Genomic DNA, 227541 nt, shown 5'->3' with positions numbered 1-227541 from the left:
CAGACGCCGACCGGCCATTGTGAACCGCTGGCCCGGTACGGGACGTGCCCACTGACCAATCGGTGCCGCGCGCACCCAGACATCAAAATCCGTGGTGGAAACCGCGCCAGCTTCGCCAGTGCTCAACCGCCCTGCCCCAGGCTTCACCTTCGCCCAAAGCGTGCCAACCGGCAGCCAAGTCACAGACGAGCCACCCGCATTGTCAGGAATCGCGCCCGAGGTCTCCAGCACCACCTTGTGGTTCAGTCGCAAAGACCGCTGTGCCGCCCCGCCCCTCATGCGCCCAGTCCGATGCGCACAGGACGATAGCGCGCGATCAGGCTCGTCACGCCGAAGGGCATGCATCCCTGACCCAGGGCTGTCTCGTCGCGATACTCGTAATAATGTGCAGCCAGAAGCATCACCGCCTGCTTCAGATCATCCGGGACGTCAGCAAAGCTGAAACCGAACCCTGCTTGAAATCGGATCTCCACCGACCCGTCTTCAGGAACGCTCGGAAAGCTGCCCAGAGCGCGCAGTTTTGGCGCAAAATTGTCCTTGATCAGACGGTACTTGCCCGGGTCCATCACATCGGTGCCGCCAAAGGCATCAACAACGACAACATCCGTCACAGACTGGACCGGTGCGATCGGCAGCTTTTGCTGTCCGAAATTCTGCCACGCTTCAAACGTCACCACAAAACCGCGCTGAATAAGGGCCTTGGATGTGCGAGCTTCGATCGCGGCAAGCGCTGCCCGCAAGAACGCGACGAGCAGATCGTCCTGCAGGTCGGTCTCGGAAAAACCGCTGCCCAATCGCAAATGCGCCTTGAACGCATCCACGGGAAGAGCCGCCTCCGCCACCTGTGTTTCTTCCACCAACATCATGTTTCTTCTCCGAAATCCTCGGCCCGCCGCCGCTGCGGCTCGGGACCCCATCATCAGGTGGGCGCGCGCCGCCCAGGTCGCACGGGCGGAGGGGAAGCTGGACAACTCAGGACCACGCGCGCCCGTCGGAAGGTGGCTCTCACCACCCCCCGGTCCGGTCCGCGTTTACGACGTTGCGCAGCGCAGCAACTTGATCGCCGAATAGTCGCTGACACCGCCGCCCACACGCTTGGAGGCATAGAACAGCACATGCGGCTTCGCAGAGAACGGGTCGCGCAAAACGCGAATGTCTGGACGCTCGGCAATGGTGTAACCCGCACCGAAATCACCAAATGCGATCGGATAGGTGTTGCTCCCGATGTCCGGCATGTCTTCTGCGATCAATACCTTGTAGCCCATCAGACGCGCAGGCTCCGCCGCAGCCAACCCGTCTGCCCACAGGTGACGTCCATCGTTGTCCTTGAGTTTGCGCAGCGCGCCAGCGGTCTTCGAATTCATCACGAAGGTGCCATTCGGGCGATAGCGGCTGTCCAGCGCGTAAACGAGATCGATCAGCGCATCCGCGTCGTCGATCGCAGAGGCAGAGCCGGATGCCACATAGCCGAGCGCCCCCCAGGACCATGTGGCGTTTGCAACGATGGTGTTGGTCAGCAGGCCTGTCGGCTTGTCCACACCGTCGCCGGAAATGAAGGCCGCCGCTTCGGCACGAATGAACTTGTCCGCGATGCGACCCGCCAGCCAGCTTTCCACATCGAACGCCGCGTCATCCAGCAGACGCTGCGAGACCTTTGGCATGGCATTCAGCTCATACAGCGGGATCGAAATGCGTTCGATGGTTGGCGTCGCGGTCTCCGCGGCCGTGGAGGTCTCCGCCGCCCAGCCCGCGCCGGTGTCATTGCGGTCAATCAAGACGTCGAAGGCAGAGGCTTCAACATTCACGACGTTGGAAATTGCGCGGATCGACACAAGGCTTTCCAGCTTCGACTTGATGATCTGCGACGTAGCAGGATCCACCAGGTAGCCGCCGTCCGCATTTACAGCTGTGGACATCGCCTTGCCTTCAAGTTCAATGCCCCGAAGGCCATCATCATCCCCTGAGCGCAGATAGGCATCGAACGCCTTCTGATGGGGGGCTTCGACCTCGGTGCGGGTCGAAAGGGCTGGGCGTTTCGCCAAGGCGGATTTATGATCAAGCATGGTCAGTCGCTCTTCCTGTTTTGAAAGCTTTTCTTCCAGATCGGCCTGAATGGCCTTGTAGTCCCCGATCAGTCCCGCCATCGCGGCACTCACTCGGGCGACCGGAGACACATCTTCCCCGGTCCGAGACGTGGTCCCGGTGTCACTCATCTTGATGTTCCTCGTATTGTGCCCTACCGCGCCCATGGGGTGCGGCCATGCGTGACGTGCGTCAGACGCCCGTCAGGTTCCGGCGCATACCCTCCAGGGCCTCCGCCAACTCGCGCAGGCCGTCCATATCCTGAGGAAGCTCTTCCCCCTTGGACGACACCCGCGCACTGGGCAGCATTGGAAAGGTCACCAGCGACACCTCCCAAAGCTCCAGTTCCGCCAGAAGCCGTTGGCCTCTGTCATTCTTTGTCGATTTCAGCGTGCGATAGCCGATGGACAGACCATCAATAGCGCCCGCTTCTATCAGCGCGGCGGCTTCCCGCCCCTTTTCCACACTGTCGAGCAGCCGCCCCTTTACGAACAGGCCGCGCTCATCCTCACGCACCTCGTCCCAGATGCCGATGGGCTGCGCCGGGTCATGTTGCCACAGCATCTTTACGGCGCGCCCCTCTGAAATCAGCCGCTTCAGCGAGCGGGCATAGGCCCCCTTTGACACAACGTCACCGCCTTGGTCGCACTTGCCAAAGAGTGAGGCGTAGCCTTCTATCTTCATGCCTTCGACCAAAACCGCGTCCTGATCGAAGCGGCAGAACTTGTGTTCCAGATCCATTTCCGTATCTCCTTTGAGGTGCTCACCTCGCAGCGCATTGAAATTCAGCGCACCTACGGTCGCTTTCTGCCCGGCGCACCTACGGGTGCCTTCTGCCCGGCGCACTTACGGTGCGACGCTCAAAATTCCTTGAAACGCTTGCGCCAGGATCACCGCCGCCACGCCGTAGACCGCCAGCCACAGCCGTCGCTCCAACCGTTCCATCAGGGCCTCAAGCCGTGTGAAGCGGTCGTTCAAAGCCTCGAACTGCAACTTCGAGACCCTCTCATGTGCCTCCAGCCGCATCCCCGGCGCACAGGCAAAAGGCTCCATCCGGCTGCGTCGTTCAGTCACCGCCAAGCTCCGCATCCGCATCCAACGCCGGCAAGCCCAGCGCCGCGCGCTTCTCAGCCACCGTCAGAAAATCCGCCGAGGCCACGCGGTTCCAAACCGCATCCCGCTCCACGGCAAGCGCAGGCACCTGATCAAGATCCGGCCGCAGCTCGACCTCCTCGCTGACAAAATCCGACAGCCAACGCCCCACCTGTTGCGCCACCTTTGAGGCCAACGGCAGCACGGTTTGACGATAGAACGCGCGATGCGCCTCGGCATAGTTGGCATAGGTCGCCTCACCCTGAATCCCCAGCAGCATCGGCGGGACGCCAAAGGCCACAGCGATCTCCCGCGCCGCTGCTTCCTTGGTCTTCTGGAACTCCATATCGCTGGGCGAGAAGCCCATCGGCTTCCAATCCAGGCCACCTTCCAGCAACATCGGTCGCCCGGCATTGCGCGCGCCTTGGTGATGCGCCTCCATCTCGGCGGTCAGGCGGTCATATTGCTCCGTTGTCAGGTGCCCCTGGCCATCCGCGCCCTTCCAGACAATCGCACCAGAGGGGCGCGCCGCGTTATCAAGCAACCCCTTCGACCAACGTGACGCGCTGTTGTGCACATCGACGGCCTGCGCCGCTGCCTGCAAAGGCGATAGGCCGTAGTGATCATCCTGCGGATGAAACGTCTTTACATGAAGAACAGGCGACACCGGGCCCGTCACATTGAAACGATGCTTGCGCCCCGCCACCTCGTAGACATAGGCCACGGGCCAGCCATCCGGCCCCGGCACAACGCTCATCCGGTCAGAGCGCAGCACATGCAGCTCATAGGGCAGCCCCTGTTCACCGGCGACCGCTTCGACGTAGCCATCCCCCGACAGCAACAGCTGGCCATAGAGCGCCTCGAACAATTCCGCCCGGCCCTGGCCGGGGTTCGGTGCCGTGACAAGTTTCAGGATCGGATGCTCGGCATACCGGGCCGTCTGATCCTGAAGTACTAGGGGCAGTGCCGCCGCTGACTCCGCGATGAGCTTCACCGCGCGAAACCCTACCGGATTGCCCGCAAACGCCTGCCGCGTCAGCGACACCGTATCCCGAGGGCTCCAGGCCACGCGTCCGCCGGACATATGAGCGACGACGCGCCCGGTGGCAGAGGCCTTCACCTCAGGCACAGCCGACGCCACATCGCGCGTTCCGGACCGCCGCAGAAAATCGAATACCATGGTCATGCTCCTTTTCCCTCCGGTCGCCACCAAGCCGTAAGGACCCGTGACAAACCTCCGAGCGCGCCGACATCCTGTCTCACGGCCCTTGGACTTGGCTTCTCGTCAAACTGGCGAAGACCCACGGTCAATCGCGCTTCGAGATACAGACTATGATTGGGAAGTTAAGGCTGGGTAGGACCACCGTACGGTGCCCAGACCCATGTTTTTCACAATAAATATCAGATACTTAAATATACACTTCGAAGGTCGGGGCTGCCCCCGACCTGCCTGTTACGCAGACCGGACGCGCGGCGCCTGTGGTCCACGGCCAAAGACCAACTCAGTCACCGCCCAAACCAACGCATCGACACGATCCGGGCTGCCCTGCCCCTCGAAGCCCATCGGTGTCATCAGGCACAATTGCGATTCCAGCTCAGACAGCCCGCCAGCGTGGCGTACCCGCCCCTGTTCATACAAGGCAGCCACAGGCTCCGCCCGCGCACTCTTGCCGTCCGTCGCATGAACACGGCGCACCGGAAGATCCGGGTCCACCTGATGAAGCACCTCCTCGACCATAGCTCCGCCTTGGTTTACCTCAGCCACAACCCGATCAGCGCCCCAGCGTTTCGCTGCGGCCGCCACCGCGCCCGCCCATCCCTGCGGCCGCATACCCCGTACACTGGCATCCTCCAGCACATGTACATGCAAACGTCCGTCCTCCGCACGCCACGCACCGGCCACCACGATCCCACAGGCGTCTGATCTTTTCGTGTCTCCCGCAGGCGGATCGACGGCAACCACGATGCGCTCCAGACCGGGAACCAGTCCCCCTTTCGCGGCATCCATCATCTCTCGCGTCCAAAGCGCGCCATCCACCTCATCCAGCAACATCCCGTCCAACTCCTGCCGCCCAAGCGAGGTGTCGGCATAGCGCGCCCTCACCTCCTGTAGAAAACTACTCGCCAGATTGGCGCGGTTCGCCTCAGTCGGCGCTTGCGTGACCACAGTGGACGGCACCGCCATGAGTTCCTTCAACACACCGACGTTGCGTGGGGTCGTCGTCACACACACCTGCGGATGCGCGCCCAGGCGCAAGCCGAATTGCAGCATGTCCCACGTGTCGCAAGCTTTCTTGCATTTCGCCAATTCATCGACCCATGCGCAGTCGAACTGTGGCCCGCGCAGCGCCTCAGGTTCGCTGGCGGAAAACAGCATCGCTTCGGCGCCATTGGGCCAGACCAGACAGCGCCGCGTCGCCTGCCATGTCGGGCGCCGATCCGGCGGCGAACAGGCCATGATGCCGCTGTCGCCAAAAACCATGACCTCGCGTGCTTGGTCGAAGGTTTCGCCGATGATCGCCAGGCGCCGACTTTTCCCCGGCGACAGCGGCAATGCGCCTTCGACCTGACGGCGCACCCACTCTGCGCCCGCGCGCGTTTTACCTGCGCCACGGCCGCCAAGGATCACCCAAGCCCGCCAGTCGCCATCTGGTGGCAACTGATGCCCATGCGCCCAGAATTCAAAAAGAAAAGGGAGCGCCATGCGCCCCCCTTCCGATAGCCCATCGAGGAACTCAGCCCTCTTCGCAGCAGGTTCGGATGCGAGCCAGACGGCACCCGATTTCAAGCTCTGCCGCATCAAGGTCGAGCCCCCAGGCACCGACAATGCCACTGTCTCGTTTTCTGATCGTATCAAGTTCAGCCTCCGTTTCTCTCAGGGCTTTCAGCCAATATCGCAGGTCAGACATCACACCGCCGACCTCGGTTTTCTTCGCCTCGCCGTTTCGGATTTTTCCCTGCAGGTCGCGGATATCCGCAGCCAGTTCGTCCAACGTCTGCGCAATCTCTTCGCGTTGCGCTTCAAGACGTCCGGCCTCACACACCGGAACCACCAGAACACAGCCTTGTTGTTGTTTGCTGCTCATATGCTCGACACCTTTTTTGCCTGTAAGGTTGCCCCTCCTCGGGCAGGCACGGAAACGGCCACCATGGGTCTTACCCTTTTGGCCCCTGCCGCACCTTGTCCAGCATGTCTGAAAAGCTACTCAGGACAGTGCGCTCAGTCAATCCAGACAGCGAACGCAAGGCGTTGAATTTGTTCACACTTCCAAACCACGCCTTAACGCGCGACACAGGGCTGACGCGCCATCCTCTCGCCTGAGGGATGAAGGCTGCACTGCGGAAATGACAAATTCTACGGAAAGCCATGTCAGGCGTCAGGAATGTCTTAACCGAAACAGCGCAGATTCCCGGCGACGTCGGGAAAGGCTTGTCATGACTCTGCGCGAATCCATGTTACTCATCCTCGTTCCGCTTTTTGCTGTGGTGGCATATTTCAGTCATCAAGAATGGCGAGAGATGTCAGGCCATATTGCGGAGCTCGACGCCAGCATCGTTTCGATCACCGAAACCGATAACATCGGAAATTTGATCCACGAGCTTCAAAAGGAACGCGGTTTTTCAGCGGGATACACATCCTCGGGCGGCAAGAACTTTGCCGATGCGCTGCCCGAGCAACGCAACGCTACCGACATCGCTATCAAGGCTTTTGCCATGCAGACGGCCACGGCGCGCACGCACTTCCCGGAGGCTTTTTCAGCGATCGAGCTCACCCTCGCTGATCTAAAGGAATGGCGGCGCGCCATCACAGCAACAGAACGCACGGTTCCGGATTTGGCCGGCTTCTACACTGGCCTGATCAACGCTCTTCTCGATGTCACGAACCAAAGCCTCCATGTCGACACAAACTCTGATCTCAGCTTTCGTCTCGATGCTAAGATGCTAATTTCTCAAGCGAAGGAAAGCGCAGGACTGGAACGTGCCATGGGTGCAACCGGCCTCGGCGCTGGAGCATTCGCCCCTCCCATACACATCCGATTTGTCAGTCTCGGTGCGGCGCAACGCAGTAATCTTCAACTTGCTGCCGATGAGCTGATGCGTCCGGAGTTCATGACCGAAATTCAAAATTCACCTTCTGCACGAACTGTCTCGCAGATGCGCGACATACTCACGCAATCGGTTTATACCGGCGACATGGGTAATTTCACAGCGCCGGAGTGGTTCGCCGCCTCTACCGCTTGGATCGACCTTCTTCGAGACAGGGAAGTGGCGTTATCGGCAGAAATCATGGCTCTTGCAGAGGCAATTCGCGCCGATGCAAGCCAAAGCCTCCGGACCACCTTTGCCATGATCGGAGGAATATCCATTCTTGCTGCAATACTTTCAATTTTCTTTTTTGAAAATATGATACGACGGATCAAAAACCTGATCAATTTGATGAGCATCTACCGCGATGGCAATCTGGAGCAAGACGTGCCGCGTTATTCTCGCCGGTCTGAGCTCGGTCGAATGGCAAGCGTTCTTGATGACTTCAAAAATGCAATGCTCGACCAACGCAATGCCTCTGCACGTTCCAAAGCCGAAGACGAAGACCGTCTGAACGCCATCCACCAAAAGGTCGTCAACATGATGGCGGACGGATTGGAATCTTTGGCTGCAGCGGATCTGACCCGCCGCTTCGACGAACCGCTTGACCCGAAATACGACCATATTCGACAGCATTTCAACACGACTGGGGATCGTTTGCACGATGTCATCTCTGCTCTTGCGGGAGCGGTATCGAACCTAAACAACAGCGCCACCGACATGGATAGGGACACCGAAAGCCTCGATCAACGCACCCGCCAGCAAAGCGAAACCGTCACCAGCAGCGCCAGCGGAGTCAATCGGGTGGCCGATGAGATGCGCAGTGATCTTAGCAAACTGGACGAAGCCAGATCCGAGGCACGAACCGCCTCAGATAACGCTGCGCAATCCGACCAGACCGTCGCCACCGCTATTTCCGCCATGGATCGGATTGCCGTCCGTTCTGATGAAATCTCCAAGATCGTAACAGTGATAGAAGAAATCTCCTTCCAGACCAACCTTCTGGCGCTGAACGCCCGCGTAGAAGCCGCGCGCGCAGGTGAGTCAGGACGGGGCTTTGCAGTTGTCGCCGAAGAGGTCCGCGACCTCGCTGGCAGATCCTCGAAATCGGCAATGGACATCAAGAAGCTCATATCGGAGAGCCACAAGGAGGTGCATAACGGGGTAGAGCTTGTGAATTTAGCGGGAAAATCCCTGCAAAGCATGATTGCCAGTATCCAATCCATGGACAGCACGCTGACCGATGTCTCAACCTCGGCTAAGTCTCATGCAGAGGATTTGTCCGACATCGACCACGCCATGCGTATTCTTCAGGATTTGACCAATGCCAATACCAAAATGGTCAGAGACAGCCGCGCAACAGCGACTGACATAACCCACACGGCCAATCTCATCTCGCAGTTCGTCGCAGACTTTCAGATCAATCGCGAGAAAGCTCAGACCTCTAACGCCGCCTGACATTGCCTTCCAAGTCAAACGGGAACCCCCAAGGTCAATCACGCGTTCTCTCCTTAGCTCACGAAAAAGGGAGAAGAACGATGGATATTGTTCGAATACTGCTCAGTCTGTTCCTGCCACCGCTCGGCGTCGCCCTCGAAGTGGGTCTGACCAAGCATTTCTGGATCAATATTCTGCTTACGCTGCTGGGTTGGCTGCCGGGCGTCGTGCACGCCATATGGATCATCTCCCGTCGCCCAGTTGCAGCCTGAAGGGGAAAAGAAATGACCCTTGACCAACATATGAGAAACGTCGACCGGGCTGAAAAAATCGCCCGTCGCATGGATGCCGCATTTCATCTCCCCGGCACCCGAATCCGCATCGGTTACGACAGCATAGTCGGCTTGGTTCCCGGCATAGGCGACACGCTCGCTCTGGCGCCATCTGCTTATATCGTCAAACTTGCGCACGAATGTGGCGCGTCTCACGCCTTGCTTGGCCGTATGGGAGTTAACCTTGGCATAGACTGGCTCATAGGTCTCGTACCATTGGTTGGTGATATCTTTGATGTGGGTTGGAAAGCCAACCTTCGCAACGCAGCAATGCTTCGCGAGCATGTCGAGTCACTGCACGGCCTGACACCGCAAACCCCCGTTGGTGCCGACAGTCGGTCGGCCACAGCAAATCCTTGAAGTCATAAAGCAAAAGGGGAGCCGTCTAGCTCCCCTTCGCATTTCGTCTAGACCCGAAACTGGATCAGCCGACCAGCTCAAGGCCGGAGAAGAAATAAGCGATTTCTTCCGCTGCGGTCTCAGGAGCGTCGGACCCATGAACAGAGTTCTCACCAACTGACTCTGCGAATTCTGCGCGGATAGTGCCCGCAGCCGCATCAGCCGGGTTGGTTGCACCCATCACTTCACGGTTCTTCGCAATGGCGCCTTCACCTTCCAGAACCTGCGCGACGATCGGCTCGGAGGCCATGAATTCACACAGTTCGTCGTAGAACGGGCGCTCGGCGTGCACTTTGTAGAACTCACCCGCTTGTGCTTTGGTCAAGTGGATGCGCTTTTGTGCGACGATGCGCAGGCCGGCATCTTCGAACTTTGCGTTGATCTTGCCTGTCAGGTTGCGGCGCGTGGCGTCGGGCTTGATAATGGAAAAGGTGCGTTCCAGAGCCATGGGTTTTCTCCGTTGATACTGGCCGGAGGATCCGGCCTAATTCTGGGCAGGCGCGTACCACGGGCTATCCCCGTTGAAAAGCCCCGGCCGCCTATGCGGCGGGGGAATGGGTCGGTGGGCGGGCGCTTTTGCGTTAGCAAACAGTGCAGAGCCCAACGCACCTTCCCCCGGGCGAAACCCTCTGCTAAAGCGCGCTCATGTTGCGCATCGAAAAAATCAACTTCTCCATCGACGGCCGCCCCCTCTTCGAGGAAGCCTCCGCCTCCATTCCTGACGGTCACAAGGTAGGCCTCGTCGGACCGAACGGCGCGGGAAAGACCACGCTGTTCCGCCTGATCCGCGGTGAACTCACGCTGGACGGCGGACAAATCGACATTCCGGCGCGGTCGCGCATCGGCGGTGTCAGCCAAGAGGTACCCTCGTCGGAAACGACAATCCTCGACACCGTGCTGGAGGCCGACACAGAACGCGCCAGCCTGATGAAAGAAGCCGAGACCGCTGACGGCCATCGCATGGCAGAGGTACAGACCCGTCTCGCCGACATCGACGCCTGGAGCGCAGAGGCCCGCGCATCCACAATCCTCAAAGGTTTGGGTTTTGACACGCCCGAACACAGCAACCCCTGTTCCGCTTACTCCGGCGGTTGGCGCATGCGCGTGGCTTTGGCCGGCGTGCTGTTTGCCCAACCGGAACTGCTGTTGCTGGACGAACCGACCAACTACCTCGACCTCGAAGGGGCGCTCTGGCTCGAATCCTATCTGGCGAAATATCCGCACACCGTCATCGTGATTTCTCACGACCGGGGACTGTTGAACCGCGCGGTGAACACGATCCTTCACCTTGAGGACCGCAAACTCACGTACTACGGCACCCCCTACGATGGTTTTGTCAAACTGCGCGCAGAGAAGCGCGCCCAGCTGACCGCCACCGCCAAAAAGCAGCAGGACCGACGCGCCCACCTGCAGGGCTTCGTGGACCGTTTCCGTGCCAAGGCCTCCAAGGCGAAACAGGCGCAGGCACGTCTCAAGATGATTGAGAAGATGGACATGGTCACCGCGCCCGAGGAGGCCGCGAAGCATGTCTTCACCTTCCCGCAGCCCGACGAACTCAGCCCGCCGATCATCAACATCGAAGGCGGCTCCACCGGCTATGACGGCACGTCCGTGCTGCACCGCCTGAACCTGCGCATCGACCAAGATGACCGCATCGCATTGCTTGGCAAAAACGGTCAGGGCAAATCCACGCTCTCCAAATTGCTTGCCGACCGGCTTGCGCTGCTTGACGGAGAGATGGTCCGCTCGTCGAAACTGCGGATTGGCTATTTTGCTCAGCATCAGGTGGATGAACTGCACCTGAACGAAACCCCACTGCAACATTTGCAAAGCGCGCGACCCGGCACCCAACCGGCTCAGCTCCGCGCGCGTCTGGCAGGTTTCGGTCTGCATGCGGCGCAGGCAGAAACTGAGGTCGGACGGCTGTCTGGCGGGCAAAAGGCCCGCTTGTCCTTGCTGCTCGCCACGCTCGATGCGCCGCACCTGCTGATCCTCGACGAACCGACGAACCACCTTGATATCGAAAGCCGCGAAGCCCTGATGGAGGCGCTCACCGCCTACAACGGCGCGGTTATTCTTGTCAGCCACGACATGCACCTTCTGTCCATGGTCGCCGATCGCCTCTGGCTTGTGTCCGGCGGCACTGTCAAACCCTACGACGACGACCTTGACGCCTATCGCTCCCTGCTGCTGACCAAGGAATCGCCGGCCAAACCAGCGAAGCCCAAGCAAAAGCAAAAACGCGCCACCCGCGATCAGGTGCTCGACCTGCGCGCAGACGTCCGTAAATGCGAAGAGCGCGTCACGAAGCTTGAACAGATGCGGGAAAAACTGGCCAAAAAACTGGCAGACCCGAACCTTTACGACAACGAAAAGGTCGGTGAACTAGAGGTCTGGAACAAGAAATACGCCGAGATCATGGAAGCCCTTGGCCGCGCCGAGGAACTCTGGGTCAAGGCTCAGGAAAAGCTGGACCGGGCGCAAGCGGATTAATGCGCCCCGCAGCGGCTCGGGCGCATCTCGCCCGGGCCAGCTCATTTACCCATCTTGAGAAATTCGGGCCCTGGTTTGCATTTGGTTGCGATATACCGGACACGAAATCGCCTCAATTCCGCGCACTCGCCCAATCGCCGAACTCCTAAAAATCAAACTGTTAACAGCCATTCCGCCGACCCAAAGCGCGTGGATAAGGCAAAGTCGCGTTAACTTTATGTCCAAATTGAGGCTTCTTCGACTCAATTGCCCAGGTTATGCCTTATTTAATGAAGGCACAGGCTGCGGGGGCCGCCGGTGTCGCAGGCAACCCGAAGGACGCTCAAAATGGCCCGTACATCCGGAACGCAGACACCGTTCCAGACCCTTGGTGTCACTGCCGCTGACGATCAGGCGACCATCCGCGCCGCGTACAAACGTCTCGTGCGGACCAACCATCCGGATCGCTGTCCCGCAGATGCCGCCCACCTGAATGCTAAGCTGGCCGAGCTGAACGCGGCCTATGACAAACTGCGGCACCACACGCCATTCCGCAGGGCAGACCGCAAAGCCGAACGCGAACAACCGGATTTCAGTGCCGAGAACGACGCACGACAGGCCGCCGCCGCGCAGGCTCAAGCGTTCCGTGAACAGCAGGCCCGCGTCAAAGCCGCCGCAGAGGCAAAGGCACGGGCGGACCGTGCGCGCCTCGACGAAGACGCACGCAAAGCCGCAGCTGAAAGAGCCGCCCGCGCAGAACAGGCCCGCCAAAACGCCGCGCGCTCGGCAAAGCCGTTTACCCCGGCGGAGCGCAAGGCGCTGGCCACAGCCAACCGTGCGTTTGCCTCCGCCCGCGCGGCGCTCAACATCCCCCAACCGCCGGCCTTCAAACGTGCGGCCTGACCCAATAGCATTTGCGACAGGACTTTACCTGTCCTGCGTTCTCACCTAGGCGAGAGATATGGAAACCGCTTTCCTCATCTCCGCCTTTGCGACACTTTTCGTTGTCATTGATCCGATCGGCCTGACACCGATTTTCATCGCTCTGACGCAAGGCACCCCCACGGCCGCACGCCGGGCCATTGCCATCCGTGCAACGGTGATCGCCTTTGCCTTGCTGACCCTTTTCACCTTTTTCGGCGAGGCTGTTCTTGGCTTCATCGGAATCACCATGCCCGCCTTTCGCATCGCGGGTGGCATCTTGTTGTTCATTACCGCGCTCGACATGCTGTTCGAACGCCGCACCAAGCGACGCGAGGATCAGGCCGAAGGTGACCATCCACCGGACCCGTCTGTGTTTCCGCTGGCGATCCCGCTGATTTCCGGCCCCGGAGCCATTGCCACGATGATTCTGCTGGCGGGGGAAACCGACGGCGCTCTTGGCATGGCGGCCATCCTCGCTGTGATGAGCACTGTCTTGCTGTTGGCTTTGGGAATGTTCCTGTCGGCAGGCATCATCGAACGGGCCTTGGGGCCGATCGGGATCACCGTAACGACGCGCCTCCTGGGAATGTTGCTGGCCGCGCTATCGGTGCAATTCGTGCTGGACGGGCTTTCAGGTGTCGGTATCGGCGGTCCCTGACCTTTGCCGATCCTGACCCAACGCTTACATACAGAAGGCAGGGCTTTGAGGGAGCAAAGAGATGAGCAACGACCAATTGGCCCAGGCCTTGTTTCTCGGGCTGCTCGCCGCCAGTGGGTTGGGCTGGGTTTACATGGCCTTCCGCCAGTCTCCCGGACGTTTCACTCAAAATCTTATTGCATGGGCGCTGCTCTTTATCGGCGCCATCGCTGCGGCGGGACTTTGGCAGGACGTTCAAGGCAGCCTGAATGAGCGACAGGCGCTTGTGACGGAGGACGGCCATGTGGAAATTCCGCGCGGCTATGATGGGCACTACTATGTCACGTTGGAGCTTAACGGTCAGCCTGTGCGCTTTGTCGTTGATACGGGCGCATCCGGCATTGTTCTAAGCCGCGAGGCCGCGGCCTCGGCTGGCCTGAGTGCCGAAACTCTGGCATTCTATGACATTGCCCGGACCGCAAACGGTGTTGTGGAAACCGCCCCCGTCACGCTCGACACTGTGGGTCTCGGGCCATTTCTCGACCACCGTGTCAGAGCGTACGTGAACGGTGCCGAAATGAGCACGTCGCTGCTTGGGATGGACTACCTCGACCGGTTTGACCGGTTGGAAATCTCGCGTGGCCGAATGATCCTCGAACGCTGACTTGTGTCAGCATCCGACAAATACGCGCTGAAACCTCAAGGTATAAGCCGGCTCAGGCCTCGGCCTTCTTTTCCCAACGTCCCGCGTCTTCGGACCAGTATTGCGCCTTGCAGCCCGCGCCGCTGAGCGCTTTCCACTGTCCACGCGCGGCCTGCACCGCGTCGGCGTCGTGGCCGTTGAACAAGATGCAGACCCGCTCCAATCTGTTCACCTCGTCTGCGGCAACGTCGGCCCCGTCCACAGCCATCAGGCAGGCCGGGTCATTGGCTGCCGCTGTTCCGCTGATCAAAAGGATCGGTTGCTCCGCGTCATGCGGGCCGCCCTCGACCCCATGTGGCAAAAACCCATCCTCGCGCCCAAGCCACAGTTGCTGGTCCAGCCACTGCAAGCGACCCTGATCCGTGCCACGCACCGCGACACGCCATCCGCGTTCCAGAGACTTTTCCAAAAGCATGGGCAGCGTTACTTCCAAAGGCTGCCGCGTCAGATGATAGAATAAAGCGGTCCCCATCAGCCTGTGCGCCCCTTAAAATAATACGGAAGAGCGCGCCAAAGCGCGCCCCCGTCGAATTTGCGTGCCAACAAACGCAAACCGGATCACTCCGCTTTGGCTTGAGCTTCAAACCGGTCACGGATCAGCCGATCCAGTGCCATGACACCCCACCCTGTCGCGCCCTTGGGTGCCAGCGTGGTGTCCTTGGTGACCTGCGCCACACCTGCGATATCGAGGTGAATCCACGGCATGTCATCCTGAACGAAGCGTTTCAGGAACTGTGCCGCAGTGATCGACCCGGCGGCGCGACCCCCCGTGTTTTTCACGTCGCCTTTGGTGCCTTTGATCAGGTCATCGTAAGACTTCGCCAGTGGCATCCTCCACGCACCTTCGCCCTCGGCAGCCGCTGCCTTGAGGAAGTCGTTGGTAAAGCCTTCATCCGTCCCATAGACCGCTGCCATGTCGTGGCCCAAGGCGACGATGCAGGCCCCGGTCAGCGTGGCAAGGTCGACAATGGCAGCCGGCTTTTCGGTTTGCTGTGTGTGCCAAAGCACATCCGCGAGAACCAGGCGCCCCTCCGCATCCGTGTTGAGCACCTCGATCATGTCGCCCTTCATGGACTTCACGATATCGCCGGGACGCGTCGCGCGATCCGACGGCATGTTCTCCACCAGACCGACGAGGCCCACCACATTGGCCTTGGCCTTGCGCAGCGCCAGCGTCTTCATCACGCCAGAGACGACGCCCGCACCGCCCATGTCCATGGTCATGTCTTCCATACCGGCGGCCGGCTTCAGCGATATGCCGCCCGTGTCGAACACCACACCCTTGCCGACCAGCGCCAGGGGCGCCTCATCCGCGCCGCCCTTCCAGCGCATGACGACCACCTTCGACGGCATGATAGACCCCTGCCCCACCGCCAGCAGCGCGCGCATGCCCAGCTCCGCAAGACGCTCCTCTTCAAGGACCTCGACCTCCAGCCCGATGTCGCGCAGCGCTTCCAACCGGTTGGCGAACTCCACCGTGCCCAGCACGTTGGCCGGCTCGCTGACCAGATCGCGGGTAAAGAAGACCCCCTCGGCCACAGCATGTGTGTCGGCGAAGGCAGCATCCGCTTCTTCAACCGATTTGACCATGATCGTCGCCGCTGCGGGTGTCTCCGACGGCTCTGCCTTGCGCGCGGTAAACGCATACCCCTTCAGCCCAAGACCAAGCGCCACTTGCTCTGCCCGGCGCGTCCCGTCGGTGAGCACTGTGATCTCTCCCTTGCCAGCGGAGCGGGCCAACGATGCCCCGGCCTTGCGCGCGTCCTCGACCGAGGGGCGGCGCGGCAACTTTACCATGACGACGGCCTCGGCCTTCATGCCCGCGGGATAGTTCAGTGCCATGACATCGCCCGCCGACAACTTGCCCCAGGCCTCACTTTCCAGGGCACGGGCCAGTGCTCCTTTGGACAGCTTGTTTACGCGCCGCGCGCTTGGGCCCATCGTGCCTTCCGCAGGCACCAGCACCGCCACCTTGCCTGGGACCTCCGTCAAGGCGTCCAGATCAGTCTCGGCAAAGCGAATGTCGCGCAGGTCAGTCATTCCGGGTCTCCTGTGAAAAGGTAAGCAGTTCCTTGCCCAAAGACCTAGCCCCGCCCGCCGCCGATGACCAGAGCCTGCTTTCCCCCCCGGTCCGTTTGGCATAATGTGAACGGCAACAATAGACCCCGGGGGGACGATCCAAAGTGCAGAGATTCGACAGATATGTGCTGTCGCAACTTATGGTTCTGTTCGGTTTTTTTGCCCTGGTCCTGGTGTCGGTCTATTGGGTCAACCGCGCCGTAGTGCTGTTCGACCGGCTGATTGCCGATGGCCACTCCGCGCTTGTGGTGCTTGAATTCACGCTGCTCTCGCTGCCGGCCGTCATCGCGCTCGTGCTGCCGTTGTCGGTCTTTGCCGCCGCCGTCTATGTCACCAACCGACTGTCTGGCGACTCCGAACTGACCGTGGTGCAGGCCACGGGGTATTCCCCTTGGCGGCTGGCCCGTCCCTACCTGATCTTTGGCGTCTTCATCGCATTTCTCATGGCGGTGCTGACCAACATCCTTGTGCCGCAAGCCATGCAGCAATTGCGCGACCGCGAGCAGGAATTGTCCGGTTCCCTGTCGGCGGCACTCCTCCGCGAAGGCACCTTCCTGCACCCAACAAGCGGCATCACATTCTACATCCGTGAAATCACCGTCCAGGGCGAATTGCGCGATGTCCTCCTGTCCGACCGGCGACAAGCGGATCGCGCCACCACCTACACGGCAGAACGTGCATACCTGCTGCGCGATGACGAAGGACCAAAGATGGTGATGCTGGCGGGCATGGCGCAGACCATGGATTTGGACAAACAACGTCTGTCCACCACCAATTTCGCGGATTTCACCTATGATCTGTCCGGTTTGATCAGCACCGGGAGAACCCGCAGCCAGAAGACGGATGCAATCCCGACACTGCAACTTCTGTCGGACCCTGCGGCTATCGAAGCAATCAACGGGGACACCCGTGGCGAAGTGCTCGAAGAAGCGCATTCGCGCATTCAGGGTCCATTGCTCTGCGTTGTGGCCGCCCTGATCGGCTACGCTGCCCTGATGATCGGCGGTTTCTCCCGCTTCGGTGTGACCAAGCAGATTGTCTTTGCCATCTTCCTTCTGGTCCTGGTCAAAGTTGTCGAAAGCGCCGCAGCCCCGGTCGTTGTCGCCAACGCGGCGCTCTGGCCGCTGATCTACGCGCCCTCTCTGGTCGGCAGTCTGATGGTATGGGGCCTTTTGTGGCAGGCGGCGCGCCCCTTCCGCCCACGCCGCCGCGCGCAGGTCACAGAGGCCACGGTATGAAGCTGCACTACTACTTCGCGCGCCGGTTCATGACGATTTTCTTCAGCATTCTTGGCGTCTTCGGTCTGTTTCAGGCCCTGCTCGACCTGATCGACGAAATGCGCCGCCTTGGGGATGAGCTGGAGTTCGGGCAGATCCTTCTGCTCGTTTTCCTGAAACTGCCAGAGGGCCTGTACGAAGTCCTCCCGCTCGTTATGATCCTCGCCACTGTCGGCCTGTTCATTGGTCTGGCGCGCTCTTCCGAATTGGTCGCGACCCGAGCCGTGGGTCGGTCGGGACTGACCGCTCTGATGTCACCGGTGCTGACCGCCTTTGCCATTGGCGTTTTCATCGTCGCCGTTATAAATCCGATCGTGGCCGCGACCTCCAAACGCTACGCCGATCTGCGCGAAAGCTTCCAGTCTGGCAACACGTCCACATTGTCATTGGGTGCCGAGGGGCTCTGGCTCAGGCAAGGCGGCGAAGACGGACAATCCGTGATCCGCGCCAGCAGCGCCAACCCGGAGGCCACAGAGCTTTACGACGTCAGCATCGTTCAATATGCGCCCAACGGCGGTCCCGACCTGCGCATACAGGCCGAGAAAGCCGAACTGATAGACGGCGCATGGCGTCTGACCAACGCAAAGGCATGGCCGCTGTCACCCGGACTGAATCCGGAACTGGGGGCCAAGGTCCACGCCACCTATGACTTGCCCTCCACCCTGACCCGCGACAGCATCCGCGACCGATTTGGCCGCCCGTCCGCGGTGCCAATCTGGGCTCTGCCCAACTTCATCGAAGGTCTGGAAGATGCCGGCTTCTCCGCCCGCCGGCACGCCGTCTGGTACAACATGGAGCTTGCCCGCCCACTCTTTCTGGTGGCGATGGTCTTGATCGGCGCGGCTTTCACCATGCAACCCACGCGGCTTGGCCGCACCGGGCCGGCGGTGCTTTGGGCGGTGCTGCTTGGCTTTGGGCTTTACTATGTGCGAAGCTTCGCGCAGATCATGGGTGAAAACGGCCAGCTTGGTCCGATCATTGCCGCTTGGGTGCCCCCCACGGCGTCGGTCCTTCTGGCCTTGGGTTTGGTGCTGCATATGGAGGACGGATGATGCGTGGATCTCACCGCCTGATCGCCTGTTTCTTCGCGGCAGCCGTCACAGCGGCGAACCCGGCCATGCTCTCCGCCCAAACAGACGTGACCGCCAGTGCACAGGCCAATGACGACCCTGCCCTTCTGGTGGCCGACAACGTACTGGTGGCGCAGGACGAACGCCTGATCGCCACCGGCAACGTGGAGGCGCTCCAGGGCGACTACCGCCTCAGCGCTTCGCGGATCATCTACGACCGGTCGGCCGACCAGCTCACCATCGAGGGGCCCATCCGCATTGCCGACCCCGAACAGGGCATCCTGATCCTCGCGGACCAGGCCGAACTGGACGAGGGTTTTCGCAACGGCCTCATCAAGGGCGCACGCCTTGTCATAGACCAGCATCTGCAACTGGCCGCCGTCGAAGCGGCCCGTGTCGAAGGGCGCTATACCCAACTCAGCCGCGTCGCCGTCACCTCCTGTCAGGTCTGTGGTCCGAACGAAACGCCGCTCTGGCAGATCCGCGCCAGCAAAGTGATCCACGATCAGGAGGCGCGACAACTATACTTCGACAACGCGCAATTCCGTCTGATGGATGTGCCGATCTTCTGGTTGCCACGTCTGCGCGTTCCCGACCCGACATTGGACCGTGCACGCGGGTTTCTGTTTCCCACCTTCACCAGCTCGACGCTGCTGGGTTTCGGCATCCGCACGCCGTATTTCATCCCGATCGGTGACAGTCAGGACATCACGCTGACGCCGCATCTGACCACCAAATCACGCACGCTGGAATTTCGCTATCGGCGCGCCTTTCGCAATGGTGACGTGACGCTGCTTGGCGCGGTGTCAGGCGATGACTTCCGTAAAGAAGGCGCACGCGGCTATCTCTTTGCCGAAGGCCTTTTCGAGCTGCCGCGCGACTACAAGCTGCGGTTTGATATCCGCGCGGTCTCTGACGAAGCCTACCTGAATGATTACAATTATTCCTCCGATGAACGGCTGGCCAGCAACCTGACGATCGCGCGCGTTCAGACGGATCGCCGAGTGTCGTTCAGCCTGACGAATTATCAATCGTTGCGTGACTACGAAGACAACGAAACGCAGCCCGGCATCACCGCCAGCGCCTACACAGACCGCCGTTTCTTCTTTGATCGGGTGCCCGGCGAATTTCGCCTGTCTGCCGAACTCAGCGGGCTGTACCGCGAGTCAGATCTGGACGTGGACGGACCCGATGACGATCTGCTGGTTGACGGACGCGACACTGCGAGGATGAACATAGAAGCGAGCTGGCGCAATCGCTGGACGCTGGCGGGCGGCTTGCGCGCCGGCCTGTCGACCCATCTGTTTTTTGACCATTACGTCACCGATCAGGACGCCGCTGTACCGGACAGGGTCACCAATGTGACGCCCGGCGCGGCGCTCGAACTGCGCTACCCGCTGGTTCGGCGCAGCCCCCGTGGCGCCCGCACCCTGCTGGAACCGATCATGCAGGTGGGCTGGGTCGGCGGCGAACGCGGCCTGAACGCCAACGAGGAAAGCACCCGCGTCGAATTCGACGAGGCCAACCTTCTGTCGCTGTCCCGCTTCCCTGCCGCAGACCGCCGCGAACACGGGACAACCCTCGCTGCCGGTCTGCGTTGGATGCACGAGGCGCCCGCAGGCTGGTCCACGGCACTGACCGTTGGCCGCGTCTGGCAGGACACAACTGACCCGGAATTTTCGCGCTCATCAGGTCTGGACAATGAAACCAGCGACTGGCTGATCGCCGGGCGCTTTGCCAATCCCTTGGGCATCACCCTCAGCGCCCGCGGCCTTTTGGACGAAAATGACCGCTTCTCCAAGGCGCAGGCCCGCGCAGGGTGGTCCAACACCCGCATGGACCTCGGGGCGTCCTACGTTCTTCTGACCAAGGACGTCTTTGAGGAGCGCGACAATACCGTGTCGGAATGGACGTTCGACAGCCGCTATCAAGTGACCCGCAACTGGGAAACCGCCACCGAGGTCAGCTATGATCTTGCTGACCGTCGCCTTGACCGTGTGGGGTTGGGGCTGCAATACCAAAACGAATGCATCCAGGTGGATTTTGGTGCGACGCGGGAATTCGCCTCCGCCACCAACCTGGAGCCATCCACGGAATTCGACCTGACCATCGCGCTGAAAGGCTTCGGCATCGATGGCAGCGCCAAGGAGTACCGCCGCATATGTCGCTGAAAATCTCGCTTTCTTCCATGGCCCTCGCCGCCGCCCTCGGCCTTGGATCACTGATGCCGCAGACCGTTGCCGCCCAGGGGCTTTTTTCTCCGGCGATCATCGTCAACGACGAGGTGATCACCGGCTATGAGCTGCAACAACGCAAGGCAATGCTGCGGGCCATGCGCTCCCCCGGCAACCTTGACGAGCTTGCGCGCGAGCAGTTGATCGACGACCGCCTGCGCCTGCAGGCCGCCAAGGACGCGGGCATAACCCTGTCGCCCGAAGAGATCTCTGACGGTATGGATGAATTCGCAAGCCGTGCCTCCATGACCCAAGAGCAGTTTACCGCGGCACTGGCCCAGGAGGGCGTGGACAAAGAAACCTTCCGTGACTTCGTGCGTGCGGGTCTCAGCTGGCGGTCGCTTGTGCGGCAACGTTTTGCCGGGCGAGCAAACGTGTCCGAAGCAGAGGTGGATCGCGCGCTGTCCGCACAAAGCGGCGGCTCAAGCGTCCGTGTGCTGATGTCAGAGATCATCATGCCAGCCCCCCCCGGACAAGAGGCGACCGTTCAGGCCCGCGCAAACCGCATCGCAGAGCTGACCGACGTCGGTGCATTCTCCGCACAGGCGCGCCGGTATTCTGCCACCGCGTCCCGTGACAATGGCGGTCAGTTGCCTTGGAGAGACATCAGCGAACTGCCCCCGCAACTGCAACCCATACTGCTGGGCCTGGAGCCCGGGGAAGTGTCTCCACCGATCCCGCTCCAAGGGGCTGTCGCCCTGTTTCAGCTGCGCGCCGTAGAAGAGACAGACTATCAGCGTGAGGGCGTTGGCGCTGTTGAATATGCCGCCTACTACCTGCCCGGTGGGCGCAGCGCGGAAACCCTTGCCAAAGCGGCTGAAATTTCAAGCCGCGTCGACCGCTGCGATGACCTTTACGGCGTGGCAAAGGGCCAGCCTCCCGAGGTTTTGGAACGTGGCAGCCTTCCTGTTTCGGACGTGCCCACCGACATTGCTTACGAACTGTCGAAATTGGACCCCGGCGAAACATCCACGGCGCTGACACGCGCAGACGGTCAAACTCTGGTGCTGTTGATGCTCTGTGGCCGGACCGCCGCGATTGGCGATGAGGCACCGGACCGGGACACGGTGATGCGCGGCCTGCGCGACCAGCGTCTCACCGGCGCCGCCGAGGGATACCTGTCGCAATTGCGCTCCGATGCTGCGATCATTGACCAATGAGTGGCGTTGAAAAAACCTCAGCCGGGGTGCTGAACGATCCCGAAGTGACGGCAAACACGGTCACCGATCAGGATAAGACCAGCCCCGACGCCTCTGCATTGCCCGATGTAGCAAACGCCACGCTGGACAAGGCACCGACCGTTCCCGTGGCCGTCAGCTGCGGTGAACCCGCCGGCATCGGCCCGGAACTGATCGAAAGCGCGTGGGAGTCCCTGCGTGCCGATCTGCCGTTTTTCTGGATCGGTGAGCCTTCGCACTTGCCCGGCCGTGTGCCGCATGAGCTGATCTCTGAGCCGGCCGAAGCTGTCGCCGTCTCTGGCCGTGCGTTGCCCGTGCTGTCCCTGCCCATGCCCGGCCCGCGGGTGCCCGGCACGCCGCAGGCCAATCACTCCGCGGGGGTTATCCGCGCCATCGAAGTGGGCGTCGAGCTTGTGCACACCGGTCAGGCTGCCGCGCTTTGCACCCTGCCGATCCACAAGCAGGCCTTGGCCGAAGGTGCCGACTTCGCCTACCCCGGCCACACGGAATTCCTCGCACATCTCGCCGGCGTCGATGACGTGGTGATGATGCTCGCCTCAGACCGGCTGCGTGTGGTGCCTGCCACGATACACATTCCGTTGTCCGACGTGCCCAAGGCGCTCACCGCTGAATTGCTGGAGGAGCGCATCCGCATCACCCACCGCGCTTTGGTCGAGCAGTTTGGCATTACCCACCCGGTGATTGCAGTGTCAGGCCTGAATCCGCACGCAGGCGAAGGGGGGCGCATGGGCCATGAAGACAGTGCATTGATCGCGCCCGTTCTGCAAAAGCTGCGCGATGAGGGTCTGAACCTGAATGGCCCGCTGCCCGCCGACACCATGTTTCACGACCGGGCCCGCGCCGGCTACGATGCGGCGGTCTGCATGTATCACGACCAGGCGCTGATCCCGATCAAGACGCTGGATTTCGACGAGGGCGTGAATGTGACGCTTGGCCTGCCCTTTATTCGGACGTCACCTGACCATGGCACGGCCTTTGATATTGCGGGAGCAGGACTGGCAAACCCATCGTCGACCTTGGCGGCGCTGCGCATGGCCGCGCGCCTCGCACGGCGGTGACAGCCATATCTTGCGCGACGCGCAAGACAGGGGGCTCTGCCCTCCACCCTCCCGGAGGTCTTTTGAAGCAAGCTAGCCTCGCAGGGACATGTGGGCAGGCCGCGTGTCCACCTGCCCTGCGCTGGCTTGTGTTGCTTGACCCGACGCAGGCGATGGGCGAAGGGACAGCATGAGCCAGATCGACGACCTGCCCCCTCTTCGCGATGTGATCGCAACCCATCAGCTTTCAGCCCGCAAAGCGCTGGGACAGAATTTCTTGTTGGACCTGAACCTGACAGCCCGGATCGCTCGGGTCGCCGGTGATCTGTCCGGCATGGACGTGCTGGAGGTTGGCCCCGGCCCCGGCGGCCTGACCCGCGGCTTGCTGTCCGTAGGCGCGCGCCGCGTTCTGGCCATCGAGAAAGACGCGCGGTGCCTGCCTGCGCTGGCGGAGATCGGCGCGGCCTGCCCCGGACGTCTTGAGGTGATCGAAGGGGACGCGCTGAAGGTTGACCCGCTCGCATATCTGGAACCACCCATCGCGATTTGCGCAAACTTGCCCTACAACGTCGGCACCGAACTTTTGACGCGCTGGCTTACGCCCCCTGAATGGCCGCCGTTCTGGACCACGCTGACATTGATGTTTCAAAAGGAAGTCGCTGAGCGCATCGTCGCGCAACCCGGCTCCAAGGCTTACGGACGTCTTGCACTGTTGTCGCAATGGCGCTGTGATGCCCATATCGCACTGACGCTGCCCCCGGGGGCTTTCACACCGCCGCCCAAGGTCAGCTCTGCCGTGGTGCATCTGAAGGCTCTGCCAGAACCGCGCTTTCCCGCGCAACAGAAAATCCTTGAACGGGTGGTGGCCACCGCGTTCAACCAGCGGAGAAAAATGTTGCGTTCCTCGCTGAAGGGAATGGCGGCTGACATAGAGGATCGGCTGAACGCGGTCGGGATTCCGCCCACCGAGCGGGCTGAACAGGTGTCGCTGGAAGCGTTCTGCGCCCTTGCCCGGACGTTCGAGACCTGAAGCTTTAGACCACCGACATCGCAGAACACCACACGCGCGGGCCCCGGATTATGGGCCAAAGCCAATGGGAACAGATCATTTCTTGGGGTGATATGCGGAACATGGGCAACGTTTGCAAACATGCGGGTTGCGAAACCCCCCAAGCAAATGAGAGACCGCGCGAGACGTCAGCTTTTAGGCGCGGGCAAAGCTGTGCACTCGGCTGAGGCGATATTCACACTCAGAAAAGATCATCGTAGACGACGCTTGAACCCTACGTTGACAGCCCACGTGACGGCTCGCCGCTCTCACCGTGATCGCCGGTCCGGCTGAGGACCCACTCCCGATCAACGTGCTGAACGAGCCAACCACCCGGTTGCTGCCGACATAAATGTTGAAATATGCCCGCGCAGTGAAAGGGACGATTCAAAACATCTGAGCGTCCTGACCACACGATAGTCCAATTTTCGATATTGAACCGTCGAGCCCTGACAGGCACGGAAAGCGCTGTCAGCTATGCTCCCGACGAAATCCTCAACCAATTTTTCGGCTTACCGTGGCTCCGGGACAAAGCTTCACTGCGTTGACAGGTCGGCAAAGAGGATATTCAGAAAGTCAAACGGCTACCGGTACATGTTCCGGTAGCCGTTTCTGTTCTGTAAAAGACCTGAACGGGAAAATGCTCGCCGCGGCGGGCCTCTCCATGTGTCGGATCACACTGCGGGCGATTATTCCGCCGCGTCGGGTGTGGTGTCACCGGCTTTTTCCGCCGGAGCCTCTGCCGCGTCTGCCGCTGCATCGTCCTTCTTCACCGGCTTTTTACGGGTGCTGGGTTTGCGCGGGGCGCGTGGCTTCTTTGGCTTTTCGTCAGCTTTTGGCTTTTCGTCGGCCTTGGGCGCGTCTTCAGACTTTGGTTTCTCCGCCGGAGTAGTTTCCGACGGCGCGGCATCCGCGCGCGCTTCGGCGTCTCGGGCCAGTTGCGCCGGGCTCATCTGCTCCGCGCGGCTTTCAGGCGTTTCGACCAGGCCCGTATCTTCTTCGTCGCGTGTCTCGATCACGTCAGACTGTTGCGGCTGCACCGGCTCACGGCGTTGACGTTCGCGGCGCGGCTTGGGCTGAGGGGGCTGGCCATCGTTATTGCTATTTTGATTGCCATTGTTCTGGCCGCCGTTGTTCTGACCGCCATTGCCCTGTGTATTGCCACTGTTCTGACCATCGTTGGTCTGGTTGCCTTGGCCGCTCTCTTGGCCAGAGTTCTGACCGTCGTCACGCTGCGACCGTTCCTTGTCACGCTGGGCCTGACGTTCACGGTTCTCGCGTTCCTGCTGCTCGCGACGCTGGTCCTGTTCCTTCTGCGCCTCACCGAGCATGCGCATGTAATGCTCCGCGTGCTGCTGGAAATTTTCCATGTTCACGCGGTCATTGGAAAGGCTCGCGTCACGGGCAAGCTGATTGTACTTGTCGATGATCTGTTGGGGGGTGCCACGCACCTTCCCCTCGGGACCACTGGAATCGAACACCCTGTTGACGACATTGCCCAACGAGTTGTTGTTGTTGCTGCGATTGCGGTTGTTCTTGTTCCGCGAGCGGGATTTGGAAGAGCGCATGAGTTTATCTATTCCAGCCTGTGATTTACGGCTTGGTGACACTGCGGCGCGAAATGCACCATTTTAGTTCGTGGTCACCTGCATTTGGGCTTATCGTCTAGCGGGAGCGGCGGGTGCCGCTCAACAGCAGACTGGGTTTGAATAACCACATAGAATGTCTTGGTACAAGGGGAAATGGCGGCAATATGCGCAAAATTGCACGAAACGCGCTGCCTCACAGCGATTTCGTGCCGGTTACGACCCGATCCCGTCCATCAAGGTCCGGTACGACCCGCACGCTCCTAAGCCCCGCGCGTTCGAACAAGCGCGAAACCGCGCCACCCTGGCTCATGCCGATCTCCACCAGCAGGCGACCGCCGGGGGCCAGCCACTGTTGGTAGTCTTCAAGAATCGCATGATAGGCGGTCAGCCCGTCGCGCTCATCTGTCAGCGCCAATCGGGGTTCGTGATCGCGCACCTCCGGGCTGAGGAAGGGCATTTCGTTCACAGCGATATAGGGCGGGTTCGAAACGATCAGATCAAAGGTCTCCTCGACACCCTCCAGCGCGCCGTACCAGCGGCCCTCGCACAGTTCGGCACGCCCTTCGAGCCCAAGGCTGTTGCGGTTCCAATGCGCCACGTTCAACGCAGCGGGGCTGATGTCACAGCCAAAGCCCACAGCATCTTCGCGTTCCGCCAACAGGGTAAACAGAATACACCCGGATCCCGTACCCAGGTCCAGGACCGTGCTGTAAGGCGCCGCCAAGGCAACCTCGATCAAGGTCTCCGTCTCGGGGCGCGGGTCCAGCACCTCTGGCGTCACAAGGAACTCGCGCCCGTAGAACGCGCGCCGCCCCACCAGATGTGACACCGGCACCCGGTCCGCACGACGTTCGATCAGGGCGAGGTAGATGACCGACAGTTCCGGATCGACAGGCTCCGGCAGAAACAAGGTCAGGCGACCCGGCGGCACTTTCAACACATGCGCCATCAAACGACGGGCATCGCGTCCGGCATCTGGCACACCGGCCTCGTTCAACCGGCGCGTGGCTTGCGCCAAGACCTCCGCCGCTCTCATCCTTGCATCTCCGCCAGCAGCGCCGCCTGATGTTCGGTGGTCAGCGCGTCTATGATCTCATCCAGATCACCGCCCATGATGGCCTCCAGACGGTACAGCGTCAGGCCAATGCGGTGATCTGTCAGGCGGCCCTGTGGGAAATTGTAGGTCCGAATACGCTCCGAACGGTCGCCAGAGCCCACTTGCGCCTTTCGATCAGCCGAGCGTTCGGCATCGGCTTTTGACCGTTCCAGATCGAACAGGCGCGCGCGCAGCACCTGCATGGCGATTTCGCGGTTACGGTGTTGCGACTTCTCAGAGCTGGTGACCACAAGGCCGGTGGGAATGTGGGTGATCCGCACTGCCGAATCCGTTGTGTTGACGTGCTGGCCACCTGCCCCGGACGACCGCATGGTGTCGATGCGAATATCCTGGGCGTTGATCGCAATGTCCACCTCCTCGGCCTCGGGCAGCACAGCCACCGTTGCCGCCGACGTGTGGATGCGCCCGCCCGACTCTGTCTCCGGCACGCGTTGCACCCTGTGCACGCCGCTCTCGAATTTCATGCGGGCAAAGACGCCGTCCCCGGCGATCCTCACCACCAGTTCCTTTACACCGCCCAACTCGGACAGCTGTTCTTCAATCACTTCCCAACGCCAGCCCTGTGCCTCGGCGTAGCGCTGATACATCCGCGCCAAATCGCTCGCGAAAAGCCCAGCTTCGTCCCCGCCCGTGCCGGGCCGGATCTCCAGCATTGCCGGGCGCGCATCCGCGGCATCGCGCGGCAGCAGCGCCAGCTGCATCGCTTTCTCGGAGCCGGGCAGCTGCGCGCGCAGGGCGTACAGCTCATCCTCGGCCAGTGCCTTCATCTCCGGATCGGCCAGCATTGCCTCTGCATCCGCGATGTCTGCGACCAGCCGTTCGTAATCGAGGATCTGCCGCACCACCGGCGACAGCTCCGCATGTTCGCGGCCAAGCGCCACAATATCGCCGGACCCTGCCGCCATCTGCGCCTCGACATATTCGAGACGCGCCTTGATCTGTTGCAATCTGTCATTCGGGATCATGGCTGCTCATCGCCCAGTCCCGCGCGGCGGTCAAGTATCCGGTAAGCCCATAATCGGCAGTGACCGCTTGAAACTCTCGTCTGACCGCCTGAACACCGTCAGCTTTCGGGGCCGATCAGTCGCGACGCAGTGCCGCCAGCCAGCCATCCACACGGGCGCGATTGACGCCCATATCGTCGCTGCCAAAACGCAAGCGCGCCCAGATCTCCAGAACGCCGTCCTCCTCGCGCACGGTGGTGTAATCGGGAAACCCCATCCACATCGAGCGCGTGACATAGGTCACAAATCCCTCGTCGACACTGCCTGCCAGCACCTCGGTGCGTGGTGTCGCCAGAATCAGGCCGTTCAGGCGCAGAAAGTCACCGTCCTCGGCAGGAACACGCCGCCGCACGCCGGACGTCAGATCCTGATCCGCCGTGACCTTGGGGTCCACATGCCAGACCGCGGGATCAGACGGCGCAAGCCTGATCCATGCCAAACCGCCGAGCCCGATCAGAATGATGAGATAAAAGACCTTGCGCACGCCCACGCTCCTTGAAGTGCTGTCCCGTGAGCCTCTGCCCTGTCCAGACAAAGGTTAAAAGCCCTGCCTCCGATCTCCGGCGTATCCCCGCCGACGACCAAAGCCCGAGATTACCCCGGCAAGCTGGACCGCTGAGCGCAGCCCCACAAACACAGGATCTCCGTGGCCACATGCGCCCCGGCCACCGCCGTGATCCCGGCCGAATCAAACGGCGGAGAGACCTCCACAACGTCGCCCCCCTTCAGATTGATGCCCGCCAGCCGCCGCAGGGCCACGGCCGCCTGATGGCTGGTCATTCCGCCCCAGACCGGCGTGCCGGTTCCGGGCGCAAACGCCGGATCGAGGCAATCAATGTCAAAGGTCAGGTAACAGGCGTTGCGCCCGACGATTTCATGCACGCGCTGCGACACCGCCTCGACGCCGATCTCGTGCACTTCGCGTGCGTCGATGATGTTGAACCCCATCGTATCCGGGTTGTCCGTTCTGATCCCGATCTGGACAGAGCGTTCGGGCACCACGATGCCCTCCTTGGCCGCAGTATACAAAAAGGTTCCGTGATCGACGCGCTTGGGATCGTCATCGGCCCATGTGTCGGTATGTGCGTCAAACTGGATCACGCTCAGCGGTCCGTGCACCTTGGCATGGGCACGCAAGGCCCCGAGCGTCACTGAGTGGTCGCCGCCAAGACTGACACAGGCCGCGCCCTGCTCCAAAATGCCGCCGATATGTTCTTCGATGCGCGCCGGGACTTCGGAGGGCATCGCGTAATCGAAGGCCATATCGCCGTAATCCGCGATGGCAAATTCGCTCAACACGTCGAAATCCCAGCCGTAGGGTTTGTCCATGGTCTGCAACAACGATGCCTCGCGGATTGCGCGCGGGCCAAGTCGCGTGCCGGGACGGTTGGTCACCGCCTGATCGAAAGGCAGACCTGTCACCGCGATGTCCACGCCGCGCAGATCCTTGGTGTATTTGCGCCGCAGAAATGACGCGGCCCCGGCAAAGACATTCTCGAACGAAGGCCCCTTCAGGTCGTCGCGCGTAAAGGCATGATCAATCTGTCGCTTGGCGTCTTCGAGACTCATTCCGCAGCCCTCCTGTTTGTGCAAAACCCGTCCCACGACCACCCCGATGCGTCAAGCTTGGGTGGGCCGCGAGACCTGCAAAACCTGCCTTTCGTGATCGACCTGCACGCTAGGTGGCAGGCAAGGCCCGCTCCACCAGCCGCGCAAAGAACGACGCCCCAATCGGCGCAATTTCATCTTTGAAATCGTATTCCGGGTGGTGACAAACTGGCGTATCCCCTTGACCGAGGAACAGATATGCGCCGGGACGGGCCAGCAGCATGTAGGAAAAATCCTCGCCCGGCATGATTGGATCGGCGTTTTCATTCACCTTGTCTGCACCAACCACGTCGCGTGCGACATCGGCGGCAAAACTGGCTTGTGCAGGATGGTTCACTGTCGGCGGATAGCCCTCTTCGTACACAAATCTGGATGAACACCCAAAGCTACGCGACTGATTTTCAATGATTTCTGACATACGCGCCTTTACGATCGCCTGCGCTGCAGGATCGTAATAGCGCACAGTGCCGTTCAACGTCGCGACCTCTGGAACGATGTTCATGGCGGTGCCGGTATGGATCTGCGTCACGGACACGACAACACGGTCCAGCGCGCTGAGATTACGGCCCAAAATTGTCTGAAGAGCCATCGTGATGCTCGCCGCTGCCACCACCGGATCGACGGTATTTTGAGGTTGCGCGGCATGACCACCCTTGCCGGTGATCTCGATGGTGAATTCGTCCACGCCTGCCAACATGGCCCCGTGGTTGGTGCCAAATGCGCCTAGCGCATCACCGGGCATGTTGTGGATGCCATAGACCTCCTCGATGTTGAAACGGTCCATCACACCCTCTTCGACCATGATGCGCCCGCCGCCGTCGTTCTCTTCCGCCGGTTGGAACAAAAGCGCGACGCGGCCAGCGAAATTTCGCGTCTCCGCCAGGTATTTCGCCGCCCCCAGCAACATCGTCGTATGGCCGTCGTGGCCGCAGGTATGCGCCATTCCCGGCACCGTCGAGGCATGCTCGGTCCCGGACATATCCTGCATCGGCAATGCGTCCATGTCGGCACGCAAACCAATCGTCTTGCCCGGCTCACGCCCTTCGATAATCGCTACAACGCCGGACCGCGCGATACCTTCGTGGATATCCGTGACGCCAAATTCTCTCAACTTATCAACCACAAACGCCGCTGTCTTAAAGCAGTCCAATCCCATTTCAGGGTGTTGATGCAGATAGCGACGCCAGGTCTTCATCTCGTCGGCATTGGCTGCGATGGAATTCACGATGGGCATTTGAGTCTCCGCGATGTTTCCGGCACCTTGCCCCCGATGCGATCAAGGAGAAAGCCCCAGATGTCTGGACTTCGCCGCATGTCTCACGCACACCAGCGCCACAAGCAGACGCGAGGACGCCCCAATGACTGACCTGATCCACGATCCCAAAGGCGGTATGCCGCGCCTGCTGGAAATCATGCGCCGCCTTCGCGACCCCGACACCGGCTGCCCGTGGGATCTGGAACAGGACTTCGCCAGCATCGCGCCCTACACCATCGAAGAGGCCTACGAGGTCGCTGACGCCATAGAACGCGAGGCTTGGGACGAGCTCAAAGGCGAGCTGGGCGATCTGTTGTTCCAATCCGTCTTTCACGCGCAAATGGCCGACGAAAAGGGGCTGTTCGATTTCAACGCCGTGGCCGACACCATGTCCGACAAGATGGTCGCGCGACACCCGCATGTCTTTGGCGACGAAAGCCGCGAAAAATCCGCCGATCAGCAGACCGTCGACTGGGAAGTGATCAAGGCCCAGGAGCGCGCCGCCAAGCAACAGGACGGCGTTCTGGACGGCGTCGCCATGGGCCTGCCTGCCCTGATGCGCGCGGTGAAGCTTCAAAAGCGGGCCGCCCGCGTCGGCTTTGACTGGCCCTCCTCAGACGACGTGATGGACAAGCTTCACGAGGAACTCGACGAGATCCGGCAGGCGGAAAACCGCGACGAACAGTTCGAAGAATTTGGCGACATGTTGTTTGTGGTGGCCAACCTCGCCCGCCATCTCGACATCGACCCCGAAGCCGCCCTGCGCGCCGCAAATGCCAAATTCACCCGCCGCTTTGGCTTTATCGAACAGAAACTGGCGAAGGAAAACCGTGCTCCGAAGGACAGCAACCTGACCGAAATGGACCGCCTCTGGGATGCCGCCAAGGTGCATGAGAAGGCGCAAAAGAACCTGAAGGAATAAATCAGGTATTGACCCGATTATTTCAGTCAGGTTTACAGGCTTCGACCAATTTCGAGGAGAACTTTAATGTTTCTGCGCGCCACCACTGCCCTGACCCTTGCCGCTTTGGCCGCCCCTGCGCTGGCTCAAGAGGAGGTTAACGTCTACTCCTACCGTCAGCCCGAACTGCTGGCCCCCTTGACCGATGCCTTTACCGAGGAGACCGGCATCAAGGTCAACGTCGCCTTCCTTGACAAAGGCATGGTTGAACGTCTGAAGGCCGAAGGCCGTCGCTCCCCCGCCGATCTGGTGTTCACCGTCGACATCTCGCGCCTGAACGCCGTCGTCTCGGCTGGGCTGACGCAAGCCGTCGAAAGCGAAACGCTGTCCGCCAATGTGCCCGCTGCGTACCATGATCCCGATGGTCATTGGTGGGGCCTGACCACCCGAGCGCGGATCGTTTACGCCTCCAAGGACCGCGTCGACCCGTCCGAAGTGACCACCTACGAGGATCTCGCCGATCCCAAGTGGAAGGGCCGCATTTGTATCCGCTCCGGCACCAATGCCTACAACGTGGCGCTGGTCTCTGCGATGCTGCACCACCACGGCGAAGAGTACACCAAGGAGTGGCTTGAAGGCTTGAAGGCCAACCTCGCGCGCAAGCCGCAGGGCAACGACCGCGCGCAGGTCAAGGCGATCTGGGCTGGTGAATGCGACATCTCCGTGGGCAACACCTATTACATGGGCAAAATGCTGGAAGATCCGGAACAGACCGAATGGGCGAATTCCGTCAACGTGCTGTTCCCCACCTTTGAAAATGCCGGCACGCACGTCAACATTTCTGGCGTGGCCATGACCGCTGCCGCGCCGAACAAAGACAACGCCCTGAAGATGATGGAATTCCTGACCTCCACCGAGGCGCAGGAAGTCTATGCAGAGGCCAACTACGAATACCCCATCGCGCCCGGCTCGGAGGCGATCGAGCTGGTGCAAAACTGGGGCGAATTTGAAGCTGACGATGTCAACCTGATGACCCTTGCGAACCTGCGCGGCGATGCGCTGCGCCTGATCGAAGAAGTCGACTTCGACGGTTGATCTTCAGCAAAATAGAATTCCCCGCGGCCGCTTTGTTCAAGCGGCCGCGCGTATTTTAAGGGTATCCTTGGCAGAGGGTAAATCGCTCAGGGCTCTGCCTCCATTCCCGGACGCGCTCGAGCCATAACACTGCCGAGACAAGTGTGACCGATGATCCAGCGCATCGGATCAACAAGTACACACCGCTTGCGCTGCGCGCCCCTGCCCTGAGGGTGACCCGTGGCCCGCGTTGCACGCCAGACCTGGAAAGTGTTGTGCGACGGCAATGATGTTGCCGTCTGCCTCACGACATTTTCGATGAGATTCTTCCGCCGCATATTTCGACCGTACGGCCCTTGCGGTTAACCGTCAGCCACTGGGGCGCGTGGGTTTGCGGTCGATAGCTTCACCGGCAGCGCAGAACTATGGGGCTGGCAGGTTTCAGTCTACACCCCAGACACCCTGCGTTCCGCGCTCCACATAAGCGCTATGCGCCCTTCTCAGAACATGGGCCCGTTAATGTAAGTCCGGACAGGGACAAGGCTCTCACCCTCGGCGCAGGCCTCCTGACAGCATCCCGTTAACAGTCGCGCGCAGGCAGCCACCTCTGCCACGGCTCCCCCCGTTATCGCTGCCAGAGCACCGTCCACAAATGCCGCAGGCCGAAACGCGAAACGGCGGCCCTTCGCGGACCGCCGTTCACGTCTTTCCCGAAAGGGAAGAAAACTTACTGCGCTTCGGAGATGAACTTCACCGCGTCGCCGAAGGTCTGAATGGTCTCAGCCGCGTCGTCGGGGATCTCGATGCCGAACTCTTCTTCGAACGCCATGACCAGCTCGACGGTGTCCAGCGAATCCGCGCCGAGGTCGTCGATGAAGGAAGCCGACTCGACAACCTTGTCTTCTTCGACGCTCAGGTGCTCGACAACAATCTTCTTCACGCGATCTGCGATGTCGCTCATGTTTTTATCCTCACAAGTCAAAGGGCTTTCGCCCAGCTTTGCCCGACCCCACGGCGGACGTTCTTTTGCCCCGTGGGGGGCGGCTCGATCTATCTGGGTAAACCCCATAAACCGGCTCGCGTACAGTGCGAACCGGCATCAAATCTGGGGGGCCTATAGCACAGGCATCCGGGATCGCAAATGCTTTCCACAATGCTCCGGGCAACGGCCCGCCCAGTATTCACAACATCGCCATACCGCCGTTGACGTGCAAAGTCGTCCCCGTCAGGTAGCCGGCTTCGGCGCTGGACAGAAACAGAACGGCGGCGGCGATTTCGTCAGGAGACCCCATGCGACCGGTCGGGATTTGCCCTAGAATGCCAGACTTCTGGTCATCGGTCAGCTTGTCGGTCATCGCGGTTTCGATAAAGCCGGGAGCCACGGCGTTCACCGTGATTCCACGGGACGCAACCTCGTAGGCCAGCGATTTGGACATGCCGATCATGCCCGCCTTGGCCGCAGCATAGTTGCCCTGACCAGGGTTGCCGGTCGATCCCACCACCGAAGAGATGTTCACGATACGACCCCAGCGCGATTTCATCATGCCGCGCAGCACGCCTTTGGACAGGCGGAAGGTCGAGGTCAGGTTGACCTCAAGCACAGTGTTCCATTCGTCCTCGGACATCCGCATGAACAGGTTGTCGCGGGTAATCCCGGCGTTGTTCACCAGGATATCGACCGCGCCCATCGCCTCGATCGCCTGCTTCGGCAGCGCGTTGACCGCGTCCGCGTCGGACAGGTTGCAGGGCAGCACATGCGCACGCTCCCCCAGCTCTGCGGCCAGGGATTCGAGCGGCTCGGTGCGTGTACCGGACAAGCCCACCGTGGCACCGGCCGCATGCAGCGCTTTCGCGATGGATCCGCCAATGCCACCGGACGCGCCGGTGATCAGGGCGCATTTCCCAGTCAGATCAAACATATGTGTCTCCTCTCCCCGTTCAGGGGTTGTTCAGCCGTTCAGGCTTTCGACCGCAGCGGTGACATCGGCGGCGGAGCCGATGTTGCGCACGCCTGCGGGCTTGTGGATGCGACGGACCATACCGGACAGCGCCTTGCCCGCGCCAATTTCCCAGAACTCGCTCACGCCCTGCGCCACCATGTATTCCACCGACTCGCGCCAACGGACAGAGCCACAGACCTGCTCCACCAGCAGTGCGCGGATCTCGGTCACGTCGGTCACGGCGCTTGCGCGCACGTTGGCCACCAACGGCACCTTGAGCGCTGCGATGTCGACGCCCTCCAGCGCCTCGGCCATGACCTCTGCGGCGGGCTGCATCAGCGCACAATGGAAAGGCGCGGAGACGGGCAGCAGCAGCGCGCGCTTGGCGCCCTTGGCCTTGGCCACCTCAACAGCGCGTTCCACAGCAGCTTTCGACCCGGAGATCACAACCTGCGCCGGGTCGTTGTCGTTGGCCGCAGCGAGTACATCGCCCTCGGCGGCCTCTGACACCACTTCTCTCACGCCCGCCAGATCAAGCCCCAGAACAGCAGCCATCGCGCCCTGGCCCACGGGGACAGCCGCCTGCATCGCCTCGCCGCGCTTGCGCAGCAGACGAGCGGCATCGGCCACGGTCAAAGACCCGGCGGCGGTCAGTGCAGTGTACTCGCCCAGCGAATGGCCCGCGACAAAGGATGCTGCGTCGACGGTGACGCCCTCGGCCTCCAGCGCGCGCAGCGCAGCAATCGACGTGGCCATCAGCGCCGGCTGCGCGTTGGCCGTCAGGGTCAGCGCGTCGATCTCGCCTTCCCAGATCAGGCCAGACAGGTTTTCGCCAAGCGCGGCGTCCACCTCGTCAAAGACGGCTTTGGCTGCCGGGTAGGCCTCTGCCAGATCACGGCCCATGCCGATTGTCTGGGCGCCCTGCCCCGGAAAGATGAATGCGCGGCTCATGCCCTCTCCTTTATGTATTGTCCTTGGGAACAAACCATTAACCGTCCCGAACCGGTGAAGCAACGTGTCCCGCACAAACTCTGTGCAGCGGCGAGGCTTGTGCGACTGCGGCATTCCGCTAAGTCAGGAGCGATCTCATCTCCGACGGAGCCTTTCATGCCCCTGACCAACACAGCCACCCGTTATGGCAGCGTGACCAAGACCTTTCATTGGCTGATCGCGCTCGGCATTATGATCATGATCCCACTGGGCGTCATCGCGCACGACGCGCCGTTCGCCACCGCCGACCAGCTCGCCTACAAGGCAACGCTGTTCTCGATCCACAAGACGCTGGGCGTGGCGATCTTCTTCATCGCACTGGCGCGGATCGTCTGGGCCATCTCACAGCCAAAGCCAACCCCGATGCACCCCGACCGCAAGGCAGAGACGTTCGCCGCCGAGGTCGTGCACTGGCTGCTCTACGGCTCACTGGTGATGGTGCCGCTGTCAGGTTGGAGCGAGCACGCCGCCACCGATGGCTTTGCACCGATCTGGTGGCCCTTCGGGCAGAACCTTTTCTTTGTCCCCAAAAGCCCGGCGCTGGCAGACATGCTGGCCACGGTGCACTATCTCTTGGCTTGGGTTTTGGTTGGCTCCATCGTCTTGCACGTGGTCGGCGCGTTGAAGCATCACGTCATCGACAAGGACGCCACCCTGCGCCGCATGTGGTTCGGTCAGACCGAAGCAGGAGGCGCATCGGTCTCGCACAGCTTGATGGCCCCTGTGGCGGCTGTCGCGATCTGGGCGGCGGTGCTCGGCGGTGGCTGGACCCTTGGCATGTTCAGCCAAGACGCAGAACCACAAGCCGAAGCTCTCGCAGACGTTGAAAGCGACTGGCAAGTGACCGAAGGCACACTCGGCCTGTCCGTCCAGCAATTCGGCAAAACCGTCAGTGGCAGCTTTGCTGACTGGACAGCTCAGATCGACTTTGATGACAGCGACGGCAGCGGTGAAAAGGGCGACGTGACAGTCACCGTCTCGATCCCCTCATTGACCCTGGGCAGCGTCACGACTCAGGCCTTGGGCGCGGATTTCCTCGCCGCCGAGACGCACCCCACGGCGACCTTCACAGCGCCGATCCTCCGGACCGAAGACGGCTACGTATCAGAAGGCACGCTGACCTTAAAAGGGGCAGAGGTTCCGGTCACCCTGCCGTTCACGCTAGACCTGAACGGCGACACCGCAACGATGCAAGGTCAGACCACGCTGGACCGCCGCAGCTTTGGTGTTGGTGACAACATGAACGACGCTGAACAACTGGGATTTGATGTGGTGATCGACGTGGCGCTGACCGCCACACGCGCCACAGATTAAGCGACCCGGCGCCAGCCCCCGTCCCATCGCTCCAGGCGTGCCCCCACGGGGGCGCGCAGCAGTGGCATCATGCGGTCCTCGAAATTCAGCAAAAGCCCGATCGGGCCGTGGTACAATGAGCCGGCCCCATCGCTGCCTTCTGCAAAAGCGTACCAGCCGGTTTCCGGATATGCGCCCTTCCCTGCGTGCGGCGCGCGCCGTTCCAGCCAGCCCACATCCGCCGCGCCCGTCAGGATCAGCGGATCCATATGTGCTCCGGCAAGGTATCGCATCTCCTCTTCCAGATCATCGACGCGCATCTCTGACACCGCCCAAATGTGCCGAGGCATGAATGACAGAGAATTGTCAGCTGACAATCCCGGTGGAATCTCCCCGTCAGGTGTGCCGGTGCACCCTTCAGCGGTGACCTCTGCCAAGCGCACCCAGACGCGTTCTGCCGCACCTTCAAAGAAGCCGTCCGGGGCCAGCCCCAGCTGCACGCGGTCGCCCGGCCTCAGTGCAGCCAGTTCTGCCGCGGATGGCAAAAAGAAAGTATAGGGGGCGTTCTGTTTGATGGGCTGTGGGTCGACGACGGACCAGCCAGTCCCACCGCCGTTGCCCCAGCCACCCTCGGGGACTGTATCGAACATAAGGTTACCTCCATTTCCCGCAATTGGCCTCGGAAATGGGGCAGAAATGCGTTTGAGGACGAAGGCTTCTCCAGCGCATTTGACACAAGCTGAGACCACCTTGGGCGGTCGATTGGTCCTCCATGGAAAGATGAGCGCAGCCAGCGGAGCTGCGGTTAAACACATTGGCTTTCTGGCTGGAGGCACTCTCCTTTTCGGTTTCAACATTTTGCGAGCGCTGATTAGACGCGAGGGACTGGAGGATCCTCGAAGAAACCTGCGAGATGCCTGCAAAGCAGATCGCACAAAACGAAGGTCGGGTGTTCGATAATATCCGGGCGCAGGTTTGACGCAGCGGTCCGGAACACGCAGCTCAATCGGTCACATGGACGAGGCGCTGGCGTCTCTGGCACCGTTGCCTTGATCAAGGCAAGACATGTTCCCCACCCGCGCCACATCCGAAACCTTGGCATGAGGCGGCGCATAAAAAAGGGCGAGGAAGCATCGTTCCTCACCCTCCTTCAGACTTTGGCTTTCACCTTGACGGCTGGCGCATATAGCAGACCGTATCACCGCATCGGCAAAAGAGCTTAGTCGGCTTTCATGGCTTCGATGGAGATCCGGACGTCGACCTCATCCGACACGTAGGGGGCAAATGCGCCTACGTTGTAGTCGGACCGTACCAGAGTGGTTGTGGCATCGAAACCGGCCCAAGGCTTGCCTTCCATCGGGTGATCACCCGCTTGGTTCAGCTTGGCGTCCAGGTCGACCGACTTGGTCACGCCGTTCAGGGTCAGGTCGCCCGTGATGATGGCAGTGTCTTCGCCGGTGACTTCGATACCGGTGGAGGTGAACGTCACCATTTCATCGTCGTCGGCCCCAAAGAAATCTTCGGACATGAAGTGCTCAAAGCGGGCTTCCCAACCGGTCAGCATGGACCGAACGGGGAAAGACACTTCGACGGAGGAATTGGCCGGCTCTTCCTTGTCCCAATCAATCTCACCCTCGAAACCGGAGAACATGCCGGTACCGGTGGAGAAACCGAGGTGATTGTAGGTAAAGACGATCTGGCTGTGCGAAGGGTCGAGGGTGTAGGCTTCACCCGCAATTGCGGTCATCGGAGCCAGAGCAAGCGCGGAGGCGAAAAGAACAGATTTCATTTGGTGTCATCCCGTTTTTTGTATGGTTTGTAAGCGGGAACGTATGCTTCTGCGCGGCAAGGACAATCCGGCCAAATCCCACAGGACCTGTGGAGTTTCGAACACTGGCGACGGAAAGCGTGCATAAATGCGAAAGGTAGGACCAAAGGTTCCGATTGGTTCTTTAAGTCAGCTGTACAGCGGCTCACCCCCTTCGCCCCATGACACTGCGCTTGGCCGGAAACACACAGTGCGACAACGCATTCGGAATGGATCTGCCAAGTCTGGGCTTAAAAGCCGGTTGATTTCATCTTGAGACCGTCCCGAGAGATGCAGAGAGCGCCCCTACAAGCAACGGCTTTGATGACCAGACGTCAGCGGGTTTCCTTTGCCACGACGATCAGACACATTCCGATGATCAGCATGAAGAGCGAAACGCCCAGCTTCATCAGCATCATGTCGCTCGACCCTTCGGCATTGCCAACGATCCAGATACCAAAGGCAGACATTGTCAGCGCGAACCCCACAGCCATCAAAACATACCGCAATACCAATTTGCCGAACGGGGTGACGTCGCGCCGGCGCGCACTGGAACGGCCATTGGGGCGCGTGATTGCGATCATGAATGCTTCCCATTCTCAACTGCTGCGAAAAACTTGTTACAAAAGTCTTCGAACAATGGGCCGGAAATGGGGCGTTCTGCGGGCAAAGTCGTGCCAAAGCTGCCCTGTTCATCGCTTGACTGCCAACCTCACCCACGCGAACCTGCACGGCCTGGCACACAGGGGTTGCGCCGCGCGGCAATCGGTGTATACGGGCGCTTCCTTCCGCACTATCGGTAGAAACGCGCGGACTCTCGTGGGTCGGGCGCGGAAGGTAAGCCCGCCCTTTGAAACGCGCCTTGACAAAAATGGAGCGAACATGCCGCTTTATGAGCATGTCTTTATCTCGCGTCAGGACTTGTCCAACGCGCAGGCAGAAGGCCTTGTAGAACACTTCAGCACAGTTCTTTCGGACAATGGCGGCAAAGTCGTCGAATCCGAATACTGGGGCGTGAAGACCATGGCCTACAAGATCAACAAGAACCGCAAGGGCCACTATGCCTTTCTGAAGACCGACGCACCGTCGACGGCCGTTCAGGAAATGGAACGCTTGATGCGGCTGCACGACGACGTCATGCGCATTCTGACCATCAAGGTCGAAGAGCATGAAGAAGGTCCTTCCGTGCAGATGCAGAAAAAAGACGACCGTGGCGACCGCCGCGAACGTCGCCCCCGCGACTGAACCCCGACACAAGGAGTATAGACAATGGCTGCAAAACCGTTTTTCCGCCGCCGCAAGGTCTGCCCCTTCTCGGGCGACAACGCACCAAAAATCGACTACAAGGACACACGTCTCCTGCAGCGCTACATCTCTGAGCGCGGCAAGATCGTCCCGTCCCGTATCACCGCCGTTTCGGCAAAGAAGCAGCGTGAGCTGGCCCGTGCGATCAAACGCGCCCGCTTCCTCGCCCTTCTGCCCTACGCAGTGAAGTAAGGAGAGCGACATGCAAGTTATCCTTCTCGAACGCGTGGCAAAGCTTGGCCAGATGGGCGACGTTGTCGACGTCAAACCCGGCTTCGCACGCAACTACCTGCTGCTGCAGGGCAAGGCGCTGACAGCGTCCAAGGAAAACATCTCGCAATTCGAAGAGCAGAAAGCTCAGCTCGAAGCGCGTAACCTTGAGACCAAGAAAGAAGCCACCGCTCTTGGCGATCGTCTCGACGGCCAGCAGTTCGTCGTGATCCGTCAGGCGTCTGACGGCGGCAACCTGTACGGCTCCGTCACCACCCGTGACGTGTCCGACGTGGCGACCGCTGACGGCTTCTCGATCGACCGCAAGCAGGTCATCATCCGTCAGCCGATCAAGGTCCTCGGCCTGCACGAAGTCGAGGTGCACCTGCACCCCGAAGTGATGGTCGTGATCACCCTGAACGTGGCCCGTTCGCCCGAAGAAGCTGAGCTTCAGGAATCCGGCAAGTCCATTCAGGAACTGGCCGCTGAAGAAGAAGCACAGGCAGATTTCGAAGTGTCCCAGCTGTTTGACGACATCGGCTCCGCCGCGTCTGACGACGACGATGACGCTCCGGCTGCTGAAGAGGCGACCACTGAGCGCGACGACGACTGATCGTCCGACTTTTGTGACTATGGTTGGGCCGTCTCCCTTCGGAGGCGGCCTTTTCGTGTCACGAATTACCTAGAAATCGCGCGATATAACCTTTGTCCAATTATCCTTTGGTAACATTCGGCCGTTAAGGATCGTCCTAAGCGAGGACCTAGGGAGCGATCAACATGGCCTTTTTCCGAAAGACCCCCCCCGTAGAGGGGATTGGGCGGCGTTACGAGAAACCTGACCTGCTTGATGTGATTGACGCAACCCAGGCTGTCATCCACTTCAAGCCGGACGGAGAGGTTTTGTTCGCAAACGAAAACTTCCTCTCTGCGCTTGGCTACGAGGCCGAAGAGGTCGAGGGCAAGCATCACAGGATGTTTGTAGAGGAGGAATACACGAAATCCGAGGAATACGCCGATTTCTGGCACAAACTCGAGGCCGGTGAGCCATTCACCAGCCAATATAAGAGAATTCGGAAGGATGGCGAGCCGATCTACATTCTGGCCACTTACTGTCCTGTGCGCGACCAGATCGGTATCGTCCGCCGCGTGATCAAGATCGCATCCGATGTCACCGATCGACAAAACACAATCAACGAGATCGAAAAGGGCCTCAATGCGCTGAGTAGTGGCGATCTTAGCCTGCGTGTCGGGCACTCGTCAGTGCCAGAGCTCGTGGTCTTGGGCGAGGCCTTTAACGCGACGATGGATAACTTGTCGGCGCTGGTCGAAAACGTGAAGCGCGTTTCTGATACGGTGTACACTGCGTCGCAGGGCATTCAGTCCACGACGATTGGCCTGAGCCAAAGGACCGAAACGACAGCCGCCACCCTGGAGGAAACCGCCGCCGCCATTGAGGAGCTTTCTTCGACCGCGAATAGCGCGGCGGAGGAAGCCAAGTCTGTGAAGGCGACCGCCGATGAAACCAGTCAGACCGCCGAAACAGGGCGTGAGTTGGTAGGAAGCCTGACGGAGGCCATGGAAAAGATCGAGTCCTCCTCCGATCAGATCGGGGAGATCATCTCCGTCATCGAGGGAATCGCCTTCCAGACAAATCTGTTGGCGCTCAACGCCGGTGTCGAAGCCGCACGCGCAGGCGATTCGGGACGGGGCTTTGCCGTCGTCGCCTCCGAGGTGCGTGGCCTTGCGCAGCGCAGTTCTGAGTCCGCCTCCGAGATCAAGTCCCTGATCCAATCCAGCTCTCAGAATGTGAAGGATGGATCTACGCTGGTTGGCCGTGCCGCCAAGGAATTCGAATCCGTATTCACCGGTGTGAACAACATTTCCACTAGCGTACAGCATATTGCCTCGAACCTTCAGATGCAGTCCGACGTCCTGAAGGAGATCAACGTCGCGGTTAGCCAGTTGGACCTGGCGACACAGCAGAACGCGGCCACGGTGAACGAGGTCAATGATTCCGGCATTCTCCTCGCGCGCGAGGCGGAAACCCTGGTTGGCGAAATTTCCCACTTCTCTGTCACCGGCTCAGTCAGCGGTGCAGAGGCCCCGGCATTTCCGGTCGGCGAGTACAGCAAAGCGGGCTGAGACCTGTCTCAGAATTGAACGTCTCGGGCGAAGTGCCGCCACGCAAAAGGGCCACCCTTTCGGATGGCCCTTCGCTGGATTCCATTTATCGGCGGCCTAAAAACCGCTCGAAGATTACTCTTCGTCGAGCTCTTCGACGGCTTTCTGAAGATCATCTTTGGAGACTTCCGTCTCGGTCACTTGCGCCTGCTCGGCGATGTGATCGATCACTTTGTCTTCGAAGATCGGCGCACGCAGCTGCTGCTGCATCTGCTGGTTCTGACGCACGAAATCAAAGAACGCGCGTTCCTGTCCAGGGTACTGGCGCGCCTGATTCATGATCGCCTGTGTCATCTCTGCGTCGGTCACTTCGACCTCTGCCTTCTGACCCAGCTCTGCGAGGAGCAGACCAAGACGCACGCGGCGCTCGGCCAGCTTGTTGTGCTCTTCGGTCGGGGTGATTTCCGGATGGTCGTGACCTTCCACTTCCGGGTTTTCCTCGTGCCACAGCTGGTGCGCGATCTGGCCTGCCTCGGCCTCGACCAGGGACGGCGGCAGGTCAAAGGACACCAATGTATCCAGCTCGTCCAGCAGGCGGCGCTTCATCACCTGACGTGCGGCACCGACGTATTCGGCTTCGAGACGCTCCCGGATCTGACCTTTCAGACCTTCAAGGTCTTCCGCGCCAAATTTCTTTGCCAGTTCGTCGTCGACCTCTGCGGCCTTCGGCGCTTTCACTTCCTTGATTTTGCATTCGAACACGGCGGCTTTGCCTGCCAGGTTCTCTGCGCCATATTCCTCAGGGAAGGAAACTTCGACGTTTTTTTCTTCGCCAGCTGTCACGCCGACCAGTTGCTCTTCGAAGCCGGGGATGAAGGAGCCGGAGCCCAGCACCAGCGGATAATCTTCTGCGGCGCCGCCGTCGAACGCTTCGCCGTCAACTTTGCCGAGGAAGTCGAACACAACCTGGTCGCCATCTTCGGCTGCGCCGTCCTTGGCTTCGAAATCCTGTGCGGTGGACGCAAGGTTCTGCAACGCCTCATCAACAGATTCGTCGTCTGCCTTCACGACCAGCTTTTCCAGCTTCACACCAGAAAGATCGACCTCCGGAATTTCCGGCAACTTTTCGTAAGACATTTCGACCTGAACGTCGTCGCCCTCTTTCCAGTCCTCGTTGGTCATCTTGACCTCGGGCTGCATGGCGGGGCGATCGCCCGATTTTTCGAAGTGCTCATTCATGGCACCGTCGATGGTTTCCTGCATGGTTTCACCCATGACACGGGGGCCGAACTGCTTTTTGAGCAGCGCCATGGGCACCTTGCCCTTGCGGAAACCCTTCATCTCAACATCAGGCTGCGCCTCTTTGAGTTTCTCGGTGACCTTATCGTCCAGTTCGGCCGCCGTCACGGTGATGGCGTAGCCGCGCTTGAGGCCTTCGTTCAGCGTCTCGGTGACCTGCATCGTATCTTCCCTCGAATGAAGACGCGCCCCACAATGGGGGCGCAATTGAATTTGGCACCTTCTATTGCCCGAAACACAGCAGTGCAAGACGATTTGGCGCAAGTTTGGCAGGGGTAGCGGGGCGCATTGGCACGCTCCGTCAGCGCGCACTGATCACGGCAGCCGCCACGCCGGTCCATCGGTTGGCAAACGTGAACGCATTCTTGATCATGATGCCGAGGTGGTACCGCCGGTGCCAAGCATTGCGGAAGTCGAAATCAAGACCGGCGGGCCTCGAAACATCTGATGTCATTCACAGAAGATGATTGCCCTCTGGCGGCATCGTCCTTGTCCAGTGGCTGGCGATCTCTGCGGCCTGCGTCAGCCAGATCTCATCCCGCCTGCTGGCGACATGGGCAAGAGCACGCCGCAGATGACGGAGGCGAAAGGGTTGGCCGACGATGTAAGGATGCAGTGCGATCCCCATCACAAGGCTCTGGTTTGCGGACTGCTGCAGCATCTCGTCGCAGGTGTCGATGATCATATCGGCAAATTCGGATGCGCTGTCTTTTCTCGCGACAATGGCGGGAATGTCGTTCAATTCCTGCGGATAAGGCACGCTCAGAAGCGGGCCTGCACGGGTCTTCATCCAGACCGGCTGATCATCCATGCACCAGTTGAGCGTATAGGAGTAGCCCGCCTCGACCAGCAGATCGGGTGTGACAGGGGATTCTGCAATCCAGGGGCTGAGCCACCCCTTTGGCGGTGTCCCCTCGGCTTTGAGCAGCGTCTGGGTGGCCTCTGTGATCATGGCGCGCTCCTGCACCTCGGTCATTGTGCTTTGACGTTCGGAGTTGGTGCGCCCGTGTGCTGCGATCTCATCTCCACGGGTCCGAAATGCGGCCATGAGGTCGGGCGCATAATCGTACATGACACTGTTGGCCAAGATCGTCGCCGGCATATTGAGTTCATCCAGGAGATCCAGCATGCGCCACGCGCCCACCCGGTTGCCGTAATCGCGCCAAGCATAGTTCAAAACATCAGGTGGTGGCCCACCCGGAGCAAGTTCTGCCCCAAGGCCCTCGCCGAACGAGAAGTGTTCGAGGTTCAGCCCGATGTAGACCGCTAGCCGTTTTTCTCCCGGCCAGAGGAGCTTTGGACGCCGGGTGATCGGCACGTACTCGTATCGGCCATGTCCCGGGAGGCTCATGACGGAGCCTCCGCCAGCCTAGACTTATGCGGCATAACCTCGGCTTTTTCGTTCGAGGCCTGTGTTTCGAGAATAAGGCCATCGCTGAGCGTGAAGGTGCCGTTATATCGCTTGACCCCAAACGGCATATCCGGCCGCGCCTCGTAGAGATAGCCGGATTTGAAAAACCGATCCTCACCTGTGCTTGTGTTGAAGGCCGCACCGGTGCGGCGGATCGGTTCCTCTCGCTTGGTCTGGACCGCGGCGCGCCCATTGCGAGAGTGGATCGACCGCGCGCCTGTGAGAACCGCGCCGTAGTCCGAGGGCACATATGGAGACACCGCTTTGGGAACCAGCGTCATCGACGGTGTGCAGTTTGGATCGACGGCCTCATTTCTGTGGCTCAATGAATTATGCTGCATTGACGGGACCTTGTCTTTGTATTGGCCAGAAGATGGGCGCCAGACAGCAAGCGTACGCCGTCAGAGAGCCGGAACACCTGGTCACTGAACCAAGAAAGCCTCCGCCGCATCGTGTTGCGGTGATTAAGCGACAGATTTGCGGTCTTGCAAGCGGCGGCGGTGGTTTATGCTTCGGTCTTTTCTTCTTATCTCAATAAGTTAGCGCCTTGTTCGAGAACTTGCTGCAAAATGTGGCAGAACGTCGACAAAGTATAAGACCCCGAACTGCTGGGCCCAGATGATGCTTTAAAGCAGCGCAGTTTGCGAACGATCCATTGGCCAGCAGCGCACGGCACAGACCTGTTCCGCGAAGCGACGTGACGATCCGACGTCGGGGACGCGATCCGGTCCAGCGAGGTCAGAAGGCACGTCCCTCGCACCCGGTGGCGTGCAGGGTGTCATTTCGGCCGATCGCAGCGGATAGAGCGAAATTTCTGGCCTGAGGGAGGCACTCTTTTCGAAGTCTCGGCAATGGGTCAGGGCGTGACTCAAATGAATCAGTTCGCAGCCTGATTCGCATCAAACGTAAATAATCCGTGACAACACCCCGCGCGTAAAACACCCTATGGAAAAACCTAAGGCAACCAGAGCAGGACGCCATCCATGAAAAACGAACAAGGCTCGCAGGCTGCGGGGTGCCTGCCCGCGCGCCATCTAACGCCCGATCAGGCTCTCAACGCACTTCCCTTGGGGACGACAGTCCTTACGCTCGATGGGCTATTGCCTGTCGAATACCTAAGCGCAGGTGACCGCGTGATCACGCGCGGTTCCAGCGTTGCTCGTTTGGTGGCCTTGCGCCCGTTTCAGCGTCAGGTCGCAACGGTCGGCATCAAGGCCAGCACGCTTGGCAACCACAAGCCAGAGCGGGATGCCGTGCTTTGTGCGGCGCAGGAAATTCTTGTTCACGACTGGCGGGCCAGTGCGTTGTTCGGTGCCTCGCAGGCATTGGTGCCGGTGGCGCGCATGATCGACGGCACATTCATCAAGCCGCTCGGGCTGAAGCATCTGCATCTGTTTGAACTGGTGTTTGACGTGCCGCAAATCATCTACGCCGACGGGCTGGAGCTGGCGGCAAATGCACAGGTTACTGCGCACACCTGATAAAGTGGGTGGCGTGAGGGCGATCCCCCCTCACGTCACAGGCCGATTTGGCGGAACACTTGTGGCAGCGCCTCAGGCAAATCTTCTGCGATAAGGCCGGGTCCAAAGCTGCGCGCGGCTTCCACATGCAGCCATGCCCCCACCTCTGCGGCGCGCAACGGGTCCAACCCGCGCGCCAGAAGGCCCACTATCATCCCGGCCAACACATCCCCTGCCCCGGCCGTCGCCAGCCATGGCGCGGCGCGATCGCCCGCCGCGGTCTGTATCGCATGACGCCCATCCGGCGCGGCGATCACCGTTTCTGCCCCCTTGAACAAGACGACGCTGCCGGCGCGCGCTGCGGCTTCTCGCGTGGCGTCCAGTTTAGAGACCTCTCCAGCCTTGTGACGCTTTGCAATGTCGGGAAAAAGCCGCGCGAATTCACCGGCATGTGGTGTCAGCACAACGTGATCGTGCAACATATCGAACAACGCCTCTGGGGCGCGCTGGAACCGGGACAGCGCATCGGCGTCCAGAATGGTGCCCCGCTTGGCCCGCAGGGTGGTCTTGACCAGTTCCGCCGTGGCAGGCCCAAGCCCCAGTCCGGGCCCCAGGCACACGGCAGTGATACGCCCGTCTTCCAGCATCTCCGCCAAGCCGGCAGTACCGTCGAGACCGCGCACCATGATTGCGTTCAGCTGAACCGCGTTTTCCGTGACGGCACGCAAAGGACACCCCAGCGTCACCAACCCGGCCCCCACACGCAAAGCCCCGCGCGCCGCCAGCCGCGCTGCCCCGCCCTGCCCCGGTGGGCCACCGACAATCACTGCGTGGCCATGGTCATATTTGTGCTGCTCTGGGCGCTTGCCGAGGAGCGCCGACAAGCCCTCTGGTCGGGTCTCGGGTGTGGACATGTAAACAGCGCCTCCTTGGATCATGGCAGTCTGGAAAAGATGTAGCGGGAAAGCCTTACAAACCGATATCGACGATCGTCAACGTCGCATCCGCGAGGTTCGGGCTGTCGTGACAGGGCTTACGGGCGTGGAACGTAACGATCAGATCCGCTGGTGCAGGCCGGTCAGCCAAAGCATCGCCCGTATCCGCGTCATAGCCGGTGGGCACATCGACAGCGACAAAAGACGGCGCACGCCCGGAGACCTGATTGGAAATATACTGCATCATCGCGTTGAACGGCGCGAGCGGCTCATCCATCGGGGCACGCTGACCGATGCCAAAGAGCGCATCCACAATCACCACGCGCTCCGCCGCGTCATCGACCGCATCGCAGAGCGCTTTGGTCGTCATGGGAACCACCGGCGCGTGCCTCGCCCACAAGTCGTAATTTGCTTTCGCATCGGGCGGCAATGCGTTGATGTCCCCGAAATTGGACACAAAAACCCGCCACCGTTTCTCCGCTAGCAACCGCGCAATGACATAGCCGTCGCCGCCGTTGTTGCCGGGACCGCAGAGAACGATGGCATCTGTCGGGGTGCTTTCGGCATTAAGAGGAGCGCCTGCCGCTGGCACACGCGCCGCCGCGCCCTGCAGATCCGGCCAACGGTCAGAAATCGCCCGCACCACGCCCGCGCCTGCCCGCTCCATCAGTGCGCGCCCGGATACCCGCCCCGATTGCATCGCAGCCTGCTCGACTGCTTTCATCTGCGCTGCTGTCACCGTCTCAGACATTGTCGCCCCCCTTTAGACAGAACCGCGATTCAATTTCGCCCATTTTTTACGCAAACAGATGAAAAAATAGAACCCGCCTGCTAATTCATCATTGCGACTCCCGTCGCGCTGACCCTACCTGATTGTGACGGCGGAACAGAAGTGATCTGCCGATGACCGACACGGGAAGCGAAGGGGGCCACCTCATGAAAAAGATCGAAGCGATCATCAAGCCATTCAAGCTGGATGAAGTTAAAGAAGCTTTGCAAGATGCCGGCATTCAAGGCTTGTCTGTTGTCGAAGTCAAAGGCTTCGGTCGTCAGAAAGGCCACACGGAACTCTACCGTGGCGCAGAATATGTGGTGGATTTCCTGCCCAAAGTGAAAATCGAGATCGTGCTTGACGACGATCAGGTCGATGCGGCCATCGAGTCGATCGTTGGTGCCGCAAAGACCGACAAGATCGGCGACGGCAAGATCTTTGTCTCGACCATCGAACAGGCTATCCGCATCCGCACCGGTGAATCCGGCTCGGACGCGCTGTAAGCCGACCAGCACGGGGGCCGCCCCTCGTGCCAAGAATACTGAATTTCTGATAGAGAAGGACTGTATAGAATGACAACCAACGCAGACGTTCTGAAGCTGATCAAGGACGAGGACGCAGCCTACGTCGACATCCGTTTCACGGACCCCCGCGGCAAGCTGCAGCACGTGACCGTGGTGTCCGATCTTGTTGACGAAGACTTCCTCGAAGAAGGCTTTATGTTCGACGGCTCCTCCATCGCGGGCTGGAAGTCCATTGAAGCCTCCGACATGAAGCTGATGCCCGATCCGTCTTCCGTCTACGTCGATCCCTTCTACGCGGAAAAGACCATCTGCATTCACTGCTCCGTGGTCGAACCCGATACCGGCGAATCCTACGAGCGTGACCCGCGTGGCACCGCCGAGAAGGCCGAAGCTTATCTGAAGTCCTCCGGCGTGGGCGATGTGTCCTACTGGGGTCCGGAAGCTGAATTCTTCCTGTTCGACGATGTGCGCTTCTCGAACTCGATCAACAAGGTTTCCTATGAAGTCGACGCGCTCGACGCGTCGTGGAACACCGACACCGAATACGAGATGGGCAACACCGGCCACCGTCCGGGGATCAAGGGCGGCTACTTCCCGGTCAACCCGATCGACGATGGTCAGGACATCCGCTCCGAGATGCTGTCCACCATGAAGCGCCTCGGCATGAAGGTCGACAAGCACCACCACGAGGTGGCGTCCTGCCAGCACGAGCTGGGCCTGATCTTCGGCACGCTGACCAAGCAGGCTGACGAACTGCAAAAGTACAAGTACGTCATCCACAACGTCGCACAGGCGTATGGCAAGACCGCAACCTTCATGCCCAAGCCGATTTACGGCGACAACGGCACAGGCATGCACTGCAACATGTCCATCTGGAAGGACGGCAAGCCGCTCTTCGCAGGCGACAAATACGCGGATCTCTCCGACGAAGCCCTGTTCTTCATCGGTGGTATCCTGAAGCACGCGAAATCGCTGAACGCCTTCACCAACCCGTCGACGAACTCCTACAAGCGTTTGATCCCAGGGTTCGAAGCACCTGTTCTGCGCGCCTACTCCGCATCCAACCGCTCTGGCTGTGTGCGTATTCCGTGGACCCAGTCCCCGAAAGCAAAGCGCGTCGAAGCACGCTTCCCCGACCCGTCGGCGAACCCCTACCTGTGCTTCTCGGCCCTGCTGATGGCCGGCCTCGACGGGATCAAGAACAAGATCCACCCCGGCGAAGCCATGGACAAGAACCTCTACGATCTGCCGCCGGAAGAGCTGGAAGGCATCCCGACCGTTTGCGGATCGCTGCGTGAGGCCATGAGCGAACTGGAGGCAGACCACGAGTACCTGCTGGCAGGCGACGTGTTCACCAAGGACCAGATCGACGGCTACATCGCTCTGAAGATGGAAGAAATCGAACTGTACGAGCACACGCCGCACCCGGTCGAGTTCGGCATGTACTACTCCTGCTGATCGCGACGAGTTTTCGACAATTACGAGGGGCGCCTTTCGAGGTGCCCCTTTTCTCATGCGGCGGAGCGGCTTTCGTTTTGATGGTCTAAGTGCCAGACGTCCCCGCAAAATGTCGACATTTTGGCCCCGCTGCCGTTTGCAGAATATCCAAGACATAAAACCGCATCCCTCAGCAGCATGGCGAAGAAGCCCAGGCCACGCCTCAGAGCTTCCAAATCAGCTGCACTCAGCGGCCCAGATCCGAAACTCGTTCTGATGTCTTGAAGTTTGGGGCAGAAGTTGGCCAGCCACCGGATGCAATGGTGCTAATCCCGCCCGCCCTGTGGGCTACAGGACCTGCCACCACGTCACTGCCAAGCGATATTTATGCCTGTGCGCCGGCTTGGCCCGGAACAGTCTGTTCACGACTTGGGACAAGGATGTCTAAATCCTGCCTCAGACTGCGCGTTCCAGACATTCTCGACACATTCACTGACAACTAAGGCCGTATCGCACCGATTGCGGCCAATTTCGCCGCAGGTGTCGAAGTCAGTACATATTTGGCCAATTTTCTTCCCAAGTCAGATGGCACTGTGGGCCTCAGCAAACATGCATCGCTTGCCAGGGAAGTTCAGACCATGACAGCATCCGTACAGTTCGTTTTCGAGGACCAGCAGGCAGTCGCCCTGCCGCGGCTGTTGGACATGGTACGGCACAGTCTGCGCAGCCCGGATGTGGAAGCAGGTCAGATCAAAGGTGCGTCCCCGTCCTCCCTGAGGTTTGAGGCACCGGGTCTCCAACTCGATTTCTCGCTGTCGCGCCCTGGCGACGAGATCGTCGTAACATTGTCTCTGTCACTGCCTGACGTTTCGGACACCGCCGCCGAGGCCTTGCGGCTTGCCCCAGTGGCCTTTGCCATGCTGAGGGACACCGAAGCGCAATTCGTTATCTGGAACGGCACGAAGGCGCGCATTCCGCGGGAGGCCTTTCTTACCGGTCTTGCGGCGCAATTCGGAGCGGCTTCGAAAGCCGCGCGCTCCGGGACCGCCATCTCACCGCGCCGCGTCACCCCCAGCACACCCTCGCTGACCCCGCGCCGTCCGTTTCAGCAGGAGGCACCGACCGGACGGCCGCGCGCCACGGATCGATATTTCGACGCTCATGTTCAGACTTTTGAGACCTTCATGAAGATGGAACTTCGCCGCGCACCCAATAAAGCAGAAATCGCTCAGATGCGGGAGGACATGCAGCCAAAGCGTCCCCGGCTCAAGGCGGGCTCCGCTGGGCCGAACAGCGCGGAATTGCGTGCGGCGTCACTGGTGACGACGATTACCGCCCTGGTGATAGGCAGCGGCGCGCTCCAGATCACCTGACTCCTGCCCTTGCGGAAAGCACGCACACCCCTTGGCGGCGTGATGGTCGGGCGCTACTCTTCGGTAAATGAAGCTTTCACAGCCGGAGTCCTTGATGCGCCGTTTCGCCTTATCCATCTGCACCAGCCTACTGCTGGCCACCCCCGTGCTGGCCGCCAATTGCATCACAAGCAAGGACGCCTTCGGCTCCTACAAAAGCAACTTCGCTCAACAGGCGCAGCGCGCAGGCGTCGGCCAACGCGGTCTTCAGGCACTGCAAAACGCAAGCCTTTCATCTATCACCTGGCGTTTTGAATCGCAGCCCTCCTCGCAGACAGGTGTGTCCTACAGCGACGCCTCCACGTTTTTGGCAAAACGCACTGGAGGCTCCGCCCAGGCCTTTGTGAACTCTGCGCGGTCACGGCGGGATCGCAACGCGCAGCTCTTTAATTCCATTGAGCAACGCTACGGCGTTCCGGGATCGGTATTGGCCGTGATCTGGGGTCTGGAAACGTCTTGGGGCGGCTACCTCGGCAAAACCAGCATCGTCGATGGGGCCATGACGCTGTCCTCCTACTGCCGCCGTCATCCGCGTTTTGAGCCACACGCAGAAGCCGCGCTGATGCTGGTCGACAAAGGCCTGATCACAGCCAACACGCAAGGTGGCCCATCCGGCGAGTTGGGCCATATGCAGTTTCTGGCAGGCAACTGGATGCGTTACGGCGTGGATGCCAACGGCGATGGTCGTGCCGATCCGTACAACGCCGCAGATGCACTTGCCTCTGCCGCAAATCTTTTGCGGCAAAACGGGTGGCAAGCGGGCCAGCCCTTTGGTGAGGGCACAGCTAATTTCCGTGCGCTGTCTGCATGGAACGACAGCGGCAACTACCAGCGCGCGATTTCCTACGCGGCGCAACAAGTCGGCGGCTGACAGGTTTTGACCGGAGCCTAGCCTCCGGTCATCCCCCTTGGGCGGCCATTTTTCGGTTTCATCTGTGTAGAGAATGCGCGCAAATTTGCACAGTTTTGTCTAAATCGAACCATTTTTGTGAGGCACTCTTTGGTTAACGCGGGCTTCAACCGCCGTGAGGAGTTCCCATGCAGCCCATCGAGTACCCTTATGCCGGTTTGATTTTGCCAGACGCCACAGATCTCGACCCTGTTCCGTATCTGGACACCGCCGCAAAGGTGCTTGATCAACTGGATGCTGTGCCGGGTGCAGCCGTTCATCGCTTAGCCCATGGAAACAGAGCGTTTGGCCGTCGCTTTGGTATCATTGTCACTCCCGAAGAAGACAGCGATTACGGCCCCCGTGTTCTGATCGAGATCATTACCAGGAACGGCGCCATTCCCGAAGACGAGCGCGCCGCCAATATCCTATCGGACGTGGTGCTGGCCTGCCTCGCTCATTGCGACGCCGACATCATAGAATGGTACTCACCTGACGTTCTGCTGGACCGCGATGATTTCATCCGCCTGCGGTCGTATGTGTCCCCCCGCCGCTTGCAAGAGTTGGACGAGGACATGGCAGACGACCTGTTCGATAGCGAACAAATGGCCGCTAAGATGCTTGAGTCGCTTTACGGTGCGCCCAAGCCGCTCTCTGTCGATGAGCGGCCAAAAATGACTGACCGCTTGGCGCATTACCGGATCAATCTATTGGCGCGGGAACCATTAGACCGGCGCCGGAGTGTGACGGGCCACTTGGTCACCGGGATTATCGGGGTGATCTATTTCACGTTGGCCGCGTTCATCTACATTGTTTCATTTGGGCGCGACATGGATCTGCGCCTCGTCAGTCAGGCTCTTGCAATCACGGCACTTTTCACCGCCCTTTACAACGCTGATCGGCTGGGTGGTGTGCTGAACCAGATCATTCATTAACTTGGCTGCGTGTCACATAGGTGTGGATTGAAAATATCACCGCGTCCGTGTCGGGCAATCGCAGAAGACACTGACGTTCACTGCGTATGAACGGCGCCGCTTCGGGATGATCTCCGTCGCGCGGGTCCGCCTCAAGTCGCGGTTGATGCAAGGTTGGATCAGCATAGCGCAATACATTATGTCGCCAAAGGGGTTTGCCCGGCTGCACACCGTCAAATAGGCGTTGCACCCGTTTGGCCAACGCAGAGTCATATGACGCAACAGGCGCGTGAATACGGGTCAGCGGCCGCAAGTATTTCTCGGCAAGTGTCCAGCTCGCCGGAAAGCACAGGACCGCGCCAGTGAGCACGTGCTCTGCCCCGCCACGCTTTTCCAGAATGCAGATGTCTTCCTGAATGATCTGGCACAGGGTGCCAAGCGGGTCCTCCCAGTTCAGCGCGACGTCGCGCCCGTCTGGACAGCGCACCCACCCCACGTTTTGAGCAAATTCCATGGGAAGATGCGCCAGGACCATGCGCAACGCTTCTATGGCCGCTGGCCGCGCGGTATCATCCAGTCGCAGGACACGGTCGCGTGAGGTGCGCAGCAGGCGCAAACGCTCGGCCATCTGCGCCGCATATGCCTCATCCACATGCAACCAGTTTGCCATGTCAAAAGGCGCAACGCCCGGAAGTCGAGCCAAGGTCGAAACATCATAGGGGATGGTGTCTTGCAGGATCATGAGGTCAAGCTGACCGATCCGCACGGCAGTAGCAAGCACAAGATCTAAAACAAAAAAACGCCCCCGAAGGGGCGATTTTTGAATGGTGCGGTCGAGAAGACTCGAACTTCCACGGGAGTTACCCCACAGCGACCTCAACGCTGCGCGTCTACCAATTCCGCCACGACCGCACTCTGTCCCAGCTTGGGTAGGCGGCGTATAGAACAGCAATTCGGTGATGTGAAGAGAAAAAATCGCCCCGCGGAGAAGATTTCTCCAAATCGCGTATCGGCTTACTGTTAGCGTCATTTCAGGGGCCGGTTGCGCTTGCGCCGGGGCCTCAGTAGATCAGACGACAACACGCATCGGTACATCGTCTACGAGAGGCTGCTATCCCATGGAATGGAAGATTTCCGACGGGCTTACCCCCTATCCTGAGGCGTTGGCCTTTATGGAAGCGCGGGCCGATGCCATCGCGCGCGGAGAGGCCGACGAGTGCATATGGCTGCTGGAGCATCCTCCGTTGTATACTGCGGGCACGTCTGCAAAGGTCGAGGATCTGCGGGAACCGGATCGGTTTCCCGTCTACGCCACACGGCGCGGCGGGCAGTACACCTACCATGGGCCGGGTCAGCGCGTCGTCTATGTGATGCTCGACCTCAATCGGCATGGCAAGGATGTCCGACGCTTCGTTCAGGAGTTGGAAGGTTGGGTGATCGACACCCTAGGCCAATTTGGACTGACCGGACACATTCGCGAGGGGCGCGTCGGCGTCTGGATCGAACGCCCTGATCGCCCAAGGACGGTCACTGGAAAAACGGCGGAGGACAAAATCGCGGCCATCGGCATCCGGCTGCGGAAGTGGGTCAGCTTCCACGGCATTTCCATAAACGTTGAACCAGATCTTAGCCACTTCGACGGTATCGTGCCATGCGGCATCACCGAATTCGGTGTGACGAGCCTGGTGGATATGGGGCTGCCTGTGAATATGGATGATCTTGACGTGGCGCTGCGTCAGACCTTCGATGAAAGGTTCGCAAGTTCAGAGAAGATGTGACCGACCAAATGTGAAAATCTGCTGGCGACGCAGGTCCACATGCCGACTGAGCATCAGTGTCGCGCAGAGCGACCGGAAAAGACGTGGCTCAGAATATCGCTGCGCGTCAGACCCATGGCCGCGAGGTCGGCATCTGTCTTGGAGCGCAGAGACGCGACGGCTTCCGCGCGCTGGCGGTAGCGACGGTCGAATGGCGTCTCCAGCAGTCGCGCCAAGCGATACCTTAGGCCGCTTCCAAAGACGTTATCCGCAACATATTCAACATATGCCATATCGGCCTCCCCCCTAGGGATGATATTCTGCTCTTCTCCTGACCTTACGGCACGTCAGGCAATCCGAGATAGTCTGGAAAGCCTGACCTCCGGCACCATCGCAAGATGTTGGCGCTCAGGACGTTAACAAGATATAAACGCCGCAACAAAACCGTGGTTCCATGGGAATTGATGGCAGCCCCTTTCGGATCAACGACACCCTTTGGCGCCTTCACCTGTGCTGACGCAGTCTGTGATCCTGACACGTCCGCCCATTGACGCGCGTTTTGATGCCCGTAAGCCACGGCATGTTTCTGCCGCGACACAGTGTGTTTCTACCGCCGATTTCCAGCCTGTTGTCCAAGCATCGTGACATCGAGACCACCGGCCTGCCCCGAACTGCGCGGAAAATAAATAAAAACCGTCTGTTCAGAACACCTTAAGAAGGTGCGACAAAATGTTTGATCCAGATCAATTCGACGCATGGACGCGCGCTTCGACACATTCTAAAACGTGAGTTGATCGCCGGACGCCCGGCAAGATTCTTTCCACGCGTCCACGTCTTGAAATCTTTAGGGAGGCAGACAATGGCAGACGCCGCCATTCATGGCCACGAGCATGAAGACAACCGGGGCTTCTTTACCCGTTGGTTCATGTCGACCAACCACAAGGACATCGGGCTCCTTTATCTGATCGTGTCGGCGATCGCCGGCCTGATTTCCGTTACCTTCACCGTCTACATGCGCATGGAGCTCATGGAGCCCGGTGTGCAATTCATGTGTATGGAAGGCGCGCGCTTGCTGCCCGCCGCCGTCGAAGACTGTACGCCCAACGGGCACCTCTGGAACGTTCTGATCACCGGCCACGGCATCCTGATGATGTTCTTCGTCGTGATTCCCGCGCTGTTCGGCGGCTTTGGCAACTACTTCATGCCGCTGCAGATCGGTGCACCGGACATGGCGTTCCCGCGCATGAACAACCTGTCGTTCTGGCTGTATGTCGCAGGCACCACCCTTGCGGTGGCCTCCGTTATATCGCCCGGCGGCAACGGCCAGCTTGGGTCCGGCGTGGGTTGGGTTCTGTACCCGCCACTTTCGGTCAACGAAGGCGGCTACTCCATGGACCTCGCCATTTTCGCGGTACACGTCTCTGGCGCGTCCTCGATCCTTGGTGCGATCAACATGATCACCACATTCCTGAACATGCGTGCCCCCGGCATGACCCTGTTCAAGGTGCCGCTGTTCGCATGGTCGATCTTCGTCACATCCTGGCTGATCCTGCTGTCCCTGCCCGTTCTGGCCGGCGCAATCACCATGCTGCTGACGGACCGGAACTTCGGGACGACCTTCTTCGATCCCGCAGGCGGTGGCGACCCGATCCTGTACCAGCACATTCTGTGGTTCTTCGGACACCCCGAGGTCTACATCGTGATCGTGCCGGGCTTTGGTATCATCTCACACGTGATCTCCACCTTCTCGCGCAAGCCGATCTTTGGCTACCTGCCGATGGTCTGGGCGATCATCGCCATTGGCGCGCTTGGCTTCGTCGTGTGGGCGCACCACATGTACACCGTCGGCATGTCGCTGCGACAGCAGTCCTACTTCATGATGGCCACGATGGTCATTGCGGTGCCAACCGGGGTAAAGATCTTCTCCTGGATTGCCACCATGTGGGGCGGCTCGATTGACCTGAAGGTGCCAATGCTCTGGGCGTTTGGCTTCCTGTTCCTCTTCACCGTTGGCGGCGTGACCGGCGTGGTGCTGAGCCAGGCGGGCGTCGACCGTGCTTACCACGACACCTACTATGTGGTTGCCCACTTCCACTACGTGATGAGCCTTGGCGCCGTGTTTACCATCTTCGCGGGGATCTACTTCTACTTCCCGAAGATGACCGGTCGCATGATCAATGAGCGTCTGGGCCAGATCCACTTCTGGAGCATGTTCATCGGTGCAAACCTGACCTTCTTCCCGCAGCACTTCCTGGGTCGCCAGGGTATGCCGCGCCGCTACATCGACTATCCGGAGGCCTTCGCCACCTGGAACTATGTCTCGTCGATCGGCGCGTTCATCTCCTTCGCCTCGTTCCTGCTGTTCTTCGGCATCGTGATCTACACGCTGATGAAGGGCAAAGTCTCGAACGTAGCGAACCCTTGGAACGAATATGCGGACACGCTGGAATGGACCCTGCCCTCCCCGCCGCCGGAGCACACCTTCGAGCAGCTGCCAAAACAGGAAGACTGGGACAAGAGCCACGCGCACTAAACCCGGCCTGACAGCCAAACCAAAGGCCCCGCTTGATGCGGGGCCTTTTCATATAGCTTATGGGAACTTCCCCAAAGGCGCGCTCCACTTTTAGAGGCGGACCGTGCCCCTTAACCCGGACATAGCCCTTGGATAGTCTGATATTTGCCGCCGTTGTGGCGCTGCCCTTCGTGGCTTTTGCCCGCGGCGTGCGTTGGACACTGACTTTTCTTTTGCTCGTGCCAACGTCCTGGGCGCTTTACGCGCTGTGGGTGTCGGTTGCACAAGGGGTCGGGCCCGAAGCGCAGAGCAGCATGTTCACACTCCCCCGCGGACAGCTTTTGACCCGCGTTGCGCTCACCTTCTGCATCTTTCCGGCGGTATTCTTCGGCCTGCGCACGATCCGGGCTTTGCGGCTGGGGCGCAACATGGCGCTTTGTGTGATGACCGAGCACCTCGTCTTTGCCGCCCATGAAATCGAAGTCCGCCATTTGCTCGGCGGCGCTGCTGAATTCGAAAATACCGTGTATTGGTCGTCGAGTGTGGAACAGGCCATTGCCGTCATATCCGGTTTGGCGTTGCTGGGCTTTGCAGTTCTGACGATCATCCAGTTGAGCCTGCGCGTGCTGCGCGGCCCCGCAAGCCATGCACGCTGACTCATTCCGCCTGCCAATCATGCCCGAGGCGATGTTGCGCCCGGTTTCATGCACTCCGGCATTGCGCGTCAAAGTGTTGGCGCTGTAGAAAAAGTCATGCCTTACCAGTGGACAACACCTCCGCGCGCACCTCGGCAAGAGCTGAAGCTCTGGCCCCATAATGCGCTGTCGCCAGAGGGGTTCGCCATTATGATTCTGGGTTTCTTCCTCGCGGCATTGATTCCGCTGATGGGGGTTCTGGGCACCTTGCTTCTTTGGGGGCTTCTTCCCTTCCTGCTGGCGGCGACGGCCGGGCTGTATTATGCCTTGCGACGCAACAATCGCGACCGCCAGATCACTGAGCTTCTCAGCATCACATCCGAACAGACACGATTGCAGCGCACCAATCCTGATGGCATGACGCAGGAATGGGAGTCGAACACCTATTGGGTCACCGTCTCCTTGCACGAGACCACCGGTCCTGTGCCTAATTATGTGACTCTCAAAGGCGCAGGCCGCGAGGTCGAGATCGGCTCGTTCCTTTCCGAGGATGAGCGCAAGGTGCTGTACACCGATCTCACCAACGCCCTGCGTCGCGTAAAGGACAAGTGATGGTTCAGGCTGCTGCCACCGCGAAATGGCGCCGCGCCGCCCTGCTGATGACCGCGCGCCTCGGCTTGACGGATCTGACCGAGCGGCTGCATCCCGTAGCGTCCGAGCGCGCCGCGCTGGACCTGCGCGGGGCGTTGGACGGTCGGGTGCCTCCCCTTCGCAAGCAGGTGGTGTTCCTCATTCCCTTGGTTGGACCCGATCAGGTGGGAGACTGGAAAGCCGTGAGTGACCGGCTGAAGGCGACGCTTCACTGCATGCGGGCCCAGAATGACCCGCACTGGCAGGCGATCATCTGCTGTCAGCAAAAGCCGGACCTGCCGGACGATCGTCGTATACACTTTCTCCCCTTCGAGGACCCGACGCCCGGCAATGACAAATGGCGCAAGCTGAGCGCGCTATATGAACAGCTCGACCGGCTCGATACTGGTCCGTGCTACGTCATGTCTTTCGATGCCGATGATCTGATGCGACAAGGGCTGGTCAAAGAGATGCTGCGCCGTCAGGCTCCCGGCGGCTACCTTGTTCAGCAAGGTTTGGTGATGGATGATTCCACCGGCGTCATTGCACTGGCCGATCAGCCAACGATGAAAGAGCTGGGCCAAAAACCATTCTGGAAGCTCTGCGGCTCCTGCGCGTCGCTGGCACATGATCCGGACATTCCGGAGTCCGCGCTGTTTCTCAGGGAAATGACCCAACACGAACACCGGATGTTCCCCTACCTCGCACGATTGGCCCAGCGTACCTTGTCACCGATTTCCTTTGCGTCGGTGTTGTATGTGCTGAACCACGGCGAGAACTTTGGCGCCCGGCGTGGTCGTGTTGGCTTCAAGACGCGCTTCGTCGAACGTTTCAAGATCGAGGATCCAGAGGAGCTGGCGCGTATCGCCGCTGGTTTCCCCCTGCCCGAGGAGCCGGACGACAAAGAGGCCATCAAAGCCGGGTAGTACGCGCTGTAAAGTCGGCCCGCTCCAGCCTGCTGAAGTCAGCACGAAAAAGCCCGCAAACCGTGGTTTGCGGGCCTTTCTTTTAGGTACGGTTCAGCGTCACGCCGAAAGGCGATCCTTCACCAGTGGCCCCACGGCACCAAAATCCATCTGACCAGTATATTTGGTCTTCAGAACGCCCATAACCCGACCCATGTCCCGGATGGAGCTCGCGCCCACTTCGGCCACGGCGGAGTCCACAGCGGCGGACACTTCGTCCTGGTTCAAGGCGCGCGGCAGGAACTCTTCGATCACAACGATCTCGTTTGCCTCCCGTTCAGCCAGATCCAGCCGCCCGCCTTCTTCGTAGGTCTTCATGCTTTCGCGGCGTTGCTTGACCATACGGCCGAGGATCGCCAGCACTTCCGGCTCTCCGACACCATTGTCATTGCCGTCGGCCCGTGCAGCAATGTCGCGGTCCTTGATGGCGGCGTTGATCAAACGCAAAGTCGACAAACGTGCCGAATCCTTGTCTCTCATCGCCTGCTTTACGGCCGCATTGACCCTATCTCGCAGTTCCATGCGCCCTAATCTCCGGTATGACTTTCATAAGCCGGTAACATACCGGAGGCCAATGGTCGGCGCAAGCCAAGGCGGATCACAACAACCCATTGGAATTAAACGGATTTACAAAAGGCACAGCGCCTCTTGACCGCCCACTGTGCGCGGCTTAGGTTCCGCGCGATTTGCCCCTGCCACCGGAGTCGCCCATGTCTGCTGCATCCAAACCCGCGCCAACCGCCTGCCTCGCCCTTGCCGATGGCACTTTGTTTTACGGACAAGGCTTCGGCGCCACGGGTCAGGTCACAGCGGAGTTGTGCTTCAACACCGCGATGACAGGCTACCAGGAGATCATGACTGACCCGTCCTATGCCGGTCAGGTCGTGACATTCACCTTCCCGCATGTGGGCAACGTGGGCGTGAATCCAGAGGACGACGAAACCGGCGACCCCGTCGCGGCGGGCATGGTGGTGAAGTGGATGCCGACAACGCCGTCCAACTGGCGCTCTGTGCAGGGCCTTTCAGACTGGTTGTCGGCACGGGGACGTATCGCCATCGGTGGGATCGACACCCGCCGCCTGACGCGCGCGATCCGCCAGTCGGGCGCACCGCACGTGGCATTGGCACATGACCCGGACGGCAACTTTGATATCGAAGCGCTGGTGGCAGCGGCGCGGGCCTTTTCCGGTCTCGAAGGCTTGGATCTGGCCAAGGACGTCACCTGCGCGCAGAGCTACCGCTGGGACGAGATGCGGTGGGCATGGCCGGAGGGCCACGTCCGCCAAAAGGATGCCAAGCACAAGGTCGTTGCAATCGACTACGGTGCCAAGCGCAACATCCTGCGGTGCCTCGCCTCCGCCGGTTGTGACGTGACCGTACTGCCCGCCTCTGCGACCTATGAGGATGTGATGGCCCACAGCCCGGATGGCATTTTTCTGTCCAATGGCCCCGGCGATCCGGCGGCCACGGGAAAGTACGCGGTGCCAATGATCCAGGGCTTGCTGGAACAGTCCGATCTGCCAATCTTCGGGATCTGCCTTGGACATCAAATGCTGGCGCTGGCGCTTGGCGGTCGTACTATCAAGATGAACCACGGCCACCACGGCGCCAACCATCCGGTCAAGGATGTCGAAAGCGGGAAGGTGGAGATCACCTCCATGAACCACGGGTTCGCCGTGGACAGCCAGTCCCTTCCGGCCGGTGTGATGGAGACCCATGTGTCCCTCTTTGACGGGTCGAACTGCGGCATCCGCATGAATGATCGGCCCGTGTTTTCAGTCCAGCACCACCCGGAGGCAAGCCCCGGCCCGCAGGACAGCTTCTACCTGTTTGAACGCTTCGCAGCCTCCATGGCATAAGGTATTCCGCCCCTGCCGCATTCTGTGATGTGGCAGGGGCGTTTAGATTGTCTTTACCGAGTCGCGGGTAGCTTCTTCCGGAATTCAAGCTGTGCCAACACTCTCCCAAAAGGCGATTAAGCCGCATCAGAACAATCAAAGGATGCGAGCGTTCTTGTATTGTATCCGTTAAGCTTTGTTAAAAGCCCGACGCCTCGTTAGCGTTCAATTAACGCAATGAAATATACTGGGTTGTTCTCCTTCCGTTTCAAAACACGTTAAGGTGTTTTTAAGCGGATGGTCGCCACCATGAAGGTTCAAACCGGGACCTCTCATGACCCATCCAGTTCATCCTCTTCCATACGCGTTACTGGCTCAAGCTGGTGACCCACGCGGGCAGCCGGTCAGCCGGATATTGCTCGACAACCATACCAGCACCCCGCGTGTGATGCTGGGGGCGATGGCAGAGGCCGCGCGTATCGGACAACCTATCGCGCGTGTCATGACGGCAGAGGCCTTGGCCACACGACAACAGGTGCTGGAGGCACAGGCGCGCCACTACGGCGCGCTGATCATGGACAAGACAACGACGCCAGCCGATGTGACATTGGCGGGTCTACTCCCGGGAGATTTTTGCCTGCAGCACGGGGTACTGCCTTGGGTCAGGCTAGGGGATACCCTGGTCCTGGCCACCTCCCGCCCTGACGAGTTCGACGCGATGCTGGCAAACCTGCCCCCGGATCTGGGTCCGGTCATAATGGCCCTGGCGCTTGAAGCAGATATCCATGACGAAATCGGACGTCGCCACGGGGATGCGCTTGCGAAAGCGGCCGAAAATTGGGTGCCGTCCGAGGACAGCTGTCGGGACCTGAACAAGGCCGGTCCGCTGGCCAGCGGGATTGCTCTGGTTGCGATCATCGTGGCGCTTGGGCTGCTGGCAACCGTCCCCCACCTTTTCTTTGGCGCCGCTCTGATCATGGCGCTCGGATCGCTGCTCGTCAGTCAGGTCTTGAAGGTGTCCGCGCTGATAGCCGCGCCAAGACGACAGCCTGCGCCCTTGGTGTATTTGCCACGCAACCCGCCCGTCGTCACGATCATCGTGCCGTTGTTTCACGAACAGGAAATCGCCTCGACGCTGATCAAACGGCTGTCGCGGCTGACTTACCCCAAAGCGCTGCTTGACGTGGTACTGGTGTTGGAAGCTGAGGACGCAGTCACATGCCAGACCCTGAACCGCACGACCTTGCCGCCGTGGATGCGGCGCATCACGGTGCCACCGGGCGAGATTCAGACCAAACCGCGCGCGCTCAATTATGCCTTGCGCTTCACCCAAGGCGAGATCGTGGGGATCTATGATGCCGAGGACGCGCCTGCGCCGGATCAGATCGAGCACGTGGTGTCTCATTTTTCAAAGGCCTCGCGCGACGTAGGCTGCGTTCAGGGCATTCTCGACTACTACAACCCGCGCGCAAATTGGCTGTCGCGCTGTTTTACCATCGAATATGCAAGCTGGTTCCGCATTGTTTTGCCCGGCTTGGCGCGCATGGGCTTCGCCGTGCCGCTGGGAGGGACGACCGTCTTTTTCCGCCGCGAAGCATTGGAAAAAGTGCGCGGATGGGATGCGCACAACGTGACCGAGGACGCCGATCTGGGGATGCGGCTGGCCCGCCATGGCTGGCAGACAGAACTGATCCGCTCCGTCACACGCGAAGAAGCCAACAATCGCTTCTGGCCGTGGATCAAACAGCGGTCCCGTTGGCTCAAGGGATATGGCATCACGTGGTGGGTGCACAGTCGACGCCCAAAGAGGCTTTGGCAAGACCTTGGGGCGAAGCGGTTTTTTGGACTTCAGGCTCTTCTGCTCGGCACCTTGCTGCAATTTGCGTTGGCGCCGGTGCTGTGGTCGTTTTGGCTTATCGTCGTAGGGCTGCCGCATCCGATGGATGGCTACATGGCGCGTGAAGGCATCCTGGCACTGACCGGACTTTTCCTTGCGGCGGAGGCGATTTCCTTTGTCATAGGAATCGCGGCTCTCGCCCGGAGCCCACATGCGCAGCTCTACCATTGGGTTCCGACGATGTTCGCATACTTCCCGATGGGCACCGCCGCCGTTTACAAAGCATTGTGGGAGACAGCGTTTAGCCCGTTTTACTGGGACAAGACGCAGCACGGGCATTCCGACCCAGACCATCAGGACGCGGACATTCCGCCCGACACCCATGTCTGAATGTCAGATCAAAGCCCCTCGCTGGATTCCAGCTTCAACCGGGTGACGAAGGCCACCGATATATGATCGCGCAACGCTTTATAGGCGGCGGCCTCGTCACGTTTGGCGATGGCTTCGACGATTGCGCTGTGCTCGGCCATGGCGATTTCACCTCTGCCCTGCGCCGCAAGCGAGGTCGTGGCCATCAGAGCCATGGAGCGGTGCACAAGGTCAAGCTGCTGCACCAGGAAGCGGTTGTGCGACGCCAGGTGAATCATCTTGTGAAACCGCCGATTGGCCCGGGCCAAGGCGGCCGGATCAGCCATCAAGGCGCGGTCCTCCTCCACCATATCCTTGAGCACACGGACCTCTTCGGCAGTTGCATGCCGTGCGGCCAACCGTGCGGCCAGTCCTTCCAGCTCCGTGCGCACCGCATAAAGCTCCGCCATCTGGTTATGATCGAGCGAGGCGACAATCAGCGAGCGCCCGTCGCGGGCCAGCAGGCTTTGGGTTTCCAGCCGTTGCAGCGCCTCGCGGATAGGGGTGCGTGACACGCCAAATCGCTCTGCCAGTTCGCTTTCAACCAGCCTGTCGCCGGGACGGTATGTTCCTGAGTCGATCGCGTCGAGGATCAGCGTGTACGCATCCTTCTGAGTGGGCTTCGGCTGGGCCATGGGGTCTCCTAAAATGTTCGGCGTAAACTAGCCTTTTGCCGCAGGCACAAACAAGCGCCATGAATTGCCTCATTGACGCATTTCGACCTATATCTCTGGATATGAAACGATTTGAACGCTTACGCGCCTGGGTCTTTGACCTCGATAATACGCTCTACCCGCCACATATGCGGCTGTTTGACCAGATAGAGGTCAAAATGAACAGCTTTGTCATGAACACGCTGGGCATCGGTCATGCCGAAGCGGATGAAATGCGGTCGCTCTATTGGCGTGAGCACGGCACGACGCTGGCGGGATTGATGCAAAACCACGGCGTTGACCCTGTCGCCTATATGGATGAGGTGCACGACATCTCTTTTGATGCGCTGGAGCCGGATCCGCATCTGGCGGAGCTGATCGCCGCCCTGCCCGGTCGGCGCATCGTTTATACCAACGGCAGCGCGCCTTATGCCGCGCGGGTGCTGAAAGCTCGTGGGCTTTCAGACGCTTTTGACGCGATCTACGGGGTTGAGCACGCCGATTATCTGCCCAAACCGCACGCCTCCGCCTTTGATCGGATTTTTGCTCTCGACGGGCTGTCCCCCGCAGAGGCCGTGATGTTCGAAGATGATTCCAGGAACCTCGAAGTGCCACACGCGCTTGGCATGACGACCGTCCATGTGGCGCCAGAGCCGGCCCCGGCCGAACACATTCACCACCACACCGACAATCTCACGGCATTTTTGAAAAAGGTGTCGAAATACACGGGTGGCTGACGGCCAAGGCTCAGGCAGATTGTCGCAGATTACCCCCAAAGACATGGGTTTTGGCGCTATGCGACATTTCGCACGTACCTTTGATGCAACGAATGCATATGTCTCCGACACAGCCACACAGGAGACACGCAATGAGCAGCATTGAGACCTTCTCGGAAAACGCCGCGCCCGCAGCGAAAGTCGAACACAACATACTTTGGACCGTGTTGGTCTTTCTCGAGATCGTTGCGCTGGCCACATATTTCTGGGGGCTGCCCGCGCTCGCCATGATCGCTCTGACCTGCGTACCGGTGATGTTCGTCGTTCTTTTGCTGATCACCGTGGGAAAATAGGCCAAGCCGCAAACCGGTCGCATGGTCCCTCCCCCTTGTGCGTACTAGATATCGTCGCAAGGAGAATGACCATGGATTATGACATCACCATCTCGGGCGGCGGCATCGCGGGTCTGACCGCCGCAGCCGCCTTTGCGCAGGCCGGGTTTTCCACTTTGGTGGTGGACCCGACGCCTCCTGTGACAGACCGCGAGGCCGATGGCTCGGATCTGCGCACAACAGCCTTTTTGCAGCCCGCGCAGATGTTTCTCGACGAGGTGGGTCTATGGCCGCGTCTTGCAGAATACGCCATGCCATTGACAACCATGCGCATCGTCGATGCCGGTGGCGAGGTGGCAGAGCCACGGGTGATCAAGGATTTCAAGTCCGTTGATATCTCTGACAAACCTTTCGGGTGGAACCTGCCCAACTGGTTGCTGCGGCGCGAGATGACAGCCCGTTTGGCGGAGTTGGCGCATGTCGATTTCCGCCCCGGCACGGCCACTACCGGCCTGTTCACCCGAGAAGGCGAAGCGCGTGTCTCCCTGTCCGACGGATCGCGGATCAGGACACGACTGGTGATCGCCGCTGATGGTCGCTCCTCCCCCATGCGGCAGGCGGCTGGCATTGGTGTCAAAACCACACGGTTCGGGCAAAAGGCGCTGGCCTTTGCGGTGACCCATCCGATCCCGCACGACAACGTCTCGACCGAGATCCACCGCACAGGCGGCCCGTTCACGCTGGTGCCCCTGCCCGATCACGACGGCCGCCCATCCTCTGCCATTGTGTGGATGGACAGTGGCCCGGAGTGCGCGCGGCGTATGGCGTTGTCCCCCGAGGAGCTCGAAGCGGAGATGTCGGAACGTTCCTGCCACCTCTTTGGGCCGCTGTCTCTGGCCTCGCGTCGGACCGTCTGGCCGATCATCGCACAAGAGGCCGATCGTCTGTCAGGCCAGCGCATCGCCTTGGTGGCCGAGGCCGCACACGTGGTGCCCCCGATTGGCGCGCAAGGCCTGAATATGAGCTTGAAGGACATCATCGCGCTGAGGCATCTGGCTGTCGCCGCACCAGACCGGCTGGGGGACGCTCAGATGCTGGATGCCTACCACAATCGCCGGGCCGCTGATGTGCGCGCACGCGTCGCCGGAATAACTGCGTTGAACCGCATAAGCCAAATGTCGTCGCAACCCTTGCGCGATCTGCGGGCAAAGGGTCTGGACGCGCTCTACGGCATGAAGCCGGTGCGGACGTCGCTGATGAAGGTCGGTTTGGGCGCTTCTGGTTGACCCAGGCGATTCCTTTTCGAGAGACGGGAATCCAACCAGAAAAACTCGCCTGAGGTTTTCCAAGGTTGAAAAAGCAGCTCCCCACATCTGGTGAGTTGTTTTTTGAGAACGCTATGGCAACAGACGCCATGCGAAAAGATTCGTTTACCTACTTTTAAGGCGTCCAAGCAACAAAGGTTTTACGAACCAAGACGCCAAACATCCAAGGTAACCTCATGCAAATTAACACAATTCTGGGCGCCGCCTGTGCGTGCGCCATGGCTTTTCCTTTGTCTGCCGGTGCCGAAGTCGTCCGCGCGGTGTCGGAAATGCGTGCAAGTCATGCTGTCTCTGCACACTGGGGCTCTAGCGTCCCGGCACAGGGCGCGGCATCGCTGACATATGACCGCGACACCGGCACGATTATAGAGTTGGTGATGACCATAGACGGCACGTCGACCGACGATTTGGCACCCGCAGGACCCGGCGGCATGCTCGGCTCGATCCATATCCACAACTATCCACAAGGGGGTCCCAACTTTTTCATCCAACAGTTGCCGGGCGAATATGAAGAGACAGACACCGGCTTTGTGTTTCGCGTCAGCAACTGGAAGGTCGAAGATCCGATTGTCGGGCCGGAGGGCGGTGCCGATTTTGTGCTGAGCGAAGTGGAACGGGGCAATGCGTACTTCGGATTGCACACCAACCACGCTCTGTGTCCGGGAAACACGAAAGACGGTGTTGCGGGCACTTGCGCTGCGCCGGGCACAGCTCTGTCTGGGCATATTACCGTGCTGCCAGCGCCTCACCCGGATGTGGTGGCCATGTTTAGCCAATGATCCCAAGGGCGTTTCTACTTTGGTCGTTCGCGGCCGCGCCGAGTTTATATCGGCGCGGCAAAGATCTTCCTCTGCTGCGTTAAAGAACCTGATCCACCACGGCGCGCAGGCGTCCGATGGTGCCGTCAACGTCGTAAAGCTTGTCCAACCCGAACAGACCGACGCGGAAGGTCGAAAAGCCGTCTGGCTCATCCACTGCCAGGGGCACACCGGCTGCAATCTGCATGCCCTTCTCGGCAAAGGCCTTGCCCGACTTGATCGCCGGATCGTCTGTGTAGCAAACCACGACGCCGGGCGCGGCATAGCCCTCTGCCGCCACGCTTTTCACGCCCTTTTCAGCAAACACTTGACGCACGCCGTTGCCCAGCGCCCATTGTGCCTCTTTCAGGCGGGTAAAGCCGTAGTCCTTCGTCTCTGCCATGGCGTCACGAAAGCTGCGCAGGCCATCCGTCGGCATTGTCGCGTGATAGGCGTGGCCACCGTCTTCGTAAGCCTTCATGATCTGGTGCCACTTTTTCAGATCCACGGCAAAACTGTCAGAGGTCGTCTCCTCCATCCGAGCCATTGCACGTTCTGACAACATTACAAGGCCTGCACAGGGCGTGGCGGACCATCCCTTTTGCGGGGCTGAGATCAACACGTCCACGCCGGTTTCGGCCATGTTCACCCAAACACAGCCCGAGGCAATGCAATCCAGCACCATGAGCGCGCCGACCTCATGCGCTGCTGCTGCAAGCCGTTTGATATAGTCATCTGGCAGGATCATGCCCGCCGACGTTTCCACATGCGGGGCAAAGACCAGCGCCGGCTTTACTTCTGCTATTTTGGCCTCGACCTCTTCAATCGGCGCAGGGACAAACGGCGCGTCTACCGCGTTGCCGGTTTGACGCGCCTTCATCACAGTCGTCTCGCCGCCGAATTGACCAGCGTCAAAAATCTGCGACCAACGGTAGGAGAACCAACCGTTGCGGACCACCAACACGTCTGCCTGTTGACCGAACTGACGGGCGACGGCCTCCATTCCGTAAGTTCCACCACCCGGCACCAAGGCCACGGCGTGAGCGTTGTAGACCTCTTTCAACATGCCCGAAATATCGGTCATAACCGTCTGAAACGCGCCGGACATGTGGTTAAGTGATCGGTCGGTGAAAACCACCGAGAATTCTTCGAGCCCATCCGGGTCAATCGTGTCGAGCAATGCGGCCATCGTTTTCTCCATCGTTTTCTCTGACCTAGCGCAGTGCGCCTTGCGGCAAAAGAGAAACCATTGGCGCATTTGCGCGATGTCTCAAGCGCGGAAGGCCGGCATGGCCTCATTCGGGGGACTTGGAGCTTTGGCGCCAACAGGCGCATTACAAAAATTTGCGCAGTCAATCTGGCGTGGGCAACAATCCGGACGATACCGTAAGGAGCGAGACAGACCTGACGTTTTTTGATTACCCTCAGCGTTTTAGAAGTTCCCACTAACCCTACAAGAAACAAGGGCGGGAACCTCGATGAAGGCGGTTTGATCCTCGGTGAGGATGGAGTGTGCCTGGGAGGCAAATGACGTCATCTTCATGATTGCAACCGACTTCAACGCCTATTGTGTCCCCGCATTTGGCAGACGAGAAACGTGAATCAGTCGACGCAGAGTTGCGTGACGAAATCGTTTCGTTTCTTCCAGAGTTGGACGCCCTGCATCCCTCATCCGATTTGGCGCGCTATACGCTCAAGCGTTACTTGGCCAGTGCTCCGCGGCTCTCGGCCTTATGGGACATAGCACCTCAGATGACAGCCGGCAGGTGCGGTCTGGCACGCGCGGCTCCCAAGACAGGGCCACACGGTCGCGCCCGCATCTTTTCGCTTGGTAAAGCGCATCGTCTGCCGCCCGGATGGCCATATCAATGGTCTCTTCCTGAGCTTTCAGCGCGGCACCGACAGAAATTGTTACGCGCAGTTTCTGACCATCGAAGTCCGTACACGCATCTTTCACCGAGGCGCGCAGACGTTCCGCGACGTCCTTCCCGTGTGCCTCGTCGCTGCCTGCCAGGAAGATCAAAAACTCCTCGCCCCCAAAACGGCAGACGATATCTTCCGTACGGCACTGAACACGCAGCGCGTTGGCTACTGTCCGAATGACTTGATCTCCAGCCATATGGCCATGCGTATCATTCATCCGCTTGAAGCGGTCTATGTCTACCATCAGAACGATTCCGCTGACCCGCGGGCATCGCGACAGACGTTCGAACAGGTAATCGCGCGTGGACACGTCGGTCAGCCGGTCTCGAAACACGCGGCGGCGCAGTTCCTCGGCAGTGCGCGCGCTGCTTTGTGCCTGTCGGATCAGCGATCCCGCAAACAGCACCGTGAGACCGGCAGAAAATGCAAGGCTCGCCAGCAGCCGCAAGCCCTGCGGTATCGCCACGCCCATCATCATGACCGTATTGGCAACCAACAGGTTGCTAAACGAGGTCACCAGCAGAATAGCGACCAACAAATATCCTTTGTGCCATGCCATTTGACGTTCCCGCTCGGCCCTGTTGGCGACCCTTCGGGTCGAAGTTCCAGCCGGTTTCTCCAAGCCTTTCCAATACACGGATCGACGACAAGGCAACGCCTATCGCCGGCGACAGCCCTTGCCAGAAGGGTCGCTAGCCGCCCTGTGTGTATGGCACAAATGGCATGGGAAATCTTTAAACGATACTAACCGAATAGATTGGATTTTCTGTAAATCAGATCAGATCAGATCGAGCGGTCCGGCGCGGCGTTCCTCGGACAACAGGACATTGGCCTCCAGATTGCCCACCCCCGGCAATGTCATGATCCGCCGCCGCAAAACCCGTTCGAAATCAGGGATGTCGCGTGCAACGACACGCAGACGGTAATCAAACAGACCCAGAACATGCTCCACGATCTGCACCTCGGGAATTGCGGAAACAGCACGCTCAAAATCCTCAAGGCTCACCCGCCCTTTCGTCGCCAGCTTAACCCCTAAAAACACTGTTACGCCAAAGCCCAACGCTTCGGTATCCACGTCCAACCGCGATTCGCGGAAGGCATGCGCTTCGCGCAGCCGTTTTATGCGCCGCCAGCACGCCGGTTGCGACAGCCCAAGCGCGCGCCCCAAAGCTCCCGCCGTTTGCGTGGCATCCTCTGCCAACGCCCGGATCAAGGCCCGGTCCGTATCGTCAAGCGAGATCATAGCGGCAGCGCCTCGGTATCCTTGACGCGTGCCACATGCATCAGCGCTTCGATATCGTTGATATGCGGCAGGGTCAGAAGGCGCTTGCGATAAAGCTGCTGATAATGCGCCATATCCCGAGCGATCACGGCGAGGCGCACATCCGTCTGACCGAGGAAGGTCTGGATCTCCATAACCTCTGACACCTCACGAGCGGCGGCGATAAACTCGTCAAAAGCGCGCGGCTGTGTTTTGTCCAGCGTGACACGCAATGACACCTCCACCTCCCAACCCAAAGCCTGCCAGTTTATTACACCACACAGCCCCCGCAGGATGCCTTTGTCCCGCAGTCGCTCCAATCGTCGTGTCAGCGTAGATGGCGTCACCCCTGCCCGCTCGGCAAGATCCGATGCCGCGATGTCCGGCTCCGCCTGATAGTGTCGCAGAATGCGTCGATCCGTGTCATCAAGCATGATTTCTCCGATAATTTAGGAAATGACGAATACTTGTGTTTCTGGACTTTGAAAACACTCAAAAAACGCAACCGCTCTCGCGTCGCAACGGCGTAAGTTCCGCTCAATCCATAAGCACTTCGAAAACCCGAGGAGAGACACATGCGCGTTTACTATGACCGCGATTGCGACGTGAACCTGATCAAGGATAAAAAGGTCGCCATTCTGGGCTACGGCTCGCAAGGCCACGCCCACGCCCTGAACCTGCGCGACAGCGGCGCAAAGAACCTTGTCGTGGCTCTGCGCGAAGGCTCTGCCTCCGCCAAGAAAGCCGAAGCCGAGGGCCTTCAGGTCATGGGCATCGCAGAAGCCGCCGCATGGTGTGATGTCATCATGTTCACCATGCCCGACGAACTTCAGGCCGAGACATACAAGAAATACGTCCACGACAACATCAAGCCCGGCGCCGCCATCGCGTTTGCCCACGGCCTGAATGTGCACTTCGGCCTGATCGAGCCCAAGGAAGGCGTCGACGTCATCATGATGGCGCCCAAAGGCCCGGGTCACACCGTGCGCGGCGAATACACCAAGGGTGGCGGCGTGCCCTGCCTCGTGGCTGTTGACACCGACTCCACCGGCAAGGCGCTGGAAATCGGTCTTTCCTACTGCTCCGCCATCGGTGGCGGCCGCTCTGGCATCATCGAAACCAACTTCCGCGAAGAATGCGAAACCGACCTCTTTGGTGAGCAGGCGGTTCTGTGCGGCGGTCTCGTCGAACTGATCCGTTGCGGCTTTGAGACTCTGGTCGAAGCCGGCTACGCGCCGGAAATGGCCTATTTCGAGTGCCTGCACGAAGTGAAGCTGATCGTGGACCTGATCTACGAAGGCGGCATTGCAAACATGGATTACTCGATCTCGAACACCGCCGAGTACGGCCAGTACGTCACCGGTCCGCGCATTCTGCCCTACGAGCAGACAAAGGCGGCCATGAAAGCGGTTCTCACCGACATCCAGCAGGGCAAATTCGTGCGTGACTTCATGCTCGAAAACGCAGTGGGCCAGCCAACGATCAAAGCATCGCGCCGCGCCAACGATGAGCACATGATCGAAGAAACCGGCACCAAGCTGCGCGGCATGATGCCGTGGATTTCAGCCGGCAAGATGGTCGACAAGTCCAAAAACTGATCTCGCTTACCGAGACGACAGAAAATGAGGCGGCATCGAATGCGGTGCCGCCTTTAGCTTCAGGACGGAATTACACGTCCGCTGGCTTCCCGGTCGAAGACTTGTCTTCAGCCAGCGTAGATTTCGTGGCGTCAGGATCATGGCGGCGGTCTTCGATCTTTTTCTTGCTGACAAGTGCAAAGACCAATACTGCTCCAAGCGTGACGAGAAAGAGAATTACAACGATCTCTGTAGCACCCATTCCAGTTCCTCCTTGTGAATTAATGAACTGAACACGCGTGGCCCGCCTGACGTTCCCGTGGCGCGACATACTGCCGCGCCTTAGGTCCTCCGGCCACCAAACAGGACCTCCGAACGATGCCCGAAATCACTGCGCGAAGCTGGATCATGGTTCTGGCGCTTGGCCTCGTCTGGGGCGCAACCTTTCTGTTCATGGAAATCGCCTTGCGCGGCATGACACCGTTTTGGCTGGCGGCGTATCGCATTGGCTTTGCCGCTGCACTGACCGTGGTCATCTGGCGCGTCCTTGGCGGGCGGCTTTGGCTGACGGACACCCGTGCATGGCTGTCGCTTGTCACTGTCGGGCTGCTGTCAACCGCCGTGCCCTTCATGCTGCTCAGTTGGGGGCTGCAATATGTGACCTCCGGCTTTGCGGGCGTCAGCATGGCCGCCGTCGCGCTGATTGTCTTGCCGCTGGCGCACGTCTTCCTACCCGGCGAGCGCATGACCCTACGGCGGTTTATCGGTTTTCTGATCGGCTTTGTCGGGGTGGTTGTGTTGATTGGACCAGAGGCGCTGGCGTCCACCGGTGAAGCGATGGAGCCGTTTGGTCGCCTTGCGTGCCTTTGCGCCGCCGGGTGTTACGCAGTCAGCACCGTCACCATGCGCCGGATGCCGCCCGTCGATCCCATCGGGCTGGCTGCCGTGCCGTTGGTGATTGGCTCTGCCTTGGTCATTCCCGTGGCGCTGCTGCGTGAGGGGATGCCGGTTATGCCCGATACGCAGACGCTGTTGGTCGTGGCTGTGCTAGGGTTGGTGCCCACTGCAGGGGCCAATCTTTTGCGGGTGTTGGTGGTGCGCTCTGCCGGGCCGGTGTTCATGAGCCTGACGAACTATCAGGTGCCGCTGTGGTCTGTCGTTTTGGGCGTTCTGGTGCTGGGTGAGCAACTGCACCCCTCACTGCTGCTGGCAATGGCCTTGATCCTCGCCGGAGTATTTCTGAGCCAGTGGGGCGCGCTGAAACGGCTGTTCGGTAAATGAAAAGGCCCCGCACGCGGCAGGGCCTTCAAGGGGTCTGTCCAGTGCGGATCGCTTACCAGCAGCTTACCAGGACAGTCATATCAGTGGCCTGCGCCGTCAGATCTTCTGGTGCCAGCGTACCGACGCTGCCCCGCACCGTGGACTGCACACCGTTCGCCCGAAGGAAGTCCACGATCAACTCCCCCTTGGCGGCAAAGCTTACCTGATCGGGCAGGACGCGCCCGCCGTCGGTGTCACGCGGCAGCAGCATGCCCATCACCTGACCGCCCGCATCAAAAACCGGGCCGCCCGCATCGCCGGGCATGACGTTCATGGCCAGACGTTTGACTGTCTCCTCGCCATCCAAGCCTTGCGTGTCTTCCAGCGTTCCATACGTCAGGGTCGGCGCGGTCAGCACCCCCCCAAAACTGAAGCCGGCGACGGCAACTTCGGACTGCAACCGTTGCGTTTCAACCGTGAACTGCGCGACGCCACGCGGCGACAGGGTGTCCACAGGACGCAGGAGTGACACGCCGAGCTGTGTATCGGTGGCCATGACCTCCGCATCATAGCTTCCGTTGATCGTCACACGGTCGCACTGACCGACCGTCGCGGACGAGGCCAGAACAGTGCCTCGATCATCAATAAAGAAGCCCGAGCCGTTACCCTTCGGCGTGCGCACGCGCAGGCCAGACACAAGGTCGACCGATTGGCCGTCATCGGTCACGGCCGCCGGGTCCAGAACACCATCGACGCGCTGGTAGCTGTCCTGCATCAGCGCCAGAACGCGCGTGCGCCGCTCTTCGTCCCCTGCGGGCCAGATCAGGGTAAAGCCCTTGATCTCGCCGTTTTGCAGGCCGACTTCGGTATGGGAGACGATGCGGTCGTTCGCACCGGTCAGACGGAAGCCACGCTGGTCGCGGCTGCGTTCTCCCTCGGTCGGAACGATTTCCAGCGTCTGCATGATCTCATACAGGCCGTTGAGCGTGCGCGAGTCTCCCGGCTGAGAAATCAGCAGCACCCGCGCCTGCAAGTCCCCTGTCGGTTCAAAGAGCGCGAACGGCGCTTCGTATCGATCAAAAGACACGACACCCATCGGCATCTGCATCACGATGCCCGCCCGGTTGTCGAGGTAGTCGCGCATTCCCAAACCATCAAGCACGGCGTTGTACTGACGCAGCAGCTCTTCGCGCTGAAGCGTTGTCAAAACGCCTGTGGCCTCCAGACCACTGGCGTCTTGCCAAGCGGCCATGGAACGGCGCGTGCCGCCACCGAAGGCGCCATCAATCCGACCGTCGTAGAAGCCGGCCCATTGCAACGCGATCTGCAGCGCGTCCCGCTCGTCCCTGTTTAGCAACCGTTCGGAATTGCGCGCCTCGCGCGGGGTTTCCTCGTCGACATCCACAGGGCGCACCGATGGGGTCTGCGATTCAACGATCGCCTCATCTGTCACCGGCGCCGGTTCTTCGGCATCCTCGACGATCGCTTCGCGCGTGCGTTCGGTCAGGTCCGTCGCGTCCTCGGCCAATTGCTGGCGCAGCTCCGATACATCAGCCGCTGACTCTTCGGTCGCCGCGTCCTGAGTGACCTGAGCCCCGACGGGCCAGAACTGGCGGCCATAGACGTTGCTGCTTTCGATGTAGCTGTCCGGCGGAATATCCCCGTTCACCATCATCTGACCGAGGAACGCCTCTGCCTCGTCGCGGTCGGCGAAGGGGCCAACGGCCACGCCGTACCATCCACCGCCCAGGGAAAAGCCGTTCACATTTCCGAGAGTTCGCGAAAACCGCCGAACCGAGGACTGTGCGCCCGTCAAAGACGTGCGTGCCTCGACCTGAATATAAAACTGCTCCGTATCCGGCGCTGTCTGGCCAAACGCGCTTTGCCCTGCGAGGGCCAGCGCAAAAACGAGGTATTTCAAATGGCTCGGCATATGTGTCACAGACCCTAGCTACAATTCGACAATCAACAGGTTACTTACCAGATCAGGCAGCCTGTGCACGCGAAAATCAAGCCCCGTTCAGATTGACCCCGCGCCTGTTGCCGCCTAATCAGACCGCAACCGCCGCAAGGGAGCCCGAAATGCCCGAGACCCAATCCACATCGCTGCCCAAACCGACCTCTTTCCAAGAGATCATTCTGCGTTTGCAGACCTATTGGGCGGGCAAGGGCTGCGCCGTTTTGCAACCCTACGACATGGAAGTTGGCGCGGGCACGTTTCACCCCGCCACCACGCTGCGGGCACTGGGGTCAAAGGCCTGGGCCGCTGCTTATGTTCAGCCCTCGCGCCGTCCCACCGATGGGCGCTATGGCGAGAACCCCAACCGTTTGCAGCACTACTACCAGTATCAGGTCATCATCAAACCCTCGCCGCCGGATCTTCAGGCGCTGTACCTCGGCTCGCTCGAAGCCATCGGCATCGACATGTCCAAACACGACGTGCGCTTTGTCGAGGACGATTGGGAAAGTCCGACCCTCGGCGCATGGGGCTTGGGCTGGGAAGTCTGGTGCGACGGTATGGAAGTCTCGCAATTCACGTACTTTCAACAGGTTGGCGGTCACGACTGCCATCCAGTGTCCGGCGAATTGACTTATGGATTGGAGCGTCTGGCCATATATGTGCTCGGCGTCGATCATGTGATGGACATGCCGTTCAACGATCCGCAGTCGCCGATCGCCCTCAAATACGGTGATGTCTTTCGCCAGACCGAGGAAGAATATTCGCGCCACAACTTCGATGTGGCCAACACCGAGAAACTCTTCGAAGACTTCATCAAGGCAGAGGCCGAATGTGCTTCGATCCTGGCGGCAGACCATACGGACCCGAAGACCGGCAAGCGTATCATCATGGCACATCCCGCCTATGACCAGTGCATCAAGGCGAGCCACCTCTTCAACCTGCTCGACGCGCGCGGCGTGATTTCCGTCACCGAACGCCAAGCCTACATTGGCCGCGTCCGGGCGCTGGCGAAAATGTGTGCCGATGCCTTTGTCCAGACCGAAGCCGGTGGGTTCGAGCCCGGAGAAGCAGCGTGACAGGCAAGATATTTGCGGCGGCCATCGTGATCGTGGCGCTCCTTTTCGGTGCCGTGGTCTACTACACGCAGGTGTATTATTACTACGAACCCGTGCAGGCCAATGGCAGCACCGACGTCATGTTATTGAACATGGCCACGGGCGAACGCGAACCGATCCTGTACGAGAACTTCGAGGCCATCGACGCCAACAGCTCTCCCATTCGCTATCGTGCGTGCTTTACCACACCGATGTCGATCCCGATGCTGACAGAAACATACGAGATCTACGAAGGCGCTGAACCGCGCGTTGCGCCGGGCTGGTTCGACTGTTTCGATGCCGAGGCCATCGGTGGCGAAATCGAAGCCGACACTGCGGTGGTCTTTGTTGACGAACGCAACCGCGAATTCGGCATCGACCGCGTCGTGGCAATCACAGACGACGGACGCGGCTACGTTTGGCACGAGGTCAACGATTGCGGCGACAAGGCTTATGACGGCACACCTCTGGGCGACGAGTGCCCCGAGCGCTGATTTGAGCCGGCACGCAGGATCGACAGCCGAAACGCGGCTGTTCGGCCTGCGGAGACAATGCTTTTGTGCCCAAAGGGTTTTGGACCGCCGCCTCGATTTACTGCTGCGTGAAAAGACGCCGAGACAAGGTCATTTGGCGAGGCTGAATTACCCCCGTCTCCGACGCGACTGATGGCCCGAAGTTGGCGAAATCTTGCCCGCCTCGGAACCTTTCCCCTCCTCAAACGCTGTCCCTACAAGCAACAGGAGGAAGCCCAAATGTCCGATAAAGCCCCAGCGTGGGTCCCACCCGTCATGCGCGCAGGGTATTATGCCCGCGCCGCTGTCTACACAATTGTCGGGGTGCTGGCCTTCCTCGCTGCCGTTCGCGGAGGGCAGGCCCAGGGCACAACCAACGCACTCGCCGACTTGCGCTCTGCGCCCTTGGGCGTTTTTGCCCTCTGGGTTATCTCCATAGGTTTGTTTGCCTACATGGTCTGGAGACTTGTCGACGCCGCACTCGACCTTGACGACTATGGCAGCGATGCCAAGGGCATGTTTGCGCGGATCGGCCTAGCTGTTACCGGTTTGATCCACGGTGCCATCGGTGTGTCCGTTGCGGCCACCGCAATGGGCGGCGGCAATGGCTCCGACGGAGGGGGGGCTCAAAGCGCGACGCAGAAACTGATGTCCATGCCTTACGGACCGTGGCTGGTGGGTATCGTCGGCGTTATCACCATCGGCGCCGGTGTTTATTACATGCGCAAAGGTTGGGGCGAGAAGTACAAGAAACACATCCGCGTCACTCCGACCACACAGAAACTCGACCCGGCCATGAAGTTCGGCTGCATTGCCGAAGGTGTCGTCGTTGGCTTGATCGGTATTTCTATCCTCATTGCAGCCATCAACACCGATCCAAGCCAAGCTGGCGGCGTCGGCGAAGCGCTTGGTCAACTGCGCTCCATGTCGTTTGGCCGCATCCTGTTGGGCGCTGTTGGTCTCGGCCTTATCGGCTTTGCCATCGAAAACGCCGTTGAAGGCACCTATCGCATCCTGCCGCGTTACGCTGGACCTGACGTCATGACAATGGCGAGGCAGGCCAAGCTCAAAGCCGAGGGCAAGCTGCACGAAGCCACTGCCTGAGGCCATTTCCCCTAGGGGCGCTTGCGACCCCGCGCCGGGGCCGCTAGACACCAGCCACAACGAGACACGCCCGCGCCGGATTGGTGCGGGCAAAGCTGTGGTGATACGATGCCGGACCTTCTGATCGAACTCTTTTCCGAGGAAATCCCCGCGCGGATGCAGGCCAAAGCCGCCGCCGACCTTCAGAAGCTGGTGACCGATGGTTTGGTCGAAGCAGGACTGACCTACGCTTCGGCAGCGGCGTTTCACACGCCGCGTCGCCTGGCATTGACGGTCGGCGGCCTCACGCCGGAATCCCCCACCCTGAAAGAAGAGCGTCGCGGCCCGAAAGTCGGCGCACCGGACAAGGCGCTCGAAGGGTTCATGCGCGGCGCTGGCGTGACCCGCGAACAGCTGGAAGAGCGCGAGGAAAAGAAGGGGAGCTTCTACTTCGCCACTGTCACCACTCCGGGCCGAAAGGCCGATGCGATCATCGCAGAGGTGCTGGAAAAGACGGTGCGCGGCTTTCCCTGGCCAAAATCCATGCGCTGGGGCTCGGGCACACTGCGCTGGGTCCGCCCCCTGCATCGCATTACGTGCATCCTGACAACGGAGGAAGGCGCGCAAATCGTCCATCTGGACATCGACGGGATCACGGCGGGCAACACGACCGAAGGTCACCGCTTCATGGGCGGCAAACCTTTCGATGTGACGTCTTTCGATGATTACGATGCGAAATTGAAGCAGGCGAAGGTCATTCTTCACGCATCTGAGCGCGAACAGCATATCTGGAACGACGCAACCAACATGGCGTTCGCCCAAGGCTTGGAAGTCGTGGAGGACAATGGTCTGCTGGCAGAGGTTGCAGGCCTGGTAGAATGGCCGGTTGTTCTGATGGGCGACATTGCCGAAGATTTTCTAGGCTTGCCGCCAGAAGTGCTGCAAACCTCCATGAAAGAACATCAGAAGTTCTTTTCGGTTAAGAACCCCAAGACCGGGCGGATCGAGAAATTCGTCACGGTTGCCAACATCGAAACCAGCGACAACGGCGCAACCATCCTTGCAGGCAACCAAAAGGTTCTGGCCGCACGGCTGTCGGATGCGAAGTTCTTCTGGGAAAACGACCTGCGCGTGGCGACGACTGACGGGCTGACCGCCTGGACGGATCGTCTGTCAAACGTGACCTTCCACAACAAACTCGGATCGCAGCAGGCGCGCATCCAGCGCATCGCCGCGTTGGCCGAGGCATTGGCCCCGCAGGTCGGATCCGATGCTGCATTGGCCCGTCAGGCCGCTGAAGTCGCCAAGGCCGACCTGTCGTCGGAAATGGTTTACGAATTCCCGGAATTGCAGGGGCTGATGGGCCGCTACTACGCAGAAGCCGCTGGCCTTCCCCCTGAGGTCGCCAACGCCTGCGAAACACATTACTCCCCGCTCGGTCCATCCGATGATGTCCCGTCTGAGCCTGTGGCCGTCACCGTGGCACTGGCGGACAAGCTCGACACGCTGACCGGATTCTGGGCCATCGACGAGAAGCCGACCGGGTCCAAGGACCCCTTCGCCCTGCGCCGCGCTGCGTTGGGAGTGATCCGGCTGGTACTGGTGAATGATTTACGGATGTCGCTATCGGACGTGATTTCGACCGGTCTGAATAGCATCGAAACCGGGGGAAACCCCGGTGCAGTGGCTCCCGATCTTCTCGCCTTCATCCATGACCGCCTGAAGGTGCACCTGCGCGCTGAAGGCATCCGTCACGATGTGATCGACGCTTGTCTTGCGATGGATGGCGCGGATGACCTCGTACTGCTGGTCAAGCGCGCCGAGGCGTTGCAAGAGTTGCTCAGCTCCGAGGATGGCGAAAATCTCGTCCAGGGCTTCAAGCGCGCCAATAACATCCTCTCTCAGGCCGAAGAAAAGGACGGCGTCGAGTACTCTTTCGGCGCGGATGTGAAGTACGCCGAGACCGACGCGGAGAAAGCACTGTTCGAGGCTCTCGATGCGGCCGAGGAAAAGATCACCCCGGCCATGCAGTCCGAAGATTTCGCCGCTGCAATGGAGGCGATGGCCGCTCTGCGCGCGCCGATCGACACGTTCTTTGATGCGGTTCAGGTCAATTCCGACAACAGTATCATCCGACGCAACCGCCTGAACCTGCTGTCACGGATCCGGACGATCTGCCTTCAGGTTGCGGATCTGACCCGTCTGGACGGCTGATCACAAAACGATCGTTTCAGTACGACCATGGTCCGGGGGAAAGCCCCCGGTCCATAGAGGTCCTTCCAAAGCAAATGAACAAAGCGGTCCGTATACGGGCACCACACAGTCTTCACCGCTCGGGACCGCGACCATTCCACATCTTGTCACATGATTTTCTCTGCGTATTCTGCGCGCGAACAAGACAGGTGCTGCAGTGCAGAAAGCCCTCCCGGATCACCGTGACGTGACGCTCATCACGCCCTCTGCGCCCATGGCGACGCCAACCCATGGCGGTCGCGCAAAATGTTTGCAACGCTTGGTGCGCCTCGATCTGCCAGTGCCTTGCACCGTCGCCTTGTCCTTTGACGAGGTGCATCGGATCGCTGCCGGGACCTTGCCGGATATGAGAGGTCTGCTTGCGTCTTTCGACAGCGATGCCCTGCTCTGCGTCCGACCGTCGTCCGAAGATCCCGATTGGGGCGGGCCGAGCGCGATTTTGAACATCGGCATGAACGATGCACGGTATAAGGCCCTGTCCGATGAGATCGGGACGCAGGCGGCAGCGGCGCTATACCTTCGGTTTGTTCAGTCCTACGCCGTGCATGTGGCGCGGCTTGACCCTGATGAATTCGACGAGAGCGACGACAGCGGCACAGCCGGCCTGTCCGATGCATTGGCGGCCTATGAGGCAGAGGCTGAGGAGCCCTTCCCGCAGGATCCGGCTGTACAGTTGCGTGAGGTTCTGCGGTCCATGGCGCGCGCCTGGGAAGGCACGACCGCGCGCCTTTTGCGCCAGGCAAAAGGCGCGCCTGTGGATGCGGGCCTGGGCCTTGTGGTGCAGGAGATGGCACTGGGTCTGGGACACGGTGAATGCGGTTCAGGCGTGTTGCAACTGGTCGAAAGCGACACCGGGCTGCCCCAACTCACCGGGCGCTATCTGAGCCAGAGCCAAGGTCGCGATGCGCTGCGCAAACGCCACTGCAGCCTGTATCTTGAACGCGACCCGCGTGGACCGTCATTGCAGGACCTCGCGCCAGAGGCCTTTGCCAAGCTGAACGATTTTGCCCAGCTCGTGCGCCGCAGGTTGCGTGAGGAAATGCAGATCGAGTTCACGATCCGGGGTGGCGAGGTGCATATTCTGGATGGCGTCCGCGTGGCGCGCACGGCCCGCGCGGCGGTGCGGATCGCTGTGCGTCTGGCGCAAGATGGCATCATATCCGAGCAGGAAGCCGTCATGCGGATAGAACCGAGGGCCCTTTCAGAGTTACTGCACCGACAGATCGCCCCAGGCGCTGAACGCGATGTGATCGGGCGCGGCATCGCCGCCTCCCCCGGTGCGGCGACGGGGCGCGTGGTGTTCACATCAGCAGACGCGCAGGCCAGTGCTGCGCGTGGCGAGGCCTGTATTCTGGTGCGGCGTGAAACCTCGCCCGAAGATATACGCGGGATGCACGCGGCCGTCGGCGTTTTGACAGAGCGTGGCGGCATTACCAGCCACGCGGCAGTGATCGGGCGCGGACTTGGTCTGCCCTGTGTGGTCGGCGCGGCGCGGATGCAGTTCCAGTTGCATCGCAAGATGCTGATCGGTGAACGTGGGCGCAGTTTCAAGGAAGGCGACGTCATCACGCTGGATGGCACCTCGGGCGAGGTGTTGCTGGGCAGCCCGGAAACGGTAGAGGCCGCGCTCGATGACGCGTTTCAGACGCTCATGGGCTGGGCGGACGAGGTCCGTGACATCGGCATTCGTGCCAATGCCGATACCCCCGCTGATGCAACCACTGCACGGCGGTTTGCGGCGCAGGGAATCGGTCTGTGCCGGACAGAACATATGTTCTTTGACGCCGAGCGCATCACGCCCATGCGCGAGATGATCTTTGCAGACACGCCGGAAGACCGGCAGGCTGCGCTTGCTGTCTTGTTGCCCATGCAGCGCGCCGACTTCACCGAGCTGTTCCGCATCATGGAAGGGTTGCCGGTCTGCATTCGTCTGTTTGATCCACCGCTGCACGAGTTCCTGCCGAAAGACCGCGCCGGGCTGCGCGATCTGGCGGAGGCGTTGGACATGCCTATCTCTGACGTGACGCGTCGGGTGGAATCCTTGGCGGAATACAATCCAATGTTGGGACTGCGCGGCGTGCGCCTTGGCATCACGGTGCCGGAAATCTACGACATGCAGGCGCGCGCGATCTTTGAGGCGACACTGGATGCCTCTCGTGAAGGCGCTCCCGTTGTGCCCGAGATCATGCTGCCCTTGGTTAGCGCCAAACGTGAGGTCGAGATTCTGCGCGCCCGTATCGACGCGGTTGCCGCCGAAGTGCGCGCCGAACGTGGACGCTATTTCACCTTCCGCCTTGGTGTCATGGCAGAGACGCCCCGCGCCTGCCTGCGCGCCGACGATATCGCGCCGCATTGCCAGTTCCTGTCCTTCGGGACCAACGACCTGACACAGATGACCTATGGCCTTTCACGCGACGATGCCGGGCGTTTCATGTCAGATTACGTGCAGCAGGGCGTATTCGACGAGGACCCGTTTCACCGTCTGGACATAGAGGGCGTGGGAGAGTTGATCGCCGCCGGGGTGCAGCGTGCCCGTGCCACGAACAAAGATGTGATGCTGTCCATTTGCGGGGAGCATGGCGGCAACCCCGAATCTATTGCCTTCTGCCGCGAAGTGGGCATGGATTATGTCAGTTGCTCCCCCTTCCGGGTGCCTGTTGCCCGGTTGGCAGCGGCACAGCTGTCACTTCGTGAGACGGGTGTTGCCCGACCGACACGGCGCTAAGTCGCCGCGATACAAGGGATTCCTATGCTGACGTTGACCCTTGGGCAACTTCACGCCCAATGGAACACGCCCTGCGCGGTCCTGTCGCTTTACGCAACTGTTTAATTTCGGTACATAACGCCCCGTTCCGACTGGCAAATGCCCGGATTGAGACAATTGATTTCGTATTCAGAGAGCGCCCAATGATCCAAGCCTTGACCCGCGCCCTTTGCCTTTTAGCGGCGGTCACCACCACAACCCTGCCGGCAATGGCCGATCAAGTCCGTAGGGCGCAGACCCTCGTCGCTCTGGAAACACGCGCGCTTTCGCGCACGCAGTCCAGCCATCTCAAGAGCTTGGTCACGCCGATCCCGGCCTCTGCCATCATGGGAGCAGGCCGAATTAGGTACGATCGTGCGTGGTTGACCACACAGCCGATTGCCAGAGGCGGTGCCGAATGGGAATGCCTCGCAGAAGCGCTGTATTTCGAAGCCCGCGGAGAAACCGTCAAGGGTCTGTTTGCTGTGGCCGAAGTCATCATGAACCGCGTGTCGTCGCCGCGGTTTCCCAGCTCCGTCTGCGGCGTGGTGAACCAAGGTACGGGACGTAAGTATGCCTGCCAGTTCACCTATACCTGCGACGGCCACCCAGAGAATATCCATGAACCCGCAAGCTGGGCGCGCGTTGGCAAGGTTGCCAAAGTGATGTTGTCCGGTGCGCCGCGGCCGCTTACCAAAGGGGCAACCTACTATCATACCAATGCCGTGCGCCCGAAATGGTCCTCGGCCTTTACCCGCACCGCAAGCATTGGCGACCATTTGTTTTACCACAACCCACGGTAAATCGACCGCTTTTTGGTTGTGATGCGCCGTTTTGGCCCTGCCATTCCGGCGACGCATGTTTATTGTGGCGCGAACAATCCTACCGGCAAGGAGCCCGCCATGGCCTCTGAAATCCGCCTCGCCTTTGCGCATCCGTCCGAACGGGCCATAGCGACAGCTGGCGACGCCCCGCGCGACCGTATTTCACTGCGCGACCATGTGGTCGAGGTCGAGATCGGCGCGTTTCAGGCAGAGCGCGGCACAAAGCAGCGCATTCAATTCAATGTCGTGGTGGAGGTCGCGCCTTTTACCGGTGATCTGGATGACGACGTAGACCGCATCCTGTCCTATGACCGTGTCACAGAGGCCATTGCCCATGAGCTGGCTGCCGAACGCCTCAACCTGTTGGAAACTCTGGCAGAACGCATAGCGGAGCGGATCTTGCTGGAGCCTCAGGCACTGCGGGCCTTTGTCCGCATCGAAAAGCTTGATCGTGGGCCTGGCGCCCTGGGCGTCGAAATCGTGCGCGCCCGCAGCGATGTGGCTGCACATCTCAATGCCTTGGCCGATGAAACCGCGTCAGAGCGTCCGCATCCCCGAGTTGTCCATCTGTCGAACGACGCCATGGATCACCCTGATCTGGGGCGCTGGGTGGACACTCTTGTCGCGCGTCGCGCTCCGGTGGTGTTGTGCTGCGGCCTGCCACCAGAACCCCCGCTGAGCACAAGGCACCACATGACGCAACGCCGCGTGGATCTACTGGCCATCGAGCAAAACGGATGGCGGCTTGCGGCACGCGACCTGCGGTGCAAGGTCGTTGCCACGCGAACGGAACTCGATTGGGCGATGAAGAACGGTCAGACCTGCGTCTGGGCGCCGTCCAAGATCGTGCTCGATGCCATCGAAGGGCCGAGCGTAGAACCTCAGGATGCCACGGCGCTGAGCGATTGGTTTGCGCAAGAGATGGAAGCCTGCGAATTGCTGATCATCGGCGAAGATCTGCCAGACAGCACGCACGTCCCTGCCCGCGCCATCGCAGTGGGCGACCCGCTTTTCTGAAACCACACTTGAAGAACCGAGGCGAATGGGTCAGGGAAACGGTATGATGACATACTACAGGCCCCTTGTCCGCTTTGACCTGCCCCGTCCCGACGATGCCCTGATGCTGGCCGGTGGGGCAGGATGGTTTACGCAGGTGGTGGCTCATGTCCGCGGTCAGACACCGCGCACATTGGGCGTAGAAGCGCTGCCAGACGACTGGCGGATGCGCCTGACCGGGTCCCGCCCTCCCCTCGCCGGAGTGGAGATGAACCGCACCCGCGTTATGGGCATTCTGAATGTCACACCCGACAGTTTCTCGGACGGTGGGCGCTATCAATCCGCAAGCATCGCCTTACGATTGGCGCAGGACATGGTCTCCGCCGGGGCGGACATCATCGACGTGGGTGGCGAGAGCACCCGCCCCGGCGCTCATACCGTCCCCGTCGAAGCGGAGATCGCCCGCGTCGAGCCGGTGATCCGCGCCATCGCGTCAGAGCTTTCCATGCCGATCTCCATCGATACGCGCAAATCTGCCGTGGCCGAGGCCGCCGTGCAGGTTGGGGCCAGACTGGTCAACGATGTCTCCGGCTTCACCTATGATCCGATGCTTGCGGGCTACTGCGCGCGCAATGGGCTGCCTGTTTGCGTGATGCACACCCTTGGTGAGCCCGAGACGATGCAAGCCAATCCGCACTATGATGACGTGCTTCTGGACGTCTACGATTTTCTTGAACGGCAAGTGAAAACGCTGGAGGCTGCTGGCCTGACCCGTGGCCAGATCCTCGTCGATCCGGGCATCGGATTTGGCAAACGGGTGACGCATAATCTGGCGCTGCTGCGGCATGTGGCGTTGTTTCATGGCCTGGGCTGCCCGGTGCTGGTGGGCGCCTCTCGCAAAGGCTTCATCGGCAAGATCACGGGCGCCAGTCCTGCGGACGCGCGCATGCCAGGATCGGTGGCAGTGGCTCAGGCCATGGCCGCGCAAGGCGTACAGGTTGTGCGTGTCCATGACGTCGCTGAAACCGCGCAGGCACTCGCCATGGAACGGGCTATTTCAACAGGAGTATTTTGATGAACCGCAAACTATTTGGCACAGATGGGGTGCGCGGCACCGCCAATGTCCACCCGATGACAGTAGACATGGCCGTGTCGTTGGGCGCTGCGGTGGGACGCTATTTCCGCAATGAACATGGCGGCGTGCACCGCGTTGTGATCGGCAAGGACACACGCTTGTCGGGCTACATGTTCGAAAACGCGTTGACCGCAGGTCTGACGTCTACCGGTATGAACGTGCTGCTTCTTGGACCGGTCCCGACCCCGGCGGTCGGGCTGCTGACGGCGTCGATGCGCGCGGATCTGGGTATCATGATCTCGGCGAGCCATAATCCGGCGGATGACAACGGTATCAAGCTTTTCGGGCCGGACGGGTACAAGCTTTCCGATGCCGTTGAGACAGAGATCGAGACGATGGTTGCTGAAGGTGTCAAACCCGCCAAGCCACGCAACATTGGTCGTGCGAAGCGTATCGAAGACGGGCGGTTCCGCTATCAGGAGCGGGTCAAGGGCACCCTACCGGCCGGCCTGCGGCTTGATGGGATCAAGGTGGTCGTGGACTGCGCCAACGGGGCGGCCTACCGAACCGCACCGGAAGTCCTGTGGGAACTCGGTGCCGATGTGATTGCCATAGGCACGTCGCCCGATGGTCTGAACATCAACAAGGACTGTGGCTCTACACACCCAAAGATGGCTGCCGAAGCTGTCCTTGAGCACGGAGCCGACGTCGGCATCTGTCTTGATGGTGACGCCGACCGCATCCTTTTGATCGACGAAATGGGCCAAATTGCTGACGGCGACCAGATCATGGCCCTGCTGGCCGCACGCATGGCTGAACAACAGACGCTCAAAGGCGGCGCGCTGGTGGCCACAGTGATGTCGAACCTCGGGCTTGAACGTTTCATGACCGACAAGGGATTGCGACTGGAACGCACCAAGGTGGGCGATCGCTATGTGGTCGAACACATGCGCGCTGGCGGCTTCAACCTTGGCGGGGAGCAATCGGGCCACATCGTCATGACGGATGTCGCAACCACGGGTGATGGTCTGATGGCCGGCCTGCAGTTTCTGGCAGAAATGGTGCGCTCGGGGCGTTCGGCCTCCGAGTTGACCCATGTCTTCGATCCGGTACCGCAAATGCTGAAAAACGTGCGCTACGGAGCTGGCCAGACCCCGCTGGAGGACGCCGCCGTCAAAGCCGCGATCCGCGAAGCAGAAGCCAAGCTGGACGGCCATGGTCGTTTGCTGATCCGTCGCTCCGGCACCGAGCCGCTGATCCGGGTCATGGCAGAATGCGAAGACAATGAGCTGCTGACCCAAGTGGTCGATGGCATTGTCGCAGAGGTGGAAAAGGTCGCGACCACCGCTGCCTGAGATCTTAAACTCTGCGGCGTCTGCTCGGGCGTCGCAGAGTCAGTGCAAGCCGCCGCAGAAACCCGAAGATGAGCGTCAAACCCAACCATCCGGCGACAAACCCGGTCCCGGCAAAGGTCGCGCCCTCAAATGTGGCTGGAACAGCGGGCTTATAAGTTTCACGCGCCCGGGCCCAGATCTGCGCATCGCCCAAGTGGGTGGCCAGTTTGGCCCGCATGAACGGCCCCGCGCCCTGCAATGCCCCTAGATCTGCTGCCAACTGCTCGTAACGGGCCATGTCCGAAATCAGGTTCTGCGCCTGGGTTCGGGCGAGCGGCCCCTCTTTGGCCAGCCGATCAAGATAATCCGGTAAGGTCATGCCGGCCTCCGCTGCATCGGCCGCGTAACGGGTAATCTGCCGGTCCAGCTCATCCACGGCGCCGCCGAGCCGCTGCATGTATTGCTGCGAGAACTCCGGAAATTGAGACGCCCCGATAGCCCCCATCATCCCGGCTCCCACCGCCAGTGCGCGCAGGATCATGCCCTTTTCCTCTCGTGCCTCAGGTCGGCCTCTCTTGAGGCTCTGTTGTAGGAGGGCAAAGGCCCTCGCCACAGTCTAGTCAAAACGAAACCGCCGCCAAGCCCAAGGCTCGACGGCGGCAAATCAACGCTGAGAGGCGGGATCACCCCTGCGCTTGCGCGACACCGTAAATCTTGGCGATACGGGCCACCGCCTGCTCTGGCGGCAGCTCTTCGCTTTCCCCCGTGCGGCGAGAGGTCAGTTCCACCACGCCGTTTTTCAGCCCGCGCGGGCCGACCGTGATGCGCCAAGGCAGACCGATCAGGTCCATTGTCGCGAACTTGCCGCCTGCCCGCTCGTTGCGATCATCATAGAGCGGTTCCAGTCCCAGCGCGGTGAGCGAGGCATAGAGCGCCTCGCAGGCTGCGTCGGCCTCATCGTCGCCCTGTTTGAGATTGACGATACCGCAATGGAAGGGCGTGACGCCTTCGGGCCAGATGATGCCCTTGTCGTCATGCGACGCCTCGATGATCGCGCCAAGCAGACGCGACACGCCGATCCCGTGCGAGCCCATGTGCACCGGCACCTGTGCGCCAGTCTGATCCTGAACCACGGCGTTCAACGCTTCGGAATACTTGGTGCCGAAGTAGAAAATCTGTCCCACTTCGATACCACGCGCCGTGCGCTGACGGTCAGCAGGCACATCGGCCCAGACCGCCTCGTCGTGCGTTTCATCGGTGCGCGCGTAGCGAGAGGTGAACTCTTCCAGCACGGCTTGGCACTGGTCGACGTTGTCAAAATCGATCTCGCGCTCGCCGAATTTCAGATCGGTGATTTCGCTGTCGTAGAAGACCTCGGATTCGCCGGTGTCCGCCAGCACGAGGAATTCATGCGTGTAGTCGCCGCCAATGGGACCACCATCGGCGCGCATGGGGATCGCCTGCAAGCCCATGCGTTCATAGGTGCGCAGATAGCTGACGAGGTGCCGGTTGTAAGCGTGCAGCGCATCTTCTTTTGTCAGGTCGAAGTTGTAGCCGTCCTTCATGTAGAACTCGCGGCCTCGCATCACACCAAAGCGGGGGCGGATCTCATCACGGAATTTCCACTGGATCTGGTACAGGGTCAGCGGAAGATCCTTGTAGGAGCGCACATAAGAGCGGAAGATGTCGGTGACCAGTTCTTCGGCCGTGGGGGTGAACAGCATGTCGCGGTCGTGGCGGTCGGTGATGCGCAACATCTCTTGGCCGTAAGCGTCGTAGCGTCCGGACTCACGCCACAAATCGGCAGACTGGATGGTCGGCATCTGGATCGGAATGTGACCGGCGCGGGCCTGCTCTTCGTGGATGATATCCTCGATCTTGCGCAGCACCTTGAAGCCCAATGGCAGCCAGGAATAGATCCCGGCGCTGGCCTGTTTGATCATGCCAGCGCGCAGCATGTAGCGATGAGAGACAATCTGCGCCTCGGCAGGCGTCTCCTTGAGAACGGGCAGGAAATAGCGGGACAGGCGCATGTGGACCCCTCATGAATGCGGTTTGACCGGCGTTGTGGGGGATGTGGCCAAGCTTGGCAAGCCTCCTCCCCTTCCCCCGGCTGTGCAGACAAGCCATGGTGGCGGCGCATACATAGAGATTCAACGTGGAACCGCGATGGCCGACCAGACCGACCCCCTTCCCCTTCCCTTCGGCCAGGAAACGCCAAGGCTGCCCCGCGCAACCATTGGTGAAAACATCGCGCAGCTTCTTGACCTCGCCTCTGCCCCCGTCCTCCTCACCCTGCTCATAGCGGTTGTCTTCACCGGCGCCTCCGTCCCGCTCTACCAAACTTACCGCCACCGGGCGTTAAAGATGGCCGAACCGGAGCCGGAAACCCTCTCCGGGCTGCGCGTACTGGCATGGATACTGGCCTTGGTGGGCATACCGCTCTTCGCCTTCATCCTGACCGCCGTCATCGCCATCATAGCAACCTTCGATCCAGTATCTCTTGGCAAGGAACTGCGCTGGCACGTGCTCGCCTTCGTCGGCCTGATCACCTCGCTGGGTGCCCTCATCTCCGCCCCACTCGCCCTGATCCGCGTCTGGACCACCGAACGCCAGACCCGCATATCCGAACAAGGTCACATGACCGACCGCATCTCCAAGGCCGTGGAGCACTTGGGCGCGGAAAAAACGGTCAAGCGCGACGGTGTCGAAGAATCCCGCCCCAATATAGAAGTCCGAATCGGCGGCCTCCTCTCTCTCGAACGCATCGAACAGGACAGCACCGCCTATGACAAAGGCCGCGACCATGTCCGCGTGATGGAGATCATCTGCGCCTACGTCCGCGAAAACGCGCCTGCACGCGACGCGCATGACTTTCCCGAACCAGATTGGAAACCACTGAAGGATGATGCGACGGAAGAGGAAAGAACTGTGCATCTGGAAGAACGCGAGATACGCTTCGGAAGAACCGCGAAAAAACTCCACGCCAAAGCTTGGATCTGGGCGCAAACCCTCCCCAAACCTCGCGAAGATATCGCCCTCGCCGTCCACATTATCGGCCGCCGCACACCAGAGCAAAAACGCATCGAAGCCCGCTGGGGCCCGAAAGCCGCGCCCGACGCGGAGTGCGTCTTTGATACACCGTGCCCGGAATTGCCCGAGCGGGACATGGACAAAGCGCTTGATAAAGAAACCCTCGACGCCTTCACATCCAAACTGAATGCATGGAAAACATCGCTCGAAGACTTCAAAGGCTATCGACCGGACTTGCGCCACACCAACCTGCAACGCCACGACCTCTCATCCCGCGACCTCTCTGGCTGCCTGCTCACCGAAACTCGGTTGGAAGGGGCGAACTTCGGAAGGGTACGGTTAGAGGGGGCGAACCTCGGAGCGTCGCGGTTACAGGGGGCGAGCCTCGGAAGGGCGCGGTTGCAGGGGGCGAGCCTCGGAAGTGTACGGTTGGAAGGGGCGAACCTCGGAAGGGCACGGTTGGAGGGGGGCGTACCTAGGAAAGGCGCGGTTGGAGGGGACGGACCTAGCGAATGCGCGGTTGGAGGGCGCGCTCCTCTGGCAGGCGCGGTTGGACGGAGCGTACCTAGCGAATGCGCGGTTACAGGGGGCAATCCTATGGGGAGCGCAGTTGGACGGAGCGATCCTCCGAGAGGCGCGGCTGGAGGGGGCGTTCCTCGAATGGGTTCGTTTGCAGGGGGCGGACCTCGCAGATGCGCGGTTGGAGGGGGCGGACCTCGAAGGAGCGCGGTTGGAGGGCGTCGGTTCTCTCGGCACCGCTGCTCTCAGAGGTGCAAAGCTGAGAGACATGTCATTGGAAAATTGGCACATGACGCAAGAGCAGATCAACGCAACCTTCGGGGATGCCAGCGTGACCGACCTCGACGAAACCGCCACTGGCCCTCTCAGCCGCCCCGACCACTGGCCCAAGCACGAACTCGACCTGTTTGACTTCGAAAGCGAATGGCGCAAATGGCAAGAAAACCCAGACGCGTACCGCCCTCCCGAGCCCTGATCTCAAAGCGGCACACAGCGTAATGTCGTCACTCGTGTGTATCGCGTCTCCCCCCTTGCCTTACCATGCTGCACGGGCGAAAAAGGGAGCGAACAGGAGAACGCGCATGGCTCTGCCGGTACGGCAACAACTCAAGTACTGGGGGATCGCCTTTGCGATCTTCGCGGTCGTTTTGTGGTTCTTGGGCGACGTGCTGCTGCCCTTCGTGCTGGGCAGCGCCATCGCCTATGCGCTCGACCCGGTGGCTGACAGGCTGGAAAAATGGGGATTCAGCCGCGCCGCCGCGACGGCCACCATTACAATTGCCTGTATCGTGCTTTTCATCGTGGTGCTGCTGCCGGCCGCGCGCATGCTGGTGGATCAGCTGACACAGCTTTTCTCCATCGCGCCAGAGCTGTTCCTTGATCTGCGCGCCTTCCTGACAGAGAAATTCCCAACCCTGATGAGCGAAGGCGGTGCCCTGCATTCGGCGCTGGCCTCCATCGGCGACACCATCAAGCAAAAGGGCGGCACCGTGGTGGAGACCGCGCTGACCTCGGTCGGATCGCTGCTCAATATCCTGATGTTGTTCCTGATCGTCCCTGTGGTCACCGTCTACATGCTGCTCGACTGGGACAGGATGACGGCCAAGGTCGACGACCTTGTTCCGCTGGACCACAAGGAGACCATCCGTCATCTCGCCCGCGAGATAGACGGCGTGCTGGCGGGATTCATCCGGGGAATGGGGTCGGTGATGGTCATCTTGGGCACCTATTATGCCGTGCTCTTGTGGCTTGTGGGTCTGCAATTCGGCCTGGTGGTCGGGGTCGCGGCGGGCATGCTGACCTTTATCCCATATGTGGGTGCGATCGTCGGCGGGGGACTGGCGATCGGCCTGGCGCTGTTCCAGTTCTGGGGCGAATGGTGGTGGATCGTGGCCGTATGGGCGATTTTCCAGTCTGGTCAATTCCTTGAGGGCAACGTCATCACGCCGCGGCTCGTGGGCGATTCCGTTGGTCTGCATCCTGTCTGGCTGCTGTTGGCCCTGTCGGTGTTTGGCGCGCTGTTCGGATTTATCGGCCTGCTGGTGGCCGTGCCGCTGGCGGCGGCGCTGGGGGTGATCGTGCGTTTCCTCGGGCAGCAATACAAAGGCTCGAAACTCTATCTTGGGTATTCCGCCGAACGGGACGGCGTAGAGAAATGAACACGCCAGAGCAATTGCCCCTGCCCCTGCCCGCCCGTGAGGCGCTGGGGCGGGAAGAATTCTTTGTGAGCGAGGCCAATGCCATGGCCGTTGCCCTCGTCGAGGGGTGGCAGGACTGGCCTACGCGAAAGATGGTGCTGTGTGGACCGTCCGGTGCAGGCAAAACGCACCTGGCTCACGTCTGGGCACGATTGGCCAAGGCGCAGATCGTATCCGCCGGGGCGATCACCGAGGGCGTCGTGCCCGCTTTAGCGCGGTCCCCTGTTTGTGTCGAAGACATCGAAGCGGTTGCAGGACAGCGTGACGCTGAAGCAGCCCTGTTCCACTTGCACAATCTCGTTCTGGCGCAGGGGCATTCACTGCTGTTCACCGCAACCCGAGAGCCGACGCATTGGCCGCTGATCCTCCCCGATCTGAAAAGCCGCATGATGGGCGCTCAGGTGGCTCGCCTTGGCGCACCGGACGACGCGCTGCTAAGCGCCATGCTCATGAAGCTCTTCGCCGACCGCCAGCAGATGCCCGCGCCGGAGGTGTTGACCTATCTGACCCGTCACATGCCCCGCAGCCACGCCGCCGCGCGAGAGATTGTCGCCGCCCTAGACGAGGCGAGCCTGGCTCATAAGCGGAAAGTGACGCGGAATATGGCATCCGAGGTGCTGACGCGTTGGTTGGCGGCCCGCAACGGTCGATGACACCTGCCCAAATCGTAGCTTTTTCCAAGCGGACGCTATATCACGGTGGGTGACATGAATTGTCATAAATGTTTTGCAAACCCATAGGCATAAGCCGCTCATGACCATCGCAGATTTCCTCAAAAGCCCGCTGTCGCCCGCCACCGAATTTCCGGATCTGAACCTGACCGGGCCGGGGCGCTTTTATAACCGTGAGCTCAGCTGGCTGGGCTTCAACTGGCGTGTGCTGGAGGAGGCCGAAAACCTCCGTGTACCGCTCCTGGAACGGGTGCGCTTTCTGTCGATTTCTGCGGCGAACCTCGACGAGTTCTACACAGTCCGCGTGGCGGGTCTTCGGGAGCTTGCACACAATGGCAACACCACACCAGCTGCCGATGGGCTGACCCCTGCAGAACAGCTGGTGCTGATCGACGAAGATGCACGCCGCCTGATGTCGGAACAGCAGCGCGTTCTGGGCGTGCTGAAATCACGCATGGCGGAAACAGGCATTCACGTGGTCACGCGGGACGATCTCACGGAAGCGGACCGTGCGCATCTGAACGAGGCATTCCTGAATCAGGTGTTCCCGGTTCTATCGCCCTTGGCAATCGACCCGGCGCACCCCTTCCCCTTTATCGCGAACATGGGCTACTGCCTTGCCTTGCAGTTGGAGCGCAACCGCGACAAACGCCCGCTTCAGGCGCTACTGCCGATCCCGGCGCAGATCGACCGCTTTATGCGGTTGCCCTCCGAGGAAGGGACACACCGTCTGATCCTGCTCGAAGACGTGGTGCTTTTGCACATCAACTCGCTGTTTCCCGGCTATAAATCCAAGGATCACTTTGGCTTTCGCGTTTTGCGCGACAGCGATTTGGAAGTCGAGGAAGAGGCCGAAGATCTCGTGCGCGAATTTGAGGTCGCCCTGAAACGCCGTCGCCGTGGCGAAGTCGTCCGTCTCACCGTCTCTGCCGGGGCGCCCAAGAGCCTTCGCGATATCGTCATGCGGGAACTTCATGTGGATGCCGACGAAGTCATCGAACTCGAAGGGATGATCGGCGCCGCGGACACCAAGGAGCTGGTGATTGACGCGCGCCCTGATTTGATGTGGCCGGTCTTTACTCCGCGTGTGCCGGAGCGCGTACAAGACCACGACGGCAACATGTTCGACGCGATCAAGCAAAAGGATATGCTGCTGCACCACCCCTACGAGACCTTTGACATGGTGGTGCGCTTCCTTAATCAGGCGGCTTTGGACCCCAACGTGGTCGCGATCAAACAGACGCTGTATCGTACGTCCAAGAACTCCCCGATTGTCGAGGCGTTGTGTGAGGCCGCGGAAGAAGGCAAATCCGTCACCGCATTGGTGGAGCTGAAAGCGCGGTTTGATGAGGCCGCCAACATTCGCCAGTCACGGCGGCTGGAACGGTCTGGTGCGCATGTGGTCTATGGTTTTCTAGACTGGAAAACCCACGCCAAGATCAGTCAGGTGGTGCGCCGCGAGGGCGACAAGCTGGTGACCTACACCCATTGGGGCACCGGCAATTACCACCCGATCACGGCAAAGATCTACACCGACCTGTCCTTCTTTACATGTGATGCCGCGCTGGGGCGCGACGCGGCGAAGATCTTTAACTATCTCAGCGGCTACGCCATGCCAGAGGGGCTGGAGAACCTCTATATTTCGCCCCACTCCCTGAAGTCCGGCATGATCGAGATGATCGACAAGGAGATCGCCCACGCCAAGGCTGGCAAACCCGCGCATATCTGGATCAAGATGAATTCTCTGATCGAGCCGGACATGATCGATGCGCTGTATCGCGCCAGCCAGGGCGGCGTGAAGGTCGACTGTGTCATTCGTGGCATCTGTGGCCTGAGGCCGGGCATCAAGGGGCTTTCCGAGAACATTCGCGTCAAGAGCATCATCGGCCGCTTTCTGGAACATTCGCGCATTGCCTGTTTTGGCAATGGTCACGGACTGCCGCATGGCAAGGCACGGGTCTTCATCTCCTCCGCAGACTGGATGGGGCGCAACCTGAACCGGCGCATCGAAACCGGGGTCGAAATCATGAATGCGACGGTCAAGGCCCAGATCGTCAGTCAGGTCATGGCCGCGAATCTGGCAGACACGGCACAAAGCTGGGTAATGGAACCCTCGGGCCAATTCATGCGTCACCCGGTGCCGGAGGGCGAATTCGCCTTCAACTGCCACCGGTTCTTCATGGAAAACCCGTCTTTGTCGGGGCGCGGGTCGGCAGGTGCAAAAGATGTGCCGAAACTGACCCACACAAACGAGGAAATCCCTGTACCGGCAAGCCGGGAAGAGCCGCAGACACGCGGCTAATCCTTCAAAAAAATCACTTTATAACAAGGCGGTAACTTGAAATTTTACCGCCTTTTTCATGGTTTGGGCGCGGCTGTGGCAGCCTGCCCAATTCGTGCCGTGAAATGACCCCTTGAGGGCCGCAAAGTGTTAAACGCAGGTTAAGCGCATAAGTGCAGTTTGCATCTTGCACAGACCAGTGGCGCGGACGGGTTCGAATGGAACGCGGTCCGTAACGTCAGAAAGACGGTTCGAAAGTCAGGCGATCAGCCCGGCACACTCCGGCGCAAATGCGCCAAGAACCGAAAGGCGAAACTCATGTCGAGTATTCTTACCAACAACGGCGCAACAGCTGCGCTTCAAACGCTCAAGAACATCAACAAGTCTATGGGCAACGTCCAGGAGCAGATTTCCACCGGCAAGCGTGTGAACTCCTCCAAGGACAACGCCGCCGTATGGGCCATTTCCACCGCGATGGAATCCGACGTCGCAGGCTTCAAGAAAGTCTCCGAGTCGCTTTCTCTCGGTCAGGCCACCGTGTCCGTCGCCCGTCAGGGTGCTGAAACCGTTGCGGACCTGCTCACCCAAGTGAAGGAAAAGGTTGTCTCCGCTCAGGAAGAGAACGTTGACCGGGCCAAGATCCAGACGGACATTGCTGCTCTGCGCGATCAGATCACTGCCGTTGTTGGCGCCTCTCAGTTCAACGGCCAGTACATGCTCGAGAACACCGGCACGGCCGAAGATTCCGGTGGTATCAACGTTCTGGCCTCCCTCGACCGTTCGTTCTCTGGCGTGTCCTCCTCCGACATTCGCGTGTCCAAGGAAGATCTGAGCCAAGGCGCAGCCACTGCAGGCTCCGTCTCGGTGGACGCTTCGCTGGGCAACACGGTGGTCGCGGGCGAGTCTAACGACGTGGCGACCTTCGTCGAAGACACTGCAGGCGGCCTGACAACTGGCAATACCTACCAGTTCACGTCTGGCGGCAACCTGGCCCTGAGCGAGGATGTGGCCTATGTGGCACGCGAAGGTGACACTCTGGAAGACGTCACCAACGGCCTGGTGATGAAGCTGAACGAACAAGCGGCTGCCGATGGGTTGGACGTGACCTTCTCGCAAAGCGATACCGGCGTTGGTACGATCTCCATGACCAACAACACAGACGCCGACATTGCCGTGGCCGCCGGTGAATTCCAGCAAGCCGCTCTTGATGGGTCCGAAGACGACGGCGGCATTGGCGGTCGCCTCGAAGTGCTGGCATCCATGGACGTTTCGACACAGGCGGGTACAGACTCTGCTCTGGCAGTGATCGACGGTTTGATCGAAGTTGCCATCGACTCGGCAGCCGCATTCGGTTCCTCCGAGATGCGCCTCGAAACTCAAGCCGACTTTGTGTCCGGCCTGACCGACGCTCTGAAATCCGGCATCGGCACTCTTGTCGACGCCGATATGGAAGAAACCTCCGCACGTCTGCAAGCGCTGCAGGTCCAGCAGCAGCTGGGCATTCAGGCGATGTCCATCGCCAATAGCGCGCCGCAGTCCCTGCTGGGTCTCTTCCGCTAACCCAATGAGGCGCCCCCGGGCGGCGTCTCCCTTGCGAGAAAAATTCCGCAAGATTGATGAACCCCGGGGACGCCCCTCTGCCCCACCCGATGTGGGACGGAGGAAACGGATCCTCTCGCGAACGCGGGCGGTTCGCAGGCCGATGAAGGACCTGCACGTGTCAGAACGACGCTTTCGAAGCCGTGTATGCGGCACTCACCCGGCGTAAAAACGCCAAACTAAGAAAGCGACCAAAATGTCCAGTATTCTTACAAATCCGGGCGCAACATCTGCGCTGCAAACCTTGAAGATGGTCAATCGTGACTTGGGCAGCACCCAGAACATGATTTCGACCGGTAAAAAGGTCGACAACGCAAAAAGCAACGCCGCTGTCTGGGCGATTTCCACTGCCATGGAATCCGATGTGGCCGGTTTCAAGAAGATCTCTGAATCTCTTTCTCTCGGTCAGGCAACTATCGACGTGGCACGAAAAGGTGCAGAGACAGTCACCGACCTTCTCACCCAGGTAAAAGAAAAAGTTGTCGCGGCTCAGGAAGAGAACGTCGACCGCGCCAAGATCCAGACGGACATCGTCGCACTCCGCGATCAGGTGTCTGCCGTTGTCAACGCATCGCAATTCAACGGCCAGTATATGCTGGACCACACCAGCTCGACAGATAACTCCGGCTCAATCAACGTACTGGCGTCCATTGACCGTGCGTCGAACGGCATCGTGACCTCCACCGACATCAACGTGTCCAAGGAAGACCTCGGAACCGGGACATCCGCTGCGGGTACAGTCTCCGTCGACCGTGGTACCGCTGGCTCCGTGGCCGCAGGCGCAACGGCAACCGTTGTGACCTTCGCAAACAACACTTCTGGGGATGACACCGGTGCAATTGGCGCTGGCCAGACGTACCAGTTCACGACAGGTGGTGCGTCCGGGCTTACGGCGGATGTTGCATACGTAGCGCGCGAAGGCGACGATCTGGGAGATATCACCGCCGGTCTGGTCATCAAGCTGAACAAACAAGCCAGCGAAGACGGTTTGACCATCAGCTTCTCGCAAGGCACGACCGCTGGTACGATCGACATGACAAACGATGGCACTGCAGCCATTGCTGTTGTCGCAGGTGACTTCCAGCAGTCCGCGCTCGACTCGACCGAGAACAACGGCACCATCGGTGGCCGCCTCGAAGAGCTCGCAAATCTCGATGTGACCACCCAGTCCGGTGCGGACTCCGCGCTGGCAGTCATCGACGGTCTGATCGACATTGCAATCGACTCCGCAGCGGCATTTGGCTCATCTCAGATGCGTATCGAAAGCCAATCCGACTTTGTGTCCGGTCTGACCGACGCGCTGAAGTCAGGCATCGGTACCCTTGTGGATGCGGATATGGAAGAGACATCGGCCAAGCTGCAGGCACTTCAGGTTCAACAGCAGTTGGCGGTTCAGGCCCTGTCCATCGCGAACCAGGCGCCGCAGTCTCTGCTCTCGCTCTTCCGCTAATATTCTGAAGCAACCTTAGGACCGGGCATTACTGAATGAGGAACTCATTCGATGTGACCACGCCCGAAGGCTCCTCCTCGCCTCGAATGAGGCGGGGATCCCCATCCGGCCCGTAAGGGCGGTTGGTTCGCAGGCCAATGCGCGACCTGCACGTGTCAGAACGACGCTTTCCGAAGCCGCAATTGCGGCGTGAACCCCCGGCGTAAAAACGCCAAAGCATAGAAAGCGACCAAAATGTCCAGCATTCTCACCAACACCGGCGCAATGACCGCACTCCAGTCCCTGAAAATGGTCAACCGTGACCTTGGCAGCACTCAGAACATGATCTCCACCGGAAAACGTGTGGACAATGCCAAGAGCAACGCTGCTGTCTGGGCGATTTCCACCGCCATGGAATCTGATGTCGCCGGTTTCAAGAAAATCTCTGAATCTTTGTCTCTTGGTCAGGCAACCATCGACGTGGCCCGCAAAGGGGCGGAAACGGTCACCGACCTGCTCACGCAAGTGAAAGAAAAGGTCATCGCAGCGCAGGAAGAGAACGTCGACCGCGCCAAAATCCAGACGGACATCGTCGCACTCCGTGATCAGGTGTCTGCCGTTGTCAACGCATCGCAATTCAACGGCCAGTATATGCTGGACCATCAGGACACCACATCAGACTCTGGTTCCATCAATATTCTGGCCTCGATCGACCGTTCGTCCAACGGCATCGTGACCTCCACCGACATCAACGTATCCAAGCAGGATCTTAGCACCAAGGCCTTGACTGCCGGGTCTGTCTCTGTCGATTCAACAACAACAGGGGGCGTGGCGGATGGTGCGACGTCAACCGTCGCAGCCTTTGTCGAGGACACCGCAGGCGGCTTGACGGCAGGCAATACATATCAGTTCACCAGCGGCGGCGGCATCGCGCTCTCAGAAGATGTTGCCTACGTTGCTCGCGAAGGCGACACGCTGGAAGATGTGACTGCCGGCCTTGTTCTGAAAATGAACGCGCAAGCGGCTGAAGATGGCGTTGATGTTTCCTTCGCTCAAACCAGCACAGCTGGCGAAATCCAGATGACCAACAACACCGGTGCAACGATCACTGTTGCGGCTGCCGAATTCCAACAGGCGGCCTTGGACGGATCTGAGGACGATGGTGATGTCGGTGGACGCTTGGACTACCTGAACGATATCGACGTGACTTCGCAAGCTGGTGCAGATGCCGCGCTGGCCGCCATCGATGGCCTGATCGATATCGCCATTGACTCGGCTGCCGCCTTTGGTTCCTCCCAGATGCGTCTGGAAACACAGTCTGACTTCGTATCAGGCCTGACAGACGCGCTGAAATCCGGGATCGGCACACTTGTGGACGCCGATATGGAAGAAACCTCCGCCAAATTGCAGGCCCTTCAGGTCCAGCAGCAGCTTGCAGTTCAGGCACTTTCCATCGCGAACCAGGCGCCGCAGTCGCTGCTGTCGCTCTTCCGCTAACGCAGAGCGGACGCCCCTGAGGGACGTCCAGTTTATTACGCAAAACCAAAATGGCCCGCATCCTCAGCGGGCCATTTTTAATGAGTAAGTACCCCACGTGGTTACAAACCTTAGCGTCAGGTTTACCTCTATCCTCTATCGTGACGAGGCACTCACCCGAAGTGGCGCGAGACGGCCGTCAGCCAACCCGCATAAGCAGAAGCCCCCCACGGCCAAAAGCCGGTGAGACGGGTGTCCGACAACAAGGGTTTGTGTGCATATGTCCAGCATTCTAACAAATTCCGGCGCGATGACAGCGCTGCGCACCTTGAAGGCAATCAATCGGCAGCTGTCCGACACGAGGGAGATGATCTCCACCGGGAAACGCATCAACTCTGCGAAACACAACCCTGCCGTTTGGGCAATCGCCAAGACGATGGAAACTGACGTGGCTGGGTTCGCACGTATCAGTGACAGCCTGAATCTTGGTCAGTCCACTGTTGCCGTGGCCCGGAAGGGTGCAGAGACTGTGACCGACCTTCTCACGCAAATGAAGGAAAAAATCATTGCGGCGCAGGAGGAAAATGTTGATCGCGCCAAAATCCAGACCGACATTGAGGCGCTCAAGCAGCAGCTCCGCAGTACTGTGGGCGCGTCTCAGTTCAACGGATTAAATCTTTTAAGCAATCGGGAGCGCCCCGCCGGCAGCGGAGATATCAGCATTCTCGCCTCTCTCGACCGTTCGTCGAACGGCAGGGTACGTGCATCTGACATTGATGTCTGGAAACAAGATCTGAGCATGGAGTTCTCGCAGATCGGTGGGGGCCTGTCGGCAGAAGCGGTCACCACGAACGACATTGCGGGCAATGGCGACGGCGCGACCTTCGCCATAGGTGGGGCGGCAACGCCAAACACCGCCACAACGACTTTCGGCACCGGCTCAGGTGACCGGCTCGCGGCGGGAGACGCATTCGCCATACAGATTTCCGCCACAACGGGAGATGCGCCCGCAAACACCACAGCCGCGCGTGAAATTCGCTACGTCGCACGCGACGGCGACACAATGGCGGATGTAACGCGCGGTTTGGCACTGTCCTTCAACCAATATGTCGTCGGCAATATGGGGCAGACAGCTGCCGGATCGATTCAGGCATCTTTCAGCGGAAACGAACTGACCATCACGGGAGCCACGGGCGCGGGAAATGATTTTTCTATCCAGATCGACAAATTTGCCGCTGATGCCACGACCACCATCGGCGGAGGACTTGAATATGTGGACAGTATCGACGTCACAACACAAAAGGGCGGCGATGCGGCGCTGGCCGCCATCGACGGACTGCTGAGCACTTCCATCGACGCGGCTGCGGCTTTTGGTTCCGCGGAGATGCGTCTGGAAACACAGCACGATTTCATCTCCGGCCTCAGCAGTTCCCTGAAATCGGGGATCGGCACTCTGATCGATGCAAACATGGAGGAAGCTGCGGCCCAGCTTCAGGCGCTACAGGTGCAGCAGCAGCTTTCCGTTATTTCCTTGTCCATCGCGAACCAGGCCCCCCAATACTTGCTCCGGCTGTTCCAGTAAATTCCCCGGCACGAAAGTTAACGCTTTGGTAGGGGCGGACATTTCTTGACCACCCTGCCCCACCCACATAGGAGAGCGGTAACGGGGAGTGCGCGACATGAACAGTCACGACGACAGCCATGGTCACTGGGATGCGTTTGGGCGTCCATTGTTCGACGATCCGCAGGCGCGCGCGCTGAGCCGCGTCGGTGTGGTGGACATGGGGTCCAACTCGGTCCGCATGGTCGTCTTCGACGGCGCGGCCCGCAGTCCGGCGTATTTCTTTAACGAAAAGATCATGTGCGGCCTCGGCGAAGGGATGAACCAGACCGGGCGACTGAACCCCGAGGGACGCGAACGAGCCATGGTCGCCATGCGCCGGTTCAAACTGCTGGCCGAAGGCATGGAACTGTCGGACCTGTCGGTTGTGGCCACCGCCGCCATGCGCGACGCTGAAGATGGTCCAGAATTCCGCGCCAGTGTGGAGGCCGAGACCGGCCTGAAAATCCATGTCATCGACGGCGCCGAGGAGGCACGACTGTCGGCCCAGGGTGTGCTTTTGGGCTGGCCTGGCTCTTACGGTCTCGTCTGCGATATTGGTGGATCGTCTATGGAGCTGGCCGAGATCGGAGAAGGTCAGGTTGGCCGTCGTATGACCTCGGCGCTTGGTCCCTATAAGCTGATGGATATTTCCGGCGGGCGCAAAGCGCGCGAGAAGCACATCAAGCACGAGCTGAAAGCCCTTGCGGCTTATATGGGCACGCAGCGCGATCGACTGTTCCTTGTGGGCGGCAGTTGGCGCGCCATTGCACGGATTGACATGCTGCGCCGCGACTACCCGCTGCATGTGCTGCATGAATATCGAATGGATGCCGATAGCGTCAGTGAAACGATCAAATTTCTCGAAAACGAAGATCACGATTCGGTGAGAAAAGCAGCAGGTGTATCCTCTACCCGGATGGCGCTGGTCCCGTTCGCAGCCGAAGTTCTGGAAGGCGTGGTAAATTGTTTCGAGCCCTCCGATATTGCAATTTCCAGCTATGGCATCCGTGAAGGGTTGCTTTATGAACAGATGCCTCAAATGCTGCGGGATCGTGATCCTCTGATCGAAGCATGCCGCTTTGCCGAAGCAAAGGATGCCCGCCTGCCGGGCTTTGGTCGCCAGCTATATCATTTCGTTTTGCCACTGTTTCCCGATGCATCGGACGCGCGGCGACGGCTGATCCACGCGGCCTGCCGGCTGCATGATGTGTCTTGGCGTGCGCACCCGGATTACCGGGCAGAGACCTGTTTCGACAATGCCACCCGCGCCAACCTGGGCGGGCTAAAGCACTGGGAACGCGTCTATCTTGGATTGGCACTGTTGCACCGCTACAAAAACAAGCGTGAAGGCACCCGGTTCGAGGACATGTATTCCCTGCTAGACGACGCCCATCAGCAAGAGGCAGAGGTGCTGGGAAAGGCCATGCGCTTTGGCGCAATGCTTTGGACACTGGAAGCGAGCGCCGGACACGCGCGATTGTCCTGGGACGGCACACGGCTTGCGCTGACCTTGGACCCGGACATGATGGACCTTTACGGCGAGGTCGCCAGATCCCGATTCAAGTCGTTGGCGCAGGCGCTAGGGGCCGAGGATTTTGGCGTTGAGGCAGGCTGATCCAGATATTGGCCGCCAAGCTTACAGCTCGATTTCCTCGGGCCCAGCGTCTTCGACATCCGGCTCAAGAGGTTCTTTGCGACGGATGATGATGTCGCCATTCTCCAGCATTTCCGGTGCCTCATAGACGGCCCAATCGTCCACCTTTTCGAGGATGCCTTTAAGCGCTGGCCCCATCTCCACCAGAAAATCCTGCATCTGAGGACCAACTTCGCGCATGGTGCGCTGCAACTCCTCCAACGTCGGTTCCACCTCCGTCATGAGGCCCTCAAAGAACTGACGCGCGCCTTCTTCCATCAGGTTGAATCCATCTTCCTCCTCTTGCGCCGCAACAGGCAGAGCGAGAAGTATGAGCGCTAGAAAGGCTGCGAAACGTGTCATGCTTGTAGGATATGCATGCCCTGCGTCCATGCCAAGGCGTTCTTCCAGATACTGACAAAAAGAAGCTCATCACTCCACGAAAGTGGAAGGCGAAGATAGTGCGAGACCAAAGCGCCCTCCAGCGGCCGCTGAAGTCGGCTGAGCATGTAATTGCGCTATCAGGCAGTTTCGCGGGCAGAGATTTCTTCCCACGCTTGATTGATGTCAGCCATGCGACGTTCTGCGAGCCGCACCCCTTCCTCGGGCAATCCGCGCGCCATCATCACATCTGGATGGCTATCGCGCACAAGCTGCCGCCAATGACGCCGTATCTCTGGCAAGGGCATGTCAGGCTCCACGCCGAGAACCCCATATGGATCAGGCTGCGCATCGGGAACGAAGCGCGCGCGCAAGGCGCGGAACCGCTTTTCCTCCATCCCGAACAGTTCAGAAACCCGCTCGAGAAACGCATCTTCCGCCGGATGATAATCCCCATCAGCCAAAGCGATGTGGAACAGCCCTTCCATCAGATCACACAGGGTCCCCATGTCAGAGGAAAACATCGTGCGAATGCGACGCGCATATTCTTCGAACCCAGCCACATCCTGCCGTGCGAGGTTAAAGACGCGCGCAGCGTCTTTCTCATCCTCCGGCGCGATGACAAAGACCTCGCGGAAGGCCGTAACCTCATCCCGTGTGACCAAGCCATCGGCCTTCGCCATCTTGGCGGACAAGGCGATTACGGCGATGGTAAAGCCCACAGACCGCTCAGGCGGCGTGCGCATCCGTTCGAAGAGCTGATTCAGCCCTTCGCCAGAGGTCAGCGCTGACAGCGCCTGCGTTATGCGGGACCAAATCGACATCTTTCCAATATACCGCACTGCAGAAAACCTGTCAGGTAAATCGAAACGCATTCACGGTAATTTTTGCAAAAACACCAGATCCGAGCAGCGCACGACCTTGCCCCCAAGTGAGGAAGCTGGATCTGTGCCAGAAACGATCCCCTCATCATGTGTACACCACCGTGAGTGTCACCACTGCGGACTACAGCGTGCGTCAATGGCTTTGCCTGACAAACTCTGGCGCGACTTGGCCCGGGCTTTCATAGTTCGGGCTCAGCCAAGAGCTCGCTGTAGGCGGAAAATTCAGCAAATGGCGATGCGCCTCTGAAACTTAAAAATTACGACACCGAAAGCAGAGTCACGAACAGACCGCCTCGGCCTTCCCCTCAAAGGTTCAAATGACAGAGCCTAAGTTACCGATCGCATCCCAGATGGCGTGGTGTGTTGCACACCGCAAGAAAGCACAGGATCAGGCCAGCAGAATGTCCTGTTCCGCATGTCGGATTCGCGCGACCAGACCCGCTGCGCCAGGTTTGAAAGAAACCAAAGCATCGTCCAGATAAGGCGCCAAGATCGTCTGAAGTAATTCGGCCTCGGGATGCGACACCGTAAGCGACAACAGCTCGGCATCATCAGCGGTCAAGGCTTTCCCGGGCGGTACAGGCACATGCCATTGAATCAACGCAGGAAAAATCCCATCGAAAGGAAGCAATCCGTCTTTCGGCACTGCCATGGTCCAGCTTAAACTACCCCGTGTGAGCTGAACAGGTTGACCCGCCATAGGCAACGCCGCAACCGCCGCTTCAATATCGTCTACGGTACACACCCATTTATCCAAGCGCGGCGCGCCCTTGAAGTGGTCCAATCCAAACCAACGCGCGTCCGGGAGAGCCGGCGCAGAGGGATCAACTGCAATAGCTTCGATATAAAGATCGGGATTCAGACCGATCAAATGGTTGTGGGTCCCAAAGCGTTCATGCGCACCGCCCGGCTCCATCGGTCTGGCCAAGGCAGCCTCAACATGGCCCACAGCTTCTGCCAGCGTTTCGGCAAGAACGGCAATATGATCGAGGGCAAGCTTTACCATTTTCCAACTTTCGTAGGGTCGCAAGACGTTAAGCCGCGCACCGAATACTGCAAAGGTGAAAAACCGCAGATCAGGGCGAAAAAATTCATCACGTTGCAGAGACTTTCATCTGCACGTCCAGCGCATGAAATCTCAAACCGGCTGGCCAACGACCAAAGCCGAGACACTAGGTATAAAATTGTTTTGAATTGAAAAAAGCTTAGTTGGGCTATTTCGCGGGTTAACGGCCCGATCTTTTTTTCATGCTCGCAAGGGGCTCAGATACTGGGTAAGTCAATTGTGCGCGCGCCATCATCCTTCATGCTCTTTTCGAGCAGGCACAACACCAGAGTCGATTCCGCAAGGGCATCCTGTAGAAAACGGGCGTCGCGGCGCAGCTTCTTCATCTCTTCGACGGACGGGTATCTCCTACCAAACGGCGACACGGCCCAGCACTTCTGCACTCGCCTCGCACCCTACTCAGGACACTGCGGATTTTTTACTCAGTGGAAAATCGCACACCTCAAGTTCTCAACGATCTTCTCGGCAGGACGCTTCGTTGTTTTTCTCACCGTCCACGGCTCGACGGTTGTAATGAGCCAGAAACAAACATGTATAAAATTGCCCAATTTGGACCGATGGGCTACTGACGCCAGCCCCGCAGCGACGTTCGGACGATGTGGTGCGATAATCCACTAAATTCGCTGCGCATACAGCGTCTTGGGGCACATATAGCCTTCGACAATTTCGCCGCGAGCCTCTGTTCTTCACAGCGACTCATCGACAGCGCTGCGCAGCACCACGCAATGCATGGTGCTGCGGCTATTTTGGCCAGCGTTTGCTAGCCAACTATCAGGCGTCCGCCCATCAGGACCGTGCGGAGCGGATCAATTTCAGAATATCCTGCGCTGCCTCAGGGATATTCGTTCCCGGGCCGAAGATCGCCTTCACCCCTGCATTATAGAGAAACTCGTAGTCCTGATGCGGGATTACACCGCCACAAATGACAAGGATGTCTTCCGCGCCCTGATCTTTCAGCGCTTGCACCAGTTGCGGGGCGAGCGTCTTGTGACCCGCAGCTTGGGACGAGATCCCGATGACATGCACGTCATTGTCGATCGCGTCTTGCGCCGCCTCATCCGGCGTTTGGAACAAAGGACCCACGTCCACGTCAAAACCGATGTCCGCAAAGGCGGTGGCGATCACTTTCGCCCCGCGGTCGTGACCGTCTTGCCCCATTTTCACCACCAGCAAGCGCGGCCGCCGGCCCTCTTCCTCGGCGAAATCTTCGATGGATTTCTGAATTGCGGCAAAGCCTTCGTCCCCTTCGTAGGCGGCACCATAGACCCCCGCAAGCGTCTTGACCTCAGCGCGGTGACGGCCAAATTCCTTTTCCATAGCCATGCTGATCTCTCCAGCCGTTGCGCGGGCGCGGGCGGCCTCGACGGCCGCTTCCAGCAAATTGCCACCCTCTTTGGACCGACGGGACAGTTCCTCCAACGCTGCGGTGCAGGCTGGTTCGTCCCGCGTGGCACGGATTTTTTCCAATCGCGCGACTTGGCTTTCGCGGACTTTGGCATTGTCGATGTCGAGGATGTCCAGGTCCTCTTCTTGCTCCAGGCGGTATTTGTTCACGCCGACGATCACATCGGTGCCACGGTCGATGTCGGCCTGACGCTTGGCGGCGGCCTCTTCGATGCGCAGCTTGGGCATACCGGACTCAACGGCCTTGGTCATGCCGCCCATCTCGTCCACTTCCTCGATCAGCTTCCACGCCTCTTCCGCCAGCTGGGCGGTAAGGCTTTCGACGTAATACGACCCCGCGAGCGGATCGACCACGTTGGTCACGCCGGTTTCCTCTTGCAGCACCAGCTGCGTGTTGCGTGCGATGCGGGCCGAGAATTCAGTCGGAAGGGCAATCGCCTCATCCAGCGCATTGGTGTGCAGCGATTGCGTGCCGCCCAGAACCGCCGACATCGCCTCGTAAGCCGTTCGGATCACGTTGTTATACGGGTCCTGCTCCGCTAGGGAAACGCCGGACGTCTGGCAGTGCGTCCGCAACATCTTGGAGCGCGGATTCTGCGCCCCCAACTCCGTCATGATACGGTGCCACAGCAGTCGTGCGGCGCGAAGTTTGGCAATCTCCATGAAGAAGTTCTTGCCAATGGCAAAGAAGAACGACAGCCGCCCGGCGAACTTGTCGATGTCCATCCCTGCGTCCATGGCGGTCTTCACATACTCCTTACCGTCCGCCAACGTGAACGCCAGCTCCTGGACGAGGTTCGCGCCCGCTTCCTGCATGTGATAGCCGGAGATGGAAATGGAGTTAAATCTCGGCATCTCGTTCGAAGTGTATTCGATGATGTCCGAAATGATCCGCATCGAGGGAGCGGGCGGATAGATGTAGGTGTTGCGGACCATGAACTCCTTCAGAATGTCGTTCTGGATTGTCCCGGACAGCACGGACTTGTCGTGGCCCTGCTCTTCACCCGTAACGATGAAGGAGGCCAGAACAGGGATCACCGCGCCGTTCATGGTCATCGAAACCGAGACCTGGTCCAGGGGAATGCCGTCAAAGAGCAGCTTCATGTCCTCGACGGAGTCGATCGCCACGCCCGCCTTGCCCACATCGCCCACAACGCGGGGGTGATCGGAATCGTAGCCACGGTGCGTGGCAAGATCAAAAGCGACGGACACGCCCTGTTGACCGGCGGCGAGCGCCTTACGATAGAAATTATTGGACTCTTCGGCAGTTGAAAAACCAGCGTATTGCCGGATCGTCCAGGGACGGCCCGCGTACATGGTCGCCTTCACCCCACGGGTGAACGGCTCTTGCCCCGGCAGGCTGCCCATGTGGTCCAGATCGTCAGTGTCGGCAGCCGTGTAAAGCGGCTTGACCGGGATGCCCTCGAGCGTGTCCCAGGTCAGATCGTCTATGGAACGTCCGCGCAGCTCTTTTTCAGCGGTCGCGCGCCAGTCTTCGGGCAGGTCGGTCATGTCGTTGTCCTCTCAGTTTCGAACCGGCTGCCGGGAATGCCCCGCAGCGTGCCGGGTCCGCGTCCGATTGCAATGTCGCCAGACCCTCTGCCCCGGATTGGAGCCAGAACAGATCGTCGGCATAAGCCTCGCGCAGCGCAGAACGCTGGCGGGCGTCGAAGGGCATGTAGCGCCCCTCTCCCTCAGGTAGGCGGTCAGGATCTTCGCCCCGATCCGAAAGTGTTGCGCGCAGCTCCGACAGATCGGGCCTGCGGTTGCGCCAGAATTCTCCGGGTTTGACCGTCGGCAGAGCCGCCAGCCCCGTGATCATGCCGAGCTGCTTGTCAGGCCGGTCGGTAAACCGTTCAAACGGCGTCACGGTGATCGCGGCCTCCGGGCAGGCGCAGGCGATGTCGATAATCACATCCCGCCATGTGCGCGTGCCAGCGGCGATGGCGGCAATCTTGTCCTTCTCCGGCAGCCTTTGACCGCGCGAGATCAGATAACTGATCAACGACGACCACCACATATCCTGTGCCCTGATCTGCAACGTGATGCCACGGACATGGCCAAAGGCGCTGGCAAGACGGGCCACACGCTCTCCTGCACCCGCATAGAGCATGCCGTCGCGGAGGCAGCGACGCGGCGTGCCAAGCATGTTTTCGTCACTGACCAGAAGATGTTGGAAGCCTTTGCGCTGCGCCTGAGCCACAGCCAGTTGCACGCGTCCCGCCGCCCGCTGTGCCTTTGCATGTGTGTCGGGCCGCTCCACAACGTCGTTCAACAGCCCATTCCGCGTGCGCCATGGCCCCCAAAATCCAAGGCCCGCGCTGTTCAGATCGTCGCGATTGCTGCGCAAATAGGCCTGAAAGCTTGTGGAGGCGGTGCGATGGGCGCCAAGGTGCAAAAAGATTTCCATAACGACACGCGCCCCGAATGCGGCGGTCGCACCCCATGTGTCGACCCACCTGTTGATCGTGGAAAATGCGCGCGGCGGCGTGACGATGTCGTTAAAGTTAAAATTTTCGTGGGCAGTGCACGTGTCGCACTGTGAAAGCGCGTCGCATCCACATATGTTCACCGGTATGAAAAGCACATATGTACTGCTCGGACTTCTCGGCGCGCTCTGGCTTGCATCGCCAGCACAGGCCGCCGACCTCGACGAGGACGGCGCGGTTGAAATCGTGCTGGATGCCGCAAACACCACGCTTGCAGATTGGCTGTGGATCAAACGCCCGGTGGTGGTCTTTGCCGACAGCCCGGCCGATCCACGCTTCCAGGAGCAGATTTCTTTGCTCACGGGACGATACAGCGCCTTGGAAGAACGCGACGTGGTGATCATCGCGGACAGCGATCCATCGGCCCGGTCATCTGTCCGCATGGCGCTGAGACCGCGAGGTTTCATGCTGGTGGTCATGGCCAAGGATGGCACGATCGTCACGCGAAAGCCGGGGCCTTGGTCGGTGCGTGAAATCTCTCGCTCCATCGACAAGCTGCCGCTTCGCAAGGACGAATTGAAAGGTTTCTGAACCGCGCCTAAACGTTGCCCCGCATGAAGAACAGAAGTTGTCGCGGTCGGTGCAACAACATGATCGCGTTCATGGTTGGGTCGTAGATCGTCAAAGTGTCCTGCGACATCAGCGCGTAGTACGCGTCTACCTGAAACTGATCGTCCATGCAGGCGAGCGACGGTCCCACGAAGCTGGAGATCAGCCCCATCCCTGCATAAAGATTTATGGACATCATCTGTTCGGACACCATGTTGGGCGTCAGCCCCGGCACATCGAAGGCAACCGCGCGCCCCTCTTGCACCAGTTTCAGCCCGGCACGCACATTCGACACGGTTCGCACAGCCTCTGACCGCACGCCGGTTCCCGCCAGGTCGAAGATCGCCGCTGTGCAAGTCGCCTGTGATTCGAACCGCCGCGTTTGCGCGAGATAGACGAACTGCTTCAGCTCCTCTCGAAGCTCCTCCTCTGCATCCATCGGAAAACACGACGCCAGCAGCGTGAGCCCGATCAGCCCCGCCACACTGCGCGCCCAAAGCAGGCTCAATGTTCGCCAAAGTGTCATTACCGGGCACCCTGACACCGACAGGTTGAGACTTCGTTGCCGCCCTATCAAAGACAGCAAAGCTCATGTCTCGTCCGCCTCGGACGGGATGGCGCGCCGCATCATGCTCAATCCCCCAGCCAGAAACAGCAGCACGTAGCCTGCCACGCTGCCCTGTCCGACGGTGAGAACATGAAGAAAAACAAGGCCGAAGACCAATCCCATGACCCCCAGAACGATCACCGGACCAAGAAGGTAGTAGGACCAGCCCAACTCAATATCCAGAAGCAAGCCGACCAGCGTCAGGTAAAGGCCGTAGCCCGTGCCCACCGCCACGATGGACACCGCGAGCGTAAGCCCGAACAACATCCACGTCGGGCCCGTCACCGGTACAATCGTCCAAAGGCCGACCGCCACGACGCCACTCAAGACCAGTCCCGCCACGTATGCGAGACTGTGCATGAGCCAGATCATGGCGGCACGGCGAACCATCATTCGAATTCCATGATCACATCATCAACCGCAAGGCTCTCACCGGCGGCGGCATTGATCTTGGACACTACGCCCTTCTTCTCGGCGCGCAGGATATTTTCCATCTTCATCGCCTCGACGGTGCACAGCGCCTGACCTTCCTGCACCTCGTCGCCTTCTTCGACGTCGACTTTCACGATCAGGCCGGGCATCGGGCAAAGCAGCAGCTTGGACGTATCCGGCGGCAGTTTTTCCGGCATCAGGGCAGCGAGTTCAGCCTGACGCGGCGAGCGCACGTTGACCTTCAGGTCCGCGCCTCGCGTCCGCAGACGGAAGCCCTGGGTGATCTTGTCCACCTTCAGCACCAGCGGCTGACCGTTGATATTCATGCGCGACAGGCTGTCACCGGGTGTCCAGTCCCCCTCGACGCGCAGTTTTTCACCATCGGAAAACACCACGGTGGCGCCGTCCCGGTCGGCCTCTGTCTTCACGTCAAAGGAGATGCCTTGCAAAGCCACGTTCCATTCCGTGCCCACGCGGCGTTCATGGTTGCCCACGGTCCCCGTGACGCGGGTGCGCCGGATCTCGGCCACTCGGTTCATCGCTGCCGCAGCCGCCGCCACGCGACGCAGGTGGTCGTCGTCCAGGGTCACGCCCTCGAAACCGTCGGGATATTCCTCGGCGATGAACGCCGTGGTCATCTCGCCGGAGATGAATTTCGGGTGGTCCATAACGGCGGCCACGAAGGGCAGGTTGTGGCCGATGCCCTCGACCTCAAAGCTGTCGAGCGCGTTGCGCATGACTTCGATGGCGCCTTCGCGGGTTGGCGCCCATGTGCACAGCTTTGCGATCATAGGGTCGTAGTACATGCTGATCTCGCCGCCCTCGAAGACGCCGGTGTCATTGCGCACGATGCCCTCGCCCAGCTTGCCCTCGGCAGGCGGGTTGTAGCGGGTCAGACGCCCGATGGAGGGCAGAAAGTTCCGGTAGGGATCTTCGGCATAGAGACGGTTTTCAATCGCCCAACCGTTGATCTGCACATCGTCTTGGGTGATCGACAGCGGCTCGCCATTGGCGACCCGGATCATCTGCTCCACAAGGTCGACGCCCGTGATCAGCTCGGTCACAGGGTGTTCCACCTGCAAACGAGTGTTCATTTCGAGGAAGTAGAAGTTCTTGTCGCCGTCAACGATGAACTCCACGGTGCCCGCTGACGCGTAGCCCACAGCTTTTGCCAAAGCAACGGACTGATCGCCCATGGCTTTGCGCGTTTCGGCATCGAGGAAAGGCGACGGAGCTTCTTCGACGACCTTCTGATTGCGGCGCTGGATCGAGCATTCCCGCTCGTTGAGCCAGATGCCGTTGCCGTGTGCATCGCACAGAACCTGAATTTCGATATGGCGCGGCTGTGTGACGAACTTTTCGATAAAGATCCGGTCATCGCCAAAGCTGCTGGCCGCTTCGTTCTTGGACGACTGGAAACCTTCGCGACATTCATCGTCATTCCAAGCGATGCGCATGCCTTTCCCACCACCCCCGGCAGAGGCCTTGATCATCACGGGATACCCGATCTCGTTAGAGATTTTGACAGCTTCGTCAGCGTCTTCGATCAATCCCATGTAGCCCGGAACGGTAGAGACGTTGGCCTCCTGTGCGATCTTCTTGGAGGTGATCTTGTCCCCCATCTTCTCGATGGCACCTACCGGCGGGCCAACGAAAGCCACACCAGCGGCGGCCAAAGCCTCGGCAAACTTGGGGTTCTCGGACAGAAAGCCGTATCCCGGATGCACCGCCTGAGCGCCCGACTGTTTCACGGCATCCATGATTTTGTCGATCACAATGTAGGACTGATTGGCCTGAGGCGGACCGATATGAATCGCCTCGTCCGCCATCTCCACATGCAGCGCGTGTCTGTCCGCGTCGGAGTAGACGGCCACAGTCTTGATGCCCATCTTGCGCGCGGTCTTGATGACACGGCAGGCGATTTCTCCGCGGTTCGCGATCAGGATCTTATCAAACATTTCTGTCCCTTTGTTCCGACGTGCCCACGGACACGAAAATTTCAAACGGAAAACGCCGCCCGGACCCCTCGGTCCGGACGGCGTTCACATTACGATCAGGCGTGCGGGTTAGCTGCGCACGCGAAAACGGTTCAGCGGCAGAGTTGCGGCGTGACATCGTCGCAAATGACGCCGGCTGCGCCACCAACAGCCGCTGCGCCCGCGACGTTGCCGCCAGTCGCCGATGCTGCTGCTGCGCCAACGCCGGCACCAATGACGCCGCGCTCAAGGTCGGTGCCTTCGCAAGCTGCAAGACCAAGTGTCGAAGCCGCCACAAGGGTAAGGGCAAGAATACGCATGATATGTCCTCTCTGTTCCGAGCCGTTGCTCGCAAGTCTATTGTAATACCAAACGACCTGTTTGTCAGAAAGGTTCCACGCTTTTCACACTTCGTTACCTTTTTCTGCCGATCATGGCTCTGGGCCTGTTCAAAAACAGTATCAGCAGCATCAGCAGCGCGACGGGAATTGGCTGCAAAAGGCCATGCTGTCGGAAGCGATATTGCTCGGCGCGCCAGACATTGCGTCCTTTTCGAGGACAAGAGCTGATGCTCCGCCCGCGGCCATCCCGACCTCCGATTGCGAGCCAAAAATGCTCCCGCATGAAGCGAGGAAGATTGACGCCAACATGGAGAGGAATACGCGTTGCTTCTGCATGGGCTCACCTCAGATTTGTTTTTCTTTTGCTCTGAGAGTGTAACTGAGCAACGCGACGGATCGATCAGAACCTTGTTGCACAGAGGTTGATCCAAGCCAGACCGTTGCAAATCAGACATGAAACAAAAGATAGACCGGTGGGGCGATCGCTCCGGGGACTCGGTCGACCGCCCCTTCTTGGGGGAATGAACAGAGGCTGAACGAATGGCGCGATGCAGCCGCGTCCCCTGCCCTGACGTCAGGTTTGCAGACCCTCCGCGTCTTGCACAGCCTGTTTTGCGACCCGTCCACGGATCGGCAGCGGGCCGCGCATTCTCAGAAGGGATCGGCAAGTCCACGCGCATCAGTTTTCCCACGGCTCCGCTTCGTCGAAAGCCTCGGGGAAGGACGCACGCGCGGCTGTCTCGTCTATGACAAGAAGCGCCTCGTAATCGGTCGGGTCGAAGTCATCTTTGTTGTACGGCAGAACTTCACGGCCAAACAGCCACGAGAGTCGCCCGGCATCAAGGTTGCCTCGCTCAAACGGCTGATCTCCGAAGTGGTGCCATAGCGCCGACATGAACACCCAATCGGCCTTGCGATCAGGCGGACGGCGGTCACGGTAACGTTCGCGTTTGATGATCTCGGTCGCACCCTTCGGGTTCGCGCGCCGGACCGTAAATTGATAATCGGTGCCCGGGAGACGTCCCGGGAAGCCGCGATGCTTCAGCATATCCGGCCCTCCTTGGTTGGGGCCAGTTCAGCCGTGCTCGATAGGAATGTCGAGGCGAGCGGACACGCCCGCCCCGATAGTTTCTTACTTGTACTTGCCGGTGTAGACGGGCTCGATCGAGATGGGCTCGGGATCGACCACGACGTACTCTTCTTCTTCCTGCTGTGCGCAAGCCGAGAGGCCGGCGACAACCGAAAGCATGGCAAGAAGCTTGATGCTCTTGGACATCTGTGACTCCTGTCAAATTGCAAGGGATCGGTCAGATCCGTCCCTCGTTCCGTTGTGTCGATTGCGGTGATGCAATCAAGAGTAAGATTAACGTGCGTCCTGTGGAAAAGATACGCACCCAAACACAGGATCTTTTTCTGTGACTCTGAAGACGCATAAAGTTGTTCCAAGCCCGCGTTGAGCGCAACATCTTGTGGAAACATCAGAACGCCTCCCAGATGCAGCGGCCATCTTGCACCGAATAACTCTCGAAAAATTGCCGCACATCGGCGGTCGCGTAACCGAACTCCACCGGTTGCGCCATCAATGTCACGATGACACGGTCTGGTGTGGCACCGGTTTCAGCCAAACGCGGCAGCGCGTCTTCTACACACAGGCGCGCCATGTCGTCGGACACCGTCATGTAATCGACCTCCGCGTCCTGCAGCGCAGGTACGACGTAGCGCACGCGGTAAACCGTCGGCTCAGAAATTTCGTCATGGAACGTCACCTCCAGGCCACTGGGCAAAAACAGCTGCCCCGCTGACGCAACAGGACCGGCAAGCGCCGAGCATATCAAGATGGCAATGGGTGTATCAATGAAGCAGCCCCGACACAGTCGTCCGAAGACGTCCGCTCCTCCCGTCGGGGCCGCTTTCGCAGTGGGCGCACCCTCTGCGGAATTCCGTATCATGTGGGTCATTTCCCTCTCCGGGCCCAGGTTTTCCATCGGGCGCGGCGCGCCGGATCGTCCAACAGAGCTTGAATCTGCGACTCGATTCCGTGAGGTATACGACCGTCTACACGCCCTCCAGCGGTAACAGCTAAACCACCCGTGGTAAAGAGAATTTGCACGACGGGAGAGAAGCCACGCAGGTTTTGAACGGCCCTCCATAGGTCCTGACGCACCTGCCGCGCAAGACGCGACGCGCGCAGGTTTTCGAACTCCGATGTGGCCTGCACGTCGAACCTCGGCGGCCAGTGGCGCGCCAACACATAGCCCGCGTCGGACCGCGCCTCCAGCCAACCGCCTTTCAGACGCGTGACCCTGTCAAAGCCTTCCCCCACCATTTCTTGCGTGTCCTTACAGCGGGATATTGTCGTGTTTTTTCCAAGGATTCGTCAGCTGCTTGTTGCGCAGCATGGCAAAGGCCTTGGACACCCGGCGACGGGTCGACTTGGGCTGGATCACTTCGTCAATGAACCCCCGCTCCGCTGCAACAAACGGGTTCGCAAAGCGATCCTCGTATTCGGCAGTGTGGGCGGCGATCTTCTCAGGGTCTTTCAGGTCAGCGCGGTGAATGATCTCCGTCGCTCCCTTGGCCCCCATCACGGCGATCTCGGCCGTGGGCCAAGCGTAATTGACATCGCCGCGCAGGTGCTTGGACGCCATCACGTCGTAGGCGCCGCCGTAAGCCTTGCGGGTGATGACCGTGACCTTCGGCACAGTGGCCTCACCATAGGCAAAGAGCAATTTCGCGCCGTGCTTGATGACACCACCGTATTCCTGCGAGGTTCCGGGCAGAAAGCCTGGCACATCCACAAATGTCAGGATCGGAATCTCGAAACAGTCACAGAACCGCACAAAGCGCGCGGCCTTCCGCGATGAGTCGATGTCCAGACAGCCCGCCAGAACCATCGGCTGGTTGGCCACCACACCCACTGTCCGCCCTTCAAGACGGATGAACCCGGTAATGATGTTGCCCGCGAAATCTTTCTGGATCTCGTAGAAATCCCCCTCGTCCGCGACTTTCTGGATCAACTCCTTCATGTCGTAGGGCGCATTGGCATTGTCAGGAATAATGGTATCGAGCGATGTCTCGATCCGATCCACATCGTCGAAGAACGGACGCACGGGTGGCTTTTCGCGATTGTTCAGCGGCAAAAAGTCCACAAGGCGGCGCACTTCGGCAAGCGCTTCCACATCGTTTTCAAACGCCCCGTCGGCAACGGAGGATTTCCGCGTGTGCGTGGTTGCGCCGCCAAGCTCCTCAGCGGTGACGACCTCATTGGTGACGGTTTTCACCACGTCAGGGCCGGTGACGAACATGTAAGACGAATCCTTCACCATGAAGATGAAGTCCGTCATCGCCGGCGAATAGACCGCACCGCCAGCACAGGGGCCCATGATGACGGAGATCTGCGGTATCACCCCCGAGGCCAACACGTTGCGCTGAAAGATCTCGGCATAGCCCGCCAATGCGTCCACGCCCTCCTGGATGCGGGCACCGCCGGAATCGTTCAGCCCGATCACGGGCGCTCCGTTCTGAACTGCCATGTCCATGATCTTGCAAATCTTCTGCGCGTGCGTCGCCGAAACGGAGCCGCCAAGCACGGTAAAGTCCTGGCTGAACACATAGACCATGCGGCCATTGATCGTGCCCCAGCCTGTAACCACGCCGTCGCCATAGGGACGATTGTTTTCCATGCCGAAGTCGGTGCAGCGATGGGCGACGAATGTATCGTATTCCTCGAAGGACCCCTCATCCACCAGCAGCTCGATCCGCTCCCGAGCGGTCAACTTGCCTTTGCCATGCTGTGCGTCGATGCGATTTTGACCACCGCCCAGCCGGGCATTTTCCCGGCGATCGTGCAATTCCTGAATGATGTCTTTCATCGCAAAGGCCCCTTTTGGTTTGCGCGGACCATACAGCGCAGACGCAGCATAACAAGAACTTCCTCGCAAATTTGCAAACTCAGGAAACTGCCTCGCTAGCAAATTGCAAACTGGCATAATAGCGTGCCTTGCACATGCAAATGATGGACAAAGCTATTTCCTCACCCTAACCCGATATCATGACCACCGTTCCCTCGAAGCGCCTCTTTGACCGCGCCACACCGCCCAACATCGTCACGCTGGTGCTGTTGTCCAGCATGTCGGCGCTGACGCTCAACGTTTTCGTCCCGGCTTTGCAGCTGATGGCCGACTGGTTCGACACGGAATACCACATCATTCAGCTGGCCGTCACACTGACGCTGGCCGTGAACGCGGTTCTTCAGCTGATTATCGGACCGCTGTCGGACAAGTTCGGGCGGCGTCCCGTGATCTTGTGGGGGCTGACGGCCTTCACCGTGGGCACCGTGGGTACACTCGTCGCAGAGGATGTGACGACCTTCCTGGTTTGCCGCATGATCCAGAGCGCGTCGGTCGTCGGCATGGTCCTCAGCCGCGCCATCGTGCGGGACCTCTATCCGCCGGATGAAGCAGCGTCCCGGATTGGATATGTCACAATGGGCATGGCCCTGGTTCCCATGCTCGCGCCGATCTTCGGCGGCGTGCTGGCCGAAACCTTTGGATGGCAGTCGAACTTCTGGCTCCTTCTGGTGTGCGGCCTGGCCATGGTCTGGCTGTGCTGGGCCGACGTGGGCGAGACCGCGACCAAATCCGGCCTGACGCTCACCCAACAGTTCCAGCAATACCCGGAGCTGTTCCGCGCACCGCGTTTCTGGGGATACGCGCTGGCCTGCGCCCTGTCGTCGGGTGCATTCTTCTCCTACGTTGGCGGCGCGTCTTTCGTCGGCATGCAGGTGTTCGAACTCTCGGCACGCACCTTGGGGTTCTTCTTTGGCGCGCCCGCGGTGGGCTACGCGTTGGGCAACTTCGCCTCGGGCCGATACTCCGCCCGGATCGGCATCAACAAAATGGTGCTCTGGGGCGGGTTGATCGTGTCTGGCGGCATGGCAGCGTCGCTGATTTGTTTCGCCTTGGGTCTGGACACGCAATGGACCTTCTTCGGCTTCATGACCCTCGTGGGGCTCGGCAACGGGCTGACCATTCCCAACGCCACGGCAGGCGCCCTGTCCGTACGCCCCCACCTTGCCGGTACGGCGTCCGGGCTTGCCGGCGCCATCATGCTCGGCGGCGGCGCGATCCTGTCTCAGGCCGCCGGCACTCTGCTCACAATCGAAACCGGCGCATGGCCCCTGCTCTGGATGATGTTCGGCTCTGGCGTTGCATCGGTCTTCGCCATTCTTCTGGTGATCTGGCGCGAGCGTCGCGTCGGGGGGCTGGACCTGGCGCGCTGAATTTGCAAAACATTTGCCAGAAATTGGCAAAGGTGCAAACATGGCGACGCAGAAACTCTACGCCGGGGCAAAGCTGCGCGACATCCGCGGTCGCCTCGGCCTGACGCAAAAGGACTTTGCCGCAAAGCTCGGCATCTCCCTGCCCTATCTCAACCAGATGGAAAACAACAATCGTCCCGTCAGCACCACCGTGGTGCTGGCGCTGGCGCAAGAGTTCGGCTTCGACGTTACCGAGCTAGGCCAAGGGGATGCCGAGCGTCTGGTTACCGACATGCGAGAAGCCCTGGCCGATCCTGTCTTTGGCGACACCACACCGCAACTGGCGGATTTGCGGCTCACGGCGTCCAACGCTCCGGTGCTGGCGCGCGCCTTTCTTGCTCTGCACCGCGCCTATCGCCAGACCCACGAGCGCCTCGCCTCTCTGGACGAGGCACTGGGCCGCGAAGGGTCGCAACTCCAGCCCTCCCCATGGGAGGAGGTGCGCGATTTCTTCCACTACTGCGACAACTATATCGACGCCGTGGACCGCGCTGCCGAACGCTTTGCTGGTCAACTGACGGCCCAAGGGGATCTGCGCTCCGGTGCGCTCGCCCGCCTCGAAGCCGATGGCTACACCGTGAATTTCGCCCAAAGCACACCGATGCGGACCTTCGATTCTGTGCGAAGAACCCTGACCCTCTCTTCTCTGCTCCCACTCGAAACGCAGACGTTCCAACTGCTTGTCCAACTCGCGCTGTTGCGACAAAACCAACTGCTCGATGCCACGCTTGACCTTGCGCGTTTCCAGTCCGAGGAAGCCCGGGCCATCGCAAAACTTGGTCTCGCCAATTATTTTGCCGGGGCGGCCTTGATGCCCTACGGGGCTTTCCTGAGCGCCGCGCAGGACACACGGCACGATCTGGAACTGCTGGCTGCAAAATTCGGTGCCTCCATCGAACAGGTGGCCCACCGTCTGTCCACCCTGCAGCGCCCTGGCGCAAAAGGCGTGCCGTTCTTCTTTGTCCGGGTCGATCAGGCTGGCACGATCACCAAACGGCACTCTGCCACCCGGCTTCAATTTGCCCGTTTCGGTGGTGCCTGCCCGCTTTGGAACGTGCACCGCGCCTTTGAAACCCCGGGGCGTTTCTTGCGGCAGCTGGCCGAAACCCCGGACGGCGTGCGCTATATCTCTCTGGCAAGCGATGTGTCGAAATCCGGCGGGCATTTCGGGGCCCCGGTTCGCCGCTATGCGATTTCACTGGGCTGCGAAGTCCGCCACGCCTCCGCCCTCGTCTATGCTGACGGGCTGGACGTGACGCGCGCCTCTGCGTTTGAGCCGATAGGCATTTCCTGTCGCATCTGCGAGCGGACGAATTGCCACCAACGCTCTGTCCCGCCACTGGAAAAGCGGCTGACAACCACGCCGAACATACGCGACGTGCTGCCCTACCGGCTGGAGTGACGCATGTGGGGCCAACGCTGCGCCAAATCCGCCATCAGCCCCCGATCCACATCGTCCATCGGGCCAAAAGCCCACGGCCGAAATCGCAACCGAAACGCGGCCAAGACTTCGGCGGCCTCTCCCCGATACCCAAACCGCCGCGCGTCGAGATCAAAATCGCCCGGCGCAACACACTGGGGCCAAACGCCAAAGCCTTGCATCGCCAACCTTTGCCAGTCGAACTTTGGACCGGGATCAATCTTGCGCGCCACAGCACTGTCGGAATGACCAAGCACGCGCTCCGCTGCGATACCCCATCGCGCAACAACGCCACGCAAAAGATGTTCCAACGCCGTCATCTGCGGCTCTGGAAACGGATGCGTCGCGGGATTGGCCAGCTCAATGCCGATGCTGTGAGAGTTCAGATCTTCGCATGCGCCCCAGGCTCCGCGCCCGGCGTGCCACGCCCGATCTGCCTCGCGCACCATCTGCCAAACCCGTCCATCCTCCGCGATCAGGTAGTGCGCGGACACCTCGTAATCAGGATCGCACAGCCGCGCCAGAGCGGCCGCAGAACTTTGCATCGCCGTGTAGTGCAACAAAACGCAATCCGGCGCGGAACACCCGCGCCGGTCGCCGAAATTCAGGGAAGGATGCCAGACGGCCTCAGCCACCTCGGAAATCAGCCCTTGGCCGCCCGGAATGGGGCCGGGTTCCAACCGCAGGCATAGCCGTCGCCATCCGGGTCCATGCCTTTGCGGTCCCTTTCCGGCCCGCCCTGCGCGAGGAATTCCTCCTGCGCCAGATCCGCCGAGGGGAAGCTGCCACAGGATTGCGCATACTTGGTCTCAGCCCGGAAGGATGACCGCTTGTACAGCGCGGTGCCAACCGGGTTGGTCGATTGCAATGCAAAGGCCACGATGTTCGGACGGCTGGAGCCGGGGCGCGCCGGCACATCCGTCGGCTGGATCACCTCATACTGGGCGCGGTTCTGAGCAATCATCGCCGCGTCCGCGCTGATGTCACGTTGAGCAGACACCGCGTTGAAATCGTTCTCACCCGAAATCCCACGCGCGTTTTCAACGATCGCAGGTGCAGGATTCGAGGGAGACGCATTGACCGGGGCCTCGCCGGAGTTCAGCGCAGCCGCCGCCTGGCGCGCGATGGCGTCGGAATTGTCCTGGGCGCCGGATGCCCCACCGGTCAGCTGGGTTTCGCGTTCATCGCGATAATCATCATAGTTGCCAAAGCCCACGCCCTGCCCGGAATCAGTGACCCCAGCGGCGCTGTCCGGCATCGACGTCGTACATCCGGCCAAAGCCGCTGCCGCCATCACACCACTAAGAATATACCGCATCGTCCGCCCCACATGTCGATGCGGGGGCCATCGTGCCCCCGCGTTGGTCGCGCCTTACCACCATTTCCCGGGCTTGGAAACAAAGCCAGCGGCCCGTTCCAGCGCATAGGCGGTATTCAGCAAATCGCCCTCTTCCCAAGGGCGCCCAATCAGTTGCAGCCCCAGCGGCAGCCCTTGCGCATCCACACCTGTCGGCACGGCGACGCCCGGAAGCCCGGCAAGGTTCACCGTCACAGTGAACACATCGTTGAGGTACATCTTCACCGGATCGGCGTCTTTCATTTCGCCCAGACCAAAGGCCGCAGAGGGCGTTGTCGGCGTCAGGATCGCATCCACGCCCTGCGCGAACACATCCTCAAAGTCCTTCTTGATCAGCGTCCGGACCTTGCGCGCCTTGTTGTAATAGGCGTCGTAAAAGCCAGCAGACAGCACGTAAGTGCCAACCATGACACGGCGCTTGACCTCTTCGCCGAAGCCCTCGGCGCGGGTTTTTTCGTACATCTCGGTGATGCCGTCGCCCTGCCCCAGCTGTGCGCGGTGGCCGTAGCGAACACCGTCATACCGCGCGAGGTTCGACGATGCTTCGGCCGGTGCAATGACGTAGTACGTCGGCAACGCGTATTTGGTGTGCGGCAGCGAGATATCGACGATCTCCGCGCCCGCGTCCTTCAGCATGGCGCGGCCCTCGGCCCAAAGCGCCTCTATCTCGGCGGGCATGCCATCCATGTGATATTCCTTGGGAATACCGATCTTCTTGCCCTTGATGTCGCCTGTCAGCGCCGCTTCGAAATCCGGCACGGGGAGGTCGGCAGAGGTGCTGTCCTTCGCATCGTGACCACACATCGCCTGCAGCATGATCGCCGCATCGCTCACGTCCTTCGTCATCGGGCCCGCCTGATCCAGCGAGGAGGCAAACGCCACCACACCCCAGCGCGAGCAGCGCCCGTAAGTCGGTTTGATGCCCGTGATGCCGGTGAAGGCGGCAGGCTGGCGGATAGAGCCACCGGTGTCGGTGCCCGTCGCGCCAAGGCAAAGGTCCGCGGCCACAGCCGCGGCAGACCCGCCAGACGAGCCACCCGGCGTCAGCTGGGCCTCATCATTGCCACGTCGCCACGGGTTGACGGCATTGCCGTAGACGGACGTTTCGTTCGACGATCCCATGGCGAATTCGTCCATGTTGAGCTTGCCCAACATGACTGCGCCAGCGTCGAACAACTGGCTGGTGATGGTGCTCTCATACTCGGGTTTGAAGCCCTGAAGGATGCGCGAGGCCGCCTGACTGTCCACACCCTTGGTGCAAAACAGATCCTTGATCCCAAGCGGAATACCACACATGGCAGGCGCATCGCCCGACTTGATACGTGCATCGGCGGCGGCAGCCTGTTCACGCGCGATTTCGGGCGTTTTGTGCACAAACGCGTTCAACGCACCGGCGCCTTCGATAGCGGTCAGGCAGGCCTCGGTCAGCTCGGCAGATGTCACATCCCCCTTGCGCAGCGCATCGCGGGCTTCGGCGATCTTCAGTTTTGTCAGTTCGCTCATTATTCGACCACCTTCGGCACGGCAAAGAAGCCCTCGCGCGCATCAGGCGCGTTTTTCAGGACCTTGTCCTGCATCCCGCCATCGGTCACGCCGTCCTGGCGACGTTTCAGACGCATGGGCGTCACGGAAACCATCGGCTCCACCCCGTCCACATCCACCTCGTTCAACTGTTCGATGAAGCCAAGGATATCGTTAAAGGCGTGGGCCAGATCCGGCAGCTCGTCCTCTTCCACCTTGATCCGCGCGAGCTTGGCGACGCGGGCGGCAGTCTCGATGTCGATCGACATGGGGGCCTCATTTGCGAAAATATCTTGCGCCGCTTTACCCGCCCAAGTCGCGGGTCGCAAGTCCGCCGGACGCGGCGCGCGCGATGATCTTGGGTCGCGCTTGATGGTGCCGCAGGTCGAGCCGCATCCGGGGCGATCCAGCTGCGCACCAGAACAGTGCTTTCGGCTCCGCCAGCGGCTGCCTATAGTCACGTGAAAACAGACCTCGGGACGAGCAGAAAACCATGGCCACGCCCCCGCGCAACACGCAGCCCGTCAACATTCTGATTATCGGTCAGAATGGTCGCCTCGCCTACGAGGCACTGCTCTTTGCGGCCTCCCGCGCGTCTCGCTCGGCCAACGACGGCTTTCGACTGTATGTTGCCGAACCCGCGCCCGGCCCGCTCTGGCCCAATGATCCTACGATCCGCGACCCCGATCTGCGCGCCGCGCTCGAAGGCTTCGGCGCCGAAATCATCCGCTTCGACAGCCAGCATTTCGGCCACGCGTATCCCTATGGCAACAAGATCGAGGCCCTCTTCGCCCTGCCCAAGGGCGAGCCTTTCATCTTCTTCGACACCGATACGCTTGTCCTGGACGACCTTGCCTCCGTCCCGTTCAACTTTGACCGCCCCACCGCGTCGATGAATCGCGAAGGCACGTGGCCCAAGCTGGAACTTTACGGTCCCGGCTACACCGAAATCTGGGGATCGCTTTACGAGCGCTTCGGCCTGGACTTTGACAGCAGCCTCGACCGCTCTCAACCCGACGAATACTGGAAGCGCTACCTGTATTTCAACGCGGGCTTTTTCTTTTATCGCTGCCCGCATGAGTTCGGCACGCTGTTCCGCGATTACGCGCTGGAGATCCGCGACAATCCACCCCGCGCCCTGATCTGCCAAAGCTTCGATCCATGGCTCGATCAAATCGCCCTGCCGCTGGTGATCCATGCGCTTGGCGGTGGGCGGGACACACTTCCGGCAGGTCTGCTGGATGGAACGGTCACCTGCCATTATCGCACGCTGCCGCTGCTCTATGCGCGCGAAGCAGATGATGTGGTGACCCTCCTCGAAGACATCTCCGCCCCCAACGAGGTCAAGAAGCTGCTCAAGCAATATGACCCGTTCAAGCGCATGATTTACCAGAACCGTGGCCAAAAGGTGCGCAACCTTTTCGACCAAAACAACCTGCCACGGCGTGAACAGGCGATCCGCAACACCATCAAACGCGAAGGGTTCTGGATGCGTTGACCCCCGCCGATGCGTCAACGATTTCCCGCCCTCGCTGACACACGGCCTCAGGCGGATGCGTCCGGCGGGTCAGCTTTGCCCCCATACAATGAACGCGACCAGCAAGACTGCCCGGGCCAACGGCCTGCGGTCCGTCGTTGACAGACACGTCCCGGAACCGCCCCGCGCTCCCGGCGTTGTGATCACATGGACATACTCTCCCTGATCTCCGACATGCTGTACCAAGGTTGGCAGGACATCTTTCGCACGGTGTTTGTCGGCGTGCTCGGCTACGCGGCGCTGATCACGATGCTGCGCATTTCCGGCAAGCGCACACTGGCCAAGCTCAACGCCTTTGACCTCGTGGTCACGGTGGCCATCGGCTCTGTCCTTGCGACGATACTGCTGTCCGAGGACGTGGCGCTGGCCGAGGGAATCGCCGCCTTGTTCACCTTGATTGGCCTGCAATGGGCGCTGGCCCGCGCCTCCATGGCGTCGGACACATTGGCACGGGTGGTGCGCTCGGAGCCGCGCTTGCTGATGCACAAAGGCGAGATATTGCACGAAGCCCTGCACGACGAACGTATCCTCAAGAATGAACTGATGACGGTCATCCGCAGCGCCGCCCCTGCTGACCCGGACAAAGTCACTGCAGTGATCCTAGAAACCGACGGCAGCTTCAGCGTGATCGGACACGGAGCAGACGGCGAGCCGGTGAACTTTGCCCGCGCCGGGCTGAACGTTGCCCAAACCGGCCGATAAGACCGCTGCCTTGAGGCGGGGCGCGCTGCGCTGCTTGCCGCTGTCGTGCGGCTGTCATACGGTCCCCCCGAACAACTTTCAGGGAGAGACACCCCCATGACCGATGAACCCAACTACGGTTTTGACACGCTGCAAATTCATGCAGGCGCGCGGCCCGATCCGGCAACAGGCGCACGTCAGACGCCGATCTACCAGACAACGGCATATGTATTCCGCGATGCTGAACACGCGGCGGCGCTGTTCAACCTGCAAGAGGTCGGCTACATCTACTCGCGCCTGACCAACCCCACGGTTGCCGCGCTGCAGGAACGCATGGCCACGCTCGAAGGCGGCGCAGGCGCGGTCTGCTGCTCCTCGGGCCACGCAGCCCAGATCATGGCGCTCTTCCCGCTGATGGGACCGGGCAAGAACATCGTGGCCTCCTCGCGCCTCTATGGCGGGACGATCACCCAGTTCTCCCAGACCATCAAACGCTTCGGCTGGTCCGCGACCTTCGTGGATTTCGACGACCTCGATGCTGTGAAAGCGGCCATCGACGACGACACCCGTGCGGTCTTCTGCGAGAGCATCGCAAACCCCGGTGGCTACATCACCGACCTTGACGCGATTTCCGCCATCTCTGATGCGGCCGGCATCCCGCTGATCGTCGACAACACCTCGGCCACGCCCTACCTCTGCCGCCCGATCGAGCACGGCGCGACATTGGTCGTGCATTCGATGACCAAATACCTGACCGGCAACGGCACGGTCACCGGCGGCTGCGTGGTGGATTCGGGCAAATTCGACTGGTCCGCCTCGAACAAGTTCCCCTCGCTCTCCGCCCCGGAGCCCGCCTACCACGGCTTGAAGTTCCACGAGACCTTTGGCCCGCTGGCCTTCACCTTCCACGGCATCGCCATCGGTCTGCGCGACCTCGGCATGACGTTGAACCCTCAAGCGGCGCATTACACCCTGATGGGCATCGAAACCCTGTCCTTGCGTATGGAAAAGCACGTCAAAAATGCGCTCGAAGTGGCCGGCTGGCTCGAAGGGCATGACGCGGTCGAAGCGGTGACCTATGCCGGGCTGGACAGCTCGCCCTACCATCACCGGATCAAGAGCATCTGCCCCAAGGGGGCCGGCGGCCTGTTCACCGTGGCGCTCAAGGGCGGCTACGAGTCCTGCATCAAGTTCGTCGATTCGCTGGAGATCTTCTCTCACGTGGCCAACCTTGGCGACACGCGCAGCCTGGTGATTCACTCCGCCTCCACCACGCACCGCCAGCTGAACGAAGAGCAACAGATCGCCGCGGGGGCCGCTCCGAACGTGGTTCGTATTTCCATCGGCACAGAGGACGCCAAGGATCTGATTGCCGATCTGGATCAGGCTCTGTCCAAGGCGTAAGCACATAATCCATAGGCCGGGGATCACCCCGGCCTATGTTGAAAACCACGCTATTCAGGCGATGCGCGTCCCATCGGCAAAAACCCGTGGCCCAGAGACACGCATCAAACCCGCGCGAAAGCGGTCACGCCGTTACTGAGCGATCTCGAAGACCATTGTCACCTCAGCGCGCACCGTGACCTCTCCGACGGCCACCGGAACGGCCTTTGCCTGCCCGTCTTCCATCATCATGGGTTCTGCCATACGCATACGCGGCCCTTCGACCAACGGCTCCGCCGTGTCGTCGATGGAGAGCACACGGCCAACCTCGACCCCGGCCGCTTCCGCGAACAGGCGTGCCTTCTCCATCGCATCCGTAACGGCCTCGCGGCGCGCCTCTGCCCGCAATGGCGCATCGTCCTGCATCTCGAAGCTGATGCCGCCCAAACGGTTCGCGCCCTCGCCCAGGACCTGCCCCAGCACGTCGCTCAACAAGTCCATGTCGCGGACCCGCACCTCAACCATATTGCGCGCCAGATACCCGACAAAGATCTGCTCGTCGCGCTCCCGGTTCCAGCGCGTCTCCTCGTTCACCGAAAGGTCCCGCGTCTGGATGTCCTTTTCTTCGATTCCCATTTCGGTAAGCCGTGCAATGATGCCGTCCAACGCCTGTGTGGTGGCGTCCATCGCCTCCACCGCCGTCTGGCCCCGGCCCTCGGCCCCCAATGATACCGATGACAGATCCGGCGTCGCCGTCACGCGCGCCTCACCGGAAACCGTCATGCGGGCCACCTGTGAAGCCTGGGCTTGAGCCTCTTGCGCCTGTACCGCAGGCACGCAGACCGGCCCCGCCATCAGAATCGCCGTGAAAATCGCTTTGTGGAGTTGCATGCTCAACCTCTGAGTTTTGCTTAAAAAATCTTTAATAACTTCGTCTTTGCCGAGGGCGCAGGCAATCCCTCGCACCACGTCTTTCTTTTCCTCGGCAAAGAGTTGCCATATACTGTTCGCAAAAGGGATTAACCCTCCCCCGAGCATAGCAGGACTGGTAAGACCCGACACATGGTACCGAATTTTGCGCTCGCCCTGTCATTCGAAGGCATCGCCCTTCTGCGTCGTCTCGGCCCCTCGTGGGCGGTGATCGAAGAAGTTGCCATCGACCATCCCGACCTTGATGTCGCGGTGATCGCCATGCGCGATCGCGCAGAGGTGCTCGATCCCAAGGGGGCTGACGTCGCCCTGATCATCCCCAATGAACAGATACGCTACGCGGACCTGCCCGATCCTGGGGGCGATCCGGCCAGCTGGGACACCGCCATCCGGACGACGCTTGACGGCGCGACACCCTACGCGCTGGATGATCTGGTCTGGGACGCGATACAGGCTGGCGGACGTTTGCAAATCGCCGCGGTCGCCCGGGATACGCTGACAGAAGCCGAAATTTTTGCCCGCGATCACGGTTTCACGCCGATCTGCCATCTGGCACACGCAGAGACCGCGCAATTCGAGGGGGCGGTGTTTTTTGGCAAAGCTGACGGTTGGCCCACGTCTGTAGATCGGCCCGCGCAACCGCTGCACATCGTTCCGGCCAGCCCGGAAGCTCTGACCCCTGTTACATCTCCGGACGTCGAAACCGCCCGTCCGCCGGAACAAGCGGCTGAGTCAGAGCCGGTCCCTGAGACACCTCAAGACCCGGAAGATCTGCCAGCAGAGCAGATCACCGCTCCTCACGACGCAAGCTCCGGAACACAGGCAGAGCACCTGCTGGATGAAGCACCTGCCCCGACCGAACCCGAGCCGAAAGAGCCCGTTCAACCGTCACAAGCACTCGCGGAGGACACTTCCGAAACGTCAGACCTAAAGACAACGCTGGCGCAGCCTGAAGTTGAAACCTCCGACGTCAACGGTCTCCCGGAACACACGGAACTGGAGACTGGTGAGGATGCGGATATCCTTTCGACGCCTCCCGCATCCCCCGCCGCGCCCGAAGAACAGGACCCGCTGCCCGTCTCTTTCGCGTCCAGCCGCGGGCCGCGGTCCGAAACCGATATGTCCCCCGCACCCAGCATGGCTTTGGGAGCAGGGTTTGCAACGCCGCCGAAGGCGACCGAAGCGATTAAGCCGCGCTTCACGCCGTTCTTGCCCGAGAGCAGCGCGCCCAACCCGGAGACAGCAGAGGCCACGCCGCGCGCAGAAGGTGCTCCGCTCCCGAAACCCGACGACGTGCCACCGGCCCCTGCGGCCAGCACCGCAGAAGATACGTCGAGCACGGAACGCGCCGCACCTGAACCGTCCGCGGCGCCCGAAAAGTCAGAGCTGCCGGCCGACACCAAAGCACCGTCAGTGGTTGCGCCAGTGACAACCCCTCTGGGACCCGTCGCGCCGTCCGTTCAAGCAAAATCGCTTACGGCGGACACCCCAGACGCCGCCAGCCCGGCACCAAGCCTCGGGCCAGCCGCCCGTCCAGACACCGCGTCCAGCCCCAGTCTCGGCGCAGTACAAACCGATGTGGCCGCAACCTCCGCCGTCAAAGCTCCGGTGCCGACGCGCAACAAAAGCGCCAAGCCCGGAAAGCCCTCCAAACGCCCCAGTCGTCTGGGCCTGCGCCGGGCATCCAAATCCCCTGACGCGTCTGAGCCGCCGGCGCCCATCATGCCGACCACCGGCAGCGCCGCGCCGCAACTCGACAGCATGCCTGAGCGCTCGCGATCAGCCGGGCCTACCCCCCTCGCGCGTCTCGCCGCGCTGCGCAGCCCCGGCATAACCGGCCCTGCGCTGGCCAAGGCACGCCCCACGCCTCCGGCCCCAAGTGCCGAGGCGTTGACACCTCTTGCGCTGAAGCTTCAGCCGGACCGTGATCAAACTGAAGCGCCAATGATCGCTCCCGAGCCAAAGCCGACCCCGGCAGACACGGATGATCTTTCAACGGCAACGCCCGCCAAAGACATTTCCGACGACCTGCCGGTAAACGGTCCGGCCACTTCAGCGCCCAAATCCGCCAAGGCGAAACCTGCCAAGGACACCCGCTCCGCCGCACAAAAAGAGCGCGAGCAAATGACTGTCTTTGGCGCGCGCAACCGCGCACCGGAGCGCCAGACGCCCCGCGCCACGGGCCTCGTGCTTACCGCAGCTTTGGTGCTCCTCCTGCTTGGGATCGGTGCGTGGTCCTCGGTGTTCATGAACGATGGGGTCTCCTCCCTGTTCGGCGGTGATGATGAACCCGCAGTGGCCACAAGCCCGCAAGAGGCCGCGCCCGACGACATCGTCCTGCTGCCCGAAGAAACCGCTCCAGAGGTTGCCCCGGCAGAGGAAACCGTCGCCACCCTGCAACCTTCTCAACCCGTTGTGGAGCCGGACCTCCCTACCCTATCCACCGATCTGCTGACCCGTGACGAAGCGGCTGCCACCTACGCGGCCACCGGCATATGGCAGCGCGCCCCTGCGCCGCCAAACACCCCGCCAACCGACGGTGTGGAAAATGTCTACGTTGCATCCATCGACCCTACGATCCCCATTTTCGACGCCATTGCACTGCCCAAAGCACCAAACGTGCTTGGCGCGCCGGTTCCGACCGACCCCGGCCTGCCGCCGCCCGCTGGCATGACATTCGACATCGACGAACGAGGTGTCGTGCGGGCCACGCCCGAGGGCGCTCTGACGCCGGACGGATTGCGGGTCTATACCGGGCCGCCGCCCGTGGTGCCCCCGCTGCGCAATGCGGTGGCCACACCTGCGGCTCTTCCGGGGCCTGCGCCAGATCCCGCGCCCGACGCCGCCCCCGACCCTGCACCCATAACGAATCCGCTTGGTCAGAAGCGCCCAGAAGCACGCCCCGATGACGTGGTCGAACAGCAGGAGCGCGCCACGCTGGGCGGTATTTCCCTCGATGAACTGGAAGGGTTCAGGCCGGCGGCACGCCCGCTGACCGTGCAGGAACAAGCCGTGGTCGATGAACCTGAGGCCCGCGCCACGGCACAGGCCGTGCGCGCCTCGTTGCAACCCGTGACCCGGCCACGCAACATGACCGCAATCGTCGAACGCGCGGAAAAAGAGCGCCCGACCGAAGCCGTGCAGACCGCAGCGGTTGCGCCCCGGACAGTCCAACCCTCCGCACCGTCCAGCGCCTCCGTTGCGTCCTCCGCGACCGTGCGCAACGCGATCCGCCTGAACCGCATCAATCTGATCGGCGTTTATGGCACGCCAGCAAATCGCCGTGCGCTGGTTCGCCTGCCGTCCGGCAAATATCAGAAGGTTCAAGTGGGGGATCGCCTCGACGGTGGACGCGTCGCCGCCATAGGCGAGTCAGAGCTGCGCTATTCAAAGGGCGGCCGGAACCTCACCCTGCAAATGCCGCGCGGCTAACATCGGCGGGACGGTGGGCGGGGCGCCTTTGCCGCAAGGCAAACAGCGCCGGTCACCGGATGTTGGAACTCGAAAATACCGAACCTTCCGCGCTGAAACGAGTGTCGTCACGCGGAGCGTTATATGCGAACGCTTCCACTGCGCGCACCCAATAGTAAAAATACGCAAAGCCCGGCTTTACCTACGCGCTTGTTGCGCGCATCTTCGGGATCCCCCCGTCCAATCCGGCCCCGAAAGACGTATTCATGCAAGATCCCCGCACACCCCTCGACCCCACAGACATCGCGCTGCTGGACAGATTGCAACGGCGCGGCAATGCCACGGCGCAGGAGTTGGGAGATACCCTGCACCTCTCGGCCAGCCAGGCCGGACGGCGCAGGCAGCGATTGGAAGACAACGGCACGATCCAAGGCTACCGTGCCCGTCTCGACCCCATCCGCCTCGGGCTGCATGTTCAAGCCTTTGTTCAGGTGCAAATGGCGCGTCACGGCACGGAGCAAAGTGCTGATTTCAGCCGCCTTCTGCGCACGCGTCAGGAAATTACATCAGCCTGGACCATGACTGGCGAGGCCGACTATCTGCTTCGGGTCTGGTGTCCGGACCTGCCAGCGCTGAACAGATTGATCCACGACGTTCTGCTCGCCCACCCCACGGTGGCGCGCGTGCATTCGCAAATCGTCATGGACCAGCCCAAGGACGATTCGCCCCTGCCGGTGGCCTGAGACATATCAAAACGGCACGTCGTCCGCCGCCACGAGAAAGCGCGCCACAACCTTCTTCGTGCCAGCCTTCTCAAAGGTGATTTCCAACTTGTCACCTTCAATTCCTGCAACTGAGCCGTAACCGAATTTTTGGTGGAACACGCGCTCCCCCATGCTGAAGGCCGACACGGCGGTCATGTCGATGACCTGCGCCTTGCTCTCGCGCGGCTGGCTGAGGGGTCGATCATTGGCGCGCGACTGCAATCGACGCCACCCCGGAGAATTGTAGACATTCGCCTCGGCCGCAGCGGTTTCCAGACCTGAGTTGCCGTAGCTGGTCGACGCGGAGCCAAATCCGCCGCCGCCGCCGTACAGCCCCGGCGGCGTCAGCACCTCTACATGTTCTTCGGGCAATTCATCCACAAACCGAGACGGCATTTGCGACTGCCACTGTCCAAACACGCGCCGGTTGCCCGCAAAGGAAATGGTGCAGACCTCTTCGGCCCGCGTGATGCCGACATAGGCCAGCCGCCGCTCCTCTTCGAGGCCCTTGACCCCGCTCTCGTCCATCGACCGCTGCGAAGGGAACAGCCCGTCTTCCCAGCCGGGCAAAAACACCACCGGAAACTCCAGGCCCTTTGCCCCGTGCAGCGTCATGATCGACACCTTCGCACCGCCGTCGTCGGTTTCATTGTCCATCACAAGGCTGACGTGCTCAAGAAACCCTTGCAGGTTCTCGAAGTTTTCCAAAGCCTTGACCAGTTCCTTGAGGTTCTCCAGACGCCCCGGCGCCTCAGGCGTCTTGTCGTTCTGCCACATCTCGGTGTAGCCGGATTCGTCCAGGATGATCTGCGCCAACTCTACGTGGCTGACCTCTGGCGTCGACGGCATCGGCTGCGCCATGTCCTCCAAAACGTCATCATCGCTTTCAACTGTCACAGTTGCCCGCGTCATGCGCCCCCAACGCGCCAGATCCGTAACCAGTTGGCCCAGCGCCTTTGCGCCCTTTCCCTTGATCGCCCCTTGTTCGATGGCCAAAGCCGCACCATCCACCAGCGCCACACCGTTTTCACGGGCGATGCGTTGAATGGTTTGCTGCGCCTTGTCGCCAAGCCCGCGCTTCGGTGTGTTCACAATCCGCTCGAACGCCAGATCGTCCGCAGGCGACACGACGACGCGGAAATAGGCCATGGCGTCGCGGATCTCCATCCGTTCATAGAATCGCGGTCCGCCGATGACCCGATACGGCAGGCCGATGGTCAGGAACCGATCCTCAAACGCGCGCATCTGATGCGAGGCGCGCACCAGAATCGCCATGTCGTCCAAACTAAAGCCCCGCATCCCGCGCGTGCCATTTTGCATCGATTCGATCTCTTCTCCGACCCAACGTGCCTCTTCCTCGCCGTCCCAATGGCCAATCAGACGGACCCGCTCACCCTCCTGAGCGTCGGTCCACAGCTCCTTGCCCAAACGGTTGGAGTTGCCACGAATGACGCCAGAGGCTGCTGCCAGAATATGTGGGGTCGAGCGGTAGTTCTGTTCCAGCCGCACCACGTGGGCGCCGGGAAAGTCCTTTTCAAACCGCAGAATATTGCCCACCTCGGCCCCACGCCAGCCGTAGATGGACTGGTCGTCATCGCCCACGCAGCAGATGTTCTTGTGCGCGCTCGCCAGCAGGCGCAGCCACAGATACTGCGCGACGTTCGTATCCTGATATTCGTCCACAAGGATGTAGCGGAACCAACGCTGGTATTGTTCCAGAACGTCGCCGTGTTGCTGGAAAATCGTGACCACATGCAGCAGCAAATCGCCGAAATCACAGGCGTTCAGCTCTTTCAGCCGCGCTTGGTACTCCGCATAAAGCCTTGGCCCCACGTGGTTGTATGCACCGGCATCGCCTGATGGCACCTTTTCTGGCGTCAGCGCACGGTTCTTCCAGTCGTCAATGATATTGGCCAGCATCCGCGCGGGCCAGCGCTTGTCGTCAATACCGTGCGCCTGAATAAGCTGCTTGAGCAGGCGCAGCTGATCGTCGGTGTCCAGAATGGTGAAATTCGATTTCAGCCCGACCAATTCTGCATGGCGGCGCAACAGCTTCACGCAGATCGAGTGAAACGTGCCCATCCAGGGCATGCCTTCCACCACCTGCCCCAACATATTGCCGACGCGGAATTTCATTTCCTTCGCAGCCTTGTTGGTGAAGGTCACCGACAGGATCTCATTCGGGCGCGCCCGCCCGGTGTTGAGCAGATGGACCACACGCGCTGTCAGCGCCTTGGTCTTGCCAGTCCCGGCCCCCGCCAGCATCAGGACCGGTCCGTCGAGGTGTTCCACGGCCTCCCGCTGCGCCGGGTTCAGCTGATCCAGATAGGGCGCGTGCGTTGACCGCGCGGCCATGGCGCGCGCGGACAGCGAAGACTGCTCAAAGGCGTCGAATTCGTCGAAACTGCTCATGGACGCAATTTAGCGTCTCGGGACGGAAAGGGAAAGGACCGTTCTCTATTCGTTCCAAAGCTTCCTGTATCGCAGGAACGGGCGTGGCAGAAACCTGCCCGCCCGTTCGTTTGTGCTGCTCTTTGCCTGCAAGATCAGGCCGACATCAGCGCGCCTGTGGTGACCCCGACCAGTCGGCGGCGGGAGCTTTGAAAGATCGGGTGGCTGTCCGCAGGTTTCGCCGCCTGATGCAGCGGCACCGGATCGTTGGAAGATGCCGCCGTCACTGCCGCATGCGATGCCGGTATAGCAGGGTTCCCTGAAGGCGCAGGCGGCGTGGTGGCGCGTCCCGCCACGGCGGAATGAGGCACGTCATGCGCCCGGCTCAGCGGCGCGACCGAGGGCGCTTGCCCCCTGCCCGGTGCACGCTCGGGCGCGGCGGTACCTTGCACCCGAGATGGCGCAATCCGCTCCGCCTTCAGCGGCTTTTTCGGCATGGGGTGATGCTCCATTGGGGGCGCTTCAGGCTTGCGAGGCGTCTGCGCCGCTCGGGTTGCCGCCGCGTAGTCCAGCGCCCGCTGTCGCGCAATCGCCCGCGCTTGCACAAGGCGCTCCTCATGTGCCGCCTGAATGCGGGCCTGTTCCGCCTCACGGCTTTCGAGCGTTGGCGTCGCCCGGGCAAGCTGCTCCGCCCGCGCATGACGCTGCTCAAGAACCTGACGGGCTGCCTCCATCCGCTGCTCTTCCGGCGTCGGGCCGGTGGGCTGGGCCTGCGGTTTGGGATGGATCACCGCCGGTTGCGCTTTCTGCTCGGGGTGCTCTGCCAACGCCGCGCGCTCCGCTTCCGCGGCGCGCTGTGCGGCCAGCGCAGGATGCACCTTCAGCGCCGGATACCCGTCGCCCACCGTGCGCGCCGCCTTTGGCGCAGGTTGAGCGGCCTGCGGCTTCGGCATCGGCTTTTGCGCGTGTTGATGCGCCTTTGCCTGTAAAACACCGCCATCAGCCGCAGCCCCCTTAGCCGCCTGCACCGCTGGCCCGGCGGCCTTTGCCCCGCCGCGCCCACCAAGCGCCGCACGTGCCATGCGCGCCACCTTTCCAGGGTCACTGTCGTGCTCCATGACGCCGTGCAGCGACTTGATCCGATCGGCACAGGCATCCGCCATCGCGTCAGGATCCCCTGCCAGCATCAGGGTCACCACCTTTAGGTTGCGTCGCTCCGCCATGGCCGCGATGTCGCCAGCATAGCCCCCGGCGGCGGTTTCATCCATGAGCAGCACATCCACCATCGCACGCCTCAGACAACACTCCGCCACGGCAAGATTGCCCGATCCGGTCACGTGAATGCCAGCCTCCAGAAACGCGATCTGAAGACGGTCGAGGCGGTCAGGGCGGCTGTCCAGTAGCAAGGCGTGCATAGCGCTCTCCGTTCTATAAAGCTGCCCCGAGATTTGCGCGAAGTCGCTTAAAATATGTTGAACAATTGACGCGAATGCTCAGATACCTCTGGCACAAAAGGAACAATTGTCGGCAAATAGCCTATGGATCCGCACAGCCGATATATGACCATCGCCGACCTGCGCGCCCGTGCCCGCCGCCGCACACCACATTTTGCATGGGCCTACCTGGACACCGCCACGGGCACAGAAGCGACGCTGCGCCGCAACCGCGCGGCCCTGGATGCGGTGGGGTTCGTGCCCTCCATCCTGCATGGGGAAATTGCCCCCGACCTGTCGACCACGCTCCTCGGCCAGCACCACGCCTTGCCTTTTGGCGTGGCCCCTGTGGGTCAATCCGGGCTGCTCTGGCCCCGCGCGGAACAGACATTGGCCCGCAGCGCCACTGAGCTCGGCGTGCCTTACGCGTTATCCACTGTCGCCAACGCCACACCAGAACAGGTCGGGCCGCACACCGCAGGTCAGGGCTGGTTTCAGCTTTACCCGCCCCGCGATGTGGACATCCGCCGCGACATGTTGGAACGGGCCCGGTCCAGTGGCTTTCGCGTGCTTGTCCTGACGCTTGATGTGCCGGTCGCCTCGCGTCGTGAACGTCAGGTCAAGGGCGGGCTGGTGCAGCCGCCGCGCCTGACGCCGCGCATCCTCGCGCAGTGTCTGCGGACCCCGGCCTGGTCACTTGCCCGGCTGCGCGCGATGCGTACCGATGGCATGCCGCGGATGAAAACGCTGGACCGCTACAGCACCGACGCCGAGACCCGCGACCCCACCGCCCACGTCGGCTATCTGCTGCGCACCGCGCCGGACTGGGACTATCTTGACTGGATAAGGGCGCACTGGGAGGGGCCGCTGGTGGTCAAAGGCGTTCTGAAGCCCGAGGATGCGCTGCGCCTTGAACAGCATGGCGTCGATGCGATCTGGGTGTCGAACCACGCCGGACGCCAGTTCGACGCCGCCCCCGCCAGCATCGAAGCCTTGCCTGCCATCCGTGCGGCCACGCGGCTGCCTTTGATCTTCGACAGCGGGATCGAGTCCGGCCTCGACATCCTGAGGGCCATCGCGCTCGGCGCCGATTTCTGCATGATGGGCCGCGCATGGCACTATGCACTGTGCGCCCTGGGGGAAGCAGGCCCCGCCCATCTGGCAGAGATCCTGCGCCGTGACATCATCGCCAACCTCGGCCAGCTGGGCGTCGCCCGCGCCACCGACCTGCGCGGGCGCGCGATCCCGTTGCAGCGCCCAGCGCCAAGCACCACCCCGTCCCCAAACCTCCCGGCCTAAGGCGTGGAGCTGTTGCACAGCGCCTGAAAATTCAGCGACCGAAGCCCCGGTGCCCAATTCCGGCACCGCCTGCACAGCATACACCACCCCAAACATGATTTCCGCTGGATCGGTGCACGCCATGCTGAAAGGCTGGTGCGAAATCTCGGCCAAAAAGGGTGATTAGTGGCCAAACTGCATCCAATCGCGCGGATGTTTCGGAGGCAGACAGGGGCGGTGCCGCATTGCCCTTCCGCCACCGATCAATTTAGTTTCGGCAACGGATCGAAACCGCCTCGCTTTTGAGCGGTTTGCAAACCACCCCAATTTTTACAATTAATTTGCAAACCCCCTTGCGCCGCAACGCAGCGTAGGCTCACAGTAATAATGTTGCGCAACCAAGCAATAATAATGCGTCGGAGGACCAGCGCTCATGGCTGAATTCGAAAAAATTCTCGTGGCCAATCGTGGTGAAATCGCGATCCGTATCATGCGGGCAGCAAACGAGATGGGGAAAAAGACCGTTGCGGTCTATGCCGAGGAGGACAAGCTGGGCCTTCATCGGTTCAAGGCTGACGAAGCCTACCGGATTGGCGAAGGGCTCGGCCCGGTACAAGCCTACCTGTCGATCGAAGAGATCATTCGCGTGGCCAAGGCCTGCGGTGCTGACGCCATCCATCCGGGCTACGGCCTGCTGTCGGAAAACCCCGACTTCGTGGATGCCTGCGTGGACAATGGCATCACCTTTATCGGGCCACGCGCCGAAACCATGCGGGCGCTCGGTGACAAGGCCAGCGCGCGTCGTGTGGCGATCGAGGCCGGCGTTCCGGTCATCCCTGCCACCGACGTGCTGGGCGACGATTTCGATGCCATCAGCAAGGAAGCCGACGAGGTCGGCTACCCCCTGATGCTGAAGGCCTCCTGGGGCGGCGGCGGTCGCGGCATGCGCCCGATCGAAAACGCCAAGGAGCTGAAGGAAAAGGTGCTCGAAGGCCGCCGCGAAGCGCAGGCCGCCTTTGGCAACGAGGAAGGTTATCTGGAAAAGATGATCATCCGCGCCCGCCACGTCGAGGTGCAGATCCTCGGCGACAAGCAGGGCCATATCTATCACCTCTACGAGCGCGATTGTTCCGTCCAGCGTCGCAACCAGAAGGTCGTGGAACGCGCCCCCGCACCCTACCTGTCCGAGGCCCAGCGCGAGGAAATCTGTGAACTGGGCCGCAAGATCTGCGCCCATGTGAACTACGAATGCGCCGGCACCGTCGAATTCCTGATGGATATGGACACGGGCAAATTCTACTTCATCGAGGTGAACCCCCGCGTTCAGGTGGAACACACTGTTACCGAAGAAGTCACCGGCATCGACATCGTGCAGGCGCAGATCCTGATCGCCGAGGGCAAATCGCTCTCCGAGGCGACCGGCAAAGCCTCTCAGTATGACATCCGCCTGACCGGCCATGCGCTGCAAACCCGGATCACCACCGAGGATCCGACCAACAACTTCATCCCCGATTACGGCCGCATCACCGCCTATCGCTCTGCCACCGGCATGGGCATCCGTCTCGACGGCGGCACAGCCTATGCGGGCGGCGTCATCACGCGCTACTACGATTCCCTGCTGGTGAAGGTCACGGCCAAGGCCCCCACCCCGGAACAGGCCATCCGCCGCATGGACCGCGCCCTGCGCGAGTTCCGCATCCGGGGCGTGACCACCAACATCGACTTCGTCATCAACCTGTTGAAGCACCCGGTCTTCCTGAACAATCAGTACACGACCAAGTTCATCGACACGACACCCGCCCTGTTTGACTTCAAACAGCGCCGCAACCGCGGCACCAAGGTGCTGACCTACATCGCGGACATCACCGTCAATGGCCATCCGGAGGTCCAGGGCCGCGCCAGGCCGCACCCCGATCTCAAACCGGCCAAAGCCCCGTCAAACCGGGCCGACGCCCCCGCCTTCGGCACCCGCAACCTGCTCGAAGCCAAAGGCCCCAAAGCCGTCGCCGACTGGATGCTGGAGCAAAAGCAACTGCTGATCACCGACACCACCATGCGCGACGGCCACCAGTCGCTGCTCGCCACGCGGATGCGGTCGATCGACATGATCGGCGCGGCCCCGGCCTACGCGCATAACCTGCCGCAGCTCTTCTCCATGGAATGCTGGGGCGGCGCGACGTTCGACGTGGCCTATCGCTTCTTGCAGGAATGCCCGTGGCAGCGCCTGCGCGACCTGCGCGAACGCATGCCCAACCTGATGACGCAGATGCTGCTGCGCGGCGCAAACGGCGTGGGTTACACCAATTACCCCGACAACGTGGTGCAGGCCTTCGTCAAGCAGGCGGCAGAGACCGGCGTCGATGTCTTCCGCGTCTTCGACAGCCTCAACTGGGTCGAAAACATGCGCGTCGCGATGGATGCCGTGCTGGAGAACAACAAGGTTCTCGAAGGCACCGTCTGCTACACCGGCGACATGCTTGACCCGGATCGGTCCAAGTATGACCTGAAATACTATGTCAGCATGGCAAAGGATCTGCGCGACGCAGGCGCCCACGTCATCGGTCTCAAGGACATGGCCGGCCTGCTCAAGGCCAACGCCGCCTTCGCGCTGGTCAAAACGCTCAAGGAAGAAGTGGGCCTGCCCGTCCACTTCCACACGCACGACACCTCTGGTGCGGCCATCGCCACCATCATGGAAGCCTCCCGCGCAGGCGTCGACTGTGTCGATGCGGCGATGGATGCGCTGTCGGGCAACACCTCGCAGCCGACCCTCGGGTCAGTGGTGGAGGCGCTGCGCTTCACCGAGCGGGACACCGGCCTCGACATGGATGCGATCCGCGAGATGTCCAACTACTGGGAGGCTGTGCGCGGCCAATACGCTGCCTTCGAATCCGGCATGCAGGCCCCCGCCTCCGAGGTCTACCTGCACGAAATGCCCGGCGGCCAGTTCACCAACCTCAAGGCACAGGCGCGCAGCCTCGGGCTGGAGGAGCGCTGGCACGAAGTGGCCCAGACCTATGCCGACGTGAACCAGATGTTCGGCGACATCGTAAAGGTCACGCCATCGTCCAAAGTTGTCGGTGACATGGCGTTGATGATGGTGTCCCAGGGCCTCACCCGTGCGCAGGTCGAGGACCCCAAGACCGATCTCAGCTTCCCCGACTCGGTCATAGACATGATGAAGGGCAACCTTGGCCAACCCCCCGGCGGCTGGCCGAAGAAGATCCAGAAGAAGATCCTCAAGGACGAAAAAGCGTTCACCGAGCGTCCCGGCCTCAAGGCCGCGCCCGTCGACATCGAGGAAAAGCGCAAGGAGCTGCAAGCCGCCTTTGACGGCGTCGAGTTCGACAACGAGGATCTGAACGGCTACCTGATGTATCCCAAGGTCTTCACCGACTACGCCGCCCGCCACGAGGCTTACGGCCCTGTGCGTGTGCTGCCGACGCGGACCTTCTTCTACGGTATGGAGCCCGGCGAAGAGATCACCGCCGAAATCGACCCCGGCAAGAAGATGGAGATCCGCCTCCAAGCCGTGGGCGAGACGCAGGACGACGGCGAAGTGCGCGTCTTCTTCGAACTCAACGGCCAGCCGCGCACCATCCGCGTGCCGGACCGCAAGGCCAAGGCGTCCAGCGCTGCGCGCCCCAAGGCCGAAGTCGGCAACCCCAACCACATCGGCGCGCCGATGCCGGGCGTTGTGTCCTCTGTCGCCGTCAAAGTGGGTGACAAGGTCAAGGAAGGCGACCTGCTGCTCACCATCGAAGCCATGAAGATGGAAACCGGGATGCACGCCGAACGCGACGGAGTGGTCGCGGCGGTGCATGTCTCCGCCGGGGGCCAGATCGACGCGAAGGATCTTCTGGTCGTTCTGGAATAACCCGCCCGGACCGCCTTATTCGGAGGCCCGCCCTGCTCGGCGGGCCTCCTCGTATCTTCGGAAAACCATGCGCTAAGCCCCGCCGATCCTTGCATCCGCCCGGCTGATCGCTTCCCTGTCGACACGGCAGCGTGCTAGGCGGGGAACACCAACCCCAACCATTCACGGGAGAACGCGACCCTTGACCATCTCGTGTCGCCTGACCGCCCTGCTCACCTGTCTTGCCACCGCCACCCTGGCGCAGGAGAGCACCATCCCCTTCGCGCAGAGCGACCCGGACATGAATGCCGCCATCACCGAGGCCCGCTCGCATCTTGATGCGGTGCTCTCCCGCCTCATCGGCGCGGACGGACAGGTTCACCCGGCTCTCAACCTCAAGGCCAGCCTGCCGGTCACCCACTTCGAGGTGGAGAACGAAATTATCTGGATCGACAGTCTCGCAGTGACCGAGGATGGCGGCTTTACCGGCCATCTTGCCAACGTCCCCTCTTATATGCCGGGCCATGAACTTGGCGACACGATCACATTCGACACCTCACAAATTGTGGATTGGTCCGTGCTGGCCGACGATGGACGCATGTTCGGCCACTATACGACGCGCGTCATGATGCGCCAGATGACCGCCGCCGAGGCAGAGCAGATCGGCGACCTGATTTCTGCCGACCCCATGCCCGACGCGTGGCGCTAGTCCCGCACCTCGGCAAAGACTGGACGCCGCACCGCCCCTGCCCCTAGGCTGACCTTGCTCAATCAGCCAAACAGCCAGGGGAACCACATGCCAGAGCTCAAGGTCACAGCCGCGGAAATGGTCACCGCCGCCCGCGCGCGCATTCCAGAGATCGAGACAGCCGACGGCATCGCTCTGCTTGACGATCCGGATACCGTGATCGTCGACATTCGTGATATCCGGGAACGCCAGAAACAGGGCTACATCCCCGGCTCGGTGCATGCGCCGCGCGGCATGATCGAATTCTGGGTCGACCCCGCCAGCCCCTATCACAAGCCCGTTTTTGCGGAACAAAAACGCTTTGTCTTTCACTGTGCCTCCGGCTGGCGCTCGGCCCTCACGGTCGCAACGCTACAGGACATGGGCTTCGATGCCGCCCACCTGAAGGACGGCTTCTCCGACTGGGTCAAACAGGGCGGCCCGGTGGACAAGGACACCTGATGGGCCTGCGCCTCGCGCTCTGCGCCGTGCTGGTGCCGGACTATGACCCCGCCATCCGCTTCTTTACCGAAACGCTGGGCCTCGACCTGCTTGAGGACAACGATCTCGGTGGCGGCAAACGCTGGGTCCGTGTCGGGCACAAGACCGGCGGAACGGAGTTTCTCATCGCACGTGCCGTGGGCGATCAACGCGCAACCATCGGCCAACAGGGCGGAGGCCGCGTTTGGCTCTTTCTGCACACCGATGATTTTGCCCGCGACCACGCGCATTTCATCGCCCAAGGCATCGAATTCGAGGAATCGCCTCGACACGAACCGTATGGCACCCTCGCCGTGTTCCGCGATCCTTGGGGCAACCGATGGGATCTGATCGAACCAACGCGCCAATGAAAAAAGGGGCTTTGCCGCCTCCGCGAAAAAAATCCCGCCCGCGCGTTTTTTTGTGCTTGCAGCCCCCGCCCGCCAGCCTTATACGCCGCTCCACACCATCTGGTACGCGGGCGTAGCTCAGGGGTAGAGCATAACCTTGCCAAGGTTAGGGTCGGGCGTTCGAATCGCCTCGCCCGCTCCAAATGGTTGGCTGACCGGTTACCCACCGGACAGCGCTGAACGGGAAACCGCGAAGCAATGATGACAGACTGGTATGCGGGCGTAGCTCAGGGGTAGAGCATAACCTTGCCAAGGTTAGGGTCGGGCGTTCGAATCGCCTCGCCCGCTCCAGTCGTCACCCTTTCCTCCACGATAGCATTCCAATTTCAGACCGGTCTGCACCGGTCCCGGCTGCGTGTACGTGGCATCAACCCTCCGCAATTCCGCAGTCGCCCCCTTTCCGCGCCGCGCCGCGCCGCCTATAAGGCGCGCGACCCGCCAAAGGAGACCGCCATGCGCCGCGCCACCGTCACCCGCAAGACATCCGAGACCGCGATCTCCGTCGAGATCAATCTTGACGGCACGGGCACCTACGACAACCAGACCGGTGTCGGCTTCTTCGACCACATGCTCGACCAGCTCTCGCGGCATTCGCTGATCGACATGACCGTGCGCGCCGACGGCGACCTGCACATCGACGACCACCACACGGTGGAGGATACGGGCATCGCGCTTGGTCAGGCCCTTGTGCAGGCGCTTGGTGACAAGAAGGGCATCCGCCGCTACGGCTCCTGCCTGCTGGCGATGGACGACAGCCTTGTGCGCTGCGCGCTCGATCTCTCCGCCCGGCCCTTCCTGGTGTGGAACCTCGACATGCCCTCCGCCAAGATCGGCACCTTCGACACCGAACTGGTGCGCGAGTTTTTCCAGGCGCTCAGCACGCACGGCGGCATCACCCTGCACGTCGACCGTCTGCACGGGCTGAACAGCCACCACATCGCCGAAGCGGCCTTCAAGTCCGTGGCGCGCGCCCTGCGCGAGGCGGTCGAACCCGACCCGCGCATGACCGACGCGCTTCCCTCGACCAAGGGCGCGCTCTGACACCCTCAGGTCGGGACCAGATCCCGACCGCCCCACCGCTGCAACCGATCAAGAGGCCACCCATGCTCACTGCCATCATCGACTATGACAGCGGCAACCTGCACTCCGCCGAAAAGGCCTTTCAGAAGATGGCCGAAGAAACCGGCGCAGGCTCCGTGGTGGTCACATCCGACCCGGAAACCGTGGCCGTGGCCGATCACATCGTCCTGCCCGGTGACGGCGCCTTCCCCGCCTGTGCCGCCGCGCTCCGCGCCTCTGGCTGCTTCGAGGCGATGGTCGAGGCAGTCGAGACCCGTGGCCGCCCGTTTCTGGGGATCTGTGTCGGCATGCAACTGATGGCACGCGAAGGGCACGAATACGAAACCGTCCCCGGCCTGAACTGGATCGACGGCGCGGTGCAGGCCATCACGCCGAACGACCCGGCGCTGAAGGTCCCGCACATGGGGTGGAACGATCTGGTGCTGGACAACCCGCACCCGCTTCTGGAAGGCATCGAAACAGGCGAACACGCCTACTTCGTCCACTCCTACCAGATGCAGATGGACGACCCGAGCCAGCGCATCGCCCATGTGGACTACGGCGGCGACGTCACCGCCATCGTGGCACGCGACACCCGCATCGGCTTGCAATTCCACCCGGAGAAAAGCGCCGACGCCGGTCTGCGCATGATTGCAAACTTCCTGGCGTGGCGGCCCTGACCCGCGCCAGCTGTCCTCACAAAAAGGCCGGGCACCTTGGCCCGGCCTTCTCATACGTTAAATCGGCTTACTGAACCCGTGCCCAAGTCTGCTTTTTGCAGATCAAGCCGCCGGCGACACAGCCCGCCAATTGCAGACGATCGCCGTTCAGCGTCATTTTCCCCATAAAGATGCGGTCCTTGGACGGTTGCCAGACCTTGCCCTCGTACTTGCCGCTCCCCTGCGGCACCATGTCGATCACCAACTGCTTTCCGATGTTGGGCGACTTGTACTCGCCTGCATCGTTGAACGTCCGCGCGATCACACCACAGACCTTCGGCCCGCCACACGGGGCCATTTTCACATAGGCAAAGCTGCCGTCATCGACCTGCGTCTGCCAGACCCCCTCCACCGGATCTGCCAAAGCCGCGCCCGCGCTCAGCGCGACAGCGGCCACAATTGCCAGAAATTTCATCTTGTTGTCCTCCCTTTGACTGTTTGACATCTTGACGCCCCGCCCCCCATGCGTTCAAGCGTTCCCCAAGGTTCAAAGGCAGATGTCACGCCACGTCACAACCCTCGTGACTGCATCCTGCCAAGACTAGACGTTCGGAAAGGCCAGGCTCATGATCCTCTACCCTGCAATCGACCTCAAGGATGGCAAGGCCGTGCGCCTGCTGCGCGGCGACATGGACAAGGCCACCGTCTTCAACGACGATCCCGCCGCACAGGCGATGGAATTCGTGGCGCAGGGCTGCGAATGGCTGCATCTGGTTGACCTCAACGGCGCCTTCGCAGGCGAGCCCGTGAACGCGGCCGCGGTAGAGTCCATCCTGGCGCAGACCAAAACCCCCGCCCAGCTTGGCGGCGGCATCCGCGACATGAAAACCATCGAAACCTGGATCTCCAAGGGTCTGGCGCGCGTGATCCTCGGCACCGTTGCCGTGGAAAACCCCGCGCTGGTCCGCGAAGCCGCCAAGGCCTTCCCCGGCAAGATCGCCGTGGGCATCGACGCGCGCGACGGCAAGGTCGCCACCAAGGGCTGGGCCGAAACCACCGACGTCGACGCCACCGATCTGGCGCGCAGCTTCGAGGACGACGGCGTCTGCGCCATCATCTACACAGACATCAACCGCGACGGCGCGATGCAAGGGCCGAACGTCGAGGCCACGGCAGCGCTCGGCAATGCCGTGTCGATCCCGGTCATCGCCTCGGGCGGCGTCTCCTCGCTTGCTGACCTGAATGCCCTGCGCGACTGCGGCGCACCGCTGAACGGTGCGATCTCAGGCCGCGCGCTTTATGACGGTGCGCTCGACCTGAAAGAGGCACTTGCCGCGTTGAAAGGCTGACGCACCTCTATATTCACGTCGCGGGCGCGCGAGTTCAACTCTCTGCCCATCGCCACCCCAATGGCCCCTTGAGTCATGTACCGCGTAAAATGGACCAGCGATCTGCCTGCGCAGCACGGGTGCAACCTCGATGGAGCTGCCCCCCTGCGTCGTGAACGGCGAAGGTACTGGAACCGAGCTGTCCAATGCCTTTATCGGCGACCGGTATGCGTGACGGCGCCACCGTCCCTGGCCTGCGCCGTCATTCTGATCGTGATGCCCGTCAAACCTCTGAGGGCGCGCGACCGCGCCTGCCGGTCAGTTCGCGTCTGCCGCTTTCTCGGTCAGTGATTTCAATGCCTCGTGCATCTTGTCGATTTCCTCGACGCCGGAATCGCCGTTCACAGAGATCAGCATCTGGTGCGGCTCCTGGTAGACAAACCATGTCTTGTCCTGATCCCAGACGGCCAGCACCCGCAAGGGCAGCACCAATCCTGCGCGAAAGTTCTCCTGCATCACCGGCGTGCCCAGCTTCGGGTTGCCAAAGATCAGCAGTTCCGAGTTCGGCAGCGACATGTCCACGTCCTTCGCCCCCTGACCGTGGTCGATGCGGGCAAAGACCGTGGCCCCGGCCTCCTCGACCGCCGCCTCCAGCCGGTCCATCGCCTCCTGCACGGTGCCCTCGGCTTCGACCCAGTCGAGCTTCTCGTCAGCCTGTGCGACGGTTGCTGCCATGATGGCAGTGGCTGCCAATAGATATTTCATTCTTGATGCTCCCTGTTCGAGGATCCGACCCAAGGTTTCACCCGTCGTCCTCGCAAAGCCCAACACTCCATGTGGCCTGCGGTTCCGCGTTCAAGGGGGCCGCGAGACGCTTCGCAATTCCCCGCCGTCGCCGCAGGCTGATTTCGGCAGGGCGCCGCTCGCGCGAAACCACCCCCTTGTGACCCGGGCCCAACGGCCACAAGTCTTGGACAAGGCAGCGCGGTACCCTCACGCCGCGCCGCCACACACTAACAGACGGAGACGACCATGACCTTCCGCAAGACCCTCGTAGGCAGCGCCACCATCGCAGCACTTCTCGCAGCACCTCTGGCGCCAGCCTTTGCACAGACCGCCGAAGGCACCACCAACGGTAAGCCCGAGATCAAGCAGGAGATGCAGCAGACGGAGACCCAGAACTTCACTGATGCGCAACTGCAAGGCTTCGTAGATGCCGCCATGGCGATCAGCGAAATCCGTCAGGACTACCTGCCACAGCTGCAACAGGCGAGCGACGAAGACGCCGCAACCGAACTGCAGATGCAAGCCATGGAAGAGATGCAGACCGCTGTCGAGGACACCGAGAACATGAACCTCGATCTCTACAACCAGATCGGCGCAGCCATGCAGGCAGACCCGGAGGTCGGCGAACGCGTTGCCGCCCTGGTCAAGGAAGCCGAAGAAGCGAACACCCAAGGCGAAGGCTGATATCCCCCACAGCCCAAGCCGACGCGCCGCTCCCCTCTCGGGGGGCGGCGTTTTTCGTGTTACATTCCTGTCACCACTGCCCCGGACAAATCGCGCAATCGCGCGGCAATCTTTCCACGATCACAGAATCGGGATAACCGGGCGACATGTTGAAAACGCGCATCATTCCCTGTCTCGACGTCGCCGATGGCCGCGTGGTCAAAGGCGTCAACTTCGTCGATCTGATCGACGCCGGGGACCCTGTCCAATCCGCCAAGGCCTATGACGCCGCAGGCGCGGACGAGATCTGCTTTCTCGACATCCATGCCACGCATGAAAATCGGGGCACAATGTTCGACGTCGTCACACGGACGGCCGAACAGTGCTTCATTCCACTCACCGTAGGCGGCGGCGTCCGCACGGTCGGTGATGTCCGCGCCCTCCTGCTCGCGGGCGCGGACAAGGTCAGCTTCAACTCCGCAGCCGTGGCCAACCCCGACGTCGTGGCCGAGGCCGCAGATCAGTTCGGCAGCCAGTGCATCGTCTGCGCCATCGACGCCAAGACGGTCGCCCCCGGCAAATGGGAGCTGTTCACCCACGGCGGACGCAAACCCACCGGGATCGACGCTGTTGAATTTGCGAAATTGATCGCAGCCAAGGGCGCGGGGGAGATCCTGCTCACCTCCATGGACCGCGACGGCACCAAATCCGGCTTCAACCTTCCCATGACCCGCGCCATCGCGGACGCTGTGGACATTCCGGTGATCGCCTCTGGCGGTGTCGGCACGCTCGACCACCTCGTCGAGGGCGTCACCGAAGGCCACGCGTCCGCCGTTCTCGCCGCTTCGATCTTTCACTTCGGCACATTTACCGTGGCCGAGGCCAAGGCACATATGGCTGCCGCAGGAATTCCTGTCCGTCTCTGACCGCTGATGACCGCTCGTTAACCCTCGCAGGGTATTGAACACGGCAGGCAAATGCTCGAACGGAACGAGGTCCATGTTTTCAGACGGCACCGATGTCACTGTCCGCGAGGGCGAGGTAGAACACACCTCCTGCAATTGTTGCGGCAAGCTGACCACGGTCGTCTCTGGCTATCTTGAGGTCGGCGACAAATCCGCAGGCTGGTACACGGTCGGCGTCACGTTGGACGCGCCCAATCACCTGCCACTCTGCCGCGTCTACATCGGCGACTGGTCACAGGAGGCGGGTCCTGATGAACGCTGGGGCATCCGCATCGGCATTGCCCCCGACGGCCCGCAATTGCTCGATTGGTCCACGGACGAGGCGACAGAGGCAAAGCCGGTGTTTACCCCCTTGAATCGTCTGCAAGTGCTTGGCACACCACTGGAACCGCAACTTTGGAAGCTGATGGACAAGATCATCGGCTCAGACAGCCGCCTGTAGCAAGGACCGCCATGACCCTCGAAGACCTCGAACAGATCGTCGCCACCCGCGCTCAGGCCTCCCCCGATGAAAGCTGGACCGCCAAGCTGCTCGCAAAAGGCCCTGAAAAATGCGCTGAGAAATTTGGTGAAGAAGCCATTGAGGCCATCATCGAAGCCGTGAAAAACGACCCCGACAAGCTCGCTTCCGAGGCCGCGGACGTCCTGTTTCACCTCTTGGTCATGTTGCGCAGCCGTGGCGTCTCCGTCGCGCAGGTCATGGACGTGCTGTCAGCGCGCCAATCGCAATCGGGCCTCAGCGAAAAGGCCAGCCGCACAAGCTGACCCTGACGGGACGGTGGGCGGGGCGCCTTCGCGACAGCGAACAGCGCCGGTCCCGTCCTATCCCTTCGGTTCTTTCGGCTTCATGCGTTCCAGCTCAGGCGTGATCGGGATGTGCTCCTGATCGTCCCCCATCGGGAGAGAGAACAGCCCCTCCCCCCATTGCGCTGCCTTCCAGTCCTCCTTGGCTTTCTCAATGCGGTCTTTGGACGACGACACGAAGTTCCACCACAGATAGCGGTGCCCTTCCATCGTCGCGCCGCCCAGCGACAACAGACGCGCGCCGCGCGGCCCGGCCTTGACGCTGATCTGGTCACCGGGCCGGAAAATCAGCATCCGGCCTTCCTCGTAGATTTCTCCCGCCACCTCGATCGCCCCCTGCGCCACAAAGATCCCGCGATCCTCGTGATTGTCCGGCAGCGGATAAGACGCCCCGGCCTGCAAAGCCACGTCGATGTAGAATGTCTCGCTCTGCATCGTCACCGGGCTGGTCTGTCCATGCGCCGAGCCAAGGATCAGCCGCGCGCGAATGCCCTCCGCCTCCAGCAGTGGCAGCGCGGCTTCCTTGTGGTGTTCAAAGGCTGGCGCAACCTCTTCACGATCTTCGGGCAAGGCCAGCCAGGTCTGCACGCCAAACAGGCTATGCGGTGTCTTGCGCACATCCGGCTGCGTCCGTTCGGAATGCGTCACGCCTCTGCCCGCCAGCATCCAGTTGACCTCGCCCGGCAGGATCGCCTGCTGCGCCCCGGTGCTGTCGCGGTGCTCGAATTCACCTTGGAAAAGATAGGTCACCGTCCCCAGACCGATGTGCGGGTGCGGACGCACGTCGATGCCGCCTTCGGTGATGAACTCCGCAGGCCCCATCTGATCAAAGAAGATAAACGGACCCACCATCTGCCGCTGCATCGACGGCAACGCGCGGCGCACTTCGAACCCGCCCAGATCGCGCGCACGCGGCAGGATCACGGTCTCGATGGCATCGGGGTCCACATGCGCGGCCAGTGGAGCGTGAGCAGGGTTCCAACTCATGTCGTGTCTCCTCAAGGTGAATGCCAGAGAGTGTGCGCCAAACGGCGGACCAATCAATTCCCTGATGACGACATGCCTATGTGCACTTTCGCACAATAACGCACCGAAATAAAATATCTCAGCGCCCCTGCACGATTAACCATTTTTGACGCAACGTCATCCTCTCAGGGATTTCAACAGTTAACATCCGACCGCTTTTTGCCGCCAAACCGGTCGGCTCGCGCATTAACGCAGGTTAACCTCGCTAAAGATCGTCTAAATCTGTCCTGCACCATCTCTCACAGCCTGCCAGATCCGGTGTCCGTCCGATGCCTTAACCACAGCGCCCGCCGCAGTAATCGAGCGGGTTCTACAGTTTCGAAGACAGAATCCCGGTGTTGAATCCGCCCATGCGCAGCTCGCCGAATAGGCGCTGATACTCGATCTTCGGGCAGCGGTGCATGATAACGTCTTTGCCGTGCTCCTGCGCCAAGGCTTCTGCCTCGTGGTTCACCACGCCGATCTGCATCCACACGGTGCGCAGATTGGGCAGAACCTCCAACGCCTCCTCCACAATCGGTAAAACATGTTCAGAGCGGCGGAAAATATCCACCATATCAACGTTTTGCGGGCAATCTGCGAGCGATGCGCGTACTTCCTCTCCGAAAAGTATTTTACCGGCATGGCCCGGATTGACGGGGATCACGCGATAGCCCTTGAGGCTCAGATAACGTGCCACATAGTAGCTGGGCCGCACCGGGTCCATCGATACGCCCACCACCGCCACCACCTTGGTTCGGGTCAGCACATCTTTAAGAAAAGCATCTTCGTATGTCATGCCAGTACTCTACGCGGACTTCGGACAAGAAAAAAGCGTCCGGAACATTTTCCGGACGCCAGTTACGGAACGAGGGACAGTGAAGGTTTCGCGGGGGTTCCGTCCCCACGACCTGATCAAGAGATAGGCGCAAATGCCACAGATTAAAGGGCTGTCAATAAAATGTGAATTTTTTTATTGACGGCCCAAATCCCCTATTCGCCCGGCTGCATTGCGCCGCTCTGCGGTCAGGGCGTTTCAATGCTGTCATGCATTCTCTCTGACGGATCGTCACCCATAACTCTCTGACGGCGAAGCAAAAACGCCTTTCCAAACCCCTGCCATGTTCCGACCGACGGGGCCGTAATGTCGCAAGGAAACCGTTGCCGCCAGCCAGGCGGTAGCGACAGTGCGCAGGCTTCCAGACGTTCCAACATCCAGACCAGGGGTATATTGGCGAGCGGTCGCGCTTGTTGAAAACTGCCCAGCATACCGCCCACATCACCATGGGTTCCCCGAAACCACACTTGCTCCATCACGCCGTGCCACCCGTCAGGACGGGTCCAGAGCACAGGTGAAAACGTATCGCGCGTTTCATCCATCGCCAAAGCGTGAAACCCATGTCGCACCGAATGGCCCAAAGCGTGATTATGGAAAGCGTGACGCGGTTCCGACAGCCGCCACAACAAAGGCCAGCGAAATCCCAATGCCTTGACCGTGTCCCACACGCCCACCATTTCGATCAAAGTGACGTCGTGGCAATATCGGTGGGCAAAGACCTCCGCACTCTCTCCATCGGGGGCGTATTCATAGAGGCGATAGACCTGACGGATGTTTCGCTCCGTCGCGTGTTCGGGGCGCAGCAAACCCACCCGATCTATGATTCCGGCCAAGGACCGCACCGCATAAGCACCGCGAGAAAACCCGAGAAAGAAGATCCTGTCCCCAACGCGATAGCGCGAAGCGAGGTGACCGTAAGCGCGCCGGATCTGGCCGTTTATGCCGCGTCCCACGATGACATCGCCCGTGGTGCGCCAATCGGACCACTGGATGCCCGCCTCGTAGTAGAGCGATAAGTCGCCCTGTTCTTTCAGCAACTTATACGTCAGCCCCGCGTTGGTTTCCCGTCCATCCCGTAGGGTCGATGCAGTCCCATCCAAGATGATGACATGATCACGCGGGCCACGACGCGGCTCGTACACCGTCTGTCCGGAGGCGCGCGGCCTCCGAAACAGTCTGGCAATTGCTTTATTCAGCCGCGATACGATCATCCCTCAACATCGTCCACACTCGGGCAGGCGTGAAAGGCATGTCAGCCTGCCGGATTCCAACATCCCACAGCGCGTCTTGCACTGCGTTCGACACTGCCGCGAGCGCACCGACGGTGCCCGCCTCGCCGCAGCCCTTCATGCCCATGGGGTTCGCGGTTGACGGCACCGGCTCTGTCTCGAAACCGATCATCGGGACATCCTGCGCGCGCGGCATGGCGTAATCCATAAAGCTCGCCGTCAGCAGTTGCCCCTGATCGTCATAGGCCACCCGCTCGCACAGCGCCTGCCCCAATCCCTGCACCACGCCGCCATGCACCTGCCCTTCGGCCAGCATGGGGTTGATGAGGTTGCCGAAATCATCAACCACGGTGTAGCGGTCGCAGACCGTTTCGCCAGTGTCCCGGTCAATCTCCACCTCAGCCACATGGCAGCCGTTGGGAAAGGAGCGTCCCGGCAGCTTGGCGGTGGTCTGCCAGACCAACAGGTCGTCGCGCCCGGCCTCACGGGCCATCTGAGCAGCCTCCAGCATGGTTGGGCTGACATTCGATCCCTCCGCACGGAACCGGTCGTCGTCAAAGGACACGTCTCCTGCATCCACGCCCATTTCCCCGGCCAGAAAATCGGCGAAGCCGTCAACCATAGTCGCCACAGCGGCCAAGGTCGCGTTCGCCTGCACCGTGACAGACCGAGAACCACCCGTACCACCGCCGGACGGGATCAAATCGCTGTCCCCTTGGATCACTTGGATTTGCGCCGCCGGGATGCCGGTCTGATCGGACAGGAATTGGCGGAACACCGTCTCGTGCCCCTGCCCGTTCGACTGGGTGCCCACGTAGATCAGCGCGCCGTCTTCCACGAATTCCACTTTTACATCCTCATGCGGTTGGCCAAGGATACTCTCGATGTAATAACAAATCCCCAATCCGCGCAGCTTGCCCGATTGTGCGCTGTCCGCTTTTCTTGCCGCAAATCCGGCAAGGTCCGCCGTCTGGGCCGCGTGCGCCTGAACGCGCGCGAACTCCCCCACATCGTAGGTTTCGCCGGCCGCCGTGGTGTAGGGGAACTTGTCAGGCTTGATGAAGTTGATGCGCCGCAGCTCCATCGGGTCGACCCCAAGCTCGCGCGCTGCACGGTCCATAACCCGTTCCAGCACATAAATCGCTTCGGGGCGGCCCGCGCCGCGGTAGGCATCCACCTGGGTCGTGTTGGTGTAAAACCCCTCCGCGCGCTGGAACACGGTCTGGATATCGTAGACGCCGGTCAACACGCGACTGAACAGGAACGACTGGATCATCTGCCCGAACTGCGAGTTATAGGCCCCGAGGTTCGACCGCGTATGCGTGCGGTAGGCAAGGATGCGGTTGTCCGCGTCAAAGGCAAGCTCGGCCGTCGTCGTCAAATCTCGGCCAGCATTGTCGGACAGCATCGCCTCTGTCCGGTCGGACATCCAGCGCACGGGGCGTCCCGCCTGCTGCGCGGCAAAGGGCAGCACGAAATATTCCGGGTAGGCCATGCCTTTCATGCCAAAGCCGCCCCCCACATCGGGGTTGGTGCAGCGGACCTTGTCGGCGTCCACGCCATAGCAACGGGACAGCTCGCCCTTCATGCCCCAGACCCCCTGCCCGCCAAAGGCAAGGTGCATACGATCGCCATCCCATTCGGCAAAAGCGCCGCGTGGCTCCATTGAATTGACGATGATGCGGTTGTCGCCAACCTCGAGTTTGACCACACGCGCGGCACTGACAAAGGCGGCCTCGGTCGCGCTCTCGTCCCCCATGCCGTAGTCATAGGCCCGGTTGTCCGGCGCCTCCGCATGGATCGTCTCGCCTCCCGCCTCAAGCGCCATGGACACCGGAAGGTCCTCGTAGTCGATCTCGATCAACTCGGCGGCATCCTTGGCCTCTGCCAAGGTTTCGGCCACGACAACCGCCACGGCTTCCCCGACAAAGCGCAGCTTGTCCGTCGCCAGCAAGGGACGTCTTGGCGCTGCGCCCTTCGATCCGTCTCGTTGCGGGGCGCAGCTGAACGTCATCTGCGCGTCCAGGCCGGCAGCCTCCAGATCGGTCTGTGTCAGCACTATCGAAACCCCGGCGGCCGCCTTCGCCGCCTCGGTGTCGATGCCTTTCAGCACTGCATGTGCCACAGGAGACCGCAGGACGTAGGCGTGCAACGCCCCCTCTGGCGCGATGTCGTCGACGTAGCGGCCCTGCCCGGTCAGGAACCGCGTGTCCTCGACCCGTGTGACCGATTGGCTCTTGCCGAACTTGTCCATGCTGTCCTCCCTGGCGCTTCTGCGCGGGAGACTAGCGACATGGCCAGCACTGTCCAGAGCCGCCAGCACCGCTGCCCCAACTGCGCCGGGATCCTTTGGCGGACGCTCAGGCGATCAGCGTCACAATGCGGCGTGCACCATAGCCATTGAACCGGGTGGACAGCGCCGTGCTGTAGGCGCCGCAGGCGTGAAACAGCACAAAATCGCCTTCTTCCAGCGACATGGGCATGGCCACGCGATCCGACAGGCGGTCAAGACTGTCACAGGTGGGGCCGAAAACTTCGCGCTCCCGAAGTGCTCCGCCCCGCAACGTGCCATCTGACGCATAGACCGTCAGCCGCTGCGACGCCTGCAAGTCGCGCCATTCACTCAAACCGCCGTAGATCCCGTCATTGAGAAACACCGCCGTGCCAGAGATCGCCTTGACCCTAAGCGCCAGTTCAAACGCGCTCGCCGCCAAGGCTCGGCCCGGCTCACAGACCAATTTGGGCAGATCAGATCCAAAGGCCTGCGCCACCGTTTCCGCTATTCGGTCAAAAATCGCCTGAAGGTCCGGGTCCGGATCCTCGCGATGCGCCGGAAATCCGCCGCCCACGTTCAGCCGGTGCAAGGTGACACCAGCCTCCTGGGCGCATCTGGCCGCCGCCTCGATATAGGCCACCCAAGCCCCAGCCGCGCGACATTGCGTGCCCGGATGAAAGGTCAACGATGGAACGCCGCCCCGCGCCACCACGGTTCGCAGCAGGTCCACGGTCTGCGCCTCGGATGCGCCGAACTTCGCTCCAAAATCATAGACGGCACCCGCCACCGGCAGTTTCAGACGAACCGCAATTTCCACCCCGGAGATATCGCCCAGCTTATCCAGCTCGCTTTCGCGATCCACCGACCAGGATGTGATGCCGTAACTGCGGGCCGTGGCGACCTCTGCCTTTGATCGGACCGGATTGTGGTAATGCAGCCGCGCCGCCGGGGCGACATCGCGCACCAACGCCATTTCTTCGGGTGAGGCCACGTCAAACGCCGTCATCCCGCCACGCGCCAACGCCTCGATCACCAGCGGATCGGGGTTGGCTTTGACCGCGTAGGTCACCTCGCCGGGAAAGCCTTCGTGGAACCGGCGCGCCTGTGCCTCCAGTTTGATGGGGTTGTAGAAAAACACCGGCTCATCGGGGGCTTCTCGCGCCAGCCATCGCGCGGGATCGCTGCGGTAGGTCTCTGTGTACATCGCCTGAACTCCTGCTCGCTCAGGCAAAGTTTGCGTCCGCGTCTCGTCGAAAGGAATCGGCAAAGCGGGCGATATGTGACAAACTGCCCTACAAAACGACGAGAGCACCATGCAACTTGACGAAACTGACCACGCACTGATCGCGGCACTTTCTGAAAACGCCCGCACGCCAGTGGCGGACCTGGCGCGCAAGCTGGGCTTGGCCCGAACCACGGTTCAGGCGCGGCTTGACCGTCTGGAAAGTCGTGGCGCGATTGCAGGATACACATTGCGACGCGGTGAGGCGCTGAAACCGATGCTGCGCGCCACCGTGCTGATCGCCGTCGCCCCGCATGAATCGCCCACTGTGCTGACCCGACTGCGGGCCATCCCGGAGGTGGAAACCGTCCACACCACCTCCGGCAGGTTCGACTTGCTGGTGACGTTGACCGCCGACAGCACGGCGGCGCTGGACGCCACCCTGGACAGGATCGGAGAGGCGAAGGGCGTCCGCAGCTCCGAAAGCCTCATTCACCTGAGCACGAAAATAGATCGCTCCGGCTAGGGCCTAGTCCGCCTTGTCGTCCTCGGAACTGTGCTCTTTGAACAGGCTGCTTTGCGTGGCGAAGAACACGAAGATCGCAGCGGTCAGGCCGAACGTCTTGAAGTAGACCCATGTCTGCGTCTCCATCGTGCGCCAGATGATCTCGTTCAACACCGCCAGACCAAAGAAGAAGTACATCATCCGCCGGGTCAGGATCATCCAGCCCTCATGAGTCAGCGGCATCGCCCCATCGAGCACCGATTGCAGCCAGCTTTCGCCACGCATCAACCCAATGGCTAAAGCACCACCAAACAGCAGATAGATCAATGTCGGCTTCATCTTGAAGAACCGGTCGTCATTCAGCCAGACCGTCAGCCCGCCGAACACCACCACCAGCACCGCCGTCACCACCTGCATCTTGCTCAGGTGTCCGGTCAGCCACCACAGCGCCGCCATGGAGGCCAGCAGCACAGGGACAAACCCCGCTGTCACAAGGATAAAGCCCTCGTACTCGGTGCCGCCGATGGTAAAGACACGATCCTTGAGCCAGAGATAGGCCACGAAAAACGCCAGCACCGGGCCGAATTCCAGCCCCATCTTCAGCGTCGGGTTGATCGGGCGTGGCCCGGCTTGCTCGGTCATGAAAGGCTCCCTTTTGGGATCAGATAAAGTGTTCCGGCCGGTGACTCAATGTGTGCCCGCTCAAAGCTGCGTCACCAGGCGTTACCCACCCATTTCCACGATCACGGCGCCAATGGCGATCAGCGCCATCAAGGCCACGCGCCGCGGGCCGACGGTTTCCTTCAGCACCAGCCATCCGATGACGGCGGCAAACACGGTGGAGGTCTCGCGCAGCACCGCGGCCTCCCCCACTTTGTCCAGACGGGTTGCCAACATGATCGATCCGAAGCTCAGAAACGCCACCAGCCCGCCGACAAATCCGCGCGCCATCAATGGCGGCAGCGCGGGCGGAACCGGCATGGCCCGATAGCGCAGCAGTGCAACAATCGGCATCAGCCACCCGTCGATAAAGAAGAACCACGCCAAAAAGGTGAAGGGATCCGCCGTCGCACGAATGCCGTAGGCGTCATAGGTGGTGTACAGCGCCACGAACAGGCCTGTGGCCACGGCAAAGGTCAGCGCGGCAGGCAGCGTCTCCCGCGCGACCTGCAGATACATCAGGTTGTAGACCGCAAGGCCAAAGATCCCGGACAACAGCACCCCGACGCCCAGCCATTGGACCGCGCCGAAATGCTCTCCGAACACCAGCGAGGCCCCGATGACGGCGAACAGCGGCCCCGTGCCCCGCACCACCGGGTAGACCACCGTGTAGGCACCCCGTGTGTAGGCATAGCCCTGCAAGATCTTGTAGACGGTGTGGATACCGAATGCGCCCGCAAAAATGATCCACATATGCGGCTCCGGCCAAGGCACCACGAACAGCGCAAAAGGCGCAGCCATCAGGCAATAGAAACCGTCGATCGCACCGCGCGAGAGCCACGGATCATGCCGCCCCTTTTGCAGCGCGCCAAACACCGCGTGCAGGAATGCCGCCGCCAAGGCCAGCAGCAACGCCAGCTGATGGCCCGCTGCGGTGCCTTCCAGTGAAATCAGCCAGTCGCTCATCTGTCTCTCTCAGGGAACCTGATGCGCCCCCGCCTTGTTTGTTCTGAAGCAACGAATTGGAGGGAACACATGTGGAGTCAGATTGCCGATGAACTCGGCGCCAGTTTCTCGGTGGTTCCCGCGTCGCTTGCCTTCACCCGCCTACTGGTGGCGGTCTTTCTCTGTGCCATTGTCGGACTGGAGCGCGAGTTGCAAGGCAAACCAGCCGGATTGCGCACCCACATACTCGTTGGCATAGCGGCCTGCCTGTTCGTCCTCGTGGGTCAGGAACTCTCTGCAATCAGCTTCGGCGACACCGGCGAACAGCGCCACGATCCGCTGAGGATGATCGAAGCCGTCACCGCCGGGGTCGCGTTTCTAGCAGCCGGTGTGATTTTCACCTCCGGCGGGCAAGTCCAGAACCTGACCACCGGGGCCTCACTGTGGCTGTGCGGCGCGATTGGCCTTGGTTGCGGTGCGGGCAGCATTGCCGTGTCAGCCATGGCGACCGCGATAGTCGTCACGGTTCTATTTGTTCTGGGTCAGATCGAACGAAAGTTCGACACGGGCAACAGAGGGTAACCCGTCGGCGTCACGTCTCCAGCCCCGTAAGGGCCGCGGCAAATTCTTCGGGATCAAAAGGCGCAAGATCGTCGATCTGCTCCCCCACCCCGATCGCATGGATCGGCAACCCGAACTTGTCCGCCAAGGCCACCAGAACACCGCCCTTGGCTGTACCGTCCAGCTTTGTCATCACAAGCCCGGACACATCCGCCAACTGGCGGAAGGCCTCTGTCTGCACCAGCGCGTTTTGCCCGGTGGTCGCGTCCAGCACCAACAAGGTGTTGTGCGGCGCCTCAGGGTCTTTCTTGCGGATCACGCGCACGATCTTTGCCAGCTCTTCCATCAGATCCGCGCGGTTTTGCAGACGACCGGCGGTGTCGATCATCAACAGATCCGCGCCCTCCGCCTGCGCCTTCGTCATGGCATCATAAGCAAGGCTCGCGGGGTCGGAGCCCTCCGGCGCGGTCAGCACCGGCACGCCAGCGCGGTCCCCCCAAACCTGAAGCTGCTCGACAGCCGCGGCACGGAACGTGTCGCCCGCCGCAATCACGACCGACTTCCCGGCGGCCTTGAATTGGCTGGCAAGTTTTCCGATGGTCGTGGTCTTGCCAGAGCCATTGACCCCGACGACCAACACCACCTGCGGCTTTTGCGGATAAAGCGGCAGCGGACGCGCCACCGGCTCCATCACGCGGGCGATTTCCTGCGCCAGAAGCTCCTTGATTTCCCGCGCGGAAACGCGGCGCCCCATACGGCCTTCGGCAATGTTGGAGGTGACGCGCAACGCGGTATCCACCCCCATGTCAGAGGCGATCAACAGCTCTTCGAGGCTTTCAAGCATGTCGTCGTCCAGCACACGCCGGGGTGCATCATCGGTCTGTCCACCGCCGATCAAGCGGCCCAACAGACCGGGACGCGCGGTGCCCTGAGGCTCCGTTTCTTCCGGCAGGGGCATCGGGTCCATCACCGCCATCGGGGCCTGCAGCGCAGGAACGTTGGGGGTCGGGCTCTCGTTTGCGACAGGCTCGGACGCGTCCGGCACCGCGCCGTCAGCGCCCTCCTCGACGATGGCGTCCAGCCCCTCATCCAGCTTGGAGGACGACTTGAACAGCTTGTTTTTCAGATTGCCGAAAAAGGACATAGAGGACGCCTCCCAACTTGCGTTCCCTTCACCTAATACGCCGCGCCCTTTAATGAAAGTGTGAGTTGACCCCGGTTCGTGTCGCGCTCTTATTACGTCATGCGGGTGTTGTGGCGTGTTCTTTTGCTCTTGTGTCTTTCCGGGCAGGCCTTGGCCGAGCCCGGCACATTGTGTTCCACAGGCCAACATGCGCAAACCCAGTGCATCCGCCCGTCGCATTTCGTGCACGACACCTGTCAGGCGATCGAACAATTCGCCATCGCCAACGACCTCGATCCCGGTTTCTTTGCGCGGCTCATCTGGCAGGAAAGCCGATTTGATCCCAATGCCCTCAGCCACGCCAATGCCATGGGAATCGCGCAGTTCATCGCCTCCACCGCTGCCCTGCGCGGTCTGAAAGACCCCTACAATCCCGCCGAAGCGCTGGAATTCTCCGCAGAATATCTGGGGGAGATGACCCGCAAATACGGCAACCCCGGCTTGGCCGCCGTCGGGTACAATGGCGGCGAGCGCCGCGCCGAAGGGCTGATCGCAAAGACCGGGGGTCTGGCCCGTGAAACCATAAACTACGTGAAGATCATCACCGGGCTCACCGCAGAAACATGGCGCGACAGCCCGCCCGAGGACCATGACTTTCGTCTTGATGGCGACACGCCGTTTCAGCCCGCCTGCCACGCGCTCGCCCGCCACCGTCGCTTGACCGCCTACCCGGAACCAGAGCCTGTCTTACCGCCGTGGGGCGTCCAGGTGGCCTTCGGACTCTCCGAAAGCGCCGCGTTGAGCAAGTATCGCGCAACGACCCGCAGCTGTCGCCGCACGATCGGCGGGGAGGAGCCGTTCCTGATCTGGTCGAAAAGCAGGGCAAGCCCGAAGGGCGGCTACTACATGGTGCGTCTGGGGCGCAACAGCCGTGACGCCGCGTGGAAGCTTTGCGCGGCGCTCAAACGAAACGGCTGCATTTGCGCTGTTTACGCCACGGATTGAACCAGCACATTCGCCACATTCGATAACGAAAATTGGCGGCCTGACCGCCCACTCCGTCACTATTTCGACTTATCTGAAATCTCGGGTCAGATTTCTTCAGAGAAGTGCTTCATCACCAAACGGATCGGATTCGGCGCGGCCTGCCCCAGTCCACAAATCGACGCATCGCCCATCGCCTGACACAGTTCTTCTAGCAGTGGCTGGTCCCAAGTGTCGGCGCTCATCAGTTTGACGGCCTTTTCACACCCGACACGACAGGGCGTGCACTGACCGCAGCTTTCATCCTCGAAGAAGCGCAGCATGTTGAGCGCCGCATCGCGCGCCGAATCCTGATCCGACAGAACCACGACCGCCGCCGAGCCAATAAAGGTGCCGAGCGGCTGCAACGTGTCGAAATCCAACGGCACATCCGCCATGGATGCGGGCAGCAGGCCAGAGGATGGACCACCCGGCTGATAGGCTTTGAAAACGTGTCCGTCTCGCATTCCGCCCGCAGCATCGATAACATCGTTGATGGTCGACCCGGCGGGCAAAAGATACACGCCCGGCGTTTTCACCCGCCCCGATACGGAGTAGGACCGCAGCCCCTTGCGGCCATTTTTCTCGACCGAGGACAAAGCCTCAGGCCCTTCGCGGCACACTTTGCAGATCCAATGCAGCGTCTCGACGTTGTGCACCAGAGTTGGCCGGTTAAAGATCCCGACCTGCGCCACATAGGGCGGGCGGTGGCGTGGGATGCCACGTTTGCCTTCGATCGACTCGATCATCGCGCTCTCTTCGCCACAGATATAGGCCCCGGCACCACGACGCAGGTCGATATAGCCGTGATCCACAACACCTGCGCCTTCCAGTGCCTTGATTTCGCGACGTAAAATCTCCAACACTGCCGGATATTCGTCGCGCATGTAGATGAAGGCGCGCTCCGCCTCCACCGCCCAGGACGCGATCAGCATTCCCTCAAGAAAAACATGCGGTTGTCGCTCGAGGTAAAAGCGGTCCTTGAAGGTCCCCGGCTCTCCCTCGTCGCCATTTACCGCAAGGTAGCGCGGACCTTCGGCCCCGCGCACGAACCCCCATTTGCGGCCCGACGGAAAGCCTGCACCGCCCAGACCGCGCAGGCCCGAAGACAGCACCGTTTCCTGCACCTGCTCCCAATCGCCACCGTCCCGCAGCTCCGCCAGCTTGCTGTAGCCCCCCTGCGCCGCGTAGGCATCGTAATCCTCGTACTCGGGCAGATGGGCATGCGTGTCCTGCGCGGCGATGGCTGCTTCGACCTTCTCAACCGTGGCATGGTCAATGTGGTTGTGCCCGATCTCCAAAACCGGAGCTGTGTCGCAACGGCCCATGCAAGGCGCCCGAAGCACACGCACCTGCGCGGGGTCCATCCCGTCCTCCAGGGCGGCCTGAAGCTGTTCGGCCCCGGCCATCTCGCACGACAGGGAATCGCACACCCGAATCGTCAACGCGGGCGGCGGTGTTTCGCCTTCCTTGACCACATCGAAATGGGCATAAAACGTCGCGACTTCGTAAACCTCGGCCATGGAAAGCCGCATTTCCTCTCCCAGCGCGCGCAGATGCGCCGCGGACAGATGACCGTATTTGTCCTGAATCAGATGGAGGAATTCGATCAAAAGGTCCCGACGCCGGTCCTGGTCACCCAACAGCGCGCGCACGTCGGCCCATGCCTGATCCTCGACCTGACGGCCTTTTGGGGTGCTGCGCCCCTTGCCACGCGCATTTTTCCACACGCCCTTGCGCTCGTCGAGTGCCATGGCCTTACTCCCTCTTGTACTTGCTGCGCAGTTTATCCGCCGAGTAAGCTTTTGCGCAGGTAAAAAACGACGCCTTGCGGTGGGACAACGCCCACAAAAGCCCCGGGTTTTGTCTGATGCGTGACGGAAAGTTCCGATAGAGGTAAGACATCCAATGGTATCGGGCGGGTTAAAATGGGGATGAGATGACACGATTCACCTTGGCGACCTTGGGGATGGTCGTGGCACTGACACTGGCCATGACACTTGGCGCGCCATTCGCGTTGATCGCGCTCCTCTACATCACCGTTTTCACCTACGGCATGGACAAGCTGACCGCCCTGGCCGCGCCGGATCATCCTGACGCGGAATTCCCGGCGGGCGATGCGCTGTCTGTCACATTGGGACTGCTGCACTTCCCGCTGCTTTACGGCGGCGTCTGGGTGCTGGCGGAGGGCGATCTGGCACTCATGGACCGGCTGGCGCTGTTCCTTGCGCTGGCCCTGTTCCTTGGGCAGGTGAGCAACTCAAACGCGCATGAGCTGATCCACCGCGCGCCGCGCTGGATGCGACGTTTGGGCGTGGCGGTCTACAGCTCGGTCCTGTTCGGATTTCATGCCTCGGCGCACCCTCGCGTCCATCACATCCATGCCGCCACGCCGAATGACCCCAATTCCGCGCGCATGGGCGAAGGCTTCTGGCACTTTGCCGGGCGGGCCTGGCGAGGCGCGCTGGTGCAAGGCTACCGCGCGGAACGACGGCTGCGCCCCAGCGGCCTGACGCCCTACACCGCCTACGGACTGCTCGCGTTGATCTCCATGGGAATTGCACTGGCCCTGGCCGGATGGGCGGGCTTTCTGGCGCTGGTGCTGCTTGCGGCCTACGCCCAGCTTCAACTGCTGCTGTCTGATTACGTCCAGCACTACGGGCTGCAACGGCGGGAGATCGCGGCCAACAAGTTTGAGCCCGTCGGCGCCCGACACAGCTGGAACGCGCCGCAGGGCTTCTCCTCTGCCCTGATGCTGAACGCACCGCGCCATTCCGATCACCATGCGCATCCCGCGCGGCACTATCCCGGCCTCGATCTGGACCGCGACCAGATGCCGATCCTGCCGCATTCCCTGCCCGTCATGGCCGTGATCGCCCTTGTGCCACCGCTGTGGCGGCGCATCATGGACCCGCGCGCCCGCGCATGGCAGCCGACCACAAGCGGACCCTCGCCCGCAGAGCGACGCGCTTAACCAATTCTAAAACTGTCCCTTGCCGCGCTGCGGAAATCTGGCAGAATTGTGGCATGAAACAGATCCTCGCCGCCGCCCTCACCGCGTTGACCGCTCTTCCAGCGTTTGCCGCCGAACCACTGACCGCCCGCGACTTCGAATCCTACGTGGACGGCAAGACGCTCTATTACGGGCTTGGTGGCGACTCCTACGGGGTGGAGGAGTACCTCCCCGACCGCCGCGTGCGCTGGTCCTTCATGGATGGCGAATGCAAGGAGGGGTACTGGTACGAGGCTGAAGCCGGCAGCATCTGCTTTGTCTACGAGGACGCCCCGGACGCCCCGCAATGCTGGAGCTTCTTTCAAGACGGCAGCAAGCTGCGCGCCGTGTTCGAAAACGACGCCTCCACCACGGTTCTGTACGAAGCCCAGCAAGACGATAAGCCGATGCTGTGCTACGGACCAAAGATCGGCGTCTGAGGCGTCAGGCCGCGTCGCGCGGTCGGCGCGCACTGTCCGAGCCCACCTGCATCATGCCCTGGCGAATGTAATCGCACAGAATATCGGTGATCGCCTTGCGGCCGTTCCCCGCATACAGGTTGATCCGCTGTGTCCCGAGCTGCGGCAACGCATCGTCCTCGATATATTCGACAAAGGCCGGGGCGTGCCCCTGCAACCGGGCCGAGATCGCGAGGTCGGCGCTCACCGTGGCATCCACCGTCATGTCACTGTCCGAATCCACCGCCAGTTCCCATTGCAGGTCCGCTGAATCCAGCGCGCCCAGTGCATGTTCGCGAAATCCGCAGGACCGGCAGAAAGCCACGCGCAACGGCCGCGCCCTGCGGGCTTGTCCCTCCGGTGCGCCGACCCAAAGCATCGGCACCTCCAGCAGCGTTTCCCCACCGCTGTCCACCCCGGCCTCTGTCGTCAGGATCACATCCACCTCGCCCCGCGCAAACTGCCGTTTCAGTGACCGCGTGAACGAGCTGAGCAACTGTATTTTCACCCGGGGGTGGGTGCGCGCCATGCGTCGCAGCACCTGCGGGATCACCGGGTAGACGATGTCCACGGGCACCCCCAGCACGATCTCCCCCTCCCATTCCTGACAGGTCAGGCGTGTGTAGATCTCGTCGTTCAGCTCCACCATCCGCTGGGCATAGCCCAAAAGCTGCGCCCCCGCCGGCGTCAAGGTCACGCCCCGGCCTGACCGGTCGAGCAGCTTCATGTCCAGCATCTCTTCCAGCCGCTTCAGCTGCATGGACACCGCAGACTGCGTAAGGTTCAGAAAGCCAGCCGCCCGCGTGACGCCGCCCGCCTCAGCCACAGCCACAAAGGACCGCAGGACGGTGATATCCAGATTTCGCATTCATCAAGCTCCGTGATGCTGACCGTCAAAACCATTCGTTTCAAAGATACAGCACGTCACCCTATATATCAATCATCCCGATGGGATTCGTAAAAACCTAACAAACTGTGATGAACGCTTTGCGCTGCACCCCTGCAGCGCCTCCGCCCCTGCGCGCATCACGCCAAGACAAAGGATTCGTGACATGATGTCGCTCCACCTCTCCCCCGCTCTGCGCGCGACCTCCCCCCGTGCGCCACGCTCTCTCCGCGCCCGCCTGGCCGCCTGGACCGAAACCGCCCGCCAGCGGCACACCCTTCGCCAGTTGGACCGCGACGCCCTGCGCGACATCGGCATCAGCGTCCAAGCCGCCAAAAATGAAGCCGACCGCCCGTTTTGGGACTGCCCGGATCATTGGCGTATGTGAAACAGACCTTTTCTAACGATCCAAAGCCCGGTTCCGCTTGAAAACCTGTGCCAGACTGCCAATATCTGACGCAGGGTCCGCGTTGGCACGCGGGGTCCACGCTTGCGCGTGGAGTTCAACAGGTACCAATCGGAGGCTTTCATGGCTGAATTTAATACGATCCGTGCGACAAGCGCCACAGGCGCACGCTCGGCTCAGATTGACGAAGGGCTGCGCGCCCATATGAACAAGGTGTACGGCACCATGTCCATCGGCATGGTGCTTACTGCACTGGCCGCATGGGCAATTTCCGGGCTGGCCGTCACCTCCACACCGAACGAATATCAGATTGGCGCCGACCGCTATCTGACTGACATCGGCTACATGCTCTATGTCTCACCGCTCAAATGGGTGCTGATGTTCGCACCACTGGCTTTCCTGTTCTTTGGCTGGGGCGCCTTGATGCGTCGCGGGTCTTCCGCAGCGGTTCAGCTGGGCTTCTTTGCCTTTGCCACCGTGATCGGCATCTCGATGGGCACGATCTTCATGATCTACACGCCCTACTCCATCGCGCAGACGTTCCTTGTAACGGCCATTGCCTTTGCCGGTCTGTCGCTATGGGGCTACACCACGAAGAAGGACCTGTCCGGCATGGGCACCTTCCTGATGATGGGTGTGATCGGTTTGCTGGTGGCCATGCTGGTCAACCTGTTCCTGCAATCCAGCGTGATGATGATGGCCATCTCCGCCATCGGCGTTCTGATCTTTGCCGGTCTGACCGCCTTCCACACGCAGGAGATCAAGAACACTTATGTGGCACACGCCGCGCATGGTGATCAGGAGTGGCTGAACAAGGCCGCCTTTGACGGCGCGCTGAGCCTCTACATCTCCTTCCTGAACATGTTCCAGTTCCTGCTCATGTTCATGGGTCAGAACGAATAACGCCTCTGACATCGCACGAAGACGGGCCGGTCCATGTGACCGGCCCTTTTCTTTTGACCTCTCGAATAAGAATCACGCTAAGCTTCGGGAAAACGGGAGGGATTTATGACAGTGATCACCGAAGACGATGTGCAGCGCGATTCCGGTGACGGTCCCTTGGGCGCATTCGAGGCACTGCTGTTCAGCGACACAGGCGGATTGACCCAGTTCGGCGCCTTTGTCGAAATCCTCCAACCCGGCGCAGCCAGCGCGCATCCGCATTGGCACGAGGAAGAGGACGAGATGGTCTATATGCTCGAAGGCGAGGCCACACTGATCGAGGGCGACACCACAGCGCCCTTCCTCCCCGGCATGGCCGCCACCTTCGCCTCTGGCACTCCCACCGGTCATCGGGTGGAGAACCGCTCTGACACGCCCGTGCGGTATCTGGTGATCGGCACGCGCAAGCCGCGGGACCGTGTACACTACCCCACGCAGGGCGACCGGGTGCTGCATTTTGACCGCAGCACGGGGGACGCCCGCTGGGCATGGGCCAATGGCGCCCCCGCCGATCCGATCCCGAAATAAAAAAGCCGCCCGGAAACCCGAGCGGCTTTTCTGATAAAGGTGTGACCCAATCAGTTCATTGCGACCAGCGCCGGTGCGGAGGCGTCGGCCACAACATTCACGGCGTCGCCCTGGCGAGCGAAAGTGAACATCTGGCCGACATGGCCCGGAAGGCCAAAGCTGACGGAGTCGCCATCTGTCAGCGCCATCACAAGACGGCCGGTGTCTTCGGCATCGGTGCGCGAGGCGTAAATTGCTGTCAGCTCATAGGCGTCGCCCTTGTCGGTCCAGTAGACGGACATATCGACAGTCGCGCTGTGCACGGTTGCGCCAGACATGTCGGATGCAAGGGTAACGGTCTCGGCGGATGCAGCGACAGGCAGGGCAAGCAAAGCAACGGCGGCAAGGGTACGAAGGGTCATAGGATATCTCCACGCTCGGGTGAGAGGTCCGCACCAAACGCGCAGCCTCATTTTCTGCGTTGCAGCATCGCATATAAAGCATCAGCGAGCTACGCACGTCAGCGCATAGCCGACATGACGTGATATCAATGGGTTAACAGCATACTACGGTAGACCAAACCGGGCAACCTCTTTCTGCACCTGCATAATACCATGCGCGGCAGCGGATCACCTCGAAACGCGATCCGCCAAAAGCAACAAGACCGCGTGGTGTCCCACACGGCCTTGCAGAATTCCAAAAGGGATCAAGATTACTTGATCTTGCCTTCCTTGTACTCGACGTGCTTGCGCGCGACCGGGTCGTACTTGCGTACGGTCATCTTCTCGGTCATCGTCTTGCCGTTTTTCTTGGTCACGTAAAAGTGGCCAGTGCCTGCGGTCGAGTTCAGGCGGATCTTGATGGTTGCTGGTTTCGCCATAGTAAGTCTCCCGGGGTTGTCCCTAGCAACGCCGGGGGGCGCCCCGCGCGTGAAATAGATATGAAGCCTGCCTTTTACCGGTCGAGGCTGCGGAGTCAACTGCCGTCACCCTTATTGTGACGGGAAAAGTAAGTGCGCGGAGGGCCTGTAAGCCGGATTCTGTTATACGACGGGTTGCCCCGCCCTCAGACGACCATTCCTCTGGGCCACATGTTGCCACGTGGCTCTAGCTGCCAACCCGGATCTCTCGGGCCAAAGCCGCCCTGCCCCGATATGCCGCGAGCGGCATCAGACGGGCGCGAGATCCCTATTAGGCATTGCTCCCGGTGGGGCTTGCCATGCGGGCGATGTTGCCATCCCCCCGGTGGGCTCTTACCCCACCGTTTCACCCTTACCGCACCGATCCCCCGGACAGGTCCGGGCGGCACGGCGGTTTGTTTTCTGTGGCGCTGTCCGTCAGGTTGCCCTGCCCGGGCGTTACCCGGCACCGGCGCCTTGGTGAGTCCGGACTTTCCTCTCGGGGATACCCCCAAGCGGCCGTCCGCCCCTCCGCGCGCTGTCCACATAGAAACACTGCGCCCCCGGCGCAATCCCAATGTTGATGAATCGCTCCGAAGGCGCGGTTGCGTCAGCGCAGCACCAGGGGCATCGCCAGCCAATCAGACAGCGCATCGGCCACGGCATCGGGCTGTTCGAGCATGGAAAAATGCGCCGCGTCTTCGATCACGCGCAGGTGCGCGCCGGGGATCAGCTCCGCCATGAATTCATGCCGTTTGACCGGAAGCTGCCGGTTCTCCGCACCACAGACCACCAGTGTCGGCATGTTGATGCGCCGCAGCGTGCCCTGCTGGTCCTTGCGACGCTGCCATGCGCGGGTCTGGCGCACCAGAACCTCCGGTCCCAGACCCAGGGCCATGTCGCGGATCAGCGCCGCGACCTCGCCCCGCCACGGGCTGGCCACCAGATCACCCAGATGCAAGGCCTCTTCGATGACGCTTTCAAACTTGCCCGCGCGGGCACGGATCAACAGCGGATCGCGTGCGGCGGCTTGCTGCGGGGTGTCCTGCAACGGAGAGCTGTCCATCAGGCACAGGCGTGTCAGCCGATCCGGCGCGCGTCGCACGATCTCCAGCGCCACCGCCCCGCCCATGCCACACCCAACGATGGCAGAGCGTTTCGGCAATTGATCCAGAAGGTTGGAGGCGATTTCCTCGATCCGCTCGCCGCCGGTGATCGGCGCGGCCATCACGGCACGACGCCCGGACAGCGCCGCCAATTGCGGCCCAAAGAGACGCGCATCGCACAGCATATCCGGCAAAAAGACGATGGGTTCAGGCATCCCCCGTCCCCTCGCGTACCTGCGCTGCTGTCACGCTCGTCACCATGATCCTCTTCAAGACATCTGCAAACGGTCGGGTTGCCCAACGATCAACCGTGAGGCAACCTAACAGATGCCCCGTCAGGTGAAAGGGGCAGAAAACACCACTGCGCAAAACCGCCCAGCGCCGCCCGCCCGATAAAGAACAGGGCTCATCCGCCTCGAATCACGGGCTCTTTATTTCGTCCCAGAACACGCCAAGATGCCTGGACACGATCTGGCCATATCGGTCGCTGTCCTTCAACGCCGCCAGCCCCGCGTTGAACCGATACAGGAACGTTGTTCCGCGCCAGTGGGTCTTGGAGATCACCACATGCAGCCCCTCCACCGACAGCGGCTTGTCCAGCGGAACCACCTGCCCGCGCAGCCCCATCTCTTCGATGGTTTGCGCGCCAAGGAACACATTCACCGTGACGGCATCAACCTCCCCGTCTTGCAGCAGGGTGAAACAGGCCTCTGGCGTGTCCGGCTGGATCAGTTTGATCGCGCCACTGCTCAGCCATTCGCGGCCGGGCCGGTCAAGATCATGGGTGAAATATCCTTTCGGACGGCACAGCGTGCGCCCCACCATGTCGGCGTCGCTTTGGTAATCAATGCCGGAACCGGCCCGCACGAACAGCAGCACAAGGATCTCGGCCAGCGGCTCCGAGAAATGAAAATTGACGCAGCGCTCATTGTCCGGCGTGGCCGCGCAATCGGGCTTGTACCAGGGAAACCCCATGTCGAATTGCTTCTCCGCCAGCGCGGGGAACAGATGCTGCGACCAGTCATCCTCCCATGTGATGGAATAGGTCACCGGCGCGGGCGTTGCCTCCATCGCGGCATTGACGATTTCGGTGATCATGCCCTGTCCGGGCCAATCCGGGTCGGTGAAGGGCGCGAAATTGCCGCCGGTCAGCAGCTTCAGCTCGGCATCGTCCTGACGCAAGGGCGTCGCGTCCTCGACCACCTCCGTGCCCGGCGCACAGGGAAGCCGCAGGCTGTCGCCCGGCGTTACCTGAAACACGGAAGACTGAAGCGCGGCCTCATTGGCGTAGTAGATCAGCGTCCATTTCTCCGGGTCGCCATATTTGCCCGCCGCGATGGTAAACACCGTGTCGCCGGGCTGAACGGTGTAGGTCTCCGGCGTGCATGTCTGTGCCCATGCGGCGCCAGCGCCCAGCATCATGCTGGCAGCCAGCGCGACCGCCGCGCTCTTTCGCAGTGTCATGGCTCAGAGCCCCGCCCAGATCGACGACATATGCGTGTCGATGACCTTCAGATACGCGCCATTGTCGCGCAGCGTCGCCAGCCCGTCATCGAACGCCGCGATCAGATCCTCGGCGCGTGGGTTGTTGCGATGCGCTACCGCATGCAGGCTTTCGATCGCCAGAGGGCGCGACAGCTGAAGCTCCACCGCATCCTTCAACCCCATCTCCTTGAGCACGACGCGCCCGGTGAATTCATTCATCGCCACACCGTCCGCCTGACCGGAGACAAGCCGCATGAAGCAGTCCTCGGCGCTGGCGGGCTGCTGCAACCGCGCGCCTGACTGGGCCAGATACCCGGCGCTTCCCCCCTGTCGCGTGGCCGTGGTGTGCCCCAGCGGCGAACATATGCGCAGCCCGTCCAGATCGCCTTCGGATGTGTAGCGCACGCCGGACCCCTTGGCGGTAAACAGCACCACGAGCATTTCGAACATCGGTTCGGAATACAAGAAATCGGTGCAAAGCGTGCTATCGGGATGCGCAGCGCAATCCGGTTTCCGCCATGGAAAGGCCAGATCCACCATGCCTTCGGACAGCATCGGGTCGAGGTGCACGGAGCGATCATTGATCCAGTAGAACTTGTGCTGGCCGGTGTCGTCATTGGCAACAAAGGCGCGGTTCACAAGATCTGTGATCATGCCGGACGACATCTGAAGCCGATTGGTAAAGGGTTTGAAATCGTCGCCCGCCAGCAGCCTGACATCCACGCCCTGACGGCGCTCTGCCTCGGCACGGGCGCGTTGCGCCTGCACCTGCGTCGGGGCGGCGCGCTGCGGTACGGTGACCTCAACCACGGGTGTGCCGCCGTCCAGCCCCGTCGGCAGACCATTGATGCAGGGCATCCGGTACGTCTGGCCAACGCGGATCGCGTCCGGGCTGGGAATGATCTCAAGGTTGGTGCGGTAGATCGCGCTCCACTGCCCCACGTCCTTGTAAAGCCGGTCCGCGATCATCGACAGAGAATCCCCTGACTTCACACGATACAGCCCGCCGCAGGTTTCCTCGGCCGCAACTCCGACTGTTCCAACACCGACACAGGCCGCCGCCGCAAAGATGGCACGCTTGATCATACTCATTCCCCCAACTGAACTTGTTCAAAGGTGCGCCCATGTTGTGGGTTTGGTCAACAATTCAGCTAGGGAATGTGTGCTTAACCATATCTATCAAAGGGTTCCGAAGGGGCAAACCACGTAAAGGTGACGCCCGTCAGGACCGGACGCGACACCGACACCACCTTATCCACAGAATCAATGCCCTGCTGCGCGAGGCCTTCCGGGCGAACTGATATGCAACAGATCAATCTGAGGGTGCTACGCGGTCCAGACGCCGCATGTGAGATACGACGCTCAGCCCACCTCTGCCAGGATCTGCATCCAGACCGCCACCGCGTCATACAGCGTCCATTCCCGCCTCAGCCCGTCTGGCCCGAACTCCGCATGGCTGATGCCCATCACATGGACCCTGGCATTGGTGGGCCGTCCGAACGCGCCCCACCCGGAATGACGCCCCGTCAACGACCAGCGCAGCGCGGCGCGTGGCGGCAACATGGCGTCTTCGATCCCGATGCGATGGTGCACGACGAACTCCGCATCCGGCAGCGCCGCGCGCAATTCGAGCCAGAAATGCTCTGCGGCCGCAAGTCCGTGCCGCTCCGCTCCGCCGGGATGGGCCAACTGGCAGGCACGGTCGTAATGACTGCGGATCGCTTGCCATTCCCCGGCCATCAGCTCGGTCAGCACCTGCTCAAAGGCAAGCCCCCAAGTCACCTCATTCCCGCGACCGGTGTAGGGTCCGGGCACGTCAACCTCGGGGCAAAAGACCGGCTCGTCGCCGTCGTATTGCTCCAGCCGCGCGCGGGCAAACTCCTGCAACTCCACATCCATCTGCCTCAAGACAGCTGCGGTGTCCGTCACCTGCCATTCGTCGCTGATGCGGTTCTGCTTGGCAAAGCGATCGGCCATCACGCGAAAGCGCAAGCGCCGCCCGGTTGCAGGCCCCCAAGGCCCCTCGACCGTGTGCCGCCCCGCAACCGTCAAGCGGTGCGAGCCGAGGAACCCGCGCCTGTCATTGCCGGTCCAGATCACATCCTCGCCCAGCACCTGCCGGTCAGGGAACGCCGCAAGCCCCGGCATCTGCGCGGCCAGCAAGTCGTCGACCCCTTGGGCAATGCCGCGCGCGTCTCGATGGATGATCGCCGGGTGATACAGGCGGTGCAGCGCCCGCCCCGGTGCGCGCCCTTCCCAGACCTCCCGCGCTCCGGTCAGGATGTAGTCCGGAAAGTCCCTGAAACGTGGTTCGAATCCCTGCATGACGTCCTCCGGCCAACGCGCATCGTGGTAAAGGAATGCCTGCAAATGGTGGACAATCCGTATACGCGGCCGAGGGCCTTCATGCTGTAGGACGGGTCAGTCGTAGCCGTTCCATCGAAATGCGCCATCCGGCCCGAGGCGGGAAAACGGGTTATGCGCCACCTCCCAGATGTGGCCTTCGGGGTCCGCGAAATAGCCGATGTGGCCGCCCCAGAACACGTCATGCGCCTCGCGCAGCACCTCGCCCCCGGCGGCGCGCGCGGCGTCAAGCACCTCTGCGACCTCACTCTTATCGCGCACGTTGCAGGCGTAAGTGGCAGCGCCATGGCCGAGCCGCTCCGCCGGGACACCCATATCGCGGGCCAGATCCTCCAGCCCGTATAACCCCAGCGCCTGCCCCAGCAGATCGAACACGACGATGCCCTCTTCGCTTGGCACGCGCGTCCATCCCATCGCCTCGTAAAACGCTGTGGTTGCGGGAATATCGCGGCAGGCAAGTGTGATCAGGCTGATACGTTGATCCATGGTCGTCGTCCTTTCGGGGGCAAGAGAGGGCAGTCCGATATCTGGCATGCCCTCCTGTCAGAAATCGTCAAGAGCCCGCGCCCAGCCAAGCACCCGCTCTGCCACCGGCTGCGTCTGGCGCGGCGACAGGATATCGCCCGCGATGATGTGATGGCCGGGGTCATCGCCCGGGCCGGTCTCGACCCGCATGACCTCCGCAGGGCCGCCCCATCGAGCGGCAATCTCGACTGTGCGCGTGTGGTCCACCAACCCGTCGTTTTCGTCAAAAACAAAGAGCGCTGGCACCCGCACCAAAGCCGGATCGCGCTTGGCCACCGCGCGCACAGCCGCGGCCATGGGCAGCACGGCAACCGACGGGTAGCGCGCGGTCCACGCTCGCCCGTGCGCCTCTGTCAGCGGGGTAAATCCCCGATCCCGACCGATCAGCCATGGCAGAAACCAGCGCGCGCCGGGCCACGTCAGGACAGAAGCCTTGGCATCGCGGAGCTTGTAGTTCGGAGAGACCATGACAGCGCCCGCCACGTCGCGGCCCATCCCGGCCTGCAGCGCAAGGGTCAACAAAGTACAGCCGGTGGAGCAGCCCATCACAAGCACGCGGTCCCCGATGGTGCGCCCAATGGCCAGCGCCTCCGCCACGTCCTGCATCCAGTCGTCGACACCCGCCTCGGCCATGGCGGCACCATCGCAGCCATGCCCCTTCAGGCGCGTGAACATCAGGTTCGCGCCCAGACACTGCGCCACGAGGTCGGGCAGCGGACGCAGCTCTTCGGAGCTGGCGGAAAAGCCGTGCACATAAACCACGGCCCACGGCGTAGGAGCCTCCGGCGTGCCATGCCAGACGACACGCTTTTCGACGCCGGGCCGCAGATGTGGCACCCCGCGCTCCGCCTCCGCCAGATAGTCGGATACGCCGCGCGCAAGGCGCGTCTCGTCGAACCCCACATCAAGTGACACCGCTTCGCGCGGCAACAGGGTCCACACCACAACCACGGCGGCCAAGATAGCCAACACCATCCAGATCATCGGGCGCGCCCTCCGTCCGTTGCGCCGGAGCGCGGCAGGCCTATCCGCCGACGCGCATGATTACGTGTTCTATCCGCGCAAGGCAGGCCGGCGTCGAAAAGCGGTGATCCACATCGCGGACAAAGGTCAGCGACACATCCGGCCCTTCGAGGTGATCGAGCAACCGCAACGCCGTCTCACGGCTGACCGCTTCGTCACGGGTGCCCTGCAACAGCCGCACCGGCCATGGCATCCGCAGTGCCGCGCGCAGCACAAGGTTCTTGCGACCATCCTCGATCAGCTTGCGGGTCACGACATACGGATCTTCAAAGGCAGAGGGCACGATCATCTGCCCTTCTTCCATGATGGTGCGTCGCTGTTCGGTGCTGAACCCGGACCAAAAGCTGTCCTCGGTGAAATCCGGCGCAGCGGCAATCCCGACGAAGCCAGTCACCCGTTTCAACTTGCGCGCCAGGATGCAGCCGATCCAGCCCCCCATCGAAGACCCGACAAGAACCACAGGCCCGTCGCCTGCCACATGACGCACGACGGCCTCCGCATCCGCGGCCCAGTCCCCGATGCAGCCATCCTCGAACGCGCCGCCCGATTGCCCGTGTCCGGAGTAGTCAAACCGCAGAAACGCCTTGCCGCGTTTGGCCGCCCAGGCTTCGAGGTGGACCGCCTTCGTCCCTTCCATGTCAGAGCGATAGCCAGAGAGGAATAAGATACAAGGCCCCTCCCCCGGCGTATACGCATAGGCCAGCTTGTTACCGCGCGGACCATTCATGAAAGTTACTTCAGACATGTAGTTCTCCCCCTTTTCACGCGACCTTACCTAAGTTCACGACGACGCCAAGACCCGAAATGCGCCAGACACCCTTGCGCTGGCTGCAAAGCACGAGGGGCCGCCCCGAGGCGACAGATGGCGCGAAATTGTCAGCTGACAATTTTCCGCGTCACCAGGGGTCGGCCGCTGCGGCGGGTGTCACTCGGTCTCGACCTCGTCGAGGCCCAGCGCCAGGACACCGCCAAGCAGCGACAGCACCGCAAAGCCCGCCAATGCCGCCTGCGGCCCGACAAAGGCCAGCGCGCCGCCGACCGCGCCCACGATCAAGAGCAAGGTGCCGATCAACGTGTTCGCCAAGGCTGCGTAAGACGATCTGGCATCCTCTGGCGCCATGTCCACCAGATAGGTTGAACGGCCCTGCCGCACCCCCTGATAGGCGACCATCAGGCCGAACAGCACCAGCGGCACAACCCAGACGGGGCCAACCAGCCCCATGAGGTCAAGCGCCACGGCCAGAGCCATGAACGCCGCCGCGACAAAGCCGGACAGCGCCAGCACCCAGCGCGACGACTGATCCGCGAGCCGCCCCCAGATGTAGGAGCTGACGAAAGACGCCGCAGCCGAGGCCAGCAAAAGCGCCCCAAGTCCTTTCAAGGCGCTTTGCCCGTCGCCCAGCATCACGAAGTACGGCGGCGCCAGAGCCGTCACTGTCAGCGCTCCGCGAATATAGATGAAACGGCGAAATTGCTTGTCCTGCTTCAAGGGGGTCAGATCAATGGCCGGGCTGTTGTCTTCGACCTGCGAGGGTTTCTCTTTCAGGGTGCAAAACACTGTCGCCGCGCCGATCCAGAGCGCCGCCGCGACAAAGATCGCAATGACCACCGGCCCCCTTTCCTGTCCGATGCCAAAGATCAACAGAGCGGCAAAGGCGAGCACCGCCAGCGAGGCCGAAGATCCGGCAACGCCCGTGACCGCCCCGCGCCGTTGCTTCTGAACCGTCTTGCCGAGGATGTCCTTGTAGCTGACGGAACACAGCGCCCGGCTGAGCGCCAGAACCGCCAGGGCCCCCGCGATGGCAAGGCCCGCGGCCCAGCCTGTCAGGAACAGCGCCGACACGGCGATCAGCGCCGACATAAGCCCCTGCCCCGCCGACCCGATGACCCAGGCCCATTTGCGGTGTGTCATGGCTTCGACCCGTCCCGCCAGGATGATCTGTGGCAGCAGCGCGCCCGCCTCCCGGATCGGCACGAACAGCCCCGTGATCGCGGCCGGCACGCCAAGGTTGCCCGCCAGCCAGCTCAGCACCAACTTGGGATCGATCAGCCCGTCAGCGATCTTGGTCATGGAGAGGCTGAGCATGTGACGCAGGCCATTGCGGGCTTCGGTTTCAGAAGCGTGGTCCGCTCCGGTCAAATCATCGTAGACATCCGTCTCGGTCTTGGTCATGTCGTCGTGCCTCTTGGGTACGTCTCTGGTGTTGACACACCGCGCCCCCGAGGTCATTCAGGCGCCGCACAACATAACCCGCAACCGGGCGTTCCGTGGGCGCCAAACCGACGAGGAGACACTCAGATGTCCCAGATTTCCCTGACTTTCCCAGATGGCTCTAAACGTGATTTCGACAAGGGGGTGACCCCTGCGGACGTTGCTGCGTCGATTTCCAAATCGCTGGGCAAGAAAGCCATCAGCGCACAGGTCGACGGCCAGCATCACGATCTGCAATGGCCGCTCGAGGCCGACGCGGCCATCGCCATCAACACCCTTGCCGACGAGGCCCCCGCGCTGGAGCTGATCCGCCACGACCTGGCGCACATCATGGCGCGCGCGGTTCAAGAGCTGTGGCCCGACGTGAAGGTCACCATCGGCCCGGTCATCAACAACGGCTGGTATTACGATTTCGACCGTGCGGAGCCCTTCACTCCCGAAGATCTCGGCGCCATCGAAAAGAAGATGAAAGAGATCATCAACAAGCGCGACGAGATCCGGACCGAGGTCTGGTCCCGCGCCGATGCCATTGCGCACTACGAAAAGTCCGGCGAGAATTACAAGGTGGAGCTGGTCAACGCGATCCCCGACGACGGCCAGCCCATTCGCATGTACTGGCACGGCGACTGGCAGGATCTGTGCCGCGGCCCGCACCTGCAGCACACCGGCCAAGTGCCGGGCGATGCGTTCAAGCTGATGTCTGTCGCGGGCGCCTACTGGCGCGGCAATTCCGACAACGCGATGTTGCAACGCATCTACGGCGTGGCCTTCAAGAACAAGGAAGACCTGCGCAAGTATCTGAACATGCTGGAAGAAGCGGCAAAGCGCGACCACCGCAAGCTGGGTCGCGAAATGGACCTGTTCCACATGCAGGAAGAAGCGCCGGGCCAGATCTTCTGGCATCCCAACGGGTGGAAGATCTACACCACCCTGCAGGATTACATGCGCCGCAAGCAGGAGCGCGACGGCTATGTGGAGGTCAACACTCCACAGGTCGTGGACCGCAAGCTGTGGGAAAAATCCGGCCACTGGGACAACTACCAGGATCATATGTTCATCGTCGAAGTGGACGAGGAACACGCCCGCGAAAAGGCGATCAACGCGCTGAAGCCGATGAACTGCCCCTGCCACGTGCAGGTGTTCAACCAAGGCCTGAAATCCTACCGGGATTTGCCGCTGCGCATGGCTGAATTCGGCTCCTGCAGCCGGTATGAGCCCTCGGGCGCGCTGCATGGCATCATGCGGGTGCGTGGCTTTACCCAGGACGATGCGCATATCTTCTGCACCGACGATCAGATCGAGTATGAGACCGCCAAGTTCATCAAGTTCCTGGCTGGCATCTACGACGATCTGGGCTTTCACAACTGGACGATCAAACTGTCGACCCGCCCTGAAAAGCGCATCGGGTCCGAGGAAAGCTGGGACCGCGTCGAACAGGCGCTGGGCGATGCCTGCAAGGCAGCGGGCTATGACTTCGAGATCCTCGAGGGCGAAGGTGCGTTCTACGGGCCCAAGCTGGAGTTCACCCTGACCGACGCCATCGGCCGGGAATGGCAGTGCGGCACGCTGCAAGTGGACCCGAACCTGCCCGAACGGCTGGACGCGACCTACATCGGTCAGGACGGCGCAAAGCACCGCCCCGTCATGCTGCACCGCGCGGTTCTGGGGTCGTTCGAGCGCTTCATCGGCATCCTGATCGAGGAACACGCAGGCAAGCTGCCCTTCTGGCTGGCCCCGCGTCAGGTGGTGGTGGCCTCCATCACTTCGGAAGCAGATGACTATGTGCATGAGGTGGTTGAACAGCTGGTGAACGCAGGCGTCCGCGCCGAGGCCGACATCCGCAACGAAAAGATCAACTACAAGGTCCGCGAACATTCGCTGGGCAAAGTGCCGGTCATCCTTGCCGTCGGTCATCGCGAAGTCGAAGAGCGCACCGTGTCTGTCCGCCGTCTTGGTGAAAAGCAGACCTCCGTGCAGCCGCTCGACGAGATCGTGCCGAGCCTCGCGTCTGACGCCACCGCGCCGGACAAGCGGTAACGCATTCTCGTGACCGAAGAAATCGACGCGACCGAAGTTCTCAAGGCTGAGCGGAACCTGCTCTTCCATGAACTTCGGTCGGGTCCCTCGCGGGATGCGGTGACGCTTTGGGTCGACGGGGCGGAGGTGGCGGAACAGCCGATCCCCGACGCTGTACGGCGCGACAACTTTGCCGCCATCCCCGGCCCCATCCACACCATCGACAGTGAACCCGGCTGTCTGCGCTACCGCCTGATGTTCACGCGCTGCGTGGCCTATCAGTGGCGCGATGAAGCCTATGCCGAGCCGGAACCGAGCGACGACACCGAGGACAGCCCGCTACGGCTTTATCCACAGTCCCGCTATCGTGCGCAGGTCGAAGCGGCGAGCTTTGCGCATCAGGTCTACCAGGACCCGTTCCACCACTTCGCCGTTCTGACGCTGGACGCGATCCTTGACGTCATCTGCCGGCAGCCCCCCCGCGTCACCGCCCGCGTTCTGACGGAGGCTGACCTGCGCTGAAATGCTGGGCGCTATGGTGATAAGCTTGACGGAGGTCGTGATCACCACTGCGCGCTGTCGGTTTGCATCGAACGCCTTTAACAGTCGCCCTGCCTGACGCGATAGAGACTGCGCGGTTGTTTCAGTTTGGCGCTCTGCCTCGTTGGATTTCATCCAGCCCCAACACCGGCAGCATTTCACCCGGCGCCGATGCATACTGACGTGGCCGTCAGTGATGCGCAGGCATCGCAGCGGCCAGCGTAAAGGCACCGCTCGGGCCGCACAGATTGGACGGTGCATATTTCACAAAGAGACACCAAGCCTGCATGCATCAAGACCACTGCCACCAGCGCTCAGGCCATGGAGCAAGAGAAATGCTAAGGCCACGCACTGGCTGGCGAAAACGGTTGCGCTGCGAGCGCTGGCACCACCTGCGCTGGCGGTTTGCAGCCATGTTGATCAGGTCCAAGCACCCGATACTGCTGGAAAACCCGTCGTGCTACCTTGCCTTCGCCGAGAGCTGCCGGACCGAACCGGAGTTTCTGACGGAGATCACGCCCCGCACTGGCGTCGTCCAGACCGCCACCCACATTCTTTACCACGGCGCGGCGGCTGTGGCGCTGTTCGACGCGCGCATGTTTTCGGTCGTGAAGCTGGCCGTGTTGGTGGTGCGCGGCGGCGGGCGTTTTTCTTCTTGGACGCCGCGCTCCTTCGATGGTGATGTCAGGCCCCCAAGGCCGCTTGTGTGGCCTTGTCCCAGCCAAGATACATCTGATCGCCATCCACAATCAGCGGACGTTTCATCAGCGTCGGGTGGGCCGCGATCAAATCCAGCGGCGCGCCCTGACGCGCGGCTTCGTCCATCTCGCGCCAAGTGGTCGACCGCGTGTTCAACAGCCGATCGCCAAAGCGTGCCTGTGCTTCCGCGAGCACCTCTTGTGGCACCCCATCCGCACGCACATCGACGAAGTCCGCATTCAAGGCCTTCAGCGCCTTGCGGCAGGTGTCACAGGTTTTCAGCCCATACAGAACCATCTTAGTCCCCTCTCTATCCTCGCCCCGCGCTGTTTGGAAACCGCGCATTGGACGGACCAGGCGACACGCCTCGCCCGCCTTCTGCGCAAAGCGCGTTAAGAAAATTCACATAAAAGGCGAGGCATTGAAACACGAGGCAAAATTTCTTGCATTTGCATTTATGTGGCTGTCCAGAATAGGACGCGATGCTCTAAAAACACCCGGATACGCTGAGTGCAAGCGCCGGATGTCCACAAAGAAGGCTCGGGGGTCGCGGGGCGGCTTCCCCCCGATGTGGAAGTGGACGATGACTTCAGAAGGAGCACGGGAACCATGCCAAGCGGCACCGTGAAGTGGTTTAACACGACCAAAGGATACGGCTTTATCGCGCCAGATGAGGGCGGCAAGGACGTTTTCGTACATATCTCTGCGGTTGAGCGTTCCGGATTGACCGGACTCGCCGACAACCAGCCTGTCAGCTACGAGTTGCGCGAAGGCCGTGATGGCCGCGCCATGGCCTCCGACCTCAAGGTCCGCTGATCCCGGCCCTTCGGAGCGCTGTTCTGCCGCGCCCCGAAACAGGATTTTAACGTTTTGGCCCGACTCTAAGGCTGCTCGGGGCGCAGTTTCCTTGCGCTTGAAAGGAGCCTGTCATGCCTGTCGTTGGAACCAATGCCATTGCCATCGTCGCCGGCCTGCTTTTCACCGGCGCGCTTGTGGTCGGCGTGCAATTCATGCCGCCCCTGACGCAAGCAGACCCCGAAGGCTTTCCCGCGTTTCAGAAATATCGGCCGCTGGGCGGGGACGGACAGGGCCTGATTGAGGCCAGCAACGGGCGCGGCGGCGGCGCCATCATAGATCCGGGGCAATACTGTCGCGAGACGCTTTCGGGCGTGAACTGCGGATGTTTCCGCGAAAAAGCCGTGCAGGTTCTCAGCGCCAGGCGCCCCCGCGCCGCGGGCTGGCACTATGCCAACGATTGGGACCTGGCCACGTCTCAGGCCGCTGCGGATTGTCGATAGATGTTCGTCTCGCGATCTCATGCCGATTGCAGGCGCTTTGCTTCCTGTCCTGCCAACTGGATCAGCTCCTTCATATATGGCTTTTCCAGATCCTCGGTGCGCACCGCGGCATAAAGTCGGCGGGTCAGCCCCTCTTTCGTCAAGGGACGCGTCACGTAGTCCGACGAATATTTCACCTCCCGCACCACCCAATCGGGCAGCACCGACACCCCCCGGTTGGAGGCCACCAGCAGCAGGATCACCGCCGTCAGTTCCACCTGACGGATGGCAGCAGGCTCGACCTTTGCAGGGGTGAGCAACTGGCTGAAAATGTCGAGGCGCGCGCGATCCACCGGGTAGGTGATCAGCGTCTGTCCGCGAAAGTCCTCCGGCTCGATATACGCCTTTGCCGCCAGTGGATGATTGGCGGAGGCCACGAACACCGGCGCGTAGTCGAACAAGGGAACGAAAGAGACCCCGGCCAATTCCTCCGGGTCCGAGGAGATGACCACATCCACCTCTTCCTTCATCAGCGCGGGCAACGCGTCGAAGGCCAGACCGGGACGGATATCGACGTCCACATCGGCGAATGTCTTGCGAAATGCCTCCAGCACAGGAAACAGCCACTCGAAACACGCATGGCATTCGATCGCGATGTGCAGGCGCCCGTTGCTGCCGGCGCGCAACCCCATGAATTCGTCCTGTAACGCTTCCACCTGCGGCAACACTTGCTCTGCCAACCGGAGCAAGCGCATCCCGGCGGGCGAGAGTTTCATCGGTTTGGAGCGCCGGATGAACAATTCCACCCCCGCCTGATCCTCCAACCCCTTGATTTGGTGGCTCAACGCACTCTGTGTGATATTGAGTGTGTCCGCCGCCTTGGCGACGCCGCCGAAGTCGTGGATCGCCTTGATCGTCCGCAGGTGGCGGAATTCGATATGCATACGCGCCTCATGTTATTGATGAGATTTATGAGTTTGTCTCACCATGGGGCATGTGCCATATAGTGTTCAAGACGCAAACGCATCGGAGAGCGTCGCAATTGCGACCCCCGAGATCCCGAGCCGAGAGAGACAGTGACATGACAAAACCCGAGATCAGCCTCGAATTCTTCCCTCCGAAAAACATCGAAGGCACGTTCCGGCTCTGGGATTCAGTGCAGGTTCTGGCCCCGCTGGCGCCGCGCTTTGTCTCCGTCACATATGGGGCGGGCGGCACGACACGGGATCTGACCCGCGACGTCGTGGCGACCATCCACAAACACTCAGGGCTGCGCACCGCCGCCCACCTGACCTGCGTCGACGCCACCCGGGACGAGACTTTGCAAGTGGCGCGGGACTTCGCCAAGGTCGGCGTGACCGACATCGTGGCGCTGCGTGGCGACCCGCCGAAAGGGTCCGCCGGCTTCACCCCGCACCCCGAGGGCTTCAACAACTCGGTGGAGCTGATCGAAGCGCTGTCTGACACCGGCGATTTCACCATCCGGGTCGGCGCATACCCCGACATCCATCCGGAAGCTGCAAGCGCGCAGGCGGATATAGACTGGCTGAAGCGCAAGCTGGACGCCGGCGCGACCGAGGCGCTGACCCAGTTCTTCTTTGAGTCGGAAACCTTCTTCCGCTACCGCGATGCATGTGCAAAGGCGGGCATCGACCAGTATATCACGCCGGGCATTCTGCCGATCGAGAACTGGAAAGGCGCCCGTCGCTTTGCCGAGGGCTGCGGCACGAAGATTCCGCAGTGGGTGATCGAAGCCTTTGAAACCGCAGAGCGCGACGGACGGACAGATCTGCTGGCCACCGCAATTTGCACTGAGCTGTGTGATGAACTGCTTCAAGGCGGCGTGGACAAGCTGCACTTCTACACGCTGAACCGACCCGAATTGACCCGCGACGTGTGCTTTGCACTGGGCGTCACACCGGAAGCCAAGCTGCAAAACGTCGCCTGAAACGGCCTTGCATCAGAACCCATGCTGATGCGTCGTATCTGGATCGAGACATGACCACCGGGGAGCAATTCGCTGTCCGGTGGTTTTCCTTTGTGACGAGCATGCCGGGGTCTGCAGTGCCCCCTTCGCCAAGGATGACACACGGTCTATCATGGTTTCGGTGTGAAACGCCGCGCCTTGGCTTTGGCACAGGCCGAGCCGTTGATATCTGCCGGCGTTGTTTGATAGTTTTTTTACTTAGGGAACACGCGACCACCGGGTTTTCGGCGTCAAACTGTCAATGGGACCTGCAGATCTGCATGGACCGTCGGCGGGTTTGACCGACGACGAGATCCCGCAACAATTTTTTGCCTGACTTGCGGTGAGCCAAAACGGCCGCGGCTCGGGCAGATGACACTAAAAATAGACGTTTGGAATCAAACGGCTACCGAGATGTCTCGGTAGCCGCTGAGCGTATTTTCCGTGAGACGCTAAACGCCGCCATATTGACCGGGCCAACAAGCAAGCCGCCAAGCGTCCCTGCGAGCGGCCAAACGCCTCAACCTTTGAAGGTCTCGACCCATTTCGCGTACTGCGACATGAAGCTCGCCAAGAAGTCGCGGCTGCTGTCGACCACACCGTCATCGGTCAGAATATCCTGCACCTTGCCGATGTAGGCCTCGGGTTGCTGCAATGTCGGCATGTCGAGGAAGACCAGCGCCTGACGCAGGTGGTGGTTGGCGCCAAAGCCGCCCGTCGCGCCCATGGACGCGGTCACGACCCCGGCAGGTTTGCCGGCCCAGATGCTGTCACCATACGGCCGCGAGCCAACATCCAATGCGTTCTTGATCGCCGCTGGCAGAGAGCGGTTATATTCGGGCGTTGCAAAAAGCACTCCGTCCACATCCTTCATCTCATCGCGGAACCTCGTCCAGGGCGCTGGCGGTGTGTCGGTCTCCAGATCCTCATTGTAGAACGGCAGGTCCGCGATCTCGATGAACTTGAAGCTCAGCGTATCGGGCGCCAGCTTTGTCATCTCGGTGATGAGTTTGCGGTTCAGCGATGCTTCGCGCAGCGACCCTACGAGCACGGCGATGGTGTATGCCATGAGTGTTCTCCTTTGTATCCTTTGGACCTGTCGGCCCTTCTGAAAGGTAACCTAGGACCCGTTGCGCAAACGTCATCTGCACAGGGTCGAACACGCGCGGTGCCTCAACGCGCACGACAGGGGCCGGAACGGTGCTGCGCCCCGGCCTCTCTGTTTCCGCCAAAGTTATTTTGCGGCGACGGTTTCCTGGCGCTGGATGCCCAGACCGTCGATGGTCAATTCCATCACGTCGCCGGGTTTCAAAAAGCGTTGCGGCTTCATGCCCATGCCAACGCCGGACGGCGTGCCCGTGGCAATGATGTCGCCCGGCACCAGCTTCATGAACTGGCTCATATGAGAGATGATCTGCGCCACGGTAAAGATCATGTCGTCGGTGGTTTCATCCTGCACGGTCTCGCCGTTCAGCATGAGAGAAACGCGCAGGTTTTGCGGGTCCGGCACCTCATCGGCGGTGACCAGCCACGGGCCGGTGGGGCCGAAAGTCGGGGCTGACTTGCCCTTCACCCATTGTCCGCCACGCTCGATCTGAAACGACCGTTCGGACATGTCGTTGATGACGCAGTAGCCCGCCACATGGTCCAGCGCGTCCGCCTCGGAGACATAAAGCGCCTCCTTGCCGATCACCACGCCCAGCTCGACCTCCCAATCGGCCTTCTCGGCGCCGCGCGGAATGATCACCGGATCGTTCGGGCCGGACAACGCGGAAGTCGCCTTGTTGAACACGATCGGCTCCGCCGGTTCCGCCATGCCGGTCTCGGCGGCGTGCTTGGCGTAGTTCAACCCGATGCAATAGAAGTTCGGCACCGTGGCAAGACACGCCCCGATCCGGCCCGGCTCCGCCACCAGCGGAAGCTGCGACAGATCCAAGGCGCGCAGAGTGTTCAACGCGTCGAGAGACACCCCGTCACCTGCGAAGTCTTGGACGTGATCGGACAGATCGCGCACCTGACCTTGCTCGTCCAGAACGCCCGGCTTTTCCTGGCCTGCTGGCCCATACCGCAACAGCTTCATAGTCAACTCCCTGATTTATCGGTATTGTCTCTTCCTTTCGCGGAAAGGTCCCCCGCGTTGGAAAAGAAGTCTTTTACATTGAGCATCAAATGCACCAGATGCGCGCGCACGTTTTCCGTCACCTTGTTCGCGTCGCGGGCGCGCAGCCCGGTGACGATGCCCTCGTGCTGTCGCAGCACGCGCTCGCGCGCGCTTTTGCGTGTCGCCGACAGGTATCGCGCGCGCCACAGTCGGGCCACGAGCGCCTGATGCATCTCTGCCAAAACGGGGTTTTTCGCCGCGTCCGTGATGGCGCGGTGAAACGCCATATCCAGCTCGAACAGGTCCAGCTTGTCCATGGTGTCGTAGCTCTCTGCCATACGGTCGGCCAGCGCGGCGATCTGCTCGATCTCCGCGTCCGAGGCCCGGTCACAGGCCAGCCGCGCCGACAGCAATTCCAGCGCAGTCATGACCTCGACGTTTTGTGCGACGCTCTCGTAGGACGGCTCCGCCACGATGGGAGAGCGCGCAGGCCGCAGCAGGAGCAACCCTTCCTTGGCAAGAATGCGGATCGCTTCGCGCATGGGGGTCCGGCTGACCCCCATGGCGCTGGCGTGATCGCGCTCCTTGACCTGTGTGCCGGGCTCCAGTTCGCCGCGCAGAATGTCGCGGCGCAGCCTGTTGGCGATCTGCTCTGGCAATGTCTGCTCTGACATGGAACCGCCTCTCCTGAGCTGTGGTCGTCTTGATGCAGCGTGACTGCGGGCGCGTTTGGCCTTGGGGGCACCTTTCCCAGGCAGTCAGACCTCTGCCATTGGTGCGCCGTTTACCCGGCGGTGTGACGCGCCATCACCCGCGCCCGATGAACGGCATATTGGTCGCCATCACTGTCATGAACTGCACGTTGGCCTCCAAGGGCAGCTCTGCCATGTGCAGCACGGATGACGCAACATGTGCCACATCCATCACAGGTTCCACCGCGATGGAGCCATCCGCCTGAGGCACCCCCTCGGTCATCTTTTGCGCCATGTCCGTCAGCGCGTTGCCAATGTCGATCTGTCCGCAGGCGATATTGTAGGGCCGCCCGTCCAGCGAAATCGAGCGCGTCAGCCCGGTGATCGCGTGTTTCGACGCGGTGTAAGGCGCAGAGCCCCAGCGCGGTGCCTCGGACGACACCGAACCGTTGTTGATGATCCGCCCGCCCTGCGGCGTCTGCGCCCGCATTTGCCGGAAGGCCGCCTGAGCGCAGAGGAAAGATCCCGTCACGTTGATGTCCATGCAGCGCCGCCAGTCATCGAACGCGATCTCGTCTATGCTGCCGCCCATCACCGACACGCCCGCGTTGTTGAACAGGGCGTCGATCCGGCCCCATGCGGACACGGCACGGCTGAACACTTCTGACACCTGCGCCTCATCGGTCACGTCTCCGGGCAGAACGAGCGCGCCCGCATGACCGGTGGCCACCTCTTTCAACGGGTCCGGCCGCCGCCCCACCAGACCGACCTGCCAGCCCGCCTCGAGGAACGCCATCGCGCAGGCCTTGCCGATGCCCTGCCCTGCGCCGGTTATCATGATCGTCTTGCTCATCTGAGCACTCCTTTTCTGGCCCACGCCACTTGCGGCCGACACTCTGGCCCGAACGACAGTCGAGCGGCGTCTCGCAGGCCGGGGGTCACGCCCCCCCGTCCTGCGAGACCCGCTTGTGCCCTAGTGGTTGTCGCGCGGCAGCGTTTCCCGGACCTTCTGATAGGCTGTGGCCAGTTCAAGGCATCCGCCTTGCGCCAACTGCCCGACATGGGTGCGGTAGATTTCCTGCCACGGGGTTTGATGCACCAGTTCCGGGGCCTCCCACGCGTCAATGCGCGCCTGCCATTCGACCTCGTCCACCAGCGCATCCATGCGCGAGGCGTTCAGGTCCAAACGGACCCTGTCGCCGGTCCGCAGATGCGCCAAACCGCCACCAACGACCGATTCCGGCGAGGCATTCAGGATCGACGGGCTTTCAGATGTGCCCGACTGCCGACCGTCCCCGACTGTGGGCAAATGGTTCACCCCGGCGCGGATCAGCGCATCCGGCGGCTGCATGTTCACCACCTCCGCCGAACCGGGGTAGCCCACGCAACCAACGCCTCGGATGAACAAAATGGTGTTCTCGTCGATCTCAAGCGCGGTGTCGTTGATCCGGTCGTGGTAATCTTCGGGGCCTTCAAACACCACGGCGCGGGCCTCGTGAATGCCCTCCTGCCCCGGATGCGCCAGGAACCGCCGCTGGAAGTCGGGGGAGATCACCGATGTCTTCATCAGCGCGGAGTCAAACAGGTTGCCTGACAGTACCTTGAAGCCCGCATTGGTCCGCATCGGCGCGTCATAGGTCTTGATCACGTCGAGGTCGGCGCTTTCCCAGCCGGTCAGGTTTGCGCCCATGGTCTGCCCCGTGGCGGTCATCGCGCCCTCGTGCAGCCGTCCGGCCTTGCGCAGTTCCCCCATGACCGCAGGCACCCCGCCCGCGCGGAAAAAGGATTCGCCCAGATATTCCCCGGCAGGCTGCATGTTGACCATCAAGGGCACGTCGAAACCGACCGTCTCCCAGTCCTTCACGTCCAGCGCCACACCCATATGACGCGCAATGGCCTGAAGATGCGGCGGCGCGTTGGTCGACCCGCCGATGGCCGAGTTCACCACGATCGCGTTCTCAAAGGCCTCCCGCGTCAGGATGTCCGAGGGTTTCAGATCCTCCATCACCATGCCGACGATGCGTTTGCCGGTCTCGTAGGCCATGGCCATCCGTTCGCGAAACGGCGCGGGGATGGCCGAGTTGCCGGTGAGCGACATGCCCAAAGCCTCTGCCATGGCGTTCATGGTCGAGGCCGTGCCCATGGTGTTGCAATGTCCGAGGCTGGGCGCCGAGGAACAGACCCGCGACATGAATTCGTCGTAGTCGATCTTGCCCTCGGCCAGCAGCCGTCGGCCTTCCCAGATGATCGCGCCAGAGCCTGCGCGCTTGCCCTTCCACCAGCCATCCAGCATCGGACCGCCGTTCAGCGCAATGGCCGGAATGTCCATTGTCGCCGCGCCCATCAGCATGGCAGGCGTGGTCTTGTCACAGCCCGTGGTCAGCACCACCCCGTCGAGCGGATAGCCGTGCAGCACCTCCACCAGACCGAGATAGGCCAGGTTCCGGTCCAGCGCCGCCGTGGGGCGTTTGGCGGTTTCCTGGATCGGGTGCACAGGGAATTCCATCGGGATGCCGCCCGCCTCGCGGATGCCTGCCTTGATCCGGTCCATCAAGAAGACGTGGATCTTGTTGCAGGGCGCGATATCGCTGCCGGTCTGGGCGATGCCGATCACCGGACGCTCGGACATCAGTTCCTCGCGGCTGTAGGTGCTGTTCTGGTAGCGTTCCACGTAGAGCGCGGTCATCCCCGGGTTGTTGGGATTGTCGAACCACTCCTGGCTGCGGAACCGCTTGTTGGCACGGGTGTCTGACATGAGTTCTCCCTGCCCCGTACTCGGGGCTGTCTGCTGTGGCGTGACGGGTCTTACCCGCAGCGCGGTCATCTCTTTGTATCGGCACGCCTGGGTCAAAGCGGCATCCACGGAGCGCCGCGTCGTGCCAGAGGAGCCGTTGCCGCGCCGTTCCCATCTGGTTGACATGGGCCGTGCAGCGCGCTTACCTCAAAATGGTATACCATCTGCGCGCCGATGCAAGCGCCAGCCGAAATATGCGGGAGACGACAATCGGGACCAGAGGCTGGCATCTGTGCCGCTTTGGTTTTTTGCGCCACCTGTTGAACCTGATCCAAAGGGGTCCGTCGAAGACCCAAGCCTAGCCCGGAAAGACCTGCAATGACCCTGTCCATGCCCGATCCAAACGGCACTTTCCTCGTCCGCCTCTGGCACGAAGGCCACGGACCGATCATCGCCGTGCTGCGTGACAACCGGCTGTTCGACATCACAAGTCGCGCGACCCCGACCATCTCCGCCCTGCTGGAACGCGACGATCTGCTGACGTTCATTGCGGAGCGGAAAGGCACCGATCTCGGCCCGCTGGATCCTTTGCCCGACGATCTGACCCTGCTCGCGCCCTGTGACCTTCAGGTCATCAAAGCCTCCGGTGTGACCTTTGCCCAAAGCATGGTCGAACGTGTGATTGAGGAGCAGGCCGCAGGTGATCCCGACCGGGCCGAGGCCATCCGGAAGAAAGTCACCGCCGTCATCGGCGACAGCCTTGCGGGGGTCACGCCCGGATCTGACAAAGCGTTGCAGGTGAAGGCCGTGTTGCAGGCCGAAGGGCTCTGGTCCCCTTACCTTGAGGTGGGCATCGGCCCCGATGCTGAGGTCTTTACCAAATGCCCCACACTCGCGGCCGTGGGTCATGGGGCGGATGTCGGCCTGCACCCGATCTCTCGCTGGAACAACCCGGAGCCGGAAATCGTGCTTGCCGTCACCTCCACCGGCAGGATCGTCGGTGCGACATTGGGCAACGACGTGAACCTGCGCGACGTGGAGGGTCGATCCGCCCTGTTGCTGGGCAAGGCCAAGGACAACAACGCCTCCGCCGCCATTGGGCCGTTTTTGCGCCTGTTCGACGACAGCTATACCATGGACGACATGCAGCAGGCGGAGTTGACGCTGACCGTCACCGGGCAGGATGGCTTCACGCTCAATGGCCGCTCCTCCATGTCGCAGATCAGTCGCACGCCTGCCTCCATCGTGGCGCAGACCATTGGCGCGCATCATCAATATCCCGACGGATTCATGCTGTATCTGGGCACACTCTTTGCCCCGACCCAGGACCGCGACGCGCCCGGCCAGGGGTTCACGCACAAGGTCGGCGATGTGGTGTCCATCTCGGAACCCTCTTTGGGAACACTCACCAACACGGTTCGGCTATCGACCGACTGCCCGCCCTGGCAGCTCGGGATCACGGCGCTGATGGCCAACCTCGCCGGGCGCGGCCTGCTATGAGGCACGCCCGCGCCCTCCGCAAGATGCCCCCACGGTCTGCCCCCGGCCGCGATCAAAGTATTTTCCACGGCCCCAAGGGCCGACCGCCCCTTTGAAAGGACACCTCATGCCGAATTTTGCCACGTACCCCAGCCTGAAGGACAAATCGGTGCTGATCACCGGCGGCGCCTCCGGCATCGGGGCCGACATGGTGCGCTGCTTTGCCGAACAGGGCGCCAAGGTCGGCTTTGTGGATTTTGACCGCGAGACCTCGGAAAAGCTGGTCCAGGACACGCCCGGCACTGTCACCTACGCCTTCTGCGACCTGCGTGACATCGCGGAGATGCGCGCGGCCTTCGAGCGGATCGCAGAGCAGAACGGCGCACCGACGGTTCTGGTGAACAACGCCGCCCGCGACGACCGACACGGTTGGCAGGACATCACACCCGAATACTGGGACGAACGATTTGCCACCAACTTCCGGCATATGTTCTTTGCAATTCAAGCAGTTGTGCCCGGAATGATCGAGGCCGGTGGCGGCTCCATCATCAACATGGGGTCGAACTCCTGGTGGCAAAAATCGCCGGGCATGCCGGCCTACACCGCCGCGAAATCCGCCGTTCACGGGCTGACGCGGTCATCGGCCATGGAGTTTGGCAAGCACCGCATCCGCGTGAACGCCGTTGTCCCCGGCTGGATCATGACGGAGCGGCAAAAGGAGTTGTGGGCCACGCCCGAGGCACTCGACGAGCATCTCAAGGGCCAGTGTCTGCCGGACCTGATCGACCCGATCTACGTGGCGCGCATGGTGCTGTTTCTGGCGTCCGACGACGCGGCCATGTGCTCGGCCAACAACTACATGGTGGAGGCAGGCTCTATCTGAGCCCGCCGACCACCGGGCGGGGCTGTGCCCCGTCCCCTGCCTGTCAGTTGACCGGCGTTTCCAGATCCCGCCCATCGAGAAAGGCGGTGACGTTTGCCAGCTGCAAATCCGCCATGGCGGTGCGGGTCTGCACGGTGGCGGAGGCCTGATGCGGCTGCAGGTGCGTGTTGGGCAAACGCCGGAACCGCGGGTTGATCGACGGCTCGTTGAGGAAGACGTCCAAAGCCGCCCCGCCCAGCTTGCGGCTTTCCAGCATGTCCAGCATCGCGTCCTCGTCCACGTTGGTGCCGCGTGAAATGTTCACCAGGATGCCTTGCGGTCCCAGCGCTTCGAGCACGGCGCGGCTCACGTGACCTTCGGTTTCAGGCCCGCCTTTCAGCGCAACCACCAGCCAGTCCACGGCCTCGGCCATCTCCGTCAGATCCGAGTGGTAGGTCCAGCCGGGTGTCTCTTTTTCGGACCGGGAGGTGTAATGCACCTCCATCTTGAAGGCGGCCAGACGGTCAGCGATCTCGCGCCCGATGCGCCCAAGCCCGACGATGCCAACCTTTGCGCCGCTCATCTTGCGGTTCAGCGGCAAAGTCTGCTCGCCCCATTTGCCGGAAGCCACCAGCAGGTGCCCGCGCACCATATCGCGCGCCAGCCCCAACATCATGCCGACACAAAGGTCCGCCACATCGTCGTTGAGAACGTCGGGCGTGTTCGTCACCTTCACCCCGCGGGCGGTCGCGGCATCGACGTCGATATTGTCGTATCCGACCCCGAAATTTGCGATCAGCCCAAGGTTCGGCAGCGCGGCCATCGCTGCATCGTCGAAAACCTCCTTGCCCTTGTAGGCCACCGCGCGGACCTCCGTGCGCAGGGTCATGTCCATGGTCGCAATGTCTTGCGGCGTGGCAACGAAGCCGGCCGCATGGGCGCCGGACAGTCGACCACGTTCCTCATCGGTGAATGCGGACCCGACGATCATCAAATTTGTCATATACGTGCCTCCAGCAGCGTTGCGATGCGCGACAGCGCCTCGCGAATGTTCTGTGTTGAATTGGCGTAGGAAAAGCGGACGAAGCCCTCTCCCGATGCGCCAAAGCTCGTTCCTGCCACGGTCGCCACGCCGCCCTCTTCGAGGAACAGCGTCTGCGCCTGCGCAGCGGTCAATCCCGTGCCTGCGACGTTGGGAAAGGCGTAAAACGCTCCGGCCGCATCGGCGCAGCGCACCCCCGGCAATGCGTTCAGCCCTTCTACGATCACCTGACGTCTTTCGTCAAAGGCGGCGTTCATGGCCTCCACCGCCGTCTGTGGACCCTCCAACGCGGCAATTCCGGCGTGTTGGGTTGCGGCGTTGACACAGGAATGGTCGTTCACGCAAAGCCGCGTGACATGCTCCACCAGGGCCTTTGGCCAAACCGCGTAGCCAAGCCGCCAGCCTGTCATGGCATACCGTTTCGACCAGCCGTCCAGAACGATCAAACGATCACGGATCTGCGGGTAGTGCAACAACGAGACATGCTCGCGCCCGTCGTAAAGCATGGTCGAATAGATCTCATCCGACAGGATCGCCACCTGTGGATGGGCCTCCAGCCCGGCCACCAGCGCGTCGATCTCGGCCTTGGGCGTGACGCCGCCGGTGGGGTTCGCAGGCGAGTTGAGGATGATGAGCCGGGTGGCCGGCGTGATCTGCGCCAGCACCTCCTCGGCGGAAAAGGCAAAACCATCCTCCTCCCGCAGGGTCATCGGCACCGGCGTCGCGCCCGTATAGCGGATCACCGACTCATAGATCGGAAAACCCGGATTGGGGTAGATGATCTCTGCCCCCGCCTCGCCGAACATGCTGATGGCAAAGAACATCGTCGGCTTGCCGCCCGGGACCACCACGACGCAATCGGGGTCCACCTCGGCACTGTGCCGCCGGTACAGATCCTTGGCCACGGCCTCGCGCAGCGCGGGCAAACCGTTGGCGGGCGTGTAGCCATGCGCACCGTCGCGCAGCGCCTTTACCGCGGCTTCGACAATATGTTCAGGCGTCGCGAAATCCGGCTGCCCGATGCCCAGATTGATGATGTCGCGCCCCTGCTGCGACAGCTCTGCCGCGCGCGCCAGAACCACAAAGGCGGACTCCGTGCCGAGCCGGGACATGCGTGTTGCGAGTTTCAGGTTGGTCATGGTCGCCTCCGCGTCTGGCCCAACACAGGGCTGTTTTCGTTTTGGTATACCAAGGAGCGGGGCATTAAAAGCGCACCGCCGCCCGCGACTGGTGATTGATGCCGCCAGAGCGACGACTTCAGTGCGTTCACTTGCAGCAATCGTCGCCGCGTTTGAGGTGCGCGCAAAAGGAAGGATCGCGACCTGCCCCGACGATGGTGTCCCGTGGCCGCAAAACTGCGTCTTCAGTCGCGGTTAAAAAGCTGCCATCCCCGGACCAGAGATTGAAGTCAGCCTCTCAAATTTGCAGGTCGACCAACAGGATTCGGCGCGCCCGGCACGCAGATGAGTGCGCCGCCGCCTGTCCGCCCAGATGTGATGGGTCTCGTCCCGACCGGCGCGGTGCAGTTGACCTCCCCATCACAGGCCACATACATCAGCCACGTTGCATGAGCGCGGCAGAGCGAGTTGCCAACCGTGCGCGCCCTACGAAAGAAGAGAAAGGTGACATATGGGATATGTGGTGGAGCCTCAGGCGCAGCCCTCCGTGGCCGTGGCAGGAACCGAGGACCGGTTTCCGGTGCGGCGGATCTTTTGCGTCGGGCGCAATTATGCCGCGCACGCCCGCGAAATGGGCCGCGACCCGGACCGCGAAGCGCCGTTTTTCTTTACCAAGCCCGCCGACGCGGTGGTGATGGACAAAAGCACCATCCCCTACCCGCCCGAGACTGAGAACCTGCATTACGAAGCCGAACTGGTGGTCGCCATCGGCACCGGCGGCACGACGATCTCCGAGGACACGGCGCTCGATCATGTCTGGGGATACGCTGCGGGCAACGAGCTGACCCGGCGTGACCTGCAGGCGGTGGCCAAGGAAATGGGCCGTCCCTGGGATTGGGCCAAGGGCTTCGACAACTCTGCCGTCATCGGCCCTGTGCATCCTGTCGCCTCGGTCGGCCATCTGTCTGAAGGTGCGATCACCCTGGCGGTGAACGGTACGCTCAAACAGGAGGGGGATCTGGCCGAGATGATCTGGTCCATCCCCGAGGTGATCGCCATCCTCTCACGGACCCTGACGCTCAGACCCGGCGACCTGATCATGACCGGGACACCTGCGGGTGTTGGCGCGCTGGTGCCGGGGGACAGTTGCGTGGTCTCCATTGCCGGGCTGCCAGATCTGACCACCACCATCGGCGAACGCGGCTGACGGTTCGGCAAAGGCGGAGCCTTTACCCGGCCCCGCCGCGGTCTCGTCCCAGCCTGTCGGAAGGCGAAATGAGGCCGTAAAAAAGCGCGCGACGGGCGATCCCGACGCGCGCTTCAAGATGCTCAAGGCAAAACAGCCTCAATAATCCTTTTCGTAATACACCCCCACGCCGCTGGTCCCGTCAGAGGACACACGCCCACGCACCGTCACCTCTGGCGTCACAGTCAGGTTCAGGTTGATCTCGCTCGTGCCGTCCGCGCCGACTGTCACATCGGTATAGATGTTGTCAGAGATATACTTGCCGACGCTGGCCTCCACCGTGCCGTCATCCGTGGTTCCGACATCGAAATCATCGACACCCAGACCAGAGCGGATGTTCTCCTGAATACCCAGACCACCCTGCCCCGACAGCGTGCGCACGGCCTGCGCCAGTTGCACCGCCTGCAGGGGCGACAGATCTGTCACCGACCGGCCAAACAGGAAGAAGGCCAACGCCTCGTCCTGCGGCAGTTCCGGAGAGGAGTTCACTGTCAGTTCCGGTTCGCTGACCGGCCCTTCGAGCAGGATGGTGATGGTGGTCTCTTCGACTTCGGTGGATGCCTCGAACAGCACATAGGGCGTGAAACTGCCGCGCATGGACACCTGGCCCTGCGTCAGGTCGAGGCGCCGCCCCAGCAGGTCCAGACGACCCCGCACCAGGTCGAATTGGCCGATCGGGATCACGTTTGCCGAGGTGCCCGTCAGGCGCAACGAGCCCCCCAATTCCGCATCCAGACCGCGCCCGCGGACAAAGATCCGGTTCGGCGCGCTCACCAGGATATCCAGCGGATACGGCGGCAATTTCGCCTTTTCCGTCTCTCCCGATGCGCTGGGGCCGAGGTTGGCGAACATCAGCGTGCGTCGAACATCGGCGGGCAAGTTCTCGTGCCGAAGACCGTCCAGCGCCGAATAGCTCGGTCCGATGGTGGGCACGCGAACTTCGACCTCGCCAAGGTCGATGCGCCCAGCAATGCGCGCGCCGCCGGTCAGCGGACCTTCGATGGTGATGCGCCCATTGGCGGTTGTGTCAAACAAATCCGTCTGTTGCAGCCCCGCATTGCGCAGCTCCACCACCAGATTTGCACCGTAGGGCGCGCTCAGCAAAATCGGTCCGGAGGCCGAGACCGTGCCCCCGGAAGACAAGCTGCCCGTCAGATCCATTTGTGCACGCCCGCCTTGCAAGGACACGCCGCCGCTCAGATCATCGAGCGAGATGTCGAAGGCCGTCGCAGAGAAACGGGCACCGCTGGTCGACACCCGGCCGCTGACGTTTTCAAGTCGTGGCGCACCGCGCACGGCCACGTCGAGGTCAAGGACACCGCTGATCGTGTTGGGGGCGATGCGACTGTTGGCCAGCGCCAGCGGTGCGGAGCCGGTCACGTCAATATTCACCGTGCCAAAGTTCTGCGCCACCGTGCCATTCACCCGCGCGCCGATCCTGCCGGGACCTGTGCCATCGAGGTTCACGCGCCAGTCCCCACCGGAATGCCGCGCCGTGCCCGATACCCGCAAGGAGCCGGGCAGCTCCGGCACCAGCCGTTCGATCCCGGCCACAGTGACCTGCAGGTCAAGGTTCGCATCAGACGGCGACAGCCGACCGGTGACAGAGCCGTCAATTGACGCCCCATCCACTGTCAACCGCTCGATGCGCAGCGCACCGCCCGCATCGCGCTGGACGTTCAGCGCCACATTGGTGGTGCCGCGCAGGAACGGATCAACAGATGCATTTCCGATCCCGAGGTTCTGCGCTACCAGTGTCCCATTCGCGGACACGGGACCGTTGGGCTGTGCCAATGCGACATCGGCATCGAAGCGCAGCGATCCGGACAACCGCTGCCCCGTCAGCCCGTTGAAGGCCGACAGGTTCGGCACCTGACCACTGGCCTGACCGTCCACTTTCAGCTGCTCTTCGCCAATGCCGGAAACCGTGCCGGTGAACTGCGCCGTCGCCGGGCCGTCCAGATCCAGCCGCTGGACATTGATGACGCCCTGCGCGTCGCGCGTGGCCTCCACCGCCAGGCGGACGTCGCCCGCCAACAGCGGATCAACAGCCGGAACCGACAGGGAAATGCCAGAGCCGGAGAGCATACCCGACAACTCCAGCGGGCCATCCAGAACGCCACCGGATGCAGTCACATCCGCCCGCAGCGCACCGCGCACCGCACGCCCCGCCAGACCGGACAAAGGCGACAGCCGCGGCAGATCGGCCACCAGCCGACCATCCACGCTCAGGTCATCGACCGAGGCCCCTTCAAGCGTACCATCCAACCGGATCGTACCAAGCCCATCATAGGTCAGCCCATCCAGAACGAAGCGCTTATCATCGCCGCGCCGTGCCTTGAAGGACAGCTGGGAAGTGCCCTCCAGCAGCGGGTCCACCGTCGGCAGATCCAGCTTCAGGTTTACCGTACGGGCATCGACCTCGACGTCGAACGTCTGCGCTGCAACCCGGCCTTCGCCAGTCACCGTCAGCGTCGCCGCCCCGGACAAGGCCCGCCCCGCCACCCGCGAGAACGGGGACATCCGTCCCACCTGCGCGTTCAGGACACCGGACACGTCCGGCCCATTCTGCACCGAAGGATCGATCAGACCGCTGTACTGAACGGTCGCGACATCCGGGATCTCTCCGTCCAGATCGACCTTCCAACCGTTCGGTTGCTGCACGGCCGTCAGGGTCAAATCGGTCTGCCCTTCGACACCCGGCAAGACCAGCGATGTGTCGCGCAAAGTGACATCCAGATCCGCTTTGCCCGTGCCGCTGGTCAGTTCTGCCGTGCCTTCGATACGCGCCGCCTGCGTGGCGATCCGCAACAGGTCGGCATATAGCCCGGTCTCGTCGCGGCGCGCCTCCAGCCGAAGGGAACCGACGCCGTCAATCAGCGGATCGAGCGCCTCGATCCCGGTGCCAAGCCCGCGCGTTGTCCCGTCGAGCGCCAAGTCGAAGGCACCGGTCAAGGGCTGCGCCTCCCCGGTGATCGACACATCTGCCGCGCCAGTCAACGCAAGGCCGGAGATTTCGGCAAAGCGCCCAAGGTCATCGGCCTTCAGCACCAGATCAGGCGTGACGACGATCTCAAGGCTTTCCAAGCCCTTGACGGTGACGGACCCCGTCAGACCGTAATCTGCTCCGGCAAGATCCAGTTCGCGCAGCTGCAAGGGTGCGCCTTTTTGCCAGTCAAATCCCACCTGCCCGCGCAGATCGGACCCAACGGTCCGCGCCAGCACCTCGTCTTCCAGGGTCAAACCCTGCGCCTGCATGTCCAGCACACCGCTGACCGCCTGCGTCTCGCGCGCGATTTCGCCCGCACCTGTGAAATCAAGGCGATCCAGTTCGAGCACGCCGTCGCGGTTCAGGCCGACCACTTGCGCTTGCAGCTGCCAGCCATTGCCGTTCTCCGCGTCAAACGTGCCGGTCAAGGTCACGCCTTCGACGCGCGTCTCATCCCCGCCAAGGGGCAGGACAACCGTTTCGCCCGAAGGCGGCGTGATTGACCCATCCAGATCAAGCCGTTGCGGCCAGCCATCCGCGCCGATCAACGCGTAGCCGGACAAACCCAAGGCGTTGGCGCGCAGGGTCATTTCCGAAAGCTCGATCTCGCCGTCCTGCTGCCGCAGCACTTCTGCGGCCAGTTGCACGTCATCGCCAAGAAATTCTTCGTATTGCGGTGCCACAAGCGCCGCCAGATCACCGCCGATGTCGACGCGGAACCGGTTCGTGCCGGCATCGCCATCGGCCCGCAGGATCACGTCGCCGGAGATGCGCTCCTGACCGTCGGTGGACAGGGAAATCGCCGCCGCGAAATCGTCGATCGGGCTGTCGCCTTTTACGGTCAACGCCACAGAGGGCGCGCCCGGCACGCCAAGGGCGTTCACGATCAAACCGTCTGCGGGTTCCGTCACGCTGAGATCCAGCCCCAGCACGCGGTCGTTGTTGGAATAGCTGCCGTCCAGCGCGATTGTGCCGCCGCGGTCCAGTCGATCAATCTTCAACTGCGCTTCGCCCTCGCCTCCGGCCAGCGACGCCGACCCGGAGACCTGCAGCGTCGCCTCTATCCCGGCGACGGCCTCGCCCAGTTCCACGCGCGCCACATCAAGCTGTTCGAGGTTCAACGACACTGGCAGATCTGGCAGGGCAAAGCTGCTGCGCGCCTCGGGCGCGGGCGTTTCCGCCGGCGCATTCGGCAGGCGCGGTATAGACAGCCGCTGCATGGAGATTTCCTGAATATCTACCGCCCCGCGCAACAGCGCAGACCGGTTCCACTGCAAGCCGACCTCTTCAGCTGTCAGCCAGACCCCTTGCGGATCGGCAATGGTGATCCGCTCCACCGTCGCGCGCGACGACAGCGCTCCGGCAAAGCCTTCAAGCCGCACCGTCATGTTGTCGTTGGACAGGGCGTCCTCCAACAGACCTTGAATGAATCCACGGTCATCGCCCTGCGCTGCCGCCGCAAGCGGGCAGAGCAAGGTCAGGCAAATCACGAGCCAACGCATCAGAATGCTTGTCCAATTCCTATGTAAAACTGTACGCCGTCCGAGGTATCGCCAGAGACGGGCCCCGCCACGTCAACCCGGATCGGGCCAACGGGGGTGTCGTAACGCACGCCAAGGCCAGCGCCCGCGTGCCAGTTGCCAGAGCCGTCGTAGACGCTTTCTGGTCCGATGTATCCGGTGTCGTAAAAGCCCACGACGCCGATCTTGTCAGTAACGCCCACGCGCAGCTCACCTGACAGCCCGACAAAGCTGCGCCCGCCCAGTTCCACGCCATTGTCATAGGTCGCGTCAAGCGAGTCATAGGGCTGGCCGCGCACGGTCCCACCACCGCCTGAGTAGAACAGATAATCCGGCGGCGCGCTGGAGGCATCCGGGCCGCTCAGCGATCCAAATTGCATCCGCACAGCGGCAACCACCTTGTCTTCTTCGCCAAAGCCCTTGTAGGCGCGGGCATCCAGCATGAAGCGAAGCCCGGTGTCATCGCCCGATTCAGCGCCCGACAGCAGTGTAAATGGCTCTGCATCGGCCCGGACGTAGAAGCCATCAGTGGGGTTCAGCGTCACATTGCGCTCGTCCCACGTCAGCGCCGTCGGCATGGAAAAGACGTCCAGCGTCCGTGTGGGATCGCCCGGCAGGTACAGGTCGGTGACCTCCGAGCGCGACAGGTTGAAGCCCAGCTCTCCTGTCAGGGTGTCCGAAAACTCCTGGCTGACACCAACGCCAAATTCCAGCGTGTCTGAAATGTAATCCGGCTCATCCTCACGGGAGATGCCCGCCGTGGCGAAAAACAAGGTGTCCGCGCCGTAAACTGCTGGCTTTTCGAACCGTGCCGACAGCGAATAGTCAGGTTTGTTTCCTGACGTGCCGCCCAGCTGGCTCGCCTGTCCCTCGATACGGAACCGCTCTGCCCCGCCGAGGATGTTGCGGTGCAGCCAAAAGCCGGACACCGCCACCCCTTCGGAGGACGACAGTTCCAAACCCGCGCCGATGCGGCGCGGTTTGCGATCAACGACTTCGATACCGATGTCGAGGTCCTCGCCCGCCGTGGGCTGTTCCTGAAGCACGACAGAGCGGAACGTCCCGGTGCTGCGCAGTCGCTGGGCCGCCTTCTCCACGGCGTCCGGGTCGAAGGTCTCACCGCGTGGAATGCCGGCAATCTGGCGGATGCGCGCGGGCTTTACCGCGCTCTCGGACGTCACGTTCACATCGCCAAAGCGATAGCGGCGGCCGGGATCAAGCGTCACGCCAACATCCAGACGCGCGGCGTCGTGGCGGGCCGTGATCTGCTGGTCGGCGATTTTCGCCTCTGCATGGCCAACAGCGCGCCAGCCGGTGACACCGTTCTGCGCCGCCTCGCGCACCACGGTCGCCAAAGCAGGCCTGCCGCGGCGGAATCCTTCGGTTTCCGGACTGTCAGGCGCCAAGGGCGCGACCTGCGCCGCGCCGAACTTGAACCGTTTTCCGGGTTGGACGGTGACGGTCACCGTGCCGATTTGGCTTGGTGCATTGAATGGCGGGATGGTCGCGGCCTCCCGTCCATCAACCTGGATACGCACCACGGGGCCGTAGTAGCCTTGGGCATAAAGCGCCTCTACCAGCCGGGTGTAATCGCCCTGAGCAGCGGCCAGCACGTCTTGCGGTGGCGCCTTTTCCTCGTCATCACGCAGCTCGGCCAGAAGCGACACGGCCTCCAGACTGTCGCGCAGGTCATCAGGCGCCTTGCCCGCGTATTGAAAGTCGATCTTGTCAAACGCAGACGCACCCATGGGCACACAGCACATTACACCAACAGCGCAGGCTATCCCTGCCCGTTTCAGGCCCATATTCATCCCTCACGCTCAGTCTTTGACATGTCCGATAGAAGTCTAGATCACTTTATTCCATCCGACAGGAACAAAACACCATTTCGGCAGGAAAACGCGCATATTTTGTGGCTGCGGGCGGCGCAAACGCCACGGCTGCCGCAGTTTCCCAGCACGTCACCCCGCTGTTGAAAGCACTTCCGGCACCATATCCACCGAATGCTGCGTCTTGTGCGGGCCCGCGCTGCGCAGTGACCCCTTGACCGGGGACACATCTGCGTAATCGCGGCCGTAAGCCACCACAACGTGATCCAGAGCGACGCGCAAATCATTGGTCGGGTCGATCTCCACCCAGCCCAGTTCGCGCCCGCACCACGCCCGCACCCAGGCGTGCATGGCATCCGCGCCTGACAGCCGCGGCTGCCCCGGAGGCGGTTGCGTGCGCAGGAACCCCGACACGTAGCCCGCCGGGATCCCCACCGCCCGCAGCGCGCCGATCATCACATGGCTGATGTCCTGACACACCCCGCGCCGCTGGGCGAAGGCCTCTGCCGGGTCGGTCGCCACATCGGTCGCGGTGGCGTCAAAATCGAACAGCGCGTGCAAGCCGCGCGACACCGCCAGCACGGCCTCCAGCGTGGTCAACGCCGCAGCGGTCACATCCTGACCAAAGGCGGCGATTTCGCCCACCGGCTGAATGCGCTCCGACGGGCCAAGGTAATGATGCGGGCTGTGTGGCCCCAAACTCGCAACGCCATCGATCTCTCGTGGCAGCACGGCAAGCGGAGGTGACAGGTCCAGTCCGCCATCGAAGGGGATGCGCTGCACCCGCCCCTCGAAGCGAAAGCGCACGTCCTTCAAAGGTGCTGAAAACATCAGCGATGTCAGCATGTTGCCGAAAAAATCCACTTCATCTCGCCGCTCCGAGGCTTGCGGCGAGCAGGTCAGCGACCCATGCAGAAGCGTCTGCCGGGACGTGTTTATCGGAAACATGCGCAACAGGGTGCGCGCCGCCGTAGCCGGATGCTCAAACCGATACCCTATCTCAAGCGTGATGTCGTATTGCATGGCAGCCCCACGTTTGCAGTCGGATGACTTAGCTCATATAGCGCGAGGACAGCATGTCCGACACGGTCATCAATCGGCTCGCCACATCGCGCAGCCTGTCAGAACCGAAGTCTTCCGGTTTGGCCACCGACAGATCCGTGGACAGGGTCAGCAAAGCACGCCCGATCGGTCCCATCTGCGTCGTGTCGTAGCGTTGCGGCAGCCGCGACTGATCCTTGCGCAGCCGCTCCACCTGAAAGGCCACGGCGCGAGGATTGTCGGGGTCCAGTGCCAGCAGATCGACCACGGTTTCACGTTGGGTCGCGACGGCGTAACGCCGCCTGTGCGCCATGACGCTGTCACCGATTTCGATGGCGGCATCCAGGCCACCGGTGGCCGCAGAGGGGTCAGCGAAATTCGCCAGCGTTCCGGCCATCTGGATGCCCCGCTCCACCGAGCGGCCCATGCTCATGAACCGCCAGCCGGCTGCGCGGAACATGTTGTCGTTCACGAGACCGGAGAAGCCCGCAAGTTTGCGCAGCAGCTCGCTCATGGCCCGCGCGGCGGAATCACCAGATCCCATGGGACGCTTCGACATGTCGCGCGCCAGCGCCGACAGATCGCTCAGCGCGTGCCAGCCGTCATCGGAAAAGCGGTCCCGCACGTGGCCAACACAGGCAAGCGACGCGGTGAACAACCCCAACAGTTCCGGCGGCACTGCGGCCTCTGACATGCCCTGCCGTGCGATGTCTGCCCGCAAGAGCGCCAGGAGCGGACTGTCCAACGGGCGCACGGCGGCGCGGCGCAAATGATAGGCGCGCATGGTCCGAACCGCGTGTTCCGCCCGTTCCACATAACGGCCAAGCCAGAACAGGTTGTCAGCCGCCCGCGCGGGCAGACGTTCCGGGCGTTGCCGCATGAAGGGTCCGTCGGCGCGCGGCGTGAGACTGTCGGGGGGAACGTCCTCGTCGGAGACCACCCAGACGTCCGCCACCGATCCGCCGGATTGCATGGCCAGCGCGGTGGGGTCTTCGGTCCGCCCGATGCGGGCATAGCCGCCGGGCATGACCTCCCACCCATGGGCGGTGCGCACCGCAAAGGCGCGGATCACCATGGGACGCGGCACCAGTCGCCCGTCGATCATCGCTGGTGTCGTGGACAATGTGACCGCCTGCTGACCAACAAGATCCGCGCCCTTTTCCTCCAGCCACTCGCCTACGGCGATCCGGGCATTGTCGCGGAACTTGCCGCCAAGCGCCGTCGATCCATCCACTTCAAACGGAAGCGCGGTGGACATGGCAGGCGCAATCATCATCTTGCCGAGGTTATCGCGCACATGGGCCAGCTCTCGCGGTTGACCACACCACCACGTGGCAATGTTTGGCAGCTTCAGCGCTTCGCCGGTCAACTGGCGACAGATGCGCGGCAAGAACGCCATGAGCGCCCGCGCTTCCAGCACGCCTGACCCCAGCGCGTTGAGCATGTCCACCTGCCCCGCGCGCAGCGCAGAGACCAATCCCGGCATGCCGATGGCCGATGTTTCATCCAGTTCCAACGGATCGGCAAAGCGGGAATCCAGCCGCCGCCAGAGCACGCTGACCGGTTCCAACCCGTTGATCGTGCGCACCATCGGGCCGTCCGGTGTCACCGTCAGATCACCGCATTCCAGCAGCAGCAGTCCCAGCGAGCGTGCAATATAGGCATGTTCGAAGTAGGTGTCGGTGTGCTGTCCGGGGGTCAGGATGGCTGCATGCCCTTGATTGGGCCCGCGCAGGTCCTGTAGCGACGCGCGCAATTCGCGGAAAAAGCGCGCCAGCCGAAGCGCGTTCCCTTCGACGAACATCTCCGGAAAGACCTTTGCCGTGGCCATCCGGTTTTCCAGCGCAAAACCGGGACCTGACGGCGCCTGAGTGCGGTCGCCCAATACGATCCAAGACCCGTCTGGCGAGCGGCCGATCTCAAACGCCAAGACGTGCAGATGGTGGCCGGAGCGCGGCTGCACGCCCACCAGAGGACGCAACCATTCGGGGTTCTGCGCCACCAGTTGCGCGGGCAAGAGCCCCTGCTCCACCAGTTTGCCCGGCCCGTACAGATCCGCCATCAACCGTTCCAGAAGATCGGCGCGCTGCACCAGCCCATCGGACAGTTCAGCCCATTCGGATTCGGCGATCATCACTGGAATGTGGCTCAGCGGCCAATCCCGCACATCCGAGTCCGACCCGGTATATTGGCGGTAATACACGCCAGCGTCGTGCAGGTACTGATCGCCACGGGCAAAGTCCCCGGCCAGCGCGGTTGCGCCCCGCGTGGCGAGGTGTTCGATCATTGGCCGCCAGACCGGACGGATCGAGCCATCGGCCTGCAACAGCTCATCCGCCACGCCCTCGGGCGGCTGGTATTCCAGAACCATGGCCTGCGCCGCCTTGGCGCGCGCCTGTGCCACCGACAAGGCGTCGGCGATCTGGCGCTGCTCTGCCATCTGCTGACGTTCCGCAGTGGCGGCCGCCGACATGTCTGCCGGCGACGCATTTATGGTATCCGAGCGCGCAGCCTCGACCGAGGTCACGGCCCCCGCCTCTGCCCCGCCGCGCTGTGGCGGCTGATTGTCTTTCGTCTCCTCAGCCACCGGTCTCAGCGCTCCTTTTCAGGAGGCAGTCATACGCCGGGGGAACGCCTCAGGTCCAGTGTCATCGGGAACTCCGGGTGCGGCGCCTCCGACGCGGGCCAGAACGTGCCCGGTGTATGGCCGTTGCCCTCGAACCGTGCCAGACGGCGCGCGTCCGCCTCGTTGGTGTTCACCGGGAAGGTGTCGTAGTTGCGTCCTCCGGGATGGGCCACATGGTAGGTGCACCCCCCGAGCGAGCGCCCCGACCACGTGTCAAAGATGTCGAACACCAGCGGTGCGTCGACCCCCAGCACCGGGTGCAGCGCCTCTGCGGGTTGCCATGCCTTGAACCGCACGCCGCCCACTTTCACACCGCTTTCGCCCGTGTCGGTCAACGGCACCTGCCGCTTGTTGCAGGTGACGATATAGCGGTCCGGATTCAGCGTGGTCAGCTGCACCTGCATCCGCTCCACCGAGCTGTCGGTGTAGCGCACCGTGCCACCAATCGCGCCGCGTTCGCCCAGCACATGCCAGGGTTCCAGCGCCTGCCGCACCTCCAGCTTCGCCCCTTCGTAAGAGACTTCGCCTGCGAAGGGAAAGCGGAACTCTTTTTGCGCCTCGAACCATTCGGGGCGGAGCGTGAAACCGTTGTCATCAAGGTCGCGCAGCACGTCCATGAAATCCGCCCAGACAAAGTGCGGCAGCATGAAACGGTCATGCAGCTGCGTGCCCCAGCGCACCGGCTTGCCCTTGATCGGGTTTTTCCACAGCCGCGCAAGGATCGCGCGGACCAGCAGTTGCTGCGCCAGCGACATGCGCGGATCGGGGGGCATCTCGAAGCCACGGAATTCCAGCAGACCCAACCGGCCCGTCGGCCCATCCGGAGAGAACATCTTGTCGATGCACAGCTCTGCCCGGTGGGTGTTGCCTGTCACGTCGATCAACATGTTGCGCAGCAGCCGATCCACCAACCACGGCGCGGGCTGCGGCATGTCCTCGCCCGGATCGGGGATCTGCGACAACGCGATTTCCAATTCGTACAGCGTATCGTGCCGCGCCTCGTCGATGCGCGGGGCCTGCGATGTCGGCCCGATGAACATGCCCGAAAACAGGTAGGACAGCGCCGGATGTCGCTGCCAGTACAACACCAGCGACCGCAGAAGATCGGGCCGCCGCAGGAACGGCGAATCGTAGGTGGTGGCCCCGCCCACAACGACGTGGTTGCCGCCGCCGGTGCCCACATGCTTCCCGTCGATCATGAACTTTTCCGCGCCCAGACGACAGGCTCGCGCATCCTCGTAGACGCCTTCGGTGATCGCCACGCAGTCCTGCCAGTTCTGCGCCGGGTGAATGTTCACCTCGATCACACCGGGGTCGGGCGCAACGCGGATCACGTTCAGACGCGGATCATTGGGCGGCGCGTATCCTTCGATGTGGATCGGCAGGCCCAGCTCCTCGGCGGTGGTTTCTGCCGCGGCCAGTAGTTCAAGGTAATCCTCCAACGCGCCCACCGGCGGCATGAACAGGCACAGGCGCCCGTCGCGCGGCTCTATGGCGACGGCCGTGCGCACGTAGCCCAGCGCGGGATCGACCCCTTCCATCATCATGGGGTTCTGTGCGGCGCGGTCGCTGCCGCTCTCCTCAGCTTTCAGCCCGGAGACTGGCTGTGTGTGCTGCTCTGTCACCTCGGGCAGCATGCTGGTCTCTTCGGCGGCGATCTTTTCCAGTTCTTCGAGGATCAGGCGACGTCGCTCGTCCAGCTCCTGATGGAAATCCGGCAGCGCGGCCACGGGCGTGCTGGGATCGGCCTCATAGGTATAGGGATACTGCGAGGCCGGAATATGCGGCAGCGTGCCCAAAGGCAGACGAAAGCCAACCGGGCTGTCGCCGGGGATCAGGAACATGTGGCCGCGACGGGTTTTCCAATGCTCCGAAACCCACTTCGATGCGCGCGCCTTCCCCTGCCAACGTTGAATGGGCAGGATGTGTCCGGCGGGCTTGGTCAGCCCCCGATTGAACACCCGCGCAATACGGGCGCGGGCCTCCGGGTCCTTCAGCTTGGGATCCTCGGGCGTCACGTTGACCGGCAGCCCGGCCTCCCTCAGCACCCATTCGGCGGGGTCCTCGAAAGCGGGCCGGACAAAGTCATCCTCGATGCCAAGCGTCCTGGCAAAGGTCTGCATGAAGCGTTCTGACTCCTCTGCCTCCGCACCGGTTTGCGTTTCTGGTGCCACCAGATCGGGGTTTTTCCAGATCGGCTCGCCGTCACGTCGCCAGAACAGCGAGAACGTCCAGCGCGGCAATGTCTCGCCCGGATACCATTTGCCCTGACCGTAATGCAGGAACCCACCGGGCGCGAAACGTGTGCGCAGCTTGCGGATCAGCTGGTCGGCGCGGTCACGCTTGGTCGGCCCCACGGCGGCGGTGTTCCACTCCTCGCTTTCGAAATCGTCGATGCTGACAAAGGTCGGCTCGCCGCCCATGGTCAGGCGCATATCCTCGGCTTCCATGACCGCATCGACCTCACGCCCGAGCTTGTCCAGCGCCTGCCAGCTTTCCTCCGAGAACGGCTTGGTGATGCGCGGATGTTCCGCGACGCGGTGTACGTCCATCTCGAAGTTGAAGTCGGTCTGTGTGTCCGGATCGCCCTGAAAGCCGCCCACGATGGGCGCGGCATTGGCGTAATGCGGCGTCGCAGCCAGCGGGATGTGGCTTTCGCCGGTCATCAGGCCGGAGGTCGGATCAAGCCCGAGCCAGCCCGCGCCGGGCAGATAGACCTCGCACCAGGCATGCAGATCGGTAAAGTCGTGATCCGTGCCAGAGGGGCCGTCCAGCGCCTCCAGATCCGGTTTCAGCTGGATCAGGTAGCCAGACACAAACCGCGTGGCAAATCCCAGATGCCGCAGGATATTGATCAGCAACCAAGACGTGTCCCGGCACGAGCCAGAGCCTTTTTCCAGCGTTTCCTCCGGCGTCTGCACGCCGGGCTCCATGCGGATCAGGTAGTCGATTTCCGACTCAAGCCGCGCGTTCAACGCCACGAGAAAATCCACCGTCCCTGTCTTTTCGCGCGGAATGCTGTCGACCCAGGCCTTGAGCTTTGGCGTCAGATCCACAGCCTTGCGATACTGGTCCAGGTCGTTTTGCAGTTCGGCGGGATACACGAACGGCCACTGCTGCGCCTCTTCCTCCAGGAAAAAGTCGAAGGGATTGTAGACCGTCATATCCGCGACGAGGTCCACCTCGATTGAGAACTCTGTCACCGGCTCCGGAAAAACGAACCGTGCCAGCCAGTTGCCATAGATGTCCTGCTGGTGATTGACGAAGTGAGGCTCCGGCCCGACCTTCAGGCTGTGCGAGATCACCCGCGTCCGAGAGTGCGGCGCCGGGCGCAGGCGGATGATCTGCGGTGAGAGCTTGACCGGCCGGTCGTACTTGTAATGCGTCAGGTGACGAATGCTCGCGGTGATCGCCATGAAGGCCCCCATTGCTGCGTTAACCCTCACAAGACATTTATGTGCCGATGAAGTAAAGCGAACCTATGCACAGCAGCACAATCGGCAGGCATCTGCACAGGGTCCGCCCAAAATCATCGCAAAGCGCGGAACTGCTCGCCGGGGCTGTGCCTCTTGGCGCAGCATGGATTGACCGAGCACCCGTTATGCGAAATCAGTCAATCAATTTAATCATTAATAGATTGTATTCTGCATGACCTGTGCCAGCCTTTCCGTGATCCATGCCAGCCTGTTTTTCGCCGCCAGCCAAGCCTTTGGTCAGACAGCAGAGTTTACCGATTTCTCTCCGAACCCCGGCACCCTCGGCGCGCTGCTGCATGTGCCTTCTGACACATCGCCCGGCCTGCCCTTGGTCGTGGCTCTGCATGGCTGCACGCAACAGGCTGCCGACTTCGATAACGAGACAGAGTTGGCGAACCTCGCGGACGCAACGCCTTTCCTGCTACTCTTGCCGAACCAGAACCCCGCCAACATGTCCAACCAGTGTTTCCGCTTCTACGATCAGGCTGACAACCGTCCCGGTCAGGGCGAAAGCGCATCCATTCTGGCGATGATCGACGCGGTTCTGGCGCAACACGACGCCGACCCGGCCCGCGTCTATATCCTCGGCCTCTCCGGCGGTGGCGGCATGACGGCTGCGATGATGGCCAACCATCCTGAGCGCTTTGCCGGTGGCGCGATCCTTGCAGGGGTGCCTTACGGCTGCAATCGCCCCGCCAGCGCGTGGGACTGGCTGTGGTCGGTTTACCATTACATGCCCGTCGATGGGCTGGATGCCACCTACGCCTGCGGTATTTATGGCTACGACGCCACAGACCGAAGCCCTCGGGACTGGGCCAGCTATGTGACCGCCGTCTCTGGCCCACGAGACACGTGGCCGCTGCTCTCCTTGTGGCAAGGCGGCGCTGATGACACCGTCGATCCCCGCAACCTGCAAGAGCTCACCGATCAATGGACTGCGGTGCAAGGGCTCGACCAGACCCCCGACCTGATCCAGAGCATCGGCACCGCGACCCGAAGCGTCTATACGGATGCCAGCGGCACCGCCCGGATCGAGACATGGGCGCTGCCGGGTTTCGATCACGCGGTGCCGATTGATCCCGAAAACGCCTGTGGCACAACAGGCCCGCACATTGCCGATGCTGACCTGTGTGCCGTGCGCCACATCGCGGCGTTTTGGGGACTGACACCCTGATAAATCGGACCGCGCGCGCCTTGGTGTCTGACCGCAGAGGCCCCCTGACGCGTCGTTCACCTTTGCCCAATTCTGTCGCGGTTCATCGTTCAACGCACCCCCGCAGACTCGTAAAAGTTGACTCAAAGTTAAATCTGAGCAAGCATACTGGTATGACACCAGTCCTAGCAGCCTACATCAAGGCCGAGTTCTCCGGTCAGCCCGAAGCCTTTTTACAAATGGTTGAGGATCGCCTTTTCGCGGAGCGCCGCTCCCGATGGAAAGGCCGGCTGCTTGTGCTGGACTACCGCAAGGACACAGGCCACGTTACCGTGGGCGACACCTATGCCGAAGCGGTCGAAGAAACGCTGCCTTGGGATGAGTTTCGCACCTACGCCGCGCGGTGCTGACCGGAACGTGTCAGCCTTGGGCCCCCGGCTCGGATTGCAGCTTCCGAAGATTGAAAATGCTTCTATGTGGCGGACTTTAACGTCTTGTTAAGATTCACATGTTCTTAAGGCTTTCGACCGATGGCATCGTCACCCCGGCTTGGTGAGGTTCCGCGCACGAGCCGGGGCAAATTGTCCAAATCGACGTTTCCATCGGTCACGATCACCCATGGTCTTGCCAGCAAGGATGAGAGGGCGCGCTGAAAATGCGCCGCCCGTGCATGCACATCTCTGTATTTCGGGTTTGATAGACCATCCCAAGAAACAGCAAAAGGCGCGCCCACCGACGGTTGGGCACGCCTTTTATCTCAGAGACTCAAGCGGCTTCAGCTGGCGAGATAGACGTTCAGCGTCGCGCGTGTGCCATCGCGCCAAAGCATGTTCAGCCATTTGGCAAAGCTCTCGGAAAAGCTGCCGTGCAGCGCGAGATCGCCGTAAATCTGGTGCTGCTCCAACCAATGCGCCGGATCTTCATTGGCTTTCATGGCAGCTTCGGTCAGCGCCTCCCACATCGGATCATTTGGCTCAATCACCGTGCCATCTTCGCGCTGGCCGCTGCACATGCGGGCCCAGAGCGCCTCGACCAATGACAACCCTTCGATCGATCCCCTTGCCGCGATGGCATCACGCAAAATCGGCAACAAGAACCCGGTGTGCCGGGAAGATCCGTCAAAAGCCACGCGGCGTGTGGTGTCATGGATCATCGGGTTGGCGAAGCGACGTGCGATGAGGTCGGCGTACTCCGTGGGTGCCATGCCGGGCACCGGATGGACATAGGGCACGATGCACTCTGCCTCGACCTTGGCGAAAAATGCGCTGACATCCTCGTCCTGCATACACGATGCGATGGTCGGCAGTGACAGGATTTCAGCCGCGTTGGCCAAGACCTGATGGCCCGCGTTCAAGATGCGGATCTTCATCGCCTCGTAGATGTGCACATCGTCGGTAAAGGTCGCCCCCGCCAGTTCCCATTCCGGACGGCCCGCGCAGAAACTGTCTTCGATCACCCACTGACGAAAGTTCTCATGCGTGACCGGCGCCGCGTCATCAATGCCAAGCTCTTTGGCCAGCGAGACTTCCTTGGCACCGGTGGCAGGCACGATGCAATCGACCATGGAATTCGGGAAGGTGCAGCTTTCCTCGATCCAGGCGGCCAAATTACGGTCGGACAGACGCGCGAGGCCCACGACGGTCTGTCGCAGGATGTCGCCGTTGCCCTGAAGGTTATCACAGCTTTGCAGCGTGAAGGGGCCGGTTCCCGCGTCCTTGCGCGCCTTCAATGCACAGACGATCGCCCCGAAGGCCGTGCGCGGTGTATCGGGGTTGGCGGCGTCATGCAGGATGTCCGCGTGCGCCTCGTCAAAGTCGCCGTTGGCGGTGACGTAATAGCCGCCCTCCGTGACGGTCAGCGCAACAATGCAGATTTCCTCTCGTGTCATGGCGTCGATGAGCGGGCGGTTGCCTTCGACGATTTCGATATAGTCAATCATCGACCCGGTGACCTCGGCGGACTGTCCTTTGGGGTCCAGTTCGATCAGGGTGGTCAGGCAATCCTGCGCCTTAAGACGGTCTCTCATGGCCGCATCGTAGGGCCGCACTCCCGCGCCAAGAATAGCCCAATCCTGTGCATGGCCCAGCTGCATCAGCTGGTGCAGATACCACGCCTGATGCGCGCGGTGAAAGTTGCCAAGCCCGATGTGCACGATGCCGGGCGTCAGCGCCGTCCGGTCGTAGGTGGGACGTTTGATGCCCTCGGGCAGCGAGCCCAATGTTGCGTTCGAGAGTTTCATATCCGTGTCCTTTGCGGGCCGTACGCAGGTGGCCGACCCGTTAGCTCATTCATTTTGCCGCGTGTGCACATGAACGGCGTCAGTGTCCACCGTGGTTGCACGCGCCCCTTCACCACAGGTTTCGTGGCAAAGGGAAGCCCGTTTCCGCCTGCGCGAACAGGTCTTGTCAGCGAAGTTTAACCCGCCAACCGTGTCAAGCGACAGCCAGCTCATCTTTCATACGCAGGCCATCGGCGCTGAAGCGATGGATCACGTCGGGGCGTGGCGTCAGGTAGATCTTGTCCCCGTGGGTCAAAGACACCTCGCCATCCGCGCGCACCGTTAGGGTCTCTGCCAGCCCGGTTTCGTGGATGTGGAAAAACGTGTCCGATCCCAAGTGTTCCGCCACGCCGACGACACCGGACCAAAGACCGCTTTCGCTCGAGACATCAATGTGTTCGGGGCGAACGCCGATGGTGTGTGCGTCGTGCTTTGCGGCCTCTGGCCCTTCGATCAGGTTCATCTTAGGCGATCCGATGAAGCTTGCGACAAAGGTGTTGCGCGGCATGCGGTACAGTTCCAGCGGCGAGCCGACCTGTTCCACATGCCCTGACCGCAGCACGACGATCTTGTCGGCCATGGTCATGGCTTCGACCTGATCGTGCGTCACGTAGACCATCGTGGTCGCAAGCTTCTTGTGCAGCTCGCTGATCTCCATCCGCATCCCGACGCGCAGTGCTGCGTCAAGGTTGGACAACGGTTCGTCAAACAGGAATGCGGATGGTTCGCGCACGATGGCCCGGCCGATGGCCACGCGCTGACGCTGACCACCGGACAGCTGCCCAGGCTTACGGTCAAGATAATCCGTCAGGTTCAGCGCGCCGGCGGCTTTTGCAATGCGGCGGTCTTGCTCCGCCTGGTCCATGCCCGCCATCTTCATCGGAAAGGCGATGTTCTTGCGCACGGACATGTGCGGATAAAGTGCGTAGGACTGAAACACCATGGCAAGACCGCGCTTGGCCGGTGGCAGGCCTGTGGCGTCCTTACCGTCGATCACGATGCGTCCGTCGGTGGTGTCCTCCAGCCCTGCGATCAGGCGCAGAAGCGTGGATTTACCGCAGCCCGACGGGCCGACAAAGACGGTGAATTCACCATCTTCGATGGTCAGATCCAGTGGCGGAATGACCTCGGCTTCTCCGAAACGTTTGACGACTTTCTCGAGAACAATGCGTCCCATAAGTCTCTCTCCCAATACGTGCCCTATCGCTTTCGCGGCTAGAGGGCTTTATTTCACCGCGCCGAAGGTCAGGCCACGGACGAGTTGCTTCTGGCTGAACCAGCCAAGAATGAGGATCGGCGCAATGGCCATTGTGGACGCCGCCGACAGTTTGGCGAAGAACAGGCCCTCGGGTGAAGAGTAGCTGGCAATGAAGGCCGTGAGCGGGGCTGCATCAGCCGCGGTCAGGTTGAGCGTCCAGAACGCCTCGTTCCACGCCAATATCAGGTTCAGCAGCACCGTGGAGGCAATCCCCGGCAGCGCCATCGGCGTCAGCACGTGGATGATCTCTTCCTTCAGTCCAGCTCCATCCATCCGCGCCGCTTCGAGGATCTCGCCAGGAATTTCGCGGAAGTAGGTATACAGCATCCAGACGATGATTGGCAGGTTGATCAGCATCAGCACGATGATCAGGCCGATCTTGCTGTCCAGAATGCCCAGCTTGATGAACAGCAGGTAAATCGGGTACAGCACGCCAACCGCCGGCAGCATCTTGGTCGAGAGCATCCAGAGCAGGATGTCCTTTGTCCGCCGCCCCGGCACGAAAGCCATGGACCACGCGGCAGGCACCGCGATGATCACGCCCAGCAGGGTAGACCCGCCGGCGATGGCAATCGAGTTCCACAGGAACTTGTCGTAGTTGGATCGCTCCAAGACCACACCGTAGTTTTCCAGCGTCCAGTCAAAGAAGAAGAAGACCGGCGGATCGGCAATGGCGGTGGCCTCGGTCTTGAACGAGGTCAGGATGGTCCAGAGGATGGGGAAGAAGATCAGCAGACCGATCGCCCAGGCGAGTGCGGTGTTGATCGCTTTGCGTTGTGTCGTAACAGCTCGAGCCATGATCTACCCTCAATTGTCCAGGTTCTTGCCGACGATCCGCATCAGGAAGATCGCGACGATGTTGGCGAGGATGATGGCATAGACGCCACCGGCGGAGCCCAGTCCGATGTTCTGACTTTCGAGAACACGCTGGTAGATCAGATAGGTCAGGGTCTTGGTGCCAAACGCGCCGCCCGTGGTGACGAAGATCTCGGCAAAGATGCCCAGAAGGAAGATCGTCTGGATCAGGATGACCACGGAAATCGCCCGCGACAAGTGCGGCAGGATGATGAACCAGAACCGTTTCAGCGCCGGGGCACCGTCCATTTCCGCTGCTTCCAGCTGTTCGCTGTCGAGCGACTGGATCGCGGTGAGCAGGATCAGCGTGGCGAAAGGCAGCCACTGCCATGACACGATCAGGACAAGCGACGGCATGGACGCCTGGCTGAGCCATTGGATCGGCTCGGCCCCGAAGAACTCCCACAGATATGAGAACAGGCCGTAGTTGGCGTCCATGAAAAAGTTCTTCCAGACCAGCGCCGACACGGTCGGCATGACAAAGAAGGGGGCGATGACGAGAATGCGGACAGGCCCCTGCCCCCACATCGGCTGATCCAGCAGCAGCGCAAGCAGAATGCCCAGCACCGTGGTGATGATCAGAACGCCGCCCACAAGGACCAGCGTGGTCTGGATCGACGGCCAGAAAGCCGAGGACGTGACGAAACGAACGTAGTTTTCGAAGCCCACCCACCCAAGGTCGCCACCGCGCAGCGGCAGGTATTTCTTGAACGAGAAATACAGCGTCATGGTAAGCGGGACGAGCATCCAGCCGAGCAGCAAGACAACGGCGGGTGCCATCATCAGCCGGGCGGCCGAGCGGGAATGCTGAGTGGCCATCGGGTGCTTTCTCCCTGTTGACGGATCGCAAACGCCCGCCTTCAAAGGTTGGTAATAACGGTGAAAGGTAGAAAAAAGCCGAGAGGCGGACGTGCCGCCCCTCGACCGGGAGGAGCCTTAGTAGCCGGCTGCTTCCATAGCGTCGGTGGTGATGGCCTGAGCCTTTTCCAACGCTTCTTCGACAGACTGCTGCCCCGCATACACGGCAGAGAATTCCTGGCTTACGTCGGTGGCAATGCCTGCGAATTCCGGGATCGCCGCGAACTGGACGCCGACGTAGGGAACGGGGTCCACGGTCGGGTTGTTCGGATCAGCCGACAAGATCGAATCCAGCGTCATCTGAGCGAATGGCACGTCCTTGTAGTTCTCGTTTTCATAAAGCGAGGTCCGCGCGCCCGGAGGAACATTGGCCCAGCCTTCGTTTTCGGCAACGAGTTCGATGTAGTCCTTGGAGGTCGCCCACTCGACAAACGCCTTGGCGGCTTCTTCTTTCTGAGTGCCCGCCGGGATGCCCAGCGCCCATGCCCAGAGCCAGTTGCCGTTTTTGTCGATGCCCTCTTTGTGCGGTGCAAGCGCAAAGCCCACGGAGTCCGCAACAGTGGAATCATCGGGGTTGGTCACAAAGGACGCCGCAACTGTCGCGTCGATCCACATCCCGCACTTACCCTGCTGGAACAGCGACAGGTTCTCGTTGAAGCCGTTGGTCGCGTAGCCCGCCGGGCCGCTCTCGTTCATCATCTCGGTGAAGAACGTCAGAGTTTCGTTCCACGCATCGGTGTCGAACTGGGGCTGCCAGTTTTCGTCGAACCAGCGTGCGCCAAAGGAGTTGGACATTGCCGTGATCAAGGCGCCGCCCTCACCCCAACCGGCCTTGCCCCGCAGGCAGATGCCGTTGATGTCCGCATCGCGGTCGGTCATCGCCGCAGCGGCTTCACGGATGAAGGACCATGTGGGTGACCCCTCGGGCATTTCCAGACCGGCCTCTTCCATGAGGTCGGTGCGGTACATGATCATGGAGCTTTCGCCGTAGAACGGTGCCGCATAAAGCGTGCCGTCGTGGCTCAGGCCACCTGCCATCGCGGGCAGGATATCGTCGACGTCGTATTCTTCGGACAGATCGTCGAGCGGGACCAGCCAGCCGTTCGCCCCCCAGATCGGGGTTTCGTACATGCCGATGGTCATGACATCAAAAGCGCCGCCCTTGGTGGTGATGTCGGTGGTGACGCGCTGACGCAGCACGTTTTCCTCTAGCGTGACCCATTCGACGTCATGACCGGTCTTTTCGGTGAAATCGTCGGTGAGACCCTGCATGCGGATCATGTCGCCGTTGTTCACGGTGGCGATGGTGAGCGTTTCGGCGTGGACAGCCGTGGTGACCAGCGTAAGCGCGGTCGCCGCACGAAGTGCGTTCTTAAGGTACATCTTGCTCCTCCCTATGGTTCAGATGTGACAAATGAACCCTAGCCGTAAATTAATCGCACCGTCAATAATTTCTTTACGCGCGATAATTTATTAGTTTGCACTCGCAGAAAAACCGTGACGGCAGCAAGGGGAGAAGGCCACTATCAAGCCGAGTCCCGCATCACCAATTTCCCCTCGAACAGATTGACCTCATAGGGAAATTCCTCGCCCTCGATGGCCCGGAACAGGGTGGCAACTGCGTGTTTGGAAACGGTATCGTAATCTTGCGCAATGGTGGTCAACGGCGGACAAGTGTATCTGGAGAACGGGTGGTCATCCTGCCCCGCCACTCGAATCGCGCAGCCTTCTGCACGCCCGACGCTCATACCCAGCTCGTAACACGCGGTGATAAAACCGATGGCGAGTCGGTCGTTTGAGCACAGAACGGTGTTTGTCCGCATCTCCCCCGAGGTCAGCACCTTGTGGCCGCCTTGTCGGCCAATTTCCTCGAAGTGCCAGCCCTCACCGGCTACGCTGAACACCTGTGGCTCAAAGCCCAAAGTCCGCATTGCCTCCAGGTAGCTCTGCCGACGTTTCCGGGCGTTCGGGTTGGCTGGGGTCTTCATCTCGAAGAAGCACGGCGGCTGCCCGCTGCGACACAGATACTCAACAATCAGCCGGGTGAATTGCGGATTATCCATTCCGCAAAACGCCAGCCCTGTGTCCGCGATATTGGAATCGAACAGGACCGTAGGCACCTCATCACAAAAGGCCCGCACCGCCGCGACGTCCGATTCACGCCCCAAAGGCGCCAGCAACGCGCCTGCTGGTTTCAAAGCCAGCAAGTTGTCGAGAATGTCATTTTCCGTTTGCTGAACGCCATGGGACGAAAAGATCGTCGGACGGTAACCAAGCTCAACGCAGCGCTGTTCGATGTTTCGGGCAAATTCGGCAAAAACCGGGTCTGCCAGATACGGCACAAGAATGCCCACGGTCTTGGTCTGCTTGCGGTTCTGATTTACGGCAAAGATGTTGGGCCGGTACTCATAGGTTTCCAACGCGGCTTCGATCTTGGCGCGGGTGGAGGGGCGCACACTGTCGGGGTCGTTGAAATACTTCGAGACAGTGGGCCGGGAGATCCCGCTCACTGACGCGAATTCTTCCATATTCCGGATTTTGACCTGTGACATGAGTGACGCATCCTCCGCGCCGCCTTACTTTGGCGACCTTTTTCTTTTCGAATGTTTCACCGTTACTTGCCGCGCGGAAAAAATCAACTTGCTTCGCGCCACAACCCTCAATTGAAACTCATCCCTGGTTGACGCACTTATGCGCCAGCAGCGGCCGCAGCCTTGCGCATTTGCGTCAGGGTCATGCGTGGGCTCAGCGCCTCTTCGGAAATGTTGAGATCCAGCACAGCGCCGGTTTCAGAGGCCAGCGCGCGTTCAAATGCCTCGGCGAAGTCTGCCGTGTTTTCAACACGTTCCCCGTGGAATCCGTAGGCTTTGGCGAGAGCGGAAAAGTCCGGCGACTCCATGGACGTACCGGACACCCGCCCCGGGTAGTGCCGTTCCTGATGCGCCCGGATCGTGCCATAAATGCCGTTGTTGAGGATCAGCACGATCGGCTGCGCCCCGGCCTGCGCTGCGCTGGCCAATTCCTGCGATGTCATTTGAAAATCGCCATCCCCGGCAAAACAGACCACAGTACGCTTCGGGTCGGCGACCTTGGCGGCGATGGCGGCAGGCAGCCCGTAGCCCATGGCCCCGGACTGCGGCGCGAGCAGACGCTGCCCCTTGCCATAGCGAAAGAAGTAGCCCGGCCAGATGGCGAAATTTCCCGCGCCATTGGTCAGGATCGCGTCCTTCGGCAGGGTCTTTTGCAAATACCTGGTGACCTCCGCCATATCCACCGGCGACGGCTGTTCTGGCACATCAAAGCCAGCCAGGTAAGCCTCGCGCGCCTGCTTGCACCATCCGGTATCGCGCCGCTCCAGCGGGCCGCCCTCCACCATGGTCATGGCAAAATCTGATGGGTCTGCATGGATGCCCAGCGTCGGCTGATACACCTTGCCAAGTTCAAGATCGCTGCCGTGCACATGGATCAGCGTCTGCTTGGGCTCCGGCACATCGAACAGAGTATAGCCCTGCGTCGAATTTTCGCCAAAGCGGACATTTATGGCAAGGACCACATCGGCCTCGCGGATCAGCTTGGCCGTCGATGGCCACATGCCAACCCCGGCATGGCCCGCAAAACATGATGAGTGATTGTCGAACTGATCGTGATAGCGGAACACGCCGACAGCGGGGATCTTGTTCTCTTCGGCAAACGCCTGGAGTGCCGCGCGCCCTTCCGGGCTCCAGTTGCTGCCCCCGAAAAAGATCAGCGGGCGCTTGGCCGCTTCGAGCAGTTCGCGCGCGTCATTTTCCGCTCCCGGGTTGACCGTCGGTGCGGCGATGCGGCTTGGCCCCTTGATCGGTTTCGCATCGGTCGGGGCTGAAAGCATATCCTCCGGCAAGGCAATGACCACCGGACCGGGTCGGCCCGTGGTGGCCACCGTCCAGGCGCGGGCGATGATTTCTGGAATGCGGTCGGTCTGGTCAATCTCCACCGCCCACTTCGCCATCGTCCCGAACACCGCGCGGTAGTCCAGCTCTTGAAACGCCTCGCGGCCCTTCATGTCTGTGCCCACCTGCCCGACAAACACCAGCATTGGAGCGGAATCCTGCATGGCAGAGTGCACGCCGATGGAAGCATTCGTTGCCCCCGGTCCGCGCGTGACCATGCAGATGCCCGGTTTGCCAGTCAGCTTGCCCCAGGCGGCGGCCATGAACCCTGCGCCGCCTTCATTGCGGCAGAGCACGTAGTCGAGCTGCCCCTCGGTGTCGTGCATCGCGTCAAGCACCGCCAGATAGCTTTCCCCCGGAACCCCGAACGCCTTTGTCGCCCCAAGGTTTACAAGACATTCCACCAAGAGGTTACCGCCGTGCCGCTGTGCCATGTTGCTCGATCCCTTTGTTAACGGGCGGAGCATTGCCTGTTGTGAGGGAGAGTGCAACGCGAAGGCCGTTGGCGCGCACACACGATGCCCCTGCCCCGGACGCCCACCAAGTATTGCGCTGCGTTCATTTGCCGGACATTTCCACGTCGACCCGGTGGTCTTTGGGAGTTTTGGGCCCGTTCCGCCGACACCTCAAAGGCGGTGGCAGACATGATTGCGGCGCCGAAGTTCTCATGACTCCACGCCTTCAACGTCAGGCCGCAAACACCGACGGCGTAAGAAAACCGGTAGATGCGGGGAACGGCGGGCACCGTTTGGGCAAAGACGTTGGTGGAGGTTTTGTCAGCGCACCCACCAGATACGACCGAGTAGCGATTGGTCGCCAATGTCTCGGCCGTATCCCATGGCAAGCCTACCTGATTTTGTTGACTTATGCGGAACGCTCGGTGCTGCGGGTGCACAACCGCCGTGTCGAAGGACGGTTTGATTTCACCTGGAATTCCACCCGTCCAGCCCCGCAGTGCTTATTCCCAGTGCCATGCTCGACAAACGGGCCCCTGAGAAGCCGCGGTTCAGACCCAGGCATACCCTGTGCTTTCGCACATGCTCATTGCGCACCGCATCGGCTTCGGTTTTCCCGGCGACCGCGTTGCGCCCCCTTTGCCCTGCCGTCATAGTCCCGACAAGGCAGGAGTTTTCCAGTGACAAAAATCCTACACACAGCGGATGTGCATCTCGATTCACCGTTGAAATCCCTCGCGCTCAAGGACGAGGGGCTGCGGACACGTGTGATGGCCGCCACGCGCACGGCCTTTACCCGCATCGTGGACACCGCGCTTTCGGAACAGGTGGCCGCGCTCTTGATTGCCGGGGATCTTTTTGACGGTGCGGAACGCAGCGCCCGCACCGCAGCCTTTCTGACCGGCGAATTGGACCGCCTGCGCGCCGCAAACATCCGCGTCTATTACATCAAGGGCAACCATGACGCCGACAATCCGATCACCGGCGAACTCAGCCTGCCTGACAATGTGCATGTGTTCACTGGCCACGGCGGCAAGGATGAGCTGGCGTCCGACCTGTGGATACATGGCGTCAGCTTTTCTGGCCGCCACGCGCCGGACAGCCTGCTCCCGAAGTTCGCCCCTCCCGTCGAGGGGGCCGTGAACATTGCCATGCTGCACACCTCGCTCGCGGGATCGGAGGGGCATGACACCTACGCGCCCTGCTCCGTCGCCGAGCTCACAGCTGCGGGCTTCGACTATTGGGCGCTGGGCCATGTGCACAAGCGGCAAGTTCATGCACGGTCCCCTTGGGTCATCATGCCCGGTTGCCCTCAGGGCCGTGACATTGGCGAGGCCGGGCCGCGCTCTGCCTCGTTGCTCACCATCACCGACGGCCAGATCCAGGTTGAAGAGGTCCCCACCTCTGCCGTGGAATTCGCCGCGCTGGAGATCGACGTGACCGGCTTCGCCAGCGCCGACGCCATGCGCGATCTGCTCCGCGCCCGCCTGCGCGACACCGCGCAATCGCTGACCTCGGACACAGGCATCCTGCGCCTGACCCTCACCGGTCACACGGACCTGCACTGGCAGATCCTGCGCGACCGAGATGTTTGGCAAGAGACCATCGACAAGACCGCGCAGGACACCGGCGTTCTCTGGCTCGAAAAGCTGTCTTTTGACTTGAAGGCACCGCAAACCTCCGGCCCATCGGTCAGTGCAACCGACACCTTGGCGGATCTGATGGCGCAAATCACCACCGAGCCCGGCTTTGCCGACGCGCTGCATGCCGATATGCGCGCGCTGCTTGACGATCTGCCGGCGACACGCCGCGCAGTCCTGCTCCCCGATGAGGACGCAGCCCGCGCCCTCGCCACTGACCTTGCCCGCAACGGCGCTGCCGGAATGCTCGCCCGTATGAAAGGGGCCACCGACTGATGCGCCTGCGCCACCTGTCCCTCGACCTTTTTGGCCATTTCACCGACCAAACCTATGATTTTGGCGCCGGAGGGGATGGTGACTTCCATCTGATCTACGGCCCGAACGAAGCAGGAAAAACCACCACGATGGAGGCCGCGCTGCGTCTGCTTTACGGTTTCCCGGCCAAAAATGACGGCTATGATTTCAAACACGGTCGCCAGAACATGCGCCTGTCCGGCGTGCTGGACATCGACGGCGCGGAGAAGTCGTTTGTCCGTGTGCCGGGGCGCAACAGCCTGCTCGATGCGCGCGGCAATGTGCTGGCGGAACAGGCGATTTCCGGGCACCTTGGTGGGCTGTCGCTGACCGATTACCGAGCGCTGCTCTGTCTTGACGATGAAACGATCGAGACCGGCGGCGAGGACATCGCAAATGCAAAGGGCGACATCGGCCGCTTGTTGTTTTCTGCAGCGGCAGGCATCGCTGACCTCAGCGCCGTGCTGACAGAGGCGCGCAACGAGGCCGACCAGATCTATCGCAAGCGCGCCAGCAGCACCCGCATGGCCCTGTTGAAAAAGGATCTGGCCGAAATTGACCGCCAGATCCGCGACAACGACACCTCTGCCACCATGCTCAAGAAACTGCGCCAGACGCAGCAGCAGGCGCAAACGCGCGAGGACACCGCCCGCTCCGAACGCGACGACCTTCACAAACGCCGTGCCGAGGTTGCCACCCTGCGCCGCGCCCTGCCCCGTATGGCTGAACGCGATGCACTGGCGGCGGAGCTCGACGGCACGGAAGGCTGGCCAGAGACGCTTAATCTGGACCCGAACCGGCTGGTGCAGCTCACCACCGACGAGGCAAAGGCGCAGGCCGACCTCATCCGGCTGACCGATGCCATCGCGCAGGCAAGGGAGGCCCGCGACGCCCTGACCATCACACCAGAGGCAGAGACGCTCGTCTCTGACCTCAAGGCTCTGGACGAGTTGCACAGTCGCTATGTGTCCGCCCGTCCGGACTTGCCGAAACGCCGCCGCACCCGTGACGAGGCGCAGGAACGCATGCAGCGTAACGCGCGCGACCTAGGTGCGTCCGGTGATACTGACCCCACCGCTTTGGTCTGTACCCCGCCGCAGATCGCAAGCCTGGAAGCGGCCCGTGACGCGATGCGCGAGGCCACGAAAACGGTGCAGACAGAGGCCGAGGAACTTGCGACCCTTAACGACCGGCTGGCGACCGCGCTGCAAGCGCAACGCGACCTCGCCGCGAAAACGCCGGTGGGGACGACGCTCGCGGATCTGCTGTTGCGCCACGATTCCGACCGCATCGCCCCTGCCTACGCCACCGCCATGACGCGCCTGCGCAGCACCCGCGAGGCCCGCGACACGGCTTTGGTCGCCCTGACACGCGGGGCGACGGCTTTTGACGCGCTGCCAGCGGCGCCGTTTGATCCGGCAACTGCGGACGCCATTGCCGACCGTCACGCCACGCTCACCGACCAGATCGCGCGCACCACGCAAGAGATCACCGATTCCCACGAGACCGCCGAGCGACATAGCGTGCAGGCGGCCCAGATTGGCAAGCGCGGCACCGTCAGTGATACGGATGCGACAGAGGCACGCGCCGCCCGTGACGCGCTGTGGCAAACGCATCTGGAGACGCTCGACACGGCCACAGCACAGGCGTTCGAACAGGCAATGACCCGCTTTGACCACCTCTCCGAGACGCGGCTGGCCCACGCCCAGGACGTCGCCCGTCTGCGCGAAATCGCACTCGCCGAGGCAGAGGCAAAGACACGCGCCACCCAGGCGGAGCGGCGTCTCGACACGCTCCGGGCCGAGTGTGAAACCGTCGAAGCGCAGACTGCCAACGCCTGCACCCAGGCGGGCCTGCCGCACCTCTCCCCCAGCGCCCTGCGAGACTGGATCACCGCCCATACCGCCGCCGCTGAGGCACAGCGCCAGCTTGACGCCGCGCAAGCAGAGCAAGCGCCCACCCTTGCCCGCGCGCAAAGTCTACTGGACGCGTTGCGCCCGCATCTGCCCCAGCAAGACCCCGACTTCGACGCCGCGCTCGACACGGCCCGCGCCCTGGCACGCGACGCCCAGAAAGATGCGCAGCGTCGCGCCACAACTGACGCCACTGTCACCGAGTTGACCCGCGACCGTGACACTCGCCAAGCCCGCCACCAAAGCGCGCAAAAAACAAAGGCGCTGGCAGACACCGCTTGGCAGACACTGGTGCAGGATCTGTTCAAAGGGCACTTGTCACCCGACGCGCTGCTGCCCTCGCTCGACCCCCTGCGCCGCCTGCGCGAGGACGACGCCCAGCGCGCCCAGGCCGTGCATCAGATCCGGGCCATGGAACAGGATCAGGCGCAATTCGCAGACGAAATCGAACGTCTCGCTGCGCGCTTTGGCGTCGCTCCGGGCGATCCGCTCGACCGCTACGCCGCGCTTCAGGCGCACGCACGGGAGGCCTTGGACAACGCCGCCCAACGCGACCGCCTGACGGATCAGATCACGCGACACACCGCAGACAAGCAGGCCGCGCAGGACACCCTCGACACCATTGGCCACGAGACACGCAGCCTCGCCGCAGCCTTTCCGGACAGCGCCCCGCGCGACACGCTCGACGCCCTGCGAACATCCGACGCCACCGCCCGCGAAATCATCCGCAAACGCCAGCGTTTGATGGAACTGGATCGCGGGTTGACCTCTGATCTGGGCGCAGCCGACCTCGACACTGTGCGTCACAGATTAGCCGACACAACTGCCACCGCGCTGGAGGCGGAGGAACAGACGCTCACCGCCGACCTCGACCGTGCGGAGGCCGCGCTGACCCAGGCCATCGGCGACCGCGCCGCCGCCGCCCGCGATCTGCAATCCATCACCAGCGACGCCGAAATCGCCGGCCTCGTCGAACGCCGCACCACGCTTGAACTGCAACTGGAGGAGGCCGCGCTCGATTACCTGCAACGGGACTTTGGCCTGCGTCTCGCCGAAGAAGCCATTCGCCGATATCGTGACAGCCACCGCAGCGGTATGATGGAAGCCACGGAACGCGCTTTTGCCGAACTGACCAACGGCGCCTACACCCGGCTGGTGCCACAAGTAAATGGCCCGTCAGAGGTGCTGCAAGTGCTCGACGCCAATGGCACCGCCAAGCAAGTGGCGGATTTGTCCAAGGGCACGCGGTTCCAGCTATACCTCGCCCTGCGTGCCGCCGCGTACGAACAGCTCGTCTCGCAGGGGGTGGTGCTGCCGTTCTTTTGCGACGACATATTCGAGACGTTTGACGAGGACCGTACGCGCGCCGCCTGCCGCCTGATGGAACGCATCGGCCGCAGCGGCCAGGCGATTTACCTGACGCACCACCGTCACGTGGTCGACATCGCGCAAGAGGTCTGCACCACTGCGCCGAAGGTGCATCGCATATGACCCTCTTCACACGCGTCCAGAGGATCAGCTTTGGCGATTGCGACCCGGCAGGCATCGTCTATTACCCGAATTATTTCAGATGGATGGACGAGACGTTCCAAGCCTATCTGGCCGAGCGCGCCGACGGGCACAAGGCACTGTGCGAACGGCTTCAATCGCGCGGCTTCGGGCTGATGGAGGCGACATTGGCCTTTCGATCCCCCGGCCTGGAGGGGCAAACGATCACCTATGCCCTGACAGAGATCATCTGGTCCGCCCGCAGCTTTGAACTGACCTATCGCGCGACAGACGGTGACCGCCTGCTGCTCGAAGGCCGCGAACGGCGCGGTGTCTTCGTGGACCGGGACGGGCGTCTGGCTGCCGGGGAGGTGGCGCCGCTGCGCGACCAGCTGGTCTGAAACACCGCCCGCAATGGTATTTGACAGTTACGGCTGCTGCACCGCAGCATCAAACGCATTAAGCGAAATTTCATTTCACATCTCGCGATGCCTGAAATGGCCCAACGTCGCGTTTTTGCCTATTTCATGCATGAGGAGGAGGAAGCCGCCACGCAGTCCCTCCTTTCCAATGACACCGCAATGCAAAGCTGTCTCGGCGGAACCTTTGGCGAGGCCGATCTGCCCGTACTGACGGCGCGGGGCCTGTAGATGGCGCAGATCATTGCAGGCAACCTGCTTGCCGAAGGTCAGGATTTTTCGCTGCTCTTCACCGGGCAACGGGTGCGCGATTTCGCCGATAACGAAGACGGCGGGCAACATAGATCAGCCGCCTGCCCGCTTGCTTTGGGATGTGCAGGCCAAGACGCGGGACGCGCGCGGGCTCCTGTCGCTCCGCCCAAAGTCAGAGTGCCACCAGCGCCATCACGCCGAAACAGGCTCCAGACACCGCACCAATGTGACGCTGCATCAGCCGCCCAGACGGTAGATGCTGATCTCACTGACGGTGACATCGGCCTCCTCGGGGGTATTTTCCGTCGGCACCAGTTTCACGTCGCCCTCGCCTGCGGCCAGTTTCCCCGACATGTGCAGGCGATCGAATACATTCGTCACTTCAAGCACGTAGGTAATACCATTGCCGGCATGTGCCCCGTCTGGACGGCTGGCCAGTGGCGCCCCAAACTGCGTCACGGTCCCTGCAAGATGCTCCGGGTAATCTTGTGGCGCACCGCCCGGTGGCAAGGCCAAATAGACCAGAAAGACCACTGCGTCCGTCCGGCTGCGCACGTTCTCAAGGTTCAGGAAAATACGATCCGGTGTGCCGGTGCCCTCCTGACAAAGCATTGCGAAACAATGTTCCGACAGAGGATGCAAGTTCCGTCGGGCATGGCGCTTCAGCAAATGACCGGTGTCGTCAAAGGCAGCTTGCAATTAAGCGGGCTTGGACTGGTCAGTGCCGAATTGCAGCACTGCGTCACACTGGAAAAATAACTTTGGCGGTGCGCATTTCGCTTCGGGGTTCGCAACGGCCGGTATATCTGTTCATCCCCTCGCGGAACATCATTGCGTGACGCTCTGCGGGACAATGGATGGCGCCTAAGGCCCCCGAAAGTGTTACGGTGCCTGGATACGCACCAAGGTGACCCCAGGGCGGTGAGATGGGTTGAACGGGCACTCCGGCAAAGACGAAATGGATACCAGCGCCGAAGTCGCGTTGGGGCGAAACACCGTGAGACTCGTCCTTCGCAAATACCCTGCCGGTCAGCGGATGCACTGCTTGGCCAACGGCCGGTGGCACGGAGACCTGATTGCAGAGTGGCTGCCCCTCAGGAGCGTGTTGCCGGAACGAACCGCTTCTTCGCATATTGTACAGCAGTTTCGGAAGACGTGTGTTTGAGGACAAAGGGATGCAAGGCCGCAACTTATGCAACAGAGTTTCCAGAATGGTCACTTGCGCCCTGCCAAACACGATCCGCAAGCTTCGCCCTGCCCGAACACGATCCGCAAACTTGCAGCGAATTGAAACGTTCCGCCCTGCGGGTTGACGCGGCATATCCCGGATGACCGACCAGCGGTCACTCGTCGCGTTTCACGAACGGCAGGTTCGGATTTTCCAAGCGATAAACTCATTGTCGCTTGTTGCGCCGCGCCTTGGTGGTCTTGTTCCCACGCGGCCCGGACAGTTGCCGTGTGTTGGTCGAATTTTCGCTGGAGAGCTTGGACCAACGGTCGAGGCGTGACTGATCGAGACGTCCGGCGGCGACCGCGGCCTGAACCGCGCAGCCCGGTTCCACGGCATGGGTGCAGTCCCTGAACCGGCAGTCGTGGGCCAATGCGACGATCTCTGCGAACAACACATCAAGCCCGGATGAAACGTCGCTCACTTGCACTGTGCGCATGCCTGGCGTGTCAATGACCCACCCGCCACCGACGATCGCATGAAGCGAGCGCGACGTTGTCGTGTGGCGCCCCTTGTCGTCGGACGCGCGTACAGGCCCGGTCGGCTGAACCTCCTCGGGAGACTTGGCAGAGAGCATGTTCAACAACGTCGATTTGCCCACCCCGGACGATCCGACAAGGGCTACGGTCTGTCCCAAACCGCACCAAGGCGCCAGGATCTGCACCGCTTCCGGCAGCTTTGCGTTTACCAGGATGACATCAAGATCACGCTGAAGTGCTTTTGTTTGGCTTAAGTATGGAGCGGTATCGGCGACCATGTCGATCTTCGTCAAAACGATCACAGGGACAATGCCAGCTTCGTTTGCCATGGCAAGGTACCGCTCCAGACGTGCCGGATTGAAGTCATCATTGCAGGACGTCACGATGAAGACAGTATCTACGTTGGCGGCGATCAGCTGCCGGGGCCGGTCCCCCTCGGTTCGCCGCTCCAGCAAAGTATTCCTCTCCAATCGCCGTACGAGAACCATCGTCGCGGGGTCCACCAGAACCCAATCCCCGACGGCGAAAGCCATTGTAGAAACGCCCTCCGGCAGACCGATCCTTTCGGTTCCCAACCCGGTTTCCACGGTCAACCTGCTGCGATGGACCGTTGCGATGCGCATCTTGGCAAAACCCGTATCGGTTGGCGCAAGCTGGTTGTCGAAATACGAGGACCAGCCAAGTCTGGCCAAGGGTGCCGATGGGTCAAAGGAATGTGTCACGAGGTCTCACATGATATCGTTTCAGGATCTGCGCAGGCTTTTGGGAGAAGTCAGAACTGGCTCGGTCAAGCAGAACAGGTTCAGGGCGTTCTCCAAGTGGTTTTCGCCTCGGTTACTCTGTTGCCGCGTCCGGCACCGGCTGTCTGAAGTTGGCCTGATCCGGGGTCTTCCCGTCAAGCGATGAATGCGGTCGCCGGCTGTTGTAGAAGCCGGGATAGCGGACGACCGGTAGATAGACTGGCATAGCCCCGCAGGTAGACCTCCTTGAATTTGATGATCCGCCAAGGGCGTTCGACAACAACATTGTCTCGCCAAGCTACTTTGGCATCTATTACCCGCAGGTGATGGCATGCAAGCACTGAGATTCATGCCAATCTCGCTCTCCGCTGCGCGCCAGACCCTCGATAAAGTCAGGTGATGTGGACCGGTCGCCGTGATCCGTATAGATTAATTTGGGCTTGTCATGCATGACCAACGCCTCCTTGATCGCTTTGATCCGGCGGTCCGCCTCAAGCGTCATCGACACCCGCCCGCACAGCACGCGTTTGCTAAACCAGCTCAACACGGCAGATAGATGAAGCCCCGCGCCATGGGAATGTCGATGATGTCCATGGTCCAGACCTGGTTGGGCCGGGTATTGGTCGATTTTCCCGGCAGATGGGGGGCCTTGTGCCCCGGTGACGGTTTCGAGGTAGTGGCCCCCACCCGCTTTTTCCATTGCACGGCAATGAACCGCGAAGCGATGACACGTCAGCCACCTCGCGTTTCGCTTTGATAAACGGGCCGTGGGTCGGCCGTGGTTGTCTTGCCGTGGTCGTCTCCTCGCCCGCAGCATCATGCTGCTGTTGCGCGGGAAACCCACTTGATCTTGGCTGTTCCGTTTTCCGGACTTACCTTTGTTAAGCGGCTCTGCAAGAGGTCGTTTTTGAGACAACTGAAACTATGGAACGAAAGCTATTCACTCGCGTT

At 61.3% G+C, this 227541-nt stretch carries 211 protein-coding genes, 3 tRNA genes, 1 other RNA gene and 1 pseudogene (1 of these 216 only partly in view); 102 read left to right on the top strand and 114 right to left on the bottom strand.

Going from position 1 to position 227541, the window contains the following annotated elements; all coding sequences use genetic code 11:
• The 8 genes from J4E08_RS01350 to J4E08_RS01315 all read right to left on the bottom strand — a co-directional run.
• Window positions 1-279, bottom strand: partial view of a head-tail adaptor protein gene (locus J4E08_RS01350; protein WP_183965238.1) — the 5' portion only. The gene continues 78 nt to the left of window position 1, outside the view; 279 of the gene's 357 nt are visible here — the first part of the coding sequence; it begins with the start codon at window positions 277-279; the stop codon falls past the left edge of the window.
• Window positions 276-866, bottom strand: a complete 591-nt coding sequence (locus J4E08_RS01345; protein WP_349536965.1) for a head-tail connector protein — start codon at window positions 864-866, stop codon at window positions 276-278. The genes J4E08_RS01350 and J4E08_RS01345 overlap by 4 nt, the downstream gene beginning before the upstream one ends.
• Window positions 867-1031: 165 nt before the next feature.
• Complete coding sequence (locus J4E08_RS01340) at window positions 1032-2213, bottom strand: phage major capsid protein (protein WP_349536964.1); 1182 nt, start codon at window positions 2211-2213, stop codon at window positions 1032-1034.
• 61 nt (window positions 2214-2274) lie between these two features.
• Window positions 2275-2823 carry an HK97 family phage prohead protease gene (locus J4E08_RS01335; protein WP_349536963.1) on the bottom strand — a complete coding sequence of 183 codons (549 nt, stop codon included), beginning with the start codon at window positions 2821-2823 and terminating at the stop codon, window positions 2275-2277.
• 105 nt (window positions 2824-2928) lie between these two features.
• A complete protein-coding gene (locus J4E08_RS01330; RefSeq protein ID WP_349537444.1) occupies window positions 2929-3171 on the bottom strand; it encodes a GTA head formation protein, RCAP_rcc01685 family in 243 nt (80 codons plus the stop codon).
• Window positions 3149-4354 carry a phage portal protein gene (locus J4E08_RS01325; protein ID WP_349536962.1) on the bottom strand — a complete coding sequence of 402 codons (1206 nt, stop codon included), beginning with the start codon at window positions 4352-4354 and terminating at the stop codon, window positions 3149-3151. Before J4E08_RS01325 ends, J4E08_RS01330 begins: the two co-directional genes overlap by 23 nt.
• A gap of 273 nt (window positions 4355-4627) precedes the next feature.
• Entirely contained in the window at window positions 4628-5974 is a 1347-nt protein-coding gene (locus J4E08_RS01320; RefSeq protein WP_502949227.1) for a DNA-packaging protein, read from the bottom strand.
• A complete protein-coding gene (locus J4E08_RS01315; protein WP_183965250.1) occupies window positions 5910-6260 on the bottom strand; it encodes a hypothetical protein in 351 nt (116 codons plus the stop codon). Before J4E08_RS01315 ends, J4E08_RS01320 begins: the two co-directional genes overlap by 65 nt.
• A gap of 349 nt (window positions 6261-6609) precedes the next feature.
• Here J4E08_RS01315 and J4E08_RS01310 point away from each other — a divergent pair, with 349 nt between their 5' ends.
• The 3 genes from J4E08_RS01310 (at window position 6610) to J4E08_RS01300 (ending at window position 9389) form a co-directional block, all read left to right on the top strand.
• Window positions 6610-8718 carry a methyl-accepting chemotaxis protein gene (locus J4E08_RS01310; RefSeq protein WP_349536960.1) on the top strand — a complete coding sequence of 703 codons (2109 nt, stop codon included), beginning with the start codon at window positions 6610-6612 and terminating at the stop codon, window positions 8716-8718.
• A gap of 80 nt (window positions 8719-8798) precedes the next feature.
• The gene (locus J4E08_RS01305) at window positions 8799-8969 is read left to right on the top strand and encodes a YqaE/Pmp3 family membrane protein (RefSeq protein ID WP_183965254.1); all 171 of its coding nucleotides are present in this window, start codon (window positions 8799-8801) and stop codon (window positions 8967-8969) included.
• 12 nt (window positions 8970-8981) lie between these two features.
• Complete coding sequence (locus J4E08_RS01300) at window positions 8982-9389, top strand: DUF4112 domain-containing protein (RefSeq protein ID WP_349536959.1); 408 nt, start codon at window positions 8982-8984, stop codon at window positions 9387-9389.
• Between the two features lie 64 nt (window positions 9390-9453).
• On the opposite strand, the gene ndk is transcribed toward J4E08_RS01300, so the two are convergent.
• Complete coding sequence (gene ndk / locus J4E08_RS01295; RefSeq protein ID WP_183965258.1) at window positions 9454-9876, bottom strand: nucleoside-diphosphate kinase; 423 nt, start codon at window positions 9874-9876, stop codon at window positions 9454-9456.
• A gap of 197 nt (window positions 9877-10073) precedes the next feature.
• On the opposite strand from ndk, the gene J4E08_RS01290 reads away from it, so the two are divergent.
• The 4 genes from J4E08_RS01290 to J4E08_RS01275 all read left to right on the top strand — a co-directional run bounded on the left by J4E08_RS01290 (window position 10074) and on the right by J4E08_RS01275 (window position 14125).
• On the top strand, window positions 10074-11921 hold the full coding sequence (locus J4E08_RS01290) for an ABC-F family ATP-binding cassette domain-containing protein (protein WP_349536958.1): 1848 nt from the start codon (window positions 10074-10076) through the stop codon (window positions 11919-11921).
• A 327-nt stretch (window positions 11922-12248) separates the two neighbouring features.
• Window positions 12249-12803 (top strand): J domain-containing protein, encoded by a 555-nt coding sequence (locus J4E08_RS01285; protein WP_349536957.1) that lies wholly within the window; start codon window positions 12249-12251, stop codon window positions 12801-12803.
• Window positions 12804-12861: 58 nt separating this feature from the next.
• Window positions 12862-13482 carry a MarC family protein gene (locus tag J4E08_RS01280; RefSeq protein WP_349536956.1) on the top strand — a complete coding sequence of 207 codons (621 nt, stop codon included), beginning with the start codon at window positions 12862-12864 and terminating at the stop codon, window positions 13480-13482.
• Window positions 13483-13543: 61 nt separating this feature from the next.
• On the top strand, window positions 13544-14125 hold the full coding sequence (locus J4E08_RS01275; protein WP_349536955.1) for a retropepsin-like aspartic protease family protein: 582 nt from the start codon (window positions 13544-13546) through the stop codon (window positions 14123-14125).
• Between the two features lie 52 nt (window positions 14126-14177).
• Here the strand turns inward: J4E08_RS01275 and J4E08_RS01270 are convergent, their stop codons facing one another.
• Together J4E08_RS01270 and J4E08_RS01265 are read right to left on the bottom strand one after the other, a co-directional pair.
• Window positions 14178-14636 carry a DNA polymerase III subunit chi gene (locus tag J4E08_RS01270; protein ID WP_183965268.1) on the bottom strand — a complete coding sequence of 153 codons (459 nt, stop codon included), beginning with the start codon at window positions 14634-14636 and terminating at the stop codon, window positions 14178-14180.
• A gap of 86 nt (window positions 14637-14722) precedes the next feature.
• A complete protein-coding gene (locus J4E08_RS01265; protein WP_349536954.1) occupies window positions 14723-16204 on the bottom strand; it encodes a leucyl aminopeptidase in 1482 nt (493 codons plus the stop codon).
• 143 nt (window positions 16205-16347) lie between these two features.
• Between J4E08_RS01265 and lptF the strand changes: the two genes are divergently transcribed.
• The 6 genes from lptF (at window position 16348) to rsmA (ending at window position 24090) form a co-directional block, all read left to right on the top strand.
• Complete coding sequence (gene lptF / locus J4E08_RS01260; protein ID WP_349536953.1) at window positions 16348-17481, top strand: LPS export ABC transporter permease LptF; 1134 nt, start codon at window positions 16348-16350, stop codon at window positions 17479-17481.
• On the top strand, window positions 17478-18572 hold the full coding sequence (gene lptG / locus J4E08_RS01255) for an LPS export ABC transporter permease LptG (protein ID WP_349536952.1): 1095 nt from the start codon (window positions 17478-17480) through the stop codon (window positions 18570-18572). Before lptF ends, lptG begins: the two co-directional genes overlap by 4 nt.
• Entirely contained in the window at window positions 18572-20761 is a 2190-nt protein-coding gene (locus J4E08_RS01250; protein ID WP_349536951.1) for an LPS-assembly protein LptD, read from the top strand. Before lptG ends, J4E08_RS01250 begins: the two co-directional genes overlap by 1 nt.
• Window positions 20752-21984, top strand: coding sequence for a peptidylprolyl isomerase (locus J4E08_RS01245; RefSeq protein ID WP_349536950.1), 1233 nt, complete (start codon window positions 20752-20754; stop codon window positions 21982-21984). Before J4E08_RS01250 ends, J4E08_RS01245 begins: the two co-directional genes overlap by 10 nt.
• Before the next feature lie 122 nt (window positions 21985-22106).
• Window positions 22107-23081, top strand: a complete 975-nt coding sequence (gene pdxA / locus J4E08_RS01240; protein ID WP_502949240.1) for a 4-hydroxythreonine-4-phosphate dehydrogenase PdxA — start codon at window positions 22107-22109, stop codon at window positions 23079-23081.
• A gap of 169 nt (window positions 23082-23250) precedes the next feature.
• The gene (rsmA, locus tag J4E08_RS01235) at window positions 23251-24090 is read left to right on the top strand and encodes a 16S rRNA (adenine(1518)-N(6)/adenine(1519)-N(6))-dimethyltransferase RsmA (protein ID WP_349536948.1); all 840 of its coding nucleotides are present in this window, start codon (window positions 23251-23253) and stop codon (window positions 24088-24090) included.
• A gap of 707 nt (window positions 24091-24797) precedes the next feature.
• Here rsmA and J4E08_RS01230 read toward each other — a convergent pair.
• The 6 genes from J4E08_RS01230 to J4E08_RS01205 form a co-directional block, all read right to left on the bottom strand.
• Entirely contained in the window at window positions 24798-25676 is an 879-nt protein-coding gene (locus tag J4E08_RS01230; protein WP_349536947.1) for a DUF4167 domain-containing protein, read from the bottom strand.
• A gap of 214 nt (window positions 25677-25890) precedes the next feature.
• Window positions 25891-26733: a peptide chain release factor N(5)-glutamine methyltransferase gene (prmC, locus tag J4E08_RS01225; RefSeq protein WP_349536946.1), complete on the bottom strand. Its 843-nt coding sequence runs from the start codon at window positions 26731-26733 to the stop codon at window positions 25891-25893.
• On the bottom strand, window positions 26730-27779 hold the full coding sequence (prfA, locus tag J4E08_RS01220; protein WP_183965286.1) for a peptide chain release factor 1: 1050 nt from the start codon (window positions 27777-27779) through the stop codon (window positions 26730-26732). Before prfA ends, prmC begins: the two co-directional genes overlap by 4 nt.
• 115 nt (window positions 27780-27894) lie before the next feature.
• Window positions 27895-28302, bottom strand: a complete 408-nt coding sequence (locus J4E08_RS01215) for a DUF1499 domain-containing protein (RefSeq protein ID WP_183965288.1) — start codon at window positions 28300-28302, stop codon at window positions 27895-27897.
• A 110-nt stretch (window positions 28303-28412) separates the two neighbouring features.
• Window positions 28413-29387 carry an agmatinase gene (speB, locus tag J4E08_RS01210; RefSeq protein ID WP_349536945.1) on the bottom strand — a complete coding sequence of 325 codons (975 nt, stop codon included), beginning with the start codon at window positions 29385-29387 and terminating at the stop codon, window positions 28413-28415.
• A 109-nt stretch (window positions 29388-29496) separates the two neighbouring features.
• A complete protein-coding gene (locus J4E08_RS01205; protein ID WP_349536944.1) occupies window positions 29497-30660 on the bottom strand; it encodes a M20 aminoacylase family protein in 1164 nt (387 codons plus the stop codon).
• A 124-nt stretch (window positions 30661-30784) separates the two neighbouring features.
• On the opposite strand from J4E08_RS01205, the gene mazG reads away from it, so the two are divergent.
• Both mazG and J4E08_RS01195 read left to right on the top strand, forming a co-directional pair.
• Window positions 30785-31603 (top strand): nucleoside triphosphate pyrophosphohydrolase, encoded by an 819-nt coding sequence (mazG, locus tag J4E08_RS01200; RefSeq protein ID WP_349536943.1) that lies wholly within the window; start codon window positions 30785-30787, stop codon window positions 31601-31603.
• A 66-nt stretch (window positions 31604-31669) separates the two neighbouring features.
• Entirely contained in the window at window positions 31670-32677 is a 1008-nt protein-coding gene (locus J4E08_RS01195) for a Fe(3+) ABC transporter substrate-binding protein (RefSeq protein ID WP_183965296.1), read from the top strand.
• 706 nt (window positions 32678-33383) lie between these two features.
• Here J4E08_RS01195 and J4E08_RS01190 read toward each other — a convergent pair.
• From J4E08_RS01190 to fabD, 3 genes are all read right to left on the bottom strand, one after another.
• Entirely contained in the window at window positions 33384-33617 is a 234-nt protein-coding gene (locus tag J4E08_RS01190) for an acyl carrier protein (RefSeq protein ID WP_183965298.1), read from the bottom strand.
• A 220-nt stretch (window positions 33618-33837) separates the two neighbouring features.
• Window positions 33838-34575, bottom strand: coding sequence for a 3-oxoacyl-ACP reductase FabG (gene fabG / locus J4E08_RS01185; RefSeq protein WP_349536942.1), 738 nt, complete (start codon window positions 34573-34575; stop codon window positions 33838-33840).
• A 30-nt stretch (window positions 34576-34605) separates the two neighbouring features.
• Window positions 34606-35547 carry an ACP S-malonyltransferase gene (gene fabD / locus J4E08_RS01180; RefSeq protein WP_349536941.1) on the bottom strand — a complete coding sequence of 314 codons (942 nt, stop codon included), beginning with the start codon at window positions 35545-35547 and terminating at the stop codon, window positions 34606-34608.
• A 156-nt stretch (window positions 35548-35703) separates the two neighbouring features.
• Here fabD and J4E08_RS01175 point away from each other — a divergent pair, with 156 nt between their 5' ends.
• On the top strand, window positions 35704-36900 hold the full coding sequence (locus J4E08_RS01175) for a cytochrome b/b6 domain-containing protein (RefSeq protein ID WP_349536940.1): 1197 nt from the start codon (window positions 35704-35706) through the stop codon (window positions 36898-36900).
• Here the strand turns inward: J4E08_RS01175 and J4E08_RS01170 are convergent.
• The 3 genes from J4E08_RS01170 to J4E08_RS01160 all read right to left on the bottom strand — a co-directional run bounded on the left by J4E08_RS01170 (window position 36897) and on the right by J4E08_RS01160 (window position 39270).
• A complete protein-coding gene (locus J4E08_RS01170) occupies window positions 36897-37529 on the bottom strand; it encodes a hypothetical protein (RefSeq protein WP_349536939.1) in 633 nt (210 codons plus the stop codon). The genes J4E08_RS01175 and J4E08_RS01170 overlap by 4 nt on opposite strands.
• A 569-nt stretch (window positions 37530-38098) precedes the next feature.
• The gene (locus J4E08_RS01165; protein ID WP_349536938.1) at window positions 38099-38668 is read right to left on the bottom strand and encodes a YceI family protein; all 570 of its coding nucleotides are present in this window, start codon (window positions 38666-38668) and stop codon (window positions 38099-38101) included.
• A 353-nt stretch (window positions 38669-39021) separates the two neighbouring features.
• Window positions 39022-39270, bottom strand: a complete 249-nt coding sequence (locus J4E08_RS01160; RefSeq protein ID WP_183965310.1) for a hypothetical protein — start codon at window positions 39268-39270, stop codon at window positions 39022-39024.
• Between the two features lie 298 nt (window positions 39271-39568).
• On the opposite strand from J4E08_RS01160, the gene rpsF reads away from it, so the two are divergent.
• From rpsF to J4E08_RS01140, 4 genes are all read left to right on the top strand, one after another.
• A complete protein-coding gene (gene rpsF, locus J4E08_RS01155) occupies window positions 39569-39931 on the top strand; it encodes a 30S ribosomal protein S6 (RefSeq protein ID WP_183965312.1) in 363 nt (120 codons plus the stop codon).
• A gap of 24 nt (window positions 39932-39955) precedes the next feature.
• Entirely contained in the window at window positions 39956-40183 is a 228-nt protein-coding gene (gene rpsR, locus J4E08_RS01150; RefSeq protein ID WP_005982441.1) for a 30S ribosomal protein S18, read from the top strand.
• 10 nt (window positions 40184-40193) lie between these two features.
• Window positions 40194-40814 (top strand): 50S ribosomal protein L9, encoded by a 621-nt coding sequence (gene rplI, locus J4E08_RS01145; protein WP_183965314.1) that lies wholly within the window; start codon window positions 40194-40196, stop codon window positions 40812-40814.
• A gap of 164 nt (window positions 40815-40978) precedes the next feature.
• The gene (locus J4E08_RS01140) at window positions 40979-42343 is read left to right on the top strand and encodes a methyl-accepting chemotaxis protein (RefSeq protein WP_349536937.1); all 1365 of its coding nucleotides are present in this window, start codon (window positions 40979-40981) and stop codon (window positions 42341-42343) included.
• Between the two features lie 114 nt (window positions 42344-42457).
• On the opposite strand, the gene tig is transcribed toward J4E08_RS01140, so the two are convergent.
• The 4 genes from tig to J4E08_RS01120 form a co-directional block, all read right to left on the bottom strand.
• Complete coding sequence (gene tig / locus J4E08_RS01135) at window positions 42458-43783, bottom strand: trigger factor (protein WP_183965318.1); 1326 nt, start codon at window positions 43781-43783, stop codon at window positions 42458-42460.
• 139 nt (window positions 43784-43922) lie between these two features.
• Window positions 43923-44075, bottom strand: coding sequence for a hypothetical protein (locus tag J4E08_RS01130; RefSeq protein ID WP_349536936.1), 153 nt, complete (start codon window positions 44073-44075; stop codon window positions 43923-43925).
• Window positions 44076-44972, bottom strand: a complete 897-nt coding sequence (locus tag J4E08_RS01125) for a polysaccharide deacetylase family protein (RefSeq protein WP_349536935.1) — start codon at window positions 44970-44972, stop codon at window positions 44076-44078.
• Window positions 44969-45313: a hypothetical protein gene (locus J4E08_RS01120; RefSeq protein WP_349536934.1), complete on the bottom strand. Its 345-nt coding sequence runs from the start codon at window positions 45311-45313 to the stop codon at window positions 44969-44971. The genes J4E08_RS01125 and J4E08_RS01120 overlap by 4 nt, the downstream gene beginning before the upstream one ends.
• Window positions 45314-46015: 702 nt before the next feature.
• On the opposite strand from J4E08_RS01120, the gene J4E08_RS01115 reads away from it, so the two are divergent.
• Window positions 46016-46513 carry a Hint domain-containing protein gene (locus J4E08_RS01115; protein ID WP_349536933.1) on the top strand — a complete coding sequence of 166 codons (498 nt, stop codon included), beginning with the start codon at window positions 46016-46018 and terminating at the stop codon, window positions 46511-46513.
• Window positions 46514-46548: 35 nt separating this feature from the next.
• Here the strand turns inward: J4E08_RS01115 and J4E08_RS01110 are convergent, their stop codons facing one another.
• The gene (locus J4E08_RS01110) at window positions 46549-47406 is read right to left on the bottom strand and encodes an NAD(P)H-hydrate dehydratase (RefSeq protein ID WP_349536932.1); all 858 of its coding nucleotides are present in this window, start codon (window positions 47404-47406) and stop codon (window positions 46549-46551) included.
• A 55-nt stretch (window positions 47407-47461) separates the two neighbouring features.
• Window positions 47462-48178 carry an NAD(P)H-hydrate epimerase gene (locus J4E08_RS01105; RefSeq protein ID WP_349536931.1) on the bottom strand — a complete coding sequence of 239 codons (717 nt, stop codon included), beginning with the start codon at window positions 48176-48178 and terminating at the stop codon, window positions 47462-47464.
• A 185-nt stretch (window positions 48179-48363) separates the two neighbouring features.
• On the opposite strand from J4E08_RS01105, the gene J4E08_RS01100 reads away from it, so the two are divergent.
• The 5 genes from J4E08_RS01100 (at window position 48364) to J4E08_RS01080 (ending at window position 53396) form a co-directional block, all read left to right on the top strand.
• Window positions 48364-48702 carry a P-II family nitrogen regulator gene (locus J4E08_RS01100; RefSeq protein ID WP_183965330.1) on the top strand — a complete coding sequence of 113 codons (339 nt, stop codon included), beginning with the start codon at window positions 48364-48366 and terminating at the stop codon, window positions 48700-48702.
• A gap of 69 nt (window positions 48703-48771) precedes the next feature.
• The gene (gene glnA, locus J4E08_RS01095; protein ID WP_183965332.1) at window positions 48772-50181 is read left to right on the top strand and encodes a type I glutamate--ammonia ligase; all 1410 of its coding nucleotides are present in this window, start codon (window positions 48772-48774) and stop codon (window positions 50179-50181) included.
• Between the two features lie 617 nt (window positions 50182-50798).
• On the top strand, window positions 50799-51533 hold the full coding sequence (locus J4E08_RS01090; RefSeq protein WP_349536930.1) for a hypothetical protein: 735 nt from the start codon (window positions 50799-50801) through the stop codon (window positions 51531-51533).
• A gap of 94 nt (window positions 51534-51627) precedes the next feature.
• On the top strand, window positions 51628-52443 hold the full coding sequence (locus J4E08_RS01085) for a lytic murein transglycosylase (RefSeq protein ID WP_349536929.1): 816 nt from the start codon (window positions 51628-51630) through the stop codon (window positions 52441-52443).
• Between the two features lie 167 nt (window positions 52444-52610).
• On the top strand, window positions 52611-53396 hold the full coding sequence (locus tag J4E08_RS01080) for a hypothetical protein (protein ID WP_349536928.1): 786 nt from the start codon (window positions 52611-52613) through the stop codon (window positions 53394-53396).
• Here the strand turns inward: J4E08_RS01080 and J4E08_RS01075 are convergent.
• Both J4E08_RS01075 and J4E08_RS01070 read right to left on the bottom strand, forming a co-directional pair.
• On the bottom strand, window positions 53386-54117 hold the full coding sequence (locus tag J4E08_RS01075) for a heme-dependent oxidative N-demethylase family protein (RefSeq protein ID WP_349536927.1): 732 nt from the start codon (window positions 54115-54117) through the stop codon (window positions 53386-53388). The genes J4E08_RS01080 and J4E08_RS01075 overlap by 11 nt on opposite strands.
• 83 nt (window positions 54118-54200) lie before the next feature.
• A tRNA-Leu gene (locus tag J4E08_RS01070) sits at window positions 54201-54287 on the bottom strand.
• A 173-nt stretch (window positions 54288-54460) separates the two neighbouring features.
• On the opposite strand from J4E08_RS01070, the gene lipB reads away from it, so the two are divergent.
• The gene (gene lipB / locus J4E08_RS01065) at window positions 54461-55153 is read left to right on the top strand and encodes a lipoyl(octanoyl) transferase LipB (protein ID WP_349537443.1); all 693 of its coding nucleotides are present in this window, start codon (window positions 54461-54463) and stop codon (window positions 55151-55153) included.
• A 53-nt stretch (window positions 55154-55206) separates the two neighbouring features.
• Here lipB and J4E08_RS01060 read toward each other — a convergent pair whose 3' ends face one another.
• Window positions 55207-55425, bottom strand: coding sequence for a hypothetical protein (locus tag J4E08_RS01060; RefSeq protein WP_349536926.1), 219 nt, complete (start codon window positions 55423-55425; stop codon window positions 55207-55209).
• A gap of 566 nt (window positions 55426-55991) precedes the next feature.
• Between J4E08_RS01060 and ctaD the strand changes: the two genes are divergently transcribed.
• The 4 genes from ctaD (at window position 55992) to J4E08_RS01040 (ending at window position 59835) form a co-directional block, all read left to right on the top strand.
• Window positions 55992-57665 carry a cytochrome c oxidase subunit I gene (gene ctaD / locus J4E08_RS01055; protein WP_183965346.1) on the top strand — a complete coding sequence of 558 codons (1674 nt, stop codon included), beginning with the start codon at window positions 55992-55994 and terminating at the stop codon, window positions 57663-57665.
• A gap of 128 nt (window positions 57666-57793) precedes the next feature.
• Complete coding sequence (locus J4E08_RS01050; RefSeq protein WP_349536925.1) at window positions 57794-58300, top strand: hypothetical protein; 507 nt, start codon at window positions 57794-57796, stop codon at window positions 58298-58300.
• A 96-nt stretch (window positions 58301-58396) separates the two neighbouring features.
• Window positions 58397-58891 (top strand): DUF2244 domain-containing protein, encoded by a 495-nt coding sequence (locus tag J4E08_RS01045; RefSeq protein WP_183965725.1) that lies wholly within the window; start codon window positions 58397-58399, stop codon window positions 58889-58891.
• The gene (locus J4E08_RS01040; protein ID WP_349536924.1) at window positions 58891-59835 is read left to right on the top strand and encodes a hypothetical protein; all 945 of its coding nucleotides are present in this window, start codon (window positions 58891-58893) and stop codon (window positions 59833-59835) included. The genes J4E08_RS01045 and J4E08_RS01040 overlap by 1 nt, the downstream gene beginning before the upstream one ends.
• Before the next feature lie 99 nt (window positions 59836-59934).
• On the opposite strand, the gene J4E08_RS01035 is transcribed toward J4E08_RS01040, so the two are convergent.
• Window positions 59935-60396: a GatB/YqeY domain-containing protein gene (locus J4E08_RS01035; protein ID WP_183965350.1), complete on the bottom strand. Its 462-nt coding sequence runs from the start codon at window positions 60394-60396 to the stop codon at window positions 59935-59937.
• A 188-nt stretch (window positions 60397-60584) separates the two neighbouring features.
• Between J4E08_RS01035 and carA the strand changes: the two genes are divergently transcribed.
• Window positions 60585-61733 (top strand): glutamine-hydrolyzing carbamoyl-phosphate synthase small subunit, encoded by a 1149-nt coding sequence (gene carA / locus J4E08_RS01030; protein ID WP_349536923.1) that lies wholly within the window; start codon window positions 60585-60587, stop codon window positions 61731-61733.
• Window positions 61734-62046: 313 nt separating this feature from the next.
• Complete coding sequence (locus tag J4E08_RS01025) at window positions 62047-63939, top strand: glycosyltransferase (RefSeq protein WP_349536922.1); 1893 nt, start codon at window positions 62047-62049, stop codon at window positions 63937-63939.
• A gap of 8 nt (window positions 63940-63947) precedes the next feature.
• Here J4E08_RS01025 and J4E08_RS01020 read toward each other — a convergent pair whose 3' ends face one another.
• Window positions 63948-64592: a GntR family transcriptional regulator gene (locus J4E08_RS01020; RefSeq protein ID WP_183965354.1), complete on the bottom strand. Its 645-nt coding sequence runs from the start codon at window positions 64590-64592 to the stop codon at window positions 63948-63950.
• 101 nt (window positions 64593-64693) lie between these two features.
• On the opposite strand from J4E08_RS01020, the gene J4E08_RS01015 reads away from it, so the two are divergent.
• The 4 genes from J4E08_RS01015 (at window position 64694) to J4E08_RS01000 (ending at window position 67762) form a co-directional block, all read left to right on the top strand.
• Window positions 64694-65347 carry a pyrimidine 5'-nucleotidase gene (locus J4E08_RS01015; protein ID WP_349536921.1) on the top strand — a complete coding sequence of 218 codons (654 nt, stop codon included), beginning with the start codon at window positions 64694-64696 and terminating at the stop codon, window positions 65345-65347.
• A 131-nt stretch (window positions 65348-65478) separates the two neighbouring features.
• The gene (locus tag J4E08_RS01010) at window positions 65479-65679 is read left to right on the top strand and encodes a hypothetical protein (RefSeq protein ID WP_183965358.1); all 201 of its coding nucleotides are present in this window, start codon (window positions 65479-65481) and stop codon (window positions 65677-65679) included.
• Window positions 65680-65750: 71 nt separating this feature from the next.
• Window positions 65751-66944, top strand: coding sequence for a UbiH/UbiF family hydroxylase (locus tag J4E08_RS01005; protein WP_349536920.1), 1194 nt, complete (start codon window positions 65751-65753; stop codon window positions 66942-66944).
• Window positions 66945-67201: 257 nt separating this feature from the next.
• The gene (locus J4E08_RS01000) at window positions 67202-67762 is read left to right on the top strand and encodes a hypothetical protein (RefSeq protein WP_349536919.1); all 561 of its coding nucleotides are present in this window, start codon (window positions 67202-67204) and stop codon (window positions 67760-67762) included.
• A gap of 79 nt (window positions 67763-67841) precedes the next feature.
• Here J4E08_RS01000 and J4E08_RS00995 read toward each other — a convergent pair whose 3' ends face one another.
• The 4 genes from J4E08_RS00995 to J4E08_RS00980 all read right to left on the bottom strand — a co-directional run bounded on the left by J4E08_RS00995 (window position 67842) and on the right by J4E08_RS00980 (window position 71398).
• On the bottom strand, window positions 67842-68969 hold the full coding sequence (locus J4E08_RS00995; protein ID WP_349536918.1) for an aminotransferase class V-fold PLP-dependent enzyme: 1128 nt from the start codon (window positions 68967-68969) through the stop codon (window positions 67842-67844).
• 504 nt (window positions 68970-69473) lie between these two features.
• Complete coding sequence (locus J4E08_RS00990) at window positions 69474-70181, bottom strand: GGDEF domain-containing protein (protein WP_349536917.1); 708 nt, start codon at window positions 70179-70181, stop codon at window positions 69474-69476.
• A 300-nt stretch (window positions 70182-70481) separates the two neighbouring features.
• Window positions 70482-70946 carry an Lrp/AsnC family transcriptional regulator gene (locus J4E08_RS00985; protein ID WP_349536916.1) on the bottom strand — a complete coding sequence of 155 codons (465 nt, stop codon included), beginning with the start codon at window positions 70944-70946 and terminating at the stop codon, window positions 70482-70484.
• Window positions 70943-71398, bottom strand: a complete 456-nt coding sequence (locus tag J4E08_RS00980; protein ID WP_183965364.1) for an Lrp/AsnC family transcriptional regulator — start codon at window positions 71396-71398, stop codon at window positions 70943-70945. The genes J4E08_RS00985 and J4E08_RS00980 overlap by 4 nt, the downstream gene beginning before the upstream one ends.
• Before the next feature lie 141 nt (window positions 71399-71539).
• Between J4E08_RS00980 and ilvC the strand changes: the two genes are divergently transcribed.
• Window positions 71540-72562, top strand: a complete 1023-nt coding sequence (gene ilvC / locus J4E08_RS00975; RefSeq protein WP_183965365.1) for a ketol-acid reductoisomerase — start codon at window positions 71540-71542, stop codon at window positions 72560-72562.
• A 70-nt stretch (window positions 72563-72632) separates the two neighbouring features.
• On the opposite strand, the gene J4E08_RS00970 is transcribed toward ilvC, so the two are convergent.
• Window positions 72633-72803, bottom strand: a complete 171-nt coding sequence (locus J4E08_RS00970) for a hypothetical protein (protein ID WP_349536915.1) — start codon at window positions 72801-72803, stop codon at window positions 72633-72635.
• A gap of 116 nt (window positions 72804-72919) precedes the next feature.
• On the opposite strand from J4E08_RS00970, the gene J4E08_RS00965 reads away from it, so the two are divergent.
• The gene (locus J4E08_RS00965) at window positions 72920-73822 is read left to right on the top strand and encodes a DMT family transporter (protein ID WP_349536914.1); all 903 of its coding nucleotides are present in this window, start codon (window positions 72920-72922) and stop codon (window positions 73820-73822) included.
• Between the two features lie 52 nt (window positions 73823-73874).
• Here J4E08_RS00965 and J4E08_RS00960 read toward each other — a convergent pair whose 3' ends face one another.
• Window positions 73875-75734 carry a trypsin-like peptidase domain-containing protein gene (locus J4E08_RS00960; RefSeq protein ID WP_502949226.1) on the bottom strand — a complete coding sequence of 620 codons (1860 nt, stop codon included), beginning with the start codon at window positions 75732-75734 and terminating at the stop codon, window positions 73875-73877.
• Window positions 75735-75883: 149 nt separating this feature from the next.
• Here J4E08_RS00960 and J4E08_RS00955 point away from each other — a divergent pair, with 149 nt between their 5' ends.
• From J4E08_RS00955 to glmM, 9 genes are all read left to right on the top strand, one after another.
• The gene (locus tag J4E08_RS00955; RefSeq protein ID WP_349536912.1) at window positions 75884-76837 is read left to right on the top strand and encodes a glycine--tRNA ligase subunit alpha; all 954 of its coding nucleotides are present in this window, start codon (window positions 75884-75886) and stop codon (window positions 76835-76837) included.
• Window positions 76834-77349: a DUF6446 family protein gene (locus tag J4E08_RS00950; protein WP_349536911.1), complete on the top strand. Its 516-nt coding sequence runs from the start codon at window positions 76834-76836 to the stop codon at window positions 77347-77349. Before J4E08_RS00955 ends, J4E08_RS00950 begins: the two co-directional genes overlap by 4 nt.
• Window positions 77350-77607: 258 nt before the next feature.
• A complete protein-coding gene (locus J4E08_RS00945) occupies window positions 77608-78471 on the top strand; it encodes a DUF1206 domain-containing protein (RefSeq protein WP_349536910.1) in 864 nt (287 codons plus the stop codon).
• 108 nt (window positions 78472-78579) lie between these two features.
• Window positions 78580-80664, top strand: a complete 2085-nt coding sequence (gene glyS / locus J4E08_RS00940; RefSeq protein WP_349536909.1) for a glycine--tRNA ligase subunit beta — start codon at window positions 78580-78582, stop codon at window positions 80662-80664.
• 253 nt (window positions 80665-80917) lie between these two features.
• Window positions 80918-83428, top strand: coding sequence for a putative PEP-binding protein (locus J4E08_RS00935; protein ID WP_183965731.1), 2511 nt, complete (start codon window positions 80918-80920; stop codon window positions 83426-83428).
• Between the two features lie 182 nt (window positions 83429-83610).
• A complete protein-coding gene (locus J4E08_RS00930; protein ID WP_349536908.1) occupies window positions 83611-84249 on the top strand; it encodes a cell wall hydrolase in 639 nt (212 codons plus the stop codon).
• A gap of 99 nt (window positions 84250-84348) precedes the next feature.
• Window positions 84349-85287, top strand: coding sequence for a dihydroneopterin aldolase (locus J4E08_RS00925; RefSeq protein WP_349536907.1), 939 nt, complete (start codon window positions 84349-84351; stop codon window positions 85285-85287).
• Between the two features lie 43 nt (window positions 85288-85330).
• Window positions 85331-86341: a dihydropteroate synthase gene (folP, locus tag J4E08_RS00920; RefSeq protein WP_349536906.1), complete on the top strand. Its 1011-nt coding sequence runs from the start codon at window positions 85331-85333 to the stop codon at window positions 86339-86341.
• On the top strand, window positions 86341-87696 hold the full coding sequence (glmM, locus tag J4E08_RS00915) for a phosphoglucosamine mutase (protein ID WP_349536905.1): 1356 nt from the start codon (window positions 86341-86343) through the stop codon (window positions 87694-87696). Before folP ends, glmM begins: the two co-directional genes overlap by 1 nt.
• A 4-nt stretch (window positions 87697-87700) precedes the next feature.
• Here glmM and J4E08_RS00910 read toward each other — a convergent pair whose 3' ends face one another.
• The gene (locus tag J4E08_RS00910) at window positions 87701-88216 is read right to left on the bottom strand and encodes a DUF2937 family protein (RefSeq protein ID WP_349536904.1); all 516 of its coding nucleotides are present in this window, start codon (window positions 88214-88216) and stop codon (window positions 87701-87703) included.
• Window positions 88217-88358: 142 nt separating this feature from the next.
• Window positions 88359-89708, bottom strand: coding sequence for a proline--tRNA ligase (proS, locus tag J4E08_RS00905; RefSeq protein WP_349536903.1), 1350 nt, complete (start codon window positions 89706-89708; stop codon window positions 88359-88361).
• A 1135-nt stretch (window positions 89709-90843) separates the two neighbouring features.
• Between proS and J4E08_RS24455 the strand changes: the two are divergent.
• The 10 genes and pseudogenes from J4E08_RS24455 to J4E08_RS00855 form a co-directional block, all read left to right on the top strand.
• Window positions 90844-91164, top strand: a pseudogene (locus J4E08_RS24455) (pentapeptide repeat-containing protein); the annotation flags it as partial.
• Window positions 91130-91702, top strand: coding sequence for a pentapeptide repeat-containing protein (locus J4E08_RS00895; RefSeq protein ID WP_349536901.1), 573 nt, complete (start codon window positions 91130-91132; stop codon window positions 91700-91702). The pseudogene J4E08_RS24455 and the gene J4E08_RS00895, both read left to right, overlap by 35 nt.
• Window positions 91703-91808: 106 nt before the next feature.
• A complete protein-coding gene (locus J4E08_RS00890; protein WP_183965395.1) occupies window positions 91809-92885 on the top strand; it encodes an AI-2E family transporter in 1077 nt (358 codons plus the stop codon).
• Window positions 92882-93577: an HdaA/DnaA family protein gene (locus J4E08_RS00885; protein WP_349536900.1), complete on the top strand. Its 696-nt coding sequence runs from the start codon at window positions 92882-92884 to the stop codon at window positions 93575-93577. The genes J4E08_RS00890 and J4E08_RS00885 overlap by 4 nt, the downstream gene beginning before the upstream one ends.
• A gap of 100 nt (window positions 93578-93677) precedes the next feature.
• Window positions 93678-95897, top strand: coding sequence for an RNA degradosome polyphosphate kinase (locus J4E08_RS00880; RefSeq protein WP_349536899.1), 2220 nt, complete (start codon window positions 93678-93680; stop codon window positions 95895-95897).
• 297 nt (window positions 95898-96194) lie between these two features.
• Window positions 96195-97436, top strand: a complete 1242-nt coding sequence (locus J4E08_RS00875) for a flagellin N-terminal helical domain-containing protein (RefSeq protein WP_183965401.1) — start codon at window positions 96195-96197, stop codon at window positions 97434-97436.
• A gap of 235 nt (window positions 97437-97671) precedes the next feature.
• On the top strand, window positions 97672-98925 hold the full coding sequence (locus J4E08_RS00870) for a flagellin N-terminal helical domain-containing protein (RefSeq protein ID WP_183965403.1): 1254 nt from the start codon (window positions 97672-97674) through the stop codon (window positions 98923-98925).
• Window positions 98926-99159: 234 nt separating this feature from the next.
• Window positions 99160-100401, top strand: coding sequence for a flagellin N-terminal helical domain-containing protein (locus J4E08_RS00865; RefSeq protein WP_349536898.1), 1242 nt, complete (start codon window positions 99160-99162; stop codon window positions 100399-100401).
• A gap of 259 nt (window positions 100402-100660) precedes the next feature.
• Window positions 100661-101962: a flagellin N-terminal helical domain-containing protein gene (locus tag J4E08_RS00860; RefSeq protein ID WP_349536897.1), complete on the top strand. Its 1302-nt coding sequence runs from the start codon at window positions 100661-100663 to the stop codon at window positions 101960-101962.
• A 97-nt stretch (window positions 101963-102059) separates the two neighbouring features.
• Entirely contained in the window at window positions 102060-103598 is a 1539-nt protein-coding gene (locus J4E08_RS00855; RefSeq protein WP_349536896.1) for a Ppx/GppA family phosphatase, read from the top strand.
• A 21-nt stretch (window positions 103599-103619) separates the two neighbouring features.
• Here the strand turns inward: J4E08_RS00855 and J4E08_RS00850 are convergent, their stop codons facing one another.
• The 6 genes from J4E08_RS00850 to J4E08_RS00825 form a co-directional block, all read right to left on the bottom strand.
• Window positions 103620-103979, bottom strand: a complete 360-nt coding sequence (locus J4E08_RS00850) for a hypothetical protein (RefSeq protein ID WP_349536895.1) — start codon at window positions 103977-103979, stop codon at window positions 103620-103622.
• Between the two features lie 158 nt (window positions 103980-104137).
• Window positions 104138-104821, bottom strand: a complete 684-nt coding sequence (locus tag J4E08_RS00845; protein WP_183965413.1) for a molecular chaperone DjiA — start codon at window positions 104819-104821, stop codon at window positions 104138-104140.
• Window positions 104822-105269: 448 nt separating this feature from the next.
• A complete protein-coding gene (locus tag J4E08_RS00840; RefSeq protein WP_349536894.1) occupies window positions 105270-105887 on the bottom strand; it encodes a VOC family protein in 618 nt (205 codons plus the stop codon).
• A 257-nt stretch (window positions 105888-106144) separates the two neighbouring features.
• The gene (locus J4E08_RS00835; RefSeq protein ID WP_349536893.1) at window positions 106145-106273 is read right to left on the bottom strand and encodes a hypothetical protein; all 129 of its coding nucleotides are present in this window, start codon (window positions 106271-106273) and stop codon (window positions 106145-106147) included.
• Between the two features lie 460 nt (window positions 106274-106733).
• The gene (gene scpA / locus J4E08_RS00830; RefSeq protein WP_349536892.1) at window positions 106734-108863 is read right to left on the bottom strand and encodes a methylmalonyl-CoA mutase; all 2130 of its coding nucleotides are present in this window, start codon (window positions 108861-108863) and stop codon (window positions 106734-106736) included.
• Window positions 108826-109761: a hypothetical protein gene (locus J4E08_RS00825; RefSeq protein ID WP_349536890.1), complete on the bottom strand. Its 936-nt coding sequence runs from the start codon at window positions 109759-109761 to the stop codon at window positions 108826-108828. The genes scpA and J4E08_RS00825 overlap by 38 nt, the downstream gene beginning before the upstream one ends.
• 166 nt (window positions 109762-109927) lie before the next feature.
• Here J4E08_RS00825 and J4E08_RS00820 point away from each other — a divergent pair, with 166 nt between their 5' ends.
• A complete protein-coding gene (locus J4E08_RS00820; RefSeq protein WP_183965421.1) occupies window positions 109928-110371 on the top strand; it encodes a DUF4174 domain-containing protein in 444 nt (147 codons plus the stop codon).
• A gap of 7 nt (window positions 110372-110378) precedes the next feature.
• On the opposite strand, the gene J4E08_RS00815 is transcribed toward J4E08_RS00820, so the two are convergent.
• From J4E08_RS00815 to J4E08_RS00775, 9 genes are all read right to left on the bottom strand, one after another.
• On the bottom strand, window positions 110379-110915 hold the full coding sequence (locus J4E08_RS00815; RefSeq protein ID WP_349536888.1) for a hypothetical protein: 537 nt from the start codon (window positions 110913-110915) through the stop codon (window positions 110379-110381).
• A 63-nt stretch (window positions 110916-110978) separates the two neighbouring features.
• Window positions 110979-111389, bottom strand: coding sequence for a hypothetical protein (locus J4E08_RS00810; RefSeq protein WP_349536887.1), 411 nt, complete (start codon window positions 111387-111389; stop codon window positions 110979-110981).
• On the bottom strand, window positions 111386-113386 hold the full coding sequence (locus tag J4E08_RS00805) for an acetyl-CoA carboxylase biotin carboxylase subunit (protein WP_349536886.1): 2001 nt from the start codon (window positions 113384-113386) through the stop codon (window positions 111386-111388). Before J4E08_RS00805 ends, J4E08_RS00810 begins: the two co-directional genes overlap by 4 nt.
• 131 nt (window positions 113387-113517) lie before the next feature.
• A complete protein-coding gene (locus J4E08_RS00800) occupies window positions 113518-113724 on the bottom strand; it encodes a hypothetical protein (RefSeq protein WP_183965429.1) in 207 nt (68 codons plus the stop codon).
• A 150-nt stretch (window positions 113725-113874) separates the two neighbouring features.
• The gene (locus J4E08_RS00795) at window positions 113875-114081 is read right to left on the bottom strand and encodes a hypothetical protein (RefSeq protein WP_349536885.1); all 207 of its coding nucleotides are present in this window, start codon (window positions 114079-114081) and stop codon (window positions 113875-113877) included.
• Window positions 114082-114424: 343 nt separating this feature from the next.
• Window positions 114425-114793: a hypothetical protein gene (locus J4E08_RS00790; RefSeq protein WP_183965431.1), complete on the bottom strand. Its 369-nt coding sequence runs from the start codon at window positions 114791-114793 to the stop codon at window positions 114425-114427.
• A gap of 84 nt (window positions 114794-114877) precedes the next feature.
• Complete coding sequence (locus J4E08_RS00785) at window positions 114878-115021, bottom strand: hypothetical protein (RefSeq protein WP_183965433.1); 144 nt, start codon at window positions 115019-115021, stop codon at window positions 114878-114880.
• Between the two features lie 202 nt (window positions 115022-115223).
• Entirely contained in the window at window positions 115224-115694 is a 471-nt protein-coding gene (locus J4E08_RS00780) for a DUF6497 family protein (protein ID WP_349536884.1), read from the bottom strand.
• Between the two features lie 390 nt (window positions 115695-116084).
• Window positions 116085-117617, bottom strand: a complete 1533-nt coding sequence (locus tag J4E08_RS00775; RefSeq protein WP_349536883.1) for an acyl-CoA carboxylase subunit beta — start codon at window positions 117615-117617, stop codon at window positions 116085-116087.
• 179 nt (window positions 117618-117796) lie between these two features.
• On the opposite strand from J4E08_RS00775, the gene J4E08_RS00770 reads away from it, so the two are divergent.
• Both J4E08_RS00770 and J4E08_RS00765 read left to right on the top strand, forming a co-directional pair.
• Window positions 117797-119026, top strand: a complete 1230-nt coding sequence (locus J4E08_RS00770; protein ID WP_183965439.1) for a multidrug effflux MFS transporter — start codon at window positions 117797-117799, stop codon at window positions 119024-119026.
• A gap of 40 nt (window positions 119027-119066) precedes the next feature.
• On the top strand, window positions 119067-120467 hold the full coding sequence (locus tag J4E08_RS00765) for a helix-turn-helix domain-containing protein (protein WP_349536882.1): 1401 nt from the start codon (window positions 119067-119069) through the stop codon (window positions 120465-120467).
• Here J4E08_RS00765 and J4E08_RS00760 read toward each other — a convergent pair.
• The 4 genes from J4E08_RS00760 to gatC are packed head-to-tail and all read right to left on the bottom strand — an operon-like array spanning window position 120452 to window position 123632.
• Window positions 120452-121120, bottom strand: coding sequence for an N-acetylmuramoyl-L-alanine amidase (locus J4E08_RS00760; protein ID WP_502949239.1), 669 nt, complete (start codon window positions 121118-121120; stop codon window positions 120452-120454). The two genes, J4E08_RS00765 and J4E08_RS00760, sit on opposite strands and share 16 nt — an antisense overlap.
• A gap of 8 nt (window positions 121121-121128) precedes the next feature.
• Window positions 121129-121803 carry a hypothetical protein gene (locus tag J4E08_RS00755; protein WP_349536880.1) on the bottom strand — a complete coding sequence of 225 codons (675 nt, stop codon included), beginning with the start codon at window positions 121801-121803 and terminating at the stop codon, window positions 121129-121131.
• 54 nt (window positions 121804-121857) lie between these two features.
• Window positions 121858-123345, bottom strand: coding sequence for an Asp-tRNA(Asn)/Glu-tRNA(Gln) amidotransferase subunit GatA (gene gatA / locus J4E08_RS00750; protein WP_349536879.1), 1488 nt, complete (start codon window positions 123343-123345; stop codon window positions 121858-121860).
• Window positions 123345-123632 (bottom strand): Asp-tRNA(Asn)/Glu-tRNA(Gln) amidotransferase subunit GatC, encoded by a 288-nt coding sequence (gene gatC / locus J4E08_RS00745; RefSeq protein ID WP_183965445.1) that lies wholly within the window; start codon window positions 123630-123632, stop codon window positions 123345-123347. Before gatC ends, gatA begins: the two co-directional genes overlap by 1 nt.
• Window positions 123633-123856: 224 nt before the next feature.
• Here gatC and J4E08_RS00740 point away from each other — a divergent pair, with 224 nt between their 5' ends.
• The 3 genes from J4E08_RS00740 (at window position 123857) to J4E08_RS00730 (ending at window position 126985) form a co-directional block, all read left to right on the top strand.
• Window positions 123857-124861 carry a GT-B fold glycosyltransferase domain-containing protein gene (locus J4E08_RS00740; RefSeq protein ID WP_349536877.1) on the top strand — a complete coding sequence of 335 codons (1005 nt, stop codon included), beginning with the start codon at window positions 123857-123859 and terminating at the stop codon, window positions 124859-124861.
• Window positions 124862-125047: 186 nt separating this feature from the next.
• On the top strand, window positions 125048-125602 hold the full coding sequence (locus J4E08_RS00735) for a DUF421 domain-containing protein (RefSeq protein ID WP_349536876.1): 555 nt from the start codon (window positions 125048-125050) through the stop codon (window positions 125600-125602).
• A 96-nt stretch (window positions 125603-125698) separates the two neighbouring features.
• Window positions 125699-126985: an O-acetylhomoserine aminocarboxypropyltransferase/cysteine synthase family protein gene (locus J4E08_RS00730; protein ID WP_349536875.1), complete on the top strand. Its 1287-nt coding sequence runs from the start codon at window positions 125699-125701 to the stop codon at window positions 126983-126985.
• A 132-nt stretch (window positions 126986-127117) separates the two neighbouring features.
• Here the strand turns inward: J4E08_RS00730 and J4E08_RS00725 are convergent, their stop codons facing one another.
• Window positions 127118-127855, bottom strand: coding sequence for an SIMPL domain-containing protein (locus J4E08_RS00725; protein ID WP_349536874.1), 738 nt, complete (start codon window positions 127853-127855; stop codon window positions 127118-127120).
• 171 nt (window positions 127856-128026) lie between these two features.
• Between J4E08_RS00725 and J4E08_RS00720 the strand changes: the two genes are divergently transcribed.
• Window positions 128027-131326, top strand: a complete 3300-nt coding sequence (locus J4E08_RS00720) for a hypothetical protein (RefSeq protein ID WP_349536873.1) — start codon at window positions 128027-128029, stop codon at window positions 131324-131326.
• A gap of 245 nt (window positions 131327-131571) precedes the next feature.
• Window positions 131572-132048 (top strand): Lrp/AsnC family transcriptional regulator, encoded by a 477-nt coding sequence (locus J4E08_RS00715; protein ID WP_349536872.1) that lies wholly within the window; start codon window positions 131572-131574, stop codon window positions 132046-132048.
• A gap of 6 nt (window positions 132049-132054) precedes the next feature.
• On the opposite strand, the gene J4E08_RS00710 is transcribed toward J4E08_RS00715, so the two are convergent.
• Both J4E08_RS00710 and J4E08_RS00705 read right to left on the bottom strand, forming a co-directional pair.
• Window positions 132055-134481 carry an ATP-dependent helicase gene (locus J4E08_RS00710; RefSeq protein ID WP_349536871.1) on the bottom strand — a complete coding sequence of 809 codons (2427 nt, stop codon included), beginning with the start codon at window positions 134479-134481 and terminating at the stop codon, window positions 132055-132057.
• A gap of 134 nt (window positions 134482-134615) precedes the next feature.
• Entirely contained in the window at window positions 134616-135875 is a 1260-nt protein-coding gene (locus tag J4E08_RS00705) for a hypothetical protein (protein WP_349536870.1), read from the bottom strand.
• Window positions 135876-135998: 123 nt separating this feature from the next.
• On the opposite strand from J4E08_RS00705, the gene J4E08_RS00700 reads away from it, so the two are divergent.
• The 9 genes from J4E08_RS00700 (at window position 135999) to hisH (ending at window position 144383) form a co-directional block, all read left to right on the top strand.
• Window positions 135999-137192, top strand: coding sequence for an alpha-hydroxy acid oxidase (locus J4E08_RS00700; protein WP_349536869.1), 1194 nt, complete (start codon window positions 135999-136001; stop codon window positions 137190-137192).
• 412 nt (window positions 137193-137604) lie between these two features.
• On the top strand, window positions 137605-141048 hold the full coding sequence (locus J4E08_RS00695; RefSeq protein WP_349536868.1) for a pyruvate carboxylase: 3444 nt from the start codon (window positions 137605-137607) through the stop codon (window positions 141046-141048).
• 181 nt (window positions 141049-141229) lie between these two features.
• A complete protein-coding gene (locus J4E08_RS00690) occupies window positions 141230-141736 on the top strand; it encodes a DUF2314 domain-containing protein (RefSeq protein ID WP_349536867.1) in 507 nt (168 codons plus the stop codon).
• A gap of 87 nt (window positions 141737-141823) precedes the next feature.
• The gene (locus J4E08_RS00685; protein WP_183965461.1) at window positions 141824-142216 is read left to right on the top strand and encodes a rhodanese-like domain-containing protein; all 393 of its coding nucleotides are present in this window, start codon (window positions 141824-141826) and stop codon (window positions 142214-142216) included.
• A complete protein-coding gene (locus J4E08_RS00680; RefSeq protein ID WP_349536866.1) occupies window positions 142216-142605 on the top strand; it encodes a VOC family protein in 390 nt (129 codons plus the stop codon). Before J4E08_RS00685 ends, J4E08_RS00680 begins: the two co-directional genes overlap by 1 nt.
• A 106-nt stretch (window positions 142606-142711) precedes the next feature.
• Window positions 142712-142786: transfer RNA gene (locus J4E08_RS00675), tRNA-Gly, on the top strand.
• 74 nt (window positions 142787-142860) lie between these two features.
• Window positions 142861-142935 (top strand) — tRNA-Gly (locus J4E08_RS00670).
• Window positions 142936-143097: 162 nt separating this feature from the next.
• On the top strand, window positions 143098-143685 hold the full coding sequence (gene hisB / locus J4E08_RS00665) for an imidazoleglycerol-phosphate dehydratase HisB (protein ID WP_183965466.1): 588 nt from the start codon (window positions 143098-143100) through the stop codon (window positions 143683-143685).
• A gap of 62 nt (window positions 143686-143747) precedes the next feature.
• Window positions 143748-144383: an imidazole glycerol phosphate synthase subunit HisH gene (gene hisH / locus J4E08_RS00660; RefSeq protein WP_349536865.1), complete on the top strand. Its 636-nt coding sequence runs from the start codon at window positions 143748-143750 to the stop codon at window positions 144381-144383.
• 67 nt (window positions 144384-144450) lie between these two features.
• On the opposite strand, the gene J4E08_RS00655 is transcribed toward hisH, so the two are convergent.
• Window positions 144451-144837 (bottom strand): DUF2147 domain-containing protein, encoded by a 387-nt coding sequence (locus J4E08_RS00655; protein ID WP_349536864.1) that lies wholly within the window; start codon window positions 144835-144837, stop codon window positions 144451-144453.
• 151 nt (window positions 144838-144988) lie between these two features.
• Between J4E08_RS00655 and hisA the strand changes: the two genes are divergently transcribed.
• Complete coding sequence (gene hisA, locus J4E08_RS00650; protein ID WP_349536863.1) at window positions 144989-145711, top strand: 1-(5-phosphoribosyl)-5-[(5-phosphoribosylamino)methylideneamino]imidazole-4-carboxamide isomerase; 723 nt, start codon at window positions 144989-144991, stop codon at window positions 145709-145711.
• Window positions 145712-146008: 297 nt separating this feature from the next.
• Here hisA and J4E08_RS00645 read toward each other — a convergent pair whose 3' ends face one another.
• The gene (locus tag J4E08_RS00645; RefSeq protein WP_349536862.1) at window positions 146009-146455 is read right to left on the bottom strand and encodes a DUF302 domain-containing protein; all 447 of its coding nucleotides are present in this window, start codon (window positions 146453-146455) and stop codon (window positions 146009-146011) included.
• A 267-nt stretch (window positions 146456-146722) separates the two neighbouring features.
• Between J4E08_RS00645 and J4E08_RS00640 the strand changes: the two genes are divergently transcribed.
• From J4E08_RS00640 to J4E08_RS00625, 4 genes are all read left to right on the top strand, one after another.
• Entirely contained in the window at window positions 146723-147160 is a 438-nt protein-coding gene (locus J4E08_RS00640) for a DUF4168 domain-containing protein (RefSeq protein WP_183965476.1), read from the top strand.
• A gap of 146 nt (window positions 147161-147306) precedes the next feature.
• On the top strand, window positions 147307-148065 hold the full coding sequence (hisF, locus tag J4E08_RS00635) for an imidazole glycerol phosphate synthase subunit HisF (protein WP_183965478.1): 759 nt from the start codon (window positions 147307-147309) through the stop codon (window positions 148063-148065).
• Window positions 148066-148138: 73 nt separating this feature from the next.
• On the top strand, window positions 148139-148546 hold the full coding sequence (locus J4E08_RS00630; RefSeq protein ID WP_349536861.1) for a hypothetical protein: 408 nt from the start codon (window positions 148139-148141) through the stop codon (window positions 148544-148546).
• Window positions 148547-148557: 11 nt separating this feature from the next.
• Complete coding sequence (locus tag J4E08_RS00625) at window positions 148558-148869, top strand: phosphoribosyl-ATP diphosphatase (protein ID WP_183965482.1); 312 nt, start codon at window positions 148558-148560, stop codon at window positions 148867-148869.
• Between the two features lie 57 nt (window positions 148870-148926).
• Here J4E08_RS00625 and J4E08_RS00620 read toward each other — a convergent pair whose 3' ends face one another.
• From J4E08_RS00620 to J4E08_RS00600, 5 genes are all read right to left on the bottom strand, one after another.
• Window positions 148927-149895 carry a pirin family protein gene (locus J4E08_RS00620; RefSeq protein ID WP_349536860.1) on the bottom strand — a complete coding sequence of 323 codons (969 nt, stop codon included), beginning with the start codon at window positions 149893-149895 and terminating at the stop codon, window positions 148927-148929.
• A gap of 349 nt (window positions 149896-150244) precedes the next feature.
• Entirely contained in the window at window positions 150245-150712 is a 468-nt protein-coding gene (locus tag J4E08_RS00615) for a CoA-binding protein (RefSeq protein ID WP_349536859.1), read from the bottom strand.
• Between the two features lie 227 nt (window positions 150713-150939).
• Window positions 150940-151962 carry a T6SS phospholipase effector Tle1-like catalytic domain-containing protein gene (locus J4E08_RS00610; protein WP_349536858.1) on the bottom strand — a complete coding sequence of 341 codons (1023 nt, stop codon included), beginning with the start codon at window positions 151960-151962 and terminating at the stop codon, window positions 150940-150942.
• Entirely contained in the window at window positions 151940-154234 is a 2295-nt protein-coding gene (locus tag J4E08_RS00605; protein WP_349536857.1) for a xanthine dehydrogenase family protein molybdopterin-binding subunit, read from the bottom strand. The genes J4E08_RS00610 and J4E08_RS00605 overlap by 23 nt, the downstream gene beginning before the upstream one ends.
• A gap of 106 nt (window positions 154235-154340) precedes the next feature.
• On the bottom strand, window positions 154341-155459 hold the full coding sequence (locus tag J4E08_RS00600; RefSeq protein ID WP_349536856.1) for a type III PLP-dependent enzyme: 1119 nt from the start codon (window positions 155457-155459) through the stop codon (window positions 154341-154343).
• Between the two features lie 109 nt (window positions 155460-155568).
• On the opposite strand from J4E08_RS00600, the gene J4E08_RS00595 reads away from it, so the two are divergent.
• Window positions 155569-156003 carry an Lrp/AsnC family transcriptional regulator gene (locus tag J4E08_RS00595; RefSeq protein WP_349536855.1) on the top strand — a complete coding sequence of 145 codons (435 nt, stop codon included), beginning with the start codon at window positions 155569-155571 and terminating at the stop codon, window positions 156001-156003.
• 3 nt (window positions 156004-156006) lie between these two features.
• Here J4E08_RS00595 and J4E08_RS00590 read toward each other — a convergent pair whose 3' ends face one another.
• Together J4E08_RS00590 and J4E08_RS00585 are read right to left on the bottom strand one after the other, a co-directional pair.
• Window positions 156007-156624, bottom strand: a complete 618-nt coding sequence (locus tag J4E08_RS00590) for an inner membrane-spanning protein YciB (protein ID WP_349536854.1) — start codon at window positions 156622-156624, stop codon at window positions 156007-156009.
• Window positions 156625-156705: 81 nt separating this feature from the next.
• The gene (locus tag J4E08_RS00585) at window positions 156706-157608 is read right to left on the bottom strand and encodes an EamA family transporter (protein WP_349536853.1); all 903 of its coding nucleotides are present in this window, start codon (window positions 157606-157608) and stop codon (window positions 156706-156708) included.
• 69 nt (window positions 157609-157677) lie between these two features.
• On the opposite strand from J4E08_RS00585, the gene J4E08_RS00580 reads away from it, so the two are divergent.
• Window positions 157678-158169 carry an MgtC/SapB family protein gene (locus tag J4E08_RS00580; protein ID WP_183965500.1) on the top strand — a complete coding sequence of 164 codons (492 nt, stop codon included), beginning with the start codon at window positions 157678-157680 and terminating at the stop codon, window positions 158167-158169.
• 10 nt (window positions 158170-158179) lie between these two features.
• Here the strand turns inward: J4E08_RS00580 and ftsY are convergent, their stop codons facing one another.
• The gene (ftsY, locus tag J4E08_RS00575; RefSeq protein WP_349536852.1) at window positions 158180-159292 is read right to left on the bottom strand and encodes a signal recognition particle-docking protein FtsY; all 1113 of its coding nucleotides are present in this window, start codon (window positions 159290-159292) and stop codon (window positions 158180-158182) included.
• A 78-nt stretch (window positions 159293-159370) separates the two neighbouring features.
• Between ftsY and J4E08_RS00570 the strand changes: the two genes are divergently transcribed.
• Window positions 159371-160276 (top strand): lytic transglycosylase domain-containing protein, encoded by a 906-nt coding sequence (locus J4E08_RS00570; RefSeq protein ID WP_343055911.1) that lies wholly within the window; start codon window positions 159371-159373, stop codon window positions 160274-160276.
• Between the two features lie 86 nt (window positions 160277-160362).
• Here the strand turns inward: J4E08_RS00570 and J4E08_RS00565 are convergent, their stop codons facing one another.
• Window positions 160363-162048 carry an NAD(P)H-dependent oxidoreductase subunit E gene (locus J4E08_RS00565; RefSeq protein ID WP_349536851.1) on the bottom strand — a complete coding sequence of 562 codons (1686 nt, stop codon included), beginning with the start codon at window positions 162046-162048 and terminating at the stop codon, window positions 160363-160365.
• 185 nt (window positions 162049-162233) lie between these two features.
• Here J4E08_RS00565 and J4E08_RS00560 point away from each other — a divergent pair, with 185 nt between their 5' ends.
• Together J4E08_RS00560 and J4E08_RS00555 are read left to right on the top strand one after the other, a co-directional pair.
• The gene (locus J4E08_RS00560; RefSeq protein WP_349536850.1) at window positions 162234-163268 is read left to right on the top strand and encodes an alkane 1-monooxygenase; all 1035 of its coding nucleotides are present in this window, start codon (window positions 162234-162236) and stop codon (window positions 163266-163268) included.
• 53 nt (window positions 163269-163321) lie between these two features.
• Window positions 163322-163726 carry a hypothetical protein gene (locus tag J4E08_RS00555; protein ID WP_349536849.1) on the top strand — a complete coding sequence of 135 codons (405 nt, stop codon included), beginning with the start codon at window positions 163322-163324 and terminating at the stop codon, window positions 163724-163726.
• A 4-nt stretch (window positions 163727-163730) separates the two neighbouring features.
• Here J4E08_RS00555 and J4E08_RS00550 read toward each other — a convergent pair whose 3' ends face one another.
• Complete coding sequence (locus J4E08_RS00550; RefSeq protein WP_349536848.1) at window positions 163731-164612, bottom strand: LysR family transcriptional regulator; 882 nt, start codon at window positions 164610-164612, stop codon at window positions 163731-163733.
• A gap of 184 nt (window positions 164613-164796) precedes the next feature.
• On the opposite strand from J4E08_RS00550, the gene J4E08_RS00545 reads away from it, so the two are divergent.
• From J4E08_RS00545 to J4E08_RS00535, 3 genes are all read left to right on the top strand, one after another.
• Window positions 164797-165018, top strand: coding sequence for a DUF1127 domain-containing protein (locus J4E08_RS00545; protein WP_349536847.1), 222 nt, complete (start codon window positions 164797-164799; stop codon window positions 165016-165018).
• 141 nt (window positions 165019-165159) lie between these two features.
• On the top strand, window positions 165160-165939 hold the full coding sequence (locus J4E08_RS00540; protein ID WP_349536846.1) for a Bax inhibitor-1/YccA family protein: 780 nt from the start codon (window positions 165160-165162) through the stop codon (window positions 165937-165939).
• 105 nt (window positions 165940-166044) lie between these two features.
• The gene (locus tag J4E08_RS00535) at window positions 166045-166506 is read left to right on the top strand and encodes a cupin domain-containing protein (RefSeq protein WP_183965517.1); all 462 of its coding nucleotides are present in this window, start codon (window positions 166045-166047) and stop codon (window positions 166504-166506) included.
• 50 nt (window positions 166507-166556) lie between these two features.
• On the opposite strand, the gene J4E08_RS00530 is transcribed toward J4E08_RS00535, so the two are convergent.
• The 11 genes from J4E08_RS00530 to J4E08_RS00480 form a co-directional block, all read right to left on the bottom strand.
• Window positions 166557-166907: a hypothetical protein gene (locus tag J4E08_RS00530; protein ID WP_349536844.1), complete on the bottom strand. Its 351-nt coding sequence runs from the start codon at window positions 166905-166907 to the stop codon at window positions 166557-166559.
• 290 nt (window positions 166908-167197) lie between these two features.
• Window positions 167198-167365: a 50S ribosomal protein L33 gene (gene rpmG, locus J4E08_RS00525; protein WP_183965521.1), complete on the bottom strand. Its 168-nt coding sequence runs from the start codon at window positions 167363-167365 to the stop codon at window positions 167198-167200.
• Window positions 167366-167497: 132 nt separating this feature from the next.
• An RNA gene (gene rnpB / locus J4E08_RS00520) (RNase P RNA component class A) lies at window positions 167498-167918 on the bottom strand.
• A gap of 75 nt (window positions 167919-167993) precedes the next feature.
• On the bottom strand, window positions 167994-168704 hold the full coding sequence (locus J4E08_RS00515) for an alpha/beta fold hydrolase (RefSeq protein ID WP_349536843.1): 711 nt from the start codon (window positions 168702-168704) through the stop codon (window positions 167994-167996).
• Window positions 168705-168909: 205 nt separating this feature from the next.
• Complete coding sequence (locus J4E08_RS00510; protein ID WP_349536842.1) at window positions 168910-169953, bottom strand: transporter substrate-binding domain-containing protein; 1044 nt, start codon at window positions 169951-169953, stop codon at window positions 168910-168912.
• Window positions 169954-169956: 3 nt separating this feature from the next.
• Window positions 169957-171066: a LysM peptidoglycan-binding domain-containing protein gene (locus J4E08_RS00505; RefSeq protein WP_349536841.1), complete on the bottom strand. Its 1110-nt coding sequence runs from the start codon at window positions 171064-171066 to the stop codon at window positions 169957-169959.
• Window positions 171067-171336: 270 nt separating this feature from the next.
• Window positions 171337-172299, bottom strand: a complete 963-nt coding sequence (locus J4E08_RS00500; RefSeq protein ID WP_349536840.1) for an ester cyclase — start codon at window positions 172297-172299, stop codon at window positions 171337-171339.
• Between the two features lie 96 nt (window positions 172300-172395).
• A complete protein-coding gene (locus J4E08_RS00495; protein ID WP_349536839.1) occupies window positions 172396-172824 on the bottom strand; it encodes a VOC family protein in 429 nt (142 codons plus the stop codon).
• 57 nt (window positions 172825-172881) lie between these two features.
• On the bottom strand, window positions 172882-173847 hold the full coding sequence (locus tag J4E08_RS00490; RefSeq protein ID WP_349536838.1) for an alpha/beta hydrolase: 966 nt from the start codon (window positions 173845-173847) through the stop codon (window positions 172882-172884).
• Between the two features lie 40 nt (window positions 173848-173887).
• Complete coding sequence (locus J4E08_RS00485) at window positions 173888-174631, bottom strand: alpha/beta hydrolase (RefSeq protein WP_349536837.1); 744 nt, start codon at window positions 174629-174631, stop codon at window positions 173888-173890.
• A gap of 180 nt (window positions 174632-174811) precedes the next feature.
• A complete protein-coding gene (locus J4E08_RS00480; RefSeq protein WP_349536836.1) occupies window positions 174812-176059 on the bottom strand; it encodes an MFS transporter in 1248 nt (415 codons plus the stop codon).
• 126 nt (window positions 176060-176185) lie between these two features.
• Between J4E08_RS00480 and thrS the strand changes: the two genes are divergently transcribed.
• Together thrS and J4E08_RS00470 are read left to right on the top strand one after the other, a co-directional pair.
• Complete coding sequence (gene thrS / locus J4E08_RS00475) at window positions 176186-178135, top strand: threonine--tRNA ligase (protein WP_349536835.1); 1950 nt, start codon at window positions 176186-176188, stop codon at window positions 178133-178135.
• 9 nt (window positions 178136-178144) lie between these two features.
• A complete protein-coding gene (locus tag J4E08_RS00470) occupies window positions 178145-178636 on the top strand; it encodes a hypothetical protein (RefSeq protein ID WP_183965541.1) in 492 nt (163 codons plus the stop codon).
• A gap of 702 nt (window positions 178637-179338) precedes the next feature.
• Here the strand turns inward: J4E08_RS00470 and J4E08_RS00455 are convergent.
• Window positions 179339-179650: an arsenate reductase family protein gene (locus J4E08_RS00455; protein WP_349536834.1), complete on the bottom strand. Its 312-nt coding sequence runs from the start codon at window positions 179648-179650 to the stop codon at window positions 179339-179341.
• Window positions 179651-179962: 312 nt separating this feature from the next.
• Here J4E08_RS00455 and J4E08_RS00450 point away from each other — a divergent pair, with 312 nt between their 5' ends.
• On the top strand, window positions 179963-180169 hold the full coding sequence (locus tag J4E08_RS00450) for a cold-shock protein (RefSeq protein ID WP_183965544.1): 207 nt from the start codon (window positions 179963-179965) through the stop codon (window positions 180167-180169).
• A 113-nt stretch (window positions 180170-180282) separates the two neighbouring features.
• The gene (locus J4E08_RS00445; RefSeq protein ID WP_349536833.1) at window positions 180283-180651 is read left to right on the top strand and encodes a hypothetical protein; all 369 of its coding nucleotides are present in this window, start codon (window positions 180283-180285) and stop codon (window positions 180649-180651) included.
• Window positions 180652-180668: 17 nt separating this feature from the next.
• Here J4E08_RS00445 and J4E08_RS00440 read toward each other — a convergent pair whose 3' ends face one another.
• Window positions 180669-181574 (bottom strand): LysR family transcriptional regulator, encoded by a 906-nt coding sequence (locus J4E08_RS00440; RefSeq protein WP_183965548.1) that lies wholly within the window; start codon window positions 181572-181574, stop codon window positions 180669-180671.
• A gap of 137 nt (window positions 181575-181711) precedes the next feature.
• On the opposite strand from J4E08_RS00440, the gene metF reads away from it, so the two are divergent.
• Complete coding sequence (metF, locus tag J4E08_RS00435) at window positions 181712-182578, top strand: methylenetetrahydrofolate reductase [NAD(P)H] (protein ID WP_183965550.1); 867 nt, start codon at window positions 181712-181714, stop codon at window positions 182576-182578.
• 538 nt (window positions 182579-183116) lie between these two features.
• Here metF and J4E08_RS00430 read toward each other — a convergent pair.
• From J4E08_RS00430 to J4E08_RS00410, 5 genes are all read right to left on the bottom strand, one after another.
• Window positions 183117-183665: an NADPH-dependent FMN reductase gene (locus J4E08_RS00430; protein WP_349536832.1), complete on the bottom strand. Its 549-nt coding sequence runs from the start codon at window positions 183663-183665 to the stop codon at window positions 183117-183119.
• A gap of 165 nt (window positions 183666-183830) precedes the next feature.
• Window positions 183831-184676 (bottom strand): fumarylacetoacetate hydrolase family protein, encoded by an 846-nt coding sequence (locus tag J4E08_RS00425; protein ID WP_349536831.1) that lies wholly within the window; start codon window positions 184674-184676, stop codon window positions 183831-183833.
• Window positions 184677-184678: 2 nt separating this feature from the next.
• Window positions 184679-185371, bottom strand: coding sequence for a GntR family transcriptional regulator (locus tag J4E08_RS00420; RefSeq protein WP_349536830.1), 693 nt, complete (start codon window positions 185369-185371; stop codon window positions 184679-184681).
• Window positions 185372-185504: 133 nt separating this feature from the next.
• Entirely contained in the window at window positions 185505-186242 is a 738-nt protein-coding gene (locus tag J4E08_RS00415) for an SDR family oxidoreductase (protein ID WP_349536829.1), read from the bottom strand.
• A gap of 120 nt (window positions 186243-186362) precedes the next feature.
• On the bottom strand, window positions 186363-188144 hold the full coding sequence (locus tag J4E08_RS00410) for an IlvD/Edd family dehydratase (protein ID WP_349536828.1): 1782 nt from the start codon (window positions 188142-188144) through the stop codon (window positions 186363-186365).
• Between the two features lie 369 nt (window positions 188145-188513).
• Here J4E08_RS00410 and J4E08_RS00405 point away from each other — a divergent pair, with 369 nt between their 5' ends.
• Window positions 188514-189623: a fumarylacetoacetate hydrolase family protein gene (locus J4E08_RS00405; protein WP_502949225.1), complete on the top strand. Its 1110-nt coding sequence runs from the start codon at window positions 188514-188516 to the stop codon at window positions 189621-189623.
• 106 nt (window positions 189624-189729) lie between these two features.
• Entirely contained in the window at window positions 189730-190485 is a 756-nt protein-coding gene (locus J4E08_RS00400) for an SDR family NAD(P)-dependent oxidoreductase (RefSeq protein ID WP_183965564.1), read from the top strand.
• 43 nt (window positions 190486-190528) lie between these two features.
• On the opposite strand, the gene J4E08_RS00395 is transcribed toward J4E08_RS00400, so the two are convergent.
• Together J4E08_RS00395 and J4E08_RS00390 are read right to left on the bottom strand one after the other, a co-directional pair.
• On the bottom strand, window positions 190529-191467 hold the full coding sequence (locus J4E08_RS00395) for a 2-hydroxyacid dehydrogenase (protein ID WP_349536826.1): 939 nt from the start codon (window positions 191465-191467) through the stop codon (window positions 190529-190531).
• Window positions 191464-192645, bottom strand: coding sequence for a pyridoxal phosphate-dependent aminotransferase (locus J4E08_RS00390; protein ID WP_349536825.1), 1182 nt, complete (start codon window positions 192643-192645; stop codon window positions 191464-191466). The genes J4E08_RS00395 and J4E08_RS00390 overlap by 4 nt, the downstream gene beginning before the upstream one ends.
• Before the next feature lie 490 nt (window positions 192646-193135).
• Here J4E08_RS00390 and J4E08_RS00385 point away from each other — a divergent pair, with 490 nt between their 5' ends.
• The gene (locus J4E08_RS00385) at window positions 193136-193831 is read left to right on the top strand and encodes a fumarylacetoacetate hydrolase family protein (protein ID WP_349536824.1); all 696 of its coding nucleotides are present in this window, start codon (window positions 193136-193138) and stop codon (window positions 193829-193831) included.
• Between the two features lie 138 nt (window positions 193832-193969).
• On the opposite strand, the gene J4E08_RS00380 is transcribed toward J4E08_RS00385, so the two are convergent.
• From J4E08_RS00380 to J4E08_RS00360, 5 genes are all read right to left on the bottom strand, one after another.
• Window positions 193970-198361, bottom strand: a complete 4392-nt coding sequence (locus J4E08_RS00380) for a translocation/assembly module TamB domain-containing protein (protein ID WP_349536823.1) — start codon at window positions 198359-198361, stop codon at window positions 193970-193972.
• Window positions 198361-200127, bottom strand: coding sequence for an autotransporter assembly complex protein TamA (locus tag J4E08_RS00375; protein WP_349536822.1), 1767 nt, complete (start codon window positions 200125-200127; stop codon window positions 198361-198363). Before J4E08_RS00375 ends, J4E08_RS00380 begins: the two co-directional genes overlap by 1 nt.
• A gap of 213 nt (window positions 200128-200340) precedes the next feature.
• Entirely contained in the window at window positions 200341-201231 is an 891-nt protein-coding gene (locus J4E08_RS00370; RefSeq protein WP_349536821.1) for a transglutaminase family protein, read from the bottom strand.
• A gap of 28 nt (window positions 201232-201259) precedes the next feature.
• Window positions 201260-203620: a circularly permuted type 2 ATP-grasp protein gene (locus J4E08_RS00365; protein ID WP_502949238.1), complete on the bottom strand. Its 2361-nt coding sequence runs from the start codon at window positions 203618-203620 to the stop codon at window positions 201260-201262.
• Window positions 203621-203865: 245 nt separating this feature from the next.
• Complete coding sequence (locus J4E08_RS00360; protein ID WP_349536819.1) at window positions 203866-207291, bottom strand: transglutaminase family protein; 3426 nt, start codon at window positions 207289-207291, stop codon at window positions 203866-203868.
• 232 nt (window positions 207292-207523) lie between these two features.
• Here J4E08_RS00360 and J4E08_RS00355 point away from each other — a divergent pair, with 232 nt between their 5' ends.
• Both J4E08_RS00355 and J4E08_RS00350 read left to right on the top strand, forming a co-directional pair.
• Window positions 207524-208525 (top strand): extracellular catalytic domain type 1 short-chain-length polyhydroxyalkanoate depolymerase, encoded by a 1002-nt coding sequence (locus J4E08_RS00355; RefSeq protein WP_349536818.1) that lies wholly within the window; start codon window positions 207524-207526, stop codon window positions 208523-208525.
• A 152-nt stretch (window positions 208526-208677) separates the two neighbouring features.
• Window positions 208678-208914, top strand: coding sequence for a hypothetical protein (locus J4E08_RS00350; protein WP_183965580.1), 237 nt, complete (start codon window positions 208678-208680; stop codon window positions 208912-208914).
• A 365-nt stretch (window positions 208915-209279) separates the two neighbouring features.
• On the opposite strand, the gene J4E08_RS00345 is transcribed toward J4E08_RS00350, so the two are convergent.
• From J4E08_RS00345 to J4E08_RS24450, 8 genes are all read right to left on the bottom strand, one after another.
• Window positions 209280-210743: a mannitol dehydrogenase family protein gene (locus J4E08_RS00345; protein ID WP_349536817.1), complete on the bottom strand. Its 1464-nt coding sequence runs from the start codon at window positions 210741-210743 to the stop codon at window positions 209280-209282.
• Window positions 210744-210936: 193 nt separating this feature from the next.
• Entirely contained in the window at window positions 210937-211959 is a 1023-nt protein-coding gene (locus J4E08_RS00340) for an ABC transporter ATP-binding protein (protein WP_349536816.1), read from the bottom strand.
• Between the two features lie 48 nt (window positions 211960-212007).
• Complete coding sequence (locus tag J4E08_RS00335) at window positions 212008-212838, bottom strand: carbohydrate ABC transporter permease (protein ID WP_349536815.1); 831 nt, start codon at window positions 212836-212838, stop codon at window positions 212008-212010.
• A gap of 9 nt (window positions 212839-212847) precedes the next feature.
• On the bottom strand, window positions 212848-213714 hold the full coding sequence (locus tag J4E08_RS00330; RefSeq protein ID WP_183965588.1) for a carbohydrate ABC transporter permease: 867 nt from the start codon (window positions 213712-213714) through the stop codon (window positions 212848-212850).
• Between the two features lie 117 nt (window positions 213715-213831).
• Window positions 213832-215136, bottom strand: a complete 1305-nt coding sequence (locus J4E08_RS00325) for an ABC transporter substrate-binding protein (protein WP_349536814.1) — start codon at window positions 215134-215136, stop codon at window positions 213832-213834.
• A gap of 143 nt (window positions 215137-215279) precedes the next feature.
• A complete protein-coding gene (locus tag J4E08_RS00320; RefSeq protein ID WP_183965592.1) occupies window positions 215280-216305 on the bottom strand; it encodes a LacI family DNA-binding transcriptional regulator in 1026 nt (341 codons plus the stop codon).
• A gap of 137 nt (window positions 216306-216442) precedes the next feature.
• Window positions 216443-218116, bottom strand: a complete 1674-nt coding sequence (locus J4E08_RS00315) for a thiamine pyrophosphate-dependent enzyme (RefSeq protein WP_349536813.1) — start codon at window positions 218114-218116, stop codon at window positions 216443-216445.
• A gap of 17 nt (window positions 218117-218133) precedes the next feature.
• Window positions 218134-218427, bottom strand: coding sequence for a cyanase (locus tag J4E08_RS24450; protein WP_502949237.1), 294 nt, complete (start codon window positions 218425-218427; stop codon window positions 218134-218136).
• A 390-nt stretch (window positions 218428-218817) separates the two neighbouring features.
• Between J4E08_RS24450 and J4E08_RS00310 the strand changes: the two genes are divergently transcribed.
• Genes J4E08_RS00310 through J4E08_RS00300 form a run of 3 tightly spaced genes read left to right on the top strand, consistent with a single transcriptional unit; the run spans window position 218818 to window position 223873 of the window.
• On the top strand, window positions 218818-220053 hold the full coding sequence (locus J4E08_RS00310) for a metallophosphoesterase family protein (RefSeq protein WP_349536812.1): 1236 nt from the start codon (window positions 218818-218820) through the stop codon (window positions 220051-220053).
• The gene (locus J4E08_RS00305) at window positions 220053-223475 is read left to right on the top strand and encodes an ATP-binding protein (RefSeq protein WP_349536811.1); all 3423 of its coding nucleotides are present in this window, start codon (window positions 220053-220055) and stop codon (window positions 223473-223475) included. Before J4E08_RS00310 ends, J4E08_RS00305 begins: the two co-directional genes overlap by 1 nt.
• Window positions 223472-223873: an acyl-CoA thioesterase gene (locus J4E08_RS00300; RefSeq protein ID WP_349536810.1), complete on the top strand. Its 402-nt coding sequence runs from the start codon at window positions 223472-223474 to the stop codon at window positions 223871-223873. The genes J4E08_RS00305 and J4E08_RS00300 overlap by 4 nt, the downstream gene beginning before the upstream one ends.
• A gap of 75 nt (window positions 223874-223948) precedes the next feature.
• Here the strand turns inward: J4E08_RS00300 and J4E08_RS00295 are convergent, their stop codons facing one another.
• The gene (locus J4E08_RS00295; RefSeq protein ID WP_349536809.1) at window positions 223949-224233 is read right to left on the bottom strand and encodes a hypothetical protein; all 285 of its coding nucleotides are present in this window, start codon (window positions 224231-224233) and stop codon (window positions 223949-223951) included.
• A gap of 147 nt (window positions 224234-224380) precedes the next feature.
• A complete protein-coding gene (locus tag J4E08_RS00290) occupies window positions 224381-224755 on the bottom strand; it encodes a DUF7868 domain-containing protein (protein ID WP_349536808.1) in 375 nt (124 codons plus the stop codon).
• A gap of 24 nt (window positions 224756-224779) precedes the next feature.
• On the opposite strand from J4E08_RS00290, the gene J4E08_RS00285 reads away from it, so the two are divergent.
• On the top strand, window positions 224780-224902 hold the full coding sequence (locus J4E08_RS00285; RefSeq protein WP_349536807.1) for a hypothetical protein: 123 nt from the start codon (window positions 224780-224782) through the stop codon (window positions 224900-224902).
• A gap of 635 nt (window positions 224903-225537) precedes the next feature.
• Here J4E08_RS00285 and rsgA read toward each other — a convergent pair.
• From rsgA to J4E08_RS00270, 3 genes are all read right to left on the bottom strand, one after another.
• A complete protein-coding gene (rsgA, locus tag J4E08_RS00280; RefSeq protein WP_349536806.1) occupies window positions 225538-226572 on the bottom strand; it encodes a ribosome small subunit-dependent GTPase A in 1035 nt (344 codons plus the stop codon).
• A gap of 331 nt (window positions 226573-226903) precedes the next feature.
• Window positions 226904-227134 carry a hypothetical protein gene (locus tag J4E08_RS00275; RefSeq protein ID WP_349536805.1) on the bottom strand — a complete coding sequence of 77 codons (231 nt, stop codon included), beginning with the start codon at window positions 227132-227134 and terminating at the stop codon, window positions 226904-226906.
• The gene (locus tag J4E08_RS00270; protein WP_349536804.1) at window positions 227131-227277 is read right to left on the bottom strand and encodes a hypothetical protein; all 147 of its coding nucleotides are present in this window, start codon (window positions 227275-227277) and stop codon (window positions 227131-227133) included. The genes J4E08_RS00275 and J4E08_RS00270 overlap by 4 nt, the downstream gene beginning before the upstream one ends.
• Window positions 227278-227541 lie beyond the last annotated feature (264 nt).

Source organism: Sagittula sp. NFXS13 (genome assembly GCF_040148795.1).
GTDB classification, from domain to species: domain Bacteria; phylum Pseudomonadota; class Alphaproteobacteria; order Rhodobacterales; family Rhodobacteraceae; genus Sagittula; species Sagittula marina.
This window is presented reverse-complemented; position numbering and strand designations above follow the sequence as displayed.

Coding starts and splice junctions, on each gene's coding strand:
- J4E08_RS01345 (WP_349536965.1), bottom strand. CDS start 866: ATGATGTTGGTGGAAGAAACACAGGTGGCGGAGGCGGCTCTTCCCGTG.
- J4E08_RS01340 (WP_349536964.1), bottom strand. CDS start 2,213: ATGAGTGACACCGGGACCACGTCTCGGACCGGGGAAGATGTGTCTCCG.
- J4E08_RS01335 (WP_349536963.1), bottom strand. CDS start 2,823: ATGGATCTGGAACACAAGTTCTGCCGCTTCGATCAGGACGCGGTTTTG.
- J4E08_RS01330 (WP_349537444.1), bottom strand. CDS start 3,171: ATGCGGAGCTTGGCGGTGACTGAACGACGCAGCCGGATGGAGCCTTTT.
- J4E08_RS01325 (WP_349536962.1), bottom strand. CDS start 4,354: ATGGTATTCGATTTTCTGCGGCGGTCCGGAACGCGCGATGTGGCGTCG.
- J4E08_RS01320 (WP_502949227.1), bottom strand. CDS start 5,974: ATGCGGCAGAGCTTGAAATCGGGTGCCGTCTGGCTCGCATCCGAACCT.
- J4E08_RS01315 (WP_183965250.1), bottom strand. CDS start 6,260: ATGAGCAGCAAACAACAACAAGGCTGTGTTCTGGTGGTTCCGGTGTGT.
- J4E08_RS01310 (WP_349536960.1), top strand. CDS start 6,610: ATGACTCTGCGCGAATCCATGTTACTCATCCTCGTTCCGCTTTTTGCT.
- J4E08_RS01305 (WP_183965254.1), top strand. CDS start 8,799: ATGGATATTGTTCGAATACTGCTCAGTCTGTTCCTGCCACCGCTCGGC.
- J4E08_RS01300 (WP_349536959.1), top strand. CDS start 8,982: ATGACCCTTGACCAACATATGAGAAACGTCGACCGGGCTGAAAAAATC.
- ndk (WP_183965258.1), bottom strand. CDS start 9,876: ATGGCTCTGGAACGCACCTTTTCCATTATCAAGCCCGACGCCACGCGC.
- J4E08_RS01290 (WP_349536958.1), top strand. CDS start 10,074: ATGTTGCGCATCGAAAAAATCAACTTCTCCATCGACGGCCGCCCCCTC.
- J4E08_RS01285 (WP_349536957.1), top strand. CDS start 12,249: ATGGCCCGTACATCCGGAACGCAGACACCGTTCCAGACCCTTGGTGTC.
- J4E08_RS01280 (WP_349536956.1), top strand. CDS start 12,862: ATGGAAACCGCTTTCCTCATCTCCGCCTTTGCGACACTTTTCGTTGTC.
- J4E08_RS01275 (WP_349536955.1), top strand. CDS start 13,544: ATGAGCAACGACCAATTGGCCCAGGCCTTGTTTCTCGGGCTGCTCGCC.
- J4E08_RS01270 (WP_183965268.1), bottom strand. CDS start 14,636: ATGGGGACCGCTTTATTCTATCATCTGACGCGGCAGCCTTTGGAAGTA.
- J4E08_RS01265 (WP_349536954.1), bottom strand. CDS start 16,204: ATGACTGACCTGCGCGACATTCGCTTTGCCGAGACTGATCTGGACGCC.
- lptG (WP_349536952.1), top strand. CDS start 17,478: ATGAAGCTGCACTACTACTTCGCGCGCCGGTTCATGACGATTTTCTTC.
- J4E08_RS01250 (WP_349536951.1), top strand. CDS start 18,572: ATGCGTGGATCTCACCGCCTGATCGCCTGTTTCTTCGCGGCAGCCGTC.
- J4E08_RS01245 (WP_349536950.1), top strand. CDS start 20,752: ATGTCGCTGAAAATCTCGCTTTCTTCCATGGCCCTCGCCGCCGCCCTC.
- rsmA (WP_349536948.1), top strand. CDS start 23,251: ATGAGCCAGATCGACGACCTGCCCCCTCTTCGCGATGTGATCGCAACC.
- J4E08_RS01230 (WP_349536947.1), bottom strand. CDS start 25,676: ATGCGCTCTTCCAAATCCCGCTCGCGGAACAAGAACAACCGCAATCGC.
- prmC (WP_349536946.1), bottom strand. CDS start 26,733: ATGAGAGCGGCGGAGGTCTTGGCGCAAGCCACGCGCCGGTTGAACGAG.
- prfA (WP_183965286.1), bottom strand. CDS start 27,779: ATGATCCCGAATGACAGATTGCAACAGATCAAGGCGCGTCTCGAATAT.
- speB (WP_349536945.1), bottom strand. CDS start 29,387: ATGAGTCTCGAAGACGCCAAGCGACAGATTGATCATGCCTTTACGCGC.
- J4E08_RS01205 (WP_349536944.1), bottom strand. CDS start 30,660: ATGCCCATCGTGAATTCCATCGCAGCCAATGCCGACGAGATGAAGACC.
- mazG (WP_349536943.1), top strand. CDS start 30,785: ATGACTGACCTGATCCACGATCCCAAAGGCGGTATGCCGCGCCTGCTG.
- J4E08_RS01195 (WP_183965296.1), top strand. CDS start 31,670: ATGTTTCTGCGCGCCACCACTGCCCTGACCCTTGCCGCTTTGGCCGCC.
- J4E08_RS01190 (WP_183965298.1), bottom strand. CDS start 33,617: ATGAGCGACATCGCAGATCGCGTGAAGAAGATTGTTGTCGAGCACCTG.
- fabG (WP_349536942.1), bottom strand. CDS start 34,575: ATGTTTGATCTGACTGGGAAATGCGCCCTGATCACCGGCGCGTCCGGT.
- fabD (WP_349536941.1), bottom strand. CDS start 35,547: ATGAGCCGCGCATTCATCTTTCCGGGGCAGGGCGCCCAGACAATCGGC.
- J4E08_RS01175 (WP_349536940.1), top strand. CDS start 35,704: ATGCCCCTGACCAACACAGCCACCCGTTATGGCAGCGTGACCAAGACC.
- J4E08_RS01170 (WP_349536939.1), bottom strand. CDS start 37,529: ATGTTCGATACAGTCCCCGAGGGTGGCTGGGGCAACGGCGGTGGGACT.
- J4E08_RS01165 (WP_349536938.1), bottom strand. CDS start 38,668: ATGAAATCTGTTCTTTTCGCCTCCGCGCTTGCTCTGGCTCCGATGACC.
- J4E08_RS01160 (WP_183965310.1), bottom strand. CDS start 39,270: ATGATCGCAATCACGCGCCCCAATGGCCGTTCCAGTGCGCGCCGGCGC.
- rpsF (WP_183965312.1), top strand. CDS start 39,569: ATGCCGCTTTATGAGCATGTCTTTATCTCGCGTCAGGACTTGTCCAAC.
- rpsR (WP_005982441.1), top strand. CDS start 39,956: ATGGCTGCAAAACCGTTTTTCCGCCGCCGCAAGGTCTGCCCCTTCTCG.
- rplI (WP_183965314.1), top strand. CDS start 40,194: ATGCAAGTTATCCTTCTCGAACGCGTGGCAAAGCTTGGCCAGATGGGC.
- J4E08_RS01140 (WP_349536937.1), top strand. CDS start 40,979: ATGGCCTTTTTCCGAAAGACCCCCCCCGTAGAGGGGATTGGGCGGCGT.
- tig (WP_183965318.1), bottom strand. CDS start 43,783: ATGCAGGTCACCGAGACGCTGAACGAAGGCCTCAAGCGCGGCTACGCC.
- J4E08_RS01130 (WP_349536936.1), bottom strand. CDS start 44,075: ATGACATCAGATGTTTCGAGGCCCGCCGGTCTTGATTTCGACTTCCGC.
- J4E08_RS01125 (WP_349536935.1), bottom strand. CDS start 44,972: ATGAGCCTCCCGGGACATGGCCGATACGAGTACGTGCCGATCACCCGG.
- J4E08_RS01120 (WP_349536934.1), bottom strand. CDS start 45,313: ATGACGCTGGTTCCCAAAGCGGTGTCTCCATATGTGCCCTCGGACTAC.
- J4E08_RS01115 (WP_349536933.1), top strand. CDS start 46,016: ATGAAAAACGAACAAGGCTCGCAGGCTGCGGGGTGCCTGCCCGCGCGC.
- J4E08_RS01110 (WP_349536932.1), bottom strand. CDS start 47,406: ATGTCCACACCCGAGACCCGACCAGAGGGCTTGTCGGCGCTCCTCGGC.
- J4E08_RS01105 (WP_349536931.1), bottom strand. CDS start 48,178: ATGTCTGAGACGGTGACAGCAGCGCAGATGAAAGCAGTCGAGCAGGCT.
- J4E08_RS01100 (WP_183965330.1), top strand. CDS start 48,364: ATGAAAAAGATCGAAGCGATCATCAAGCCATTCAAGCTGGATGAAGTT.
- glnA (WP_183965332.1), top strand. CDS start 48,772: ATGACAACCAACGCAGACGTTCTGAAGCTGATCAAGGACGAGGACGCA.
- J4E08_RS01090 (WP_349536930.1), top strand. CDS start 50,799: ATGACAGCATCCGTACAGTTCGTTTTCGAGGACCAGCAGGCAGTCGCC.
- J4E08_RS01085 (WP_349536929.1), top strand. CDS start 51,628: ATGCGCCGTTTCGCCTTATCCATCTGCACCAGCCTACTGCTGGCCACC.
- J4E08_RS01080 (WP_349536928.1), top strand. CDS start 52,611: ATGCAGCCCATCGAGTACCCTTATGCCGGTTTGATTTTGCCAGACGCC.
- J4E08_RS01075 (WP_349536927.1), bottom strand. CDS start 54,117: ATGATCCTGCAAGACACCATCCCCTATGATGTTTCGACCTTGGCTCGA.
- J4E08_RS01060 (WP_349536926.1), bottom strand. CDS start 55,425: ATGGCATATGTTGAATATGTTGCGGATAACGTCTTTGGAAGCGGCCTA.
- ctaD (WP_183965346.1), top strand. CDS start 55,992: ATGGCAGACGCCGCCATTCATGGCCACGAGCATGAAGACAACCGGGGC.
- J4E08_RS01045 (WP_183965725.1), top strand. CDS start 58,397: ATGCCTTACCAGTGGACAACACCTCCGCGCGCACCTCGGCAAGAGCTG.
- J4E08_RS01040 (WP_349536924.1), top strand. CDS start 58,891: ATGGTTCAGGCTGCTGCCACCGCGAAATGGCGCCGCGCCGCCCTGCTG.
- J4E08_RS01035 (WP_183965350.1), bottom strand. CDS start 60,396: ATGGAACTGCGAGATAGGGTCAATGCGGCCGTAAAGCAGGCGATGAGA.
- carA (WP_349536923.1), top strand. CDS start 60,585: ATGTCTGCTGCATCCAAACCCGCGCCAACCGCCTGCCTCGCCCTTGCC.
- J4E08_RS01025 (WP_349536922.1), top strand. CDS start 62,047: ATGACCCATCCAGTTCATCCTCTTCCATACGCGTTACTGGCTCAAGCT.
- J4E08_RS01020 (WP_183965354.1), bottom strand. CDS start 64,592: ATGGCCCAGCCGAAGCCCACTCAGAAGGATGCGTACACGCTGATCCTC.
- J4E08_RS01015 (WP_349536921.1), top strand. CDS start 64,694: ATGAAACGATTTGAACGCTTACGCGCCTGGGTCTTTGACCTCGATAAT.
- J4E08_RS01010 (WP_183965358.1), top strand. CDS start 65,479: ATGAGCAGCATTGAGACCTTCTCGGAAAACGCCGCGCCCGCAGCGAAA.
- J4E08_RS01005 (WP_349536920.1), top strand. CDS start 65,751: ATGGATTATGACATCACCATCTCGGGCGGCGGCATCGCGGGTCTGACC.
- J4E08_RS01000 (WP_349536919.1), top strand. CDS start 67,202: ATGGCTTTTCCTTTGTCTGCCGGTGCCGAAGTCGTCCGCGCGGTGTCG.
- J4E08_RS00995 (WP_349536918.1), bottom strand. CDS start 68,969: ATGGCCGCATTGCTCGACACGATTGACCCGGATGGGCTCGAAGAATTC.
- J4E08_RS00990 (WP_349536917.1), bottom strand. CDS start 70,181: ATGATGATGGGCGTGGCGATACCGCAGGGCTTGCGGCTGCTGGCGAGC.
- J4E08_RS00985 (WP_349536916.1), bottom strand. CDS start 70,946: ATGATCTCGCTTGACGATACGGACCGGGCCTTGATCCGGGCGTTGGCA.
- J4E08_RS00980 (WP_183965364.1), bottom strand. CDS start 71,398: ATGCTTGATGACACGGATCGACGCATTCTGCGACACTATCAGGCGGAG.
- ilvC (WP_183965365.1), top strand. CDS start 71,540: ATGCGCGTTTACTATGACCGCGATTGCGACGTGAACCTGATCAAGGAT.
- J4E08_RS00970 (WP_349536915.1), bottom strand. CDS start 72,803: ATGGGTGCTACAGAGATCGTTGTAATTCTCTTTCTCGTCACGCTTGGA.
- J4E08_RS00965 (WP_349536914.1), top strand. CDS start 72,920: ATGCCCGAAATCACTGCGCGAAGCTGGATCATGGTTCTGGCGCTTGGC.
- J4E08_RS00960 (WP_502949226.1), bottom strand. CDS start 75,734: ATGCCGAGCCATTTGAAATACCTCGTTTTTGCGCTGGCCCTCGCAGGG.
- J4E08_RS00955 (WP_349536912.1), top strand. CDS start 75,884: ATGCCCGAGACCCAATCCACATCGCTGCCCAAACCGACCTCTTTCCAA.
- J4E08_RS00945 (WP_349536910.1), top strand. CDS start 77,608: ATGTCCGATAAAGCCCCAGCGTGGGTCCCACCCGTCATGCGCGCAGGG.
- glyS (WP_349536909.1), top strand. CDS start 78,580: ATGCCGGACCTTCTGATCGAACTCTTTTCCGAGGAAATCCCCGCGCGG.
- J4E08_RS00935 (WP_183965731.1), top strand. CDS start 80,918: ATGGCGACGCCAACCCATGGCGGTCGCGCAAAATGTTTGCAACGCTTG.
- J4E08_RS00930 (WP_349536908.1), top strand. CDS start 83,611: ATGATCCAAGCCTTGACCCGCGCCCTTTGCCTTTTAGCGGCGGTCACC.
- J4E08_RS00925 (WP_349536907.1), top strand. CDS start 84,349: ATGGCCTCTGAAATCCGCCTCGCCTTTGCGCATCCGTCCGAACGGGCC.
- folP (WP_349536906.1), top strand. CDS start 85,331: ATGATGACATACTACAGGCCCCTTGTCCGCTTTGACCTGCCCCGTCCC.
- glmM (WP_349536905.1), top strand. CDS start 86,341: ATGAACCGCAAACTATTTGGCACAGATGGGGTGCGCGGCACCGCCAAT.
- J4E08_RS00910 (WP_349536904.1), bottom strand. CDS start 88,216: ATGATCCTGCGCGCACTGGCGGTGGGAGCCGGGATGATGGGGGCTATC.
- proS (WP_349536903.1), bottom strand. CDS start 89,708: ATGCGCCTGTCCCGCTATTTCCTGCCCGTTCTCAAGGAGACGCCTGCC.
- J4E08_RS00890 (WP_183965395.1), top strand. CDS start 91,809: ATGGCTCTGCCGGTACGGCAACAACTCAAGTACTGGGGGATCGCCTTT.
- J4E08_RS00885 (WP_349536900.1), top strand. CDS start 92,882: ATGAACACGCCAGAGCAATTGCCCCTGCCCCTGCCCGCCCGTGAGGCG.
- J4E08_RS00880 (WP_349536899.1), top strand. CDS start 93,678: ATGACCATCGCAGATTTCCTCAAAAGCCCGCTGTCGCCCGCCACCGAA.
- J4E08_RS00875 (WP_183965401.1), top strand. CDS start 96,195: ATGTCGAGTATTCTTACCAACAACGGCGCAACAGCTGCGCTTCAAACG.
- J4E08_RS00870 (WP_183965403.1), top strand. CDS start 97,672: ATGTCCAGTATTCTTACAAATCCGGGCGCAACATCTGCGCTGCAAACC.
- J4E08_RS00865 (WP_349536898.1), top strand. CDS start 99,160: ATGTCCAGCATTCTCACCAACACCGGCGCAATGACCGCACTCCAGTCC.
- J4E08_RS00860 (WP_349536897.1), top strand. CDS start 100,661: ATGTCCAGCATTCTAACAAATTCCGGCGCGATGACAGCGCTGCGCACC.
- J4E08_RS00855 (WP_349536896.1), top strand. CDS start 102,060: ATGAACAGTCACGACGACAGCCATGGTCACTGGGATGCGTTTGGGCGT.
- J4E08_RS00850 (WP_349536895.1), bottom strand. CDS start 103,979: ATGACACGTTTCGCAGCCTTTCTAGCGCTCATACTTCTCGCTCTGCCT.
- J4E08_RS00845 (WP_183965413.1), bottom strand. CDS start 104,821: ATGTCGATTTGGTCCCGCATAACGCAGGCGCTGTCAGCGCTGACCTCT.
- J4E08_RS00840 (WP_349536894.1), bottom strand. CDS start 105,887: ATGGTAAAGCTTGCCCTCGATCATATTGCCGTTCTTGCCGAAACGCTG.
- J4E08_RS00835 (WP_349536893.1), bottom strand. CDS start 106,273: ATGAAGAAGCTGCGCCGCGACGCCCGTTTTCTACAGGATGCCCTTGCG.
- scpA (WP_349536892.1), bottom strand. CDS start 108,863: ATGACCGACCTGCCCGAAGACTGGCGCGCGACCGCTGAAAAAGAGCTG.
- J4E08_RS00825 (WP_349536890.1), bottom strand. CDS start 109,761: ATGGAAATCTTTTTGCACCTTGGCGCCCATCGCACCGCCTCCACAAGC.
- J4E08_RS00820 (WP_183965421.1), top strand. CDS start 109,928: ATGAAAAGCACATATGTACTGCTCGGACTTCTCGGCGCGCTCTGGCTT.
- J4E08_RS00815 (WP_349536888.1), bottom strand. CDS start 110,915: ATGACACTTTGGCGAACATTGAGCCTGCTTTGGGCGCGCAGTGTGGCG.
- J4E08_RS00810 (WP_349536887.1), bottom strand. CDS start 111,389: ATGATGGTTCGCCGTGCCGCCATGATCTGGCTCATGCACAGTCTCGCA.
- J4E08_RS00805 (WP_349536886.1), bottom strand. CDS start 113,386: ATGTTTGATAAGATCCTGATCGCGAACCGCGGAGAAATCGCCTGCCGT.
- J4E08_RS00800 (WP_183965429.1), bottom strand. CDS start 113,724: ATGCGTATTCTTGCCCTTACCCTTGTGGCGGCTTCGACACTTGGTCTT.
- J4E08_RS00795 (WP_349536885.1), bottom strand. CDS start 114,081: ATGCAGAAGCAACGCGTATTCCTCTCCATGTTGGCGTCAATCTTCCTC.
- J4E08_RS00790 (WP_183965431.1), bottom strand. CDS start 114,793: ATGCTGAAGCATCGCGGCTTCCCGGGACGTCTCCCGGGCACCGATTAT.
- J4E08_RS00785 (WP_183965433.1), bottom strand. CDS start 115,021: ATGTCCAAGAGCATCAAGCTTCTTGCCATGCTTTCGGTTGTCGCCGGC.
- J4E08_RS00780 (WP_349536884.1), bottom strand. CDS start 115,694: ATGATACGGAATTCCGCAGAGGGTGCGCCCACTGCGAAAGCGGCCCCG.
- J4E08_RS00775 (WP_349536883.1), bottom strand. CDS start 117,617: ATGAAAGACATCATTCAGGAATTGCACGATCGCCGGGAAAATGCCCGG.
- J4E08_RS00770 (WP_183965439.1), top strand. CDS start 117,797: ATGACCACCGTTCCCTCGAAGCGCCTCTTTGACCGCGCCACACCGCCC.
- J4E08_RS00765 (WP_349536882.1), top strand. CDS start 119,067: ATGGCGACGCAGAAACTCTACGCCGGGGCAAAGCTGCGCGACATCCGC.
- J4E08_RS00755 (WP_349536880.1), bottom strand. CDS start 121,803: ATGCGGTATATTCTTAGTGGTGTGATGGCGGCAGCGGCTTTGGCCGGA.
- gatA (WP_349536879.1), bottom strand. CDS start 123,345: ATGAGCGAACTGACAAAACTGAAGATCGCCGAAGCCCGCGATGCGCTG.
- gatC (WP_183965445.1), bottom strand. CDS start 123,632: ATGTCGATCGACATCGAGACTGCCGCCCGCGTCGCCAAGCTCGCGCGG.
- J4E08_RS00740 (WP_349536877.1), top strand. CDS start 123,857: ATGGCCACGCCCCCGCGCAACACGCAGCCCGTCAACATTCTGATTATC.
- J4E08_RS00735 (WP_349536876.1), top strand. CDS start 125,048: ATGGACATACTCTCCCTGATCTCCGACATGCTGTACCAAGGTTGGCAG.
- J4E08_RS00730 (WP_349536875.1), top strand. CDS start 125,699: ATGACCGATGAACCCAACTACGGTTTTGACACGCTGCAAATTCATGCA.
- J4E08_RS00725 (WP_349536874.1), bottom strand. CDS start 127,855: ATGCAACTCCACAAAGCGATTTTCACGGCGATTCTGATGGCGGGGCCG.
- J4E08_RS00720 (WP_349536873.1), top strand. CDS start 128,027: ATGGTACCGAATTTTGCGCTCGCCCTGTCATTCGAAGGCATCGCCCTT.
- J4E08_RS00715 (WP_349536872.1), top strand. CDS start 131,572: ATGCAAGATCCCCGCACACCCCTCGACCCCACAGACATCGCGCTGCTG.
- J4E08_RS00710 (WP_349536871.1), bottom strand. CDS start 134,481: ATGAGCAGTTTCGACGAATTCGACGCCTTTGAGCAGTCTTCGCTGTCC.
- J4E08_RS00705 (WP_349536870.1), bottom strand. CDS start 135,875: ATGCACGCCTTGCTACTGGACAGCCGCCCTGACCGCCTCGACCGTCTT.
- J4E08_RS00700 (WP_349536869.1), top strand. CDS start 135,999: ATGGATCCGCACAGCCGATATATGACCATCGCCGACCTGCGCGCCCGT.
- J4E08_RS00695 (WP_349536868.1), top strand. CDS start 137,605: ATGGCTGAATTCGAAAAAATTCTCGTGGCCAATCGTGGTGAAATCGCG.
- J4E08_RS00685 (WP_183965461.1), top strand. CDS start 141,824: ATGCCAGAGCTCAAGGTCACAGCCGCGGAAATGGTCACCGCCGCCCGC.
- J4E08_RS00680 (WP_349536866.1), top strand. CDS start 142,216: ATGGGCCTGCGCCTCGCGCTCTGCGCCGTGCTGGTGCCGGACTATGAC.
- hisB (WP_183965466.1), top strand. CDS start 143,098: ATGCGCCGCGCCACCGTCACCCGCAAGACATCCGAGACCGCGATCTCC.
- hisH (WP_349536865.1), top strand. CDS start 143,748: ATGCTCACTGCCATCATCGACTATGACAGCGGCAACCTGCACTCCGCC.
- J4E08_RS00655 (WP_349536864.1), bottom strand. CDS start 144,837: ATGAAATTTCTGGCAATTGTGGCCGCTGTCGCGCTGAGCGCGGGCGCG.
- hisA (WP_349536863.1), top strand. CDS start 144,989: ATGATCCTCTACCCTGCAATCGACCTCAAGGATGGCAAGGCCGTGCGC.
- J4E08_RS00645 (WP_349536862.1), bottom strand. CDS start 146,455: ATGAAATATCTATTGGCAGCCACTGCCATCATGGCAGCAACCGTCGCA.
- J4E08_RS00640 (WP_183965476.1), top strand. CDS start 146,723: ATGACCTTCCGCAAGACCCTCGTAGGCAGCGCCACCATCGCAGCACTT.
- hisF (WP_183965478.1), top strand. CDS start 147,307: ATGTTGAAAACGCGCATCATTCCCTGTCTCGACGTCGCCGATGGCCGC.
- J4E08_RS00630 (WP_349536861.1), top strand. CDS start 148,139: ATGTTTTCAGACGGCACCGATGTCACTGTCCGCGAGGGCGAGGTAGAA.
- J4E08_RS00625 (WP_183965482.1), top strand. CDS start 148,558: ATGACCCTCGAAGACCTCGAACAGATCGTCGCCACCCGCGCTCAGGCC.
- J4E08_RS00620 (WP_349536860.1), bottom strand. CDS start 149,895: ATGAGTTGGAACCCTGCTCACGCTCCACTGGCCGCGCATGTGGACCCC.
- J4E08_RS00615 (WP_349536859.1), bottom strand. CDS start 150,712: ATGACATACGAAGATGCTTTTCTTAAAGATGTGCTGACCCGAACCAAG.
- J4E08_RS00610 (WP_349536858.1), bottom strand. CDS start 151,962: ATGATCGTATCGCGGCTGAATAAAGCAATTGCCAGACTGTTTCGGAGG.
- J4E08_RS00605 (WP_349536857.1), bottom strand. CDS start 154,234: ATGGACAAGTTCGGCAAGAGCCAATCGGTCACACGGGTCGAGGACACG.
- J4E08_RS00600 (WP_349536856.1), bottom strand. CDS start 155,459: ATGTACACAGAGACCTACCGCAGCGATCCCGCGCGATGGCTGGCGCGA.
- J4E08_RS00595 (WP_349536855.1), top strand. CDS start 155,569: ATGCAACTTGACGAAACTGACCACGCACTGATCGCGGCACTTTCTGAA.
- J4E08_RS00590 (WP_349536854.1), bottom strand. CDS start 156,624: ATGACCGAGCAAGCCGGGCCACGCCCGATCAACCCGACGCTGAAGATG.
- J4E08_RS00585 (WP_349536853.1), bottom strand. CDS start 157,608: ATGAGCGACTGGCTGATTTCACTGGAAGGCACCGCAGCGGGCCATCAG.
- J4E08_RS00580 (WP_183965500.1), top strand. CDS start 157,678: ATGTGGAGTCAGATTGCCGATGAACTCGGCGCCAGTTTCTCGGTGGTT.
- ftsY (WP_349536852.1), bottom strand. CDS start 159,292: ATGTCCTTTTTCGGCAATCTGAAAAACAAGCTGTTCAAGTCGTCCTCC.
- J4E08_RS00565 (WP_349536851.1), bottom strand. CDS start 162,048: ATGGCACTCGACGAGCGCAAGGGCGTGTGGAAAAATGCGCGTGGCAAG.
- J4E08_RS00560 (WP_349536850.1), top strand. CDS start 162,234: ATGACACGATTCACCTTGGCGACCTTGGGGATGGTCGTGGCACTGACA.
- J4E08_RS00555 (WP_349536849.1), top strand. CDS start 163,322: ATGAAACAGATCCTCGCCGCCGCCCTCACCGCGTTGACCGCTCTTCCA.
- J4E08_RS00550 (WP_349536848.1), bottom strand. CDS start 164,612: ATGCGAAATCTGGATATCACCGTCCTGCGGTCCTTTGTGGCTGTGGCT.
- J4E08_RS00545 (WP_349536847.1), top strand. CDS start 164,797: ATGATGTCGCTCCACCTCTCCCCCGCTCTGCGCGCGACCTCCCCCCGT.
- J4E08_RS00540 (WP_349536846.1), top strand. CDS start 165,160: ATGGCTGAATTTAATACGATCCGTGCGACAAGCGCCACAGGCGCACGC.
- J4E08_RS00535 (WP_183965517.1), top strand. CDS start 166,045: ATGACAGTGATCACCGAAGACGATGTGCAGCGCGATTCCGGTGACGGT.
- J4E08_RS00530 (WP_349536844.1), bottom strand. CDS start 166,907: ATGACCCTTCGTACCCTTGCCGCCGTTGCTTTGCTTGCCCTGCCTGTC.
- rpmG (WP_183965521.1), bottom strand. CDS start 167,365: ATGGCGAAACCAGCAACCATCAAGATCCGCCTGAACTCGACCGCAGGC.
- J4E08_RS00515 (WP_349536843.1), bottom strand. CDS start 168,704: ATGCCTGAACCCATCGTCTTTTTGCCGGATATGCTGTGCGATGCGCGT.
- J4E08_RS00510 (WP_349536842.1), bottom strand. CDS start 169,953: ATGACACTGCGAAAGAGCGCGGCGGTCGCGCTGGCTGCCAGCATGATG.
- J4E08_RS00505 (WP_349536841.1), bottom strand. CDS start 171,066: ATGAGTATGATCAAGCGTGCCATCTTTGCGGCGGCGGCCTGTGTCGGT.
- J4E08_RS00500 (WP_349536840.1), bottom strand. CDS start 172,299: ATGCAGGGATTCGAACCACGTTTCAGGGACTTTCCGGACTACATCCTG.
- J4E08_RS00495 (WP_349536839.1), bottom strand. CDS start 172,824: ATGGATCAACGTATCAGCCTGATCACACTTGCCTGCCGCGATATTCCC.
- J4E08_RS00490 (WP_349536838.1), bottom strand. CDS start 173,847: ATGATCTGGATGGTGTTGGCTATCTTGGCCGCCGTGGTTGTGGTGTGG.
- J4E08_RS00485 (WP_349536837.1), bottom strand. CDS start 174,631: ATGTCTGAAGTAACTTTCATGAATGGTCCGCGCGGTAACAAGCTGGCC.
- J4E08_RS00480 (WP_349536836.1), bottom strand. CDS start 176,059: ATGACCAAGACCGAGACGGATGTCTACGATGATTTGACCGGAGCGGAC.
- thrS (WP_349536835.1), top strand. CDS start 176,186: ATGTCCCAGATTTCCCTGACTTTCCCAGATGGCTCTAAACGTGATTTC.
- J4E08_RS00455 (WP_349536834.1), bottom strand. CDS start 179,650: ATGGTTCTGTATGGGCTGAAAACCTGTGACACCTGCCGCAAGGCGCTG.
- J4E08_RS00450 (WP_183965544.1), top strand. CDS start 179,963: ATGCCAAGCGGCACCGTGAAGTGGTTTAACACGACCAAAGGATACGGC.
- J4E08_RS00445 (WP_349536833.1), top strand. CDS start 180,283: ATGCCTGTCGTTGGAACCAATGCCATTGCCATCGTCGCCGGCCTGCTT.
- J4E08_RS00440 (WP_183965548.1), bottom strand. CDS start 181,574: ATGCATATCGAATTCCGCCACCTGCGGACGATCAAGGCGATCCACGAC.
- metF (WP_183965550.1), top strand. CDS start 181,712: ATGACAAAACCCGAGATCAGCCTCGAATTCTTCCCTCCGAAAAACATC.
- J4E08_RS00430 (WP_349536832.1), bottom strand. CDS start 183,665: ATGGCATACACCATCGCCGTGCTCGTAGGGTCGCTGCGCGAAGCATCG.
- J4E08_RS00425 (WP_349536831.1), bottom strand. CDS start 184,676: ATGAAGCTGTTGCGGTATGGGCCAGCAGGCCAGGAAAAGCCGGGCGTT.
- J4E08_RS00420 (WP_349536830.1), bottom strand. CDS start 185,371: ATGTCAGAGCAGACATTGCCAGAGCAGATCGCCAACAGGCTGCGCCGC.
- J4E08_RS00415 (WP_349536829.1), bottom strand. CDS start 186,242: ATGAGCAAGACGATCATGATAACCGGCGCAGGGCAGGGCATCGGCAAG.
- J4E08_RS00410 (WP_349536828.1), bottom strand. CDS start 188,144: ATGTCAGACACCCGTGCCAACAAGCGGTTCCGCAGCCAGGAGTGGTTC.
- J4E08_RS00405 (WP_502949225.1), top strand. CDS start 188,514: ATGCCCGATCCAAACGGCACTTTCCTCGTCCGCCTCTGGCACGAAGGC.
- J4E08_RS00400 (WP_183965564.1), top strand. CDS start 189,730: ATGCCGAATTTTGCCACGTACCCCAGCCTGAAGGACAAATCGGTGCTG.
- J4E08_RS00395 (WP_349536826.1), bottom strand. CDS start 191,467: ATGACAAATTTGATGATCGTCGGGTCCGCATTCACCGATGAGGAACGT.
- J4E08_RS00390 (WP_349536825.1), bottom strand. CDS start 192,645: ATGACCAACCTGAAACTCGCAACACGCATGTCCCGGCTCGGCACGGAG.
- J4E08_RS00385 (WP_349536824.1), top strand. CDS start 193,136: ATGGGATATGTGGTGGAGCCTCAGGCGCAGCCCTCCGTGGCCGTGGCA.
- J4E08_RS00380 (WP_349536823.1), bottom strand. CDS start 198,361: ATGCGTTGGCTCGTGATTTGCCTGACCTTGCTCTGCCCGCTTGCGGCG.
- J4E08_RS00375 (WP_349536822.1), bottom strand. CDS start 200,127: ATGGGTGCGTCTGCGTTTGACAAGATCGACTTTCAATACGCGGGCAAG.
- J4E08_RS00370 (WP_349536821.1), bottom strand. CDS start 201,231: ATGCAATACGACATCACGCTTGAGATAGGGTATCGGTTTGAGCATCCG.
- J4E08_RS00365 (WP_502949238.1), bottom strand. CDS start 203,620: ATGGTTCTGGAATACCAGCCGCCCGAGGGCGTGGCGGATGAGCTGTTG.
- J4E08_RS00360 (WP_349536819.1), bottom strand. CDS start 207,291: ATGGCGATCACCGCGAGCATTCGTCACCTGACGCATTACAAGTACGAC.
- J4E08_RS00355 (WP_349536818.1), top strand. CDS start 207,524: ATGACCTGTGCCAGCCTTTCCGTGATCCATGCCAGCCTGTTTTTCGCC.
- J4E08_RS00350 (WP_183965580.1), top strand. CDS start 208,678: ATGACACCAGTCCTAGCAGCCTACATCAAGGCCGAGTTCTCCGGTCAG.
- J4E08_RS00345 (WP_349536817.1), bottom strand. CDS start 210,743: ATGAAACTCTCGAACGCAACATTGGGCTCGCTGCCCGAGGGCATCAAA.
- J4E08_RS00340 (WP_349536816.1), bottom strand. CDS start 211,959: ATGGGACGCATTGTTCTCGAGAAAGTCGTCAAACGTTTCGGAGAAGCC.
- J4E08_RS00335 (WP_349536815.1), bottom strand. CDS start 212,838: ATGGCTCGAGCTGTTACGACACAACGCAAAGCGATCAACACCGCACTC.
- J4E08_RS00330 (WP_183965588.1), bottom strand. CDS start 213,714: ATGGCCACTCAGCATTCCCGCTCGGCCGCCCGGCTGATGATGGCACCC.
- J4E08_RS00325 (WP_349536814.1), bottom strand. CDS start 215,136: ATGTACCTTAAGAACGCACTTCGTGCGGCGACCGCGCTTACGCTGGTC.
- J4E08_RS00320 (WP_183965592.1), bottom strand. CDS start 216,305: ATGTCACAGGTCAAAATCCGGAATATGGAAGAATTCGCGTCAGTGAGC.
- J4E08_RS00315 (WP_349536813.1), bottom strand. CDS start 218,116: ATGGCACAGCGGCACGGCGGTAACCTCTTGGTGGAATGTCTTGTAAAC.
- J4E08_RS00305 (WP_349536811.1), top strand. CDS start 220,053: ATGCGCCTGCGCCACCTGTCCCTCGACCTTTTTGGCCATTTCACCGAC.
- J4E08_RS00300 (WP_349536810.1), top strand. CDS start 223,472: ATGACCCTCTTCACACGCGTCCAGAGGATCAGCTTTGGCGATTGCGAC.
- J4E08_RS00295 (WP_349536809.1), bottom strand. CDS start 224,233: ATGTTGCCCGCCGTCTTCGTTATCGGCGAAATCGCGCACCCGTTGCCC.
- J4E08_RS00290 (WP_349536808.1), bottom strand. CDS start 224,755: ATGCTTTGTCAGGAGGGCACCGGCACACCGGATCGTATTTTCCTGAAC.
- J4E08_RS00285 (WP_349536807.1), top strand. CDS start 224,780: ATGCAAGTTCCGTCGGGCATGGCGCTTCAGCAAATGACCGGTGTCGTC.